The 230,686-nt window shown below is 57.5% G+C and carries 201 protein-coding genes and 1 pseudogene (1 of these 202 cut by a window edge); 78 read left to right on the forward strand and 124 right to left on the reverse strand.

Annotation, left to right across the window (positions count from 1 at the left end; all coding sequences use genetic code 11):
- The 5 genes from G8764_RS06850 to G8764_RS22915 form a co-directional block, all read left to right on the forward strand.
- A protein-coding gene (locus tag G8764_RS06850) for a circularly permuted type 2 ATP-grasp protein (protein WP_166163475.1) crosses the window boundary here: on the forward strand, positions 1 to 1,227 show its 3' portion. Its footprint begins 240 nt before the window's first position; 1,227 of the gene's 1,467 nt are visible here — the last part of the coding sequence; its start codon lies off the left edge, out of view; the stop codon is at positions 1,225 to 1,227.
- Positions 1,227 to 2,162 carry an alpha-E domain-containing protein gene (locus G8764_RS06855; protein ID WP_166163478.1) on the forward strand — a complete coding sequence of 312 codons (936 nt, stop codon included), beginning with the start codon at positions 1,227 to 1,229 and terminating at the stop codon, positions 2,160 to 2,162. Before G8764_RS06850 ends, G8764_RS06855 begins: the two co-directional genes overlap by 1 nt.
- 103 nt (positions 2,163 to 2,265) lie before the next feature.
- Positions 2,266 to 5,670, forward strand: a complete 3,405-nt coding sequence (locus G8764_RS06860; RefSeq protein ID WP_166163480.1) for a transglutaminase family protein — start codon at positions 2,266 to 2,268, stop codon at positions 5,668 to 5,670.
- 220 nt (positions 5,671 to 5,890) lie between these two features.
- Positions 5,891 to 8,446 (forward strand): circularly permuted type 2 ATP-grasp protein, encoded by a 2,556-nt coding sequence (locus tag G8764_RS06865; protein ID WP_166163482.1) that lies wholly within the window; start codon positions 5,891 to 5,893, stop codon positions 8,444 to 8,446.
- Positions 8,446 to 9,327 (forward strand): transglutaminase N-terminal domain-containing protein, encoded by an 882-nt coding sequence (locus G8764_RS22915; RefSeq protein WP_166163484.1) that lies wholly within the window; start codon positions 8,446 to 8,448, stop codon positions 9,325 to 9,327. The genes G8764_RS06865 and G8764_RS22915 overlap by 1 nt, the downstream gene beginning before the upstream one ends.
- Before the next feature lie 29 nt (positions 9,328 to 9,356).
- On the opposite strand, the gene G8764_RS06875 is transcribed toward G8764_RS22915, so the two are convergent.
- The 5 genes from G8764_RS06875 to pomA form a co-directional block, all read right to left on the reverse strand.
- A complete protein-coding gene (locus G8764_RS06875) occupies positions 9,357 to 10,103 on the reverse strand; it encodes a molybdopterin-binding protein (protein ID WP_166163486.1) in 747 nt (248 codons plus the stop codon).
- 148 nt (positions 10,104 to 10,251) lie between these two features.
- A complete protein-coding gene (locus tag G8764_RS06880) occupies positions 10,252 to 10,560 on the reverse strand; it encodes a c-type cytochrome (RefSeq protein WP_166163488.1) in 309 nt (102 codons plus the stop codon).
- Between the two features lie 642 nt (positions 10,561 to 11,202).
- Complete coding sequence (locus G8764_RS06885) at positions 11,203 to 11,778, reverse strand: PilZ domain-containing protein (RefSeq protein WP_166163490.1); 576 nt, start codon at positions 11,776 to 11,778, stop codon at positions 11,203 to 11,205.
- 9 nt (positions 11,779 to 11,787) lie between these two features.
- Entirely contained in the window at positions 11,788 to 12,780 is a 993-nt protein-coding gene (locus G8764_RS06890) for a flagellar motor protein MotB (RefSeq protein WP_166163492.1), read from the reverse strand.
- Positions 12,781 to 12,785: 5 nt separating this feature from the next.
- The gene (pomA, locus tag G8764_RS06895; RefSeq protein WP_166163494.1) at positions 12,786 to 13,547 is read right to left on the reverse strand and encodes a flagellar motor protein PomA; all 762 of its coding nucleotides are present in this window, start codon (positions 13,545 to 13,547) and stop codon (positions 12,786 to 12,788) included.
- A gap of 415 nt (positions 13,548 to 13,962) precedes the next feature.
- On the opposite strand from pomA, the gene G8764_RS06900 reads away from it, so the two are divergent.
- From G8764_RS06900 to coq7, 10 genes are all read left to right on the forward strand, one after another.
- Entirely contained in the window at positions 13,963 to 14,211 is a 249-nt protein-coding gene (locus G8764_RS06900; protein ID WP_166163496.1) for an exodeoxyribonuclease VII small subunit, read from the forward strand.
- Positions 14,208 to 15,128: a farnesyl diphosphate synthase gene (locus G8764_RS06905; RefSeq protein ID WP_166163498.1), complete on the forward strand. Its 921-nt coding sequence runs from the start codon at positions 14,208 to 14,210 to the stop codon at positions 15,126 to 15,128. The genes G8764_RS06900 and G8764_RS06905 overlap by 4 nt, the downstream gene beginning before the upstream one ends.
- Positions 15,129 to 15,291: 163 nt before the next feature.
- A complete protein-coding gene (gene dxs / locus G8764_RS06910) occupies positions 15,292 to 17,235 on the forward strand; it encodes a 1-deoxy-D-xylulose-5-phosphate synthase (RefSeq protein WP_166163500.1) in 1,944 nt (647 codons plus the stop codon).
- A 23-nt stretch (positions 17,236 to 17,258) separates the two neighbouring features.
- A complete protein-coding gene (gene prmA / locus G8764_RS06915) occupies positions 17,259 to 18,182 on the forward strand; it encodes a 50S ribosomal protein L11 methyltransferase (RefSeq protein ID WP_166163502.1) in 924 nt (307 codons plus the stop codon).
- A gap of 147 nt (positions 18,183 to 18,329) precedes the next feature.
- Positions 18,330 to 19,979 (forward strand): DUF3426 domain-containing protein, encoded by a 1,650-nt coding sequence (locus G8764_RS06920; RefSeq protein WP_166163504.1) that lies wholly within the window; start codon positions 18,330 to 18,332, stop codon positions 19,977 to 19,979.
- Between the two features lie 227 nt (positions 19,980 to 20,206).
- The gene (dusB, locus tag G8764_RS06925; protein ID WP_166163506.1) at positions 20,207 to 21,196 is read left to right on the forward strand and encodes a tRNA dihydrouridine synthase DusB; all 990 of its coding nucleotides are present in this window, start codon (positions 20,207 to 20,209) and stop codon (positions 21,194 to 21,196) included.
- 17 nt (positions 21,197 to 21,213) lie between these two features.
- On the forward strand, positions 21,214 to 21,504 hold the full coding sequence (gene fis, locus G8764_RS06930) for a DNA-binding transcriptional regulator Fis (protein WP_243748672.1): 291 nt from the start codon (positions 21,214 to 21,216) through the stop codon (positions 21,502 to 21,504).
- Between the two features lie 141 nt (positions 21,505 to 21,645).
- A complete protein-coding gene (gene purH, locus G8764_RS06935) occupies positions 21,646 to 23,235 on the forward strand; it encodes a bifunctional phosphoribosylaminoimidazolecarboxamide formyltransferase/IMP cyclohydrolase (protein ID WP_166163510.1) in 1,590 nt (529 codons plus the stop codon).
- A gap of 58 nt (positions 23,236 to 23,293) precedes the next feature.
- Positions 23,294 to 24,583: a phosphoribosylamine--glycine ligase gene (gene purD / locus G8764_RS06940; protein ID WP_166163512.1), complete on the forward strand. Its 1,290-nt coding sequence runs from the start codon at positions 23,294 to 23,296 to the stop codon at positions 24,581 to 24,583.
- Between the two features lie 254 nt (positions 24,584 to 24,837).
- A complete protein-coding gene (gene coq7, locus G8764_RS06945; RefSeq protein WP_166163514.1) occupies positions 24,838 to 25,482 on the forward strand; it encodes a 2-polyprenyl-3-methyl-6-methoxy-1,4-benzoquinone monooxygenase in 645 nt (214 codons plus the stop codon).
- 40 nt (positions 25,483 to 25,522) lie between these two features.
- On the opposite strand, the gene G8764_RS06950 is transcribed toward coq7, so the two are convergent.
- Positions 25,523 to 25,951: an OsmC family protein gene (locus G8764_RS06950; protein WP_166163516.1), complete on the reverse strand. Its 429-nt coding sequence runs from the start codon at positions 25,949 to 25,951 to the stop codon at positions 25,523 to 25,525.
- 395 nt (positions 25,952 to 26,346) lie between these two features.
- On the opposite strand from G8764_RS06950, the gene crp reads away from it, so the two are divergent.
- Positions 26,347 to 26,982, forward strand: a complete 636-nt coding sequence (gene crp, locus G8764_RS06955) for a cAMP-activated global transcriptional regulator CRP (RefSeq protein WP_166163518.1) — start codon at positions 26,347 to 26,349, stop codon at positions 26,980 to 26,982.
- A 170-nt stretch (positions 26,983 to 27,152) separates the two neighbouring features.
- Here crp and trpC read toward each other — a convergent pair whose 3' ends face one another.
- The 6 genes from trpC to rpe form a co-directional block, all read right to left on the reverse strand.
- A complete protein-coding gene (trpC, locus tag G8764_RS06960) occupies positions 27,153 to 27,953 on the reverse strand; it encodes an indole-3-glycerol phosphate synthase TrpC (RefSeq protein WP_166163520.1) in 801 nt (266 codons plus the stop codon).
- 39 nt (positions 27,954 to 27,992) lie between these two features.
- Complete coding sequence (gene trpD, locus G8764_RS06965; protein ID WP_166163522.1) at positions 27,993 to 29,036, reverse strand: anthranilate phosphoribosyltransferase; 1,044 nt, start codon at positions 29,034 to 29,036, stop codon at positions 27,993 to 27,995.
- Positions 29,036 to 29,689 carry an anthranilate synthase component II gene (locus tag G8764_RS06970; RefSeq protein ID WP_166163524.1) on the reverse strand — a complete coding sequence of 218 codons (654 nt, stop codon included), beginning with the start codon at positions 29,687 to 29,689 and terminating at the stop codon, positions 29,036 to 29,038. Before G8764_RS06970 ends, trpD begins: the two co-directional genes overlap by 1 nt.
- Positions 29,686 to 31,170, reverse strand: coding sequence for an anthranilate synthase component I (gene trpE / locus G8764_RS06975; RefSeq protein WP_166163526.1), 1,485 nt, complete (start codon positions 31,168 to 31,170; stop codon positions 29,686 to 29,688). Before trpE ends, G8764_RS06970 begins: the two co-directional genes overlap by 4 nt.
- Positions 31,171 to 31,623: 453 nt before the next feature.
- Positions 31,624 to 32,325, reverse strand: a complete 702-nt coding sequence (locus G8764_RS06980; RefSeq protein WP_341806323.1) for a phosphoglycolate phosphatase — start codon at positions 32,323 to 32,325, stop codon at positions 31,624 to 31,626.
- A 35-nt stretch (positions 32,326 to 32,360) separates the two neighbouring features.
- Positions 32,361 to 33,032: a ribulose-phosphate 3-epimerase gene (rpe, locus tag G8764_RS06985; RefSeq protein WP_166163530.1), complete on the reverse strand. Its 672-nt coding sequence runs from the start codon at positions 33,030 to 33,032 to the stop codon at positions 32,361 to 32,363.
- Positions 33,033 to 33,094: 62 nt separating this feature from the next.
- On the opposite strand from rpe, the gene G8764_RS06990 reads away from it, so the two are divergent.
- Complete coding sequence (locus G8764_RS06990; RefSeq protein WP_166163532.1) at positions 33,095 to 34,459, forward strand: DUF3530 family protein; 1,365 nt, start codon at positions 33,095 to 33,097, stop codon at positions 34,457 to 34,459.
- Between the two features lie 38 nt (positions 34,460 to 34,497).
- On the opposite strand, the gene murU is transcribed toward G8764_RS06990, so the two are convergent.
- The gene (murU, locus tag G8764_RS06995; RefSeq protein ID WP_207951768.1) at positions 34,498 to 35,178 is read right to left on the reverse strand and encodes an N-acetylmuramate alpha-1-phosphate uridylyltransferase MurU; all 681 of its coding nucleotides are present in this window, start codon (positions 35,176 to 35,178) and stop codon (positions 34,498 to 34,500) included.
- Positions 35,179 to 35,183: 5 nt separating this feature from the next.
- Positions 35,184 to 36,347 carry a phosphotransferase gene (locus G8764_RS07000; RefSeq protein ID WP_207951742.1) on the reverse strand — a complete coding sequence of 388 codons (1,164 nt, stop codon included), beginning with the start codon at positions 36,345 to 36,347 and terminating at the stop codon, positions 35,184 to 35,186.
- 231 nt (positions 36,348 to 36,578) lie between these two features.
- On the opposite strand from G8764_RS07000, the gene G8764_RS07005 reads away from it, so the two are divergent.
- Genes G8764_RS07005 through G8764_RS07030 form a run of 6 tightly spaced genes read left to right on the forward strand, consistent with a single transcriptional unit; the run spans position 36,579 to position 43,641 of the window.
- The gene (locus tag G8764_RS07005) at positions 36,579 to 39,263 is read left to right on the forward strand and encodes an LPS-assembly protein LptD (protein ID WP_166163536.1); all 2,685 of its coding nucleotides are present in this window, start codon (positions 36,579 to 36,581) and stop codon (positions 39,261 to 39,263) included.
- A 17-nt stretch (positions 39,264 to 39,280) separates the two neighbouring features.
- Positions 39,281 to 40,576 (forward strand): peptidylprolyl isomerase, encoded by a 1,296-nt coding sequence (locus G8764_RS07010; protein ID WP_207951743.1) that lies wholly within the window; start codon positions 39,281 to 39,283, stop codon positions 40,574 to 40,576.
- A gap of 27 nt (positions 40,577 to 40,603) precedes the next feature.
- Positions 40,604 to 41,596 carry a 4-hydroxythreonine-4-phosphate dehydrogenase PdxA gene (gene pdxA, locus G8764_RS07015; protein ID WP_207951769.1) on the forward strand — a complete coding sequence of 331 codons (993 nt, stop codon included), beginning with the start codon at positions 40,604 to 40,606 and terminating at the stop codon, positions 41,594 to 41,596.
- Between the two features lie 19 nt (positions 41,597 to 41,615).
- Entirely contained in the window at positions 41,616 to 42,443 is an 828-nt protein-coding gene (gene rsmA, locus G8764_RS07020; protein WP_166163540.1) for a 16S rRNA (adenine(1518)-N(6)/adenine(1519)-N(6))-dimethyltransferase RsmA, read from the forward strand.
- Complete coding sequence (gene apaG, locus G8764_RS07025) at positions 42,433 to 42,813, forward strand: Co2+/Mg2+ efflux protein ApaG (protein ID WP_166163542.1); 381 nt, start codon at positions 42,433 to 42,435, stop codon at positions 42,811 to 42,813. The genes rsmA and apaG overlap by 11 nt, the downstream gene beginning before the upstream one ends.
- Positions 42,814 to 42,834: 21 nt before the next feature.
- Positions 42,835 to 43,641, forward strand: coding sequence for a symmetrical bis(5'-nucleosyl)-tetraphosphatase (locus G8764_RS07030; RefSeq protein WP_166163544.1), 807 nt, complete (start codon positions 42,835 to 42,837; stop codon positions 43,639 to 43,641).
- A gap of 20 nt (positions 43,642 to 43,661) precedes the next feature.
- Here G8764_RS07030 and G8764_RS07035 read toward each other — a convergent pair whose 3' ends face one another.
- Both G8764_RS07035 and G8764_RS07040 read right to left on the reverse strand, forming a co-directional pair.
- Positions 43,662 to 44,423, reverse strand: coding sequence for a ParA family protein (locus G8764_RS07035; RefSeq protein ID WP_166163546.1), 762 nt, complete (start codon positions 44,421 to 44,423; stop codon positions 43,662 to 43,664).
- A 132-nt stretch (positions 44,424 to 44,555) separates the two neighbouring features.
- The gene (locus tag G8764_RS07040) at positions 44,556 to 46,571 is read right to left on the reverse strand and encodes a sodium-translocating pyrophosphatase (protein ID WP_243748649.1); all 2,016 of its coding nucleotides are present in this window, start codon (positions 46,569 to 46,571) and stop codon (positions 44,556 to 44,558) included.
- A 315-nt stretch (positions 46,572 to 46,886) separates the two neighbouring features.
- Between G8764_RS07040 and ppa the strand changes: the two genes are divergently transcribed.
- The gene (gene ppa, locus G8764_RS07045; RefSeq protein ID WP_166163550.1) at positions 46,887 to 47,435 is read left to right on the forward strand and encodes an inorganic diphosphatase; all 549 of its coding nucleotides are present in this window, start codon (positions 46,887 to 46,889) and stop codon (positions 47,433 to 47,435) included.
- Positions 47,436 to 47,771: 336 nt separating this feature from the next.
- Here ppa and G8764_RS07050 read toward each other — a convergent pair whose 3' ends face one another.
- A complete protein-coding gene (locus tag G8764_RS07050; RefSeq protein WP_166163552.1) occupies positions 47,772 to 48,644 on the reverse strand; it encodes a hypothetical protein in 873 nt (290 codons plus the stop codon).
- A 442-nt stretch (positions 48,645 to 49,086) separates the two neighbouring features.
- Between G8764_RS07050 and G8764_RS07055 the strand changes: the two genes are divergently transcribed.
- Positions 49,087 to 49,314, forward strand: a complete 228-nt coding sequence (locus G8764_RS07055; protein ID WP_166163554.1) for a hypothetical protein — start codon at positions 49,087 to 49,089, stop codon at positions 49,312 to 49,314.
- 7 nt (positions 49,315 to 49,321) lie between these two features.
- Here G8764_RS07055 and G8764_RS07060 read toward each other — a convergent pair whose 3' ends face one another.
- The 3 genes from G8764_RS07060 to G8764_RS07070 form a co-directional block, all read right to left on the reverse strand.
- Positions 49,322 to 50,290 (reverse strand): GGDEF domain-containing protein, encoded by a 969-nt coding sequence (locus G8764_RS07060; RefSeq protein WP_166163556.1) that lies wholly within the window; start codon positions 50,288 to 50,290, stop codon positions 49,322 to 49,324.
- Between the two features lie 239 nt (positions 50,291 to 50,529).
- Positions 50,530 to 51,336, reverse strand: coding sequence for a serine O-acetyltransferase (gene cysE / locus G8764_RS07065; protein ID WP_166163558.1), 807 nt, complete (start codon positions 51,334 to 51,336; stop codon positions 50,530 to 50,532).
- A 212-nt stretch (positions 51,337 to 51,548) separates the two neighbouring features.
- Positions 51,549 to 52,232: a M15 family metallopeptidase gene (locus G8764_RS07070; protein WP_166163560.1), complete on the reverse strand. Its 684-nt coding sequence runs from the start codon at positions 52,230 to 52,232 to the stop codon at positions 51,549 to 51,551.
- 109 nt (positions 52,233 to 52,341) lie between these two features.
- Between G8764_RS07070 and G8764_RS07075 the strand changes: the two genes are divergently transcribed.
- The 3 genes from G8764_RS07075 (at position 52,342) to G8764_RS07085 (ending at position 53,995) form a co-directional block, all read left to right on the forward strand.
- Entirely contained in the window at positions 52,342 to 52,626 is a 285-nt protein-coding gene (locus G8764_RS07075) for a TfoX/Sxy family protein (protein WP_166163561.1), read from the forward strand.
- Between the two features lie 134 nt (positions 52,627 to 52,760).
- Positions 52,761 to 53,648 carry a protease HtpX gene (htpX, locus tag G8764_RS07080; RefSeq protein WP_166163563.1) on the forward strand — a complete coding sequence of 296 codons (888 nt, stop codon included), beginning with the start codon at positions 52,761 to 52,763 and terminating at the stop codon, positions 53,646 to 53,648.
- 26 nt (positions 53,649 to 53,674) lie between these two features.
- Positions 53,675 to 53,995 (forward strand): Rieske 2Fe-2S domain-containing protein, encoded by a 321-nt coding sequence (locus G8764_RS07085; RefSeq protein ID WP_166163564.1) that lies wholly within the window; start codon positions 53,675 to 53,677, stop codon positions 53,993 to 53,995.
- 13 nt (positions 53,996 to 54,008) lie between these two features.
- Here G8764_RS07085 and sfsA read toward each other — a convergent pair whose 3' ends face one another.
- Entirely contained in the window at positions 54,009 to 54,713 is a 705-nt protein-coding gene (sfsA, locus tag G8764_RS07090; protein WP_166163566.1) for a DNA/RNA nuclease SfsA, read from the reverse strand.
- Positions 54,714 to 54,985: 272 nt separating this feature from the next.
- Here sfsA and dksA point away from each other — a divergent pair, with 272 nt between their 5' ends.
- From dksA to panB, 9 genes are all read left to right on the forward strand, one after another.
- Complete coding sequence (gene dksA / locus G8764_RS07095) at positions 54,986 to 55,429, forward strand: RNA polymerase-binding protein DksA (RefSeq protein WP_166163568.1); 444 nt, start codon at positions 54,986 to 54,988, stop codon at positions 55,427 to 55,429.
- Between the two features lie 45 nt (positions 55,430 to 55,474).
- On the forward strand, positions 55,475 to 56,374 hold the full coding sequence (gene gluQRS, locus G8764_RS07100; protein ID WP_166163570.1) for a tRNA glutamyl-Q(34) synthetase GluQRS: 900 nt from the start codon (positions 55,475 to 55,477) through the stop codon (positions 56,372 to 56,374).
- Positions 56,375 to 56,422: 48 nt separating this feature from the next.
- Positions 56,423 to 56,599, forward strand: a complete 177-nt coding sequence (locus G8764_RS07105; RefSeq protein WP_166163571.1) for a hypothetical protein — start codon at positions 56,423 to 56,425, stop codon at positions 56,597 to 56,599.
- On the forward strand, positions 56,589 to 59,579 hold the full coding sequence (locus tag G8764_RS07110) for an ATP-binding protein (RefSeq protein ID WP_166163573.1): 2,991 nt from the start codon (positions 56,589 to 56,591) through the stop codon (positions 59,577 to 59,579). Before G8764_RS07105 ends, G8764_RS07110 begins: the two co-directional genes overlap by 11 nt.
- 22 nt (positions 59,580 to 59,601) lie before the next feature.
- A complete protein-coding gene (locus tag G8764_RS07115) occupies positions 59,602 to 61,017 on the forward strand; it encodes a sigma-54-dependent transcriptional regulator (protein ID WP_166163574.1) in 1,416 nt (471 codons plus the stop codon).
- 945 nt (positions 61,018 to 61,962) lie between these two features.
- On the forward strand, positions 61,963 to 63,306 hold the full coding sequence (gene pcnB / locus G8764_RS07120; protein ID WP_166163576.1) for a polynucleotide adenylyltransferase PcnB: 1,344 nt from the start codon (positions 61,963 to 61,965) through the stop codon (positions 63,304 to 63,306).
- Between the two features lie 10 nt (positions 63,307 to 63,316).
- Positions 63,317 to 63,826: a 2-amino-4-hydroxy-6-hydroxymethyldihydropteridine diphosphokinase gene (folK, locus tag G8764_RS07125; protein WP_166163577.1), complete on the forward strand. Its 510-nt coding sequence runs from the start codon at positions 63,317 to 63,319 to the stop codon at positions 63,824 to 63,826.
- Positions 63,819 to 64,499: a deoxynucleoside kinase gene (locus tag G8764_RS07130; protein WP_166163579.1), complete on the forward strand. Its 681-nt coding sequence runs from the start codon at positions 63,819 to 63,821 to the stop codon at positions 64,497 to 64,499. Before folK ends, G8764_RS07130 begins: the two co-directional genes overlap by 8 nt.
- 7 nt (positions 64,500 to 64,506) lie before the next feature.
- Positions 64,507 to 65,334 (forward strand): 3-methyl-2-oxobutanoate hydroxymethyltransferase, encoded by an 828-nt coding sequence (panB, locus tag G8764_RS07135; protein WP_166163581.1) that lies wholly within the window; start codon positions 64,507 to 64,509, stop codon positions 65,332 to 65,334.
- 55 nt (positions 65,335 to 65,389) lie between these two features.
- On the opposite strand, the gene G8764_RS07140 is transcribed toward panB, so the two are convergent.
- The 5 genes from G8764_RS07140 to G8764_RS07160 form a co-directional block, all read right to left on the reverse strand.
- On the reverse strand, positions 65,390 to 67,534 hold the full coding sequence (locus tag G8764_RS07140; RefSeq protein WP_166163583.1) for an ATP-binding protein: 2,145 nt from the start codon (positions 67,532 to 67,534) through the stop codon (positions 65,390 to 65,392).
- Positions 67,535 to 67,561: 27 nt separating this feature from the next.
- Positions 67,562 to 68,263 carry a proteobacterial dedicated sortase system response regulator gene (gene pdsR / locus G8764_RS07145; RefSeq protein WP_166163585.1) on the reverse strand — a complete coding sequence of 234 codons (702 nt, stop codon included), beginning with the start codon at positions 68,261 to 68,263 and terminating at the stop codon, positions 67,562 to 67,564.
- A 29-nt stretch (positions 68,264 to 68,292) separates the two neighbouring features.
- Positions 68,293 to 69,135, reverse strand: coding sequence for an alpha/beta fold hydrolase (locus G8764_RS07150; RefSeq protein WP_166163586.1), 843 nt, complete (start codon positions 69,133 to 69,135; stop codon positions 68,293 to 68,295).
- Positions 69,136 to 69,200: 65 nt separating this feature from the next.
- Positions 69,201 to 69,848 (reverse strand): MBL fold metallo-hydrolase, encoded by a 648-nt coding sequence (locus G8764_RS07155; protein WP_166163588.1) that lies wholly within the window; start codon positions 69,846 to 69,848, stop codon positions 69,201 to 69,203.
- A 197-nt stretch (positions 69,849 to 70,045) separates the two neighbouring features.
- On the reverse strand, positions 70,046 to 70,228 hold the full coding sequence (locus G8764_RS07160; RefSeq protein WP_166163590.1) for a hypothetical protein: 183 nt from the start codon (positions 70,226 to 70,228) through the stop codon (positions 70,046 to 70,048).
- A 155-nt stretch (positions 70,229 to 70,383) separates the two neighbouring features.
- On the opposite strand from G8764_RS07160, the gene G8764_RS07165 reads away from it, so the two are divergent.
- The 3 genes from G8764_RS07165 (at position 70,384) to G8764_RS07175 (ending at position 74,146) form a co-directional block, all read left to right on the forward strand.
- Positions 70,384 to 70,743 (forward strand): hypothetical protein, encoded by a 360-nt coding sequence (locus tag G8764_RS07165; RefSeq protein WP_166163591.1) that lies wholly within the window; start codon positions 70,384 to 70,386, stop codon positions 70,741 to 70,743.
- A 266-nt stretch (positions 70,744 to 71,009) separates the two neighbouring features.
- Complete coding sequence (locus G8764_RS07170; protein WP_166163593.1) at positions 71,010 to 72,701, forward strand: wax ester/triacylglycerol synthase family O-acyltransferase; 1,692 nt, start codon at positions 71,010 to 71,012, stop codon at positions 72,699 to 72,701.
- On the forward strand, positions 72,698 to 74,146 hold the full coding sequence (locus G8764_RS07175; RefSeq protein WP_166163595.1) for an HAD-IB family hydrolase: 1,449 nt from the start codon (positions 72,698 to 72,700) through the stop codon (positions 74,144 to 74,146). Before G8764_RS07170 ends, G8764_RS07175 begins: the two co-directional genes overlap by 4 nt.
- 270 nt (positions 74,147 to 74,416) lie before the next feature.
- Here G8764_RS07175 and G8764_RS07180 read toward each other — a convergent pair whose 3' ends face one another.
- The 9 genes from G8764_RS07180 to G8764_RS07220 all read right to left on the reverse strand — a co-directional run bounded on the left by G8764_RS07180 (position 74,417) and on the right by G8764_RS07220 (position 85,855).
- Positions 74,417 to 74,938, reverse strand: coding sequence for an O-acetyl-ADP-ribose deacetylase (locus G8764_RS07180; protein ID WP_166163597.1), 522 nt, complete (start codon positions 74,936 to 74,938; stop codon positions 74,417 to 74,419).
- Between the two features lie 144 nt (positions 74,939 to 75,082).
- Entirely contained in the window at positions 75,083 to 76,726 is a 1,644-nt protein-coding gene (locus tag G8764_RS07185) for a long-chain-fatty-acid--CoA ligase (RefSeq protein WP_166163599.1), read from the reverse strand.
- Positions 76,727 to 76,886: 160 nt separating this feature from the next.
- Positions 76,887 to 77,444: an RBBP9/YdeN family alpha/beta hydrolase gene (locus G8764_RS07190; protein ID WP_166163601.1), complete on the reverse strand. Its 558-nt coding sequence runs from the start codon at positions 77,442 to 77,444 to the stop codon at positions 76,887 to 76,889.
- Positions 77,445 to 77,526: 82 nt separating this feature from the next.
- On the reverse strand, positions 77,527 to 79,887 hold the full coding sequence (locus G8764_RS07195; RefSeq protein WP_166163603.1) for a TonB-dependent receptor: 2,361 nt from the start codon (positions 79,885 to 79,887) through the stop codon (positions 77,527 to 77,529).
- Positions 79,888 to 80,429: 542 nt separating this feature from the next.
- Positions 80,430 to 81,437, reverse strand: a complete 1,008-nt coding sequence (locus tag G8764_RS07200) for a YeiH family protein (RefSeq protein ID WP_166163605.1) — start codon at positions 81,435 to 81,437, stop codon at positions 80,430 to 80,432.
- Positions 81,438 to 81,539: 102 nt separating this feature from the next.
- Positions 81,540 to 82,835, reverse strand: a complete 1,296-nt coding sequence (locus tag G8764_RS07205; RefSeq protein WP_166163607.1) for an MFS transporter — start codon at positions 82,833 to 82,835, stop codon at positions 81,540 to 81,542.
- Positions 82,836 to 82,918: 83 nt separating this feature from the next.
- A complete protein-coding gene (locus G8764_RS07210; protein WP_166163609.1) occupies positions 82,919 to 83,974 on the reverse strand; it encodes a beta-keto acid cleavage family enzyme in 1,056 nt (351 codons plus the stop codon).
- A 41-nt stretch (positions 83,975 to 84,015) separates the two neighbouring features.
- On the reverse strand, positions 84,016 to 84,864 hold the full coding sequence (locus G8764_RS07215) for a TauD/TfdA dioxygenase family protein (protein WP_166163611.1): 849 nt from the start codon (positions 84,862 to 84,864) through the stop codon (positions 84,016 to 84,018).
- A 10-nt stretch (positions 84,865 to 84,874) separates the two neighbouring features.
- On the reverse strand, positions 84,875 to 85,855 hold the full coding sequence (locus tag G8764_RS07220) for a quinone oxidoreductase family protein (protein ID WP_166163613.1): 981 nt from the start codon (positions 85,853 to 85,855) through the stop codon (positions 84,875 to 84,877).
- A gap of 317 nt (positions 85,856 to 86,172) precedes the next feature.
- Here G8764_RS07220 and G8764_RS07225 point away from each other — a divergent pair, with 317 nt between their 5' ends.
- Positions 86,173 to 87,201, forward strand: coding sequence for an AraC family transcriptional regulator (locus G8764_RS07225; protein WP_166163615.1), 1,029 nt, complete (start codon positions 86,173 to 86,175; stop codon positions 87,199 to 87,201).
- A 273-nt stretch (positions 87,202 to 87,474) separates the two neighbouring features.
- Here G8764_RS07225 and G8764_RS07230 read toward each other — a convergent pair whose 3' ends face one another.
- From G8764_RS07230 to G8764_RS07300, 15 genes are all read right to left on the reverse strand, one after another.
- Positions 87,475 to 87,645: a nucleotidyltransferase gene (locus G8764_RS07230; RefSeq protein ID WP_166163617.1), complete on the reverse strand. Its 171-nt coding sequence runs from the start codon at positions 87,643 to 87,645 to the stop codon at positions 87,475 to 87,477.
- Positions 87,645 to 88,013: a winged helix-turn-helix domain-containing protein gene (locus tag G8764_RS07235; protein WP_166163619.1), complete on the reverse strand. Its 369-nt coding sequence runs from the start codon at positions 88,011 to 88,013 to the stop codon at positions 87,645 to 87,647. Before G8764_RS07235 ends, G8764_RS07230 begins: the two co-directional genes overlap by 1 nt.
- Positions 88,014 to 88,651: 638 nt before the next feature.
- Positions 88,652 to 91,894 (reverse strand): type I restriction endonuclease subunit R, encoded by a 3,243-nt coding sequence (locus G8764_RS07240; protein ID WP_166163621.1) that lies wholly within the window; start codon positions 91,892 to 91,894, stop codon positions 88,652 to 88,654.
- Between the two features lie 12 nt (positions 91,895 to 91,906).
- Positions 91,907 to 93,259: a DNA-processing protein DprA gene (locus G8764_RS07245; protein WP_166163623.1), complete on the reverse strand. Its 1,353-nt coding sequence runs from the start codon at positions 93,257 to 93,259 to the stop codon at positions 91,907 to 91,909.
- The gene (locus G8764_RS07250) at positions 93,259 to 95,367 is read right to left on the reverse strand and encodes a RecQ family ATP-dependent DNA helicase (protein WP_166163625.1); all 2,109 of its coding nucleotides are present in this window, start codon (positions 95,365 to 95,367) and stop codon (positions 93,259 to 93,261) included. Before G8764_RS07250 ends, G8764_RS07245 begins: the two co-directional genes overlap by 1 nt.
- Before the next feature lie 14 nt (positions 95,368 to 95,381).
- Positions 95,382 to 96,593 (reverse strand): restriction endonuclease subunit S, encoded by a 1,212-nt coding sequence (locus tag G8764_RS07255; RefSeq protein ID WP_166163627.1) that lies wholly within the window; start codon positions 96,591 to 96,593, stop codon positions 95,382 to 95,384.
- Positions 96,590 to 98,731 carry a class I SAM-dependent DNA methyltransferase gene (locus G8764_RS07260; RefSeq protein ID WP_166163629.1) on the reverse strand — a complete coding sequence of 714 codons (2,142 nt, stop codon included), beginning with the start codon at positions 98,729 to 98,731 and terminating at the stop codon, positions 96,590 to 96,592. The genes G8764_RS07255 and G8764_RS07260 overlap by 4 nt, the downstream gene beginning before the upstream one ends.
- A gap of 12 nt (positions 98,732 to 98,743) precedes the next feature.
- Positions 98,744 to 98,968 (reverse strand): helix-turn-helix domain-containing protein, encoded by a 225-nt coding sequence (locus tag G8764_RS07265; protein ID WP_166163631.1) that lies wholly within the window; start codon positions 98,966 to 98,968, stop codon positions 98,744 to 98,746.
- Between the two features lie 97 nt (positions 98,969 to 99,065).
- Positions 99,066 to 99,617 carry a PIN domain-containing protein gene (locus tag G8764_RS07270; RefSeq protein ID WP_166163633.1) on the reverse strand — a complete coding sequence of 184 codons (552 nt, stop codon included), beginning with the start codon at positions 99,615 to 99,617 and terminating at the stop codon, positions 99,066 to 99,068.
- Positions 99,617 to 100,759 carry a helix-turn-helix domain-containing protein gene (locus G8764_RS07275; RefSeq protein WP_166163635.1) on the reverse strand — a complete coding sequence of 381 codons (1,143 nt, stop codon included), beginning with the start codon at positions 100,757 to 100,759 and terminating at the stop codon, positions 99,617 to 99,619. The genes G8764_RS07270 and G8764_RS07275 overlap by 1 nt, the downstream gene beginning before the upstream one ends.
- A gap of 363 nt (positions 100,760 to 101,122) precedes the next feature.
- Entirely contained in the window at positions 101,123 to 103,027 is a 1,905-nt protein-coding gene (gene parE / locus G8764_RS07280; RefSeq protein WP_166163637.1) for a DNA topoisomerase IV subunit B, read from the reverse strand.
- Positions 103,028 to 103,179: 152 nt separating this feature from the next.
- Positions 103,180 to 103,767 carry a YqiA/YcfP family alpha/beta fold hydrolase gene (locus G8764_RS07285; RefSeq protein ID WP_166163639.1) on the reverse strand — a complete coding sequence of 196 codons (588 nt, stop codon included), beginning with the start codon at positions 103,765 to 103,767 and terminating at the stop codon, positions 103,180 to 103,182.
- Between the two features lie 7 nt (positions 103,768 to 103,774).
- Complete coding sequence (gene cpdA / locus G8764_RS07290) at positions 103,775 to 104,578, reverse strand: 3',5'-cyclic-AMP phosphodiesterase (RefSeq protein ID WP_166163641.1); 804 nt, start codon at positions 104,576 to 104,578, stop codon at positions 103,775 to 103,777.
- Positions 104,579 to 104,712: 134 nt separating this feature from the next.
- Positions 104,713 to 105,186: a DUF1249 domain-containing protein gene (locus G8764_RS07295; protein ID WP_166163643.1), complete on the reverse strand. Its 474-nt coding sequence runs from the start codon at positions 105,184 to 105,186 to the stop codon at positions 104,713 to 104,715.
- A gap of 123 nt (positions 105,187 to 105,309) precedes the next feature.
- A complete protein-coding gene (locus tag G8764_RS07300; protein WP_166163645.1) occupies positions 105,310 to 105,945 on the reverse strand; it encodes an NUDIX domain-containing protein in 636 nt (211 codons plus the stop codon).
- A gap of 147 nt (positions 105,946 to 106,092) precedes the next feature.
- Between G8764_RS07300 and G8764_RS07305 the strand changes: the two genes are divergently transcribed.
- The gene (locus G8764_RS07305; RefSeq protein ID WP_166163647.1) at positions 106,093 to 107,490 is read left to right on the forward strand and encodes a TolC family outer membrane protein; all 1,398 of its coding nucleotides are present in this window, start codon (positions 106,093 to 106,095) and stop codon (positions 107,488 to 107,490) included.
- A gap of 53 nt (positions 107,491 to 107,543) precedes the next feature.
- Here G8764_RS07305 and waaA read toward each other — a convergent pair whose 3' ends face one another.
- A complete protein-coding gene (gene waaA, locus G8764_RS07310; protein WP_166163649.1) occupies positions 107,544 to 108,809 on the reverse strand; it encodes a lipid IV(A) 3-deoxy-D-manno-octulosonic acid transferase in 1,266 nt (421 codons plus the stop codon).
- 263 nt (positions 108,810 to 109,072) lie between these two features.
- On the opposite strand from waaA, the gene G8764_RS07315 reads away from it, so the two are divergent.
- The 5 genes from G8764_RS07315 to G8764_RS07335 all read left to right on the forward strand — a co-directional run bounded on the left by G8764_RS07315 (position 109,073) and on the right by G8764_RS07335 (position 114,118).
- The gene (locus G8764_RS07315) at positions 109,073 to 109,942 is read left to right on the forward strand and encodes a mitochondrial fission ELM1 family protein (protein WP_166163651.1); all 870 of its coding nucleotides are present in this window, start codon (positions 109,073 to 109,075) and stop codon (positions 109,940 to 109,942) included.
- Positions 109,943 to 110,019: 77 nt separating this feature from the next.
- Positions 110,020 to 111,156 (forward strand): glycosyltransferase family 4 protein, encoded by a 1,137-nt coding sequence (locus G8764_RS07320; protein WP_166163653.1) that lies wholly within the window; start codon positions 110,020 to 110,022, stop codon positions 111,154 to 111,156.
- 144 nt (positions 111,157 to 111,300) lie between these two features.
- Entirely contained in the window at positions 111,301 to 112,314 is a 1,014-nt protein-coding gene (locus tag G8764_RS07325; protein ID WP_166163655.1) for a glycosyltransferase family protein, read from the forward strand.
- 37 nt (positions 112,315 to 112,351) lie between these two features.
- Positions 112,352 to 113,053: a YrbL family protein gene (locus G8764_RS07330; protein ID WP_166163657.1), complete on the forward strand. Its 702-nt coding sequence runs from the start codon at positions 112,352 to 112,354 to the stop codon at positions 113,051 to 113,053.
- 33 nt (positions 113,054 to 113,086) lie between these two features.
- The gene (locus tag G8764_RS07335; protein WP_166163659.1) at positions 113,087 to 114,118 is read left to right on the forward strand and encodes a glycosyltransferase; all 1,032 of its coding nucleotides are present in this window, start codon (positions 113,087 to 113,089) and stop codon (positions 114,116 to 114,118) included.
- A gap of 153 nt (positions 114,119 to 114,271) precedes the next feature.
- Here the strand turns inward: G8764_RS07335 and G8764_RS07340 are convergent, their stop codons facing one another.
- Entirely contained in the window at positions 114,272 to 114,928 is a 657-nt protein-coding gene (locus tag G8764_RS07340; protein ID WP_166163661.1) for an FkbM family methyltransferase, read from the reverse strand.
- A 325-nt stretch (positions 114,929 to 115,253) separates the two neighbouring features.
- Here G8764_RS07340 and G8764_RS07345 point away from each other — a divergent pair, with 325 nt between their 5' ends.
- Positions 115,254 to 116,252, forward strand: a complete 999-nt coding sequence (locus tag G8764_RS07345; RefSeq protein ID WP_166163663.1) for a branched-chain amino acid aminotransferase — start codon at positions 115,254 to 115,256, stop codon at positions 116,250 to 116,252.
- An 81-nt stretch (positions 116,253 to 116,333) separates the two neighbouring features.
- On the opposite strand, the gene glnE is transcribed toward G8764_RS07345, so the two are convergent.
- Positions 116,334 to 119,303, reverse strand: a complete 2,970-nt coding sequence (glnE, locus tag G8764_RS07350) for a bifunctional [glutamate--ammonia ligase]-adenylyl-L-tyrosine phosphorylase/[glutamate--ammonia-ligase] adenylyltransferase (protein WP_243748650.1) — start codon at positions 119,301 to 119,303, stop codon at positions 116,334 to 116,336.
- A gap of 168 nt (positions 119,304 to 119,471) precedes the next feature.
- Positions 119,472 to 121,244: a type IV pilus assembly ATPase TfpB gene (gene tfpB / locus G8764_RS07355; RefSeq protein WP_166163665.1), complete on the reverse strand. Its 1,773-nt coding sequence runs from the start codon at positions 121,242 to 121,244 to the stop codon at positions 119,472 to 119,474.
- Positions 121,245 to 121,459: 215 nt separating this feature from the next.
- Here tfpB and argE point away from each other — a divergent pair, with 215 nt between their 5' ends.
- From argE to ilvD, 3 genes are all read left to right on the forward strand, one after another.
- Positions 121,460 to 122,608 carry an acetylornithine deacetylase gene (gene argE, locus G8764_RS07360; protein WP_166163667.1) on the forward strand — a complete coding sequence of 383 codons (1,149 nt, stop codon included), beginning with the start codon at positions 121,460 to 121,462 and terminating at the stop codon, positions 122,606 to 122,608.
- A gap of 32 nt (positions 122,609 to 122,640) precedes the next feature.
- A complete protein-coding gene (gene argA / locus G8764_RS07365) occupies positions 122,641 to 123,987 on the forward strand; it encodes an amino-acid N-acetyltransferase (protein ID WP_166163669.1) in 1,347 nt (448 codons plus the stop codon).
- A 150-nt stretch (positions 123,988 to 124,137) separates the two neighbouring features.
- Complete coding sequence (ilvD, locus tag G8764_RS07370; protein WP_166163671.1) at positions 124,138 to 125,973, forward strand: dihydroxy-acid dehydratase; 1,836 nt, start codon at positions 124,138 to 124,140, stop codon at positions 125,971 to 125,973.
- Between the two features lie 315 nt (positions 125,974 to 126,288).
- Here the strand turns inward: ilvD and G8764_RS07375 are convergent, their stop codons facing one another.
- The 9 genes from G8764_RS07375 to lgt all read right to left on the reverse strand — a co-directional run bounded on the left by G8764_RS07375 (position 126,289) and on the right by lgt (position 134,008).
- Positions 126,289 to 127,587 (reverse strand): tetratricopeptide repeat protein, encoded by a 1,299-nt coding sequence (locus tag G8764_RS07375; protein ID WP_341806326.1) that lies wholly within the window; start codon positions 127,585 to 127,587, stop codon positions 126,289 to 126,291.
- 63 nt (positions 127,588 to 127,650) lie between these two features.
- Complete coding sequence (locus tag G8764_RS07380; RefSeq protein WP_166163673.1) at positions 127,651 to 128,286, reverse strand: energy transducer TonB; 636 nt, start codon at positions 128,284 to 128,286, stop codon at positions 127,651 to 127,653.
- 6 nt (positions 128,287 to 128,292) lie between these two features.
- A complete protein-coding gene (locus G8764_RS07385; RefSeq protein ID WP_166163675.1) occupies positions 128,293 to 128,697 on the reverse strand; it encodes an ExbD/TolR family protein in 405 nt (134 codons plus the stop codon).
- Between the two features lie 44 nt (positions 128,698 to 128,741).
- Positions 128,742 to 129,269 (reverse strand): MotA/TolQ/ExbB proton channel family protein, encoded by a 528-nt coding sequence (locus G8764_RS07390; RefSeq protein ID WP_166163677.1) that lies wholly within the window; start codon positions 129,267 to 129,269, stop codon positions 128,742 to 128,744.
- A 10-nt stretch (positions 129,270 to 129,279) separates the two neighbouring features.
- Positions 129,280 to 130,656, reverse strand: a complete 1,377-nt coding sequence (locus tag G8764_RS07395; protein WP_166163679.1) for a MotA/TolQ/ExbB proton channel family protein — start codon at positions 130,654 to 130,656, stop codon at positions 129,280 to 129,282.
- On the reverse strand, positions 130,653 to 131,438 hold the full coding sequence (locus tag G8764_RS07400; protein ID WP_166163681.1) for a DUF3450 domain-containing protein: 786 nt from the start codon (positions 131,436 to 131,438) through the stop codon (positions 130,653 to 130,655). Before G8764_RS07400 ends, G8764_RS07395 begins: the two co-directional genes overlap by 4 nt.
- A 318-nt stretch (positions 131,439 to 131,756) precedes the next feature.
- Positions 131,757 to 132,275: a dihydrofolate reductase gene (locus tag G8764_RS07405; protein WP_166163683.1), complete on the reverse strand. Its 519-nt coding sequence runs from the start codon at positions 132,273 to 132,275 to the stop codon at positions 131,757 to 131,759.
- Between the two features lie 26 nt (positions 132,276 to 132,301).
- On the reverse strand, positions 132,302 to 133,135 hold the full coding sequence (locus G8764_RS07410; RefSeq protein ID WP_166163685.1) for a thymidylate synthase: 834 nt from the start codon (positions 133,133 to 133,135) through the stop codon (positions 132,302 to 132,304).
- A 15-nt stretch (positions 133,136 to 133,150) separates the two neighbouring features.
- The gene (lgt, locus tag G8764_RS07415; RefSeq protein ID WP_166163687.1) at positions 133,151 to 134,008 is read right to left on the reverse strand and encodes a prolipoprotein diacylglyceryl transferase; all 858 of its coding nucleotides are present in this window, start codon (positions 134,006 to 134,008) and stop codon (positions 133,151 to 133,153) included.
- Positions 134,009 to 134,316: 308 nt separating this feature from the next.
- Between lgt and G8764_RS07420 the strand changes: the two genes are divergently transcribed.
- Positions 134,317 to 135,093: an NRDE family protein gene (locus G8764_RS07420; RefSeq protein ID WP_166163689.1), complete on the forward strand. Its 777-nt coding sequence runs from the start codon at positions 134,317 to 134,319 to the stop codon at positions 135,091 to 135,093.
- A 163-nt stretch (positions 135,094 to 135,256) separates the two neighbouring features.
- Here G8764_RS07420 and ptsP read toward each other — a convergent pair whose 3' ends face one another.
- Both ptsP and G8764_RS07430 read right to left on the reverse strand, forming a co-directional pair.
- Entirely contained in the window at positions 135,257 to 137,539 is a 2,283-nt protein-coding gene (ptsP, locus tag G8764_RS07425) for a phosphoenolpyruvate--protein phosphotransferase (protein WP_166163691.1), read from the reverse strand.
- On the reverse strand, positions 137,532 to 138,062 hold the full coding sequence (locus tag G8764_RS07430) for an RNA pyrophosphohydrolase (RefSeq protein ID WP_166163693.1): 531 nt from the start codon (positions 138,060 to 138,062) through the stop codon (positions 137,532 to 137,534). Before G8764_RS07430 ends, ptsP begins: the two co-directional genes overlap by 8 nt.
- Before the next feature lie 223 nt (positions 138,063 to 138,285).
- Here G8764_RS07430 and G8764_RS07435 point away from each other — a divergent pair, with 223 nt between their 5' ends.
- Complete coding sequence (locus G8764_RS07435; RefSeq protein ID WP_166163695.1) at positions 138,286 to 138,957, forward strand: histidinol-phosphatase; 672 nt, start codon at positions 138,286 to 138,288, stop codon at positions 138,955 to 138,957.
- A 59-nt stretch (positions 138,958 to 139,016) separates the two neighbouring features.
- Entirely contained in the window at positions 139,017 to 140,150 is a 1,134-nt protein-coding gene (locus G8764_RS07440) for an imelysin family protein (protein ID WP_166163697.1), read from the forward strand.
- Positions 140,151 to 140,273: 123 nt separating this feature from the next.
- Here G8764_RS07440 and G8764_RS07445 read toward each other — a convergent pair whose 3' ends face one another.
- The 7 genes from G8764_RS07445 to pyrE all read right to left on the reverse strand — a co-directional run bounded on the left by G8764_RS07445 (position 140,274) and on the right by pyrE (position 148,154).
- Positions 140,274 to 141,488 carry a class I SAM-dependent rRNA methyltransferase gene (locus G8764_RS07445; RefSeq protein ID WP_166163699.1) on the reverse strand — a complete coding sequence of 405 codons (1,215 nt, stop codon included), beginning with the start codon at positions 141,486 to 141,488 and terminating at the stop codon, positions 140,274 to 140,276.
- A gap of 6 nt (positions 141,489 to 141,494) precedes the next feature.
- Positions 141,495 to 142,130 (reverse strand): acyl carrier protein phosphodiesterase, encoded by a 636-nt coding sequence (locus G8764_RS07450; protein WP_166163701.1) that lies wholly within the window; start codon positions 142,128 to 142,130, stop codon positions 141,495 to 141,497.
- Between the two features lie 7 nt (positions 142,131 to 142,137).
- Positions 142,138 to 143,721 (reverse strand): glutamate--cysteine ligase, encoded by a 1,584-nt coding sequence (gene gshA / locus G8764_RS07455; RefSeq protein ID WP_166163703.1) that lies wholly within the window; start codon positions 143,719 to 143,721, stop codon positions 142,138 to 142,140.
- 61 nt (positions 143,722 to 143,782) lie between these two features.
- Complete coding sequence (locus G8764_RS07460; RefSeq protein WP_166163705.1) at positions 143,783 to 144,130, reverse strand: hypothetical protein; 348 nt, start codon at positions 144,128 to 144,130, stop codon at positions 143,783 to 143,785.
- Between the two features lie 132 nt (positions 144,131 to 144,262).
- Positions 144,263 to 146,635 (reverse strand): Tex family protein, encoded by a 2,373-nt coding sequence (locus G8764_RS07465; protein ID WP_166163708.1) that lies wholly within the window; start codon positions 146,633 to 146,635, stop codon positions 144,263 to 144,265.
- A 164-nt stretch (positions 146,636 to 146,799) separates the two neighbouring features.
- Positions 146,800 to 147,450 carry a hypothetical protein gene (locus G8764_RS07470; RefSeq protein WP_166163710.1) on the reverse strand — a complete coding sequence of 217 codons (651 nt, stop codon included), beginning with the start codon at positions 147,448 to 147,450 and terminating at the stop codon, positions 146,800 to 146,802.
- A gap of 62 nt (positions 147,451 to 147,512) precedes the next feature.
- Positions 147,513 to 148,154, reverse strand: a complete 642-nt coding sequence (pyrE, locus tag G8764_RS07475) for an orotate phosphoribosyltransferase (RefSeq protein WP_166163712.1) — start codon at positions 148,152 to 148,154, stop codon at positions 147,513 to 147,515.
- Positions 148,155 to 148,383: 229 nt separating this feature from the next.
- On the opposite strand from pyrE, the gene G8764_RS07480 reads away from it, so the two are divergent.
- Positions 148,384 to 149,154: an exodeoxyribonuclease III gene (locus G8764_RS07480; RefSeq protein WP_166163714.1), complete on the forward strand. Its 771-nt coding sequence runs from the start codon at positions 148,384 to 148,386 to the stop codon at positions 149,152 to 149,154.
- Between the two features lie 194 nt (positions 149,155 to 149,348).
- Here the strand turns inward: G8764_RS07480 and G8764_RS07485 are convergent, their stop codons facing one another.
- From G8764_RS07485 to G8764_RS07495, 3 genes are all read right to left on the reverse strand, one after another.
- Complete coding sequence (locus G8764_RS07485) at positions 149,349 to 149,723, reverse strand: c-type cytochrome (protein WP_166164128.1); 375 nt, start codon at positions 149,721 to 149,723, stop codon at positions 149,349 to 149,351.
- A 211-nt stretch (positions 149,724 to 149,934) separates the two neighbouring features.
- Positions 149,935 to 150,543 carry a protein-L-isoaspartate O-methyltransferase gene (gene pcm, locus G8764_RS07490; RefSeq protein ID WP_166163716.1) on the reverse strand — a complete coding sequence of 203 codons (609 nt, stop codon included), beginning with the start codon at positions 150,541 to 150,543 and terminating at the stop codon, positions 149,935 to 149,937.
- A gap of 23 nt (positions 150,544 to 150,566) precedes the next feature.
- Positions 150,567 to 151,595 carry an AraC family transcriptional regulator gene (locus G8764_RS07495; RefSeq protein WP_166163719.1) on the reverse strand — a complete coding sequence of 343 codons (1,029 nt, stop codon included), beginning with the start codon at positions 151,593 to 151,595 and terminating at the stop codon, positions 150,567 to 150,569.
- Positions 151,596 to 151,786: 191 nt separating this feature from the next.
- Here G8764_RS07495 and G8764_RS07500 point away from each other — a divergent pair, with 191 nt between their 5' ends.
- From G8764_RS07500 to G8764_RS07530, 7 genes are all read left to right on the forward strand, one after another.
- On the forward strand, positions 151,787 to 153,778 hold the full coding sequence (locus G8764_RS07500) for an alkyl/aryl-sulfatase (protein ID WP_166163721.1): 1,992 nt from the start codon (positions 151,787 to 151,789) through the stop codon (positions 153,776 to 153,778).
- A 22-nt stretch (positions 153,779 to 153,800) separates the two neighbouring features.
- The gene (locus tag G8764_RS07505) at positions 153,801 to 155,102 is read left to right on the forward strand and encodes an iron-containing alcohol dehydrogenase (protein ID WP_166163723.1); all 1,302 of its coding nucleotides are present in this window, start codon (positions 153,801 to 153,803) and stop codon (positions 155,100 to 155,102) included.
- Complete coding sequence (locus G8764_RS07510; protein ID WP_166163725.1) at positions 155,099 to 156,517, forward strand: wax ester/triacylglycerol synthase domain-containing protein; 1,419 nt, start codon at positions 155,099 to 155,101, stop codon at positions 156,515 to 156,517. Before G8764_RS07505 ends, G8764_RS07510 begins: the two co-directional genes overlap by 4 nt.
- A gap of 155 nt (positions 156,518 to 156,672) precedes the next feature.
- On the forward strand, positions 156,673 to 159,048 hold the full coding sequence (locus G8764_RS07515; RefSeq protein ID WP_166163727.1) for a TonB-dependent receptor: 2,376 nt from the start codon (positions 156,673 to 156,675) through the stop codon (positions 159,046 to 159,048).
- Between the two features lie 42 nt (positions 159,049 to 159,090).
- Positions 159,091 to 160,548 (forward strand): DUF1254 domain-containing protein, encoded by a 1,458-nt coding sequence (locus G8764_RS07520; RefSeq protein WP_166163730.1) that lies wholly within the window; start codon positions 159,091 to 159,093, stop codon positions 160,546 to 160,548.
- A gap of 4 nt (positions 160,549 to 160,552) precedes the next feature.
- Positions 160,553 to 161,989, forward strand: coding sequence for a coniferyl aldehyde dehydrogenase (locus tag G8764_RS07525; RefSeq protein ID WP_166163732.1), 1,437 nt, complete (start codon positions 160,553 to 160,555; stop codon positions 161,987 to 161,989).
- Between the two features lie 39 nt (positions 161,990 to 162,028).
- The gene (locus G8764_RS07530; protein ID WP_166163735.1) at positions 162,029 to 163,663 is read left to right on the forward strand and encodes a long-chain-fatty-acid--CoA ligase; all 1,635 of its coding nucleotides are present in this window, start codon (positions 162,029 to 162,031) and stop codon (positions 163,661 to 163,663) included.
- Between the two features lie 94 nt (positions 163,664 to 163,757).
- On the opposite strand, the gene G8764_RS07535 is transcribed toward G8764_RS07530, so the two are convergent.
- From G8764_RS07535 to G8764_RS07605, 16 genes are all read right to left on the reverse strand, one after another.
- Complete coding sequence (locus G8764_RS07535; RefSeq protein WP_166163737.1) at positions 163,758 to 164,297, reverse strand: isochorismatase family protein; 540 nt, start codon at positions 164,295 to 164,297, stop codon at positions 163,758 to 163,760.
- Positions 164,298 to 164,378: 81 nt separating this feature from the next.
- A complete protein-coding gene (locus G8764_RS07540) occupies positions 164,379 to 164,807 on the reverse strand; it encodes a hypothetical protein (protein WP_166163739.1) in 429 nt (142 codons plus the stop codon).
- 46 nt (positions 164,808 to 164,853) lie between these two features.
- A complete protein-coding gene (locus G8764_RS07545; protein WP_166163741.1) occupies positions 164,854 to 165,285 on the reverse strand; it encodes a GFA family protein in 432 nt (143 codons plus the stop codon).
- Entirely contained in the window at positions 165,282 to 166,454 is a 1,173-nt protein-coding gene (locus G8764_RS07550; RefSeq protein WP_166163744.1) for a DUF1501 domain-containing protein, read from the reverse strand. The genes G8764_RS07545 and G8764_RS07550 overlap by 4 nt, the downstream gene beginning before the upstream one ends.
- A 2-nt stretch (positions 166,455 to 166,456) precedes the next feature.
- Entirely contained in the window at positions 166,457 to 167,920 is a 1,464-nt protein-coding gene (locus G8764_RS07555; protein ID WP_166163746.1) for a DUF1800 domain-containing protein, read from the reverse strand.
- A gap of 203 nt (positions 167,921 to 168,123) precedes the next feature.
- Positions 168,124 to 168,276: a hypothetical protein gene (locus G8764_RS07560; RefSeq protein ID WP_166163748.1), complete on the reverse strand. Its 153-nt coding sequence runs from the start codon at positions 168,274 to 168,276 to the stop codon at positions 168,124 to 168,126.
- 101 nt (positions 168,277 to 168,377) lie between these two features.
- Complete coding sequence (locus G8764_RS07565) at positions 168,378 to 172,346, reverse strand: RCC1 domain-containing protein (protein WP_166163751.1); 3,969 nt, start codon at positions 172,344 to 172,346, stop codon at positions 168,378 to 168,380.
- Between the two features lie 481 nt (positions 172,347 to 172,827).
- Positions 172,828 to 173,082, reverse strand: coding sequence for a GlsB/YeaQ/YmgE family stress response membrane protein (locus G8764_RS07570; protein WP_166163753.1), 255 nt, complete (start codon positions 173,080 to 173,082; stop codon positions 172,828 to 172,830).
- A 394-nt stretch (positions 173,083 to 173,476) separates the two neighbouring features.
- The gene (locus G8764_RS07575) at positions 173,477 to 173,878 is read right to left on the reverse strand and encodes a GFA family protein (RefSeq protein WP_166163755.1); all 402 of its coding nucleotides are present in this window, start codon (positions 173,876 to 173,878) and stop codon (positions 173,477 to 173,479) included.
- 149 nt (positions 173,879 to 174,027) lie between these two features.
- Positions 174,028 to 174,594 (reverse strand): DUF924 family protein, encoded by a 567-nt coding sequence (locus G8764_RS07580; RefSeq protein WP_341806328.1) that lies wholly within the window; start codon positions 174,592 to 174,594, stop codon positions 174,028 to 174,030.
- Positions 174,585 to 174,842 carry a TIGR02450 family Trp-rich protein gene (locus G8764_RS07585; RefSeq protein WP_207951745.1) on the reverse strand — a complete coding sequence of 86 codons (258 nt, stop codon included), beginning with the start codon at positions 174,840 to 174,842 and terminating at the stop codon, positions 174,585 to 174,587. Before G8764_RS07585 ends, G8764_RS07580 begins: the two co-directional genes overlap by 10 nt.
- Positions 174,823 to 177,024: a catalase/peroxidase HPI gene (katG, locus tag G8764_RS07590; RefSeq protein WP_166163757.1), complete on the reverse strand. Its 2,202-nt coding sequence runs from the start codon at positions 177,022 to 177,024 to the stop codon at positions 174,823 to 174,825. Before katG ends, G8764_RS07585 begins: the two co-directional genes overlap by 20 nt.
- Before the next feature lie 1,234 nt (positions 177,025 to 178,258).
- A complete protein-coding gene (locus G8764_RS07595; RefSeq protein WP_166163759.1) occupies positions 178,259 to 179,527 on the reverse strand; it encodes a DEAD/DEAH box helicase in 1,269 nt (422 codons plus the stop codon).
- A 515-nt stretch (positions 179,528 to 180,042) separates the two neighbouring features.
- A complete protein-coding gene (locus G8764_RS22755) occupies positions 180,043 to 180,165 on the reverse strand; it encodes a hypothetical protein (protein ID WP_279538418.1) in 123 nt (40 codons plus the stop codon).
- Between the two features lie 309 nt (positions 180,166 to 180,474).
- On the reverse strand, positions 180,475 to 180,681 hold the full coding sequence (locus G8764_RS07600; RefSeq protein ID WP_166163761.1) for a cold-shock protein: 207 nt from the start codon (positions 180,679 to 180,681) through the stop codon (positions 180,475 to 180,477).
- A gap of 217 nt (positions 180,682 to 180,898) precedes the next feature.
- The gene (locus tag G8764_RS07605; RefSeq protein WP_166163763.1) at positions 180,899 to 181,057 is read right to left on the reverse strand and encodes a YqaE/Pmp3 family membrane protein; all 159 of its coding nucleotides are present in this window, start codon (positions 181,055 to 181,057) and stop codon (positions 180,899 to 180,901) included.
- A gap of 26 nt (positions 181,058 to 181,083) precedes the next feature.
- Here G8764_RS07605 and G8764_RS07610 point away from each other — a divergent pair, with 26 nt between their 5' ends.
- The 6 genes from G8764_RS07610 (at position 181,084) to G8764_RS07635 (ending at position 185,880) form a co-directional block, all read left to right on the forward strand.
- Positions 181,084 to 181,362 carry a hypothetical protein gene (locus G8764_RS07610; RefSeq protein WP_166163765.1) on the forward strand — a complete coding sequence of 93 codons (279 nt, stop codon included), beginning with the start codon at positions 181,084 to 181,086 and terminating at the stop codon, positions 181,360 to 181,362.
- A gap of 379 nt (positions 181,363 to 181,741) precedes the next feature.
- Positions 181,742 to 182,488, forward strand: a complete 747-nt coding sequence (locus tag G8764_RS07615) for a DUF2589 domain-containing protein (protein ID WP_166163767.1) — start codon at positions 181,742 to 181,744, stop codon at positions 182,486 to 182,488.
- A gap of 12 nt (positions 182,489 to 182,500) precedes the next feature.
- Positions 182,501 to 183,100 carry a DUF2589 domain-containing protein gene (locus G8764_RS07620; RefSeq protein ID WP_166163769.1) on the forward strand — a complete coding sequence of 200 codons (600 nt, stop codon included), beginning with the start codon at positions 182,501 to 182,503 and terminating at the stop codon, positions 183,098 to 183,100.
- 51 nt (positions 183,101 to 183,151) lie between these two features.
- Entirely contained in the window at positions 183,152 to 183,628 is a 477-nt protein-coding gene (locus G8764_RS07625) for a hypothetical protein (protein ID WP_166163771.1), read from the forward strand.
- Positions 183,594 to 184,475, forward strand: coding sequence for a hypothetical protein (locus G8764_RS07630; RefSeq protein WP_166163773.1), 882 nt, complete (start codon positions 183,594 to 183,596; stop codon positions 184,473 to 184,475). The genes G8764_RS07625 and G8764_RS07630 overlap by 35 nt, the downstream gene beginning before the upstream one ends.
- 34 nt (positions 184,476 to 184,509) lie before the next feature.
- A complete protein-coding gene (locus tag G8764_RS07635; RefSeq protein WP_166163775.1) occupies positions 184,510 to 185,880 on the forward strand; it encodes an FAD-binding oxidoreductase in 1,371 nt (456 codons plus the stop codon).
- Between the two features lie 4 nt (positions 185,881 to 185,884).
- On the opposite strand, the gene G8764_RS07640 is transcribed toward G8764_RS07635, so the two are convergent.
- The 6 genes from G8764_RS07640 to G8764_RS07665 form a co-directional block, all read right to left on the reverse strand.
- The gene (locus G8764_RS07640) at positions 185,885 to 186,466 is read right to left on the reverse strand and encodes a TetR/AcrR family transcriptional regulator (protein WP_166163777.1); all 582 of its coding nucleotides are present in this window, start codon (positions 186,464 to 186,466) and stop codon (positions 185,885 to 185,887) included.
- 39 nt (positions 186,467 to 186,505) lie between these two features.
- Positions 186,506 to 187,126, reverse strand: coding sequence for an MlaC/ttg2D family ABC transporter substrate-binding protein (locus G8764_RS07645; RefSeq protein ID WP_166163779.1), 621 nt, complete (start codon positions 187,124 to 187,126; stop codon positions 186,506 to 186,508).
- Positions 187,127 to 187,529: 403 nt separating this feature from the next.
- Positions 187,530 to 189,002 (reverse strand): DUF3360 family protein, encoded by a 1,473-nt coding sequence (locus G8764_RS07650; protein WP_166163781.1) that lies wholly within the window; start codon positions 189,000 to 189,002, stop codon positions 187,530 to 187,532.
- A 259-nt stretch (positions 189,003 to 189,261) separates the two neighbouring features.
- Entirely contained in the window at positions 189,262 to 189,924 is a 663-nt protein-coding gene (locus tag G8764_RS07655; RefSeq protein ID WP_207951746.1) for an NAD(P)-dependent oxidoreductase, read from the reverse strand.
- 103 nt (positions 189,925 to 190,027) lie between these two features.
- Positions 190,028 to 191,023, reverse strand: coding sequence for a DMT family transporter (locus tag G8764_RS07660; protein WP_166163785.1), 996 nt, complete (start codon positions 191,021 to 191,023; stop codon positions 190,028 to 190,030).
- A gap of 78 nt (positions 191,024 to 191,101) precedes the next feature.
- On the reverse strand, positions 191,102 to 191,743 hold the full coding sequence (locus G8764_RS07665) for an NAD(P)-dependent oxidoreductase (protein WP_166163787.1): 642 nt from the start codon (positions 191,741 to 191,743) through the stop codon (positions 191,102 to 191,104).
- 123 nt (positions 191,744 to 191,866) lie between these two features.
- Here G8764_RS07665 and G8764_RS07670 point away from each other — a divergent pair, with 123 nt between their 5' ends.
- Positions 191,867 to 192,772, forward strand: coding sequence for a LysR substrate-binding domain-containing protein (locus G8764_RS07670; RefSeq protein ID WP_166163789.1), 906 nt, complete (start codon positions 191,867 to 191,869; stop codon positions 192,770 to 192,772).
- 47 nt (positions 192,773 to 192,819) lie between these two features.
- Here G8764_RS07670 and G8764_RS07675 read toward each other — a convergent pair whose 3' ends face one another.
- Entirely contained in the window at positions 192,820 to 193,704 is an 885-nt protein-coding gene (locus tag G8764_RS07675; protein WP_166163791.1) for a LysR family transcriptional regulator, read from the reverse strand.
- A gap of 95 nt (positions 193,705 to 193,799) precedes the next feature.
- Between G8764_RS07675 and G8764_RS07680 the strand changes: the two genes are divergently transcribed.
- Positions 193,800 to 194,300 (forward strand): lactoylglutathione lyase family protein, encoded by a 501-nt coding sequence (locus G8764_RS07680; RefSeq protein WP_166163793.1) that lies wholly within the window; start codon positions 193,800 to 193,802, stop codon positions 194,298 to 194,300.
- A gap of 32 nt (positions 194,301 to 194,332) precedes the next feature.
- Here G8764_RS07680 and G8764_RS07685 read toward each other — a convergent pair whose 3' ends face one another.
- The 5 genes from G8764_RS07685 to egtB form a co-directional block, all read right to left on the reverse strand.
- On the reverse strand, positions 194,333 to 194,695 hold the full coding sequence (locus tag G8764_RS07685; RefSeq protein WP_166163795.1) for a VOC family protein: 363 nt from the start codon (positions 194,693 to 194,695) through the stop codon (positions 194,333 to 194,335).
- 97 nt (positions 194,696 to 194,792) lie between these two features.
- Entirely contained in the window at positions 194,793 to 195,749 is a 957-nt protein-coding gene (rho, locus tag G8764_RS07690) for a transcription termination factor Rho (protein ID WP_166163797.1), read from the reverse strand.
- Positions 195,750 to 195,841: 92 nt separating this feature from the next.
- A complete protein-coding gene (locus tag G8764_RS07695; protein ID WP_166163799.1) occupies positions 195,842 to 196,597 on the reverse strand; it encodes an aspartate/glutamate racemase family protein in 756 nt (251 codons plus the stop codon).
- Between the two features lie 273 nt (positions 196,598 to 196,870).
- Positions 196,871 to 197,818 carry an L-histidine N(alpha)-methyltransferase gene (locus G8764_RS07700; RefSeq protein WP_166163801.1) on the reverse strand — a complete coding sequence of 316 codons (948 nt, stop codon included), beginning with the start codon at positions 197,816 to 197,818 and terminating at the stop codon, positions 196,871 to 196,873.
- Between the two features lie 38 nt (positions 197,819 to 197,856).
- Entirely contained in the window at positions 197,857 to 199,014 is a 1,158-nt protein-coding gene (egtB, locus tag G8764_RS07705; protein ID WP_166163803.1) for an ergothioneine biosynthesis protein EgtB, read from the reverse strand.
- 522 nt (positions 199,015 to 199,536) lie between these two features.
- Here egtB and G8764_RS07710 point away from each other — a divergent pair.
- Positions 199,537 to 201,027: a mannitol dehydrogenase family protein gene (locus G8764_RS07710; protein ID WP_166163805.1), complete on the forward strand. Its 1,491-nt coding sequence runs from the start codon at positions 199,537 to 199,539 to the stop codon at positions 201,025 to 201,027.
- 94 nt (positions 201,028 to 201,121) lie between these two features.
- Here G8764_RS07710 and G8764_RS07715 read toward each other — a convergent pair whose 3' ends face one another.
- The 5 genes from G8764_RS07715 to manD form a co-directional block, all read right to left on the reverse strand.
- Positions 201,122 to 201,889 (reverse strand): hypothetical protein, encoded by a 768-nt coding sequence (locus tag G8764_RS07715; RefSeq protein ID WP_207951747.1) that lies wholly within the window; start codon positions 201,887 to 201,889, stop codon positions 201,122 to 201,124.
- 181 nt (positions 201,890 to 202,070) lie between these two features.
- Entirely contained in the window at positions 202,071 to 203,429 is a 1,359-nt protein-coding gene (locus G8764_RS07720) for an MATE family efflux transporter (protein WP_243748680.1), read from the reverse strand.
- 143 nt (positions 203,430 to 203,572) lie between these two features.
- Positions 203,573 to 205,342 carry a sodium:solute symporter family transporter gene (locus G8764_RS07725; protein ID WP_166163809.1) on the reverse strand — a complete coding sequence of 590 codons (1,770 nt, stop codon included), beginning with the start codon at positions 205,340 to 205,342 and terminating at the stop codon, positions 203,573 to 203,575.
- A 12-nt stretch (positions 205,343 to 205,354) separates the two neighbouring features.
- Positions 205,355 to 206,500: a Gfo/Idh/MocA family protein gene (locus tag G8764_RS07730; protein ID WP_243748652.1), complete on the reverse strand. Its 1,146-nt coding sequence runs from the start codon at positions 206,498 to 206,500 to the stop codon at positions 205,355 to 205,357.
- 212 nt (positions 206,501 to 206,712) lie between these two features.
- Positions 206,713 to 207,930 carry a D-mannonate dehydratase ManD gene (gene manD / locus G8764_RS07735; protein ID WP_166163811.1) on the reverse strand — a complete coding sequence of 406 codons (1,218 nt, stop codon included), beginning with the start codon at positions 207,928 to 207,930 and terminating at the stop codon, positions 206,713 to 206,715.
- A 126-nt stretch (positions 207,931 to 208,056) separates the two neighbouring features.
- Here manD and G8764_RS07740 point away from each other — a divergent pair, with 126 nt between their 5' ends.
- The 4 genes from G8764_RS07740 (at position 208,057) to G8764_RS07755 (ending at position 214,992) form a co-directional block, all read left to right on the forward strand.
- Positions 208,057 to 209,067, forward strand: a complete 1,011-nt coding sequence (locus tag G8764_RS07740) for a LacI family DNA-binding transcriptional regulator (protein WP_166163813.1) — start codon at positions 208,057 to 208,059, stop codon at positions 209,065 to 209,067.
- 505 nt (positions 209,068 to 209,572) lie between these two features.
- Positions 209,573 to 210,850: a sugar MFS transporter gene (locus tag G8764_RS07745; RefSeq protein ID WP_166163816.1), complete on the forward strand. Its 1,278-nt coding sequence runs from the start codon at positions 209,573 to 209,575 to the stop codon at positions 210,848 to 210,850.
- Between the two features lie 10 nt (positions 210,851 to 210,860).
- A complete protein-coding gene (locus G8764_RS07750) occupies positions 210,861 to 213,482 on the forward strand; it encodes a glycoside hydrolase family 3 protein (RefSeq protein WP_166163819.1) in 2,622 nt (873 codons plus the stop codon).
- Between the two features lie 331 nt (positions 213,483 to 213,813).
- A complete protein-coding gene (locus tag G8764_RS07755) occupies positions 213,814 to 214,992 on the forward strand; it encodes a helix-turn-helix domain-containing protein (RefSeq protein ID WP_166163823.1) in 1,179 nt (392 codons plus the stop codon).
- Positions 214,993 to 215,039: 47 nt separating this feature from the next.
- Here G8764_RS07755 and G8764_RS07760 read toward each other — a convergent pair whose 3' ends face one another.
- The 10 genes from G8764_RS07760 to G8764_RS07805 all read right to left on the reverse strand — a co-directional run bounded on the left by G8764_RS07760 (position 215,040) and on the right by G8764_RS07805 (position 223,317).
- Positions 215,040 to 216,182: a Vgb family protein gene (locus G8764_RS07760; RefSeq protein WP_166163826.1), complete on the reverse strand. Its 1,143-nt coding sequence runs from the start codon at positions 216,180 to 216,182 to the stop codon at positions 215,040 to 215,042.
- Positions 216,183 to 216,360: 178 nt separating this feature from the next.
- Positions 216,361 to 217,263 carry a hypothetical protein gene (locus G8764_RS07765; protein WP_166163829.1) on the reverse strand — a complete coding sequence of 301 codons (903 nt, stop codon included), beginning with the start codon at positions 217,261 to 217,263 and terminating at the stop codon, positions 216,361 to 216,363.
- Positions 217,264 to 217,317: 54 nt separating this feature from the next.
- Complete coding sequence (locus G8764_RS07770; protein ID WP_166163831.1) at positions 217,318 to 218,007, reverse strand: aspartate/glutamate racemase family protein; 690 nt, start codon at positions 218,005 to 218,007, stop codon at positions 217,318 to 217,320.
- A gap of 70 nt (positions 218,008 to 218,077) precedes the next feature.
- Positions 218,078 to 218,569 (reverse strand): hypothetical protein, encoded by a 492-nt coding sequence (locus G8764_RS07775; RefSeq protein ID WP_166163833.1) that lies wholly within the window; start codon positions 218,567 to 218,569, stop codon positions 218,078 to 218,080.
- A 573-nt stretch (positions 218,570 to 219,142) separates the two neighbouring features.
- Positions 219,143 to 219,646 carry a hypothetical protein gene (locus G8764_RS07780; RefSeq protein ID WP_166163835.1) on the reverse strand — a complete coding sequence of 168 codons (504 nt, stop codon included), beginning with the start codon at positions 219,644 to 219,646 and terminating at the stop codon, positions 219,143 to 219,145.
- A 532-nt stretch (positions 219,647 to 220,178) separates the two neighbouring features.
- Complete coding sequence (locus G8764_RS22320; RefSeq protein ID WP_207951748.1) at positions 220,179 to 220,589, reverse strand: hypothetical protein; 411 nt, start codon at positions 220,587 to 220,589, stop codon at positions 220,179 to 220,181.
- Positions 220,590 to 221,102: 513 nt separating this feature from the next.
- Positions 221,103 to 221,306, reverse strand: a complete 204-nt coding sequence (locus G8764_RS07790) for a hypothetical protein (RefSeq protein WP_166163160.1) — start codon at positions 221,304 to 221,306, stop codon at positions 221,103 to 221,105.
- Between the two features lie 221 nt (positions 221,307 to 221,527).
- The gene (locus G8764_RS07795; protein WP_166163837.1) at positions 221,528 to 222,205 is read right to left on the reverse strand and encodes a type 1 glutamine amidotransferase domain-containing protein; all 678 of its coding nucleotides are present in this window, start codon (positions 222,203 to 222,205) and stop codon (positions 221,528 to 221,530) included.
- A 9-nt stretch (positions 222,206 to 222,214) separates the two neighbouring features.
- The gene (locus tag G8764_RS07800; protein ID WP_207951749.1) at positions 222,215 to 222,859 is read right to left on the reverse strand and encodes an NADP-dependent oxidoreductase; all 645 of its coding nucleotides are present in this window, start codon (positions 222,857 to 222,859) and stop codon (positions 222,215 to 222,217) included.
- Positions 222,860 to 222,933: 74 nt separating this feature from the next.
- The gene (locus tag G8764_RS07805) at positions 222,934 to 223,317 is read right to left on the reverse strand and encodes a hypothetical protein (RefSeq protein WP_166163840.1); all 384 of its coding nucleotides are present in this window, start codon (positions 223,315 to 223,317) and stop codon (positions 222,934 to 222,936) included.
- A gap of 192 nt (positions 223,318 to 223,509) precedes the next feature.
- Between G8764_RS07805 and G8764_RS22470 the strand changes: the two are divergent.
- Positions 223,510 to 223,680 (forward strand): annotated as a pseudogene (locus tag G8764_RS22470) (transposase); the annotation flags it as partial.
- Positions 223,681 to 223,717: 37 nt separating this feature from the next.
- On the opposite strand, the gene G8764_RS07810 reads toward G8764_RS22470, so the two are convergent.
- From G8764_RS07810 to tnpA, 4 genes are read right to left on the reverse strand one after another with little or no spacing between them, the layout of a single operon-like run.
- On the reverse strand, positions 223,718 to 223,987 hold the full coding sequence (locus G8764_RS07810) for a transposase (RefSeq protein ID WP_166163843.1): 270 nt from the start codon (positions 223,985 to 223,987) through the stop codon (positions 223,718 to 223,720).
- Complete coding sequence (gene tnpC / locus G8764_RS07815) at positions 223,977 to 225,593, reverse strand: IS66 family transposase (protein ID WP_207951783.1); 1,617 nt, start codon at positions 225,591 to 225,593, stop codon at positions 223,977 to 223,979. The genes G8764_RS07810 and tnpC overlap by 11 nt, the downstream gene beginning before the upstream one ends.
- Before the next feature lie 25 nt (positions 225,594 to 225,618).
- Entirely contained in the window at positions 225,619 to 226,023 is a 405-nt protein-coding gene (gene tnpB / locus G8764_RS07820) for an IS66 family insertion sequence element accessory protein TnpB (RefSeq protein WP_207951750.1), read from the reverse strand.
- Complete coding sequence (tnpA, locus tag G8764_RS07825; RefSeq protein ID WP_166163850.1) at positions 225,966 to 226,241, reverse strand: IS66 family insertion sequence element accessory protein TnpA; 276 nt, start codon at positions 226,239 to 226,241, stop codon at positions 225,966 to 225,968. Before tnpA ends, tnpB begins: the two co-directional genes overlap by 58 nt.
- 126 nt (positions 226,242 to 226,367) lie before the next feature.
- Between tnpA and G8764_RS07830 the strand changes: the two genes are divergently transcribed.
- Entirely contained in the window at positions 226,368 to 227,102 is a 735-nt protein-coding gene (locus tag G8764_RS07830; RefSeq protein WP_166163852.1) for a transposase, read from the forward strand.
- A 1,062-nt stretch (positions 227,103 to 228,164) separates the two neighbouring features.
- On the opposite strand, the gene G8764_RS07835 is transcribed toward G8764_RS07830, so the two are convergent.
- Entirely contained in the window at positions 228,165 to 228,797 is a 633-nt protein-coding gene (locus G8764_RS07835; RefSeq protein WP_166163854.1) for a carbonic anhydrase family protein, read from the reverse strand.
- 142 nt (positions 228,798 to 228,939) lie between these two features.
- Between G8764_RS07835 and G8764_RS07840 the strand changes: the two genes are divergently transcribed.
- Entirely contained in the window at positions 228,940 to 229,569 is a 630-nt protein-coding gene (locus G8764_RS07840; protein WP_166163856.1) for a hypothetical protein, read from the forward strand.
- Between the two features lie 248 nt (positions 229,570 to 229,817).
- On the opposite strand, the gene G8764_RS07845 is transcribed toward G8764_RS07840, so the two are convergent.
- Positions 229,818 to 230,399 (reverse strand): hypothetical protein, encoded by a 582-nt coding sequence (locus tag G8764_RS07845; RefSeq protein WP_207951751.1) that lies wholly within the window; start codon positions 230,397 to 230,399, stop codon positions 229,818 to 229,820.
- Positions 230,400 to 230,686: the final 287 nt, after the last annotated feature.

Consider the following 230,686-nt stretch of genomic DNA (forward strand, 5'->3'; position numbering starts at 1 on the left):
AGGGTGATCTCAAAGACCCAGTGGGACAAGACCGACGCCGGCCTGAAGCAGCGCCTGCAAGCGCTGAATATGTTTATCGACGACCTGTACAACGGTCAAAAAATCATCAAGGATGGCGTCATCCCCGAATACGTGCTGAAGCAATCCACCAATTACCGCAAAGAATGCGAAGGCATTTCGCCCGCTTATGGGGTTTGGGCCCATATTTGCGGCACTGATTTGGTGCGCGATAAAGATGGCGAATTCTACGTTCTCGAAGACAACCTGCGGGTACCCTCCGGGGTCTCCTACATGCTGGAGAACCGTTCCATCATGAAACGAGTGCTGCCGGATGTCTTTGAAAAAGTTGATATTGCCCCGATTGAAGCCTACACCTCCCACCTGTTTGAAACCCTGACCAGCCTGTCACCGCGAAAAATCAGGAAGCCGGTTGTTGCAGTCCTGACTCCCGGCATCTATAACTCCGCCTACTTCGAGCACGCCTTCCTGGCACAGAAAATGGGCGCTGAACTGGTACAGGGCAGCGACCTGGTGGTGCAGGACGATGACTGCGTCTACATGAAAACCATTGCCGGGCTGGAGCGGGTCGATGTCATCTATCGCCGAATCGATGACCTGTTTCTTGACCCCGAGGCATTCCGCAAGGATTCCGCTCTCGGTGTCACCGGCCTGATGCGCGCCTGGAAAGCCGGCAACGTTGCTCTCGCCAACGCACCGGGCGCCGGGGTGGCCGACGACAAGGTGGTCTACGCCTACGTACCGGAGGTCATCAAATACTACCTCGGTGAAGACCCACTGCTACCCAATGTCGAAACTTTTCTCTGCTATGACAAGAAGCAGCGCGACTATGTACTCGCCAATCTCGACAAGCTGGTGGTGAAGCCCGCTAACGAGTCCGGCGGTTACGGTATGCTGATCGGGCCTCACTCCACCAAAAAAGAGCGCGAGACCTTTGCCGAACTGATTAAGGCCAAACCGCGCAATTATATCGCCCAGCCAACCCTGGCCCTTTCCACCGCCCCCACCTTTACGGAAAAGGGCAACACCCCGGAGCCGCGTCACCTGGACCTGCGCCCCTTTGTGCTGCAGGCGAAAGACAGTTACGTCACCACCGGCGGTCTTACCCGGGTGGCACTGAAAAAAGGCTCCCTGGTAGTGAACTCCTCCCAGGGCGGCGGCAGCAAGGACACCTGGATTGTGGATACCCACCCGGAGGCAAAAGCATAATGTTATCCAGAGTTGCAGAGAGAGTATATTGGTCGGCCCGTTACCTGGAGCGCATCAGCAGCACCGTGCGCCTGGTCAGCATCTATCAGTCGCTGTTGTTTGACCTGCCCAACAATGTCAGCCTGAGCTGGTACAACCTGATCATTATCAACGACCTGGAAGAAGCCTTTGGCGAACGCTACACCAATCGCACCGAACGCAATGTGGTCAAATTCCTGCTCGGTGATGAAGACAACCCCTCGTCGCTGATCAACTCCATGCGGGCGGTGCGCGAGAATGTGCGCACCACCCGGGACGCCGTGCCGGAGGAAGCCTGGGAGATGATCTGCGAGCTCAGCATGTACGTCCAGGACAATATTGAACTGGCGCTCAACCGCCGCTCGCGGCACGAATTCCTCGAGGATGTCACCAAGGGCTGCCTGCAGATCAACGGCCTGCTGTTTAGCACCATGCCCCAGGACGCCGCCTGGGAGTTCCTTCACATCGGCCGTAACCTCGAGCGCGCTGACATGACGTCGCGCTACCTGGAAGCCGGGCTGACTGCCATTATCGAACTCAAGAATGACGACAGTGCCATCAACAGCCGGCAGATCATCTGGGGCAGTGTGCTGCGCTCACTGAACGCCTCGCAATATTACCTGCGAGCCACGCGCTCACCCGTAATAGGCGAGGAAGTCGTGCCCTACCTGCTCAATGATACGGTGTTTCCAAAATCCATCGCCCACTGTATCGGCGCCATCATCGGGTCCTGTGCTAAACTGCCCCGCTCCCAAACGGCACTGAAAAAGCTGAAAGACATCCAGAAGCAATTGGGGGCGGAGATCAATCACCAGGACCTGGACTCCAAGTTGCTGGAGCACTTCAACCAGCTGCAAATTCTGCTGACCAATATTCATATTATTATCAGTGACACCTGGTTTCCTGCGCACGAATGACCCCTACCAGGAATGAGGCGAGAGCACACTTAACTAACCAAGCTATATCCCCGGCGTACCAGTTGCGGTGCCGGGGCCATGAATAAACGGAACACACACAGCCATGACCATCCGCGTTGCACTGAATCACAATACTTATTACAAGTTTGACCGCCTGGTCAACCTGTCACCTCACACCGTCAGATTGCGCCCGGCACCCCATAGCCGCACGCCGATCCACAGCTACAGCCTCAAGGTGGAGCCGGCCAATCACTTTATCAACTGGCAACAGGATGCCTACGGCAACTTCCTGGCGCGGCTGGTGTTTCCGGAAAAAACCGACAAATTCTCGGTCGAGGTGGAAGTGCAGGCGGACATGACCGTCATCAATCCATTCGATTTCTTCCTCGAAGACTACGCCCAGAAATTCCCCTTTAAATACCCCAAGCAATTGCGCAAGGAGCTGGGCCCCTACCTGGAAAAAATCCCCCAGGGCCCACTGTTCAAGAAGCTGCTGAAATCCATTTCCCTGGAAGAGAGGTCGACCAACGACTTCCTGGTAGAGGTCAACCAGCAACTGCAGCAAATGATCAAATACCTGATCCGGCTGGAGCCTGGTGTACAGACACCCGAAGAAACCCTGGCACTGGGCAAGGGCTCCTGCCGGGATTCCGCCTGGCTTATGGCGCAACTGCTGCGCTATCTCGGTCTGGCCACCCGCTTTGCCTCCGGCTACCTGGTGCAGCTCAAGCCGGACGAAAAATCCCTCGACGGCCCTTCCGGCGCCGAAGAGGATTTCACCGACCTGCACGCCTGGTGCGAAGTCTACCTGCCCGGCGCCGGCTGGGTTGGCCTCGACCCCACCTCCGGCCTGTTCGCCAGCGAGGGGCACATCCCCCTGGCTTGCACCCCGGACCCGGTCTCGGCGGCGCCCATCGACGGCTTCACCGACAAGTGTGAAGTTGAGTTTGATTACATCAACGAGGTCTCCCGCATTCTCGAAGACCCCCGCGTCACCAAACCCTATACCGATGACCAGTGGGCCGACATCCTGCTGCTCGGCGACGAGGTCGACAAGGAGCTGGTAGCCAACGATGTACGCCTGACCATGGGTGGTGAACCCACCTTCGTCTCGATCGACGATATGGAGTCGGCGCAGTGGAACACCGCCGCCCTCGGCGAGCAAAAGTTGAGCCTGTCGAAAACCCTGCTGCTGAAGCTGCGCGATCACTTCGCCCCCAATGGCCTGCTGCACTACGGCCAGGGCAAATGGTATCCGGGGGAAGAAGTACCGCGCTGGGCCCTGGGCGTCTTTTGGCGCAAGGACAAAGAGCCATTCTGGCAGAACCCCAAACTGCTGGCTCGGGTCGACAAGGATTACGGCCACACCATCAAAACGGCCAAGGATTACACCTTGGAACTGGCCAAGCTGCTGGGAGTCAGCAAGAAATTTGCCCAGCCCGCCTACGAGGATGCGCTGCATTATTTGCTGCAAGAGCGCAAGCTGCCGGTCAATATCGACACAGCCATCGGCAAGGCCAAGGATAGCGGCGAGCGCGCGCGCCTGGCCAGCATCCTGGAGCGGGGCCTGAAAAACCCCAGTGGCTATATTATTCCGCTGGAGTGGGATCCGGTCGGCAACTGCTGGAACACCTGCCTGTGGGAAACCCGGCGCGATCGCCTGACCCTGATTCCGGGCGACTCCCCCATGGGACTGCGCCTGCCCCTGGGTGAGCTGCCCTGGTCAGCGGAACAGGAGGTGCCGGTCACCAAAGATCCGTTCGAACCGGCAGAACCGCTGCAAAAACGCGCAAAAATGAGCTTCCCCATGTCGCCGGTCAAAGAGGCGCAACTCTACGCCGCGCCCCAGCAGGTCAGTGCGCAAAAGCACAAAAGCGAGGAAACAGCGGAAGAACAGGCCGAGGCCCTGAAGCTGATGCGCCCCGTGATCCGCACCACCCTGTGTATCGAGCCGCGCAACGGCAAACTGCACATTTTTATGCCTCCTTTATACAGCCTCGACAATTACGTCGAGTTGATTGCTGCGGTCGAAGAAGCCGCGGCCAAGCTCAATACTCCGGTGATCATCGAGGGCTACGAGCCGCCGCGGGACTACCGCATGCAAAAGCTGCTGGTCACTCCGGATCCCGGCGTGATCGAGGTCAATGTACACCCGACCACCAACTGGCGTGAGCTGATGTCCAATACGGTCGAGCTGTACGCCGCCGCCCGGGAATCCCGGCTCGGCACCGAAAAGTTTATGCTCGACGGTCGCCACACCGGCACCGGCGGTGGCAACCACATTACCCTCGGTGGCCCCACCCCGGGCGACAGCCCGCTGCTGCGGCGACCAGACCTGCTGCGCAGCTTTGTCACCTTCTGGCAGCACCACCCCAGCCTCTCCTACGTTTTCTCCGGCGCCTTCGTCGGCCCCACCAGCCAGGCCCCGCGCCCGGACGAGGGGCGCGACGAAATGCTCTACGAAATGGAGACTGCCTTCCAGCAGATGCCCGAGGGCCTGGCCGACCAGCCCTGGCTGATCGACCGCCTGATGCGCAACCTGCTGATCGATATCACCGGCAACACCCACCGGGCCGAGTTCTGTATCGACAAACTCTACTCGCCGGACGGGCCCGCGGGCCGGCTCGGTATTCTCGAGTTTCGCGGCTTTGAAATGCCCCCCCACAGCCGCATGGCACTGGTGCAGGCACTGCTGATCCGGACCATGGTGGCACGCTTCTGGAAGGAGCCCTACAAGAAGCCGCTGGTGCGCTGGGGCACCCAGCTGCACGACAAATTCATGCTGCCCCACTACCTGTGGAAGGACATGCAGGAAGTGGTCGCCGACCTCAACGATCACGGCTATCCGTTCAAGGTGGAATGGCTGCTGCCGTTTGAGGAGTTCCGTTTTCCCCACTATGGCCGCACCGACCTGGACGGCATTGAAATCGAGCTGCGCTGGGCGGTCGAGCCCTGGAACGTGCTGGGTGAAGAGTCTGGCAGCTTCGGCACCGCCCGTTACGTCGACTCCTCGGTGGAGCGCCTGCAGGTAAAAGTCTACGGCATGACCGATAGCCGCTATGTGCTGGCGTGTAATGGCCGGCGCGTGCCGCTCAGCAGCACCGGTCGCAAGGGCGAAGCGGTGGCCGGAGTGCGCTATAAAGCCTGGGCGCCACCGTCGGCCCTGCACCCCACCATCGGCGTGCAGACACCACTGGTGTTTGACCTGATCGACACCTGGAACGGCCGCTCTATTGGCGGCTGTACCTACCATGTCTCGCACCCGGGTGGCCGCTCCTACGAGACCTTTCCGGTCAATGCCTTCGAAGCGGAATCCCGACGCGGCAACCGCTTCGACAACCTCAGCCACACTCCAGGGCCCTATACCCCGCGGCCCGAGGTCGATGCGCTGCGTGAATTCTTCCCGGTCAATCACCCGCCGCGGCCTATGGCACCGCCGCCGGAGGAGTCACCGGACGAGTATCCGCACACCCTCGACCTGCGGCGCAAAGCCAACTGGCAGGGTTGAGACTGCAAATAGCAGGTGCAAGCGCGGGGCCGATGTGTTGGAATTGAGGTTGAAGAGTGCGGGCCAGATGACATAATATCCATCCCCCTCGCCCTGGCAGGGACAGCTCAGGCTCGATCCAACACTGCCATGCGGGGGCTAACAACCCGTGGAAGCGGCCGCCAGGCGGCACTTCCACGGCGAATTGCCCCCGCCCCAGGCCCCAGCAGCAGGTAAATTTGTGACCCAAACTGCCACCCAGTCCAATACCACACCACTGGAACTCATCTACAAGCAGGTTGCCGGCCAGCGGGATGAGGTATTCGACGCATCCGGCCAAATCAAGCCCCACTGGGCCAAGTTGCTGCACAGTATCAACGCCCTCGGCCCGATCGCCTTCCAGGATCGAATTGGTAAGGCCCAACGCATCCTGCGTGACGACGGCGCCACCTACAACATCTACAGCGATCACAAAAACCCCTCCCACACCTGGGCCCTGGACCTGGTCCCGGCCCTGCTTAGCAGTGAGGAGTGGGGCAGCATCGAGGCCGGCCTGCTGGAGCGCGCCGAACTTTTTAACCTGCTATTAAAAGACATTTATGGCCCCCGCGACCTGATTCGCCTGGCGGCCATTCCGCCGGAAGCCCTGTTTGGTCATCAGGGGTTTCTGCGCGCCTGCCAGGGCATACAAATACCCGGCAAGCACGAATTAATCCTGCACGCTGTCGACATGATGCGCGCCGAAGACGGCTCCATGTGCGTGCTCACGGATCGCACCCAGTCCCCCAGCGGCGCCGGCTACGCCCTGGAAAATCGCACCGTTATGTCGCGCGTACTGCCGAGCTTGTACCGCGACAGCCAGGTGCACCGCCTGGCCGGTTTCTTTCAACAGCTGCGCGCCAAGCTCACTGCCCTGTCACCCAACCACGACCACCCCCGGGTGGTGGTACTGACTCCTGGCGCCCACAACGAAACCTATTTCGAGCACGCCTATTTCGCCAATTACCTCGGTTTTCACCTGGTCCAGAGCGGTGACCTGGTGGTGCGCAATGGCTATGTCTGGATGAAATCCCTCGACGGCCTGAGCCGCGTCGACGTCATCCTGCGCCGGGTCGACGACTGGTATTGCGACCCGGTGGAGCTGCGCAGCGATTCGCAACTGGGGGTCGCCAACCTGCTAGACGTGGCCCGCGCCGGGCGCGTGGTAATTGCCAACCCCCTCGGTGCCGGAGTGCTGGAAAACCCGATCTTTATCAAATACCTGCCACAGATTGCCAAAGAGCTGCTGGGACGGGAGCTGCGCCTCAAGTCGGTCACCACCTACTGGTGCGGTGACCCCGAGGACAAGGCCTACGTGCTGGCTAACCTGCAGTCTCTGGTCATCAAGCCCGTGTACCGGGTGGCTGGCAGCCACAGCGCCTACGGCGGCTCGCTCAGCGCAGCACAACTGCAGGAACTGCGGGCGCGCATTCTCCACAATCCCATGCAATTTGTAGCCCAGCCCACCCTGCCCGCCGGGCGCCTGCCCACCTACAGCGAAACCGGGCTGCATGCACGACCAGCCATCCTGCGCAGTTTTGCCGTGGCCGGTGTCAACTCCTACACCGTCATGCCCGGCGGCCTGACCCGGGTCGGCAGGGAGCAGGACTCGTTCCTGATCTCCAGTCAACTGGGGTCGATGAGCAAAGACACCTGGATCATCAACTCCGAACCGATCACCAGCCGCACCCCGGCGGAGAGCGACGAATCCATCAGCCCGGTGCGCGACGCCGACCTGATCAGCCTGCCCAGCCGGGTGGTGGAAAACCTGTTCTGGATGGGGCGCTACGCCGAGCGGGCCGAGGCCTCGCTGCGCATTTTGCGCACCGTATTCCTGGCCACCAACGGCGAAGAACCGGTCTCCAGCAATTGCAAACGCCTGCTGCTGGAAGCCGTGACCGAAATCACCGCCACTCACCCGGGCTTTAAGGGCGCCACGCCGGAATTGATCCAGAACCCGGAAAAAGAGTTGCTGCGGATCGTCAAGGACGCGGATCGCAGCGGCAGCGTCTGTGCCAACCTCAACGCCATGCTCTACTGCGCTGACGAATCCAAGGAGCTGCTGTCCTCGGACACCCTGCGGGTCATCAACGATATTCGCGACGCCCTGGCCGATCTCGACAGCAGCCTCAGCGGCGGAGCAGTCGCAGCGGAAGAAGCACTGGACCCGCTGGTTACTGCCTTGATGGCACTGTCCGGCCTGGCCCACGAGAGTATGGTCCGGGACCTGGGCTGGCGCTTTATGGACATCGGCCGGCGCCTGGAGCGGGCCGTGCAGACCATCAATATCATCAAGAGCCTGGTGGTGACCGAAGCACCGGAGGCCGACCAGGCGGTGCTGTTGCAATCCCTTTTGCTGTCGGTAGAGGGCCTGATCAGTTACCGCCGCCGCTACCGGGCCAGAATGGGGGTACAGCCCACCCTCGACCTGGTGATGATGGACACTTCCAACCCCAGATCCCTGCTGCACCAGCTGGAATGCCTGAGCGCGCACATCAAAAACCTGCCCAAGGCTCCCGAGTCGCGCCACGAACTGCTGCCGGAAGAGCGAGCGGCCCTGGAGGCGGAAACCCTGGTCAAACTGTCACTGCTGACCGAGTTAAGTAGCCGCAAGGACGGCCGTCGTATGAAACTGTTAAAAGTACTGGACAACGTCAGCAAGGCGCTGGCTGAAATCAGTGAACTGGTCAGTGACAAGTACTTCGACCACCGGGAAACATCGCAGCAATTGGTCAGCAGCCTGTGGGAGAATGACTAGTGCGCTACCGAGTCAAACATATCACCGAATACCTCTACAGCGGCCGGGTCACTCACTGCTATAACCTGGCGCATATGATTCCGCGCAGTACCCTGCGCCAGTCCTGTTTGCACAGCCATATTCGCATGAACCCATTTGCCGCCCACACCACGCGCCGGCAGGATTATTTCGGCAACCAGGCCTATCACTTTGAGATCCAGCGCCCCCACAAGCAGCTGGTCATCACTGCTACCAGCGAAGTGGAAACCGGCCCGCAACATTCGGCCATCAACCTGGACCTGGGCGTGACCTGCGCCGAGGCCCGCGAGCAACTGCGCAGCTCCACCCGCCCGGACACCCTCTTTGCCCGGGAGATGCTCTTGAACTCCTCCATGATCAAGGCCAGCGACGAGCTGCGCGAGTACGCGGCACCCTCGTTTGAGGACAATCGGCCGCTGCTCTCGGCGGTTATGGAACTGACCCAGCGTATATTCCGGGAGTTCACCTACTCGCCCCAGTCCACCACAGTGGCCACTCCGCTGACCGAGGTACTGCAAACCCGCAAAGGGGTGTGCCAGGACTTCGCCCACCTGCAGATCGGCTGCCTCAGGTCGCTGGGCTTTCCGGCCAAGTATGTATCGGGCTATCTCGAAACCCTGCCAGCACCGGGGGAGGAAAAGCTGGTGGGTGCCGACGCCAGCCACGCCTGGTTATCGGTGTATTCACCCACCGAGGGCTGGTTTGAATTTGATCCGACCAATGATTGTATGGCTGCAGAGCAGCACATCATCACCGCCTGGGGGCGGGATTTTTTTGATGTTACACCCCTCAAGGGAGTGATTTACGGCGGCGGTGAACGACCCATACTAAACGTTTCCGTGGATGTCGCCCGGGTCGCCTGAGGCGCACTCGGGGGTGCCCTGCACGGCGCTCAATCCTGGCGCTGCCAGTCAACCCCCATGCTGCTGAGCCTGGCCTTGATTGCCGCTATCGCCGCTTTTACCTCCAACAGAGGGCCCTTGGCCCCCAGCTCGATGCGCGGCGGCGATTCCAGTATCGGCAGGCTGAACAAGCGCACCCCGGGGTACTGCCCCATAACCGCCTCCATCAAGGGAATGATCCGGCTCTCATTGGCTCCGTAGACCAGCAGTGACGACTCGCTGTACTGTGCGTCCTGTAAATCCGGGTAGAGGTTGTCCAGCACCCACTCCAGCATCGGCCAGGCCATCTCCGGAAAACCGGGCACGAAGTGGTGATGGTCGATGCGAAAGCCCGGAATGCCATTGTAGGGATTGGGTATCAATTCGGAGCCGCGGGGAAATTCCACCAGCCGGTAGCGCTCCGGGGTCAATTCGCGACCGGTCTCCCGGGCAAATTTTTGCAGCAGCGTGACCCCTTGCGGGTGCCGCTCAGTGGGCCGCCCCAGGGCTTGTGCCACCGCCGCTCGGGTCAAGTCGTCCGGCGTTGCCCCGATACCACCGGTGCTAAACACCAGGTCAGAACTGGCAAAGGTACTGCGGAAACAGGCCACCAAAGCCTCGGGTTCGTCGCCGAGAATCCTGACCCAGCTCAAGCACAGGCCGCGGGTGCGCAACATCTCCACCACCCGCGGCATATGCCGGTCCACCCTGCGGCCCGACAGAATTTCATCACCTACCAGTATTAAACCTATTTTCACTGCTCGCCTCCGTTGCTTTCAGAAAGCTTGAGTGATGCACTGGCCCCGGGTCAAGTGCTTTGCCCGGCAGCGCAATAGCAGCGCCGCCCTCGCCGGCGACCCGGAAACCCGTCGCGGGCTAACGCACCGCTCTCCTGACAGGCGCCGCCTACAGTGAACTGAAATAAGCCGCCAGATTAGCGATATCAGTGTCGCTCAGGGGAGCCGCCATGCCGGCCATAATCGCCGCCTGGCCACCGCTGCGCTGGCCATTTTTATAGGCCTTCATCGACAGCTCCAGGTACTGGGCGTTTTGCCCGGCGAGGTTGGGGTAGGTGGGGATCATGGCCTTGCCATCGGCACCATGGCAAGCGGTGCAGACCGCCGCCTTGGCCTTGCCGGCAGCGGCATCACCGGCTTGCACAAACAAGGGGGTGGCCGCGACCACGAGTGCGGCAATCAGGGTTCTAACATTCATAGCGAGGTCTCCAAACAACTTTGACAGTAAACAGAATCTACGCAGCCCGGCGCAAAATCGATCAGCGCCGACTTACCACGCCAGGCGCATCAAGGGACTGCAGCATAGCAATAATCTGTGCATTTATAACCTGAAATTTCCCCGGCGCAACCACACTAACCAGAGGGGCTGCCGCCAAGCCGGGAGAAACCGGAAAACCCTGTAGTTGCAATAGGTGGTTAGTTGCAAAAGGTGAGTAGTTACAAAAAGTGGGTAGTTACAAGAGGTGGGCAATAAAGATGCGCCGCAGCGAAAAAGTGCCGGATGGAACAGCGAAGATGAGGCGGCCCATGGGAGAGAATAGCGAGAATCAGGGCGGGGGAGCCAGGAAAGCAGCGCCCATGCACGCCTTTATCCGAATAAATAATAAATATACAGGGGCCCAAAACGCAAAAGCCCTGACAGCATCCCGCTGCCAGGGCATAAATCACTTTGACCCACTATCCTGCAGGTTCAGGCAAATTGTCCTTCCGTTGCCTGTTGCGTTCCAGCATCCTCACTGTCCTGAAGTATCTTCCCTGCTGCGCCTCCCTGCCAATTAATAATAGCACTTGGCGCAGCAATCGACAGGCGACATTACCGGCAGCGCTTGTGCGATATCTCTCACAGCGGCGACCGGGAACGGCCATCCGCCAGCTGCCGACCCTGCCTCTGCACCAGGTGCTGAATCAGGATCTCCTGGTCCCGGGATGCCAGGTCACAAAAATCTATGCGGGTGTAATAGCCCTTTTCGCCCTCGCGCCGCTCACTGTCCAGCACCAGGCCGAGACACTGCACCCGGTTATCGCCGGGTAACAGCGACAACTGCAGCTCCAGGCAGGTATCCGCCGCCAGCGCCTCCTCCAGGGTGATGGCCATGCCACAGGCACTGATACTGACTTCGTGCACTCGATAAGCCAGGCGCTGGGTCATGTGCGACTCCAGCTCCAGCTGCCGCACCACACACTCAAGCTTTTTGTCCATCGCCTCCAGCAACTCAGCCAGCACCGGGTCGCGGCTGCGCATTTTTTCCAGCAATTCGCCAACCCTGGCATCGCACAGCTCCAGTTCGGATTGACTGCGTAACTTGCCAGCACTGGCCGAGCGCTCATCCTGCTGCAGCACCCGATAGTTGATGCCAATCCGGTCGTTGATACGAAAGTAGCGACGCCGATCTCTGTCCTGTGACACTTCACTCATGCTTCAACCTTAAAAAATCTCATCGGGCTTGAGGTCAAAAAGATACTCCGGATCGATATCCAAATCGCGCAAAATATCCTGCCCCTGCTCTTGCAACAGTTTGATATCGTCCTTGCCGAGACTCTCTTCATCCAGACCCTGCTGGATGACCAGTTCCACACGCCGGTTGCGGGCGCGCCCCTCCCGGCTATCGTTCGGTGCCAGCGGCTGGGTTTCTGCAAATCCCGACACGGCAAAACGACGCGGATTGATATCGCCCTGCATCAACTCATGGGCGACAGACACCGCCCGGGCTGACGACAACTCCCAGTTGGAGCGAAAGCGCGCCGTATTGATGGGAATATCATCCGTATGGCCTTCCACGTGGATCTTGCCAGGCTTGCTGCGCAACACGCCCCTGATATCGTCCAGCACATCGAAATAACTGTCATCCAGCTCCGCCGAACCGGGTTTAAACGAGCCTTTTTCCCGGATCCGGATAATGATCTTGCGACCGCGAGTTTCCACTTCGATTTCACCGTTAGCAATCTGGTCGTGCAACGCCGCGGCGAGGTCAATAGCGTCCTGCTCCGTCTCGCTGATCAACTCCTCCAGGCGCTCTTTGATGCGGGCCTTGGCACCCTGGTGACCGGCATCGCTGCCCTCCTCACCCAACTGCACTTCGTACTGGTCGGTACATTCAAAGTCGAGGGAGCTCTGGGTCAGGTCGCGGGTCTTCTGCCAGATTTCGTTGATCGGCGTCGGCTCGGGGATAGAGGGGCTGAATTCCTGGGCAATAATACTGGTGCCCTTGGGTACGTCGGTGACATTGAGCTTGTTCTGTACGCCAAACGCCTGCGCCATGGAGCCGGCCAGACGCTTGAATTTCATCGCATCCATTTCGGAAAATGACAATAGCAAAACGAAAAAGCACATCAGCAGCGACATCAGGTCGGCAAAGGTGCCCATCCAGGGCGGCAGCCCCGGTGGTGGGCACTTGCAGTTTTGGTCATCATCGCTCATCTGGCTTATCCCGCGCTGGCCACTTCACGCTTGCCCTCGGGCAGGTAGGTGCGCAGCATACTGTCGATGACCCGCGGGTTCTGGCCCGCCTGTATCGCCAACAGAGCGTCGATCACCAGGCTCTTGGTCAAGGCTTCTTCTGCCGCCCGCAGCTTGAGCTTGTCGGCCACCGGCTCACAAAAGGCATTGGCCAGCACCGCACCGTAAAGAGTGGTCAGCAGTGCCACCGCCATTGCCGGACCAATGGATTTGGGGTCATCCATATTGGCCAGCATGGCCACCAGGCCAATCAGGGTACCGATCATTCCCATGGCGGGCGCCATACCTGCCAGGGCGGAAAATATGGTTGAGGCGGTGTTGTGACGCTCCACCGCCAGGTTGCGATCGTTGGACAGCAAGCGCTGCACCACATCCGGATCGTGGCCATCCACCAGCAATTGAATCCCCCGGGCGAGAAAGTCGTTGCCCACATCCACCCCTTCCAGGGCCAGCAGGCCGCCCTTGCGCGCGGCATCGGCCAGCTCAACAATCTGATCGATAAGCTCCAGTGGATCGGCGGTTTTGCTGACAAAGCTTTTGCCCACCACCTTGCCTGCACCGAGAAACTGGCCGAGTCCATACTTGGCCATGACCGCACAAATACTGCCACCAAAGACAATGACCAGTGACGGCACATTGATAAACATGGCCAGGTCACCGCTCATTAGCATCGTCATTACAATCAGGCCCATGGCGCCCAGCAGCCCGATAATTGTCGCTAAATCCACTCAATCACTCCTTCAAGATATCCACCCGAGAGCGCCCGCAGAAAACCGCAATCCCGGGCGCCTTTAATACCCAATACCCACCTGCACCCAACCACCACTGCCGCTACACCGGGGGGGCAGCCGCGATCGCCCCTGACATTGTTAGCGGCAGGCGCAGAGAATTTTCCAGCCCGGGCAGGCTTAAATTGCTCACCTGGGCCGCAGCCTGCACAGGGTCTGCCAGTTCAAGTCTAGCAGGCCTTTTTCAGCTGTGTGGTTTCCGCGCCAGAATAGGGTATATTTTCGTCGCCGGGCCGCTGCAATTCGTGCAATTGACCTCGGCCGGCCGCTTCTGTAGGGTTGCGCTTCAGTTGCGCCCCCCGATAGAGCAACATCAGTGCACAGAGAAACCCCAGACCAGTGAGAGCCGAGCCCCGTGGCAGCGAAAAAGAAACCCGTTGACTTCGAACAGTCCCTGCAGCAACTCGAAGAGTTGGTAAACCGAATGGAACAGGGCGATTTGAGCCTGGAGGAATCCCTGCAAGCATTTGAGACCGGCATCAAATTGACTCGTGATTGCCAGAGCCGTCTTACCGCGGCCGAACAAAAGGTCCAGGTCTTACTGCAGGAGCAGGGCCAATTGGTCGCCCAGCCCCTGCCGGGCGGCGCAGATAACGACCAATGACACCGCAGCTGTCGGAGTTTATTCAAGCCAGCCTGAAACGTATCGATGCGGCCCTGGAGCGCGCATTGGCGCGGCTTGCGGCAAGCGATGAAGCCAGTATCGAGCAGTCCCTGCTGGCCGCCATGCGCTACAGCTTGCTCAACGGCGGCAAGCGCATTCGCCCCATTTTGGTGTATGCCAGCGCCAGCTTGGCCGGCCCCACGCCGGGCGCCAACCAGCGCGAAGCCGAGGATGCAATAGCCAGCGCCGTCGAGTGCATCCACGCCTACAGCCTGGTGCACGACGACCTGCCTGCCATGGATGACGATGACCTGCGTCGCGGCCAGCCCACCTGTCACATCGCTTTCGACGAGGCCACCGCTATTCTTGCCGGCGATGCCCTGCAAACCCTGGCCTTTGACTGCGTCAGTCACTGTGCCGCCCTCGACTGGCGCTCCCGGGTGCAATTAATGCAGCTATTGGGACAGGCGGCGGGCGCGCGGGGTATGGTGGCCGGCCAGGCCATGGACCTGGCCTCCGTGGACAAACCCCTGAGCCTGGCGCAACTGCAGGCCATGCACAGCCATAAAACCGGCGCCCTGATCAAAGCCAGTGTGTTGATGGGCGCCGCCGCCACTGGCGAACTCGACACAACCCGGCAGCGCCAGCTGGAAACCTATGCCGACGCCATTGGACTGGCATTCCAGGTGCAGGACGATATCCTCGACGTCATCTCGGATACCGCCACCCTGGGCAAACAGCAGGGCGCCGACATTGCCAAAAACAAGCCCACCTACGTGTCTCTGCTGGGCCTCGATGGCGCTCGCCAGAAGGCCGGTGAATTGCACCAGCAGGCGCTGCAGGCGCTGGCGGACTGTGGCAGTCAAGCGGACATTCTGCGCCAGCTGTCCAGCTATATAGTGGGCCGGGTGCGTTGATACCTGCGCGCCGTATACCCGCGCTGAAGGTCCGCGGTAACTAAAACTGCTATGCAAGCCGCGGAGTTGCACCTAAAATGGCCAGTTCGGAACAAATACCGGCAACCCGTACTCGGCAATCCAGAGCATCCGGCAAACTCGCAATGACAACCACCGACACCCAATGTTTGACGAAATCCCGCTAAAGCGTCCCACCACACCGCTGCTCGATCTTATCGACTCACCGGCCGATTTACGTCAACTGGATAGAGAGCAATTGCCCCAGCTGGCCCGCGAGTTGCGCGAATTCCTGCTCTACAGTGTTGGCCAGACCGGCGGTCATTTCGGTGCCGGACTGGGTGTGGTTGAACTCACCATTGCCTTGCACTACTGCTACGACACTCCCGCTGACCGCCTGGTATGGGATGTCGGTCACCAGACTTATCCACACAAGATTCTCACCGGCCGCCGCGAGCAAATGTTGAGTATGCGCCAGGCCGGCGGCCTGTCGGGCTTTCCGAAAAGAGCGGAGAGCGAGTTCGACACTTTTGGCGTGGGCCACTCCAGCACCTCCATCAGTGCCGCCCTGGGCATGGCGCTGGGGGCGGAACTGGCCGGCACCGAACGCAAAGCGGTGGCAATCATTGGCGACGGCGCCATGACCGCAGGCATGGCCTTTGAGGGACTCAATCACGCCGCCCACAGCGGTCGCGATATGCTGGTTATATTGAACGACAACAACATGTCGATCTCGGAAAACGTCGGTGGCCTCAACGACTACTTTTCCCGTATTTGGGCGAGCAAGCTCTACACCAATTTTCGCAAGGGCGGCAAGAAAGTCCTCGCCAAAATGCCCCAGGCCATGGAACTGGCGCGCAAAGCCGAAGAACACATGAAGGGCATGGTGTCGCCCGCGACCCTGTTTGAAGAGCTGGGCTTTTATTATGTCGGCCCTATCGACGGCCATGACCTGGAGCGACTGACCCACGACCTCGCCAATCTGCGCAGCATTGGCGGCCCCAAGCTGCTGCATATCATTACCCGCAAAGGCAAAGGCTTTACCCACGCAGAGAAAGACCCGGTCGGCTACCACGCACTCAACAAAATTGAACCGAAGCCCAAGGTGGCCGAAGTCGTCCTGGGCAGCGACGACACCAACAAGCCCCAGCCGCCGCGCCGCAAAAAGAAATACCAGGAGGTGTTTGGCGACTGGCTCTGCGATATGGCCAGTGCCGACGCCCGCCTTATCGGCATCACCCCCGCCATGTGCGAAGGCTCGGGCATGGTGGAGTTTTCCCAGCGCTTCCCACGACGCTACCACGACGTCGCCATCGCCGAGCAGCACGCAGTAACCCTCGCGGCCGGCCTCGCCTGCGAGGGCCAAAAACCGGTGGTCGCCATCTACTCGACCTTTCTGCAGCGCGCCTACGACCAATTGATCCACGATGTCGCCATCCAGAACCTGGATGTCACTTTCGCCATCGACCGCGCCGGATTGGTGGGAGAGGATGGCCCCACCCACGCCGGCAGCTTTGACCTCAGCTTCCTGCGCTGCATACCCAATCTCCTGATCGCCGCACCCAGCGATGAGAACGAATGCCGCCGCCTGCTCACCACTGCCTACCAATACCCTGGCCCCAGCGCCGTGCGCTATCCCCGGGGCACCGGCAGCGGCGCGCCAGAACTGGCGGAACTGTTGCCGCTGCCGGTCGGCGAGGGACGTGTAGTACGCGACGGCGCAACCGTTGCCATCCTTAATTTTGGCACCCTGCTGCCCGCCGCCCTGCAAGCCGCCGAACAACTCGGCGCCAGCGTTTGCGACATGCGCTTTATCAAGCCGCTCGACACCGGACTTATCCAGCGCATGGCCAGCAGCCATGCGCTGCTGGTGACGCTGGAGGAAAATGCCGTTGCCGGTGGCGCCGGTAGCGCGGTAATGGAATGGCTGGCCGCGGCAGCCTGCGAAGTTCCGGTATTGCCGCTGGGACTGCCGGATCAATTCCTCGACCACGGCAAACACCCCCATCTGCTGCAGCAAGCCGGCCTTGGCAGTGACGGCATAGTCGCGCGCATCAAGCAGCGCCTGCGCCCTATTACCAACGCGACCAAAGCGTCGACCGCGAGCTGAGCACCGCTTTTCCCGGAGTACCCATGCCCTGGTTACAACTTCGTATCGATACCGATCGCCATCGCGCCGCCGAACTGGAAGATGCCCTGCTGGCGGCCGGCGCCGCCTCCGTGACGCTGCAGGATAACGCCGACCAGCCCATCCTCGAGCCCGCCCTCGGGGAGACACCCCTCTGGGAAAGCACCCGTATCACCGGCCTGTTCGACGCCAGCATCGATGTCGCCGCCGTCACCCGCGAGCTGGCCGGGCTCTGTTCCAAGCCCCTGCCGCCGCACCGCTGGGAGCAGCTGGAGGACAAGGATTGGGAGCGCGAGTGGATGCAGCACTACCAGCCTATCGACTGCGGCAACAATCTCTGGATCTGCCCCAGCTGGCTGCAACCTCCCGTTGCCGATGCCACCAACCTGCTGCTCGACCCCGGTCTGGCATTTGGTACCGGCACCCACCCCACCACCTTCCTGTGCCTGCAGTGGCTGGCAGAGCAAGCCGCCGTGACTGACAGCGGTACAGCGCCATTCGCCAACCGGGTATTTGTCGATTACGGCTGCGGTTCCGGCATCCTCGGCATTGCCGCCCTGTTGCTCGGCGGCCAGCAGGTCACCGGCGTCGACATCGACCCCCAGGCGCTGCTCGCCAGCCGCGACAATGCTGCCCGCAACGGCATCGCCGCCGAGCGCCTGCCAGTTTTCCTGCCCGCCCAATGCCCGCCAGTAGAAGCGGACATCCTGCTGGCCAATATCCTCGCCGGACCGCTGGCGCAGCTGGCCCCGACCCTGACTGACCTGACCCGCCGCGGCGGCTGGCTGTGCCTGTCGGGCATTCTGGTTGAACAGGCTGACGCGGTCATGGCAGCCTACCGGCCGTGGTTTGAATTCGAACCCGTCAGGACAATGGAGGAATGGGTCTGCCTGACTGCGCGCAAGCGCGCGTCCCCCGCCTGCCCTTGACTACCCAACCCGTCCGCGGTCAGGCGTCACGGCAGGCAGTGACCAACCCCCGCCCGCTGACCGGCCCCGAGCGGCGGCGTCTGTTTACCCCTGCCCGCAGAGCCGCTACACTCTTCGCCATTCATTTGTTGCGGATATTCCAGGCCCATGACCGACCGGCTTACGTGTTGCCCCCATTGCGACACTTCATTCCGTATCACCGAGGAACAATTGCAGTCCGCCAAGGGAGCGGTGCGCTGCGGCTCCTGCCTGCGTGTATTCAAAGCTGCCGAGCACCTGTTGGCCGCACCCGAAAACGCCGCTCAGCAACCGGCGGATGCTCAATTGCTGGCCGACACCGCGATACCCGCGCCCCAACCCGAAGGTGAGCAGGAGTCCAGCACAGACGACACCGCCCCGGCTACAGCCGAGCTACAGGGGTTGCCTGACGAAGACTCGCTGGAGAGCTTACTGCTCGATGGCGACATCGACCTCGGCGAACTGGATGAGGAGCTCGACGAAGAGCTGGAGGACCTGCTATCCGCCGACGATTTCAAACGCATCGATGACACCCAGTCCTTTGGCCTCGGTGAAATAAACGAGATCTTTGCGGCCCGGGGCCGCTTTGGCGAGCATCGCGGCGCCCTGTTTGACCGTCAACTGAAAGTCGTCGACTGCCACAGCGAACAGCATGCAGATGAAAGCTGGGCAGTGCATCTGCTGGAAGAGCTGCAGTCGGAGGAAGATCGCAGCCAGCAGGCACACCGCACGGCAATGGCGTCAGCCACCAGACCCGGGGTCGATTCCGCAACCAGCTTCAACTTACAGTCAGGGCTCAACTCGCACACCGCGCCCAGCTCACAAAGCGACCTCAGTTCACAAATCGATCTCAGCTCACAAACCATTGTCGGTCAGTTCTATGCTGAACTGGAGCAGGACGGCAATGTCGGCCACGACAACTCCTACGTCAACCTGACCGCCATCACTGACCAGCTCCCCGGAAACTCCACTGGCGAAGAATTGGCGCAACTGGACGATTGGGAGGAGACGGTAGAAGCGGCCCCGCTGACAACGACCGGGCGCGGCAACTGGCAGCGCGAGCCAGCGTCGGCGCTGGCGGCGCCCCTCCCGGGTAGTGTCGAGCAAGCGCCTGCCGGCAAGCCCGCTGCAGCGGAGCTTATCGACGCCAAATCGGCGGACAGCAAACTCGATGACACTCATGCCCCGAGCACCCAGGAGGCCCATGCTCCAATAAACCCGGCGGGGTTGGTGCGCAGTATCGGCGCCTCCCCGGTAGAACTGGAAGGCCAGCCGGCGGCGGTAAACTGGCGCAGTCATTTACTCTGGGCCTGCCTGAGCTTGCTGGCTGCTGCGGCACTGGCCGGGCAGCTGATCTGGCAAAATTTCGACGACCTCAGCCAGCGTCCCTCCTGGCGCTACTGGTTTTCACAGGTCTGCCCACTGGCCGGCTGTGAACTCAACCCCCTGCTGGCCCCCGGGCTTATCAAGGCCTCTAACCTGATTGTGCGCAGCCACCCGCAGCGGGAAAACGCCCTCATTATCGACAGCATCCTGCTCAACACTGCCAGCTTTCAACAGCCCTTCCCGGATTTTCAGCTGAGCTTTTCCAACCTGCAGGGCGAGATCCTTGGCCAGCGCCAGTTTACCCCGTCCGAGTACCTGCGCGGCGAACTGGCCGGTGTCACATCCATGCCCAGCGGCCAGCCGATCCATATTACCCTGGAGATCGTTGATCCGGGGCCTGATGCCGTCAATTACAGCGCGTCCATCCCCCTGTTACCCGCGGCCAGTCGCTGACCTCGCAGCCACTGGCCGCGCGAGCCCTGGCACCTGATAACCATTTTTCGCCCTCTGTCAACGGCTGTTTTTTCGTCAACTTGTGCAATTTCTGCTTTTATTAGCAGGGGGTTCGCAGGTATCATAGCCAACCTTTTTCGGGGAGCCCCGCACCTTACCCCGGGGTCCATTAAAAGCGTACAGCGCACCCATAACCTGTGCCCTGGCAACTGTCTACGGAGTTCGTCTTGTTCCATATCGGTCCTTACCACATTGAAAATCGCGTGGTTTTGGCGCCCATGGCCGGTGTGACGGACCAGCCCTTCCGGCAACTGTGCCGGCGCCTGGGCGCCGGCCTGGCCATCTCGGAAATGGTCACCGCCGACAGCCGCTTGTGGAATAGCCGCAAGTCCCAGACCCGAATGAATCACAGCGGTGAAAACGAGCCCAGGGCGGTGCAAATAGCCGGTGCCGATCCGGAAATGATGGCCTCTGCCGCGCGCCTGAACGTCGCTCGCGGTGCGCAGATCATCGACATCAACATGGGCTGCCCGGCCAAGAAAGTTTGCAAAAAGGCAGCCGGTTCAGCGCTGCTGCGCGACGAGCCCCTGGTGCAAGCGATCCTGCAAGCCGTCACCGCGGCAGTGCAGGTGCCAGTCACCCTGAAATACCGCACCGGCTGGAGCCGCGACAACCGCAACGCCGTCACTATCGCCAAACTGGCACAAGACAGTGGTATCGCCGCGCTCTCAGTCCACGGCCGCACCCGCGAATGCGCTTACTCCGGCGCAGCAGAATATGACACCATTGCCGCCGTGGTCGAGAGTGTCGACCTGCCGGTCATTGCCAATGGTGATATCGACACGCCAGCCAAGGCCCGCGAGGTACTGGATTACACCGGCGCCGCGGCAGTCATGATCGGCCGGGGAGCCCAGGGTCGACCCTGGATTTTTCGCGAGATCAATCACTTTTTAGCGACCGGAGCAACACTACCGGCGCCGGACAATAGTGAAATCAACAGCCTGCTGGGCAGCCACGTGGCAGAATTACATCAATTTTACGGTGAGTTTATGGGTCTGCGAATCGCCCGCAAGCACGTCGGCTGGTACTTGAAGACCATCCCCGGCAGCACCGCGTTTCGCCAGTCATTCAACCAGATTACCGCTGCCAGTGAACAGCGTGATCGGATTCAGGAATTTTTCGAACAACTGAACGAGAGAGAGGATAAAGCCGCATGAACAGCGCAGAAATGCTAATGGCCGATGCGCCAATTGAACTGACCAAGCCGGTCGCCGAGCAGGCCCCGGTTGCCAGCCAAAACCAGTCCCTGCGCGATTGCGTTGAGCAGGCCATGGACAACTACTTCAAGCACCTCGAGGGCCAATCGGTACAGGACGTTTACGACCTGGTTATGGCCGAGGTCGAAGCGCCTATGCTGGAAATTGTTATGAAATACACCCGCCACAACCAGACCCGCGCCGCCCAGGTGCTGGGCCTCAACCGCGGCACCCTGCGCAAAAAGCTGAAACAGTACGGTTTGCTGTAACAGCCCGATCACTACCCTCCTGCTGCTGCCGAGGCACCGCCACTAGGCGCCCGGCAGCGGCAGGCCGTTGAGCCGGCTGGCCCCAAGCGGCACAATCGAGCCAACCGACCACCACCCAACCAACAAAATACGGAACCATCAATGAACCAGCACGTGAAGGTGAAGCGCGCATTAATCAGCGTTTCTGATAAAACCGGCATTGTCGAATTTGCCCAGGCCCTGCAGCAGCAGGGTGTTGAAATCCTGTCCACCGGCGGCACCTTTCGCCTGTTGCAAGACAGCGGCGTGGCTGCGGTAGAGGTATCTGACTACACCGGTTTTCCGGAAATGATGGATGGTCGGGTAAAGACCCTGCACCCGAAAGTCCACGGCGGCATTCTCGGCCGTCGCGGCACCGACGACGCGGTCATGGCTGAGCACGACATCAAGCCTATCGATATGGTAGTGGTCAACCTGTACCCGTTTCGCGCCACCGTCGCCGACCCCAATTGCGACCTGCCAACCGCGATCGAGAACATTGATATTGGCGGCCCGACCATGGTCCGCTCGGCGGCCAAGAACCACAAGGATGTCGTCATCGTAGTCAGCGCCAGCGACTACGGCCTGGTGCTCGATGAAATGAGCGCCAATAACGGCGCCACCAGCTACCAGACCCGCTACGACCTGATGGTCAAGGCCTTCGAGCACACCGCCCAATACGATGGCATGATCGCCAATCACTTCGGTGCCCGTGCGTCCACCTTCAAGCCCGGCAGCAACGAAGAGCGCGACTTCGCCAACACTTACAATGTGCAGTACCTGAAAGCCCAGGACATGCGCTACGGCGAAAACCCGCACCAGAAAGCGGCCTTCTACGTCGAGGCCGATGCCGCCGACGCCTCGGTCGCCACAGCCAAACAACTGCAGGGCAAAGAGCTGTCGTTTAACAACGTCGCCGACACCGACGCGGCGCTGGAGACCGTCAAACTGTTCGACCAGCCCGCCTGTGTTATCGTCAAGCACGCCAACCCCTGCGGGGTGGCGGTAGCCGCGGACATCAAAACCGCCTACGAACTGGCCTTCGCCACCGACCCTGAATCGGCGTTCGGCGGCATCATCGCGTTCAACCGTGAACTGGATGCAGCCACCGCACAGCTCATTGTCGACAAGCAGTTCTCCGAAGTCATTATCGCCCCCAAAGTATCCCCGGCAGCCGCGGCCGCCGTGGCGGCGAAAAAGAACGTGCGCCTGCTGGAGTGCGGCGAGTGGAGCGGCGAGCCAACGCGCAGCCTGGACTACAAGCGCGTCACCGGCGGTTTGCTGATCCAGGAGAAAGACAACGGCATGGTCAGCAAAGCCGACCTCAAGGTGGTCAGCAAAACCCAGCCCACCGAAGCGCAACTGGACGACCTGCTGTTTGCCTGGAAAGTTGCCAAGATGGTGAAGTCCAACGCCATTATTTACGGTAAAGACGGCCGCACCATCGGCGTTGGCGCCGGCCAGATGAGCCGGGTTAACTCGGCTCGCATTGCCGCCATCAAGGCCGAGCACGCGGGCCTCGAAGTCAAGGGCGCAGTGATGGCGTCCGACGCCTTTTTCCCCTTCCGCGACGGCATCGACAACGCCGCCAAAGTCGGGATTAGTGCAGTTATCCAGCCGGGTGGATCCATGCGCGACGAGGAGGTGATTGCCGCCGCCGACGAGCATGGCATGGCGATGGTATTCACTGGCATGCGCCACTTCCGCCATTAACATTACGCCTGGCAACGCAGGATCTGCAGAATAATCCCAAAACAAGGGGAAACAGAAAATGAACGTATTGATCATAGGCTCCGGTGGCCGCGAACACGCGCTGGCCTGGAAAGCGGCGCAAAACCCCAAGGTCGACACCGTCTATGTGGCGCCTGGCAATGCCGGCACAGCCACCGAGCCGGGGCTGGAAAATGTCGCCATCGACGCCATGGAGTTCGAGCAACTGGCCGACTTCGCCCGCGCCAACGATTGCGGGCTGACTATCGTCGGCCCGGAAGCCCCGCTGGTGGCCGGCGTTGTCGACTACTTTAGCGCCCGGGGCCTGCGCGCCTTCGGCCCCAGTAAAGGGGCGGCGCAACTGGAGGGTTCCAAGGCTTTCACCAAGGATTTTCTCGCCCGCCACCAGATTCCCACCGGTGAATACCAGAACTTCACCGAACTCGCACCGGCACTGGCCTACCTGCGGGAAAAAGGCGCGCCTATCGTGGTCAAGGCCGATGGCCTGGCGGCCGGCAAAGGCGTCATCGTGGCGGAGACCCTGCAACAGGCGGAAGAGGCCGTCACCGATATGCTGTCTGGCAACGCGTTCGGTGACGCTGGCTGCCGGGTGGTGATCGAGGAGTTTCTCGACGGCGAAGAGGCCAGCTTTATCGTTATGGTCGACGGCAAGAACGTGGTTGCCATGGCCACCAGCCAGGACCACAAGCGTGCCGGTGACGGCGACTCCGGCCCCAATACCGGCGGTATGGGTGCCTACTCGCCTGCACCCGTAGTCGATGCCGACATTCACCAGCGCATAATGGATGAAGTCATTTACCCCACCGTCAACGGCATGGCTGCTGAGGGTAATGATTACGTCGGCTTTCTCTACGCGGGCCTTATGATCACGGCCGATGGCACGCCCAAGGTGATTGAGTACAACTGCCGTTTCGGTGACCCGGAAACCCAGCCGATTATGCTGCGCATGCAGTCGGACCTGGTGGACCTGTGCGACGCCGCCATCGACGGCGAACTGGCCGGCAAGACCACCCGGTGGGACCAGCGCCCCGCGGTCGGGGTGGTACTGGCTGCCGGCGGCTACCCGGGCGAGTACCAGAAAGGTGCCGTCATCAGCGGTCTGCCCGCCAGCGCCAGCGCCGGCGAGAAGGTATTCCACGCCGGCACCCGGCTGCAAGATGGCCAGGTAGTCACCAATGGCGGCCGGGTTCTCTGCGCCACCGCGCTGGGCGCCACGGTCACCGAAGCCCAGCAACGGGCCTACGCGCTGGCGCACAAGATCAGCTGGGACGGGGTCTACTACCGCACCGATATCGGCTACCGCGCTATCGCCAGGGAGCAGGATCAGTAGATCTGTTGCCAGTGCCCGGAGGGCCCTCGCCGCATAGCGATACGCCAGCCACTCCGCATCGGGGCCGCAAGGCCGGGCCCCGAGCCGCTCTCCAGCAGGAGCCAAGCTCCAATTTCACCATCGCACGGCGTTTGGCTTATAATCATTGTCTGGCGCTGGTCACGCGTTACGCGTTACGCATTGATTGATTGATTGATTGAAGCTTGACTGGCGTCGCGCTGGAACTTCGCTGAATCTCCCTAAAGGTATAGTAAATGTCGACACGCCGTTTATCCCTCGCCGACCAGCTCCTCTCCCAGGCGGACAAGGCCCTGCGCACCCTGGCGCCGGGCAGCACACCGCAACACCGCCCCTCGCCAGCCGACGCGGCAGAAACCAAAGAATTGAGCGAGTCGGAACGGCGCCACGCCGCCGGGCTAATGCGCGTCAATCACGCCGGCGAAGTCTGCGCCCAGGCGCTGTATCAGGGCCAGGCACTAACCGCCAAGCTGCCCCGGGTGCGCCGGGAAATGGAGAGCGCCGCGGCTGAGGAGGTGGATCACCTGGCCTGGTGCGAAGAGCGGCTCGACCACCTGGGCAGTCACACCAGCCTGCTCAACCCACTCTGGTACGGCATGTCGTTTGGCGTGGGCGCCGTCGCCGGCCTGATCAGTGACAAGGTAAGCCTGGGCTTCGTCGCCGCCACCGAAGAGCAGGTCTGCAAACACCTCGAAAGCCACCTGGCCACCCTGCCGCCGCAGGACAGCAAGAGCCGGGCAGTGGTGCAGGCAATGCTCGAAGATGAGGCCAGGCACGCCACCACGGCATTAAAATCCGGCGGCCTGCCGTTTCCAAAACCGGTAAAGGGGCTGATGAGCCTGGTCTCCAAAGCCATGACCAAAACCAGCTACCGACTGTAACCTCCTGCGCTGGCGGCAAGCCGCCGCTGGCGTGTGTGCGTTACTTGAACTCCGGGGCCACGATTTCGTAACTGTGGCTCAATTCAACCCCCGCAGCCTCCATCATAATCGAAGCCGAGCAGTACTTGGTAACGGACAGTTCAACCGCCCGCTTTACCTGGGCCTCCTTGAGCTTGACCCCGGTGACCACAAACTTCATGTGAATTTTGGTAAATGGCGACGGTGTGCCCTCGGCACGCTCAGCCTCCAGCTCTACCCGGCAATCCAGAACTTGCTGGCGCGACTTCTGCAAAATACTCATGACGTCAAAGCTGGAGCAGCCGCCGATACCGAGCAGAATCATCTCCATGGGCCGGGCGCCCATATTGCGTCCGCCATGATCGGCGGCACCGTCCATAACCACGGTGTGCCCAGTGCCCGATTCGCCCAAAAACATCACGCCGTCTACCCATTTAACCGTTGCCTGCATCACAAATCCTTAACCTGCTGTTAGCTGTATTTTTGCCTGCGCAAGAGTACCACAAACCGGCGATGGCATTGAACGTGCAGACTCGAGCAGATACGCTGGCAGCCGCCTGCAGACGTTAACCGGTTCACAAAGCAGCCCCCCCAATCCGCCGCGGACTGGCACATTACCCCAATTGCCCACATAATCCCGCCAACCTCTACTCAACCGCCAGCCGCCGCTCAACTTTTCAGCAACAGTTGACCCGACTCCATGACCAGGCGATTGGCGAGCAGGCGCAATTGCGACTACTATAGAGTAGGCTTGGACAAATATTTTCACATCAAGGTCTTGGCAAGCAGACCCACTCCACGGGCTGCACCACCGGAACACTTTCGCAACACAACGAGGATCAACCATTGGTTGCCGTAGCATTAAGCCCTCATATCAAGAACGTAGATGAATTCCTGGGGCACTGTCACCGCCGTCGCTACCCGGCCAAGAGCACCCTGATCTACGCCGGAGACAAGAGCGACTCGCTCTACTACATCATAAAAGGCTCGGTTACTGTCATAATCGAGGACGACGAGGGCCGGGAGATGATCGTCGCCTACCTGAATGACGGCGACTTCTTCGGCGAGATGGGCCTGTTTGAAGACGTGGACTCACGCAGCGCCTGGGTGAGGGCAAAAACCGAGTGTGAAGTGGCGGAAATAAGCTACACCAAATTCCAGGACGTAGCCGCCAACCACCCGGAATTCCTGTTTGCACTGGGCACCCAAATGGCCAAGCGCCTGCGTGCCACCACCCGCAAGGTCGGCGATCTCGCCTTTCTCGATGTCACTGGCCGGGTCGCCCGCACCCTGCTCGACCTGTGCAAGGAACCGGACGCCATGACTCACCCGGACGGCATGCAGATCAAGATCACCCGCCAGGAAATTGGCCGCATCGTCGGCTGCTCGAGAGAAATGGTAGGGCGGGTACTTAAAACCCTGGAGGATCAGGGCCTGGTATCGGTAAAAGGCAAGACTATGGTGGTGTACGGTACCCGCTGAGGGGCGCCGGCAGCAGCACCCAATACCCAAACCCAAGTACCCACGACTTACAGCCAGCGCCTGTCCGGTGACAGGCGCCCTGCTTAGCTCTCAGAACCGAACAGCAAATTGGTGTGCCACTGGCCTCACACTTGCCCTGGGCGGCAGCATTGTACAGTGGCCGGAACCCACTACGAATTAAACATCTCCAGCAGCTTGTGCCCCGGATCCGGGCAGCGCATAAACGCCTCCCCCACCAGGAACGCATTGACGTTGTGACCGCGCATGGCGAGAACATCATCAATAGTGTGAATGCCGCTTTCGGTTACCACCAGGCGTTCATTGCCAATCCGCTCCAGCAACGCGAAGGTGTGGTCCAGACTGACCTCGAAAGTGTGCAGATCACGGTTATTGATGCCGATCAGTTTATTCGGCAGGCGCAGGGCTTGCTCCAACTCCTCCGCGTTATGCACCTCAACCAGCACATCCATACCCAGTTCGTGCGCCAGGGCATTGAGCCGCTGTAACTGCTCAAAAGGCAAGATGGCGACGATCAACAGGATGCAGTCGGCGCCAATTGCGCGGGATTCGTACACCTGGTACTCGTCGATAATAAAATCTTTGCGAATAGCGGGGAGGGAAGAGGCATTGCGCGCCTCCTGCAAGTAGTTGTCGCAGCCCTGGAAAAAGTCCACATCAGTCAGCACCGAAAGACAGGCCGCGCCGCCTTTTTCGTAACTGATGGCGAGCTCGGCCGGATAGAAATCCTCCCGAATCACACCCTTGCTGGGCGAGGCTTTCTTTATTTCCGCTATCACCGCTGCCAGGCCGGCATTGACCTTGTTTTCAATCGCGGCCGCGAACCCTCGGGCGGGCGGCTGTGCTGCCGCCAACGTCTTGAGATCTGGCAGCGGCTGGCGCTGCTGGCGCTCGGCAATTTCCTCGCGCTTGCGCGCGACGATTTTTTCCAGAACTGTAGGCATGTTATTCATAGGCACAACCGTTATCACGCTCCTGTCGATCCACTGGGATCACTCTCCAGCTTCCTTCTGACAGCGGGTGAAAGCCGCCAGGTCGTTTATTTTCTCCCGCGCCAGGCCGCTGCAGATAGCATCCTGGGCCATGGCCACCCCTTCCGCCAGCGAGCTGGCAATAGCGCTGACATAGATGGCCGCGCCGGCATTGAGGGCAATGATGTCCGCCGCCTTCTCCGCCGCCGGAGTACTGCGTTTTGACAGGGCATCCACTATCAGCGCCAGCGACTGCTCGGCATTGGCCACTTGCAGCCCCTCCAGGCCCTGATTCTGCATAGCGAAGTCTTGCGGCTTGACGCTGTATTCCGTTACCACACCGGCCTTTAGCTCCGCCACTAGGGTCTCGCCGTTGATTGTGATTTCATCCAGCCCGTCACGAGCATGCACCACCAGCACGTGCTCGCTACCGAGGCGGCCCAGCACTTCCGCCATCGGCCGGCACAACTCGGCGTTGTACACCCCGAGCACCTGGCGCTTGACCCCAGCCGGATTGGTAATCGGGCCCAGCACATTGAAAATGGTGCGCTGCCCCAGCTCCCGCCGCGGGCCTATGGCGTGTTTCATGGCGCCGTGGTGGGCGGGCGCGAACATAAAACCAACCCCCAAGGTCTCGACACAGCGAGCCACCTGGGCCGGGCTGATATCCAACTGCACACCCGCGGCCTCGAGCACGTCGGCACTGCCCGTGGACGAAGACACCGAGCGATTGCCGTGCTTGGCCACATGACCGCCGGCCGCCGCCACCACAAATGCCGCAGCGGTCGACACATTGAACAGGCTGGCGCCGTCGCCACCGGTGCCGCAGGTATCCACCAGCGCCGGGGCATTGATCGTCACTCCGCTGGCCAGCTCGCGCATTACGCTGGCGGCACCGGTGATCTCATCGATGGTCTCGCCCTTCATTCTCAGGCCCACCAGCAAGCCACCGATCTGGGCCGGGGTGGCCTGGCCGGTCATGATGCTGCGCATCACGGCGATCATCTCAGTGGTGGTGAGGTCCTGGCGGTTGATAACCCGCCCCAACGCCTGCTGCATATCCATTAGCTGTTCCCCTTGCTGTCGCGATCCGATAGGGCGCCGCGGTCCGATAGGGCGCCGCGGCCCAATAAAGCGCCGCGGCCCAATAGAAAGTTACGCAGCAAATCGTGGCCGTGTTCCGAGAGGATGGACTCCGGATGAAACTGCACCCCCTCGACATCCAGCTGCTTGTGACGCACGCCCATAATCTCATCGACCTCGCCACTCTCAGTCTGGGTCCAGGCGGTCAGCTCCAGGCACTCCGGCAGGCTTGCTTTTTCTATCACCAGCGAGTGATAGCGCGTGGCCTGGCAGGGGCTCGGCAGGCCGCGAAAAACGCCCTCACCAGCGTGATAAACCGGCGAAATCTTGCCGTGCATCACCTGCCGGGCTCGCACTATGCGGCCGCCAAATGCCTGGCCAATACTCTGATGCCCCAGACAAATGCCGAGCAGTGGAATGCGGCCGGCGAACGCCTTGATCGCCGCCACCGAGACCCCCGCTTCGTCGGGTGTACAGGGTCCGGGGGAGATGACAATTTTCTCCGGGGCCAGCTCGGCGATGCCGGCAACGCTGATTTCATCGTTGCGGACAACGGTAACCTCGGCGCCCAACTCACCCAGGTACTGCACTACATTGTAGGTAAAGGAGTCGTAGTTATCGATCATCAGAATCATTGTCCGACCTCCCCTTGCAACACCATATCCACCCCGCGAAAAATCGCCCGCGCCTTGTTCATCGTTTCCTTCCACTCCAGCGCCGGCACTGAGTCGGCCACGATGCCGGCACCGGCCTGAATATAGAGAATGTCATCCTTGATAACCGCGGTGCGAATCGCGATGGCAGTATCCATATTGCCATTCCAGGAAAGGTAGCCCACCGCACCGCCGTATATGCCGCGCTTTTCATTTTCCAGCTCATCAATAATCTCCATGGCCCGAATCTTGGGGGCGCCGGACAGGGTGCCGGCGGGCAGGGCCGCCCGCAACACATCCATCGCCGTCAGGCCACTGCGCAGCTGGCCGGTGACATTGGAGGTCACATGCATGACGTGGGAATAGCGCTCCACCACCATCTTGTCGGTGAGTTTGACACTGCCAATTGCAGCTACCCGGCCGATATCATTGCGACCGAGATCGATCAACATCAGGTGCTCGGCGATTTCCTTGGGGTCATTGACCAGTTCTTGCTCCAGGGCGAGATCTTCAGCCGGGGTGTGACCGCGCCGGCGGGTACCGGCAATCGGCCGGACGGTGACCTCGCCATCCTCCAGCCGCGCCAGGATCTCCGGACTGCAGCCCACCACGTGGTGGTCGCCGAGATTGAGAAAATACATATAGGGCGACGGATTGAGGCTGCGCAGGGCCCGGTAAAGGTTCAGCGGCTCTGCGGCAAACGGGATCGACAGGCGCTGGGAGATCACCACCTGCATGGTGTCACCGGCCAGAACATACTCGCGAATCGCCTCCACCGCCTGGCGGAAATTAGCTTCGCCAAAACTGGAAGTAAAATCGGCTTCACGGGCGTGCTCACCGGTCAGTTTGATCGGCGCCAATACCGGCGCACTCGCCGCCAGCCGCGCCTCCAGCTGATCCAGCTTGCTTTCGGCTGTCGCCAGCGCGCCTGCTTCGGCAGGGTCGGCGTGCACGATCAGGCTGAGGGTGCCGGACAGATTGTCAAATACCAGCACCTCGTCGGACACCATCAGCAGGATATCCGGAGTGCCAATGCTGTCGGCGGGCTGCGAGGGCTTTAGCCTGGGCTCCACGTAGCGCACACAGTCGTAGCCGAAATAACCCACCAGGCCGCCATTGAAACGCGGCAGGTTGTCCAGCTCGGCGACCCGGTAGCGGGCCTGGAACTCCTCCACAAAAGCCAGCGGGTCCTGGCACTGATGCCGCTCCACCACCACCCCGTCAGTTTCCACCAGCACCGACTCCCCGCACACTTTGAGAACCGTGCGCGCGGGCAAGCCGATCATGGAGTAGCGGCCCCATTTCTCCCCACCCTGGACGGATTCAAACAGATAGGTATAGGGGCCGTGGGCCAACTTCAAGTAACTGGACAGGGGAGTGTCAAGGTCGGCGAGCACCTCGCGGACAACGGGTATACGATTAAAACCCTGGGCGGCCAAGGTGGCAAATTGTTGGGGAGACATGTGAAGTCCTTGCGTGAATTCTAAACCAATGGAGTGCTGTGGAGCGGTTACTGTGCGCGGGTCAGGCCCGCCATAAACTTATGCGCGCCATCGCCACGGGGAATTGGCCGCTCCCCGAACAGAAGCATAGACATAAGTTTGCTTAATCACGTAATCACCTGGTTTATCGGTTCACGAGCTTAACTTCGACAAAGCTTGCGCTGGCAGCAACAGATTTTATCCCCATCGGGTTAACACCCATAACAAGTACGACTATTGCTTAGTACGACTATTATTGATGCTGCCGCTATTGTTTGTTGCCGCCTTAGCACTTCGCAATGATGGGGCTCAGCGGGCCGACCCCAAAAAAACAGGCGCTAGTTTAGCCCCTCACTGCCACGCTGTACAGGGCCTGCAACAGCGACCCTGCCTCCGCCTGCAGACCGGGACCTGACGGCGGTGCCAGCAGGCAGATCAAACCGCCACCGCAGCCAGCCCCTGAACAAAGAAATGGCCCAGGTTATCGGTCAGCCAGTCCGGATTATCCTGCGCCACAGGCAGCCCCCGGTTGTAACCGTATGCCACCGCCACGCTGGCCACCCCTGCCGCCCGGGCAGCGGCGATATCATTGACCGAATCACCGACCATCAGGGCTCGCTGCGGGCTCACCCCCAGACGTTCGAGAATATGATTGAGAGGGCCCGGGTCGGGCTTTTTCACTGCCAGCGAATCCCCCCCCAGCCACAGGCGAAAGTATTCGTCGATACCCAACTGCTGCAGCAGTTGGGGCACGAACTGGCCCGGTTTATTGGTCACCACCGCCATGGCAACACCGGCGGCTCGCAGCGCTTGCAGAGCCTGCATAACCCCCGGATAGAGCGCCGTATAGCGGCCATTATAGTGCTGGTAACGGCGAAAAAAGTTCTCCAGGCAGCTCTGGTGCAACTGCGGACTGACCTGCTCTTCCGGCACCCTCAGCGCATCCGCCAGCGCTCTCAACACCAGGGCCGCGGCGCCGTTGCCGACCCACAGGCGCGCCTTGTATTCGCCGGCGGCGGGATAACCGAGGTCGAGCAGGACTTCATCGACAGCGGCGGACAGGTCGGGCACACTGTCCGCCAGGGTGCCGTCGAGGTCAAACATAACCAGCTCGGGCTTGCGACGGGGAAAATCCACGCTAAACATACCTGCTTTAAGTTTTTGGGTTGCGTCTAAACGTCGGCCAACTGGCTGCGCATAGCGGCGATGGCAGCGCTGTAATCACCCTTGCCAAAGATGGCCGAACCGGCCACAAAGGTATCGGCCCCGGCCCTGGCAATCTCGCCTATATTAGCGGCCGTCACCCCGCCGTCGATCTCCAGCCGAATGGGCAGCCCCAGGGCATCGATGGCAGCCCGGGCCTCGCGCAGTTTGTCGAGGGTATAGGGAATAAATTTCTGCCCGCCAAAGCCCGGGTTGACTGACATCAACAGCAGCATATCCAGCTGCGGCAAAACATGCTTGACCGCCGCCAGTGGCGTGGCCGGGTTCAGTACCAGGCCAGCCTCACAGCCGGCCTGCTTGATCAGCTGCACTGAGCGGTCCACGTGGCGCGAAGCCTCGGGATGGAAAGTAATGATACTGGCGCCGGCATCGGCGAATTGACCGATCAAATCATCCACCGGCTCTACCATCAGGTGCACATCGATGGGCGCGGTGATACCGTACTTGCGCAGCGCCTGGCAGACCATGGGGCCAATGGTCAGGTTGGGCACATAGTGATTATCCATCACATCAAAGTGCACAATGTCCGCGCCGGCCTTCAAAACCGCATCCACTTCCTCTCCCAATCTGGCAAAATCTGCCGCTAATATAGAGGGAGCAATTTTAAATTCCTGCTGCATAAGATTACCTGCCGTTAACCCCGGTAAGGGAAAAATAAACAAGCCCGAGGGGCCACTGTCGGATGAAAGACGCGAATTGTACTGAAATTATTGCCCCACTCCTACCCGCCATTGCGCGGCGACGGCAACGACTGGCGCCGGCGACAACACTATTGCAAGCTGGTGCCGCACAGCGCCACCTGCCACGCCGCCGCGCCCTGCTCGCCCTTCTGCTGACCGCGCTGCTTTGCCAGGCCCCGCCAAGTCTGGCACAGGACCCGGCGGCGGCGCAAAATCCCGCGAACGACGCTACCGAGGCAGATCCAGCCACAAGCAACACACCTGAGGTAACGCCCAAGACAACACCTCAGGTAACGCCGAACCCGCCCCAGGTATCCCCCGACCCGCCCCAGCCACCCCGCTACCAGTCCAGGGAAGAGCGCGATATGCAACTGTTGGCCGAGGAGCAAGCAGTGGCCTCGGCCATTTGGTTGACGGCATTGGACACGCCGTTTCTGTCGCTCTACCAGCCCGACACCAGCGGCAAACCTGTGGGCGCAGTCCTTATCGTCAACGCCGCCGGCCAGCACAGCGACTGGCCCTCCAGCACTGCAAATATACGCCTCAGCCTGCCGCAGTTCGGCTGGCACACCCTCTCCACCGAACTGCCAGCACCCGCACCAGCGCCGGTACCCGAGCGCACCTTCAGCCCGGCCGGGATACCAGACAAGACTGGCGACCCGGCAGCAGACCAGGAGGGTGCAGACACGGAAAATACCGCCGCCGAGGAGGCAACAACAACACAGGATACGGGAGAAGAGAGCACCGATGACAAGACAGACGCCGCCGAGCCCGACTCCGGCGCCGCTCCTGCCGAGCAACCCCAGGCACCGGCCAACGACAATCGAAACAGCGGCGCCAACCCGGCGCCCGCCGCCGAAGAGGCAGCGCCAGAACACCCCCCTGAAGAGCTGGCCCTGGCGCGGCTGCAGGCCAGCATTGACTTCCTCCACCAGCAAGGCCAGTTCAATATCGTCCTGCTCGGTCACGGCATCGGCGCTGCTCGCGCCGCCTGCTTTATCAAGCAATTACCGCTAGCAAACCCAAACGCCCAATCGCGCCCGATCCGGGCGCTGGTGCTGGTCAACCCGCGCAACCACATCGAGGGCAGCGATATTGACCTGCCCGAATGCCTGCGCGACCCGCAGCTGCCGGTGCTGGATGTGTACCACGGCCGCCAACTGTTGGATCGGCGCGAAGCACAGGCCCGGCTGCATCGTAGTCGCCGTCTCGGGCTGGGCAATTACCAGCAGCTGCGGCTGCCGCCAGAGGCGCACCTTGCCCGCTCGAGCGGGAGCCAAGAGGGGAGCGAGAGCCGCCTGGCGCGCCGTGTGCGCGGCTTTCTCGAACGACACGCCCGCGGCACCAGCCGCAATAGCAGCAACTAAAATACCAGCAATACCAGCAATACCAACACTAACAGCCGCTAGCCCGGCGCACCTCGCAACAGCGCATCCAGCGCCTGCAGACGCTCCGGCGTGCCGATATCCCACCACTGGCCGCGATAAAGCTCGCCGCAGAGGCGCTGCTGCTGCAACGCCCCGGCCAGGACTTCGCGCAGCGGGAATACCTCGCGCCGCCGGGGGTAGTCAGCCACCAGTTGTGGCCGCAGCAAACTGATGCCGCTAAAGGTATAACCGTCCCCTCGCGCCCCGGCGGCCAGCAGCCGCTCTCCACTGAGGGAAAAATCACCATTCGGGTTGTGACCCGGGTTGGGCACCAGCACCAGCTTGCCGAGACAGTCCTCGGCCAGGCCGGCTTTAATCAGTCGCTGGAAAGGGTAGTCGGTCCAGATATCACCGTTGACCAGCAGGAATGGCTGCTCCCCCAGCAGCGGCAAGGCCTTCGCCAGGGAACCACCGGTTTCCAGCGGGTAGGGCTCGACAGAGTAGTCAATACTGACCCCGAACCCGGCCCCATCGCCCAGCAATGCCATTATCTGCTCGCCCAGGTGGGCCACATTGATCACCAGCCGGGTGACACCGACAGCCCGCAGGCGCTCGATATGGTAGAGCAGCAGGGGTTTACCGGCGACGGGCAGCAGTGGCTTGGGGGTGCTATCGGTAAGTGGCCGCATGCGCTTACCGTAACCGGCGGCCAGAATCATTGCCTTCACAACGTTACCTCACCCACCTGGCGGTAGTCGCGGTACCAGGGCTGCCCGACGCAAGCCGGCAACAGTCGCCGCTGGAACAGCTCGACCAGGTCGGCGAATTGCGAATATTGCTGCGCCACCTCGAGGGTGTAGCGCAACACCAGGGGCAAATCCCGCAGGTAACCGGGCTTGCCATCGCGCAACCAGAGGCGGGCAAAAATACCCAGCACCTTGATGTGGCGCTGTAAACCCATCCAGTCAAAGCAGCGCAAAAATTCATCCTCTGCCTTCGAGTCCTGCAGACCCGCCGCCTCCGACCCCAGCAACCCCGCCTCTAGCGCCATCTCCCTGTAGGCCAGCGCCCAGCCACGCACTCGCTGCGGCGGCCAGCGCAAATAGCAGTCGCGCAGTAGCGATACCAAATCGTAGGTAATCGGGCCGATGACGGCATCCTGGAAATCAATGACCCCGGGCGGCTGTCCGGTCCGGCAGATCAGGTTGCGACTGTGGAAATCCCGGTGCACCCACACCTGGGGCTGAGCCAATGCCGAGTCTTCCAACAGGCGAAACACCGACTGCAACATAGCCTGCTCGCTAGCGCTGAGCTCGACACCCAGCAACCTGGGGATAAACCACTGCGGCAACAGGGCCATCTCGGCACCCAGCCGCGCGCGATCGTAGCGCGGTACCGGCAGGGCGGCGCCGCCCTGGGGCGCTGGCAAACTCTGCGCCGGGCAGCGCTGCAGGCGCAGCAGGGTTTGCATGGCCTCAGCATAGAGGCAGTCGGCATTATTGGCACTGATCACGGTGCTGTAGAGCGCATCGCCAAAGTCCTCGATCAGCAGCAAACCCTGTTCGAAATCCGCTGCCAGCACTCCGGGGGTCGCCACCCCCTGCTGTCGTAGACAGTCGGCGATGGCGACAAAGGCCGGACTGTCCTCAGTCGCGACCGGCGCTTGCACTGCCAGCAACGAGGGCCGGGTATTAACCCGGAAGTAGCGCCGAAAGCCGGCGTCGCCACTGAGCGGGACGAGCCGCAGGGGCGCATCTCCGGGCAACTGCACCGCCGCCTCCGCCGACAACTCGCACAGCTGTTGTTGCACCCACGCCAGCAACCCTGAGCCACTCATTGCCGCCGTTAAATTTTTCGTCACGCCCACTTCCTCCAACGTTGTACTCACACTGTTGCCCCACCCGGATATCCGCAAATTCTACCCGAAGCACAGCAATAGCGAACAACCCTTTCGCCCCATGTCATTGGAAATGTCGGCAGCGGTAGCCTAATGTAGCCATCCAAAGTAGAATCAGCGCCTTGATTTCACAATGAAATACCTCTGACCCCCTCTGCCAGGGGCGACTTTAGGGGTCACCCCACCGACCAGAGCAATAAGACAAACAGGATTGCCCCTTACATGATCCATCGGACATCACTGTTGCGCCAGCATATACAGCAAGCATTAGCCCCCTCCCGCAGGCCCTGGTTGATGGCATTGGCGCTGTGCAGCGGCCAACCGATCACGCCACTGTATGCCGCCGACAACCACTACCTCTGGGACTGTCGGCCCAGCGCCGACGGCAACAACTGGCAATGCGATGAGCGCGCCAGCCAGGAGCCGGCGTACCAGCGCCCCGCCCACTCCAAAGCGGCGCGCAGCAGTGCCAGCCAGCCCGCCAGCCGCGCCCTCAGCGCTGCCGCCCGGGACTGGGTGCCAGAAGAACAGCTTACGCCGGCCCAACGCGAAGCCATGAACCCGGGCTGTTGCGGGCTCTATCAGGAACCCACCCGCGAGGACGCCGACGCCGACGCGGATCCGGAGCTGACGCCGGTACGGGCCACCGCCAGCCGCTCTGAACTGCTGCAGGAAACAACCACGGTAATGACCGGTGACGTGCGCATGACCAAAGGTTTCCGCCAACTGAGCGCCGACAAGGCCACCATCAACCAGAAAAGTGGTGGCGCGTTAATGGAGGGCAACGTGCAATTGCGCGAGCCCGGGTTGCTGCTGACCGGCGACAAGTTTGATCTCAACCTGGAGTCCGGTGCCGCCCGCATCGACAACGCCAGTTACCTGATTCACGCCTCCAATCTGCGCGGCGCCGCCAGTTCCATCAGCCGCGGCAGCGACGAGTCACTGGTATTGAAAGACGGCAGCCTGACCCGCTGTGAACCCGGCAACAACACCTGGCTGCTGCGCGGCAGCGAGATTCGCATCGATCCCGCCAAAAACGAGGGCGTCGGCAAACACTTGCGCATGAACGTCAAGGGCGTGCCGATCGTCTACGTGCCGTACCTGCGTTTCTCCACCAGTGAAGAGCGCTTGTCGGGGTTCCTGTTTCCGTCCATCAGCAGTACCGACGACGGCGGCATCGACGTCACCATACCCTACTACCTGAACCTCGCCCCCAACTATGACATGACCCTGAGCCCGCGATTTATCAGTGATCGCGGCGCCATGCTGGAGACCGAGCTGCGCCACCTGTCGCCACAGTTTGCCACCACCGTCAGCGGTGCCTACCTGGCGGACGACGACGGCGGCAGCGACAGCGACCTGCAAAAACTGGTCGACAACGGCCGCATCACCGCGGATCAGGCCAACCCCTACCAGGGCAGCGACCGCTGGCTGTTCAACATCGACCAGCAGGGTGGCCTGGATGCGCGCTGGTACTCGGAGATAGATTTTACCGCCGTCAGTGACGACGACTATTTCCGCGATATGGATACCGCCAGCCTGCAGGTCAACAGCAGCACCCACATCAAGAAATCCGGGTTGGTGGGCTACCAGGCCGAGCATTGGAATTACCGCTTTAAAGCCGAACAGTACGAGTCTATTTCCAGCCAGGCCAACACCCCTTACAAGCAATTGCCCAGAATCAACGCCGACGGCCGCTACGTACTGGGCAGCAACTGGATCGTCGAACTCAACAACGAATTCGCCAGCTTCGACCACCGCGATGCCGACGACGATATGTTGCTGACCGGCGATCGCCTGCGCCTCGACTACGGCCTGACCTGGAACAAACAGTGGATGTGGGGCTTTTTCAAGCCTGGCATCGGCGCCAAAAGCCTGGCCTACCAGTTCGACGACGAGCACCTCAAAGCCGGCGCCAACGACTCACCGTCGTTTGCCGCCGGCCAGGCCAGCCTCGATACCGGCCTGATTTTTGAGCGCGACGGTTCGCTGTTCAACCATCAGTACCTGCAAACCTTCGAGCCCAGACTGTTTTACTTCTACAGCCAGCACGAAAACCAGGATGAGCTGATCCGCATTACCGACCGCGACCAAAGCGTCGACTTCGACAGCTCTGACCTGACCTTCTCCTACAGCCAACTGTTCCGCGACAGCCGCTTCTCCGGCGGCGATCGCATCGATGACGACAACCGCCTGTCCGTGGGGCTGACCTCGCGCATCCTCGACCCCCGCGATGGGCGCGAAATTTTCAGCGCCAGCCTGGGCCAGATTTTCTATTTTGATGATCGCACCGTCGAGCTCGACCAAACTGAGGCCGAAGCTCTCAACAACCCCGAGAGCCTGCGCACGCGCTCCGAGTATGCCGCCCAGGTGACCGCCCAGGTCGGCAACTCCTGGCGCCTGCAGGGCAATATTGAGTGGGACGCCAAGCTCTACCACCGCATCAACGGCGGCAGCGCCAGCCTGCGCTACAAAGACGAGTCGGCACGGGTTTTCAACCTCAGCTATCGCTACCTGCGCAAGCCCTCGCTCATCGACACCAACGACGCCGACAACGACGGCTTCACCACCGACCTGTTGCTGCAGTCCATTGAACAGGTCGACTTCTCCTTCGCCCTGCCCATCTACGGCAACTGGAACGCAGTGGCCAGGTACAATTACGACTTTACCCACGAGCGTGAACTCGAAAGCCTTTTCGGCGTCGAATACAACAACTGTTGTTACCTGACCCGCCTGGTGGCACGCCGCTGGCTCGACAACGAACTGATTGACGTCGTCGACACCCTGGAGCTGGAGGAAGACACCGGTATTTTCTTCGAATTCCACTTCAAGACCCTGGGTGGTATTGGCAGCAAGGTAAGCAACATTCTCAAGGACAGCATCTACGGTTACACCGACCGCGACTGAGCCGAAACAAATACACTATGAAGTTATCGAATATGATTCACGCCGCAAGATTGTTCATCGCCACTTCCGCCCTGCTCGCCAGTAGTTTCGCCGGCGCAGCCACCCAGTTGCTCGACCAGGTCATCGCCGTAGTCGACAACGACGTCGTCATGAACAGTGAACTGGAGCAGCGCATGCAAATGGTGGTCAGTCAATTGCGCGCCAATCAAACCACCCTGCCCCCCGAGGAGGTGCTGCGCGAGCAGATCCTCGAGCAGCTGATCAACGAATCGCTGCAACTGCAACTTGGACGCCGCTACGGCATCCAGATCAGCGATGAAGAGCTGGACGCCACCATCAATCGCATGCGCGAGGCCAATCAACTGAGTCCGGAACAGTTTGCTGCGCAACTGGCCCAGGACGGCCTCAGTATCCCCATGCTGCGCGAGCACATCCGCCGCGAAATGATTATCGATCAGGTGCAAAAAGGCAGCGTCAACCAGCGCATCAATATTTCCAACCGCGAAATCGAAAACTTCCTCAAATCCAAGCAGGGCAAATTCTGGTCATCGCCGGATTACAACCTCGGCCACATTCTCGTGGCGGTGCCTTCGACGGCCAGCAACGAGGAGGCCCGACAGGCCGAACAGAAGGCCCAGGACATCTACCAACGCCTGCTCGACGGCGCCGACTTTCGCCAGTTGGCAGTAGCCGAGTCACAGGGCCAGAATGCACTCTCCGGCGGTGACATGGGCTGGCGCAAATCGGCGCAGATGCCGGAGCTGTTTGCCAACAGCATTGAGTCCCTGCAGGAGGGCGAGGTATCCCCGCCCCTGCGCAGTGGCGCCGGCTTCCATATCCTCAAACTCTACGGCAAGCGCGGCGACCAGGAGCAGCTCATCCAGCAAGCCAAGGTACGCCACATCCTGATCAAGCCTTCAGCGATTCTTTCGGACGAGGAGGCCAAGGCCAAGCTGGCCCAGGTGCGGGAAAAAATTCTCGCCGGTGCCGACTTTGCCGAGATGGCCAAGGCCAACTCCGAAGACGTGGGTTCGATGCTCAGCGGCGGCGACCTGGGCTGGTCCCTGCCGGGCAAATTTGTACCCGAGTTCGAGCGCACCATCAACAACACCGCTGTGGGCGAGATCAGCCAACCTTTCCGCAGCCAGTTTGGCTGGCATATCCTGCAGGTCCAGGAACGCCGCCAGCAGGACATGAGCGAACAGGTGCGCATCAACCAGGCCAATATGCTGCTGCGCAGCCGACGCTTCGACGAAGAGCGCATCAACTGGCTGCAGGAAATCCGCAGCGAAGCCTACGTGGAAATCAAGTAATCCCATCAGGACCCTGATTCAATGGCCATGCGTATTGCCTTGACACCGGGCGAACCGGCGGGCATCGGTCCCGACCTGGTTATTGCCCTGGCCCAGCGACCCAGCGATGACGAGATCGTCGCCATCGCCGACCCCGAGCTGTTGCAACAGCGCGCGGCGCAATTGCGCTTGCCGCTGCAGCTGCGCCCCTACCTGCCCGGGCAGCCGCCAAGGCCGCTGCCCGCCGGCGAACTGGCCATACTGGCGGTGCCAATGGCGGCACCCTGCCGGGCCGGAAGCCTGGATCCGGCCAACGCCGGCTACGTTTTGGAAACCCTGCGCCAGGCCGTCGACGGCTGCCTCAATCGAGACTTCGACGCCTTCGTCACCGCGCCGGTGCACAAGGGCAATATCAACGACGCTGGCATCGCTTTCAGCGGCCATACCGAGTTCCTGGCGGAGCGCACTGGCACCGACAAGGTGGTGATGATGCTGGCCACAGAGGGCCTGCGGGTTGCCCTCGCCACCACCCACCTGCCCCTGCGCGCAGTGGCCGACGCCATTACCCCGGAGCTGCTAGCCCGGGTAATCAGCATTCTGCACTGCGACCTGCAAAACCTGTTTGGCATCCCCCGGCCGCGCATTCTGGTGGCCGGTCTCAACCCCCACGCCGGCGAGAGCGGCCATATGGGGCGCGAAGAAATCGATATTATTGAGCCGGTGCTGCGCCAGTTACGCCAGCAGGGCATGGAACTGCTCGGCCCGCTGCCGGCAGACACCCTGTTCACCCCCAAGCTGCTGGCCGACGCCGACGCGGTGCTGGCCATGTACCACGACCAGGGCCTGCCGGTGCTCAAATACAAGGGCTTCGGCCAGGCGGTCAATATCACCCTTGGCCTGCCCATCATCCGCACTTCCGTGGATCACGGCACCGCGCTGGACCTGGCTGGCAGCGGCCAGGCCGACGGCGGCAGCCTGCGCACCGCCCTGCAGTACGCCCAACATATGGCCCGGGCGCGGCAGGATCGGGCCGACAGTTAACCTTAATTCCACACAGCCAATGGGTACCCTATTGAACCACCAAGCCAGAAAGCGATTTGGCCAGAATTTCCTTGAAGACGAGGGCGTCATTGAGCGCATCGTCAAGTCCATACACCCGCGCGCCACTGACAACCTGGTGGAAATTGGACCCGGCAAGGGCGCCATTACCGAGCACCTGCTGGCGGCCTGCCCGAGCCTGAATGTCATTGAACTGGACCGCGACCTGGTACCACTGTTGCTGGCGCGGTTTATCGCCCGCTACCCGGAATTCAAGATTCATCAAAGCGACGCCCTCAAATTCGATTTCAACAGTTTACTCAGCGGCGATAGCAGACCGCTGCGGGTAGTGGGCAACCTGCCGTACAATATCTCCACCCCGCTGATTTTCCACCTGCTCGAATACCACGCCCAGGTGCAGGACATGCACTTTATGCTGCAGCAGGAAGTGGTCAAGCGGCTGGCGGCCCCCGCCGGGATCAAGGCTTATGGCCGGCTCAGTGTGATGGTGCAGTATTACTGCCAGGTGGAGAGCCTGTTCGATGTACCGCCCGAGTGTTTCAACCCCGCGCCCAAGGTCGACTCCGCCATCGTCCGCCTCACCCCGCACCCGGTACTGCCGCACCCGGCCCGAGACATCGAACTGCTGCAGCGGCTGGTCAATGTCGCCTTCCAGCAGCGCCGCAAGACCTTGCGCAATGCCCTCAAGCAATTGCTGCCAGTGGATGCTATAGAGTCCGTCAGCATCGATACCAGTGTGCGTCCTGAACAGGTTAGCGTGGCTGAATACGTGGCCCTGAGCAATGAGCTGGCGCAACAACTTGAGCAGGGTAAACCCCATGAGCATTAGTCCCGGCGACATCCGTATTCGGGTCAAGTGCCGCTACCTGCGGGAACAGTCGCGCCCGGAGGAAAAGAAATTCGTTTTTTCCTACACCATTACCATCGCCAATCTCGGTCGCAGCGCCGCCCAATTGATGAGCCGCCGCTGGTTGATTACCGACGCCAGCGGCCGTACCCAGAAAGTGGCCGGTGCCGGGGTGGTCGGGGAGACACCGGTGATCGAGCCGGGTACGGATTACACCTACAGCAGCGGCGCCATCATCGAAACCAAATCGGGTACCATGTCCGGCGCCTACCAGATGCGCGCCGCAGACGGGGCGGAGTTTGAAGTTCCAATACCGGAATTTGTGCTGCTGCCGCCCGACATGCTGCACTAGCCCGGGCGCTGGCGAATATTCATGGCGACTTACGCAATCGGAGATCTACAGGGCTGCCTGGCTCCCCTCAAGTGCCTGCTCGAGGACGCCCGCTTCAGTGCCGACCGCGACCGCCTCTGGCTGGTGGGCGACCTGATCAATCGCGGTCCGGCCTCCCTCGACACCCTGCGCTTTATCTACGCCCTGCGCGACAACGTCACCTGTGTGCTGGGCAACCACGACCTGCACTTGCTGGCAGTCGCCTCGGGCCAGCGCCTGGCCTCCAAAGGGGACACCCTGGAAGCCATACTGCAAGCGCCGGATCGCGATGCCATGCTCGAGTGGCTGCGCCACCGCCCACTGCTGCATCACGATGCCAGCCTGGGCTTTACCATGGTTCACGCGGGGATCCCGCCCTGCTGGAGCCTGGCCGATGCGCTAAAGCGCGCCGGGGAAGTGGAACAGGTGCTGCGCGGCAAGCATTTCGACAGCTTTTTCGCCAATATGTACGGCAACAAGCCGGCCGTCTGGAAAGACAGTCTCGCGGGGACCGCCCGCTGGCGACTGATCACCAACTACTTTACCCGCATGCGTTTCTGCGACGCCGCCGGCAAACTGGAGTTGGGGGCCAAGGGTGATATCAACAGCGGTGCCAAGGGTTATCTGCCCTGGTTCGCCCACCCGCAGCGCAAAACCCTGGCGGATAAAATAGTCTTTGGGCACTGGGCCGGACTGCAGGGCCAGGCGCCAGTCAGCAATGTCTACGCCCTCGATACCGGCTGTGTCTGGGGCGGCGCCATGACCATGCTGCGACTGGAAGACGAAACCTACTTTCGCTGCGCCTGCTAGCGCAGAGTAAAGTTTGCCAATCAGCGCTCCAAGCAGTCGTACAGCTCGACAAACTGTTTGGTGAGCTTGTGGGAGGGGGCGAAGTTGATCAGCGGTTTGCAGGCGTGGTGGGATTCGCGCATTTTTACCGACTGGTTGAGGTAAACCGGCAGCACCGGGTGCTCTTCCGCGATCAACTCTTCAATCAACTGGGTGGGCAACCGGGCCATAGGCTGAAACTGGTTGACCACAATCCCCTCGATTTCCAGGGCGTCGTTATGGTCTTCGCGAATCTCGTCGATCACCTGCAGGATGGAGTACAGGGCCTGGCGGGAGAAGGCGTCACAATCAAACGGAATCAGGCAGCTATTGGCGGCTATCAGGGCCGAGCGAGTGTAGAAGTTCAACGCCGGGGCGGTGTCGATATAGACTTCATCGAAATCATCGCCGATCTTGTCCAGCAAATCGCGCAGCTTGTAGATTTTGTGGCGCGACTCCAGCTTGTGCTCCAGGGTCAGCAGTTCGAAGCTGGAGGGGATCAGGAATAAATTTTCAAACGGGGTGGCGTGGACATAAGCTTCCGGCTTGTTACCGCGCAGGGAAAATGCCAGGGTTTGCTCCATGTATTGAGCGATGGTGTTGGTCTCCGGCACCTCGCCCAGCAGGTACTGGGTGGAATTGCACTGCGGATCAAGGTCGACAACCAGTGTCCGCTTACCCCGCGAGGCGCTGATTGCCGCCAGATTGCAAGCGATGCTGGATTTGCCGACACCGCCTTTTTCGTTGAACACCACTCGTCGCATAACTCTTCCCTAATTATTCTTGCGCTGCGAAAAAACGACGATTCTACTGAAAGCGAGGAGTGGTTTGTAGTTCTTTCTGCTGCTTCTCGCCAGCCCTCCATCAGGCCACGCCCGCATCAGGCCTAATCAGTATCAAGCCAGTAGTGGTGCAATCACCAAACTGACAATGGCCATCACATTGATCAGGATGTTCATGGCCGGGCCACTGGTATCCTTGAACGGGTCGCCGACGGTATCACCCACTACAGCGGCCTTGTGCACCGGGGAGCCCTTGCCGCCGAGGTTGCCCTTTTCGATGTATTTCTTGGCGTTGTCCCAGGCACCGCCGGCGTTGGCCATGGTCAGGGCCAGTAACACACAGCAGATCAGCGCACCACCCAGCATCCCTCCCAGCGCCGCCGGGCCAATACCGAAGCCCACCACCACCGGTGCTGCGACCGCCAGGGTACCCGGCAACACCATCTTCCGCAGCGCGGCCTGGGTGGCAATATCCACGCAGCGCCCGCTGTCGGGCTTGGCGGTGCCCTCCATCAGGCCGGGTATCTCGCGGAACTGACGGCGGATTTCCTTGATCATATCGAAGGCGGCGTCGCCCACTGCCCGCATGGTCAAGGCACTGACCAGAAACGGGAAAATGGCGCCGAGAAACATGCCCGTCAGCACTTCCGGATCGCTGATATTGAGGGCAAACCCGGCGACATGATGGGATACCGTTTCGATGTAGGCGGCAATAATCGCCAGTGCCGCCAGGCCGGCAGCACCGATGGCGAACCCCTTGCCAATGGCCGCCGTGGTGTTACCCACCTCATCCAGGCCGTCGGTGATGGCGCGCGTCTCCGGCCCCAGGCCCGCCATCTCGGCAATACCACCGGCGTTATCCGCCACTGGGCCGTAGGCATCGATGGCCATGGTAATGCCGACGGTCGATAACATACCGACCGCGGCGATGCCAACCCCATAAACCCCGGCCCCCTCCGGCAACAGACTGCTGGTGGTAAAAATAATACCGGCGATCACCAGCACCGGGATGACCACCGACTCCATGCCGGTGGCGAGGCCGGCAATCATCACGGTGGCTGGGCCGGTCTCGCCACCTTTGGCAATCTCGCGCACCGGTTTACCGCCGGTGTAATACTCAGTCACCAGTCCGATCACTATGCCGCCAACCGCGCCGCAAACCACACACAGCCAGACACTGGCGCCGATACCCAAACTGTTGATCAACACGTAGGCGGCCAGGATAAACAGAATGGTCGCCCCGATAGTGCCCATGCGCAGGGCCACTTCCGGCGACCTGGCCGAAGCCACTTTCACCAGCAGGATACCGAGGATAGAGCAAATCAATCCCACCGAAGCCAGCGCCAAAGGGGCAAACATCAACTGCCCGCGGTCACCGCCGAGCACTTCCAGCGCCGCCAATCCCATGGTTGAGGCGATGGCGATGGTGGCGATCATCGAGCCGCAATAGGACTCAAAAATGTCGGAGCCCATGCCGGCCACATCGCCGACATTGTCGCCCACATTATCAGCAATGACCCCGGGGTTGCGTGGATCATCCTCCGGGATGCCCGCCTCGACCTTGCCCACCAGGTCCGCCCCCACATCGGCGCTCTTGGTGAAAATACCGCCCCCCACCCGGGAGAACAGTGCCACGGTCGACGCCCCCATGCCAAAGCCGTGAATCGCTTCCGCGTGCTCCGGATTGGCACCAAACAGCAGGTAGAGCCCGCCCAGCCCCAACAGCCCCATCGAGGCCACCACCAACCCCATAATAGAACCACCGTAAAAGGCGACGCTGAGCGCCGCTGCCTGGCCCTGGTCCCGGGCCGCGACGGTGGTGCGAACATTGGCTTTGGTAGCGGCGTACATGCCCACGTAGCCAGCGATCGCGGAACACAGAGCGCCGGTGACAAAGGCCAGCGGCGTGTGCCAGGAGCGAAAGCCAATAAATAACAAAACCGTTAAGACCAGTGCGAATGCAGCGAGAATGGAGTACTCCCGCCGCATAAAGACCATCGCGCCTTCGTGAATGGCCGCGGCGATCTCGGTGACCAAACCCTCACCCGCCGGGTAGCGCTTTACGACCCCATAGATTACGGCTGCCACAAGCAGCCCCACCACCCCCAAAACAGGCGGAAGAATCAGCATATCCATACATTCCCCTCAGGACTTTTTATTGTCGTTATACATCGAAGCATGAGGATGGCCGAGCAGTGAACTGCCTGCTCGCGCAACTGTAGTGACCACCCGCTCCCAGTCTATTCAACATACTGGCGTGGCGCAATTGGTCTGCCAGTGAATCTGCCTCGTATCCTGATTGGGGACTGCTGCCCAGCGGTTTTCGACCGCCTGGGCCCCGGTAACCCCGACGGCAACCCCCTCTTCTTTATAGACAGGTGTTGACTGTGCTAGAATCGCCGCAATTTTTAACCCTATCCAAACCACCATTGCGGAATGCAGCTTATGAGTTACGATGAAGTTCCCTCGGGAAAAGACCTGCCCAACGACATCAATGTTATTATTGAGATCCCCCTGCGCGGCGACCCCATCAAGTACGAAGTAGACAAGGATTCCGGCGAGATCTTCGTCGATCGCATGCTCGGCACCGCCATGCACTACCCCTGCAACTACGGTTACGTGCCGCACACCCTCTGCGGCGACGGCGACCCTGTTGACGTCATGGTTGTCATGCCGCTAGCTGTGGTTACCGGCGCAGTCATTCGCTGTCGCCCGGTTGGCGTATTGAAGATGACCGACGATGGTGGCGAGGACGCCAAGATTGTCGCGGTTCCCCACGACAAGGTGACACCGCTCTACAAAGACGTGCATGATATCGACGACCTGCCAGAATTGGTCAAGCACCAAATCTCCCATTTTTTCCAGCACTACAAGGATCTGGAGCCTGGCAAATGGGTCAAAATCGATGGCTGGGGCAACGCCGAGGAAGCCCGCAAGGAGATTTCCGAGGCCAAGACCAACTTCGAGAAAGCCAAGGAAAAGCCGCACTTCTAAGCGGCAACGTGTCGTTGGCAATGTCTTGCCGACGATGCCTGATCGGCAATATCTAATAAATATTGCCGATCAGGTGAACGCCCCAATGCTGCGAGCCGCTCCCTGCTGTTCGCTTGCCTGAATCCGGCGCCAATCCCACCCCTCGCAACCGAAGCATGCCAACTCAAGGCGTATTTCTGCAACACTGCACCCTGGTCACTCTAATCAAATTACTGCAGCAAAACGGCTTTTCCCGGACTTATCCCCCAGGCGCCAGACAAGGCGAGCACCGCGAGCGCAGCGCCGTCAAAGATCAGAAGTGACGGCTGCAAAGCCTTGCGGCTAAGCCGTATTAACTCAAGACTCCCCACTTCCGTCCGCGACAGCCTGGTCAATCGAGACCAGGGCAATGGCACTGGTGTCCGGCGGTGGCGGTGGCGGAGGCGCCTTCTTCTGTCCCAAATCACTGCCCGCCGGAGCAACTTCCAATTCCGGCAGCTGCACACTGACAGCAGCCGGCGGGCGCCGCTCACTCTGCCGCAGCAAATCAGCGCCTGGCTCATCCAGGCTGAAATTGATATCGCCCACCACCACCGGCTGTGGCCGTGACAGCTCGTCGCTATCCACAAGGTTGCCTTCCGCGGCCCGCAAACTCAGGCCGCTGGTATCAACGACCAGCGGTTGGGGCGGCTGTCGCTCCGCCGCATCGAGCATGTCGCTGCCGACCGGGCGCAGCGACAAATCCGCGCTTTCAGTCTCGGACCCGGCAACGGCCCGGGGTAAAGCCTCAGGCGCAGGCTGGTTAACCGCCGCCTGCTGGCCCGAATCCGAAGACAGGCTGGCATCCGGGGATCGATCAGGAGAGACGGCCGGACCGGCAGCGGCCTCGGCTGCCAACCGCTGGCGCAACGTTTGGCGCGGCTGGCCGCCCGCGGGGGCTGCGGATCCGGAATCTGCCGCAGAGCCGCGATTGCGCCGCGGCGCGGCTTTTATGGACCCCGCGGCCACGGCTTGTACATCAGCGCCCGCCCGCCGCAGCACCGCCAGGTATTGCTCCGCACCGGCCCGGTCCAGGTTGCGCTTGAGGGGCACCGCACCGCCGGTGAACAGCGCATCAATGGTGCTGGCATCGGTGTTAAACAGCTTGGCCAGTCGGGATTTAACTGCGGCGATCTGCTGCCCCGGCAGAATGTCGCCGCGAAAAATAATATCAAATAGTGATTGCGTCATAGCTGGTGACCGCCCAATGATTGCTCTCTGCTGACCGCACAGTAATTAATAATAGTAGTTATCAGCGTGGCCGCTCGCAACCTGGCACCGTGCAACCGGGCACACCGCAACCAGGAGCCTTGCAGCATGGCAGCTGCCAGCCCGGTGCGGCCTATAGCGCGCCTGCTCTCTGCGAGACCTTTGCGCTGCACAGAGCCTTTGCACTCCACAAAGCCTTGCATTTCACAGAGCCGCCGCGCTGTAGGCAAAGTCTCACAAATCTTACAGATTGCGCGGACTTGTGAATCCCGGGACTGCCCGGCATAGTACTGCTACTAACAACCGTGCTGTAATCAACAATAGCACTGTGACTAACAGTTAATGGACCGCCGGTCAGGCGGCCAGATGGGACAACAGTAAACTATTCAAGCGCCGGGCATGACCCGCTCACAAGGATGTACCTATGGATTTCGCCAGCGGAGCCAGCCGCCATATTCGCATCGGTGACGACGACGTCAGTTGCGTAAACATCGAGCAGGAGTTGCATGACGAGATCGTCAAATTAAAAGCTCACATCGCCTGCCTGCAAACGAAAGGTTCTTTGGAGCCGAGACAATTGCGCCATTTACGCAAGTTGCTGCTGCACCGGGAGGCCGTGCTCAACTGGCTGCAGAGTGAAAAACGCCCCTGACAGCGCGCTACAGGCCGTGCTCCCCCACCACGCAGTTGCGCCCCTTTTGCTTGGCTTCATACAGGCACTTGTCCGCCCGCGCAAACAAGGTGTCGGGCGTGTCTTCCGCGCGACTGAAACCAACCCCCGCCGATACTGACACCGACACCGACGTATCACTATTGCTACCGACCAGCAGGCGGGTTCCCGCTATGCGCTCGACAATAGACCGGGCCAGCGCCAACCCGCCTTCATAGCGGGTCGCCGGCAACAAAATAGCAAACTCCTCGCCGCCATGACGCGCCACAAAATCCTGCCCTTTGACCATTTTCTTCAGGATCATGGCCACAAACCGCAACACCTTGTCTCCGGCCTGATGGCCGAACTTGTCGTTAAAGCCTTTAAACCGGTCGATATCAACCAGCACCAGGCAGCAACCACGCCCGCTACTGCGGGCGAGCTTGAGGTAATCGCTAAACACCTGGTCGAATGCCCGCCGGTTAGCGGTATTGGTGAGTGCATCTTCCAGCGCGCTGCGCTCCAGGTCCCCCATCACGGTTTTGAGCTGGGTGATCTCTTCGCTCAGCAGGTCGATCTTGTGCCGGGCCTGGCTGCTGGCCTGCAACGCCACCTTTGATTCGCGCAGCAACACTTCGATTAACTGCTCTAGCCGCTGCTCATCCCTGGCCGACTGCAGCGCCTCATAGCTGCGCTGCAGTACGCTGTCGTAATCACCAATACCAGCGGCCAGCTCCTGCAAGCTTTCACTGAAGTCGGCGATCAGTTCACGCAGCGCCTTGCGCAACGTGTCCATTTTCCGATCGTCCATTTCGGTAAAGTAACGTCGATAGAGCTCCTCACTTATGGCGGCGGAGAACTCCTTGCCGCGCTCGAGCAGGCCATCGATATCCTGATTTAGCTGGGGTATATCCGCCTGGACATAGTGATACCAGACTTTAATGTTTTCGGGAGTTGTCGCAATTGCTTGCTGACGCATATGCCCAAGCGCCTGCTCGAGCATCTCTCGAGCCAGGCTTAACAACTTCCTGTTGTCATTCGCGGTTGGTTTCAAATTGAATACCCGGATTGAATCGAATTTCCCTATATATTGACTACAGTCTTTATGATGATTGCAGCCTTCTTGTTGACTATAGCCTGTAAGTCGACAGCAGCCTTTATATTAATTGTACACTTCAAGTTGACTGCAAGCTTATTACGCAGCTTTTTTGCATTGCATCAGGTTTCGCCCAGGCAGTGGTCCATATCCAGTGCCGGGGCCTCCCCCGCCGCCCGGCCGATAATTCGCGCCGGTACGCCGGCCGCCGTCGTATGGGCCGGCACGGAAATCAAAACCACACTGCCAGCGCCAATTTTAGCGCCATCACCAATCGTTATGGGGCCCAGTATTTTTGCCCCGGCACTGATCAACACCCCCGAGCCCACCTTGGGATGCCGATCACCGCCGCTGCAGCCCGAACCGCCGAGAGTGACGGAGTGCAGCATGGACACATTGTCACCGATAACCGCCGTCTCCCCTACCACCACCCCGGTGGCATGATCGATCATTATACCGCTGCCAATTTTCGCGCCGGGGTGGATATCCACCGCAAACGTCTGGGAGATCTGGTTCTGGAAATACAGCGCCAGCGATTTGCGCTGCTGCCGCCACAACCAGTGGCTGACCCGCTGCGCCTGCAAGGCGTGAAACCCCTTGAAATAGAGAAACGGCATGATAAAGCGATCGCAGGCAGGGTCGCGATCGCGATAGGCGCGAATATCCGCGCGCATGGCGATACCAATCCCGGGCTCCGCCTGCATCGCCTCGGTAATGACGTCGCGCACGGTCATCGCCGGCACTGTCGCGCTATCGAGCTTGTTGGCCAGGTGAAAACTGATGGCGGCCTCAAAACTGCGATGCTTGAGGATAGCGGCGTGATAGTAGCTGGCCAGCACCGGTTCCGCGCGACTGGCTGCTTCGGCCTCATCGAGAATGGTTGCCCAGACATCGTCGTCGGGGTTAATTACGGGCTTTAATGTAGACATTATTTCTGGTCCGACAAGAACTGGCAGAGGGGCGAAGCACGTTTTAAAAACACACTGCCGCGCTCACCACATCGCCCGCGACAGCACCACACTAAGACAGCACCACTATATAACTGCACAGCAGCAGTATATCAGCATTTACTTAAGCCCCAGTTTAACCCCGGTGCCACCTCGATCCCAGCACTAAATCCTCCCGGCCCCGGCCCAGCGCATCATTGACCGTTCAACACATAACGCTGGAAAATTTCCTCTGCGCGACAACCTATTTCCGCGCTCAGCGGCCAATCCCCTGATTGCAGCAGCCGCTCAAACAACTGAAAATCCAGCCCCGCAGCGTAAGTATCGGCCACCGGTCGGTAACTGATATGCCAGGGCTCCGGCGCCACCCCACCCCGATCGCGATCATAGGGGCGAAAAAAGCCGCCGCACTCCCCCCTGGCAATCCGCTCTCCCAGCCAGCGACTGAAAGCGGCAAACGGCCCGTGAGAACCATATTCTGCCTCGGTCAACTGCAAGCGGTAATTCGCGTTTACGGCGGCGGCATCGTAAACATCAAAGTCAGTACCCCAGTGATGGCGCGACAACCCCGGCAACGCTGACCAGCGCAGGATCGCTTCCAGCTTCAGAGCATCGGTCAGCTGGCTCGGATCGAGCACAGCGCCGGCGGCGGAAATCAACTGGCGCTCGCCAGCAACTTTTTGCCGCCATATCAATAACTGTCGCTCGTAGCTGCGAAAACTGCTGGCAATTGCCAACTCGAAGCCCGCAGCACGAGCCATCTCACGCAGTTGCTGCAGTGGTCCCAGGGCCTGGCGATGCACCAGCCCCCCACTCCAGCAGGGCACCAGGTGGCGCTCGGTCTGGCCAGTCAATTCCTCGGCCGCGATTTCCGGCATAACTCCCTGCCCTTATTTGCCTAAACCCAATAAGCATGTATTATAGCTTGATGGTGGCCCCGGTAGCCAAACACCGGACTATAAAAATAATCTGTCAGGAACGACTGGGATGACACAACGCCATAATGATTTGCTGGAGCTGAAAAACCTGGGCGCAGCCTCGGTAAACATCCTTCACGCCATCGGTGTCAACTGCCATGATGACCTCAAAAAGCTCGGCGCAGTGGAGGCCTACAGCCGCATCAAGGCCAGGGGCATTCAGGTATCCAAGGTCATGCTGTACGCGCTCGAGGGGGCCCTTATCGACATTCACTGGAATGACCTGGACCCGGAACTCAAGCAGCAACTGCTCGACCAGGCCGAACACGCCAACACCAACCTCTCCGAGATCTGATCCAGACCCAGCTGTCGCCAAGCCTCACCCGGACATGTAAAGAGTCCCCGCACAATTCTTTTTCCCGCAGCCATTGAATTTTTCCCAACGGCAACCATCTTAAGGACTGAAAATTTTCATTCAGGAGTTGTACTGTGCTGCGCATTGGCTTGTTTCTGTTAACCAACCTGGCCGTTATTTTGGTGGCCAGCATTACCCTCAACCTGCTGGGCGTCGGCTCCTACCTGGATCGCAGCGGGGGATTGAATCTCAACAGCCTGCTGATCTTCTGTGCCGTGTTTGGTTTCAGCGGCTCGATCATCTCGCTGTTTTTGTCCAAATTTATGGCCAAAATGGGGACTCGCACGCAAATCATCGAACAGCCGCGCACCCCGGAAGAGCGCTGGCTGCTGGAGACGGTCCGCGATCTCAGCACCAAAGCCGGGATTAAAATGCCCGATGTGGGCATTTTCCCCGCCCAGGAGTCCAACGCATTTGCCACCGGCTGGAACCGCAACGCGGCCCTGGTCGCGGTCAGTGCCGGCCTGCTGCAACGCTTTGACAAGGAAGAGGTGCGCGCGGTACTGGCCCACGAAATCGGCCACGTTGCCAACGGCGACATGGTGACCCTGGCATTGATCCAGGGGGTGGTAAATACCTTTGTTATGTTCTTCGCCCGCATTATCGGCCACACCGTGGACCGCGCTATCTTCAAGAGTGAGAACGGCCACGGTATAGGCTTTTATATCACGACGTTTGTGGCCGAGATGGTACTCGCAGTACTGGCCTCCATTATTGTGATGAAATTTTCCCGCTACCGCGAGTTTCGCGCCGACCACGCCGGCGCCCAGCTGGCCGGCCGGGGTGCGATGATCAATGCCCTGCGGCGACTGCAAATGGAGGTCGAAGCCAAGGTGCCCAGCTCCATGCCTGACAGTATCTATGCGTTCGGCATCAGCGGCGGCTTCAAGCAGAATTTGTCGCGCCTGTTCTCCAGCCACCCGCCCCTGGAGGAGCGCATCAAAGCCCTGCAAAACAGCTGAGTCGCCGCCAGACCGGGAAATCAAGCGTGGAAAAACTGTGCCCGCTAGCCGCCATCGAAAACCTGCAGAGCAAAGGCTTCACCCTGCGCGGCACCAAATTTTTTATCGTCCGCCGCGGGAGCAGGGTGTTCGCCTACCACAACTCCTGCCCCCATATGGGCGTCCCGCTGGAGTGGGTGGAGGACCGCTTTCTCGATTACTACGGCGAACTGATCCAGTGCTCCACCCACGGCGCGCTGTTTACTATTGAGCAGGGTCGCTGCATCTTCGGCCCCTGCAGCGGCCAGTCACTGCAACCGATCAAGCTGGAACTGCGCGATGAAAATATCTGGGTAGATCTGCCCTGAACATCGGCAGCCATTACTGGATAAACGGCAGGGCCCGATCCAGCACGATTTCTGTCGGACCGAGCCGGGCCCCATAGGCCAACACTTCAACCCCGGCTGCCACCGCCTCACGCAATGCCGTGCTGTAGGCCGGGTCGATGTGCTCGGCAGCGGCGACACTGGTGATTGCCGAGTGCTGCACGCAGTAACACAACACCGCCCGATGCCCGCGCGCCACCATCAGCATCAGTTCGCGCAAGTGTTTGGCGCCGCGACTGCTGACCGCGTCGGGGAACAAGCCGCGATCCCCGTCTTCACAGAGGGTGACGCTTTTTACTTCGACGTAACAATCCCCGCCCGCCCCGGACAGCAGTATGTCAATGCGACTGCGCTCCTCACCATAGCGCACCTCGGTGGCCAGCTCATTGTAGCCCTGCAGCTCGGTGATCACACCCGCCTCAATCGCCTCTACCACCAAGCCATTGGCGCGACCGGTATTGACACCCGCCAGGTCGCCCGCCGGCGTAGTGGCTATCTCCCAGGTATGGGGATATTTGCGCGCCGGATTGTCGGACCTTGAAAACCAGCAGGGACTGCCCTCAGCCAGACAGGCTCGCATAGAACCGGTATTGGGGCAGTGAATGGTAATCTCCTCGCCCCCGGGCAGACCCACATCCACCAGGAACCGCTTGTAGCGCCGCAGGAAGGTACCCTGCTGCAGCGGAGCTGAAAATTTCATCTATACTGACATCCATTGGTAATCTTGGCCGCACATTGTATGGTCTGGGAGAAAAAATGCACCCGCGGCGGGTTTAGGTTGAAAAATATGCCAGTTTGAGATATTTAGTTGACAGCACGGAAGCATAAGCGCAGTATCCGCGCCCGCTTGGCATGAATAAAAACCGCCCCCGCGCCTACCGTCAAAACTCATGCTTTGGCGGGGTCACTTTGAAATTGGCGGTGCATGTCCCCAATTGTTATGAGTTTAGAGAAACAACGAGGCGTAAAGCGATGCCCAATACCCAAAAACAAAACGCTAGCATCACGTTGCGTGGATTCACGCCCTACAAGGAAAAGCAGGGCGAAGAATACATGAGCGACGACCAGAAAGAGCATTTCCGCAAGCTGCTGGTAAACTGGAAATCCGACCTGATGCAAGAGGTAGACCGCACAGTCACCCACATGAAAGACGAGGCGGCCAACTTCCCCGACCCGGCCGATCGCGCCAGTCAGGAAGAAGAATTCAGCCTGGAACTGCGCACTCGCGACCGCGAGCGCAAGCTGATCAAGAAGATTGACAGCACCCTCGAGCTGATTGAAAACGACGATTACGGCTACTGCGACACCTGCGGTGTCGAAATCGGTATTCGTCGACTGGAAGCGCGGCCCACCGCCACCCAGTGCATCGACTGCAAGACACTCGATGAAATCAAAGAGCGGCAAGTCGGCGGCTAAACAGCGCCCCAGGATGCCAGCCCGGGCATCTTGCACTCTCGCCCCGTGAGTTCTCTTTCCAGCCCTCCCTACACCGGTCGATTTGCACCCTCGCCCACTGGCGAACTCCACCAGGGTTCGCTATTTACCGCGCTCGCCAGCTATCTGGATGCCCGTCACTGCGACGGCCGCTGGCTGGTGCGCATGGAAGACCTCGACCCGCCGCGGGAACAGCCCGGTGCAGCCAGTGCCATTCTCTGCGCCCTCGAGGCCCATCAGCTGTACTGGGACGGCGAGGTCATGTATCAAAGCCAGCGTCTTGCGGCCTACAGTGAGGCCCTGGCGCAGCTGACCCGCGCCGGCCATACCTATCCGTGCAGCTGCAGCCGCCAGCGCCTGAAAGGCCTCAGCGCCTATGACGGCCACTGCCGCCAACATCCCCCGGGCAACAAAACCTGCGCGCTGCGGCTGCGCATTCCCGCCGGCGAAGCGGGCCTGGAACACTACCGGGACCTGTGGCGAGGTGAGCAGCGGCAGCAGCTGCAGACTTATCCGGGCGACTTTGTCATCAAGCGCAAGGACGGTCTCTACGCCTATCAACTGGCGGTGGTAGTGGACGACATCGCCCAGGGCATCAGCCACATAATCCGCGGTGGCGACCTGCTCGACTCCGCACTGCGTCAGCGCCTGCTATTCCGTCTGCTGGGCGCCAACGCGCCGGTCATGGGACACCTGCCCATACTGGTCAACGGCGCCGGCCAAAAACTCAGCAAGCAGAGCTTTGCCACCCCGCTCGACAACAAGCGCGCCGCTGCCAACATGGAGCAAGCACTGGGGCAGCTGGGCCTGCCTCTGCCGGCCGAGCTGCACGGTGCCCCCTGTGACGAGCAGCTGCAATGGGCCAGCGCACACTGGCGACGCGCACGCCTGCCAACCGCCGCACACATTCAGGTTGGCACTGCCTGACGAGTTGAGTACCATCGGCAAGGTCTACCACTACCCGCCTCTTGCCCGATGCATAATCAACGCCTGTTACTGCTGCTCCTGCTGGTCACCTACATCTACCTGCCGACTCTGCTGGGCTGGATGACCAACCCCGAGGGCGGCTGGTATCGACCTTTCATCATCTGGGTAATGCTGATTGCCGCCGCTTTTATTGTGCAGAAGAGAAATCGCTCTAATGGCATTTAGTCTGGCGCAGATCTCCCTCCTTTTCGTTCTCTATCTATCACTGCTCTACGGGATTGCCTACAGCGCCGACAAAGGCCTGATCCCGGCCAGCATCACCCACAGCCCGCTGGTGATGGTGCTGTCGCTGGGAATTTTCGCCAGTGCCTGGACCTACTACGGGGTCGTCGATCTCGCCTTCCAGTTCGGCTACGGCGCCCTGGCCTACTACCTGGGCGCCGGCGCACTGTTCCTGTTTGCGCCGCTGCTGCTCACCCCCATGGCCATCCTCGCCTGCCGCTTCCAGATCAACAACATCGCCGACCTGATGGTGTTTCGCTATCACAGCCTCAAAGCCGGTCGCCTGGTAACCGCCTGCATGGCACTGATCTTTTTGCCATTGATGGTGCTGCAGTTACAGGCCGTGGCCGACACCATGCAAATCCTCACTCAAAACAGCGCCGCCGACACCTCCCGAGCACTGGCCGGGCTCAGCTACCGGGAAACCCTGGCCCTGCTGTTCTGTTTTATCCTCGCCGGATTTACCCTTGCCTTCGGCGGCAGGCGGGAAACCTCCAACGGCCTGGTGGTGGCCATGGCGTTTGAAAGCCTGTTCAAAATCGGGGCCCTGTTCACCATTGGCGGCCTCGCCCTGTACGGGGTATTCGGCGGCTTCAACGGGCTGGATCAATGGCTGCTGGAACACCCGGAAAACCTCGAACTGCTGCACAACCCGATCAAGGACAACTCCGCCAACGCCTTGCTGCTGGTATTTCTCGGCTGCGGCATCGCCATGCCCCACATCTTTAACGTCAGCCGCTCCGAGGCCCAGGTGCGGCAAATCAGCGGCACCATCAGCTGGGTTTTCCCGCTGTTGCTGCTGCTTCTGGCGCTGCCCATATTCCCCATACTCTGGGCCGGCTTTGCCATTGACGTGCCCCTGCCAGCCCAATATTTTACCCTCGGCGTACCGATGCAGCTGCGCTCCGAAAGCCTGACCCTGCTGGCTTTTCTCGGCGGCCTGTCGGCGGCCTCAGTCGCCATGATTGCCCTGTGCCTGGCACTGGCCTCCATGATCCTCAACCACTGGCTTATCCCGATCACCGGCTTTGGACGCCGCGCCCTGCACCGACAGCTGTTTTGGCTGCGCGGCGCCATTGTGTTGCTGATGTTTACCAGCGGCTTCCTGTTTTACAAAGTACTCAACAATAATTTTAGCCTCACCGACCTGGCACTCCTCGCCTTTATCGAGTCGCTGCAGCTGTTACCGGGGGTTCTGGCGGTCAATTACTGGCCCAAGGCCAATAGCCGGGGTTTCCTGGCCGGCCTCGGGCTCGGTACCGGCCTGTGGCTGGTGGGCCTGGTGCTCCCCGCCATTACGGATACGCAAGCCCTGTATATCCCGGGGCTGGACACGAGCGTGCCGCTCGGTATCGACTACTGGAGCGAAATCACCACCGTTAGCATCACCCTCAACACGCTGGTGTTTGCCCTGATCTCGCTGTTCACCCGCAGCACAGCCGGCGAACGCTACAGCGCCGAACTCAGCGCCGAAGAGGAGCTCAGCCACCCGTTGCGAATGATCCTGCAGGTCCACAGCGCTGAGGATTTTGCCGAGCGCCTCAGCGAAAGCCTGGGGCCGAGCATGGCCAACCAGGAAGTCCGCCGCGCCCTCAAGGAGCTGCAGATCAGCGAGAACGAACGGCGGCCCTACACCTTGCGCCGGTTGCGCAACAAGCTCGAGGCCAACCTGTCCGGCCTTATTGGCACCGCCGTTGCCAAGGAGGTACTCGACAAGCAGCTGCCCTACCATTTGCCGGAAGAGACCAATGGCACCACCACCGACATCAATTTGATTGAGAACCGGCTGCGGCAATATCGCAGCCATTTGACCGGGTTGGCCGCCGAGCTCAACAACCTGCGTCTCTACCACCGCAACACCCTCGAAGAGCTGCCCCTGGCGGCTTGCTCGCTGGGGCAGAATAACGAAATCCTGATGTGGAACTTCGCCATGGAAAAGCTCACCGGGGTCGCCGCCGAAACCGTGGTGGGCTCTTACCTGAGCAGCCTCTACGGCCCCTGGATTCGCCTGCTGGCCGACTTTTCCGACAGCCCTCACCACCACTTGCACAAGGAGCAAATTGAAATCGATGGGCGCCTGCACTGGATCAGCCTGCACAAAGCCAGTATTCACGGCCCTGCGGCGGACATTGCCGACGGTCAAATCATCCTGCTGGAGGACATGACCGAAATCCAGCTGCTGGAGCGGGAACTCATGCACACCGAGCGGCTGGCTTCCGTCGGTCGCCTGGCGGCCGGCGTCGCCCATGAAATCGGCAACCCCATCACCGGTATTGCCTGCCTGGCACAGAACCTGCGCTACGAAACCGATGACCCGGAGGCGACCCTGGAAACCGCCGACCAGATTCTCAGCCAGACCGATCGGGTCAGCCGCATCGTGCACTCACTGGTGAGCTTTTCCCACTCCGGGCAGTCTTCCCGGATCGAGTACCTGCCGGTGCAGCTGCGCGACTGCGCCAACGAAGCGCTGCAACTGCTGGCGCTGCAAAAAGATGAGAAACAAGTGAATATTCGCAACCTCATCGATGCCGGCGTGGCCCTCAAGGCGGACCCGCAAAAATTGATCCAGGTCTTTATCAATTTGCTGTCAAACGCCCGCGATGCCAGCCCCGGAGGCAGCGAAATCCGGATAACCGCCGCCTGCGAGGGAGGCCAGGTAACCTTTAACGTGATCGACGAAGGTAGCGGCATTCCAACGGAGGACCAGGAACGGGTACTGGAACCGTTCTACACCACCAAGGACCCGGGCCAGGGCACCGGACTGGGGCTGGCTCTGGTGTACAGCATTGTGGAGGAGCACAAAGGTCAAATCGAAGTGATCAGCCCGCCGCCAGAACAGTCTCGCGGCACACAAATATCCATTAAATTGCCATTAAACCTTGAAACTGAAGTGGACACAGGTAACACTAGCAGTGTGATTTAGTAACAAACAAATCAAAGGAATTATGAGCCATATACTCGTTGTTGAAGACGAAGCTATTATCCGCACCGCCCTGCGCAAACTGCTAGAACGCAATAAGTACAGTGTCAATGAGGCCAGCTCGGTCAAGGAAGCGACCAGCCGCCACGATCTCAGTCGCTACGATCTGATCATTAGCGACCTGCGCCTGCCCGGGGCGCCCGGCACCGACCTGATCAAGCTCGCCGGGGAGACTCCGGTGCTGATCATGACCAGTTACGCCAGCCTGCGTTCGGCTGTGGATTCCATGCGCATGGGCGCGGTGGACTACATCGCCAAACCCTTTGATCACGACGAGATGATTACCGCGGTCAAGCGCATCATCGGTAAATCCAGTAAAATCCAGGCGCAAGCCAAGCCCTCCAGCCAGTACAGTGGCTTGCAGATTCCCGGCATGATCGGCTCCAGCGCCACCATGAAAAACCTCTACAGCCGCATTCACAAAGTGGCACCCACGGCGGCCACCGTGCTCGTGAACGGGGAGACAGGAACCGGCAAGGAATTGGTCGCCAAGGCCATCCACAACGCCAGCCCCCGCCACCACAAACCCATGATTTCAGTCAACTGCGCCGCCATTCCGGAGACCCTGATCGAATCCGAACTGTTTGGCCATGAGAAGGGCGCCTTTACCGGCGCCGCCAGCAAAAGTGAAGGCCTGGTCGCCGCTGCCGACGGCGGCACGCTGTTCCTGGATGAGATTGGCGAGCTGCCACTGGAAGCCCAGGCCCGTCTGCTGCGAGTGCTGCAGGAGGGCGAGGTGCGACCCATCGGCTCAGTGGAGTCGAAGAAGGTGGATGTGCGGCTGATTGCGGCGACCCACCGCAACCTGGTGCAACTGTGCCGGGAGGGACGCTTTCGCGAAGACCTCTATTACCGCATCAATGTGGTCCAGCTGACCCTGCCCCCGCTGCGCGACCGGGGCAAGGACATTATCGCCCTGGCGGAAAGCCTGCTGGAGCGTTTTTGCAGGGAGATGGGCAAACGCACCCTGCGCCTGACCCCGGAAGCCATTCAATCGATTACCACCTATACCTGGCCGGGCAACGTCCGCGAACTGGAAAATGCCATCCAGCGCGCCGTCATACTCTGTGACGACGAAAAGGAAATTGGCCACAAATTACTGTCCATCGATCTCGACCTGGTCGAGATCAATCGCGACCGGGAGGAGATCATCGAGGCCGTGCAGCGCCACCAGAGTGCAAACCGCGCCACCCATATCCACAAATCTCCCGAACCCAAGGAAGACCTGTCGCTGGAGGATTACTTCCAGCGCTTCGTGCTGGAACACCAGGACACCATGAGCGAAACCGAACTGGCCCACAAACTTGGGGTCAGTCGCAAGTGCCTGTGGGAGCGACGCCAGAAGCTGGGAATACCACGCAAGAAAACCGCCAGCAAGTAAAGCGGCCCCCTTCTTTTCCCTCTGCACACAGCCGTCGCCTGCTGGCGACGACCAACCTCCGCGACGACTCTATACCTGGCACTTCTATACCTGGCACTTCTATACCTGGCACTTGTGCCTGGTACCTGAGCCTGATAGTTGTACCTGCCGGGTACAGGCTACAGCCAATAAAGGCAATAAGCGCCAGGCACACTGCCACCGGTGGCCGTACGCCACCCAACATCATAAGGTTGGTAGTGTTACTGTTGGGGGAACAAGGGAAACAGTTACCGGGGATGTGTTACCCATTTGGGTAGCAGTAACAGAATATCCGATAATATGTAACTGCTGGTAATAGCGAATCCAAATAACAAAAACGCTCAAACGGCGTAACTAGTTGATAAACATAGACTTATCAATTCTGGCACGGGTCATGCTTTATATCTGGGACAATAACAACACAGACGAATAAAAATAACCCCTAAACAATAAAAATAACGACAAACAATAAAAACAGAATTTAACTAACTTATAAGAACAACAAACAATAAAAAAAGTTCAACAAACTAATAATAACGACAAACAATAAAAAGAAAGGCATTAATACTAATAACAACAACAAAGAATAATTAAATAGAAAAGCATTAATAAGTTATAGAAGTAGCTGACCAATAATGGAGCAAGCCGGCAAAGATGCTGGCAGTCGCAAGCAGGGAAGCGACAATTTTTGCGGCAACCCAATTACCCAAAAATAAAAAGAATTTTTTCGCGGGAAAGCTTTTGCTTTCCCGCTTTCATTTTTGCCCCCTGAAAACCACCCTTACCCGAGCCTCCGGTCCGTGGTAGACTCCCCCCTTCTGTACACCCGGTCAGCCAACTGTTCTCAACGCCGGCGAAAACCGTTTAATTCACCACCCTGCCAACGACGACTGCATCGCGAGGCAATCAACCCAGTAGTACTCAAACATGTTAAAGCGGCTGCTCAGCTTCTTACCCAAAGGTTCACCAAGCATCAAACACCAAATCATTCCCCGTGATAAGCACACTATTTCAAGGCGCAATATCAGTAATGCCGCCCTGAAAGTGATGTCGCGGCTCGCCGAAGCCGGCCACGAAGCCTACCTGGTTGGCGGCGGCGTGCGGGATCTGCTGCTGGGTGACCACCCAAAAGACTTCGACGTCGCCACCGATGCCAAGCCAGAACAAATCAAAAGCCTGTTCCGCAATTCACGCATTATCGGCCGACGCTTTAAAATCGTACACGTGCGCTTTGGCCGGGAGATTATCGAAGTCACCACCTTTCGCGACAACCACGACCAGCAAGCTGACAACAGCAACCACTCGGCCCGCTCCGACGAAGGTATGTTGCTGCGCGATAACGTCTACGGCGACATTCGCTCCGACGCCCTGCGCCGCGACTTTACCGTCAACGCCCTCTACTACACCCTGGACCAGTTCAGCGTCCACGATTTCACCGGTGGCGTACAGGACATTGGCAAGCGCAAGATCCGCATGATCGGCAAGCCGGAAACCCGCTACCAGGAAGACCCGGTACGCATGCTGCGCGCGGTGCGCTTTGCCGCCAAACTGGATTTCCAGATCGACCCCGCCACTGCCAAACCGATATTCCAGCTGGGCTCACTGCTGCAGAACATCCCGCCGGCGCGCCTGTTCGAAGAGCTGCTGAAACTGTTTATGGGTGGCTACGCCGCCGCCGTTTTCCCCAAGCTGGTGGAGTACCAGTTGCTCCAGTACCTGCTGCCAGCCACCCAGCAGGCCCTGACCGAAGAACAGCCGCTGGCCGAAGCATTGATCAACCAGGCGCTGGCCAATACCGACGCCCGCATCGCCAGCGAACAGCGGGTGACGCCGGCCTTTATCCTCGCTGCATTACTCTGGGCACCGCTGGGCAAAGAAGAGAAAAAACTGCAGCAACAGGGACTCAAGCCCCTGCAGGCCCACCAGCAGGCGGCCCAGAATGTCATCAGCCAGCAGCTGCAAACCACCTCTATTCCCAAACGTTTCACCCAATTTATGCGCGAGATTTGGCTGCTGCAGGACCGCCTGGCACGACGCCAGGGCAGCCGCGCCGAAAAGGTCTTCGAGCATCCGCGCTTCCGCGCCGCCTACGACTTTTTGCTGATGCGCGAGCAGGCCGGGGAAAACCTGCAGGGTCTCGGCGCCTGGTGGAGCCACTACCAGGAGGCCGGTGCCGACGAGCGCCTGCAAATGGCCAGCCGGCTGGACAAGGGCAAGCCGAAGCGGCGACGCACCCGCAAGCGCCCGCCGACCCAAACCCAGCAGGGGTAGCCCGGACACCATGAGTACCACCCCGGCTTATATTGCCCTGGGTAGCAATCTCGACAACCCCTGGGCGCAAGTAAACCAGGCGCTGGCGGCGCTGGCGGCCATTCCCCACAGCCGCCTGCTGGCGCAATCATGCTGGTACCGCAGCGAGGCCATGGGCCCTGTCGAGCAGCCCGATTTTATCAACGGGGTGGCACTGCTGGAGACCGGCCTGCAGCCACACGCACTGCTGGACCAACTGCAGGCCATTGAAGCCAGCCAGAAGCGCGTGCGCGACGTGCACTGGGGCCCCCGCACCCTCGACCTGGATCTGCTGCTGTATGGCGACCAGGTGATCAGCAGCGAGCGCCTGCAGGTACCTCACCCGGGCCTGGGTCAACGCAATTTCGTGCTTTATCCCCTGGCCGACATCAGCCCGCAATTAACACTTCCCTCCGGAGAGTCTCTTGCGTCATTATTGCGCCAATGCGGCGCTAGCGGCCTCACTCGAATCAACCACAGCTCAGGAGTGGAGCGTGAATAACGGTTTCAACCTGGTCCTCGACACTGACGATGTCAACGCCCCCGGCTTTATTGCGGTGGAGGGTCCCATCGGGGTGGGCAAGACCACCCTGGCCAGGCACCTGGCCACCACCTTCAAATACAATTTACTGGAAGAAAAAGCCGAACAAAACCCGTTCCTCGAGCGCTTCTACAGCAATCCAAAAGCCGCCGCCCTGCCCACCCAGCTGTTCTTCCTGTTCCAGCGCGCCCAGCAAATCCAGGACCTGAACCAGGCCGACATGTTCCAGAGCCGCCGTGTGGCCGATTTTCTGTTCGACAAGGACCGCCTGTTTGCAGAAGTCACCCTGGATGAAGATGAGCTCAATATCTACCAGCAGGTCTACAATCAACTGGCCATCGACGCACCGCAGCCGGACCTGGTGATCTACCTGCAGGCCCCCAACCAGGTTCTGGAAGAGCGCCTGCGACTGCGCGGCAACGCCGCCGAACGCAGCATCAGCAGCGACTATCTGGCCACCCTCAACGATGCCTATATGCGCTTTTTCCACTACTACGACCAGGCCCCCCTGTTGATTGTCAACGCCGCTGAACTCGACCTGGCCAACAACCCCGAACACTACCACCAACTGGTAGATTACCTGCTGACCATCAAGCGCGGCAGGCACTACTACAACCCCAACCCGACCCTGTGATCGCCCTATGCCCTATGCAACCGTCCAGGCCGACAGCGGCCTCAGCAAACCAGTCACCATTCTAACCCTGCGCAAAATGAAGGCTGAAAAAGTCAAGTTTGTCAGCGTCGCGCTCTACGATGCACCGCTGGCCGCCATGGCGCAAAAATGCGGCGTCGAAGTGTTGCTGGTGGGGGACAGCCTCGGCATGACCGTGCTGGGCTACGACAGCACCATACCGGTCACCATGGAGCAGATGATCTACCACGTCGAGGCAGTCCGGCGCGGCAACAGCAAGTCGCTGATCATGGGCGACTTGCCGTTTATGAGCTACGCCACTACCGAGCAGGCCATGGTCAATGCCACCCGCATCATGCGCGCCGGCGCCCACATGGTCAAAATGGAGGGCGGCGCCTGGCTCGCCGACAGCGTCAGGATGCTCAGTGAACGCGGGATACCTGTGTGCGCGCACCTGGGCCTCACCCCGCAATCGGTGAACAAGTTTGGCGGTTTTCGAGTCCAGGGCCGGGAGGCCGAGCAGGCCGAGCAGATTCTCGCCGACGCCAAAATTCTCGACCAGGCCGGCGCCGATCTGCTGGTGCTGGAGTGCGTACCCACGGAGTTGGCCGAGCGCATCACCGCCGCTGTCAGCATGCCCACCATCGGCATCGGTGCCGGCCAGGGAACCGATGCCCAGGTGCTGGTCATCAACGACATTCTCGGCCTGACCGAGAAGCCACCAAAATTCTCCAAGAACTTTTTGGTCGAAGCGGGAGACATCCCCGGCGCCTTGCACAAATACGCCAACGACGTCAAAACCGGTGTATTCCCGGGCCCCGAGCACACCTTCGGCTAACGGCTGCCAGGCCAGGCCGCAAGGCCAACCAATTGCCGCCGGCGGCAGCGGCTCCTTAGCCGGCGGCGCTAAACACCACCTCGAAGCTAACACCGCTGGCGTCGCTGCGGTCCCGGGCCACTACCGCAGCGCCGTGAAACTCGGCGATCAAGCGCACAATATGCAGGCCGAGCCCCAGGTGTACACCGTCACTGGCCTCGCCGCCCTCGCGCACCGACACCAGCGAATCAAACAGCTGCCCTTCCATGCGCAGCGGCAGGGGTGGGCCATCGTTGCTGACGCTGAGAATCAAACCCCGGTTCGAATCCCGTAACTGCAGACAAATCTCACCGCCGGCAGGGCAGAAATCAGCGGCATTTTCCAGCAACTTGTCCAGCAACTGCACCAGCAGGTCCGGCACCCCGTAGACCTGGGCAGCATCCGCAGCGGCGTCTATCACCACCCGCAGCTGATGCCGGGGGTACAACTGCTGGTAGGCAGCACCCGCCTCGCGCACCAGCGCCGCCAGGGAAAAGTATTCTTTTTCCGCCTGCCGCAGGCTCTCCTCGACCCGGCTGGCGGAACTCATCGCCGCCAGGATTGCGGCCATCCGCTCGGCGCCAGCGCCGGCCCGATCGACAAAAGTGCGGGCAGACGCCGGCAGCTCTTCATGCTCCAGGTTTTCCAGTGACGAGCGCATTACCGCCAGTGGCGTGCGCAGCTCATGGGACAGCTTGCCGGCCAGGCTGCGCAAGTAATCGTTGTAATCGTCCAGCCGCAGCAGCAAGTCGCCGCAACTGCGACTCAAATCGCCGATTTCATCCGCCGCCCGGGAGCGCGGAAAATTCGGCTTGATCCAGCCGCGCCGATCGAGGGCATTGCGAACCGCTTTGCTGAGGCGACGGATGCGCAGCGACAACCAGCTGCTGTAACCCAGCAGGCTCAATGTAATCAGCCCCACCGCCAGGAAATTGTAAAGCAGCAACTGCCTGAAGGCGGACAGTGCCAGCAGATCGAGATGGCTGCTACCCTGGTCCGCCACCAGTACCGCCACCGGGCGCGCCTCGCCGGCGCTCACGATCGGTACAGCCAGCCGACTCTCCCGCTGCCGGCGCCACTGATACCAGCGCACCGTGGGCTGCCCTTGCAAGGCCGCGACAACCTCCGGCGCCTGCAGTAACCCCACCGACTCGGGCCGGTCCAACTCCGGCAAGTACTTGTCCGCCAGCAACAGCCGATAAAGCCGCTGCAGTGGCCAGTGGCGATTGCCGGAATCGCGCCCCGCTTCACCGATAGACCCACTGGCTGCCAACAGCCACTGATTGGCGCTCACCAGGCGCAGGCGTACGTCCGCACGCGCAAATGCCTGCAAGGCAGCCGCAAGTGGCTCGGCCGGGACAATCAGTGGTGGCGCCGGCGCCGCGCTGTCGATATTGCCGAGCCAGCGCCCGCTCCGGTCGGCCAGCCCGGTCCGGTCGACAGCGGCGACCCCCAGCTGCTCGATCTTGTCCAGCGGCCCGATGTTATCCCCGCGCCCGGGGCTTTCCACGTGCCCGGCGCTATCCAGGTGCCCGGCGTTACCCAACAAATCACGGGCCATTTGCAATTCTACCTGGTAGCCACCCACCCGCTCCTGCCAATAGCCGCGAATTCGGGATTCAGACCGCTCTCGACCCTGCTTATCCCGGTAAAAAGCCAGCACCTCCCCCGGCGCGCCACTGCGAATGACATAATCCTGTGCGCTGTCACCAGCGCCGACGCGCAACAGCAGGAAGTCACCGGCGGCCAGCAGTTGGCTGGCCGGGCTGTGGTGCACCGGCGTGGTGTCGTCCACTTCGGCAAATATAAACAGGTGCTCACCCTGCAGCGCCAGCCGCAAGGCCAGCACCGCACCGCCGCCGTCCGCCTGGTCGCTGAAGGTGCGCGCCTGAATCGGCAGCGCCCGCCAGTCGTCCGCGTAACCGTCCACCACCGGTGCCACCACCAGGCGGTGAACGTATAGTTGCTGCGCCGACGACTGCTGCCAGCGCTCACCGGCCAGGTTAGCAACCAGGGCCGGGTCAGCGGACAGGCTCGCCGCCGCGGCCTGGGCAGTAGCTCGCAATGCCGCAACCTGGCTGAGGCGCAGGGTCTGGTCCGCTTCGCGTACAAACTGGCAGCCAGCCCAGGGCAGACTGATAACGACCAGGCTGAGCAGGGCCAGCTGATGACGCAGCTTCACCGGCGCGCAGGCCGCTGACCGGCGAAGCTACTCATGGCTAACCCAGCGATAGCCCATGCCATAAGCGGTCTCGATGGCAGCAAACTCGCCATCGACGCGGCTGAATTTCTTTCTGATACGCTTGATATGGGAGGTGATGGTGTTGTCATCCAGGACGACATTGGCAGCATCCATAAGCTGCTGTCGATTCTTGACGTGACCGGGATGCTGCGCCAGCGCGTGCACCACCCACAATTCGGTCACCGTCAAATCCACCGGCTGCTGCCGCCACTGCACGGTCATCCGGTCCATGTTGAGCAACAGCGGCCCGCGCCGCAGTATGTCCTCCTCGGGCTGCACGCCGACGCTGCGCAGGGCCGCCACGCGCCGAAACAGGGCCACTATTCGCGCCAGCAGCTGCTGTTGGCTGATGTCTTTGGTGAGGTAATCATCGGCCCCCAGCCGCAAGCCGGATACCACATCCAGCTCGCTGTCCCGGGCAGTGAGGAAAATAATCGGCAGCTGCGGTGCCATGGCGCGCAAGTCCCGGCACAGGTCGAAGCCCCCTTCGATCTCCTCCCCCAACCCTACATCGATGATTGCCAGGTCCGGCAGCGAGTGCCGAAATGCGGCCAGCGCCTGGGGCCGGTTGTCGTAGAGGCAGACCTGGTAGCCCTGGCGCAACAGCGCAGCGCGGTAGTTTTCGGCAATGGCCGGCTCATCTTCCACAATCGCAATAAGCTTAGCCATGCCGTTCCGCACCGTTATTCGCGCCGGGGTCAACCATGTGCCAGCCTGGCTTCAAGCCAAATGACCAGATCACCCAGCACCTCGTCTTTTTCCGGTTCATTAAAGATTTCATGGTACAGATCCGGATAGACGATCAGCTCTTTATCAGCGGACGCCAGCTGGGCAAAGAAGCGGCGCGACCCCTCCGGGCTGACCATGCTATCGGCCTCACCGTGCATAATCAGCATGGGCAATGTGATGCTGCCAGCGTGTTGCAGGGGCGCCTGCATGGCAGCGAACAACTCCACCGCCAGGCGCGCGGACACCTTGCCGTTGTAGACCAGCGGGTCATCAAAATAGGCTTTCACCACCGCCTCATCGCGGCTGACTGCACTGCCGTCCAGTGCCAACACCCCCGCTCGCGGGGTCAGTTGCGCCAGGGTTTTCAACAGTGCCTGCTGCCACTTGCCGGGCACATCGCTTACCTGCAGGGCCGGGCCGGAAAGCACACAGCCGGCCAGCTTATGCTGGTGCTGCAACAGGTAATTGGCACTGATCAGCCCACCCATGCTGTGTCCAACCAGGTACACAGGCAGCGACTGGAAGCTGGCGAGCAAATGCTGGCGGAATATTTCCAGGGTGTCGGTATAGTGACTGAAGGCCGGGACATAGCAACGATCACCGGCAGAGCGCCCATGGCCGTAATGGTCCAGCGCAGCCACCGCAATGCCTCGCGCGGTGAACAGTTCAGCCAGGTGGGCATAGCGGCCGCCGTGTTCCGCCAGGCCGTGGGCGACCAGCAACAGTGCCCGCGGGCCGCCCTCTGGCTCCCACAGCTGGTAATATATGTCGCTGCCAGTACTGCCAAGCAGAACACCATCGCTTTGCTTCACTCGTCGCTCCCTATCGATATTGAATCCCTGCTCCCGCAGCAGCGCCGCCTTGTTGTTCGGACCGTTTACTGCTTGAGCTTCATATCTGCCACAAACGGATTGTGGCGACGCTCGTGACCAAAAGTCGAGAAGGGGCCGTGACCGGGGATAAACTGTACCTCGTCACCCAGCGGCCAGAGCTGGTTTCGAATGGAGTCGATCAGGGTCTGGTAGTCGCCGCGGGGAAAGTCCGTGCGCCCGATCGAACCCTGGAACAGCACGTCCCCGACCATCGCCACCTTGCTGGGCCGATGAAAGAAAATCACATGCCCGGGCGTGTGACCGGGGCAGTGGCGCACCTCCAGTGTCTGCTTACCTACCTGTACGGAGTCGCCCTGCTGCAACCAGCGGTCCGGCACAAACGCCTCGGACGGAGGGAAAGACATCATCTGCGCCTGCTGGGGTAACTGCTGGATCCAGAAGTCATCGTCCTTGTGGGGCCCTTCAATCGGCAAGTTTTTACGCCGCGCCAACTCGGCCACACCGCCCACATGGTCGAGATGGCCGTGGGTCACCAGGATTTTTTCCAGCTCCACCCCCTGTTTGCGGACTTCCTCTTCGATCCGCGCCAGGTCTCCGCCCGGATCGACCACCGCCCCTTTGCGCGTCTCCTCACACCACAGCAGAGTGCTGTTTTGCTGGTAAGGGGTCACCGGAATTACCACAAACTTCATACCTGTTCCTCTGATTCTGCAGCGACTGTTACTGCTGTTACCGATCTTGCCACGGGCTCATGCACCCATGGGCGCGAATTATCACGCCGGACGGCGCGCGGCACAACTCCGGCCAGGTCGATCGCTGCCGCCCTCACCGGTACAATTCCTTTCCTGTACAAATCTTTGCCTGTACATATCCATGCCTGTCCGGGCCCTCACTTGCCAAGCCAGTGCCGCAGCAACTGCAGTATCAGCAGCACCATCACCAACGGCAGTATCCAGCGCCCCAGTCGCGGCGCGGACTCGGCCGATGTTTTACTGGCAAAACGCTCCAGCAGTGGAACCACCACCAGCAGCGCCACAAACAGGATCAAAAGGATAACCATCAAATTGTTCATGGGCGGGCTTCTCACTCACAGCTAAACCTAATTGCGCCGGTTCACCGGCCCGGTAAAGGTGGTACACTGGCGCAACGGGTTGGTTGTATTATTGACCCAAAGTTGATTCGTACTAATGTCGACCCATACTAAACAATTATTGCAAGGAATATGCTATGAGAACATTACTTATCGCCTCTTCCATCATTTTGCTTGGCGCTTTATCCACTGGCTGCAGTAAGGATGACAGCAGCACCAAAAAGATGGAGGAGGGGCAACCCGGGATGATGAAAAAAGCGGAAAGCGGCGCAAAAGACATGATGGACTCGGCGGGCAATATGGCGGACAAAGCCGTGGATTCGGCCAAGGATATGGCGGCTGATGTAAAGGAAAATACCGCTGAAATGGCGGACTCTGCCAAAGAGAAATACCAGGACGTCAAGGCCGCCACCAAGGACAAGATGGATGATGCGGCTGACGCCATGGAAGAAACAGCTGAAGACGCCAAGAGCAAGCTGAAAGACTGGACCAACTAGGACTGCAGGCTGCGCAGGGACGAGCAGGCAGCAGCATCACCCTGGCCTGGCCCAAGGCAGCAGGATCACCCTGGTTCAGGGCGATCACTGTCGCAGGCCAGCCCTTCCCAGCTCATGCCACCGACAGACTGCGGGGGCTGCGGTCTCGGCACAGACCAATCAGTAGCGGTCTGCTGCCGTTGCGGCCTGGCCCCCGTGCCGATCAAACCCTTATGTGACCAGCTCGCTGGCAGTTGCTCCTGCACACCTCACCGGAACCACCGACCATGAATGACCCCCACCTGCAGTTCAACGACGAACTGGACGCCTTCGACCACATTATGCTGCGCGGCGAGCGCAACCCAAAGACCCGCAGCTCCATGCTGGCGGTGTTCCTGCTGGACAAAGTCCCGGACTTTGACGAATTAACCGAAACCTTTGAACGTGCCAGTCGCTCGTTCGTGCGCTTGCGCCAGAGTGTTGCCCTGCCCTCACTGCCGGTCACCCCACCGCGCTGGCTGGTAGACCCGGACTTTGACTTGCACTTTCATCTGCGTCGAGCGGCCCTGCCAGCACCCGCCAGGCAACAGCAGCTGCTGGACTACTGCAACCAATTCCTGGCTGACCCGCTGGATCTGGAGCGCCCGCTGTGGGAAGCGGTGCTGCTGGAAAACGTCAAAATTGCGGGCTGCAAGGCGGCGCTGGCCCTGAAAATCCACCACGCCGTAACCGACGGCATCGGTGGCCTGAAGCTGTTGGAGCAGCTGCTCGACTTCGCCCCGGACGCGCCCAAACGCCCCATGCCTCACCAACCAATACCCGAAGAGCTGAGCGGCGACGAGCTGTTGAAAAGTGGCCTGCTGCGCCAGGTGGGCAAATTTATCCCCAATGTCCGCAGCACGTTACACAAAGGTCTCGCGGCCGGCAGCAACTGGATACAGAACCCGCAAACGCTGGTGCGAACCCTGCGCGAACAGGCTGAATCTGCCCGACGCGTGCTGGGCCCACTGCCTGTGCCACCCTCACCACTGCTGCAGAAGCGCAGCACCAACCGCCATTTGAGCGCGCTGGAGTTCCCGCTGGCGGAACTGCGCCGCGCCGCCAAAAGTGTCGGCGCCACTGTCAACGACGCTTACCTGGCTGCCATTGCCGCCGGCCTGCGCGAATACCATGAGACCCGCAATATCACCCTGCGCGAGTTGACCGTGTCCATGCCCGTCAACCAGCGCAGGCGCAACGACGTCGACGCCGGCAATCGCTTTGCCGCCGCCCGCATCGTCCTGCCGGTGGCTGAACTGGACCCGGCCAAGCGCCTCGCCCGCATCCATGCCGCCGCGAAAAATGCCGTCACCGAACCGGCGCTCAACCTGCTGCACCACCTGCTGCCGGTCATGGCAAAGCTGCCAGAGCCGGCCCTGGAGAGCATAGCGGCCAATCTGCTGGTACCGGAAATTCAGGCCAGTAATATACCCGGCCCACCCATACCCACCTACCTGAACGGCTGCAAGGTGGTTAAAATATACCCGTTTGGCCCGGTACCAGGCGTCGCCAGCATGATCACCATGATCTCTGCCAACGGCACCTGTTTTGTCGGCATCAACAGCGATACTGCCGCTTTTACCGACCCGGAGCTATTCCTGCAGTGCCTGCAGCGGGGCTTTGACGAGGTGATTGCGCTCGCCCCGCCCGCCGCGACCAAACCTGACAGCGGAAAGAAAAGAACCCCACGCAAAAGGACAGCGAGCAAGAAAGCCCCGGTGAAAAAGGCCAGCGCCGGGCAAGCTGTGACCGAAAAGGCCGCTGCTGAGACCGAAAAAACTGTTAATAAGACCGCAAAGACTGTTGCTGAGCCCGAAAAGACTGCGGCAGCAACCAAAAAGGCGGCGGCTGTAACCAGCAAGGCTGCTGCGCCCCGGGCCGCCAAATCCCGTAGCAACGGTGCCGGCCGCTCTAGTGATCAAACGGAGACCAGGCAATGAGTCAGCCCACACCGCTAAACGCGGCACTTACCGAGATCAAAAGCGGCCCCCAGGGCCCCCAGGTGGGTGTGTTTTTCGATCTCGATGGTACGGTTATCGCCGGTTTTTCCGTCAGCCATTTAGCCAAAGACCGGATCAAAAACAAGGAGCTGGGATTGACCGAATTGGGGCAAACCCTGGCGGTAGCCCTGAGCGCATCGGTGGGCAATTCCGAATTCGAGGACCTGCTGGAAATTGGCGCCCGCACCTGGCAGGGCCGCAGCGATCAAGAGTTGCACGCCATGGGGGAACGCCTGTTCCAAAGCAAAATCGTCAACATCATCTACCCGGAGATGCAAAAGATTGTGCGCGCGCACCAACAGGCCGGCCACACGGTGGTGCTGAGTTCCTCCGCCACCGCCTATCAGGTGGAGCCGGTAGCGCGCTTTCTCGGTATCGACAAAATCATTTGCAACCGCTTTAGTGTCAGCAACGGCATCCTCACCGGGGCGGTGGAAAAGCCGGTGATCTGGGGTAAGACCAAGGCCCTGGCCGCCCAGGAATTTACCCGGCAGGCCGGCATCGATTTACAGCAATGTTACTTCTACGCCGACGGCGACGAGGACACCGCGCTTATGTACCTGGTGGGTAAGCCCCGGCCCACCAACCCGCGTAAAAAGCTGGCCCGGATAGCGGCGGCCAGAGGCTGGCCCATCCAGCGCTTTAGCAGTCGCCAGCTCAACAACTCACTGACCACAGCGGCGGGTGTCGCCAGCATCCTGCCCATTGGCCTGCTCGGCGCCGGTTTGGGACTTCTCAAACGCAACAAGCGCGCCGGCCTGAACTTCGCTGCCCCCCTGTGGATGGAAGCCCTGCTGCGCATCAACGGGGTCAAGCTGAATGTGATTGGCAGGGACAATCTCTGGAAAAGCCGGCCGGCGGTGTTTATTTTCAACCACCGCAACAATTTCGACGGTTTGATGATGGCGCGGCTGGTGGCCACGGACTTCAGCATCGTCGGCAAAAAGGAACTGCAACAGAACTGGCTAACGGGCACCATTGGCCGGCTGGCGGATGTGGTCTTTATCGATCGCTCCGACGCCAAAGGGTCCGTCGCCGCACTGCAGGCGCTGGAAGAACTGGGGCGCAAAGGCCTGTCCGTATCCATTTCGCCGGAGGGCACCCGCCACGACACCGAAACCGTCGGCCCCTTCAAGAAGGGCGCCTTTCGCATCGCCATGTCCGCCGGCATGCCCATCGTGCCGGTGGTGATTCGCAATGCCGAAATGGTGGCGGCACGGGACAGTAAGGTGTTGAGCCCTGGCATTGTCGACGTGGCCATCCTGCCACCCATCGACACCAGAGACTGGACCCTGAACCGCCTCTATGAACACATCGCCGATGTGCGCCAGCTCTACATCGACACCCTGCAAAACTGGCCGACGGAGGAGCAACTGGCCAGCTAACGCGGTCACCATTGGGGAGAAAAAAGAAACGGTGGGGAGCCCTTGCTGTGTTCGCTGGCAATCACCTCAAAGCCACAAAACTGCCAGTTTACCGTCATCCCCGCGCTGGCGAAGATGCAGTAAATGCTTGAAATCTATGGATGCCGGGCGCGGCCTGCGCGAGGGCGATATAAGCAACATTTCTGGCCGGCCACTAGCCAGTAGCCAGACACTTGATGGCCGTATGCTGGCTGCTAGCTGGTCGCCGGTTACTCAGCGGGAAACCGCTCGCTAGCCGGCGCCAATCCTGGCCAGCGCCGCCTGCCAGACATCCACCATCTCCGCACCGAACAGGTAAAAGGAAATTTCCAGCCCGTCGAATTCCGCCTCGTTGCAGACTGCCAGCGCAATCTCCGCCGCTTGCGGCGCGGGGTAGCCGTAGACGCCGCAGGAGATAGCTGGCAGGGCAACTGTGCGACAGCCCTGGGCCAGCGCCAACTGCAGGCTGTGACGATAGGCCGCGGCCAACAAGACCGGAGGATTGGGATCGATGTCGTACCTGGGCCCGACGGTGTGGATAACGTAACGCGCCGGCAAGTTAAAGCCCGGGGTCAGGCGCGCCTCGCCAACGGGACAGCGCTCGCCGTGGGCGGCCGGCAGCTTGCGGCAGGCGTCCAGCAGCTCCGGCCCTGCTGCCCGGTGAATGGCGCCGTCGACACCGCCACCGCCCAACAGACTGGGATTGGCGGCGTTGACAATGGCATCAACAGCGGCGGCAGTAATGTCACCCGCTATGATCTTGATTTTGGCCATAAACTTCCCTCCTCCCGGACATCGAGCATACCAACCAGTACAAAGAATATGACTAAAAAAACTCTGCCAGATTCCCTCCTGCAGGCATACCAACACACCTGGTGGCAACGCTGAACCCTTGCTTGAGACGAGAATAACAGCTATTTACTGCCCCATCGATTTACTGCCCCATCGATAGCCCTGGAACTGGGCGCGCAAGTCCTTCTTGCTCACTTTACCGGTAGCGGTATGGGGCAGCTCTGGCACCAGCTCGCAGGCCTCGGGGATCCACCAGCTGGCCACCTTGCCCTGGAAGTGCGCCAGCAGCTCGGCTGGATCCGGAGTTGTACCTGCCCTGGGCACCACCACCAGCAACGGCCGCTCGGTCCACTTTTCATGGTAAATACCAATGACGGCGGCCTCGGCTACCTGCGGGTGAGTCATGGCTGTGTTTTCCAGCTCGATCGAGGATATCCATTCGCCCCCGGACTTGATCACATCTTTGGTGCGATCTGTAATCATCATGTATCCATCCGCATCGACCGTTGCCACATCCCCTGTTTCAAACCAGCCATCGGCGTCTGTGGCGTCCGCAGTGGCTTTGAAGTAGCGCTGAATCACCCACGGGCCACGCACCTTGACCGCACCTGCCGCCTTGCCGTCCCAGGGCAACTCGCGATTGGCGTCATCGACAATCTTCAGTTCCACGCCACAGGCCGGTCGCCCCTGTTTCAACCGCAGTGGCGTTTTGTCCGACTCCGGCCAGTCGCGCATGTGCGGTTTAAAGCTATTGTATGTGCCCAACGGGCTCATTTCAGTCATGCCCCAAGCCTGCTGCACCTCGACCCCGTAGCGCTCACGGAACTTGTCGAAAATTGGCTGCGGGCAAGCGGCACCGCCTGTGGTGACCCGCTCCAGGGTCGGCACAGATTCATCACTTTTCTCCAGAAAATCCAACAGCGCCAGCCACACGGTAGGCACCCCGGCTGACAGCGTCACACCTTCGTCGTTGATCAGCGCACACAGGGTTTCACCGTCGCCCATTTTTGGCCCCGGCAACACCAGCTTGGCGCCCACCATCGGGCCGGAGTAGACCAGCCCCCAGCCGTTGACGTGAAACATGGGCACGATGGGCATCACCACGTCGTGCACCGACAGGCCAAACACATCCGGCAGCACGGTGCCGTAGCAGTGCAGCACGGTAGAGCGGTGCGAATAGAGTACACCCTTGGGGTTGCCGGTCGTGCCGGAGGTGTAGCACAGCGCACTGGCTTCATTTTCGTCCAGCTGCGGCCAGTCGAAGCTGTCCGGCTCATTGGCGATCAAGGTTTCATAGCAGATTAAATTGCTCAGGCTGGAGTTCTTCGGCATATGGGCAGCATCAGTGAGCACCACATAGCCTTTGACTCCTGGCAGTTGGTCAGCCAATTTTTCCAACAGCGGCACGAACGCCAGGTCGACGAACAGCCACTGGTCTTCGGCATGATTGATGATGTACTCGAGCTGCTCGGGAAACAGGCGAGGATTGATGGTGTGACAGACCATGCCGGAGCAGGAGATGGCGTAGTAAAGCTCCAGGTGGCGGTAATCATTCCAGGCCAGGGTGCCGATGCACTGGCCTCGTTCCACACCGAGTTTGGCCAGGGCGTTGGCCAATTGCCGGGCGCGCTTGAAGGCGTCTGCGTAAGTGCAGCGATGGCGAGGGCTATCGATGGTTACTGACACAATTTCACTGCTGCCGTAAACCTTGTCAGCAAAGCGCATAAGATTGGTGATGGTCAGCGGCAGGTTCATCATCTGGCCGAGCATGGCGATTCCTCTTGTCAGGTTAACTCTGTTATTTGTGATTAATAATAGAGCGAATTTCTTCGCGTTAAAAACGATTACTCTGCGGCGTAATTTAAATTGTCGCCCGAGAGCACACAGGTGACGGCACCAACCTGGCCAGCCTGTATCTGCAGGGCCTGAATCAGCTATCCAGCTGCCGGATAAGCGCTTCCGCACCGACCCAGCGGCCAAAGCCGGAGGCCGGATTCAAATGGCCAACAGCGCCGAGATTTACCAGCTCGCTGCCCCAGGCAGCGGCCAGCCGGGTAGACGCCTCGATGGACGCAAGATAGTCATTACTGCTGGCGGCCAGAATGCTGGGAAAGGGCAAGGGCGCACCTGGCAGCGGCGCCCAGCCGTGCTCGCCGAGGGTCGCGGGAGACGGGTAGCTTGCTGGCCAATCGGCATTTAAATCCGGCGGCGCCGCCAACAAGGCGCCTTTGATGGGGCGCTGGTGGCGCGCCGCCCAGTGAGCCACCATCAGGCAGCCAGCGCTGTGCGCCACCAGAATAATATCGCCTTCGATGGCGTCAATGGCTCGCTGGATATTGTCGACGCGCGCCGCGCAGTCGAGTTTATTCACAGTCAGTGGCGGCACGCTGCAAGCCTTGTCAAGCCGGGCTTGCAGCAGTGTTTGCCAATGCTCTTCAACATGGTCCCGCAGGCCGGGTACGATCAGTACGGTTGCTTGGGTCTGCATAAGGTTCCTCAAGAAAAGAAGCCATGATCAAACGCTTGACCAGGCTTCCAGATCGGTTGTTAAAAACACTGCCAAGCGGCGATCAGAAATTCATTCTCAACGTCACACCGTAGGTACGCGGTGTGCCGGTGTACCCCTGAAAAGAGGCACCTCCGTCCAGCCGGGATGCGATCGGCGATGCCGTTTTCTGGACAAAATACACCTCGTCACTGACATTTTTTACCCAGGCCGCGAGATCCCAGGTGTCGTTGCGCCAGCCCGTGCGCAGATTACCCACCCAGTAGCCATCCTCTGCGTGGCGCGGATCCAGCTCCGAGCTGTAGTTGGCTTTATCGGTATAGCGGTAATCTACCCGCGCGTAGAAGTCACCGTCCGCGAGGGAACGCTCCCACTCCAGCGCCAGATTGCCGGTCAGCTTCGGGGCGAACGGCAGGTTTTTACCGCTGAGGTCACACTGACCCAGGACGGGATCGTCAGGCACGCGAGCAAACGCGCATTGGCCGCCCGTATAGGTTTCGTATTTGGCATCGATATAGGCCAGGTTCACATTGGCTGTCAGCTGTTCGGTCAGCAACCAGGTTGACTCAACTTCAATACCATCGACAGTCACCTTTTCAGCGTTGTTGACCGCAAACGCCAGGCCGACAAAGGTGGCATTCTGGAAGTCTTTGTACTCCGTATGAAATACACTGCCATTGATCCGGGCGCGCTTATCCCAGGCCTCGGCTTTCCAGCCGAATTCAAAATTGTCGATGCTTTCCTCGTCGAACGGGCGTGCCTCTGGGCTGAAGTTACCCCACTGCAAACTGTAGCCGCCGGCTTTGAAACCCCGTGAGTAGGTGGCATACAACATGGTATCGTCATTGACAAACCAGCTCAGGGTGACGTTACCGGTCACCGCGGACCAGCTATCGCTATCGCGAAAATCACTGGCATCCGGCGTCAATGAACAGGCTAGGTTGTTGAGGATACAACCGAGCTCAGTGGTGGTGAATTGTTCCACCCGGCCATCTTTTTTGTCGACCGAATAGCGCAAGCCGAGATCGACTTTCAGGTCTTCCGTCAGGTACTTGCCGACGGTGCCAAACACACCGAAGCTCTCGGTATCCTGCTGCGCATGCACATCCCCGGTGTCGCCAGGGCTGCCGAAAAGCGCGGGCACAGGTGTACCCTGCAGCACTGAACCCACCACATTACCCAGCATGGTGATGTCCTCCTGCAGCTCGAACTCCGGCGCATTGTTGTCACCGCGGGTAAAATCGTTGTGGTAGTAAAAAGCGCCCACCAGCCAGTCGAAGCTGTCACTGTCGTTTGACATCAGGCGCAACTCCTGGGAATAGGACGAACCTTCCTGCACATCGGTAAACACCAGCAGGTTGGAAGGCAGCTGCTCAACGCCGTACATGCGGTTGCTGGAAGTGTAATCTTCGTATCCGGTGATGGAGTTAAAGGTAAAGTTGTCGCCGCTGTACTCGAAGTGCAGCACCGCGTCCGTGACTTCCTGGTCAAAGTCGTTGGTTCCCACCTGCTCTATGATGCGGTCGGAGGGGTCGTTGTTGGTGACCGGGCTGCCGGCGCCCATCTGCGCCATCGCACCTGCCACAGCGATAACGGTAGGGCTGTACCAGGTGTCACCCAGCATGGTATTCATATGCCGCTCCATGCGCCCCAGAATCAGGCGCGACGTGAGCCGGTCACCGAGATCTGCGCCCAGCTGCAGGCGCAGCGCCTGGCCGTCCTCGCTGTCACCGCCCGCACCGATGGTGTTGTCAATCAGCTGGTCACGGCGAGTGCTGGAGTAACTGATGCGGCCATTGACGGCGCTGGTAAGTTCGCCATTGATATAACCCTTGAACTGCCGCAGTCCGTCTGAGCCAATCCCCAATTCTGCCATGCCTTCATAGTCCGGCGATGGCGCAGCGGTATTGACACTGATGACACCGGCGCTGGCGTTTTTACCGTACAAAGTACTCTGCGGCCCTTTCAACACCTCCACCGACTCTACGTCAACCAGTTCACCCAAGCCGACTCCGGAGCGGGAGCGAAACGCGCCGTCGATGATCAACGCGGTATCCGGTTCAAAGGTCGGAATATTGCCCTCATTGCCGATACGCCGAATGCGAAAACTGGCATTCAGAGGCGACAGGTTACTGGTAACGATCAGCGAAGGTATTTGGGCGGCCACGTCGTTCACGTCGCGGAACCCGGCTTTGGCCAGTTGGTCCCCGGAGAGCGCATCTACGGCGACGGGCACATCCTGCATGCTTTGGGTACGCTTCTGGGCAGTGACCACCACCTCTTCCAGGGCCAGGCGACGACCCTGTTCGCTCTGTGCCAGGGTCGCCACAGGGCAGACCGCCAGACCAACTGCAAACGCCAGCAGCGAAGACTGTGCCAGTATATTGGATCGATGTGGGTAATTATTATTGCGCGTAAGTTTCATTATTCTCTCCTAGGGTTAGCACAGTGATAAGCACCTGTGCCTGACCGGCCGTTGCCAGGGGTCTTATGTTGTTAGCCAGTATTTGGGCAGCCAGGTTTACTTGACTGCCTAACCACTCTAAAAGAGCTGGCCCCTCCGGGCTTCACATAACGCGACACGCACTTTTCATTTCGCGACTCCGACCCGGTGTGTGCATCTTCTGCAATTGAGGCTCCCGTAATACTTAGTCTCCATATTTGGGCGCAGTCTCCCTGGCTGGACGCCAGAAATACTTGGATGCGATGGCAGCAGGGAGGCATCGCCAAAACCTGCGCGCTCCCTGCAACCGAACGGGAAGAAAAAAGATAGCCTGACTACTGCGGATTGGCTGCTTAGAAAAATTCAGGCAGATTTGAATGGCCACCGACCGACCAAAAAATGTAACCGGTCGGCAGTAATCAGTTACAGCGCGAAGGCTGACTAGTGAAGAGCATTGCTATAATTTGCAGGGCAAAGTGCAAGACGAATTGCCGGCAGCCGCGGTGATCTCGCACGCGACCGCCCTAAAAGAAACGAATAACCAATAGCACCATAGCGGCGAGAATAACGGTTTCGATAACCATCAACAAAATTGGCTTGAAGCCGACACTGGCCAGCTCCTTGAGCTGGGTTTTCATGCCCAGCGCGCTAATTGCAATCACCAGACACCAGCGGGACAGATCATTGCCCAGCGATTGCACAGCAACGGGCACCCAGCCGGTGCTGTTGACCGCCGCCATTACCACGAACAACAACGCAAACCAGGGCAACAGCGGTGGGCGTTCGCCACCCTCTTCGGTTCCGCGAGCCCGGGCTATCATCGCCGCACAAACAATAACGGGCAGCAGCATGGCCACGCGCATCAGTTTCACTATGGTGGCGGTATCGCCGGCCTCAACCGAGATACTGTAACCGGCACCCACCACCTGGGCCACATCGTGAATGGTGCCCCCCAAAAATACACCGGCGTCGATGGGGTCCAACCCCAGCCAGTGCACAACCATCGGGTAGGTGATCATCGCGATGGTGGATAGGGCCGAAACCCCCACTACCGCAAACAATGTCGCTTTTTCCTTGCCCGGGTGCCCCGGCAGTGCAGCAGACAGGGCCATGGCCGCCGAGGCGCCGCAGATGGCCGTTGCGCCGCCGGTCAACAGACCAAACAGGGACTGGAAGCCCAGTGCCCGGGCCAGCAACATGGACACCATAATAGTGACCGTAACAGTAGCAACGACCATCAGCACCGGTTGCCAGCCCAGAGCGGCAATTTGATCAAAGGTGATGCGCAGACCAAGCAGGGCGACGCCGATACGCAAGACTGTGCGTGCCGTGAATTCAATGCCGACCTTGCAAGGGCCTTCCAGTGCCAGGAAGTTCATGGCCATTCCCAGCAGCAACGCAAACAACATCACCGGCACGTCATAGTGTTCGGAGAGAAAACTCGCCGCCGCAGCGACTACCGCGCTGGCGATAATGCCGGGTAAAAGCACGCGGGATTTGGTGTGAACGCTGGACCAGCTGGCAACAAGCATAGTAGAACTCCTAAAACGTGGGCACTGGCCGGGCAGCAACAGCTCGCTGGCCACGGCGGTGCAGTACGAACTCGAAAACAGGTTTACCTAATAGCCCTTGCGCTACGCCTGGCACATTGCCGCTGTGCCCCCGGCGCGAACCCGGGCAACATCCACCTGGTAGTGCGACCGGGCATAGAGAAACACCGCGGCAGACACAATGCTGATCAGCGGCACCAGGGCCAGCGCTGAACCCAGGCCCACCCGATCCGCGAGCAAGCCGGTGACGAATGGGCCGGGTGCCAGGCCCAATAAATTGTTGACCAGGGTTAAGGTCGCGAAAGCGGTGCCGTGGATAGCCGCATGGGTGAGATTGGCCACCATGGCACCGGCCGGACCGGTGACCCCAGTGACCAGAAACATACCCAAACCGATAAGCAGCAGCTGCGCTACCCCTGCGCTGAGGCTAAAGCCCGCAAACAGCAGGGCACAGCTCAACAGGCAGTAAGTGACTGCCAGGGTAATTTTTTGCTCGGGGTTATGGCGACACAGGCGATCACTCAACATGCCGCAAATCACCATGCCAGCACCGCAGATCAGTACAAAAACGGCTGCCGCAAAGCCGGCCTTGCTGGTATCCAGGCCGTAGTAGCGATTCATAAAACTGGGCATCCACGCCATCATGGAGGCGCCGACAAACAGTTGCAGACCGCTGCCAATGTAAGCCGCTACGACCGAGCGACTGCTGTACAAACTGCGCAGTGCCGGGCGTGTACGCTTGCTGCTGGGGGCAGTCTCGACCACCGGCGCGATGCGGGATTCACGCACAATAAGCGGATAGAGGCAGGCCAGTACCAGGCCGTAGAGCGCCATGCCACTGAAGGCCCAGCGCCAGCCGAAGTAGTCAGCAAGGACGCCCCCCATACCCATGCCGAGCACGGAACCGAACATGCCGCCGGCCATAAAGGCGCCGGTAATGGTGGCGCGCATGTGCGCCGGAAACACCGACAGCACCACCGCGATACCAACACTGCCGTAGGCCGCCTCGCCAATACCCACCAGAAAACGCGCACCGAGCATTTCGGAGTAGTTGTTGGAGAGGCCGCAAATCAGGGTTGCCACACTCCAGAGCAGCGCCATCAGGGTCAAACTCTTCACCCGCCCCCAGCGATCTGCCAGCAGCGACAGCGGGATGGTAAGCAGGCCGACCATCAGCGCCACCACACCCGACAGCGAGCCCAATTGGGTATCGCTGAGCTGCCACTCCATTTTTAGCAGGGGAAACACCGCGTTCAATACCTGGCGCGACATATAGTCGGATATCAACAAGCCAAACGTAAGCGCAAAGACAACCCAGGCGTACTGGCGGGAAACCCGTGGTTCTGGCGAGTCGAAATCACTGGCAGCGTAATGAGCCATGGGTGCTCCTGAGTATTAGCCTGGTGAGTTGGAGATAATCCGGCGGCCTGACTGCGGCCGCCAGCGGTAATGCAGCGTCCTGCTTAAGCGCAAGCCAGCGGCACGTTTTTCTGCCCCGCCTTTCTGTTTGGCGCCATGCCATTGGCAGCCAGGGTTGCGTCCGCATCCTCGTACCAGGTACCGATCTTGTAAATTTCCCGCGCTTCCTTGCCGGTGGCCACTTCCCGACCCAATTCATGGGCGATGCGCACCAACTGCTGGATCTGGGCCACCGAAGTCATGCGCTTGCCGTGCTGGTCAATCAGCGTATCTTCAATACCGCAGCGAGGGTGCAAGCCCAGAGCCATAGCAACGGTGTTGATCGGCAGCACGTTTTTCATCAGGGACTCCAGCGTCAGGCAGGAACCGTCCGGCGCGCGGCGAATAAACTCCATAAAGTTGTACGGGTTGGGGCCGTCGAAGCCACCGCCGATACCCACCCAGGTGAGGTTGAGTGGGCCGCGGTAAACACCGCGCCGCACCAGGCGTTCCAGGGTTTCCAGCGAGGGCATACCGGTGAGCTGGAAGTGGGGCTGGATTTTCGCCGCCTGCAATCGTTTCAGGTGCTCCTCCACCCAGGCCGGGCCGGCGGGCACTGTCATTTCGCGATAGGCCTCCCAGTAGGCTGGCTGGCACAGGCTGGTATCACCCATATCCTCCTCGGTCATCAACTCGGTGATATTCATTTGAATGGTGTTGATGGCCACGGTGACCTGGTCCGGTTTGGGCGTCAGCTCTGCCAACATGTGGCGGGTATCATCGGATAACCATTTCGCTTCCTGGCCATCGTCTTCGGGGGCAAAGGAAATTGAGCCACCCACCTGGATGATCATGTCCGGCACCGCTTCCTTGACCCCGGCAATCAGCTCATTGAACATGGACAAACGCTTGGAACCCTTGCCGTCCAGTTCGCGCACGTGCAAGTGCAGGACGGTGGCGCCGGCTTCATAGCAGTCGACGGCTTTCTGGATATGCTCGTCCATGGTGACAGGAATGTCCTCGGGGAAATCCTCCGGCATCCATTCCGGCCCATAGGGTGCCACGGTGATAACAACCTTGTCCTGGTTTTGCGGGTGCAGTGAATCGTCTAAAAATTGCATAACGTGATCCTTATTGACGGAAAGTATTTTTGACTGAGTAATTAGAAAGGTTTATCGCCGACAATACCGGCCCGTTCCATCTTGCGATGGCAGGGCGGATAGTCCATCACCGCATAGTGTTGGGTACTGCGATTGTCCCAGATGGCCACGCTGTTGGGTTGCCAGCGCCAGCGGACCTGGAACTCCGGGATATAGGCCTGACTGAGCAGATAGCGCAGCAGGTCGGCGGCACCGGGGTTGGCATCCTGGCCAAAGCGCACCCGCTGCGGCGTGTGGTAGTTGGTAAAGTGAGTCGTAAACGCGTTGACGAACAGAATTTTCTCACCGCTGTCCGGATGGGTTCGCACCACCGGGTGTTCAGCGTCCGGAAATTGCGCCTTCAGCGCCAGGCGCTTGGCCATGGGCAGCGCCGCGCCGAAGCTGGCCTCAATGGAGTGCCGCGCGCGCAAGTCTGCAATCTGCAGCTTGATAGGCTCCGGCAACAGTTCATAGGCCTTGGCCATATTGGCCCACATGGTATCGCCCCCCACTGGCGGGCATTCGATACAGCGCAACACACAGCCAAACGGCGGCGCCTCGCGCCAGGTGGCATCGGTGTGCCAGGCGTTTTCATAGCGATCCAGGGGCTGCCCCGGCTCCTTGTAGATGCGCACCAGGCCCGGATGCTCCGGGTCTGAACCCGCCACCGGATGATCCTCCAGCGCGCCGAAGCGCTGCGCAAACGCCACGTGTTCGGCGCGGGAAAAGTGTTGCTCGCGCAGGAACAGCACCTTGTGCTCTACCAACAGCTGGCGCAGCTCCTGAAACAGGCCGTCGTCCTCGATCGCATCGGCCAGGTTGACTCCGAATAGTTCGGCGCCGATGCTGCTAGTGAGTTGTTCGGTTCGCATGGTGCACGCCTCAGATAACAAAAATGGATGAGCCGGTGGTTTTGCGCGCTTCCAGGTCACGGTGTGCCTGGACCGCGTCCTGCAGGGCGTAGTGCTGGTTGATCTCGATCTTGATGCGACCGCTGCCAACCTGCTCGAACAGCTCCGCGGCCAGTGCCGCTTTCTCGGCGGGGTCGGCGATGTAGTCGGCGAGCGCCGGCCGAGTGAGGTACAGCGAGCCCTTCATCGCCAGCAATTGCGGGTCGAACGGCGGAATGGTGCCGGATGCGGTACCGACGCACACCATCAGCCCGCGACGCTTGAGGGAGTCCAGCGACGCCATAAACGTGTTCTTGCCGACACTGTCGAAAACCACATCCACTCCGACGCCGTCGGTCAGATCCCGCACGTCACTGGCCACGTCCTCACGGCTGTAATTGATGACATGATCGCAGCCGTGGGCCAGGGCCAGCTCGGCCTTGGCGGGGGATGAAACGGTGCCAATCACCTTCAGCCCCAGCTGCTTGGCCCACTGGGACACAATCAACCCCACGCCACCGGCGGCCGCGTGCAATAAAATGGTGTCCCCCGCCTTGAAATCATAAATGCGGCGCAGCAGGTAGGCCGAAGTCAAACCGCGCATGGTCATCGCCGCCGCCGTCTCAAAGGCTATGGTCTCAGGCAGTTTGATCAGTGCATTGGCGGCAATCACACGCTCGGTCGCGTAGGCACCCAGGGTGTTGAGGAAACCCGTGTAAGTGACCCGGTCGCCGACCGCGACATTGGTGACCCCAGGGCCCACCGCCATCACCAGCCCCGCCGCTTCCACTCCCATACCCGCGGGCAGGGGCATGGGGTAGGTGCCGTTGCGAAAATAGGTATCCGCGTAATTCAGCCCCACCGCCACCTGGCGCAACCGCACCTCACCGGGGCCCGGCTCAGCGACATCAATATCCTCGAAGCTCAGCACCTCGGGACCCCCGGTTTCGTACATTCGAACAGCCTTGGCCATACCCAAATCTCCTGTATCCGTCATTTTTTTGATTGGCTTTGTACACCTGTTGAGAGCTAATGTAGAAAATCTCGCCCCCCGCTGCTTCACTTGAGGCGACATGGACTTTTCATTTCGCGACAGGCGCCTGGAGCTGCCACTTCAACGCGGTGGCGAAGGTTGTGTGGCCTCGGCCATTCTGTGATCCACCGGCAGCCCCTAAGCAACTTGCGCAATATGCGAAGCATTGTGTACGATGAATTTGTTATTCGACTTTTCAATTCGCGATAATTACATTGATAAAGAGAGCAATAATAATCGACCACAAGGGCTCAGTAATGACCAGCCAGATCCGCACCGCCGTGTTGAACAACTACGTGGAACTCGCGCAACACCTGGGACTAAACCCCCAACCGCTGTTAAACCAGGTGGGCTTGAGCATGGCGATGGTGGGGCAAAAAGATGGCCGCATTCCCGCGGAATCGGTGATAGCGCTGCTGGAAAACTCAGCCGCCGCGAGTGGTTGCCCGGTTTTTGGGCTGCGCATGGCGGAGTCCCGCCAGCTGTCGGATTTCGGCGCGGTCAGTCTGTTACTGCTGCACCAGCAGACATTGCGCGACGCCCTACGCATGACCATGAACTATCGCCACCTGCTCAACGAAGCGCTGGTGATGTATATCGAGGATGCGGGCAAGCTGGTGCTGATCCGGGAAGAGCTGGTCACCGGCACCACCCAGCCCGCCCGCCAGGCAACCGAATTCGCCATCGGTGTTCTGTTTCGTCTCTGTCGCGCCCTGCTGGGCACCCACTGGCACCCGAGCAGTGTCAACTTTACCCACAACGCACCGCCAGACTTGCAACTGCACCGGCGCATGTTTCACTGCAACATCAAGTTTGACGCGGAATTTAATGGCATCGTCTGCCCCGCTGCGGACCTGGATTATCCCAACCCAAACGCCGACCCCGCCATGGCCAAATACGCCGAGGACTTTGTCGCCTCGCTCCCCGGCTCGAACCGGCAATCATTTGCGCAAGAGGTACGGCAGGCGATCTATCTGCTGCTGCCCATGGGCAGAGCCTCTATCGAACAGATCGCCCAGGCGCTGGGCGTCAATGCGCGCACCCTGCAGCGCCGCCTGGAAGAAAGTGATATTACATTTTCGGATCTAATTAACGATGTGCGACGCAACCTGGCGGTGCGCTATATGGCGAACCCCAACTATTCGCTGGCAGCCATAGCCGACATGCTGGGTTACTCTGTGGCCAGCTCTTTCACCCGCTGGTTTACCAGCCAGTTTGGAGCGGCACCGGCGCGCTGGCGGGCGGAGCATTGTAAATCGGTTGACAGGCCCAGCTTGAAGGGCTGAGTGCCGACCTAGTGGTCTGCGGATGTTTCCTTAATACAAGCTTCGGCACCCCTGCTACCAAAGCCAAGTGGCTCAGTGGAGCCAGCACCCGCTGCCTTGACGACTAACTGAATGCGTTTAATTAAAGTCACCTTAACTAGATTGAGCCGCTAGTTAAAGATAACGGCGTTTCTTTAACTAATATTCGAGCTAAGTTAAGGTAATCTCCACAAACAAACTTCACTTCGCGCTCAATAAAGGCCTGAGAAGCTTCGGGCTTGAGAAGGCTGGTGCTTAAGCATAATAGTTGGTGTTTACCATGTCGATGTCTTTCGTGAAATAGAGGTTGAGGCTGTATATTTCTACCGCCAGGCCACCTACCAGCACTACGTCTATTCCCTGATCGGCCAGGTGGTTGGCAATAATACCAGCCAGGTCTACCATAGGGGTGTTACTAAAATCCATTACTCACCCGTTTCATTTCTTTTGCGCGCTGTTACCAATGGCTTACCGGCCTGCCGCGGTCGGGTACGCTGCACTAGCAGCCGTGCTTTTAGCTCTGCAGGGTAGGCGACAACGGCAGCTTTTAACAAAGCGGTAAGCGGTTCGATAAACGGGTAGCGCGGATTTAAGCGATAGTTGCGCACGCGACCAATTAGCTCACTCACAATAACGCCATCTTCTTCCAGCCGCGCCAGTTGTTTTTGCATGGGATTAACTGGCATACCGTAAAAACCGGCTATGGCACGAGCGTAACCCTCACCACGCAACATTAAGAACACCAGTGCATTTTCCTGGGAGTCGGCCCGCAACAGCCCTTTAAGCACAAACATAGGCTCCCCCTACCATCAAGCCAACCATACCAATTAGCGGTTAATATAAACCACTACTTGGTATATATAAAACACTGATTGGTATGGTTTGCCCGTGTGCTGCCTGCGCTAATGTGCGACCTGATTGGCGGTGAGCCTTGGGTGCGCATGCAAAAAGCTTTTGAAGCCCATACAAGACGCCACCCGCAGCTTAAAACAGGAGCTAAATCGTAACGCGGCCGTGACTCAACTAATACAAAAAAAGGCCGAGAGTTCCTGTATATGGGGCTTTCGGCCTTTGCTTCAAGCTAATGTCGAGCTGTGCAATCTTTTGCGCAAATTGATAACCTGTGGATTGTAGGAAAACATTATAAAAGTACCCGCCTACACCCACCTAATTCCGGCCATTCTTATCAAAAATCTATAAGCCGTTTTATAGGGGAACTTTATAAAAATCCCAAGATTGACTAATTTCTTACCTGAACATATCCCATCCATACAATTCAGCAAGGTTAAATCCCCCCCCTCGCCGGGGTAAATGTATTTGATGAGAGCCCCAGTGCTCGTACAGGTCAACTCAGTCTACTTTTCAACCAATTACGCACAATTACGCGCCATATGCGTAATTACGCAAACCATGCGTAACTCCGCGTAATTCTTCAGCCATAGATGGGCGATGGCAGTTCGGGGTACGCCCGATATATGTGAAGAAACACCCTTTCAGTAATATCTGAAATCTCATTTTCTTCATATTGCTCAACCGGTAACCCCGTTCTTTCATCGTAGAGAAAATCAAATATCTGTTGCTTAACCGCATCGCGACTCGATTCCTTTTGCTGCCAATTTGCAACTTTCAGCCGCTCTGCCTTTAGCGTTGCCAACAAAGTAGAGGCGACTTGTTTGATCTTGGCGATCTCTTTTGGCTGCAAATTCGGCTTGCTAAGGAGATCAAACAATACCAAAGACTCCTCGTCCAAGCCTTCCCTGAGTGCGCGCTTCTCTTCATGGGAAAGCTCTTCATTGAGCTTTAACAGCGCCTCAAAGGTTTTCTCAATAACAACGCGATCCTTTTCCTGGTTATATTCCTTAACCAATTTTTCGTAGTGCTCTTGATAGTCGGTACGTAACGGGTTCTGCATCATGAGCCTGGCTAACTTTTTCTCAACCACAGATTTAAGCGATTGCACTGTAGTATTCTTTCGCTCCGATCTAGAAAACTCCTGGCGGAGCCGTTCAAAATCGATCTTGCTGATATCGTAAATTCGATCGCCATCCGGTTTTGGTTCTTTGACTTTATGTGTGGTATCGATGCTACTATCAACAATCTCGTACAACTCTTTCATGATGTCGGAGATGTCGGCTTTTTCTTTATCTGCCTGCAAACCCTTATAGAGTACGTTGATTGCATCGCGCATATCACGATAGCCATTAACGCCCGGCACGTTAATGCAGGCTTTAAACTTGTTGAAAACCTCTCTGGCCATTACCTCGAAACGTTTCCGTGTTTCGTCATTTTGATTGATGATTTCCTTGGCCTGAGCAATCGCTGCATTTTTGGCAAAGCCTGTTTCTGTAATAATCCGGTTTAGTTCAAAATCATGCTTTCGCAAAAACTCGGCAACAAAACTGATCGACTCGTTCAGACTTTCCAGCAACTCCTCATTAGGCTTGGCGGGTTCATTTTCGTCCTCACCGCCGCCATGACCCTCGTCGCCTGCACCAGCAAAGGTCGCCAAGGCTTTACGCAAGTTTTTCAGTATTCCACAGTAATCCACAATCAAACCATTGTTCTTGCCTTCTGCTACTCGATTTGCCCTGGCAATAGCTTGCATCAAGGTATGCGCCTTCAACGGCTTGTCCAAATAAAGGGTGGAAAGTGTTGGCACATCAAACCCGGTTAACCACATGGCACACACAACTGCGACTCTGAATGGGTGCTCGCTTGATTTAAAGGCCTCTTCCATGTCCAGTCTAGAGCCATCAGCCAGTTCAAATCCAGCTTTAAGCAACTGCCGGTGAGGTTTTATATCCAGCCCCCATTTTTCGAACTTGGCAACTTCACCTTGCTCTTCACTGACCACAACCGCCATCAGCGTTTCATTCATCCACGCCAATTGGCGCTCTCGCCAGTCCAAGTCCTGCTCATCCGTAGCCGACGCAAGTGCTTTTTCTTTGGTTTTAATTTCCTGTTGCCAGTAAAAATCGATCAACTTGTGCATCCGTACACAAGTAATCTTGTCGAGGCACACAAACATCGCCTTGCCGGTTTCCCAAGCGTTGGCATAATGAGCCACAAAGTCACGTGCTATCTGATCCAGTCGGCTGGTTGCAGTGATAATGTGATAATCACGCTTCAGCTCTCGCTCCAACCTTTGCTGAACGTCTACACCCTCGATTTCCAACTCATCCAGCTTTTCCGCTATGCGCTCATTGATGCCTTTGGGGTCCGCAACCGTATGCTCGTTACCATCTTCGTCGGTAAATACCAACTCTTCACCACGGGCATCGTAGTACAAGGGCACTGTCGCCTTATCTTCGACAGCCCGCTGAAAGTCATAGGTAGAGATGTAATCACCAAAAACCTTCTTGGTTATCTCATCATCTTTAAATAATGGCGTTCCGGTGAAGCCGATAAAGCTGGCATTGGGCAAGGCGTTGCGCATATTTAACGACAAGGTGCCATATTGCGTGCGGTGAGCTTCGTCGGTGATGACGATAATGTCGTCGCGCTCGGAATAAGCCTTTTTAGGGTCGACTTTTTCGTTAAATTTTTGAATGAGTGTGAACACAAAGGCTTTTTGCTGGCCGATCAGCGCCTTGAGGTCTTTCCCGCTATCCGCTCGGCACGGGTCTTTATCGTTATCGACCAAGCCGCAACCTGCAAAGGTTTTATAGATCTGTGTATCCAGGTCCTCCCGGTCGGTTAACACCACAAAGGTATAGTTACCACCCAACTTTCGATGCACCATCTGGGCGAAAAATACAATCGAATAAGACTTGCCAGCCCCCTGAGTGTGCCAAAAAACCCCCAACTTACCCAAACGCTCACCTCGATTAACAACGGCATCAATTGCACGACTAACACCGAGGTATTGGTGATTGCGGGCAACGATTTTCACCAAGCGGCCAGAGCTCTGGTCAAACAGGGTGAAGTTTTCAAAGATGTCCATAAGGTTGGTTTTGGAACAGGTTCCCTTGAGCAAAGTTTCCATATCCACCACGCCTGGCTCATTCTCTTTCAATCGCTTCCAATCATTGAAATGCTCAAATTTACTGGAAATGGAGCCAATCTTGGCGTCAATGCCATTGCCCAAGATTATAAAGGTGTTGTGATAAAACAGGTGCGGAACTGTGTCTTTGTAGTCCGCAAGGTTTTGCTCATAAGCAGCACGAATATCCTTGTGAACGTTTTTCACCTCCATAAACAGCAGCGGAATGCCATTCACAAAGCCTACAAGGTCTGCCCGGCGCCGATAAATATCGCCTTTAATCCAAAACTCTCTGACCAGTAGAAAGTGATTCTTTTCATAATTATCAAAATCAAACAGCCGTAGTCGCTTCTTTACCCGCTCACCTTTTTCATTATGAAAACTCACTTCCACGCCATTCTTATGAAGGGAATACTTCTCCTTATTCACAGCAACTATATTGGTGGATGCGGGCATCTCACAGACAACGCGCAATGCCTCTTGGTAGGCGACATCCGGCAAGCCGGGATTTAGCTCAACCAACTTTTCACCCAAATAACGAGTTAATACAACTTCTTGCTCGGAAAGCCGACCTAAATCACCTTCCTTGCCCAGCTTTTCATACATGCCAAGAATAGACTCATCCCACTGCAACTGATTCAGCAAGTAGTCTGCGGTGACTTCCTGAACCAGGGCTTCTTCAGTCATGGCCATGAGTAAATCCCTCTATTTCTTGCTCCAAATTTGATAGCGTACAGGGCGATTGAGCTTCTTCACTACGCCATCATCAACAGCACGTTTCAGCCATTCAGTTAACTGAGACTTATGAAGCTGCGTGCTTTCAATCAGCGCATCAACGGTAACTGGCTTTTCAGCCAAGTGTTGAAGCTCGGCGATAAACAGCTGATAGAAATCGACAGGGCCTGATGGGACAGCTTCACTTTCGGCAGAGTGCTCAGGAATAGCTTCGATCTTTGCCTGGCTTTCGCTAACGACTATCTCGCGCTTTGACTCGATATGGTCTTCTTCAGGCCCAGATCTTGACTCAGGATTAGACTCAATCTCGGCAAACAGTTTTGGCTGTTCAGGCATGGCAAAGAGATCGCCCATTTGCTCCTTCACCTGGTTCGCACAGCCACCTTCATTGCACATTAAGTCCGCAATATAGAAGGCTTGAGTATCCGCCTCCAGCCAACGGCCACCTTTGGTGACCAAATTGGCATTGGCCGCATCTTTGTCGGTTGTCTGCTTAACCCATAGCGGGACCCATGCTTTTTTCAGATTTTCTTCTGCACCGCTCAGTGTGCCGCCCTTTTTGCCAGAGTGAATCACCAGAGAGCTGTCTGCCAAGCAATAGATGTATTTGTTGCGGGCCATGGCATTACCGGCATTGAACCCCGCCTCGGGATAGAAAGGCGATATCAACACAGCATGACCATCCATTAAACCTCTTCGCCATTTACTGCTGGTCGCAGTTTTAAGCAGGCTATCGGCCAACACACCAATCACCACACCGCCTTGCTTAATAGCACCCAGCATCGCCGTTTCATCGACACCACGAGCACCACCGGAGACAATGGCAATACCCTCTGCAGCTGCTTTCGCCCCCACTTGGTCGGTAAAAGCTAAATCAGACTCACTGGCATTGCGCGAGCCAATAACCGCCATGCCTCCGGCATTCAACAAGGCTTTGTTACCACAACCAAACAGCACTGGCGGGGAATCTGTTTTTAGCTGCATCTTCAAGCGCTTTGGATATTCTGGGTCGGAGCGGGTAACTACCCATAGGCCGGCTCTTTGCCATTTTTCCATGGCCAGTGCGAGGCTATGACCACGACTCAGCAACTCAACGATTCGCTCCGCGCTAATACGCGCATCTTGCCAGCCTTGCAGCAAGGCTTTCGGGTCGGTCACCAACAAGTCTGCTGGTGTGGTGGATTTTTCCTTTAACCACAAGGCAAAGCGACCCCATTCCGCATTGGTCAGCGGTTTTGCGCTTTCGCTGCTGGCTTTTGAAAAATAGCTGGTCAACAACAAAGTCGCCTGCGCTGTGGGCGACAGTAAACTGGATACATTCATTAGCCTTTCACCGAAGATGAAGCCAGCGCAACGGGGTAGACAACACCGCTGCCTGCTTGCTGTAAGAGTGCTGCGATGACCGTCAGCGTCCAACCGGAGTCCACTATGTCATCCACCAACAGAACCGGCGTGTCAGGTAACGGCTGATCAATCGCAAACGCACCATCCAGGTTACGGCACTGGTGGAAGCGATTCTGCTGACCTTTTTGCGGCTGGTTATCTTTGACTTTGCGGACCGCATCCACAAACGGGAGACCCAATCGTACCGCCAATCGCTGAGCAAAATCCGGCACCAATTCAGGATGATTACGCGACGGCACACAGCACACCCACTGAGGAGCAGGGTCGGGCTGCCAACGCTGCTGAATCATTTCCGCCATGGTCTCAACCAACTCATCACTGAAACGCCCGGCATGTTTATTATCGGCAACCGTCCGCCCCCAACCGGCATCTCCCCAGCGGGATAATACACGGCCTTCCTGTGCGCGAAGTTGTTGAGGTAAATTTCCACGAAATCCGTATTCCAGAAATGCATTGGCTGCCACTTGTGCTTTTGGGGCGATTACCATCTCCGCGTGCTTTAGGAAAGTACCTGCACGATGCGCCAAAGCAGGGTCTACATCTACATTTATAACGGGATGCCCCAAACAGACCGAGCACTTTCCGCACGGATCAGGATCAAAATCATCAAGGCTCGCTCGCAGGTACGTCATCTTACAAACGGTAGCTGCAAGATACGCCTGAACCTCCTGCCATTCCTGTACACGTTGCCCGGTTAAGTGTGCAATTCGGGCATGATCCATTTGATAGCGCACGGGCGTTCTCACCCAACGGCTGCCGTCTTTGATGACAGGTGCCGGGTTTTCCACTCTCAGCAGCTTCAGCACTTTTTCGATCTGGCCATGACGCAGGTTGGTTTGCTCTTCAATGCTGCGAATCGACAAACCATCGCCTTGTTCCAATACCTGCAAAATTTCATTGACCTGAGCTTCTGACGGAAAGGCCGAATTACGGAAAAACTCGTGAATATCCTGATCTTCCACACCCGACATCAACACACCCACCGCATGATCAATGCCACGCCCAGCACGACCCACTTGCTGGTAATAGGCAACGATAGAGCCAGGTGCCTGATAGTGAATCACGAAGCTTAAATCCGGCTTGTCGTAACCCATGCCCAACGCCGTGGTGGCCACCAATACCTTTAACTGATTGCTGAGTAGCAATTCCTCAAGATACTGGCGGTAGGCGTTGCTGTTTTCAAAACCTTCGGCTTCAGCGCTGCCGTGATAGGCCTTGGCGTCTATCCCATTAGCAACCAACCATTCAGCCACCTGTTCGGCGTCTCGCACCGTTAAGGTGTAAACAATCCCCGTGCCCAACAAGGAAGGTATCACCTGTGCTAACCAGGCTAAACGGGAAGCCTGATCGGGCAATACCATGGTTTGCAATGCGAGGCTTTCCCGGATCAAAGGGCCACTGTGAATCTGGATATTGCCCAGCTGTGATTGTATATCCGCAACGACACGGTTATTGGCCGTCGCTGTAGTACCCAGCACCGGCGTGTTGGCGGGCAACTGGCGCAGAATGTTTACGATGCGGCGATAATCGGGGCGAAAGTCATGACCCCAATCCGAAATACAGTGTGCTTCGTCAATCACCATCAGGGCGATACGATCGGCAATGGGCTGTAAGACAGTTTCAATAAAGTTGTCGTTTGCCAAGCGCTCAGGGGAAATCAGCAAACAATCGATTTGATTATTCAGAATCCGTTGAGTCACTGCCTGCCAATCGTTTTGATTGGTGGAGTTCATGGTTTCAGCGACAATGCCCAAACGCTGTGCCGATTCAATCTGGTTACGCATCAATGCCAACAAGGGCGAGACGATAATAGTCGGCCCCATACCACGATCACGAAAAATCTTGGTGCTGATAAAATAGACCGAGCTTTTACCCCAACCGGTACGCTGTACCACTAGTAGCTTCTGCCGATGATTCACCAAGGCATCAATCGCTTCCCACTGGCCATCACGGAATTCGGCAGCGGGATTGGCTAGCGCGGTTTGTAGTAGTTGTTGGGCTTCCTGTTTTTCGGTATCGAGATTCATCATCACTCCTTGATTTACACGGTTAGCTCGCCGCTCATAAGTTTGGGTAGCAGCAGATCGCGGGCTTGAGCGAGCTTGGCATTCTGCGCCATTAGATTTCGAATCTGATCGAAGTTGTTCTGAACTACCTGCACAAATTCATCCAAAATGCTCTTTGGAGGCAAGGGAACAGCATATTTGTCAAAGCAAGAATTCTGTACCCTCTGGCGACCAGATGAACCCGTCATGCTTTTAATTGCGTTCTCTCGAAACGGATAAGATCGAGCTAAACAGTAGACAAATTCCGAAGGTATTCGATTTCCTCTCAATACAATGAACTCTGTAGACCCACAAGCCACTTCATCTTCAGCAAGGAAATAGGCATAACCTGTTTTACCGTTCTCCAAACATGGAGTAATCCGGGCTAACAAGACATCATTCTTTTTGAATTTAACGTTGGTGTGTTTGGTTCGCCTCTCAAAATCAGCTGTGTTAGCTGTCATCGCTGTTTCGGAGAGTGATGACATGGGCACGTACCAAATCTCTTTACCTTTTTCGACGGGGGTTCTCGGATTAACGTCTATTACATCTGGTACGAGAGTCGGCTCCCACCCCTCCGGCACACCATCGGTAATCTTAACTTGCTCATGACCGGGAAAGCGCAGATAAACAAACCATTCCTGATAAAGCAAGCGAGCGGATTCTTCCAGCAATTGAATGCGGCGGTGGTTGTTTTCGATGAGATCACTGTAGCAACTAAGTATTTCAGCAATTAACTCCTGAGTCTCCAGTGGAGGAAGGGGAATAAATAAGTTACGCACATTGGTAATGTTTATATTCTGTTGTGCTGCGCCACGAGCTACCGAATGTAAAAGTTGCTGCCCCTCTACAGAATTGAAGAAGTATCGGTAAAATAGTGGGCTAGCTTTACTCGTATCCAGCCGGAACCTAATAAGAAAAGCCCCAGGAAGAACTGGCTTGTGATAGCCATTAAAAATAGCAGTCGTACCTATCCGACCGGATCGACTGATGACAAGATCACCAACTTGCAAATAGTGGTTACTGAACTTTTCCTCTTCGACATTAGCCTCTGGCATCGTTTCGAGAGAGATAACACCGTCAACGGATAAGTCGGTCGTACGCAGTGTTGCCACGTTGCCTTCTTCTGTATAGCAGGCACCACTAAAGCGCGGTCCAAAGGCGCTATCTACGGTTATCGAGTCAACTGATACTTGCGACCAACTCATGCCCCCAACTCCTCAAAGTTACGGGCAATTTTTCCGGCCAACTCTACCGCTTCGGCATTTAAGCCTTGCAGTTCAATATGAATATCGCGCAGGGTTTCTTCAAAATCGAAGTCTTCATCCACTTCTTCCGGTGCCACACCCACATAGCGGCCAGGCGTTAGGCTCCAGTCAGCGGCTTCGATTGCCTTGATATCCACCAGTTTGACCAGGCCTTCGACATCTCGTAGTTTGCCCTCCGGGAAGCGGCTTAATAACCAATGGGCTTGTTTGTAGAAGTAACGCACTTGCTTGAGTTGTTCCACGGCCAGCTTGCGAGCTTCATCGGCGGTTTTCTTCAGGTTGCTGCGACCTCGACCATTTAACAGCGTGTTATCCCAGAGCTCGCTGTCTTTTGCGTCATTGGCTTCGGCCAGTTCAATCACGCGAGTTGCCAGCTTATAAGCCAGGTCGATTTCTTTAATCAGGTTGCGGCTTTGCTCGGCCAGCCCTTTCAGGCAGGCATCTTTATCAATGAAATCCAGCAGGCTGGCAGCATCGTTATATTCGTATTCATTCCACCATTTTTGCAGATCGTTGGTCAGGATTTTAAACGCCGACCAACCACCTTCGACCGAGCCTTTGGCATTGAGGTAGTCGACATAGGGCTCAACACAAACGCCGTCTTGCTCCAGCATGTTCATAAAGGGCTGAAAGGCTTGGCTAAGTTTTTCCAACTGAGTGATAAAGTCGGGTATCGGCTCGCAGGCTAACTCTTCAGATTTTTCGCAATCGCGAGCTTCGAAAATTGATTTGTCGATATAGTGTTTAACTAATTCAACAAAACGCTCGCCTTCGCCACGGTAGAGCCAGACCACAGCAGTCAGATTTTGCTGCTGCTCGGGGCTGAAGTCGTAAATCTTGCGGGTAACTTTGCGGTAGACGTTGCGGGCATCCAGCATTAACACCTTGTCTTTCAGGTGTTCTGGCTTGTTTTTATTCAGAAACCACAGCTGGCATGGCACAGATCGGGTGTAAAAGAAGTTACCGCGAATATCGACCATGATGTCCACATGGCCCGTTTTAACCAACTGCTCGCGCACCTTGGCTTCATCCCGCCCAGCGCTGGAAGCCTGGGATGACATGACAAAACCTGCTCGGCCCGTATCATTCAGGTAACTATAGAAATACTGAATCCACAGATAGTTAGCGTTGCTGACTTTTTTGTTTTTATTCACGCCCGGCAAGCCAAAAGGCAGGCGGCGCTTATCGCCTTTGATTTTATCAGCGTCGACTTCATCCACGTTAAAGGGCGGGTTGGCCATTACATAATCAACAGTGCCAAACAAGCCTTCGTGAGGGTCGTTGTAGTAGGTAATAGCGGCTTCGCCACCTTCCACATTACCTTCAAGACCATGCACCGCCAAATTCATTTTTGCCAGGCGTGTGGTAACGCGGTTTTTCTCGTGGCCGTAAAAAGTCAGCTCATGTGGGTCTTGCGCGTGACGCTCCATAAAGTGGGCGCTTTGTACGAACATGCCGCCAGAACCACAAGCGGGGTCAAAAATCTTGCCGTGGTCGGGTTCAATCACATTCACCAACAATTGAACTAATGACACAGGCGTAAAAAATTCACCACCATCGTGCGCGCCCTGATCGGCAAATTGGGTAAGAAAGTACTCGTAAATACGACCAAAAATGTCGCCCGTCGCCTTTTTTAACTCCTCTGGGTTTAGCGTGCGCAGCAGCATACCCAAAACGTCGTTGGGAATGTTGTTGTATTCCTGCTTTGGCAGCTGGTTGCGAAGGTTGGTGTAATCGGCCTCGATGGAATCCATGGCATGGATAATGGCTTCGGCGCGATTATCAGCATCAGTCAGGGCTATGAGGTAGTCAAACTGTGCTTCTGGCTTGAGATAGATGGCGCTCTTTTTAGAAAAGTCTTCTTTGGTAAGCTCGCGGGTTTTACCACCGCGACGGGGCAAGGTGGCGACAATCTCGTCTTTTACCGAGAGAAATCGGCTATAAGCGTGGCGCAGAAAGATCAGCCCCATCACCGGCAAAAAGTATTCGTTGCTGGCCAGCTCTGAGTTAGCGCGTAAGGTATCAGCCGATTTCCACAGGCGTTTTTCAATTGCTTCGATGTTTTCCAGTTGTGCCATGGGGCCGGATTCCTAGTTATCTTCTGATTTACTGTTTGCTGATTTCATTGCTTCGCTGACACCGGCGCGGTTGTGCTGGGCGGCGATGTATTGCTCCAGCTCGCTCTGCTTGAACCGCCAGGAGTTACCCACTTTAAAGCCCGGTAGTTCACCACTTGCGGCCAGACGGTATATGGTCCGTTCATTCACCTTGAGGTAATCGGCCACGTCTTTGATGGTCAATATAGGATCACTCATGACGAGATATCTCAACTATGTCGGAGGTGTCGAAAAAGTACAAGACTGTCAATATATAGGATCTGGGAGAGAGATCAAGTAAGAACGGTTTTCAGGCTTATTGATCGCCAAACAGGCGCTGGTAGTCGGCCTTGAAGTTGGCAGGCATGTCTGAAAAGTACTTCCAGTATTCGACCAGGCCATTGATGGTTTTCATGTCTGTATGGCCGCAATCCAGCATGATTTTGAGCAGCTCTAAGGTCGGCATGACTCGCGCATCGAAGGCTTTAGCCAGCTCGGTCATATCCTGATCGTCCGTCACGACCGGAACACCCAACTCCAATGCATAGGCGATATACCAGGCATCAACACGGGACGGCCCGGGCAATTCAGTTTGTACATGATCCCATACGTATTCGAAGGTTTGCTGAATGGATTTCTTTTGCTTCTTGCCGATTTGGGGGAAGTGTTTGCGATTCTCGGCGAATTCCTCGTCATCCACCCATGGGAACTTACTTTGCAGCTTTCTGGTACCGAGCTCGTCATTCAGTTCAGGTAGAATGTACAGGCAATACTCGTTGTCACCAAAGGGCACGAACAGTAAGGGGCGTATGGTTTTGGCCAACCTTAGGTAGGCGTTGGTATCAACGAGGATTTTCGATTGCGGCATCAGGTCAACTCTGCGTGGATACTCCGTGCATCGAGGAGTGGCATATCCAGCACAGTTTGAACATAACCTGGCCCTTTATCGTGCTCTTTCAGATATTGTCGAAGCATATCGAAGAAAGGAGTTTCGAAAGCGCCTTCTACTTTTTCGATGTAGTCTCGCGCGCTTGGCTTGCCGTATTCGTCCAGCTCATTATCACCGAACAGGGCTTCGCTGAGATTTAGGAATTGCTGGTTAAATTTGGTTACCGCACCAAAGAAGGAATTACCCATTTTAATTTCAGCTCTATCAAGCCGCTTGGCGTACTTGTTAACTTGCTGAAGGATAGTATTTGGGGAAATTACCTGCTGCTCTGCCATCTGCTTTAACGTATTGATCCTTGCAGCAATCGACGGTTTTTTAACCAACGCTTCGTAGGCCTGCTCTGCTAATTCATGAGGGTAAAGCAAGCTCGCGGCAAAAGCATCGGCGAAGTCTTCCGCATCATCACCCTCAAGGCTTGGCGAAAGGCAGTGCCCCAACTCATGTGCCATCCAGAACTTGAAGTCATGGATATTGGTATTCAGATTCAGGTAAACCCATGTGCTGCCCGAGTCAGGAAGGTGTATGTGCACCGCATTTTCATGACGCTGCTTTGCCCCCCACATAACTGGGACCACAACGGCCTGTAGTTCGCTGAAGCGGCGAATCAAATGCGTGAAATCCACACACTCCACCGGGCCGAGATTAATATCTTCTCTAACTTTCGCTGTTACCGTTCGAAGATAGTCATAATCACAGCTCGGCGACTTGAGTACCGGCGGCATTTCAAAGGTGTCAAACGGCAAATAGGGCACGAGGTGACGCAAAAAGCGACCAATCTCTTGCGCTTTCTCGATGTGGTGATCCTTGGTTTTGGTACCGCGCATTTTACGGAATGCCACTTTTGGGGCATACGGATCTTCTTTGATAACCAAATCATCAAAGGAGAGATTCAGCAATTTGCCTAATTGGAGAAGCTTATTGGGACGAGGAAAAGACTTGTGCAAAAGCCATTGGGAAACGGCTTCTTTTGTAACGCCTAAAGCATCAGCTACGGCAGTCTGGGTTAGCCCTGCCTTACCAATTGCGGCCTGCGCTCTATCTGTATTAAGTCTCTTTTGCATGCGCGAAGTATATGCGCCTGTCAAGTTCTGTCAAGTTATAACTTTACAACCCTTCATTTTTTAGGCCCGCCCCCTTTGTAAATGCATCAAATATCAGCAAGCTCGCTATGACATCCGCAGTAAACCTTTGATTTCGTAGCCAATAAACTGCTTAAGGCCCGTGTCTCTGTCTGATCTACCGCCATTCACTTACTTCAAGCTCGCCACTTTACGAAACCGAAAACTGATTAACCCTGCTGCTGATTATCAACTATAGGCACCGTGGCTGAAGGCGGCACAGGCATATGGGGCTTGCGCCCCCACTTTCACGCTATGCCAACCTCAAGCCCTTGGCTTCAAACTGCAATCCGCTCTGAGCCACGGCTAAGGCATTCCCACCACCGCCGCAGTAGTCGCCAAATTACCCTTCTCCTCCAGCCAGCTCTTCCTGTCGGAGGCGCGCTTTTTACCCAGCAGCATATCCAGTATCTGGTTGGTGTCGTCGCCGACATCGATGGACAGCTGCACCAGGCGGCGGGTGTCCGGGGCCATGGTGGTTTCGCGCAGCTGTAAGGGGTTCATTTCACCCAACCCTTTAAAGCGCTGGACGCTGATTTTACCCTTCTTGTTCTCCGCCTTGATGCGCTCGATCACCCCGTCTTTCTCGGCGTCGTCGAGGGCGTAGTAGACGTCCTTGCCGATATCGATGCGGTACAGAGGGGGCATGGCCACGTAGACGTGACCGGCGGTGACGATGGGGCGGAAGTGACGCACGAACAGGGCGCAGATCAGGGTGGCGATGTGCAGGCCATCGGAGTCGGCATCGGCGAGGATGCAGACCTTGTGGTAGCGCAGGTTGTCGAGGTTGTCCGAGCCCGGGTCCACCCCCAGGGCCACGGAAATGTCGTGGATTTCCTGGGAGCCCAGCACTTCCTGGCTGTCCACTTCCCAGCTATTGAGGATCTTGCCGCGCAGCGGCAGGATGGCCTGGAATTCGCGATCGCGGGCCTGTTTGGCGGAGCCGCCGGCGGAGTCACCCTCCACCAGGAACAGCTCACCCCGCTCCGGTTCACCGGAGGAACAGTCCGCCAGTTTGCCCGGCAGGGCCGGCCCCTGGGTCACTTTTTTACGGGCTATTTTCTTGCTCGAGCGGACCCGCTTCTGGGCGTTGCTGATACAGAACTCCGCCAGCTTGTCACCCTCTTCGGTGTGCTGGTTGAGCCACAGGCTGAAGGCATCCTTGGCCACGCCGGAGACAAACGCCGCCGCCTCCCGGGACGACAGGCGCTCCTTGGTCTGGCCGGAAAACTGCGGGTCGGAGAGTTTGGACGACAGCACATAACAGCAGTTGGCCCAGATGTCTTCCGGGGTCAGCTTCACGCCCCGCGGCAGCAGGCTGCGGAACTCGCAGTATTCCCGCAGCGCTTCCAGCAGGCCGGTGCGCAGGCCGTTGACGTGGGTGCCACCCTGGGCGGTGGGAATCAGGTTGACGTAGCTCTCCTGGATCAGTTCGCCGCCCTCCGGCAGCCACTGCACCGCCCAGTCGGCGGCGTCGGAGGTACCGGCAAAGCTGCCGATAAACGGGCTGGCGGGCAAGCTGTCCCAACCGTTGGTGGCGGCCAGTAGATAGTCCTTAAGGCCGTCTTCGTAATACCACTCGTCGGCTTCGCCGCTCTGCTCGTCCTTGAAGGTCACCCGTAACCCGGGACAGAGCACCGCCTTGGCGCGCAATACGTGGCGCAGGCGGGAGACGGAAAACTTGTTCGAATCAAAATACTTCGGGTCGGGCAGGAAGCGCACACTGGTGCCGGTATTGCGCTTGCCGCAAGTGTCGATCACTTCCAGGTCGCGGGTTTTCTCGCCGTTGGCAAACAGGATTCGATGCACCTGGCCGTCGCGCTTGATGGTCACTTCCAACTCTTTCGAGAGAGCGTTGACCACCGATACGCCGACGCCGTGCAGACCGCCGGAAAACTGGTAGTTGTCCTTGGAGAACTTGCCGCCGGCGTGCAGCGTCGAGAGAATCACTTCCACCCCCGGCTTGCCCTGTTCCGGGTGGATATCCACCGGCATGCCGCGACCATCGTCGGAGCAGGTCAGGGACTGATCCTTGTGCAGGATCACGTCGATGTGTTTGGCGTGACCGGCCAGCGCCTCGTCGACACTGTTGTCGATCACTTCCTGGGCCAGGTGGTTGGGGCGCGTGGTTTCGGTGTACATGCCCGGGCGTTTGCGGACCGGGTCCAGCCCGGTCAATACTTCAATATCTTCTGCGGTGTAATTAGCCATACTGCTCTGGTGTTATTTGAACTGGAGGAATTGCAACCGGCGCGAGGGCAATAACCGACCATGGTCAGCGCCAACACCCGGGGTGCTTTTTGGGTGGCCTTTTGTACCACATTAAGCCGGCCGCATACACTGCCAAGACAGCGCCGCCGAGTTTAACCTGCGACTGGCGGCAATAAAAACTCGACGATGGCAGGCAGTTTGTCGACGTAGCCCTGGAAGGCGTGGTCACCGCCGGGTTCGATGGTCTGCCGGCAACCGCGGTAGCGGCGCACCGCCTGGCGGTAATCCAGGGTTTCATCGCCCTCCTGGGCCAGTAACCAATAGTGCTGCGGATACTGCAAAACCTCCGGCTCGAGGGCGCGGAACTGGGCCGCGTGGGCGCTGGTCATGACATAGCTGTCACGGGTGTGGTAATTGTGTTGCGGTATATCCTTGACCCGCTCGATCAACAGGTGCGGGCTCACCGACGGGTTGATCAGTACCGCCCGCAGACCGAGCTTTTCCACCAGCCAGGTGGACCAGAAACCACCCAGGGAGCTGCCGATCAGGCCGATATCCGGGTCATCGATGGTGGCCAACAGGTCCAGTAGCTGGGTTTGGGTCTGCTCCGGGTAGGGGCTCAGGTAGGGGCAGTAATAGCGCACATCCGGCCGCTGCTCACGCAGCCAGGCACGGGTCTGCTCGGCCTTGACGGAACCGGGCGAGCTTAAAAAACCGTGTATATAAACAATAGCCGCCATCCGGGTGCTAATACCCCAGCGACTGGAAATCGATGCCGTAGTGTTTCTCGGCTACCCGCTCCACCCCGGTGGTAAATTCACCGTCGTTGCCCAGCTCAAACCAGCGATAGCCCGGCATGCAGTCGTCGAGGGCAAAATCGTAGCTGCCCGGCTTGAACTGGATACAAGTCGACGGCGTGGCGAGCAATTGGAAGTGGCTGAAGTGACCGTTGAATTCCTGGTGCACGTGTCCCCACACCAGGGCCTTGACCTGGCTGTAGGTGGCCAGGGTATCGAGCAACTGCTGGCCCTTGCGAATGACGTATTGGTCTATCCAGTGGCTCCCCACCGGCAGCGGCTGGTGGTGGACAAACACCAGTGCCGGTTTGTTGCAAGCCTCCAGGTACTGGCGCAGGCGCAGGAACTCTCCCTCCTCCAGGTCGCCGTGCTCATACCCCGGCACACTGGAGTCGAGCAGTATGATTTGCCAGTGCGGCAGCTCGCAATAATCCATCAACACGTGATCGCCCGCCGCGCTCCGCATCATGTCGCGCTGGTCGTGGTTGCCGGGCAACCAGGCCAGGGGCGCCGCGATACTGGCGCGCACGGTGGAGGGAAAGCGCTGGTAAGCTGCCGCGTGGGCCCCACTGGCAATATCGCCGCTGGCGACCACCATATCGATGCGCTGCTCGGTGGCAGTGAGCAAGTGCAATACGTCGTCGAGACTTTCATCGGTATTCAAGCCCAGCAGCTCGCTATCAGGCTCTTCGCCGAGGTGGCAATCGGTGATCTGAATCAGGCGGATGCTGGCTGGCTTGTCGTTACTTGGCACGTGCTACTCGCATTTGATCAGGCTTATGTCTAACCGCCCGGACCTTCGCCGCTGCGGCCGAGCAACCCTGGCGGGCTGTGGTCGTTTTATCTGTTTACTGGCGCCACAGGCTCGGCCTGGGCACGTCGGGCGGGTTAATCCGAGGACAAACCAACCGCTTCCCGCACCTGCCCATTGGCCTGGCTGTGAATCAACCAGTCGCGTAAAAACCGGTTCATCTGTGCCTTTTCATCCTGCTGGTACATTTTGCGATTGGGGTAATCGTACCTCGGTCGCAAGCGACGATGCTGATGCCAGGCGATCACTTCCGCCAGCTGGGCATCGTGGTAGAGCCGGATTTGCAGCTTCGGCGAGCCACCCCAATGCTTGAGCTCATCCTCTTGGTAGACTTCCAGCATCGTGGTGTAGGGCGCCCGCTCCGTCACCCGCAGGCGAATTCGCCAGGCTTTGGCACCGGATTGAACCGCGTACTGCCACTCATCGAGCCCCTCAAATTCGGGCATCAGCTTTAACAGGCGCGCGTAATTGGCCTCGCAGCAAGCAATTTGCTCACCGAGATTGACCTTGTAACGCGATGCAACGCGCCCGCTGACCCGACCTGCCGTCATTATGCCCCCAAAGGCAGTTGTAAAACTGTTAATCGATTCACTGCATTGGCTATTTAAAGTGTTGTACCGCCGCGCCGCAAGTGCATTTTGTCGCAAATCGGGAAAATAATCCCCCCGCCCGCTTTATTCGGGCAGGCCCTGGGCGCGCAAGCGCTGGATATTAAGCTGCAACCACTGCAGTGCGATCAGTGTGGCCGCGTTGTTAAAGCGGCCGCTGTAGAGTGCGCCAAACACTTCCTCAACCGGAAACGTCAGCAGGCGAATATCCTCTTCCTCACTGTCGAGGCCGTGCAACTCGCCATCCACTCCAGCCAGTGACGCCAGCCCGCAGTAGAGGTGCATATGCTCATCGCAGCCGCCCGGCGAGGGATAGTACTCACAGATATACTCGAGGCTAACCGGCACCAGGCCCGCCTCCTCCTGGATTTCCCGCCAGGCCACCGCCTCGGCGGTTTCACCGCTTTCCATAATGCCCGCCACCACCTCCAGGCACCAGGGGCCACTCTCCGCCTCTAGGGTGCCGGGCCGAATCTGTTCCACCAGGCCCACTCGGTCGGTCACCGGGTCGTACAGCAGGGCACCCACGGCCTGGCCCCGGTAGAGCAACTCCCGGGTCACTACCGAGCTCCAGCCACTGGCGTATTTACGGTGTTTGTAACGCAGTAGCTCCATGCGGAAAAAGCCGCGGTAAAGTGGCTCGCGCGCCAGGACTTCAACGTCACTGGCCCCGAATTCTGCCCCGTCAATATCGCTACTCATATCCTGCCCCCAAACTGTTCTCATCTTTTAACACAATTTTACCCCCTTATGACCAGTCTCAGGTCGACGCTCCGTAACACAGCAGCTACACTTCCCAATTGTGAGCTATCGAGTTATAAGCCCCCTTTTTCAAAGCAAGGACTTCCAATGTCAAAAAGACACCTGCCCCTCTCTCTATTGCTGGGCACCCTCAGCCTGTGGTCATCACTGGGCCACACTGAAAACCTGCAGGAAATCTATACCCTGGCGCTGGATAACGACCACCAGTTAAAGGCCGATACCGCCAACTACAGAGCCGGACTGGAAAACCTTACCATCAGCCGCGCCCGCCTGCTGCCCCAGATCAATGGCAGCGCCAGCTACTCTGAAACCGATTACGACTTCAGCGGCCGGCAAAGCAACCAGGCATTCAACGACGCCAGGGGCGATGTACACAGTGAGACCTACAGTGTGACCCTGACCCAACCGCTGCTGAATATGGCCGCCTGGTTCGGCTACAAGCAAGGCGTCAGTCTCAGCGCCCTGGCCGAGGCGCAATTCAGTGCCGATCAGCAGTCCCTGATCATCCGGGTGGCCGAGGCCTACTTTAACGTGTTGCGTGCCGTTGACAACATGGAGACAGCACTGGCCGAGGAGAAGGCCCTCAGCCACCAACTGGAGCAGACCAACCAGCGCTTCGAAGTGGGCCTGACCGCCATCACTGACGTGCACGAAGCCCAGGCCGCCTTCGACAGCGCCAACGCCGCCACCCTCCAGGCCCAGGGCGCCCTTGGCATTGCCTTTGAAGAACTGGAGGTGCTCACTGGTCGCAGCCACGCCATGGTCGCGCCGCTGGTGGATACCTTCCCGGTCAGCAAACCCCAGCCCACCGATCGCCACCAGTGGGTAGAGTTCGCCCTGCAAAACAACTACCTGCTCAAGGTCGCCGAGCTGAACTCCGCCGCCGCCAAACAAAACGCTCGCGCCAAGGCCTCCGGCCACCTGCCGACCCTGACTGCCTCACTGCAGTACGTCGACTACGACGATACCAACAGCGACATCACCAGCAGCTCAGGCTCGATCTCCGACAACGACTCACGCTTTACCGACCAGTCCACCATCGCCGTGCAGCTGGACGTACCTATCTTCAGCGGTCTTGGCGTCTCCGGTGAGCGCCGCCAGGCGCAACAGCAAAAGATCCAGGCGCAGGAGCAATACCAGAAAACCCAGCGCGACATTATCCAGGGCGCGCGCTCCCTGCACGTTTCAGTAGTGACCAACGTCGCCCAGGTCAACGCCCTCAACCAGGCCATCCGATCCAGCCAGAGTGCCCTTGAAGCCACCCAGGCCGGCTACGATGTGGGTACCCGCAACCTGGTCGATGTGCTGGTTGCCCAGCGCAACCTGTACCAGGCCCAGCGCGCCTACGATGAGAGTCGCTACAACTATGTGCTCGATATGCTGCGCTTGAAAGAAGTTGCCGGCAACCTCACTCCGGCCGACTTGCTGCAGCTGAACCAGTGGCTCGATGACGGCGCCCCGGTGCTGCGCGCCAAATACGAATAGACACCACAGCCAAAAGCGTTCGTCGCCAGGCGCCGGCCCGCGGGCCGGCGCCTTCACTTGACCAGCAACTGGTCGATCTGCAGCAGCAGCCGCGCCAGCGCACCGCGGTTATCCGTGGCCACAGTGCGCGCGGCAGCTCCCATCTGCTGCGCCTGCTGGGGATCATCCAGTAGTTGTCCCACCTGCCCGGCCAGTTCCGCCGGCGACTGCACCAGGCGCAACCCGCCTGCCGCCAGCAACAATCGCGATACCTCGGCAAAATTGTACAGTGAAGGGCCGCTGAAAATGGGCTTGCCCCAAGCGGCGGGCTCAATAAAATTGTGACCGCCGTTCTCCACCCAGGTGCCCCCCATAAACACCAGGTCGCTGGCCCCGAGCAACGCCATCAGCTCGCCCATGCTGTCACCAATCAGCACCTGGGTAGTGGCGGCGAGCGGCTCGGCGCGACTGTGCAATTGCACCTTGAACGCCTGCTCCGCCAGCATTTGCACCCGGCCAAAGCGCTCGGGATGGCGTGGCACCAGCACCAGCAGCAATTGCGGGTGGTGCTCCAGCATTAAGCTAAAGCTCTGCAGCAGGCGCTCGTCCTCTCCCTCATGGGTACTGGCGGCGAGCAATACCGGCCGCCCGCCGCCGGACTGCCAGCGTTGCCGATAGCGCTCAGCCAATTGCTGCTGGCTCGGCTCTATCTGCAGGTCAAACTTGATATTGCCGGTCACGGCGACGCAGCTGGCACCCAGCTCGCGAAAGCGCTCGGCATCGGCCTCGCTCTGGGCGGCGATCACCGTTATCGCTTCCAGCATGGCGCGACTCAAGCCGGCCACGCGGCCATAACCCGCCGCCGATTTCTGGGACAGGCGGGCATTGGCGACCAGCACCGGCACCCCCGCCGAGCGACAGGCGGCAATGGTATTGGGCCAGAGTTCGGTCTCCATAATAATTGCCAGCGCCGGACGCATGCGCCGCAGGAATCGCCCGACACAATCCGGCAGGTCGTAGGGGCTATAGACGTGCAACACCGAATCGCCGAAGGCCGCGGCCACCCGCGCGGAGCCGGTCGGGGTGGTAGAGGTCACCAGCAACTGCCAATCCGGGTAGCGCTGCTGCAGCTGTTGCAGCAACGGCAGCGCCGCTATGGTCTCGCCCACCGATACCGCGTGCAGCCAGATGGCCGGGCGCGAGTCCGTTCGGGCCGGCACCAGGCCGAAGCGCTCACCCCAGCGACTGGCGTAGGCCGGCGCCTTGCGCGCGCGCCACAAGAGCCGCAGCAGCACCAGCGGCAGGGACAGATAGAATACCAGTGTGTAGAGAAAACGCATGGGCTCGGGGCTGTGTTGGTGGCGATGTGGGTCAGGGGGCGAAGCTTACCACAGTCGCTTTTCCACAGAACCCGCCAGCGGTATTTACGGGCTGGCATTTCCCGGCAACCGCTTGCCGCCAGCCATTTCTGGACAGCTCCAGGGTGGTCGTTTATCCTGCTGGCGCACTCACCGGCGAGCCCGGTGGCGGTCAACCGGTTTCCTGGCGGGGGCCAAATCCACGTTGACACTCCCAATAACATGCCGACAACCAGGGCCACCCGTTGATTTCCATTTGCTGCGTCACCGACGACCTGCCCGGCCACAAGAGTCAAATCGAGGGCCTGTTGCTGGCCTTGAAGAAACGGGTGGAGGTACAAGAGCAGTGGCTGCACATCCACCAGCCCGCCCCTGTCACCACAGCGCCCGACCTGATTCTGGCGGTGGGCCGCCACACCCACTGGCCGGCCCTCAAGCTGCGCTGGCACCAGGGCGGCAAGGTGGTGGTGTTGACCAAGCCCCAGTTGCCGCGCTGGCTGTTTGATTTATGCGTGCTGCCCCGCCACGACGGGGTCAGGGAGAGCCGCCGCGTGTTCAATACCATCGGCAGCCTCAATGCCATTCAGCCGGCCAGCAATCCGCAGGCCGATTGCGGCCTGATCCTGCTGGGCGGCCCCTCCAAACACCACGGCTGGTCGGCGCCGGAAATGCTGGCCCAGTTGCAACAGCTGCAGCAGCTGTGCCCGCAGATACACTGGACCCTGACCACCTCGCGGCGCACTCCAGCCCCCTTCACCGAGGCCCTGCAGCCCCTCGGCGGGCCAAATTTCAGGGTGGTCCCCTTTGCCGACACCAATCGCCAGTGGCTGCTGCAGCGCTACGCCGAGTCCGGCTGCATCTGGGTTACCGAGGACAGCGTCTCCATGGTCTACGAGAGCCTCAGCAGCGGCGCCAACGTCGGTGTGCTGGAGGTGCCGCGCAAGCGCACCGGTCGGGTCAGCCGCAATCTCGATACCCTGGTGGCGGAGGGGCGCGTCCTGACCCTGCGCCACTTGCAACAACAGGGCTTGCCCGCCGCGCCCCGCTTTCCGCCCTTGCAGGAGGCCGACCGGGCCGCCGCCCACATTCTCCAGTGGCTGCAAGATGCCAGCTGATCCATTACTATGCACTCGACCTCACTATGCTCTCGACCTCGCCACCACCTGGGCCATCACATGATTGACAGCTTGCCATGAAAGTACTGCAGATTTTACCGGCGCTCAACAGCGGCGGAGTGGAGCGGGGCACCGTGGATTTTGCCGGTGAACTGGTCAAGCGCGGCCACCAGTCGCTGGTAATGTCCTCCGGCGGCAGCATGGTTGAAATGCTGCAAGCTGCCGGCAGCACCCACGTAGAATTCCCGGTGCATCGCAAATCCCTGTTCTCGCTGCTGCGTGTCCGCGCGCTGCGCAAATTGCTGCTGGAGCTGGATGTGGACGTAATTCACGTGCGCTCGCGAGTGCCGGCCTGGATGACCTGGCTGGCCCTGAAAAAGCTGCCGGCGGAACAGCGGCCGGCTCTGGTCTCCACCTTTCACGGCCTCTATTCGGTCAGCCCCTACAGCGCCATTATGGGCTGCGGCGACCAGGTGATTGCCATTTCCCAGTGTGTGCACAGCTATATCCTCGACAACTACCCGAAGATCGACCCCGCCAAAATCACCATCATTCACCGTGGTGTCAACACGGCAGAATTCCGGCCCGGCCTCGAAGCACCCGCGAATTGGAAACAGCAACTGTTCAACGAGCACCCCCAATTGCAAGGCAAACCCCTGATCCTGATGCCCGGCCGACTGAGCCGCTGGAAAGGGCAACTGCAATTTATTGAGCTGATCGAAGACCTGACCCGGGCCGGCAGCGAATGCCACGGCGTGATTGTCGGCGGGCCGACACCGGGCAAGGACGACTACCTGCAAGAGCTGCAGGATTCGGTGCAAGCAAAAGGCCTGGCTGAGCACATCACCTTTCTCGGCCATCGCCGCGACATCGCCAACATCTACACCGTCTCGGCGCTGGTCTGCAACCTGTCGCAACACGCCGAACCCTTCGGCCGCACAGTGATCGAGGCATTGGCGCTGGGGGTACCGGTGGTGAGTTACGATTACGGCGGCCCGGCAGAGTCACTGCGAGCGTGTTTTCCCGAGGGCCTGGTTCCCCTCGGCGATCGCCAGGCCTTGAGCAGCAAAGTGCAGAGCCTGTTGCTGCGGCGAGCGGAGATCCATTTGGCGGAACAATTCACCCTGGACTACCAAGCCAGTGCCACCCTGCAAGTCTACACCAGGGCCCTGCAGGATAACCGGCGCTACCGGCAGCGCAGCCCGGCGCCCTGAAAACCGCGCCACCATAACTCACCACAACACGGTAATATTTGCCGCCCGACGTTAGACCATGAGGTTAGACTGGCGCCCGCCTGTACTGACAGTGCGGCCTCAGTTATCATGTGGCGGCGTCACACGGGGTCGGGATAACAATACATGCGAATTTTACACGTTTCACACCAGCAGCTACGTAAATACGGCTATCTGCGTGTCGACTGGGGGCTCAAGTTATACTACGGCCTGATCAAGAACGACCACCATGTACAGGCCTTCAGCGACCGCGATGTGGCCGCCTTTGAAGCGCCATTTGGCATTCGCGACCTCGGCAAGAAAAAGGCCAACCAGAGACTGCTGCAGACCACTGAAGCCTATCAACCCGAGCTGATCATCGTCGGCCACTGCGACATCATCTCCAACCAGACCATCAGCGAAATGCGTCGCCTCTGCCCCGGCGTAGTAATCGTCGGCTGCAACAATGACCCGCTGTTTGTGCCGGAAAACTCCGCCAAAATTGAACACCGCTGCGAAGTCATGGACGCCATGTTTGTATCTACCGGCGAGCGGGAACTGCAGCGCTATGCCGGCAAGCGCGCGCGCCTGTTGCATATGCCCAACCCGGTCGACCCGGCAGTGGAATCCTTTGATGTATCGCAACAGAGCGACTTCGAGCACGACCTGATTTTTTGCAGCAAATCCGAAGCCCACACCAATCGCGGCCAAATTGTCAGCCAGTTGCGCGACAGCTTGGGTGACAAGCTGCGCCTCTACACCCCCGGTAGTTTTGGCGTTGCCGGGGTCTGGGGGCGCGACTACGACCAGGCCCTGGCACAGAGCAAAATGGGCCTGAACCTGAATCGCCAGGAGGGCCTGCACTGGTACTCATCGGCGCGCATGGCGCAAATGGCGGGCAACGGCCTACTGGTCTTTACCCACGCCGGGGCCGAATTTGACAGCCTGTTTCCCGACGAGAGCCTGGTCTATTTCAATTCCACCGAGGAGCTGGCCGCGCAGGTACTGGAATTCCACCAGGACGACGCCAAGCGGCGCCACTGGGCCGCCAACGGCCGCGCATTTTTTCACCGCGAAATGAACAATAAACTGTTTGCCCAGTACATCGTTGAGGCCAGCATGCAAGTGCCCTACTCCCACAACTACGTTTGGGCCAGTTAGATATGTATTGCTACGGGGGTCGACGACCATCCGCATTATGAACCCTGGTTCCGTTGAACTCGGCAGCGTCGACAACGCCTTTTCCCAGGGTGGCAATCGCCTGTGCTTTATCCACCCGGAGGACCCGACGCGCTGCATCAAGGTACTGCGGGAGGACCGCTCCCCGGCCATCAAACGCGGCGAAACCTATTTCCCCAAGAACCTCAAGCCGCTCAAATACTTTAACGACAACCTGCAGGAAGCCAGCGTCTATCGCAAGATCGACCAGTGCGTCGGTGAACCCGCCTACGAACTGATTCCCCGCTGTTACGGCTTTGTCGAGACCAACCTGGGACCGGGACTGTGCAGCGATATGATCCGCGACAGTGACAACCTGATCTCCATCACCATGAAACAATACATCTGGACCTACGGTAAAGATGCGCGCATCAACGGGGCCCTGCAATCGTTCGGGGAGCGCTGGGCCGAACTGGGCATGCCCTCGCGCCAGTTGCTGCTGCACAACCTGGTGGTCCGCTGCGTCGACTCAGTGCCGGTGCAACTTTACCTTATTGACGGCCTCGGCTGGCCAGACCTGGTACCGCTGGCCTACTGGAGCAAGCGCCTCGCCCGCAAGAAGGCAGGCCGGCGCGTGGTGTCGCTGCACCACGCCATCGACCGGCTGCTGCATATAAAACACAACAAACAGGACTACGGGCCGCACGGCTGGCTGCTGCCCGACGAGCGCCGGGCCGTGTAGGGCAGCGCCGCCACATCAGCACAGGAATCCGCAATGAAAATCATACAAATCATGGCCGGCACCGGTAACGGCGGCCTGGAAAATCACTTTATTGACCTGTCCAATGGCCTGGCTGAATTGGGCGTCGAAGTGGTGGCCATCGCCCACGAAAAATACGCAAGCCGCATCTCATCCCAGGTGAAATACATACCCCTGGACCTGTCGAAGTCCCGCTACAACCTGTCGACTTTACTCAAGCTCGCCACTATTTTGCGCCGGGAAAAAGCCGACATAATCCACAGCCAGGCCAACAAAGCCACAGCACTTATCGCCACCTTGAGACGCTTCATTCCCGGCATAACAGTAGCGACCATTCACAACCGCAAAAAATCCGTATCCATGTTCAACGCCATAGACTGCGTAATCGGGGTTAGCAATGGCACCATAAAAAACCTCACGCACCCCAACACCCACGTTGTCTACAACGGACTGTCACCCTACACCGGCGCCACTTTAACCCGCCAACAGCTGATCGAAAAATATCAGCTCGACCCGCAATTACCGCTCTGCATCGCGGTGGGGCGACTGGTGCCAGCCAAAGCCTTTGAAGACCTGCTGAGTGCCTGGCAGAACGACTTCGGTCAACTGGTTATTTTTGGTGATGGCCCCGAGCGAGCCAAACTGGAGAAGCAGATTACAGAGTTGCAGCTGACTCAGAGTGTCACCCTGGCGGGCCACTACAATAATCTGCGCGAGGCCATTCCAGCTGCAGATTTGCTGATAATCTCATCGCGCCGGGAAGGTTTTTGTTATGTCATGGTCGAGGCACTGTTGGCCGAGCTGCCCATGGTTTCGACTCGAGTCCCGGGCACCGAAGACGTGCTGCCGGAGGCGTATCTGGTAGACTCCGGCGACATTACAGGGCTGCGCCAAAAAATCGCTGCCCACGCGCCCAACGCCAGCGCCTTGAAACTCGAAATGGCGCCGCTATTTGAATGGGCCAGGAACAATTTGTCGCTGCAAAAAATGGTCGAGAACACCCACGCTATTTACCTCGAAACCATGGAGTCGGCGGGCACTCACTAGTTCACATCCAACAAGCCTTTATCTCATCGCCGCGCAGGCGACAGTCCGTGACCAAGCAAACCCTTGAAGCCTGTAGATTCCCGCCTGGGCGGGAATGAGGGTAAATTGACAATTAGCTGGTTTCTAAATCGATACTAATTAGATCGGGCCCAATCAAATACCCAGGCAATTTTGCGGGCGATAGAACAGCGTCGAGTGATGGGCATCGATACTGCCCGGCTTGAGACCGACAAACTCGAGGCTGCGAAAGCCCGCCTCGTGCATATGGGCAACCGCCGGCGCATAGCGTTCGCGGCTGGAGTCGTCCAGCAACAGCACACCACTGGCAGACAGGCAGGGCAATGCGGCCTTGACGCAATCTACCCGGTCGCGGCCATCGACGACAACCACATCGTACTGCTGACCCTGGCCGGCGATTGCCTGGATATAGCCGTCACCGGTGTCGGCGTGAATAAGCTCGACATTGGCGGGCAGGGTCGGGCCAATCAGGTCGTACCATTCGCGACTGCTCTCCACCGAGGTGACCTCGCCAACTCGCTCGGCGTAGTAGCGGGTGGAAAAGCCACTGCCATACTCGAACAGCTTCAAATCGCCCTGCAGGCGCGCCTGCAGAAAGTGGATGACGCCGTAGTTCATCCACGGCAAGGGCCCGCCGTCGGCGCTGCACGGTCGTCGCTCCCGGCTGCTGAGGAGATAGCCACTCTGGCGCAGGTAGGATTTTTGGCTGAACATCAGCTTCAGCGCGCGCACCACCAGGAACGGGTAGGGAAAGTACTTCCTGAAGAAGGTCTTGACCGGCCGCTTTTTCATTGCATTCCCTTACCTGAACTCGAACGTGTATGTGTATTTAGCGTGGCGCACTATAACCCAGCCATGGGGCGCCCACAAACAGGAACGCGGCTGAAATCCGGGGGGAACTTCCGCGGGCTTATGAATGCTCTTGCTCCCCGCCCGGGAACGCGGTGCAGCAATGCATCACTGCGATTCCAATTTCAGCTCCAGATGATTACAATTCGAAACTTCCGCCGCCGCTACCCGGCTCGACCCCCTGGCCCGGCAGCCGCCCGCCGCCAAAAACAGCTGGCCCGGGGCAGCCGACGTCGGTGGCGCAACCCTGAATTTCGAGATATTCATTATGACTGCTTTTGGTTCCGTATTTATGCCGGAGATGGCGATCAGCTGGTTCGACGGCTCAAACTGGAGCCCGGCCGAGACTGTCCCCAGCGACAAGCTGACACTGCATCCTGGCGCCCACGTGCTGCACTATTCCAGCACCTGCTTTGAGGGACTGAAGGCGTTTCGCCACAGCGATGGCACGGTGAAAATTTTCCGCATAGACCAGAATGTCGAGCGCATGTGCCAGAGCAGCGACATTCTGGCTCTGCCCAAACTGGACAAAGCCGCGGTTAAAAGCATGATACTTGAGCTGGTTCGTCGCTTCGCCAGCGAGGTGCCTGAAGCGCCCGGATCGATGTATATCCGCCCCACCCATATCGGCACTGAGCCCTGCATCGGCAAGGCCGCCTCCCCCTCCCTGACCTCGTGTTTTTACGTCTTGCTGTCACCGGTGGGCAGCTATTTCAGCGGCGACACCAGCGCCACCCTGCGCCTCCTGCTGGAGGAAAACGTCATGCGCTGCGCGCCGCATATGGGTGTGATCAAGAGCGGCGGCAATTATGCCAGCGCCCTGCCCCCCACCATGAAGGCCAAACGCGAGCACAAGATCGACCAGATCCTGTTCTGCCCCAACGGCGATGTGCAGGAAACCGGCGCCGCCAATGCCATCCTCATCGACGGCAACCAGTTGATCACCAAGGCCCTGGACGACTCCTTCCTGCACGGCATTACCCGCAACTCCATCCTCACCCTGGCCCGGGACCTGGGCATGGACGTGCAGGAGCGCAACCTGACCGTCACTGAATTGCTGGAGCGGGCCGCCAAACCCGGCTGCGAAATCGCCCTGTCCGGCACTGCGGCGGTACTGACCCCGGTCGGAACCCTGGTCTACCAGGGCGAGGAGTACAAGGTCGGCAACGGCGGAGTCGGCGCCACCACGGTGAAGCTGCGCACCGCCCTCAACGACATCCAGTGGGGCCGAGCCGAGGACATTCACGGCTGGTTGACCGATATTTAAAGCGTCGGCTCAATCACCCGGCAAGCCCGGGTTAAGTTACTGGCGCAGCACTCCATCCTCGCTGGCCGCACCGGTCATCTCCTAATCCGGGCTTGGGGAGGCGCTGTCAGCGTCGCCAAACAGGCTCTGCCACAGGGACTGCACCGCGGCCCGTTCGGCGCTCAACTCCTCTCCGCCGATCACCGCTGGCAGCCGCTGCAACGCCAGCCGGTGACCGACCGAGCGGAACGCCTTGTAGGCCTCGATCAGGGGCGCCACTTGCCCGGCACTCAACAAACCCTCTGCTTCAAGAGTTTCCAAAATACGAATGTTGTCGGTCCAGCGGGTCAGTGCCGGTGCCTTGTGGGACCAGGCCAGCACCGCGTATTGCACCATAAATTCGATATCGACGATGCCACCCGCGTCCTGCTTGAGATGGAACTGGCTGGCTTTCTCTTCCGCACTGCCTTTGCTGCCCAGATGGCTGCGCATTTTCTCGCGCATGGCCACTACTTCCTTCTGCAGCTCCTGCTCGTCCCTGGGCCGCTGCAGAATTTCGGCGCGCAGGGCTTCAAAGTCAGGCCTCAGCCGCTCGCCACCGGCAACCGCCCGGGCCCGGGTCAGGGCCTGGTGCTCCCAGGTCCAGGCCTCCTCGCGCTGGTAGCGGGCAAACGCCGCCAGCGAACTGACCAGCAAGCCGGAATTACCGGACGGGCGCAGCCGCATATCGACTTCATAGAGTTGCCCGGACATGGTCTGGGTATTGAGAATATGAATGATCTTTTGGCCGAGGCGGGTAAAGTAGGTGCGGTGATCCAGCGGCCGCTCACCATCACTGCTGGCAGCGGGGTCGGCGTCGTACAAAAACACCAGGTCGAGGTCAGAGCCGTGCCCCAACTCGATGCCCCCGAGCTTGCCGTAACCGACGATCATAAAATCCGGCTCGCGCCCATCGGCGTCGGGCTGGGGCCGCCCATGGCGGGCGACCATCTGCTTCCAGGCCAGGGTCAACACGTGCTCGAGCACCACTTCGGCCAACCAAGTGAGGTAGTCACTGACTTTCATCAACGGCAGTACTTCGGCGATTTCACTGGCCGCTACACAGAGCGCGTGGGCGTTGCGAAAATAGCGCAGCGTCTCCATCTGGGTCTCGGTGTCTTCCCAGCCGACCCGCATCATCTGCTGGCGCAGTTCGTCGCGCAACTCATCCTTGCCCGGCGGGTTGTAGAGCCGGCGCGGGTCCAGCAGCTCATCCAGCAGCGAGGGATAACGCGCCAGCTGGTCAGCGAACCAACTGCTGGCCCCGCACAGGGTGACCAGCTGCCCCAGCGCATCGGGATTCTCGATCAGCAGCAGAAAGTAAGCTGTGCGGCGCGACACCGCCTCGATCAGCACCACGATCCGACGCAGGGTCTCAGCCGGTTCCTGGCGCTCGCACAGGTGCGCCAGCAAGCGCGGCATCAGTTGATCCAGCCGACTCAAGCCGATTGGCTGCATCGCCAGCAGGGTGCGGTTACTGCGCAAGCCGACGATAATCTGCGCCACCTCCTCTGCTTCTTGCACCCCGCGGCTGGCCAGCTGTTGCTGCAGGTGCTGCACATCGACGTTGCTGTCCGGTTGCTCGGCACTGGGCCACAACTCCGCCCAAACGGAAACATCCTGGCCCTTCTGGCCGCCGTCCTCCTTGCTGGCGATAACGTTCTGGAAAGCGCTGTTGACCTGCGCCCGTACCGCCGCCAATTGGCATTCAAAGTCCTCCCGGCTGGCAAAGCCCAGCAGCCAGGCCAGCCGCTCCCAGCCCCAGTCGTCCACGGGTAGCGACTGGGTTTGCTTGTCCTGGAAACCCTGCAGCGCGTGCTCGGTATTGCGCAACAATATGTAGGCCTCAGCCAGCCGCGCCGCTTCACCGGGAGGCAGACAGCCCTCTTCTTCCAGCAGCGGCAGCAATTTCAGCACCGAGCGCTCCTGCAGGCGCGTATCGCGGCCGCCGCGAATCACCTGGAACACCTGCACCACAAACTCCACTTCGCGGATACCACCGGCCCCCAGCTTGACGTCGGCATTGATGCCGCGGCGTTGCACCTCCCGGTTGATCATGTCCTTCATACCGCGCATGGATTCGATCGCGCCAAAATCCACGTAGCGTCGATAGGTAAAAGGTTGCAACATGGCCATCAGCTCTTCCCCGGCGGCGCGACCACCGGCGATGGCATCGGCCGATACCACCCGCGCCTTGATCATGGCGTAGCGTTCCCAGTCTCGCCCCTGGGTCTGGTAGTACTCCTCCATGGCATCGAAGTTAAGCACCAGCGCGCCGCTCTCGCCGTAGGGGCGCAGGCGCATATCGACCCGAAACACAAAACCGTCGCCGGTGGTGTTATCGATACTGGCAATGATTTTTTGCCCCAGCTTGAGGAAAAACTCCTGGTTGGAAATGGATTTGCGGCCGCCCTCGGTCTCGCCGCCTTCCGGGTAGGCAAAGATCAGATCGATATCGGAAGAGACATTGAGTTCATAGCCCCCCAGCTTGCCCATCCCCAGCACCACCAATGACTGTGGCTGGCCGGAGTGCTTGCCAATGGGTGTGCCGAAGCGCTGCTGCAACAGGCGGTAGTGATAGGCGATGGCCGCCTGGATCACCACTTCCGCCAGGTGCGACATATCCCGGGCGGTTTCCGCGAACTCGGCCAGGCGGCAGAAGTCGCGCCAGAGGATACGCAGCATCATATCGCGGCGAAACTTGCGCAGCTGCCGATCAAACTCCTTGTCGGCCAGCTCCTCAGCCCCTGTTCGGGCATCCAGGGCGGCCGCCATTTCAGCCGGCGTCAGGGCGCGCTGGTACCAGCCCGCCTGCAGCCAGCTGAGGAATTCCTGCGGCTGATCCAGCGCCACCCCCATCAGGTAGTCACTGGCCACCCACATGCGCGCCAGCGGTTCGGCAGCGGCGGGGTTGGCGGCCAGCCATTGATCCAGGCTGGCCTGCTCCTCCGCGGCGACCCGATCTTGCCAGCGCTCAATTTGCTGCTGCAGCCGCTGGTGCATACTGGTTGGGAGATTATTGGTGGGTAACATAAGGTCACCTTTATATTTGAGGGTTCTGTATATTAGAGCGTTCTGCGAGTATATAACCCTGCTATTAAAACACCCTGAAATTACAGTGTCTTGCAGTTACCGGGCCCGGCAGCAGAGGTATTAATCGAATTTGCGCCGACCGCTGGCCGCCGGCGTGAACAGCTGCGGTCAGAAGCTGGCGTCGGGCGGCGGTGCCACGCGCAGCACCTCATCGATCGAGGTCAGCCCCTGGGCCACCTTGTGGGCCCCGGACAAGCGCAGGGTTCGCATGCCTTCGCGCATGGCCAGCTTGCGCATTTCCAGCAGGTCACAGTGATCACCGAGCAAGCCCTGCAGGCTCTCCGACAGCGGCATGATTTCGTAGATACCCTGGCGTCCCAGGTAGCCGGTATTGCGGCACTCGAGACAGCCCGCCGGCACATAGACCTGTTTCGGCAGCGCCACTTTCCAGGGTGCAATCAGCGCCTGCCAGGCGTCGTGATCACAGCTCGCCGGCTCCTTGCAGTGAGGGCAAAGAGTGCGCACCAAGCGCTGGGCCATGATACCCAGCACGGTAGAGCGAATAAGATAGGACGGCACCCCCAGGTCCAACAGCCTGGTAACGCCGGAGGCGGCATCGTTGGTGTGCAGGGTGGAGATAACCAGATGCCCGGTCAGGGCCGCCTGTACCGCCATTTGCGCGGTTTCCAGGTCGCGAATCTCGCCGACCATGATAATGTCCGGGTCCTGCCGCATCAGCGTGCGCAGGCCGGCGGCAAAGTCGAGGCCGATATTGGCTTGCACCTGGGTCTGGTTAAAGCTCTCCTCCACCATTTCGATGGGATCTTCGATGGTGCTGACGTTGACTTCGCTGGTGGCCAGGCTTTTCAGGGACGAGTAGAGGGTGGTGGTTTTACCGGAACCGGTGGGCCCCGTGACCAGCACGATGCCGTGGGGCCGGCTCATCATGGTTTGCCAGCGCTGGTAATCGTCGCCGGTAAGGCCGAGCTCGGTAAAGCTGCGCAGCAGTACATCCGGATCAAAAATCCGCATCACCAGTTTTTCACCGAAGGCGGTGGGCAGGGTTGACAGTCGCAGCTCCACTTCACTGTCATCCTGGCGCCGGGTTTTAATGCGGCCATCCTGGGGCTTGCGCTTTTCGGCCACGTTCATACGACCGAGAATCTTCAGCCGACTGGTGACCGCGTTGGTGACCGCGGCGGGCAATTCATAGACCTGGTGCAACACCCCGTCGATGCGAAAACGCAGGCGCCCAACTTCCCGCCGCGGCTCGATATGGATATCGCTGGCGCGCTGGTCAAAAGCGTACTGCAACAGCCAGTCGACAATATTGACGATATGCTGGTCGTTGGCCTCGGGATCTTTCAGCGTGCCCAGTTCCAGCAGCTGTTCAAAATTGGTGACCCGGGAGGGACCGGCCAACCCGGTGGCGCCGGAAATGGACTTCGACAGCGTATAAAACTCTACCGTGTAGCGCTGCACATCCGACGGCAGTGCGAACACCCGCCGCACCTTGCGCCGGGACACATGCTCCAGCTGCGGCACCCAATCACTGATAAAGGGCTGCATACAGGCCACCACCACCTCTTCGGCGTTTATATCGACGCAGAGAATGCCGTGGCGGCGGGCAAAGGCGTAAGACATAATTTCGGTGACCGCGGCCACCCTGATTTTCAGCGGATCGATATGCACCAGCGGCAAACCCGCCTGCTGGGCCAGCCACTCGGCCAGCTCTTGCTCGTGCAACACCTGGCCGGTGCAGCGATCATTGAGCCGCTGGCTGGCAATATAGGTAAGCGGGTGCATGGCAACCTGCTCGCGGCTGCGGCTCTGGCCCGCAATCAGGTTGCCATCAGCGTTATTGATGCGCCCCGCATCGATCAGGTCATCGAGCAGGTTGCGCAGATTTACCAGCCGCGGCGCGACCCCGGCTTCACTCATGCGATATCCCCTGCGTAGCGCGGCACGCAAGCGGTACCCGTAAACTGCAGCACATTCTCTCTCCCATCGAAACCGGCACTGGCCCGGGGCCGGCGCAGGCAACTTGTTAACCTCCCTGAATTGTAGCCACAAACATGGCCAAGCGACACCGAAGTGCAGCCTAAAGCGGGCAAATCTGCTACATTCAACCAATAATTTCCAACCCCGGTATCCCTATGCTTCTGCCCAAACTGTTCCAGCAATTGCAACAACTGGTTGCCGCCCCTTCGGTCAGCAGTCACGACCCCGACTGGGACATGGGCAATCGCGACGTTATCCACCTGTTGGCCCAGTGGCTCGAACCACTGGGCTTCAAGACAGAAATAATTCCCATCGCCGGCAGTGACGGTAAAAAGTGCAACCTGATTGCCACCCTCGGCAGCGGCCCCGGCGGCCTGGTCTTTTCCGGGCACACCGACACGGTGCCCTACGACGACTTTCAGTGGCAGAGCGATCCATTCAAACTGGTTGATAAGGACGGGCGCTGGTACGGACTCGGTGCCACCGACATGAAAGGCTTTTTCCCGGTCGCCATCGAGGCCGCCCGGGCCTTTGCCGACAAGCCCCTGCGGCAACCGCTGATTATCCTCGCCACCGCCGACGAGGAGAGCTCCATGAGTGGCGCCCAGGCGCTGGTGGACAGCGGCCACCCCAGAGCCCGCTACGCGGTCATTGGTGAACCCACTGGTCTGGTGCCCATCCGTATGCACAAAGGCATCATGATGGAGGAAATACGCATCGAGGGGCGCTCCGGCCACTCGTCTGACCCGAGCCTCGGCAACAGCGCCCTGGAAGCCATGCACACGGTACTCGGCGACCTGATCGCCTTGCGCCAGCAGCTGCAGCAAGCCCACCAGAACCCGGGCTTTGTCATTCCCGGTCCCACCCTCAACCTGGGCTGCATTCACGGCGGCGATAACCCCAACCGTATCTGCGGTCAATGCACACTGCAGATTGACCTGCGCCCGATTCCCGGCATGGACAATGAAGAGTTGCGCCAGCGCATTGACCAGTTGCTGCAGCGGGTCCAACAGCAGAGTGGCTGCCAGATCCAGCGCCACACACTGTTCGGCGGCGTCCCGGCATTTGCCGAGGACGCGCAATCGGCGATTGTCAAAGCCGCCGAGAAGCTGACTGGCCACCAGGCCGAAAGTGTCGCCTTTGCCACCGAGGCGCCCTTCTTGCAGCAGCTCGGCATGGAGACCATTGTTATGGGCCCGGGCTCTATTAACCAGGCCCACCAGCCCAATGAATTTATTGCCGTCGAGCAAATCGAGCCGGCGCTGGAAACCCTTAAGGCATTGATCGCCCGATTCTGTTTATAATTGCAGCGCAATTCAGCCAACAAGGAATATCCGTGACCATCAACAGCCGGGACTACGTCAACTGGTTTCGCCAGTCGTCACCCTATATCAATGCCCACCGGGGCAAGACTTTCGTGCTGATGCTGCCCGGCGCACTGATGCGCGACGCCAACTTCGCCAATATCATCCACGATATCGCCCTGCTCAATAGTCTCGGGGTAAAGCTGGTGCTGGTGCACGGCGCCCGCACACAGATTGATGCACGCCTGCAACTGGATCAACAGAGCACTGAATTTCACCAGCAGTGGCGCATCACCAGCGCCGAGCAAATCCCCGGCATCTGCCAGGCCATCGGCGAAGTGCGCTTCGCCATCGAGGCTGCGTTTTCCACCGGTCTGCCCAACTCGCCCATGCACGGCGCCCATATCCAGGTGATCGGTGGTAATTTTGTCACCGCCAGACCCATCGGCGTGATCGACGGGGTCGACCTGCAGCACACCGGTAAGGTGCGCCGTATCGATCGCCCTGCCTTAACCGCGGCCCTGAACCAGAACGCCATCGTGGTACTGTCGCCGCTGGGCTATTCGCCCACCGGCGAAATTTTCAATATGAGTTTTGCCGAGATCGCCACCCAGGTAGCTATCGACCTGCAGGCGGACAAGCTGATCGCGTTTACCTCCCGGGACGGTTTTCGCAACGCCGAGCAACAATTGCAGCGCCAGCTCAACCTGGGCGAGTGCCGCCAGCAATTGCAACTACTGCAGAGCAACAGTGAACAATCCCAGTCCTTGCAAGCCTGTTTTGACGCCTGCCTGAAGGGGGTTCCCAGAGGCCACGTTATCAGCTATCGCGACGACGGCGCCCTGCTCAAGGAGCTGTTTACCCGCGATGGTGCCGGCACCCTGGTACACCGGGACAAGTACGAGCTGGTGCGCGAAGCCAATATCGACGATGTGCGGGGCCTGCTGGAGCTGATTGAGCCGCTGGAGAGACAAGGTGCGCTGGTGCGGCGCTCACGGGAGCTGCTGGAGAGTGAGATCAACCGCTTTACGGTGGTGGAAAAAGACGGTGCCATCATCGCCTGCGCGGCACTCTACCCCTACGGCCCGGAAGCCGGCCTGGAGGATAGCGCGGCCGGCCCCACCATTGCCGAGCTGGCCTGCGTCGCCACTCACCCCGACTACCAAAAAGGCGGGCGTGCAGCACTGATCCTTGAGACTATCGAAGCCCAGGCCAAAAGCATGGGCATCCGTTCCCTGTTCGTATTGACCACCCAGGCGTCGCACTGGTTTATCGAACAGGGTTTTGTCAGCGCCACCCTGGAGGCGCTGCCGCCCGGTAAAAAGAACCTCTACAACTTCCAGCGCAACTCCAAGGTGTTTATAAAAAGTCTTGCATAATGGTTTATCTGTACCACAAAAGAATGCAGCACCCGGTTCAAAGACGCTGTTATCTGTTAGAATGGAACGCTGAAGGTTAGGCCAGGTCACCCTGCAGCTCCGACTGCAAAAGCGAACCACCGAGTAATCCACCAAATTGAGAACGTATTTATGCCCGCTTATCGCTCCAAGACATCCACCGCCGGTCGCAATATGGCCGGTGCGCGCGCCCTCTGGCGCGCCACGGGAATGAAAGATGACGACTTCCAGAAACCCATCATCGCCATCGCCAACTCCTTTACCCAGTTCGTGCCCGGGCACGTTCACCTCAAGGACATGGGCCAGCTGGTAGCGCGCGAAGTCGAAAAGGCCGGCGGCGTGGCCAAGGAATTCAATACCATCGCCGTGGATGACGGCATTGCCATGGGCCACGATGGCATGCTTTACAGCCTGCCCTCGCGGGAGCTGATCGCCGATTCGGTGGAGTATATGGTAAACGCCCACTGCGCCGATGCGCTGGTGTGTATATCCAACTGCGACAAGATAACCCCCGGCATGCTGATGGCCGCCATGCGCCTCAACATACCGGTTGTTTTTGTTTCCGGCGGCCCTATGGAGGCTGGCAAAACCAAGCTATCCAAGCACAAACTCGACCTGGTGGACGCCATGGTGGTCGCCGCCGACGACAGCGTTTCCGACGCCGATGTGGCTGAGATCGAACGCAGCGCCTGCCCGACCTGCGGCTCCTGCTCCGGCATGTTTACCGCCAACTCCATGAACTGCCTGGCCGAAGCCCTCGGCCTGGCGCTGCCCGGCAACGGCACCGTGGTGGCAACCCATGCCGACCGCGAGCAGCTGTTCCTGCGCGCCGGTCGCACCATCGTCGAAATCGCCAAACGCTACTACGAGCAGGACGACGAATCGGTGTTGCCGCGGTCCATCGGCACCTACCAGGCATTCGAGAATTGCACCGCGCTGGACATCGCCATGGGCGGCTCCACTAACACCATCCTGCATTTGCTGGCCATCGCCCGGGAAGCCGAGGTGGATTTCGGCATGCGCGACATCGATGCCCTCTCGCTGAAAATACCCCAGCTGTGTAAAGTGGCGCCCAACACACCGGAATATCACATTGAAGACGTCCACCGCGCCGGCGGCATAATGGCCATTCTCGGCGAACTGGACCGGGCCGGTTTGCTGCACGCCGACTTGCCTACCGTGCACAGCAAAACCATGCGCGACGCACTCGATGAATGGGACATCATGCGCAAACCGAGCCCGGAAGTCATGAAATTCTACAAGGCGGGTCCCGCGGGCATTCCCACCCAGCAGGCTTTCAGCCAAGACACTCGCTGGCCGTCGCTGGATGCCGACCGCGCCCGGGGCTGCATCCGCTCACTGGAGCACGCCTTCAGCATGCAGGGCGGGCTCGCAGTGCTGCACGGCAATATCGCCGAAGACGGCTGCGTGGTTAAAACCGCCGGTGTCGACGACTCCATTCTGGTGTTTGAAGGTTCCGCCCATGTCACCGAGTCCCAGGACGAGGCAGTTGCCAACATCCTCGACGGCAAGGTCAAGGCCGGCGACGTGGTTATAGTACGCTACGAAGGCCCACGCGGCGGCCCCGGCATGCAGGAGATGCTCTACCCCACCTCCTACATCAAGTCCAAGGGCCTGGGCAAGGCCTGCGCCCTGCTCACTGACGGCCGTTTCTCCGGTGGCACCTCGGGCCTGTCCATTGGTCACGTGTCGCCAGAAGCCGCCGCCGGTGGCGCCATTGGCCTGATCCAGAACGGCGACCGGATCAAGATCGACATCCCCAACCGCACCATCGACCTGCTTATCAGCCCAGAGGAAATGGCTGCGCGGCGCGAGCGCCAGGACGCCATCGGCTGGAAGCCGACCAAACCGCGGCCGCGCAAGGTCAGTGCGGCCCTGAAGGCCTACGCCCTGCTCGCTACCAGTGCCGACCAGGGTGCGGTGCGCGATCTCAGCAAGCTGGAATAAGCAGCGCCCTCCTCCAGGCCAGTCGGGAAATCTCACCGTTTAATATTTCCGCCTGGCCTGTCCCCGTTACGAGCTGAGCCCCTTGCATGAAGAGCCTGGAAATTGGTTGTGACATGTATCTGCGCCACAAAGCGTCGCCGCAAGAAACCCAGGCAAGAAAAGCACCACCAACCAACTGCAAATAGCCAAACCAGGACAATCAATCGAGCAGACGATGAAACCGGGCCACCGCCAGCCCGGCCTGCGAGACTCTAAAACAGCAGACACAAAAAACCCGCACTGTCACCAGGGCGGGTTTTATGTGTCTGGGCCTGCTTATATCTTTAGCGAGGCCACGCGCTTCTTCTCGTTGTTGGCAAAGTCGATCCACTGTACCGCGAACTGTTTGCTGCGCTTGTCCTTGGTCGCTTTCCTGAATTCCTTGATAGCCGCGTCGTATTTACCCAGGTTGACATTGGCCATACCCATCACAATAGCCAACTGGTCAGGACGCTTGACACCACCACGCTTGGCCGCTTTTTCGCCCACATCCAGCGCTTTTTCAAACTGGTCGGTATCCAGGTAAATGCCCGCCAGACGCGCGTACAAATCACCCTCGTCTGACTTTTGCGCCGCCTTTTCCATAACCGGAATGGCCAGTTTCACGTGCTGTGCCAAACGCCAGGCAGTCGCCAGAACTTCAAGATTTTTTGAGGACTCCTCAATAATCTTGTCTTTCATGCCCTTTTCGATAATTCGCGCCGACTTATAAGGCACTTCAGCACCGAGGAACAAGTAGGCAAGGTTCAGCAGCTCCTTCTCGTTGGTCAACTCACCCATCAGGTAGAGCGTTTCCATCGCGTGCAGCTGGTTGGATTCCTGCTCAGTCGCACCGTAGAGGCCAGCCAATTGCTTCCAATAGGTAGGCTTGGGATAGTGACGCACCATCTTGGTGAGAATCTCGATAACTTTTTTGTTATCACCTTTCTCGTAGTAAATAGCACGCTGCAACGAATACCAGTTTTCCTTCGGCACCTTGTCCTTGGATTCAAAGTCGTTTACCGCAAAGTCGACGTTTTTACGCGCCTTCTCCATGTCACCGACCTGGTAATAACCCTGGGCCAACAATACATAGGCATCAGCGCCGATGATGGTTTGCAAGGACATCCACTCTTCCAGCCTGGTTACCGCACCGCGATAATCTTCCTGTACAAACAGCAACTGGGCGAGGGTATACAGGGTGCCCAATTGCAAGGCATCACTGAGTTCTTCCTCTTTTAACAGGCGCTCGTAATAGCGGATAGCTTCAGGGTAGTTTTCCAGCGAATAGTAGACCCAGCCATAATAATTCCAGACGTTGGCCCGTTCGTAGCTGGTGTATTTATCCACCTTGCTTCGTTCGAGGTCCTTCAGCTCCTCTAGGGCACCTTTCCAGTCGTTGGCCTCAGTTTTCTCCTGGATAGCCCCAAAGTCTTTAAAGACACTCTGGCGCAGCGAATAAGTTTTTTTCGTTTTGTATTCAGTTGGTTTTTTTTCGTCATCTGCGGCGAATACACTGCCTGCGCTGAGCCCGCTAAAACCCGCGGACTGCAACACTACACTGGATACCGCCGGGGCCATTACGATTGGGGCCACCAGGAACGCCTGCCTGACGAACTTCGAAAGCCTGGTCGTCATCATCATAGTCTTTCCCATTCTTTAATCGGCAATTGTAAAGGTAATCTTGTTGCGCACGCCGGGCACTTCCACAGCTTCGCCGTCAATGACGCGAGGCTTGTACTTGAATTTCAGAGCTGCCTTTTCTGCGGCGCTGTTAAAGATCGAGGATTCGCTTAACTCCCCACCCTTACGACCTGCCATACCTTCGATAGTCACCGGATCCCTGACCGAGCCATTGGTTGTCACTGTAAATTCGACAATAGCATAGCCCTCAAGACCTCGGCTCAGGGCACGAGACGGGTACTGCGGCTGCACCTTGACGATAGGCAGATACTCACCATCACCACCAAAGCCACCGACACCTTTGACACTCAAGTTGGGATTGACCTTGGGAGCAGCCATGCTCAATGCATCCGGGTTGACATCCGGCTGATCGAACTCGGGCTCAGGCATATCCGGCGGCGGCTCATCCACTTCTTCCGGCTTGTCCGGCTTCTCCGTGTCGTACTTGGTTTCAATTTGGCGCTCAGGCATCAAGATATCGGCTACCTTGCGCTCCTCCACTTCCTCTGGCGGCTTGTTATTGGCTTCGATAAGGGCGTGCATCAAGAACAGTAACCCAAATGTCGTGCCCGCTGCCAACGCTGCCGCTATAAGTACTCTAGCAAATATCATAACGATCTATTTCTTCTCAGTAGATACAGAAACGTCCAATACACCCGCCTCACGCGCTGCCTCGGCAACCTTGGTAAGGGTTTCTATATTGGATTCATCGTCCGCCTGGATCACAAGCGCACCCTTGGGGTTTTCCGCATGCATTCTCTCTATAACGCCTTTGACAGCACGAATATCGACCTGGTTCTTGTCGATCCAAACCTCGTTATTGGCGCTGACTGCGACAAGAATATTGGCACTTTTCTTCAGTTCGGCAGTGGTCGCATCGGGGCGATTGATTTCGATGCCAGCCTCTTTAATAAACGAAGCAGTTACGATGAAGAAGATCAGCATAATAAAGACCACATCCAGCATTGGCGTGAGGTCGATTGCATTCTGATCGTCGTCACCAGACTTTCTTTTTCTGGCCATGTTAACTCTCTTGTATAACCGTTTAATGCCTTGTTAATGAGCCCTTAATGGTCCATTGTCAAGTGGTCTTCGAGCAGCTGGCTTTCTCGTTCCGCGGTACGGGTTATATAAGTGTTACCGAACACCCCTGAAAGGGCTGCCACCATGCCCGCCATTGTCGGGATAGTAGCCTTGGAGACACCGCCGGCCATAGCCTTGGCATCGCCACCGCCGGTCAGGGCAAGAACGGTAAACACGTCAATCATTCCGGTCACGGTACCGAGCAGTCCGAACAGTGGCGCTAGCGCCACCATGGTGGCCACCATGTCCATATTGACATTGACCTTTTCGGATACCCGGGAAATCAGCGCGTAGCGGACCTGGTGCGCATTCCATGATTTGCGCTCGGGACGTAACTCCCAAGTATCCAGGGCGTTTTGAACATCTTTCTTCAAACCGCCGTGGAAGTACCAGATTCGCTCGAAGATTAGAGTCCACATGACAAAGGTCAGGCCGGCGATCAAGTATAAAATTGGGCCGCCCTGAGCCATAAAGGCTTGAATGGCTGCTAGTGCGTCCATCAATGCCAGCATGTGAATTCTCCTACTTGGCTTCTACGTTTTCAGCAATTATGCCGGCTGACTGCTCATCCAGGATATGGAGAACACGCTTGGCACGACCATTCACGAGAGTGTGCATAAGAACAGTTGGGATGGCCACCACCAGACCCAGAACCGTTGTCACCAGTGCACCTGAGATACCGCCGGCCATGGCCTTCGGATCACCGGCACCAAAGATGGTAATCGCCTGGAAGGTGATGATCATACCGGTCACCGTACCCAGCAGACCCAACAGCGGTGCCACCATGGAGATAATCTTCAGCAGGTTGAGACCGGATTCGATGGCTGGGCGCTCCTTGAGCACGGCCTCTTCCAGTTTCAGCTCCAGTGACTCGCCATCCATACCCTTGTTGTCTTCGGCAATCTTCAGGATGCGACCCAACGGGTTGTTGGTATTGGCGGCAGGATTCTTCAGCTGCGAGCTAACCTTGCTACTGATGCCCGCCAGCACGATAAAGCGCCAGATTGCCAACAGCATGGCAAACACACCCACACCGGAGATGATGTAGCCCACAAGGCCACCCTGGTGCCAGCGCTCAACAATTGAAGGACTGTTGATCAGTGCCGCCAGGAAGGAACCGCCCGATGGACCGGTGGGGTCGATACCGACGCGAGTGAAGCCACTGGTGGCGGACTGCAACTCAGCTGCAGCGGAGAGCAGCGATCCCTCAGGCTGGCGAGTCAACTCGGCCACTTTCTCGCCTTTGGACAGGAACTCCAGGTATTTGCCGTTGGACAGCAACTGGTAGTTACCCACCCGGACAATGTCCTGCTGGGTCTGCTCACCACTGGGGCTGATGACCGTACCGGCGAACTTGACAACCTTGCTACCTTCGAGGGTTTCTCTTTGAATCTCATACCAGAGACGCTCGATTTCCTCGATGGTTGGCAGCTGGGTAGCGCTGTTCATTTTCTCGATCAATGTATCGAGAAACTGTGCGCGGCCAGGGTATTGCGCCGAGACGATTGAAGTGCTGATGCTGTTGCGCAGATCGCCAGCGGTTGACGTCAAGTGACCGAACAGTTCTTTCAGAGAGCCGAGGCGCTCCTGCAACTGCTTGCGCTTGGCGGAAACGTCCAGCTCTTGCTGCTCGTAGGTTTTCTCGAGACGGGTGGAGCGATCTTCCTCTTGCTCCTTGGTCTTGACAGCCGCATTCAGCAAGCTCTGCTGGTTGGCTTTTTCGCGACGGAATTCCGCCTCGCGTTTTTGATGCTCGGCAGACTCGGAAATCTTGCTCTGCTTAACCATGTTCAGCAGTTGCTCAAGAGTCTGGGCTTTTTCCTGGGCAAATACTGGACTCGCCGCCAGAGCACCCAATGCTGCCACTGCCAGGCAGCGTTTAGCAAATTTCATGTTCATTGCGCAGCCTCCGGAGCCAGAATTGGTAATTTGAGTACTTCAATAGAAGCTTGCTTCTTGGCAATTCGGATTCCCTTGAGAATGGCACTGCGGTACTCGCCTGCGTCCAACTCAACCCAGGTACGCTGGCGTTGGTCCCAGGCCCCGGAGAGCTCGGTATCCTTGGTTTGATACATCAGGGCAACACGGCCGACGCGCAGAACATTCACTTCGCGCTCCTGTCCGTTCACTTCCAGTGTATCTTCGTAGGTATCCATTCTGCGGCCGTACTCAGATTCGATCTTGTAGGCCTCAAGAATCTGGCGAAATTTCTCCGCCACAGAGATGTCGGCGCGATCCTGGTTATTAACCAGCATTTCCAGACGCTCTTGCCGCTCAGTCATATGGAAAGGCACATCGAGAGCAACATACTGCTCCAGCGCTTCCAACATCTTGATGATCAGCGGCTGGATTTGTCTCTCGATCACGGTGACGTTTTCGATCGACTCTTCCAGTTGAGATATCACTTTCAGCTGATTAGCAATCTGCTTCTCGAGCTGTGCGTTGTACACCCGCAGACCTTCGATCTGCTTGTTTACAACCTTGAACTCATTCAGCAGGCTGGACGTCTGCTCAGCAATCTTGTCAACTTGCTGCTGAGACGCCTGCGCAAGCTTGGTCTTTTCCTGACCAACTTGCAAAATGGAGTCCAACGTTTGGTCCGCCTGTGCAACGCTTCCAAAGAGCGCGCCAGCAGAAAGCACAGTGGACAGAGCCACGGCTTTAAATCGCTGCTTCTTCATAAATCCCCCAGGTGGGTACATACAATCAATTCTTGCTAGTTTTTTGCGGCCAGCATTGGAGAGAGGGCCGCTCTGTCGTTTTCGTTTGTCGGGAGCCGACAAATTGAGCTTGGCAATTTAATAACAGCGAACTTAAACATTCAATGTTTATTCCCGATTCATGCCACCATGTGTAGAAAGGTATCATGCCCGGTAACACATTATTTTTTACAGCCGGGAATATCGGTAACGAGAGCACAAAACGAAAAAAGCCTTTGAAAGTTAGTGGATTATCACTTGGTGATTACTAACAGCCTGAATAAGTCCAGCAATCCAAAATCAGGACCGCCGCGTGCGCGCCGCCTCCAAAGTAACAAATGCGTAGCCGTAACTGTCACCCTCTGCGGGGTGCTCTTCGCGCGCCGCTTCAACCCAGTCCGCCGCGTCGAGCAAAGGGAACCACGCGTCACCGGCGCAGGCGTGGTGAACCTCGGTCAAATAGATGCGCGCAGCCAAGGGCAGCGCTTCAGCATACACCTGGGCACCGCCAATAACCATGATTTCCAGCGGCTCTTCTGCCGCCGCCAACTCTATGGCTTGCGCCAGGCTGGCAGCACTGCGCACACCCGGAGCAGCCCAGCCGGGCTGACGGCTAATGACGATGTTAAGCCGGCCAGGCAGGGGCCGGCCTATGGACTCAAAAGTCTTACGGCCCATAATGATCGGCTTGCCCATGGTCACTTGCTTGAAATGGCGCAGGTCTGCCGGCAGGTGCCAGGGCAGCTGGTTGTTGCGACCGATCACGCGATTGCTGGCCTGGGCTACGATCAGGGCGACGTCGGGCCTGGTACTGGACATAGAAAACTCTCTTCCGGGATTACAATTTAGATTGCCACCGGTGCGGCAATCGCCGGGTGCGGATCGTAGCCCTCGATCTGGAAGTCTTCAAAGCGGTAATCGTAAATAGACTCCGGGCGCCGGATAATTTTTAACCTGGGCAGCGGCCGCGGCTCACGTCCGAGCTGCAAGCGCACCTGCTCTTCGTGATTGGAATAGATATGGCTGTCACCGGTGGTGACGACAATCTCACCCACGTCGAGATCGCTTTGCTGAGCCAGCATATGGGTCAGCAGTGCGAGACTGGCAGTGTTGTAGGGCAGCCCCAGCAGTGAGTCGGAGCTGCGGATATAGAGCTGCGCCGAGAGTCGCCCTGCGGCGACGTAGAATTGATACAACAAGTGACAGGGTGGCAACGCCATCTTGCCCCGGGCGGCGTTTTCCTGCGGCGACAGACTTTCATCCGGCAGGTACTCGACGTTCCAGCCGTGAAACAGGATACGGCGGCTGTCCGGGTTGTTGCGCAGACAATCCATGACGTAGTCTATCTGGTTGATAGTGCCGCCGTCTTTGGTGGGCCAGGCGGTCCACTGCTTGCCGTAAATCGGCCCCAGGTCACCGTTTTCCAGAGCCCACTCGTTCCAGATGGAAACCCCGTGCTGGCGCAGCCAATTGTTGTTGGTATCGCCGCGCAAAAACCAGATCAACTCATTGGCAATGCTCTTAAAGTGCAATTTCTTGGTGGTCAATAACGGGAAGCCCTGGTTAAGGTCGTGCCGAAACTGGCGCCCAAAAACCGAGCGGGTCCCCGTGCCGGTGCGATCGCCTTTCAGGGTGCCATTCTCGAGGATATCCTCGAGCAATTCCAAATACTGTTTCACAACTGACTCCGGTACTTAAGCTTGCTCGGGGGCAGGCTTTGCTTGATTGGTTTTGTTTGAATCCTTGCGCAGCCAGGCGCACAGCAGGAGCAGGACGCCCAGCGCAATCATCGGCGTGCTCAGCAATTGGCCACGAGTCAGCCAGCCCTGCCAGTCAAAACCGATATGACTGTCCGGCTCGCGGAAAAATTCCACCACAAAACGAAACAGGCCGTACAGCAGTAAAAACAGGCCGCTGACGGCCATTCTCGGGCGCGGCCGACTGGAAAACCAGAACAGCACCACAAACAGAACCAATCCCTCCAGCGCTGCCTGGTAGAGTTGCGACGGGTGACGGGGGAGCAGCAGTGGGTCCCTGGGGAATACCATCGCCCAGGGGACATCGGCGGCGCGCCCCCACAACTCCTGGCCAATAAAATTCCCCAGCCGGCCGAGCCCGAGGCCGATGGGTACCAGCGGGGCGATAAAATCGGTAACCGCAAAGAAAGGCTGGCGCAGTTGACGCGCGTAGACCGCCATCGCCAGTATCACCCCGAGCATACCGCCGTGAAAGGACATGCCACCCTCCCAGACTCGCAGCAACCAGGCCGGGTCTGCCAGAAAGCGGTCAAAGTGATAAAACAGCACGTAACCGACACGACCGCCGAGCACCACCCCAACAGCGCCGTAGACAATCAGGTTCTCAACCTGCTGGGGCCGGCAGGGAGAACCCGGGCGTCGTGCCCGCCACATGGCCAGCGACCAGGCGGCGATAAAACCGAGCAGGTACATCAAGCCGTACCAGTGCACCTGCAGGGGGCCCAGTACCACGCCGAACAATTCGAAGGGACCGAGCGCCAGCGCCACCGGGTCAATTGCAGGATAAGTTAACATAAGCGCTTTAATTTCAGGTTGGTTACAGTATCAGGTAAAAGTGTCAGCCAGACTGATCCGCCCCGACTGGCGGCCATCATACCACTCGGCAGCAGTGATGCGGCAATCGGCAGCGCCCGGGCAAACATCGCGAGCACCGGGTACAGAGCAGGTAAATTTCACCAGGCGCTCAAATCCGGGCCGGCATTATCCCCGTTTATTACGTTAAACTCCAATCTGGTCTTAACTCCGATCCGGGTTAAACTGAACACCCGATTGCACTCCGATCCCGGTCAAACGCCAATGCCCTACTCTGTCGCCAAAACTCTATGTGCCTGATCATCCTCGCCTGGCAAGCCCACCCTGACTATCCATTAATCGTCGCCGCTAACCGCGACGAGTTTTACGCCCGTCCCACCCGCAGCGCTCACTTTTGGCCAGATCATCCGCAAATTCTCGCCGGCCGCGACCTGCAGGCGGGCGGCACCTGGCTCGGGGTCAACCGCGCGGGCCACCTGGCGGCGGTCACCAATGTCAGGAACCCGGCCGACAATCTGCCCAGGCCCCGCTCCCGGGGCGAACTGCCGAGTGAGTTTTTGTGCGGCGACGGCGACATTGATAGAGCGCTGCAAGACATCGGTGCCCGCCACGACCAGTACAACGGCTTTAACTTGCTGCTCGCCAATCGCACGCAGCTGGCCTACACCTCCAATCGCGGCACCACAGCACCCGCCCTCGATGCGGGCGTCTACGGCCTCAGCAATGCCACCCTCGACACCCCCTGGCCCAAGGTCCGCACCGCCAAAAACGAGATGCTCGATATACTCACCAGGGACTGGCAGGAGCTCAGTGCGCGGCAGGCGGATTTATTCCAACTGCTGGCGGATGAGCGCCACGCCGCCGCCGAGGAGTTGCCGGACACCGGGGTCGGCCTGGAACAGGAGAGACAACTGTCACCGCGCTTTATCAGCAGTAATGAGTACGGTACCCGCGCCTCCACGGTGGTCATTGTGCACCGCAGCGGGCGCTTGCACTTCAGCGAGCGGGAGTTCAAGCGAGAGAGTTTGGTCGGCAGGCAGCAACACCAGTTGCAGCTGCGGGATTAAAACAGGGAACGCAGCAATCCATTTGATGAACCGGTGTGGCACCGCCGAACCGGCTCGTCCATGCGGCGCCGTTCACAAAGCGCCGCAGCTGAAAAAGCTTCCGGGCTTTTAAACCTGCGGCGCCGCAATACTACAGGCAGAGGCGCGCGGCCAGTGCCGGCTTTTAATGGCTGCCAGACTTAAGTCCATCCTTGCGCGAGAGGGCCAGGTAGCGGGTATAGCCGCCGTCCGCCAACAATCGCTCCAGGCAGAGGTTCACCGACTCGGCGTCCTCCTGGGCCATCACCTCGTCGAGAATATTCTCGGCCTGCTCCAGGGTAATGCCGCGAATAGCGCGCTTGACTTTGGGCAGGTTGGTGGCATTCATGGACAGCACATCGTAGCCCATGGCCATCAGCAGTACCGCCGCCGCCGGATCGCCTGCCAGCTCACCGCAGATACCGACACTGGTGCCCTGGCTGTGGCCGTCGCGCACCACCTGGTGCAAGGCGCGCAAGACTGCAGGATGGTAAGCCTGGTAGAGGTCCGCCACTTGCGGATTGTTGCGATCCACGGCCAGCAGGTACTGGGTCAGGTCATTGCTGCCCACCGAGAGAAAATCCGAGCGCGCCGCCAACTCCCGCGCCTGGTACACCGCTGCCGGGACCTCGATCATGACCCCGATCGGCGGCAGCTCGATATGGTAGCCATCTTCAGTCAATTCAAAGTAGGCCCGGTGGATCAGGGTCTTGGCCGACTCCAGCTCGGAGATACTGGTGATCATTGGCAACATGATACGGAGATTGTCGAGCCCTTCGCTGGCCTTGAGCATGGCGCGCACCTGGGCGAGGAAGATTTCCGGGTGATCGAGGGTAACCCGGATGCCGCGCCAACCGAGAAACGGATTCTGCTCCGCAATCGGGAAATAGGGCAAGGGTTTGTCCCCCCCCACATCCAGGGTGCGCATGGTAACCGTGCGCGGCGCGAACGCCTCCAGCTGTTCGCGGTAGGTGATGCGCTGCTCCTCTTCACTGGGAAAGCGGTCGCGCAACAGAAAGGGAATCTCGGTGCGATACAAGCCCACCCCTTCAGCGCCGCGCTCCAGCGAGCGCACCACATCGGCCATCAGGCCGGTATTCACCCAGAGGGGGACGCGGTGCTTGTCCGGCGTCTCGCAGGGCAAATCCTTCAGCGCTTCCAGCCCCTTGACCAGCTCCAGTTCTTCGGCCCGAATATCGTCGTACTGTTCGCGCAAATTGTCCGAGGGGTCGGTATAGATCAAGCCCCGATAACCATCGACAATGACTTCGCGGCCATCGATCTGGGTAAACGGCAGGTCCACTGCCCCCATCACCGTGGGTACACCCATGGCCCGCGCGAGGATGGCAATATGGGAGTTGCCCGACCCCAGCACCGAGACTATGCCCTGCAGGAATTCGCTGGGAATCTCCCCCAGCATGGAGGCGGTGAGCTCCTCCCCCACGAGGATAGAGTTGGGCGGAAATTCCGGATTGAGCTTGCTGGACTCCTGCAGGTAAGCCAGTACCCGGCGGCCCAAATCCCGCACGTCCGCCGCGCGCTCGCGCAGGTAAGGGTCCGCCATACTGCTGAAGTTGCGTTCGTGCTCGAGAATCACCTCACTCCAGGAATAGGCAGCACTGACGCCCTGGCGAATACGCTCGGTCACCTCGCCGCCCAGCGAGGCATCATCCAGCATCGACAGATAGGCATCAAACAGCGCCTGCTCCTGGGCATTGAGGCGCGACTCCAGCTGCTTGCCGACATTTTTGATATCGATGCGGGCCTTGCCGAGACACTCCTGGAAAAATGCCAGTTCAGCATCCACATCGGCACAGACCTTGTAAGGTACACCGCGTAAATCTGCGGTCGGCGAGATAACCACCGCCCGACCAATCGCCACTCCCGGCGAACCGGCCACCCCCTTAAAGCGGGCCTCTTGCACGTTCTTGCCCATGCGCTTGAGTACACCGGTGGCTTCGGCGTGGGCGATAACCCCGGCCAACTGGGCCGAGGCGGTAACCAGGAAAGCCTCTTCGCCTTCATCGAAACGGCGCTGGGCCACCTGCTGGATAACCAGCACACCCAGCACTTCGCGCTGGTGAATAATAGGGGTCCCGAGAAAGGAACTGAAGCGCTCCTCACCGGTGGCGGGAAAGTATTGGTAGTTGGGGTGGTCGATGGCCTTTTCCAGGTTGACCGGTTCCTCCCGCGTGGCGACCATGCCCACCAGGCCCTCGCCTGCGGCCAGGCTCACCTGGCCCACCGCACTCTCGTTCAAACCGTCGGTGGCCATCAAGCGAAAGTTGCCCAAACCGTCGCGCAGGTACACTGAGCACACTTCGGTCTGCATAGCTTCCTTGACCCGGTGCACAATGATATTCAGGGCCGCCGGCAAATCGCGCGCGGCGTTGACCTCCTGAACAATACTGCGTAAATGATTAAGCATCGACGGTGTTCCCGGCGCACACGCGGTCTTGCGAGCGCAGCGCCTCGAAGTCGCTGTGCGCCGGCGAAAGCTCGCGCATAGCGCGCCGATATACATCACGCTTAAACGCCACAACCTTGTCCAGCGGGTACCAGTAGCTCACCCACTGCCAGTGATCGAACTCCGCGGTGCCGTGATTGTCGAGGCTGATGGCGCTGTCATCGGACAACAGCTGCAGCAGAAACCATTTCTGTTTTTGACCTATACACAGCGGCGTCGAACCGCGCCGCAACAGCCGCCGGGGCAAGCGATAACGCAGCCAGCCGCGGGTGCGGGCGAGAACCCTGACATCGCCTTCGCGCAAACCAATCTCTTCGTGCAACTCGCGGTACAGGGCCTGCTCCGGAGTTTCATTTTGCTGGATGCCGCCCTGGGGGAACTGCCATGCATCCTGCCCCCCAACTCGCCGCGCCCACAGTACCTGGCCGCTGTTATTGGTGAGCATAATACCGATATTGGGCCTGAAGCCATCCGGATCGATCACTGAATTCTCCGCTGGGGGATCTGGGTTACCGCTCTATTGTTCCACAAACAAATAAGATTCATCAATGGAGCCAACAACTTAGGCGCACTTTTAACGACCCGGGCCCCGTGTTTGGCACAAAAAAGTGGCCTCTGTGATTCCTTTAGTAACACTTTACTTTGCGCTGCTGTATCCTAGCCGCCTTGTTTTCCCATCCCAACTTGAGGACTTTCGAGGTAAGCCTGTGAAACTGGCAATATTTGATCTGGACAACACACTGATAGCCGGCGACAGTGATCACGGTTGGGGTGAATTTATGGTGGCAGAGGGCATGGTCGACCCGGTTACCTACAAGCGCGCCAACGACCAGTTTTACGCCGACTACGAGCGCGGCAATATGGACCTGGAAGCCTACCTCAACTTCTCCCTGCAACCGCTGACTCGCTACCAACCGCAGGAACTGGCCCGGCTGCACAGCAAGTTTATGCGCGAGGTCATCGCCCCCCTGCGCCTGCCCGCGGCGGACCGGCTGCTGCAACAACACCGGGACCAGGGCGACTACCTGCTGATCATTACCTCGACCAACGACTTTATTACCGCGCCCATCGCCGCGGAGCTCGGCGTCGACTACCTGCTGGCCACCAATGCCGCGCAGCAGGGCGGTCGCTACACCGGCAAGATTGTTGGCGTCCCCTGCTTTCAGGCCGGCAAGGTGACCCGGCTGCAGCAGTGGCTGACAGAAGCCAGCGAGCACGGTTTTGACGGGGATTTAACCGGCGCCAGCTTCTACAGCGACTCGATCAATGACCTGCCCCTGCTGCAGGTAGTCGACAACCCGGTCGCGGTGGACCCGGACGCGGCCCTGCGCCAATACGCCGAGCAGCACCATTGGCCCATTATCAGCCTCCGGGATTAAGCCCGGGGAAACCCGGGTTGCACAGCCACCAGCCATTCTACCTGCAGAGGAGCCGGCCCATGCCCAATCGACACCTCTTGCTCAGTCTCAGCCTGAGCGCCGTTATGTTGCTCGGCTGTGAACAGGAGCCAGCTGCGCCGCCCCCCGACAGCCGCGCCACGGCGGCTACCGACGACGGCGCCCTGCAGGCCAGTACCTTGCACGCCTGGCAGCGCTTCCTCCCGCTCGCCCGAAAAAGCCTCGACAGCCTCGAACAGCTCAACCAGCAGGCCGCTGAACTGGTGCGCGCTCCGGCAGCGGAGACACTGGCGGCCGCCCGCGACAGCTGGCACCGCGTCCATCGGCAACTGTTATCGCTCGCCCCACTGTTCAGCCTCAGTGCGGCCAACCCGGAGCTGCTGCAACAATTGCGCAGCCAGCACTTCGAGCTGGACGGTTGGCCCATTACCCCCGGCTATCTGGATTCTTTCGATGTCTACGTCCACAGCGGCATCGTCAATGACATTTCCATCCCCATCAACGCCGAGGCAATTCGCGCGCAGCACTGGCTCACCGATACAGAGGATATCGTGCTTGGCTTGCATGCTATCGCCTACTTGCTGTGGGGCGAAAACCAGCAGCGCAGCGCCGCTGATTTTACGCCACAGACTCTGAGCCCCATCCAGGAACAGAATGGCCTCAGCGCGGTTGACTTACCCAACCAGCGCCGCGCGGCGCTGCTGCAGTTGCAGATTACCCTGCTCAATGACGACCTCAGCCAGCTGGTTTATCGACTCGAACAAAGTGCCAGCTCGCTCAACAGCAGCTACGACAGTCTCGCTGCCCCGGTGCAACTGGAATTGTGGCGCGGTGGCCTGCAGCAACTGCTCCAGCGCCTGCAGCAGCGCGACCTGGCCAAGCCGGAGGAACCGACCGAAGAGTGGCACTACCACAATGAGTTTGCCGGGCAAACCGCCGCCACCCTGGCACTGGAGCTGGAATCTGTCAGGCAATTGCTGAGCGAACAGGCCACAGGCCAGCAGCCACTGGGGTACTGGTTACTGGCGGAGGGACAAAGTGACAGCGCGGTGCAGCAACTGGACAGTGCCATTGCCCTGCTGCGCGGCTATAGCGACCCCTGGGCGCAACTGCCGCACGAGCTCGCCGCTCAGCTGCAAGAGCAGCTGCAAACCCTGCGCCTGCTCTTGCATTAACTACCCTTGCAATAACTGCTCATGCAATAACTGCTTTTGCAATAAAAGTGCGTTTTGCAATAAAAGTGCGGTATGACCAGCAGGGTTACTTACAGCTCAAGAGGTCAGTAACCCGCTTCCCCGTCAGGGCAGATACACTCGCGCAAAAACCGCTTTCAGGTAATCCGTTTCCTCGATGGCGGGGTGCACCGGGTGATCGGCCCCCTGCCCGCCCTGGGCAATAAGCTGGGCGTGACGATCGAGGTGGCGAGCTGCAGCTCGCACAATATCGTTCAGGGCCGAACGCTGCAGGTGCATGGAACAGGAGGCCGACACCAGCAGGCCGTCGCGGGCCAACAGGCGCATCGCCAACTCATTGAGGTGACGATAGGCCGCTTCGCCGGCGCGCTGGTCTTTTTTACGCTTGATAAAGGCCGGCGGGTCGAGCACCACAATATCGAAGCTTTCGCCCTCGGCCACCAATTGCTTGAGCACATCAATCGCCTTGCCCTGCAAGCCCTGCATGCGCTCCTCGACGCCGTTGAGGCTGGCATTTTCACCGACCCAGTCCAGCGCCGAGCCGGAGGCATCCACGCACATCACTTGCCGTGCACCGGCGACTGCCGCCTGCACCCCCCAGCCGCCGACGTAGGAGAACACATCCAGCACCCGCTTGCTCGGCGCCAGCCGCTGCAACAGCGCGCGGTTTTCCCGGTGATCGTAAAACCAGCCGGTCTTCTGCCCGGTCGCAATCGGGGCCATAAAGCGCACCCCGTTCTCCACCAGTTCCACCGCCTCGGGCACCTCGCCGATGGCCTCGACATAATCGCTCAAACCTTCCAGCTGCCGCGCCGAGTGATCGTTGCGCAGGAGTATGGCGCGCGGCCGCAGGCACTGTTGCAGCGCCGCGACGATGGCATCTTTCTGCCGCTCCATACCCGCGGTGGACATCTGCACCACCAGGTATTCACCAAACCGGTCCACCACCAGGCCGGGCAACAGGTCGCTGTCACCGTACACCAGTCGATAATAGGGGCGCCCACCAAAACAGGTCTCGCGCAGGGCCAGCGCCTGCTTGATACGGTGCACCAGCAGCGACTTGTCGAGCGGGTGTGAGATGCCGCGGTTGACCACCCGGCCGCAGATCAAGCCGCCGGGGTTGAGTGTGGCAATAGCCAGCGGTTTGCCCTGCTGGCTGCAAACCAGTACCTGGTCACCGGGGTCAAACTGCTTCAGCGGGGTGCGCTCGACGTCCACCTCGTTGGAGTAGATCCACAGGTGGCCTTTTTTCAGGCGTCGATCGGCTTGCGATTTGAGCAGCAATTGCGGCAGTTCCTGCCCAGGGTTAGTAGCATTCATAAATAATCAGGGTCCGGAGTTTGGCCTGGCGGCCATAAGTTGGCGGCGCTGGCGAGCGGAAATAGCCAGCAGCACGGGCATAATATCGATAAATTGTGTTTCTATCTGATCCAGTTGCTGCAGCGCCCGGTCGGCCGCCGCCAACAGGTTGGTGCGGTAGCGCAGGCGCCGCTCGATGCGTTCCATCACCGCTAAAAATGTCTGTCGCTCGCCGTAACCCAGGAACAGGTCGTGACGGGCCGCCGCCTCGATAAAGCCCGCCGCTCGATGCGGCAGGCGCTCGGCATGGGCTTCGCAATAACGGTAGAACCGGCGGCTGAACACAGGCAGCGGCTCGTCGCTGAAACGGTGCCAGTGATTGACCAGCAGGTGATCAAACAGCACATCGATGGCGATCCCCCCCACGCGCCGGAACTGCGGCCCCAGCAGCGTCACACAGGTGCGATATTCGGGCAGGGTTTCAACTTCCGCATCGAGCAGGCGGTGCAGGCGGATACCGTCGATTACCGCATCCCCCCAAGGCTGGCCACACTGATCCAGCAGGGGCTTGTCCAGTGAGCCCTTGACGAAATCGCCCAGGTAACCGCCCAGCTGCCACTGGGGGTCAGCGCCGGACAAGACAATATGAGCCAAGTAATTCATGCAGTGGCTAGCTGCTACAGTTGTATTGGGCGTAGTAATTGCGCAGGTACTCGTCAAAATCCAGCTGCGGCTGCGCCTCGATGGCGGCCTGCTGCGCCAGGGAGTCCAGCGCCAGTTGCTGCATATACTCGAATTCAGCGGCGCTCAGGGGTTGCTGCCGGTAGTGCTCGGCGTGGCTAATGGACTGCTCCAGCGCCAGCCGGAAAAAGGTCTGCTGCTTCGCCTGCATGTCGGCCAGGATCCTGGCCGAAGGTGTCAACTGCGAGTCTTCCAGCTTGGCGCGCTGGCTCTGCAGGGCCGCACTGAAGTGGCTATTGCCGAGGCTGTTGTCGAGCAAGTTGGCGACCCAGGTCATTTCATCCAGCAGGGTGGTGCCCCACTGCGGCAGGGACTGCTCACCGCAGTCACTGAGCAGGCGCATGGCCGGGTCGCGCCCTCGATTGACGACCCGGCGCTGGTTTTCCAGCGAGCGACGATACTTTTTCGGATCCGTCTGCGGACTGTCCGCGAGCAGGCAGTACACCAGGAACACATCCATAAAGTGGATCTGCTCGGCACTGACGCCCAAAGGCTCGTAAGGGTTGAGATCAACACAGCGCACCTCGACATACTCCACCCCGCGATTGCGCAGGGCGCCGAGAGCGGTTTCCCCGGAGCGCGCCACACACTTGGGACGCATGGTGCTGTAAAACTCGTTTTCAATCTGCAACAGGCTGGTATTGAGCTGCTTGTAGTTGCCCTGCTCGTCGCGCAGCCCCTTTGCCACATAGTCGGGGTAGGGCTGGGTGATCGCACCACAGAGGGTGTGGATATAGCTGTCCAGGTCGTTATAGGAAACCACCAGCGCGGATTGGGCGTCGCTCTGGTAACCGAGATCGCCCATGCGCAGCGACGTGGCGTAGGGCAGGTGCAAGCTGTGTTCATCGTCACCAAAACTCTGCAGCTGGTGCTGGCGACCTTTGACAAAGCTGCGGCATACCGCTGGCGAGGCGCCAAACAGGTAGAGCAAGAGCCAGAAATAGCGGCGGAAGTTGCGGATCAAATCAAAATAGCGACGGTTCTTGAACTGCTGCAAGGACTCATCAATGCCCTCGCGGGCGTGCCAGAAGGCCCAAAACTCATCGCCCAGGGAGAAGTTGTAGTGGATGCCGGCGATGGTCTGCATGGAGCGACCGTAGCGCTCACCCAGTCCCAGCCGGTAGATGGTTTTCATGCGCCCGGGGTTGGAGCCCCCGTACAGCCCCACCGGGATGCTGGCGTCATTTGCCAGCATACAGGGCATGCTGGACCCCCACAGGTATTCGTTGTCGAGGCACTGGTAAGTATAGCGCTGGACTCGATCCAGCTCCGCCAGCATCTGCCGGGTGCTGGTATGCGGCTCAGTGATAAACTCGAGCAGGGCTTCGCTGTAATCGGTGGTGATCGCCGGGTGGGTCAGTGCCGAGCCGAGAGCGCGCGGGTGCGGAGTCTGGGCCAGGGTTCCCTCCGGAGTTACCCGCAAGCTTTCTTTTTCCAGGCCTTTGCGCAGTTGCATCAGCGACTGGTTGGCCGGCTCCCGCAATACTGCCAAACGTGCACTTAATAAGGACAAAACCGCTTTCCTGAGTTGATCCGACCCAGCTAAACCTGCAAGCGCCGGTAATTATGGTTGCTCACGCCGTGGCACTATCGCCCGGCCTGGATTCTTGCCCTGTGGTCGCGGTCGCCGCCGTGTCAGCTGCCGCGGCCCCGGAATCATCATTGGCGGCACTGGCGCCACCGGCCATCAAGGGCGGCAAGTCTTCTGCCCTGGGTTGCGGCTGGCCGCGCTCATTGACGGGGCATTGCAGCAGCTTGATGCGCAGGGTGTAATCCTTGGTATTCACTTCTACCATCTGGTTAAGGGCTTCATCGCGGTGGGCTGTGCGAAACAGACTCGCCACTTCGCGACCGTCGACCCACTCGCCGTGCTTGTTGAGCAGCAACTTATCCTGGTTTTGCAGTAGAAATACACTCTTCATAAATGGCTTTTAACCCCGTCGAACTGGCCAGCAGCAGTGTACTCGACATCCCCGTGGCGTTCCAGCCAGCCGGGGCGCGGGCCTACGGGGCCAGCGGCCCGTCACCACAATAGGCCAGTCCCACACCGACCTTTATAGACGTCCCTTTTTCTTGTTGCTCGCCTGGGCAAACAGCGCCGCCATTGTGCCCTGACCGGCGCTTTCGCCCGCGCCCCTGGTGGCGCCAGCAGAGCCGCGCCCCTGGCCGCGACCACCGCCGCGACGCGAATTGCGCGTTTCGGCGCCGCCGGCTGACGTTTTCTCGCCCGGCTCATCGTCCAGCCGCATGGACATGGCGATGCGCTTGCGGGCGACGTCTACTTCCATCACCTTGACCTTGACGATATCGCCCGCCTTTACCACTTCCCGCGGGTCTTTGACAAAAGAGTGGGACAGGGCCGAGATATGCACCAGTCCATCCTGGTGCACCCCCACATCGACAAAAGCACCAAAATTGGTCACATTGGTTACCGTGCCTTCCAGGATCATCCCCTCCACCAGGTCGGAAAGCTTCTCCACCCCGTCCTGGAATTGTGCGGTCTTGAACTCCGGGCGCGGATCCCGGCCGGGCTTGTCCAGCTCCTTGAGGATATCCGTGACGGTGGGGATACCAAACTTCTCATCGACATAATCCGCCGGTTTCAACGAGCGCAAAAAGCTCGAATCGCCGATCAGGCCCGCCAGTTCACGCCGGTTCTTTTCGGCAATCTTGCTGACCACGGAATAGGATTCCGGGTGCACCGCTGAAGCGTCGAGCGGGTTGCTGCCGTTGGCGACTCGCAAAAAACCAGCCGCTTGCTCGAAGGTCTTGGCGCCAAAGCGCGGCACTTTTTTCAATTCCTCGCGCGAGCTAAACGCTCCGTTCTGGTCGCGGAACTCGACAATATTACCGGCAATGCTTTGATTGAGCCCGGACACCGCCGCCAGCAGCGGTGCCGAGGCAGTATTCACTTCCACCCCCACGGCGTTCACACAGTCTTCCACCACCGCGTCCAGTGAGCGCGCCAGTAGCGACTGGGAGACATCGTGCTGGTACTGGCCCACACCAATCGACTTGGGATCAATTTTCACCAACTCTGCCAGCGGGTCCTGCAAGCGGCGGGCGATGGAAATCGCCCCGCGAATCGTTACATCCAGGTCGGGAAACTCGCGCGCGGCAAATTCCGAGGCCGAGTAAACCGAGGCGCCGGATTCATTCACCACCACCTTTTGCGCCTTGATGTCGCTGTGGTGCTTCAACACGTCGCCGACGAACTTGTCAGTCTCCCGCGAGGCAGTGCCGTTGCCGATGGCGATCAAGCCAACATTGTATTTGCGACACAGGCCGACCAGTACCTGCTCCGCCTCCCGCACCTTGTTTTGCGGCGGTGTCGGGAAAATAGCGCAGTGATCCAGCACCTTGCCGGTGGCGTCCACCACTGCCACCTTGCAACCTGTACGCAAACCCGGGTCGAGACCAATGGTGGCTTTCTGGCCGGCCGGCGCCGCCAGCAAGAGATCTTTCAAGTTGCTGGCAAACACCTTGATGGCCTCTTCTTCGGCCTTTTCCCGCAGTGCACCGAGCAGATCGGTTTCCAGGTGGGTCAGCAGCTTTACCCGCCAGGTCCAGCGCACTACCTCAGCCAGCCACTTGTCCGCGGGCCGATCGGCATCTTTTATCTGCCAGAAATCCGCAATCATGGCTTCACAAGGGTGGGCCGCCGCCGCATCCTCGCTGCCACCGAGCGTGATCGCCACACTCAACAGGCCCTCGTTGCGACCCCGGAAAATGGCCAGTGCCCGATGGGAAGGCACCCCCTTGAGGGGTTCGTCGTGCTCAAAATAATCCTGGAATTTGGCTGCTTCCTGCTCCTTGCCAACGACCACCCGGGACGAAATCACCCCTTCACTGTGGAGGAAGTTGCGCAGCCGGCCCAGCAGTTCGGCACTCTCACTGAAACGCTCCATCAAAATATACTTGGCGCCGTCCAGCGCTGCCTTGATGTCGGTGATCTTGCCGGCCTCATCGCTGCCGTCATTGCACTCTGCACCGACGATGTACCTGGCCGCCTCGTCCGCCGGGACCAGCATGGGGTTATCCAGCAGGGCATCGGCCAGCGGCAGCAAACCCGCTTCCAGGGCTATCTGGCCCTTGGTGCGACGCTTGGGCTTGTAGGGCAAGTAGAGGTCTTCGAGCCGGTTTTTGGTGTCGGCGGCGGCGATTTCCGCTTCCAGCTCGGGGGTCAATTTGTCCTGCTCGGCGATGCTCTTCAGAATCGCGGCGCGGCGTTCTTCCAGTTCGCGCAAATAGCGCAGGCGCTCCTCCAGGGTTCGCATCTGGGTGTCATCCAGACCGCCGGTTACCTCTTTACGATAGCGGGCAATAAAAGGTACCGAGGCCCCTTCATCCAGCAGGGTGACCGCGGCCTCTACCTGGCCCACGCGGGCGTTCAACTCTTCAGCTAAGCGAGCAGCAATACTTTTCATGGGGAATTTTCGACCGTGGTGATTATTGTTCAGATTGGTGCAGCCGCCAGATGCGGCGCGGGGCATTATGCGAAAATCAGCCGGCCAGAAACAGCCTTGTTTTTTTCGCGGAAATATGGTCCCGCGCCCAAACCACAGGCGGGGAGCCGGGCAAGGCAGGTAACTCAGTCCGTCTCGGGGCGGATAATATCGAAGCGCTGCTTGTCTCTCTCGTACTTTTCAATGGTTTCCTGATAGAGCTGCTGGCGCTCGTCGGCCTGCTCCCGGGTATGGCGCAGCTCTTCTTCCAAACCGCTGATCGCCGCCAGAATCTGCTTCGGCACCTCCCGTCCGAGGCGCTCGCTGTCCGCCGCTTTCGCCTGCTGAGTCACAATTTGTGACTTTATATTACTGATATTGCTTTCGAGTATATTGATGCTGGTCTGGATTTGCGCCAACTTGCGCTGCTTGGCCGCCTCAATGTCGCGCAAACTACTGTAGCGCCGTAACAGCTCTTCGTCCCACTCCCGCTGCGCCTCAATCCTTGCCCGCTCGCGCTCGGCCGCCTCCGCCTCCTCCTCCGTCGGTGCCGGATCCACTATTTTCAGCACCACGCCGTGGGCGGAGACCACCTCGTAGCCTTTCTGGACATACTCCGGGGGAATCTGGTGATTGATCACCTTTACGCCCTGATCGTTGATATAGCGATAATAGGTTTTCACTGGCGCCCGGTTGGCCGCCAGCGCCCACCCCGGCAACAGCAGCGCTGCAGCCAACAACAAGCCCGACAGCATGCGCCCGAGAACTGCTACCCGTGAGGGTCTGGTTTTTTTCAAATACAAAATAGGCTCACCTGGTCTGTTACCCCCCGGATCGACCAGAGGGCTAAATACACAACTCACTCCCCATAGGTTAGTCGATAAGTACGAATTTTATCCACTAGCGCGGCATCCCATTGGCGCTCTTGCAGAAAAGTGATGATATGGTCCAGCTTGACGATACTGACCACCGGCACGCCAAAGTCACGCTCCACTTCCTGGATAGCGGACAATTCACCCTGCCCTCTTTCCTGGCGATTCAAGCCCACCAGCACTGCGGCCGGGGCGGCTCCCTCTGCCGCAATTATAGACATTACTTCACGCACTGCAGTTCCGGCCGTAATCACATCATCGACAATCAACACCTTGCCCTGCAATGGCGCACCGACCAGGCTGCCACCCTCGCCGTGGTCCTTGGCTTCCTTGCGGTTGAAACAGTAGGGCACGTCGCGCTGGTGATGGTCAGCCAGCGCTACCGCCGTGGTGGCCGCCAGTGGTATGCCCTTGTAAGCAGGGCCAAACACCACATCATACTCGATACCGGCGGCCACCAGGGCGTCCGCATAAAAACGCCCCAGCGCCGCCAGGGCCGCACCGGTCTGGAATTGGCCGGCGTTAAAGAAGTAAGGGCTATTACGACCGGACTTGAGGGTAAACTCACCAAAATTAAGTGCTTTATGGTCTATCGCCAACTGAATAAAGTCGCGCTGATACTGCTGCATAATGTAAAAACTCGATAATCTGACTGGGTTTAGGCACGAATTGTGAATGATACACAGCATGCATTCGAGCTGCCAGAGCCGGCCGCAAGAGGCCAAAGAGAGCGGCAATCAATTAAAAATACCACCAAGCTGTTGATTTTCTGGAAAAATAATCGCTTAAAAGCGATATTCAGTAACAAAATCGGGTAAAGCTCGGGTATTATTAGCGCCTGTTTATCAAGGGACCATCATGCGAATCATCAGTCTTAGTGTCGACGGCATACACCAGGCAGCCCAACGCGGTCTTTACGACTGGCTGGCCGAGCAGGACGCCGACATCATTTGCCTTCAGGATCTGCGCGCCCTGGAATACGAGCTGGACGGCGACCCCTTCCAACTGGATGGCTATTTTGCCTACTTTTTCGACTCCGGCGAGCGCCACTACAACGGTGTGGCCATCTACACCCGCAAGCAACCCAAGGCCCTGATTTTCGGCCTCGGCTTCAGCAGCGGCGTGGATATGGAAGGTCGCTACCTGCAGGCGGACTTTGAGCAAATCAGTATCGGCTCACTGCTGGCGCCGTCCGCCACCTCGGAAACCGAATCCCAGGAAGTGAAGATCAAGTTCTTCGAAGATTTCCAGGCGCACCTGACCAAGATCACCCGCAAGCGGCGCGAATTTATTTTTTGCGGCAACTGGGCTATGGCCCACAAGCGTATCGATGTGCAGAACTGGCAGAACAATGACAGCAATTCCGGCTTTTTGCCCCACGAGCAACAGTGGATGAACCAGCTCTTCACCCAGGTCGGTTACGCCGATGCCTTCCGCATCAGCAATACCGATACCGATGAGTTCACCTGGTGGCCCAGCGGCGAAGTGGGCGAAGGGGATGGTTGGCGCACCGACTACCAGGTTATTTCCGAGAGTCTGGCGGGGCGGGTGGAATACGCTACTACCTACAAGACCAAGCACTTCTCCAGTCACCTGCCGCTGATTATCGACTACGACCTGGAAGTTTAGTCAACCAGGGCGTCCCTGGAAGCCTCGCTAAAAATACCTGGCCACAAAAAAGCCGCATGCAATGATGCGGCTTTTTTGTGTTTCTGGTCGGGCTGGCATTCCAACCCCTGGGCTATACGCCGAGGCGCAGAGGCCGGGCGGCCCCCACGCCCGCCAGCAGTCAGTCTGGCCGAGCTGTAACCGTCAGAGCGCGCTTATTTCGACCCCTCGACCATATGGTCTACCGCGGCCTTGATTTCATCGTCAGAGCAATCCATGCACAGACCCATGGCGGGCATGCCATTAAAACCGCCAATGGCATGGGTGTAGAGCGTCTCTATACCCTTGCCGATACGCGGGGCCCAAGCCGCCGCATCACCCATCTTGGGGGCGCCGGCCGCACCACTGGCATGGCAGGTAAAGCATTTGGTGTCATACACCTCGGTGCCCGAGCGCGGCTCCGCCGGACCGGCGGCCACCGGCGCAGCGGCACAGTCATCACCGGACATGCACAGATCGCCAACCGGCTGCAAGCGCGCTTTCATTTCCTCGGTCATGCCGGCACCGACGCTGGTAAATGAAAACATCATTGTGAGACCGGCGACGGCCAGCAGGCTAATTGTCTTGTTTAGATGACGCACAGTATTAAGTCCTCTCCATTAACAGCCTGGCGCGGTTGGCCAGAGACGCGGCATTATAGCCAAAAACTCCTGCCGGGGAAAAACCTTAATTACGTTGCGGAATTAACCCTGCCCAGGGCAGCGGCCAAACTGGCAGCAGCGACTCGAATTCAGCAGGGGTTTAGCTGAGCAAGGGAACGAAGGAAAAGCCCGGATACTCGTCGCTTGCCAGGCCTGTCGCTGTCTTCTCAATGCGGTAAATTGAGTGTTGAACCGGGATGACCATCACCCCGCCCTCAGCCAGCTGCTCAACCAGCTCAGCGGGCAGTTGGGTGGCGGCCGCCGACACCAGGATACAATCGTAGGGCTGGCGCTGGGGATAACCCATTTGTTCCGGGGTGTGCTCAATGCAGGCATTATCAATGGCGGCCGCATTGATGCGCTGCCGGGCCCGGCCAGCCAGTTCAGCGACCCGTTCGGTACCGATAACCTGGCCAGTGGCACCGACAATATGCGCCAGCAACACCGTGGTCCAGCCACTGCCGCAGCCCACATCGAGAATACGCTGCCCGGCCCGGGGCTGTAGCAACTCCAACATAAAGGCCACGGTGTAGGGTTGTGAATTGGTCTGGCCATGGCCGATCGGCAGCGGGTGGTCCTCACCGGCAAACTCCACCACATCGGCCGGCAGAAACTTATCCCGGCGCATCGCCCGAAACGCTGCAATGATGGCGGGGGTAGACAAAACCTGGCGCTGCTCCAGCTGCTGCACCAGTTCGAGATAGTCCATCGCGCACCTCCAGTTGGGCCAGCCTAACCCGCCAGGCTTTGCTCCCGATATTTCTGCGGCGTGGTATTGGTCCAGCGGCGAAAACTGCGGGAAAAATTACTCTGATCGGAAAAACCCAGCAGATAGGCGATTTCGATAATAGGAATCTTCTTTTGGGCAATGTACTTTAGTGCCATCTTGTGCCGACACTCATCCAGCAACTCACTGTAGGTAGTGCCCTCCTGGCCCAGCTTGCGCTGCATACTGCGCACGCTGACGCCCAATTCTTTCGCCGCGTGGGCCTGGTCCGTCTCCCCCAAAGCCAGGTGCTGCAGGATATAAGCCTTGACCTTCGTCGACAGCTGATCGGCGCGAAAACTGGAGAGGTACTGCTCGCCCCACTCATCGATGACCCGGGCCAGCTCCGGGTTGGCAAACAGCAGCGGTTGGTCGAGCACATCCGCGCTAAAGCGAAGCCGGGTAACGGGTTGACCAAACGTCACCGGGCAGCGGAAATAAGCCTCGAATGGCGCGCTGTCCAGCGACTTCTCATGTTCGAACTCCACCGCCAGTGGGGCGAGGCTGTCAATGGCATTGCGGAACAGTGCCACCAAAGTGATACAAAAGGCCTCCATGGCTTCATCCGCCACCGGCCGATTACCCTCCGGTATCACATACACCAGGTCCACCGACTGCGGCTGCAGCTCCAGGCTGAGGATGGCCGCATCCGAAGTGAGCTGGTAATACTTGACGCAGCGCTGCAGGGCATCCTTGACGCTCCGGCTGGAGGCCATGGCAACACCCATGGCGCTGTACATGGAGGGCTGGAACACGGGCGCCAGGCGCAAGGCAAAATAGGGGTCGCCAGTGCGCTCCACCGCCAGCGCCCAGACTTTGGCCATATCCGCCACCAACAAGCGCTCCTGGGGCGAGCTGACACTGTCGAGATCGATGCCCGCATCCAGGAACAGCTGCTTGCCGTCCACTGCCGCCCGATCCAGCACCTGGGCGATCAACAGCGCCCAACTGACGATCGTAGTGGGCTTGCTCTTTAACAACTTGGCTTCGGACAACGCGGCGGGCTCCCTGTTACTGGCGCTTGGATGCAAAACACTCGTCTTTTGGGAGCTCATGGTAACAGAAAAGTTGACCCGCAGAAGACTGCCGCTGGCGCCTCCAGACCACAGTCAGGCGGAATCAGACCGGACGCCCTGCCCCCCCGCTCGCTATGGTTGCAAGCTGGAGATACTACAAGGGCTTCACCATGAATAACATCACCAGACTGCTGGGCACACTGACCATTACGCTCCTCGTCGCCTGCGGCCAGAGCCAGCTACCGACCACAGCTGACCAATTTGGCTTCAGCCCGCCCTCGGCGCACACCATCGCCAGCAACCAGCGGGCCGGCAGCGCCCTGCCCCCAGACCACGCCGACGAAGCTGTCGATGCTCGCCGCGGCCTGCTCGCCACCCCGCCACCAGAGCAGGTGCACGCGGCCGATGGCCGGGTAATCTGGGACATAAGCGCCTACGACTTTATCGACGGAGAGGCCCCCGCCAGCGTCAACCCTAGCCTCTGGCGGCAGGAAAAACTCAACAACATTCACGGCCTGTTTAAAGTGACTGATCGCGTTTACCAACTGCGCGGCTTTGACCTGGCCAATATGACCATTATCGAGGGGGACAGCGGCTGGATCATCGTCGACACCCTCACTTCGGCGGAGACTGCAGCCGCGGCGCTGGCGTTTGCCCGCCAGCAGCTGGGAGAGCAGCCCATCCGCGCCATCATTTTTACCCACTCCCACATGGATCATTTCGGCGGCGCGCTGGGTATCACCGACGCCGCGCAGGTGGCCGCAGAAGGTATCGAAGTCGTCGCTCCGGCCGGCTTTATGGCCGAAGCCACCCGTGAGAACGTCATGGCGGGCATCGCCATGGCCCGACGCTCGGCGCTGATGTACGGCCTCAACCTGCCACGCTCGGCCCAGGCCCAGGTGGGCAGCGGACTGGGCAAGACTCCGGCTCTCGGCTCGCTGGGTATATTGGCGCCCACCCAAACGGTCGACAGCAGCGGTACCCGGCTGACCATCGACGGGGTTGAATTTGTGTTCCAGATGGTGTCCGGCAGCGAGGCACCCGCCGAGTTCATCTTCTACCTGCCGCAACTGAAAGTGGCCATGGGGGCCGAACTGGTGTCGCAGAATATGCACAATCTCTACTCCCTGCGCGGCGCCAGTATTCGCGATGCGGTCAAGTGGAGCCAGTGCATTGATAGCGCCATCAACCTGTTCGCGTCGGCGGAGGTGCTGGTCAACGGCCATCACTGGCCGGTGTGGGGCAGGGCTGAAATCCGCGAGTTCCTGGAACTGCAGCGCGACTTGTATCGCTACATCCACGACCAATCCGTGCGCCTGCTAAACCAGGGCCTGACCGGGGCCGAGATTGCCGAACAACTGCAGCTGCCGAAGACCCTGGCCAGCAGCTGGGCCAATCGCGGTTACTACGGTTCCCTGAGCCATAACGCCAAGGCGGTTTACCAGCAGTATATGGGCTGGTTCGACGCCAACCCCGCCCACCTCAACCCCTTGCCTCCGGTGTCAGCGGCGCGCAAATACGTGCAACTGGCGGGCGGCGAAGCGGCGCTGCTGGCCACCGGCCAGGAGGCCTACAGGGACGGCGAATACCGCTGGGCCGCTGAGCTACTCAACCACCTGGTGTTTGCCAACCCCGAGCACAGCGCCGCGCGCGAGTGGCTGGCTCGCAGCTACGACCAGCTGGGCTACCAGGCCGAGTCGGGGCCCTGGCGCAATTTCTACCTCAGTGCTGCCGCCGAGCTGCGCTTTGGCCCACCCCGGCAGGGCGTGGATAGCGCCGCCTTGCAGAAGATCATGGCCAACACCGAGCTCGAAGATATTTTTGCCGCCCTCGCAGTACGTCTCAACGGCCCTGCCGCCGAGGATAAAAAACTGTCTTTGCTGCTCGACTTTAGCGACAGCAAGCAGCGCTTCGCGCTACAGGTGAGCAACTCAGTACTGCACTACCGGCAACTGGATCCGGCGCCGGCGCCACCACCCGAGAGCGACGTCAGCCTGCGCCTCACCCGCCCGCTGTTTAACCGCATGATCACCGGTAGCGCCGGCATACGCGAATTGTTGCTGTCCGATGAGTTGCAGGTAGACGGCAACCCCCTCGTCCTGGTCACCTTTTTCGGCTTGCTGGATCGGCCCGACGGTCGCTTCAACCTGGTTACCCCCTAAACCTGCAGAGAGAGAAGACACGATGTCGCCCCACTCCAACAATTTACTATTCGCCCTCAAGGTGCCCCTCTACAAGACCATCGCCCTGGGCCTGAAACTGGTCACCCGGCTGGTCCCGCAACCTGCACCACTGCTCTACTGTGGTCGGGATTCGGTCTTGCAGCTGGCGCAATTTATCGCCGCGGCCGACAGCCGCAAGGTGTTACTGGTCACCGATGCGGACATCCTGCGCCTGGGCCTGGCGCAGCCACTGCGCGCAGAGCTGCAGCGTCAGGGCATTGAGGTGACACTGTTTAGCGACATTACCCCGGATCCGCTGGACCGGGTTATCCAGGCCGGTATCGATGTGTTGCAACGGAGCGGTTGCGACGCAGTGATCGGTTTTGGCGGCGGCTCATCACTGGATGCGGCCAAGCTGATTGCCAGCCTCGGCCGGGGCCGGCAAAGCCTGCAACAGGCCGTCGGCGTGCTGAAAATTCGCCGCTCCGGCCTGCCCCTCTACCTGGTACCTACCACTGCCGGCACCGGCTCGGAAGTGACCATTGCCGCAGTCATGAGTGATTGCCGCACCAGGCAAAAGCAAGTGGTGGTGGACCCCAAACTGCTGCCCATCGCCGTGGCCCTGGACCCGCTGCTCATGCAGGGGCTGCCCGCCAGCATCACCGCCGCCACCGGCATCGACGCCCTGACCCACGCAGTGGAAGCCTACCTGTCGCGCAACGCCAGTGCGGCCACCGATCGACTGGCACTCATGGCGGTGCGGCTGATTTTCGCCAACCTGCCGCGGGCCTACCGCGACGGCAGCGACCTGCAGGCGCGGGAGGCCATGGCCATCGCCTCCTGCTACGCCGGCCTGGCCTTCAGCAAGGCCGGACTCGGCTATGTGCACGGCATCTCGCACCAGCTCGGTGCCCGCTACCACGTGCCCCACGGTCTCGCCAACGCGCTGATACTGCCCTTGGTGCTGGAGCATTGCCGCCACGCCTGCCAACCGCGCCTGCAAGCACTGGCCGCGGCGGCCACAGCGGGTTATGGTCGAGTCAAGCCCAATGGGACGGAAAACCGAAGTACTGCGCAGCAAAATACGGGCTCATCATCCGCAACCTCTTTCACCACTGCGGTCCGCCAACTGCTCGGTGAACTCGAGTTACCTTCGACCCTGCAACCACTGCGCCGCGAAGACATCCCCCAGCTGGCCCGGGATGCCCTCAAGGAATCCCACTACCTGCACCCGGTGCCGGTGTATATGGATTTCCCCCAGTGCTGTGCGCTGATCGAAAAGTTGCTCCCGCGGCAAGCCGCTGCAGAAGGCGCCACCCCATGAGCCATAACGCCAGGATTGCGCTGCTCGATGCCGGCTTTCTGGCCAGCGAAACCCGGGATAACCCCAAGCATGTGGGCGGCCTGCTGATCTTCAAACCCGGACTAAAAAAAGCGAGCCTGTGCGCCAGCGCCCTCTACCAGGCCTATCGAGTCTATGACCGGCCAGCCGAACCGTTCAATCTGATTCCAATACTGAACCTGGGTGGCGGCCTGCGCTGGCAAGAGACTCCGAACTTCGCACTGCAGCAACACCTGTTTTATCACCCGGCGCCGGCGACTCCGCTGACCCATGAACAACTCTTGCAACAGGTTGCAGACCTGCACACCCCGCGACTGGAGCGCGACCGGCCGCTGTGGGAATACCACATCATCGACGGTCTGGCCGAGCGCGGCTTCGCCATCTATTGCCGCGTCCACCACGCCTACGCCGACGGCGTCACCATTACCCGCTGGCTGAGCCAAAGCCTGGGCCCTGAGCGCTCGAGCCGGCTGCCCCCGCCCCTGTGGAGCAGCGCCAACCTGGGAAGTGCAACCACCAGTGCAGTGGCCGGGGGGAGCAAACCGGATAAACTGAACAAGCGGCAGCAGCTCGCGCGCCCCCTCGGCCGCGTGCGCCAGGCACTCCACACCGCAACCGGACTCAGTAAAATCGGCCTGCAGTGGGGCCTTGAAAAAGCCGGGCTCACCCAACAGGCCATCTGCGTGCCCTTTGCCGCAGCGCAAATGCCGCCACTTACCGGCCAGGTCAGCGCCGGGCGCCAGCTGGTCACCGCAGCCATGCCAATGGCGCGCATCAACGACATTCGCGCCGCCACCCGCAGCACCCTCAACCATGTGGCGCTGACCTGTGTGGATATTGCCCTGCACCGCTACCTCAAGCAGCTGGGCACTGATTTTGACCAGCCCCTGACCGTCCAGATGCCCGTCAGCCTGCGCGCCAGCGACGACACCTCCAGCGGCAATAAGATCGCCATGGTGCTGGTGGAGCTGGGCAGCGCCGAGCAGGACCCCTATCGCCGGCTGCAGGATATCGGCTACTCCCTGCGCAACCTGCGGCGCCAGCTCGACCAGGTGCCGGCTGGGGCCATCACTACCCACTCGCTGGTCGCCAACTTGTGCGCCCAGGTGGTGGAAAACCTGCACCTCAGCAAGCACCTGCCGCCGCTGGGACATACCCTGGTATCCAACGTGCCGGGGCCCCATAACACGCTCTTCCTAGGCAGCGCCGAATTGCAGCACATGTACCCGGTCAGCACCCTTGCGGCTGGCAACTGCCTCAATATCACCCTGTTCAGTTACGCCGGCACGCTGTACGCAGGGATGGTGGCAACCACAGACCTCCCTGAGCTAGCGGACCTGGGCCGCTATATTGAGGAGGCCTCGCACACTCTGGGCGCGGCGGTAGCGGGCGATTAGAAGCGCGAGGAGCACAGATGATTGGCGCCAAAAGCCCAGCTTTCGGCGCCCGACAACCAGAAGCCAAAAGCTGACGGGGCTAATATCAGCACCCTGGAGCAATTACTAGCAGCGGCTTCAACAGCCTGATTAAATAAGTTTGAGAGGATACTATTATGAAAACAACCCGCCTCACCAGAGACATCATCACCACCCTCGGCGCCCTCGGCGTCGGCCTCAGCGCCAGCGCCGCCCCGGTTCTCGAGGAAGTGGTGGTCACGGCCACCAAGCGCGCCGAGAATATCCAGGACGTGCCCATTTCCATCAGCGCTTTTTCCGGCGCTGCCCTCAAGGATTCCGGCACTACCGACTTGCAACAACTGAGTGGCTACGCCCCCAACCTGAGCCTGAGCAAATCCGGCCAGGTCAATAATGCCCGCATTGCCATTCGCGGCGTGGGCTCGGTTGGCAACAGCGCCATCGAGCCCAGCGTGGCGGTGTTTATCGACGGGGTGTACTACCCGCGGCCCGGCTCAGTAGTAGGCAAGCTGCAAGACATCGAAGCGATTGAAGTCCTGCGCGGCCCCCAGGGCACATTGTTCGGGCGCAACGCCTCCATGGGCGCACTCAACATTCGCACCCGAAAGCCTGAGCACGAAACCACCACCGATCTGTCCCTGTCCGTAGGCAACTACGACACCTGGTCCACCGCCGCTACCTTTAATGGCAGCCTCTCTGACAGTGTCGCCGGTCGCCTGGCGCTGCAGTATTCCGAGCGCGGTGGCTTCGGCCACAGTGACTACGATGGCGCGGAAATCGGCGAGATGGACGACGCTGGCATCCGCGGCTCACTGAATTTTGAGCTGGGCAACAACACCGAAGCCACACTGCGCGCGGACTGGAAAAAGTTCACCAACAACGGCACCCTGATCGACGTGGTACCGGATTCGGTTCTGCCGATCTACCTCGCCCGTATTGGTGCCCTGCTGGATCCGGATATCAGTGATGGCAGCGGCGACGGTCCGCTGCCCTACGTCAACGATGCCTACGACCTGCGCGTCAACCAGAAACAAACCGACGCCGCAGAAGATGAGCAGTGGGGGCTGTCGCTGGATATCGAAGGCGAGCTGGGCGACCATTCCTGGCGCTCCATCACTTCCTATCGCGACTGGGATAACAGCACTTATGACGATTCGGTGCGCCTGCCCGCCGACCTGCTGCCCCGTGACACCCGCTTCGGGGCACAGACCTTTTCCCAGGAATTGCAGCTGCTCTCCAATCTCGATGGCGCTTTCCAGTATGTCGCCGGGGTCTACTATTACCAGGAGGAGTACAGCCTCAACCAGGACCTGAATTTTGGTACCGACTTCTGCTCCACCGCTATCTACAACAATGTCTACCTGCGCAGCATCGGCCAGGGCAGCAGCCCGGCTGCGGCGGCGGCCATGGCAGGCGGTACCGCGGCATTTTGCAACGCTGGCGCCCAGGTGGGCGCAGTCAGCAGCAATTTCGAGCAGGAGGTCAGCAGCCTGGCACTATTCGCCCAGGGCACCTACGATATCTCCGAGTCCCTGTCGGCAACCCTGGGCCTGCGCTGGACCGATGACGACAAGGATGGCCGTTTCGCCCAGACCATCAACAACCCGCTGGCGGGTCCCGCCGGTCTCAACCTGCGGGTTAACGAAAGCGCCGACCTGAAGTTTGCGGACTCCCAGGTCACCTGGATGGCCAATCTGCGCTACACCCCCAGCGATGACCTGATGTTCTTCTTTACCGCCTCCAGCGGTTACAAGGCTGGCGGCTTCAACAGTGATGGTACAGCGGTGGTACTGGGCGAGCAGCGGGTATTCGATTCCGAAGAAGTGCTGAGCTACGAACTGGGGCTCAAATCCACCCTGTTTGACCGCATGACCGTCAATGCCACCCTCTTCCGCACCGATATTGACAACTTCCAGGACCGCCTCTTCAACGGCCTCAGTTTTGTGGTGGTCAACGCCGGCGAATTGCGCCAGCAAGGCCTGGAAGTGGACATCAACGCCCAGCTCACCGACAACCTGAAAGCCATAGCCGGCCTCAGCCTGCTTGATTCCGAGTTCCTTGATTACCCCGGCGGCACCAACCTGCCCGGCTTTGACCAGACCGTCAGCCAGGACCTCAAGGGTGCCTCCAACAATTTCTCGCCGGACTACCAGGCCTCACTGGCGCTGGAGTGGCGCGCCGAGCTCAACCCTGACCTGGAGTGGTTCGTACGCGGCGAGTACCAGTACGTGGACGAGCAAAGTGTTAACGGCCAGACCGATAACAACCCGGCACAGCTGGAAGACGCGGTCGGCCAATTGAATGCACGGCTGGGGCTGGTCGCCGCCAGTGGCCGCTGGGACATCACCCTCTACGGTCGCAACCTGAGCGACGAAGGCTACTGCCAGGCTACGTTCTACCAGCCGCTGGCAACAACCCTGAACTTGCAAGATCCGGTCAGCGGCAACGCCATGACTCGCTGCGTGGTGGGCGAGCCGCGCACCTACGGTATCGAGCTGAACGCCCACTTTTGACCCTAACCCTACTTTTGAGCCTAACCATAAGAGAGAAACCTTATGACTCCAAAACAGCCTTTGCCACACCTCATAGCACTGTGCCTGCTATTGTTTATTGGCACTCACGGGCTTGCAGCGCCAGCCGCCATCGACAACCGGCAACAGGAAGCCCGCGAGGACGCCATCGCTGCAGAAAACTGGGCCTACTCCCTCGGCGTGCAAGCCTATGTATTCGGCCTGCCCCTGTCCATATTTGAGCGGGAGTATCGCCTGCGCAGCGACGTGGATAAAATCGAGCGCATCAAGCACAAGTGCCCCTGCGCCGTGATCAACCAGGTGGGGCACAAGTTCAGTCTCGCCACTGCCGCCGATGTCATGCCCTACACCCCCAATAATGACACGGTCTACAGCGGTATCCTGCTACAGGCCAGCGACGAACCCATGATTCTGTCGCTGCCCGACATCAGCGATCGCTACTGGTCGGTACAGGTGGCGAACCCCTACCTGGAAAACCAGTTTTACATCGGCACCCGGGCCACCGGCGGCAAGGGCGGTCACCACGCTTTTTTCTCCAAGAACTGGCAAGGTGAATTACCGGCCGGGGTCACTCCTCACCCTATGGATTACGACACCATCATTTTAGCTGTGCGCATCGCCGTCACCCCGGAAAACCCGGCCGACCTGGAGCAGGTACACGCGCTGCAAAAACAGATCAACGTCACCTCCTTGAGCAACTTTAAGCAGGGCAAAATGGGGGTCGCGGCCATGCCGGACAACATTCCGCCCGCCAAAACCTACAGCGGCGAACTGGCGTGGTATCAACAACTGGCGGACCTGCTCAACACCTATCCGCCGGCACCAGAGCACGCCGCCATGGTCAACAGCTTTAAACTGATTGGCATCGAGCCCGGCCAGCCCATGGCGGTCGATAGACTCAGTGCTGCGACTCGCAAAGGCCTGCTGCGCGCCCTTGCCGACGGCCGCGATATCATGAAGTGGAAGGTCAAGTACCGTGGCACCCCCTACCCGACGCGCTGGAATAACCTGCGCCCCGGCGACTACGGCTTCGACTATTTCGACCGCGCTGCTGGCGCCCTGGAAGGCCTGTTCGTTCACGATCGCGAGGAGGCGGTGTATTTTAGTACCTATGAAAGTGGCGACGGTAAATTCCTCGATGGCGCCAAGCGCTACGTGCTGCACTTCGACAAGGATGAAATCCCGCCGCTGGTCAATAACGGCTTCTGGTCTCTGACCATGTACGGGCGCAACTTCCAACTGGTGCCCAACCCGATTGCGCGCTACGCCATCGGCAGCCGCAGCGAGAACCTGCAGTACAACCCCGACGGTTCGCTGGACATCTATATTCAATCGACACCACCGGCGGGCAAGCAAGGCAACTGGCTGCCGTCGCCAGAGGCGGGTATTTTCCGTATCAATTACCGCATCTATCTGCCACCGGCCATAGCGCGCAACCCGGACACCCTGGCACGCTTTCTGCCACCCATTGAGGTAAGGTAAAACCATGTCCAGCATCGCCCGCAATCATGCGTCTAATCACCTGGAAAACAGCCAGATGCAGCGCGTCTTCGAGGCCCAGCGCCAGCTCACCCGGCAGCAGCCGACCGTGGATTATCACACGCGGCTGCAACGCCTGGCGCTGCTGGAACGCGGCATCAAGAGCAACGTGGAAACCATCACCAACGCCATCGTTGCGGATTTTGGCAGCCGCTCCCGGGAGGAAATCCAGCTGGCCGAGATATACACCTCGCTGGCGGCCATTGCCTATGCCCGCAAACACCTGCGCCAGTGGCTGCGACCGCAGCGGCGCCACGTGAGCCTGCTGCACTGGCCGGCCCGGGCGCGAGTCGTCTATCAACCCAAGGGGGTGGTGGGAATTATATCGCCCTGGAACTACCCCTTCTTTCTCGCCATCGGGCCGCTGATTGCAGCCCTCGCCGCCGGCAACCGGGTGATGCTGAAACCCTCGGAAATTTCCCCGGCCACCGCCGCCTGCCTGCAACAACTGCTGGGCGATATTTTTGCGCCGGAGTTGGTGCAAGTCTGCAGCGGCGACGCGGACACCGGCAAGGCGTTTGCGGCATTGCCGTTTGATCACCTGCTGTTTACCGGTTCCACCCAACTGGGGCGACTGATTATGGCGGCCGCCGCCAACAATCTCACTCCGGTAACGCTGGAATTGGGGGGCAAGTCGCCGGCACTGGTGCACCCGGACTATCCCCTGCAACAATTTGCCAGCCGCATCATTCACACCAAGACCATGAACAGTGGCCAGACCTGTGTGGCCCCGGATTACCTACTGGTGCACGAATCCCAGGTGGATCAGTTGGTGCAGCACTTGCGCCGCGAATTTGACCGCTGCTTCGCAACTATCGACCACAACCCCGACTATGGTTCCATCATCAACCAGCAGCACTACCAGCGTTTGCAAGGTTATTTGCAAGACGCCCGCGCCAAGGGGGCACGCCTGGTCGAGCTGGGTTCGGTGAGTGCCGAACAGCCACCGTACCGCATGCCGCTGACCCTGGTGCTGGATGTAAATGATTCCATGCAGTTGATGCAGGAGGAAATCTTCGGCGCCATACTGCCGCTGCAAACCTACACCCATATGGATGCCGCGCTGGACTATATCAACCAGCGCGAGCGACCGCTGGCGCTCTACTATTTTGACCGCGACCGCCAGCGTATCGACCAGGTGTTGCAGGGCACCGTGTCCGGCAACGCCTGCATCAACGAAGCGCTGATGCACGTGGCAGTGGACGACTTGCCGTTCGGCGGAATCGGCGCCAGCGGCATGGGCAGCTACCACGGCCGCGAGGGCTTTGAAACCTTTTCCCATAAAAAAGGGGTGCTGCAGAAAGGGCGTTTTAACAGCGCCGAATTGATCAAGCCACCCTACGGCGCGCGGGTAAAATCCCTGTTGAATTTTTTGCTGCGCTAATCTTTAGCCACCTAATAAATTACGTTTGGAGGAGACAACATGCTCAACGGCCTAATGATGGACACTCAACTGACTGTCAACAGCATCCGGGATTTTGCCAGCCAGGTACACGCCGCCAGTGAACTGGTATCCGTCACTGGCGACGGTGGCGTACAACACTTCAGTTATGCCGAGAGCTTTGCGCGGGCGGGACAACTGGCCAATGCGCTGCTCCAGGCCGGCATCCTGGCCGGCGACCGGGTCGCCACCCTGGCCTGGAACGACCACCGCCATTTCGAGCTCTACTACGGAATTTCCGGTCTCGGCGCCGTGTGCCACACCATCAACCCGCGCCTGTTCCCGGAACAGATCCAATACATCATCAACCACGCCGAGGATCGTTTGCTGTTTGTGGATCCACAGTTCCTGCCCCTGCTGGAGAAACTGGCCGACAACCTGGCCGGGGTCGAGCAGATCATTCTGCTCAGCGACGACGCCCACGTGCCAGACAGCTCAATCCCCGGGCTGGTCAGTTACGAAAGTTTTATTGGCGCGCACAGCGCCGCCGTCCCGTGGCCCGAGTTGGACGAGCGCAGCGCCAGCTCCCTGTGCTACACCTCCGGCACCACCGGCAACCCCAAGGGCGTACTCTACAGTCACCGCTCCACTGTGCTGCACGCCTACGCCGGCGCCCTGCCCGACAGTCTCAATCTATCCGGCCGCGATGTGGTCATGCCTATTGTGCCCATGTTCCATGTCAACGCCTGGGGCATTCCCTACTCCGCCGCCATGGTCGGCGCTAAACTGGTGCTGCCCGGTGCTCGTATGGGTGACGGCAAGGCCCTGTACCAGTTGATCGAAAGCGAAGGGGTCACTGTGTCCGCCGGGGTACCTACTGTGTGGCTGGCGCTGCTGGCCTACCTGCAGGCAAGCGGCCAGACCCTGACCCGCCTGCAGCGCATCATCGTCGGCGGCGCAGCCTGTCCGGTATCCATCATGGAGGATTTCCGCGAGCGGCACGGGGTGCAAGTGATCCACGCCTGGGGCATGACCGAAACCTCACCGCTGGGCACTATCAACACGCCACGCAGTGCCAGCGAAGCGGAACCCGGACCACTGCGCGACAAGCTGCAGGCACTGCAGGGCCGACCGGTATTCGGCGTCGACCTGCGTATCGTCGCCGCCGACGGTAACCTGCAACCCCGGGACGGCAAGGCCTCCGGCGAAGTGCAAGTGCGCGGCCCCTGGATTTGCAGCGGCTACTTCGGTCGGGAAAGCGCCACTTCACACACGACCGACGGCTGGTTTAAAACCGGTGATATCGCCACCCTGAGCCCGGCGGGCATCATGCACATCACCGACCGGGTCAAAGACGTGATCAAATCCGGGGGCGAGTGGATAAGTTCCATCGACCTGGAAAACGCCGCCGTCGGCCATCCCGCAATTCGCGAAGCGGCGGTGATCGGCGTCCCCCACCCCAGGTGGACCGAGCGGCCACTGTTGATTGCGGTGCTGGAAGCGGGCAAGAACGTCAGCGCCGCCGACCTGCTCGCCTGGCTGGAAGGCCGTATCGCCCGCTGGTGGATTCCCGCCGACGTGCAGTTCGTCGCTGAACTGCCCCACACCGCCACCGGCAAGCTCAACAAAGTGGCTTTGCGGGAGCAGTTCAAGGACTACTCCCTGCCGCCAGAATAGTTGCCAAATTGCGCGGTGGCTTATGGTCACCGGTTTACGACAAATGCCCAAGCCCCATTAGTGCGCGCAGAAACCTCGGCGTTTTGCAGGCGCGCTATTTAACCAGCTGCAGCATTTGCCTGAACTCGGCCGCGCGGCAGTCGCCCACCAATTCGTACAAACACATTTCCAGACTGGTTACGCCAACCCCTTGGGACAACAGCTTTTGGATCGCCAACTCTTTATTCGCTGCGGCGCGAGAGGCAACACAATCACTCACCACCTCCACACTAAACCCAAACTGCACCAGGCCAAGGCAGGTCTGGTAAACACAGATGTGCGCTTCGATACCGCAGACCAACCAATTGGCTACCTTTGCCGCTCGTGCCGCAGCAACAAATTCTTCTGCACCACAAGCGTCAAAGGTGTATTTGGTGATTGGCTGGTTGGGCGCCAGTACATCGCTCAATGGCGCAACCGTAGCGCCCAGCTTGGCGGGGTTTTGCTCCAGCCACAGCAGCGGCAACTGCAGCAGCGTGGCGCCTTGGATCAAGCTGGCCATGCGGGCGATGACCGCTTCACTGTCGTCAACCATAGTGGCCAGCTTGCCCTGCACATCCACCACAACCAGGCCTGTATTTGCTTTTGTTAACATCTTTCACCCCTTGGTGTTAGCCGAGTTGATGACGCGTATGTTGCCCATAGCCGTGTTAATACAACAGGGTGTGTCCAGGCCCTATGGCGAGGCAGCATGGCTCGGCAGCAAAACGAGCAATCGTGGCGCAGCGGCAAACAACAGCAGCATGGCGATATAGACACTGCCCGAGACCGGGTCCCGGCTGGCAGCGTAGTCAGCGAGACTTTGTTCCTGCATAATCACGGCCAGCAACAACTCAGCGGTGAGCATAAACAGCAGCGCCAGTGCGCCAACCCACCAGCGCACGGCGGCCCGGGCAGGCAGTGAAAATTTGCGCACCACATAGCTGGCGGCAAAGTAGATGGCCAGCGCCATAAACGGCATCTCCAACAACTCCGCCCAGCGCTCGCCGAGGCGCGGCAGCAGCCACAGGACCCGGACAATACCCAGCAGGAACCCGACACCGAAGATCAGGGCAAAGTAACAGGCGGCGGCCCGGATAATATGTCCCCACTCAATGCGATGCATTGTTCCAGCCCTCATATTTAACCCGGCTAACTTAACCCGGCTAACTTCAGGCCTCTGGTCCATTTGCAAACTGGGCAAACACTTCCTCGCCGGTCATATTTTTCGTGCTATTGGCAAACGCATAGTAGTCAGGCTTTTCATCTATAAAAACCTGGTGATCAAAATTGAGCTCGGTATCCACATCAAGCAGCCCAACCGGAACGATGTAGAGATTATTTTGTTTTAACCGGTAGAAGAGGTGCGTGCCACATTTGCCACAGAACCCGCGCTGTGCCCATTCCGATGAGTCGTATACCGAGATATGCTCGTTACCCGAGAACTCCACTTTGTCGCCACAATCTACGGCGAACAGTGGGCCGCCGGCCCACTTTCTACACATATTGCAGTGGCATACACCGACGTCCGCTGACATGGACTCTGCGCTGATGGATACCGCACCGCACAGACAGCTTCCTTTTGCCACAGGCTCAGAACTCATAATCGTCTCCTTGATTGCTGGTCTGGTTTAAGATTTAGGGTTGGCCGAAGCAGCCGGGTGGCGGCAGGCTGCACGCCGGGGAACACCTCTTGCAGCTGGGCCGCCGACAAGCCCCAGTGCTGCCCCAATACGGCACCTATCCAGGCCTGCATAGAGGAGGTGGGCATCAGGTCCCGCCCCTCGAACAGATCGCTGTGGCCGAGCCCCGGCCACTCCCCCAACACGCGCCCGCCCTGCACCGCGCCACCGGCCAGCAGCAGGGCGGTGCCGGTGCCATGATCGCTGCCACCGGTGCCATTTTCAGCGACAGTACGGCCGAATTCTGTCGCCACGATCACCGCCGTCTGCTCCCAACTCGCCGCCAAATGCTGGCGCAGGCGCACCAGGCCTGCGTCCAACTGGGCAAATCGACGACTCAGGCGCGACGCCTGGTTGTTGTGAGTATCCCAGCCGCCCATTTCCAGCATTGCGCAGTCCGGCCCGTCGGGCTGGCCCATCAGTGAGCCACAAGCAGCGGCCAGGTCGGCAAAGCTGCGCTGCCGGGGGTTGGCTACCGCGCCCTGCAATTGCTCACGGGTGGCCAGTGCCTCCTCCAGTCGCGCGCTCAACAGGGGCTCGTCCTGGTAGAGGGCCAACAAGCGGGTGTAGGTATCGTCTTCGGCATTGGGGAATTGCGACGGGTACCAGGTGGTGCCAAGCGGTGCACCGCGCAGGCTGATGGGTACGGAATGGGCCAGCGCCAGGCCCTGCCCCTGGTGGGCCGCCAGGGCGCGGTTGAGCCAGCCACTGTCGTGGTCGACCGGGTAGACCCCGCTCTCCAAAATATCCTGGGCCTTGAAATGGGAGCGGCTGCGCTGCTCCGAGGCCACCGCGACGATGGGCAACAATTGCCCCCGCTGATACCAGGCATAGAGCCCCTCCAGCGCCGGGTGCAGGGCAAAGCCACGGGCCAGCGGCCGCTGCGTCATTAATTGGCTGTCAACCAGCCCCGGGCGATGGCGCACCAGGTGGTCATCAAACCCGGGGATAACCGCGTGCAGGGAATCCATGCCTCCGCGCAACAGCACCCACACCAGCTTTGGGCGCCGCGGCTGTCCGGCTCGCACCATTGGTGTCTGCCAGAGCAATAACCCGGCCCCCATCATTCTCAACAACTCTCGGCGCTGCATAATTATCTCCGCAGGAATTCGGGGCTCATAAACAGTAACACCATCGCTTGCTCGCGACTTTCAGCCCGCATTACTGCCCGGCGGGTCGGTGGTGTCAATTGCGGTCCCAGCGCCGTGACACCCAGCGCCACAGGCTCGCCGATGATGCGCCCGGCCAGCCGCGCAACCCAGTCCACCCGATCCAACAGGGCGTCGGCACCATCCCAGCCGCTGGCAAGGGCACTGAACCCCGCCGGGGAGCCTGCCGCAAAAGGACGCTGACCCATGCCGGTGAGCGAGTTGAGCAACAGCCGCGGCGGCAGGTGCCGAAACTTGCAGGCGCGACAAAAGGAAACCACAAACTCCCGCGGCGTTTTGAACTTCTGTTGTGGCTGCTGCCAGGCAGACTGGCTGCGCACCAATACCGTCACCACTTCGCGCAAGTCGCCGCCGGTCGCCAGCCAGCGCGCGGTCATGGCGTCAACCAACTCCACCGGCGGGCTGTCACTCACCACATACTGGCCCAACTTAAATGAGACATGGCGCGCCGTGGCCGGATGCCGGGCCAGGTCGCGCAGCATGTGCTCGGCCTGGGCCTCACCCGCCTCGGGGTAGCGCTTGCCCAGCAGCAGCCGCGCGCCGGGCTGGTGCCCCCCGGCGCGAAACACAAAGCCGGGCTTTTCTTGCCCGTTCAATCGCGCCACGCTCCAGCCACTCAGGGCCATGGCCAGTTCACGCACATCGGCCTGGGTATAACCCCCCTCCACTCCCAGGCTGTGCAACTCGAGAATTTCCCTACCGAGATTTTCATTCAGGCCCAACTTGCGATTACGGCCCAGGCGCGAATCGGGCCCGAAGGAGCGCTCGTTGTTCAGGTACAACAGCATTGCCGGGTGCCGACTGACTGCCAGCAACATCTCTTCAAAGGAGCCCAATAGATTGGGGGCAATGGCGTCCCGCTCCAGCAGGGGTGCCAGCACCTGCAACACTTTGCCGTTGGCCGACACACTGAAATGATTGGAAAAGAAATCCAGCAGGCGCCAGCTAAAGGAGTGCTCTGCGGCGATGCTGCGCACCAGGCCGTCCTGGAGCAACTCAAAATGCAGGCTCTTTAGTGGGTCTTCCCCGGCCGCCGGCGCCGCAGCCTTGATTGCTGGTGGCATTGAAGTCGTTGTGGGTGTGGATGCAGATGTAGTTGTAGATGCAGGTGTTGCTGCAGATTTTGGTGCCGCAGCCATCGACGCCGTTACTGGCGCCTTTATTACTGCACGGTTCTGCCTGGCCGCCATGCGTTGCTGGCGATCCTGAACCAACAACTTCCAGGCCGCCTCCAGGTCCGGCAGCCCGGGGGAAAACTCGGGCGTTTGCAGCTGTGCCAAGACCCAGCCCTGCGGATCTTTGGCTGCCGCCTCTATGTCTCCGGGCCTGGCCCCCAGGCCAAACCGATTGGTGGCGATTGACGCCGGCAACACGTTCTTATCCAGCATTGGACCAGCTCATTGATAAAGTCGGGGCACCCTACGATCAAGCCGCGTTTGCAACGAATAATCTGCCCGCACTTATCCCCCAGGATTGAAGATACAATCCCTGTGACTCTAACCCTCTGCGCGGAGTTCGTCAGCAAAAAAATCCAATCCCAAAGTGTACTTATGGAAATCGCAACAGGCAGTAAGACATTGTCGCTCCAGCGTCACTCAGGCCCGCTGATATTAAACAACTGTATGGCGGTGAATTCCTCCAGTCTTTCCTTGGCCGGAGGAAAGGGGATGTGCGGCCCAAAGGCGCAGTGCTGGTTGATCCATAGGGTACCGCGGCCCATGCGACTGGCCAAGGCGTGGGCCATCCTCGATATCCTGGACCGTGGTCAGCGGCACAAAGAAGCCAGGCTCGGAACTGATTTCACCACTTGAACTGGTTTGTTTGCTGATTATTCCCGCTATGAAATCAATGCCAGGCTGAAGGCCACTCCACTATTCGCAATATCTCCCGGGGGTTGCGGCCATTTTTAATCTCCAGCGTACCCCTGTCGTCTAAAACCGAATACAGGCCAATCTCTTTAGTACCATCGCCATTGATGTCATCGATCTCCAGCAGAGAGGCCTGGCTAACATTCATGCTCGGCCACGTGTAGGGTTGCAGAGGATTATTAGTGGCACTATCGATGATAACCAGCTGAGCCTGGCCCTCGCCTTTTCGATTGCCGAGCAAGGCGAAGTCGTTTTTTCCGTCTCCGCTGTGATCAGATAATTCAAACACACGCCTATCAGTCCAGTTACTGTTCCAGCCCACAGTCTGAATTGTTTTTGCCTGACTGCTGCTCTTAACGACAATACGGGTTCGATCATCATCGGTGCGACGCCCAACCAATGCAACTTCCCAGAGATTATCACCGTCACGGTCTGGCAGGCTGAGGTAGTCTATTGGTTCCAGTACAGCCGGCCAGCCGAACCTTTTCGGTGTTTGCCCACGGTTAGCCCCGCTATTGGCAATCAATTGCGGCCTGTCATTATCTTTACGCTCTCCAACCACCGCAATGTCGTCGATGCCGTCGCCATCCAGATCCTTGATTACACGTAACTCGAGACTACTCCAGGCGTCACCCCAATCGTAAACAGTCGGAGACGCAGATGGATCTTTTACATTCTTAATCACTAGCCTGTAACGTCCATCACCCCTGGGTTGTCCAAAAACAGCGACTTCAGCAATACCATCACCATTGATATCCGGAACCTCGACAAATTCAATATTGTTCCAAACCAGAGGCCAGTTTATGACTGTCACCGGAAGTGACGGGTCGATACCTTCCCGCACAACAACGCTAGGTCTGCCAGTACTTTTCTGGAAGCCTGCAATAGCAAACTCCCGGAAACCGTCATTGTTCAGGTCATCCAACTCAAGGAACCTGACTCGATTCCAGTTTGCGGGCCAATTCCAGGTGGCCAGGTTGACAGCCGAGGATCCGTCTTTTACTGCCAACTGTGGTCTGTGGTCATATTTGTTGTAACCAAATACACCCACCTCGCGGATGCCATCGCCATTTAGATCCGAGAGCTGCACCAGTTGAACCTTCAACCAGTTGGCTTGCCAGGTGTACGAAATCAAGTGCTCACCTGTTGACGGATCCTTTATCACGAGCTGTGGCTTTTCACTCCGGCCTAACTCACTTTTGCGCAACCCAAATTGACCAACATCGGAAACTCCATTGCCGTTTATATCATCGAATTTATATAGAGATATACGGCTAGAACTTTCACAGGCGTCGCCAATGCCATTGCCGTCTACATCCAACTGATCAGTGTTTTGAATGAGCGGGCAGTTGTCCTCGGCGTCAGCAACCTCATCATTATCATCGTCATAATCTGCATTATTGCCAACGCCGTCTCCGTCCGTATCCGTCCATTCCGTGCTATCCAGAGGGAACGCATCCAACCCGGCCTGGTTGGAATAGCCATCGCCATCAATGTCATCGTCACAGACATCACCCATGTTGTCTCCATCCAAATCACTTTGATCGACATTGGAATTGAACGGGCAGTTATCTTCAGTATCGGCAACCTCGTCATTGTCGTCGTCGCTATCCGCATTATTGCCAACGCCGTCGCTGTCCGTGTCCATCCACTCGCTATTGTCCATTGGGAAACGATCAAGCCCATATTGATTGGAAAAACCGTCGCCATCAGGATCTATTTGCAAAGCTGGCACATCATTGACTCCATAGTCGCTGCGGCCCCAACAAATCACACCAGATTCACTCAAAATACAGGTGTTATTACTCCCTTCGGAAATTGCTGCCGGACTAACCAGAGCTTGCGTAGTGGGCTGGCCTTGGCTATCGTTTTCCCAGCATCTGGGGCTTAAATCATCCGCTGCACAGGTGACGGAAATTCCTGCTGCTATCGCCACAGCCAACGCGGGCGTATCTTCTGCACCGAAACTTTCCAGCCCCCAACAGGTTACCCCATTATCATCCAATGCACAGGTACGGTAAGTACTCGCTGATATCGCCACAGGATTACTTAAAAAAGGCACATTCAATTGCTCGAGCGAGTTATCTCCCCAACACCGCACTCCATTAGCATCCAGCGCACAGAAATGCTCATACCCTGCCGAGATAGATACCGGATTAGCCAGCGGATAGAAATAATTCAGGATACGACGCGAGTCCCCGTTGCCCCAGCAAGTAACTCCCCTATCCTCCATTGCACAACTAAAATCTCTACCAGCCACGACGGCCCTGGGGTTATCCAGGGGTGGCACAGACGTTGAAGCATCGTACCAGTACTCCTCCAGCACTTCGGAACGATAATAGACATATCGATACCATCCGCCCCAACAGACAATCCCACTATCGTCCAGCGCACAGGAGTGAGTTGCACCTGAAGACACCGAAATTGGATTGCTCAGTGCGGGGACGTCAGTCTGGCGGTAGCTATTGTCTCCCCAACAAATAACGCCGGAATCATCCAGCGCGCAAGCATGATTGCCTCCTGTTGAGACCTGATAATCTGCCAACAGCGGATCCAGGTTCTGGCTAATTTCCCAGCCATCGAGTAGCGAGTCTCCATCGGAATCCTTGCGTTTAGGGTTGAGTCCAAGTTCAAATTCCACCAGCGCGTTAGCACCATCCATGTCGAAATCTGATGTTAGGTCACTGGGGTCATTCGGGTTAAGTCCAACCAAAACTTCATATCGGTCGGGCAACCCATCACTGTCATCGTCATAGTCACATCCGAGCCCGGCACCGTTGCCATTCAGGTCCGACTGTTGGCTATTTGCAACAAATGGACAATTATCCTCTGCGTCTGCAATGCCATCGTTGTCGTCATCGGTATCGGCGTTATCACCCGTACCATCAAGATCGTTATCCTTCCACTCTTCCGGGTCTAGCGGGAAGGCGTCTAAGCCGCCCTGATTGTTTACTGCATCAGAGTCAGGGTCTATCACCAAATCCGGTATCAACGAGTTATCTATGCCATCACCCCAACAGGACACCCCTCGATCATCCAGAGCACAAACGTACTCTTTTCCTACAGAAATATTTGCCGGGTTGACTAAAACCGGTGGTTCGCCGTAATTGTAATCGACGTTGCCATCGCCAAATTCATTTACGCCCCAACACTGTACGCCGTTGTCATCCAGTGCACAGGTGTAGCTTGTACCCGCTGAGATGGCCCTGGGGTTACTCAATGTCGGCACCACAGAAGCGTCTATAGGCTCAGCGATGTAGTAATCATAATAACCATCGTAGTAAAAATCATCCCACTGACCCCAACAGATCACTCCGCTATCAGTCAAAGCACAAGTGTGAGTCGCTCCTGCTGAGATTGCCAAAGGGGCTTGAATAGAGGGAACATCGATTTGGCCGTGCCCGTTGGCGCCCCAGCATTGCACCCCATTACTGTCAATTGCGCAGGTGTGATTCGCACCTGCAGAAATTGCTATCGGATCGGACAGCGGCGGCACATCAATTTGATCAACAATATTTCTGCCCCAACAACTCACACCATAGTCATCCAGCGCGCAGGTATGGTAGTCACCTGTCGACAAAGCGACCGGATTAGTTAATGCTGGGACATCCGTCTGGCCATATCTATTGTAGCCCCAACAATGAACGCCAGTGTTCTCCAAAGCGCAGGTATGCCGGCTACCCGGTGCGACCAAAACCGGGTTGGTCAATACCGGAACATCGGTTTGACCGTCTCCATTTTCGCCCCAGCAGTGCACGCCCCTATCATCTATGGCGCACGCATGGGAGCGACCAGATGCAAGCAGGTAATCGGCCTGTAGTGGATTGCGCCCATTTGCGAGCTCCCATTCGTCGGGCAAAGAATCCAGATCGCTATCTAGAGCGATAGCAGGTGCAGGGAACAAAGAAAGAGCTAAAACCAGGTAGCCAAACGCGACTGTTTTCATTGTTATACTCTCCATCCTTAGCGAGTCATTAACCTTGATAATAAAGGAGTGCTGACAACACTGATTGTACCGCTCCATGGCAGGCTATCACGAAAACCTGTTGACTCAGTACTTTTGCGCGCCAAATTTCAAGCAATCATAAATTTTGCGGGGTGTCTCCTGCCCCCAGAGCAGCGAGTAAGACAAAGCGGGGGCTAAGCCGCCTCCTTCATGCTCCTAAGAGTAATGCTGTTCCAGGCCCATGAACGCCCACAAGCCGGTAGTCATCGAAGGATTTATTGAATCTCGGGAAGTGGTGATAACCAGTGAAAACCCGCTAGGGATCTGGCAAATAGACGGCGTGAACGCCGTGGAATTGTTGCGTCAACGTGGCGGGCAATCAGCGCCCTAGGCGCTTCCCTCTAACGCCTATTACCTCAAGGCCAGAGGCCTCGAACAACTAATTGAGGCCGGCGTTATTATCGAGTAAAAATCAACCCTTTCAGGTTAATTTTTTAAACACGCGAATAACAAACAGTAAAATAACCGCGCCAATGGTTGCACCTGCTATCTGGTTCAACAGCGGTGAATTTAACAGATTGAAACTGCCGAAAAGAAAGCTGAACACCAGCGCGCCAACGATGCCCACCACCATATTGCCAAGCACTCCAAAACCATGGCCTTTGACAATTTGGCCCGCCAGAAATCCGGCAATCGCACCAATCAATAACGCAATAAGCAAACCGGTAATATCCATGTGCTACTCCCCTGAATGAAATTATTGAAATTTTATAAACGGGTATAGAAACCAGAAAGAAAGTATACCCGATTGAAATAATAAAGATCGAAAAATCGGCACTCGGCCTGCTGGCCAGTCTATTGCCGCAATTTTCAGCTACCGACATAAAGCTTCCAAAATAACAGCAAAGCTGGGCCTCTCACAGCTGGCAATATGGCAGGTATGGCTTCGGGGGCTTGCTTTCAAGACCCTCGACAGCATGGATGCTGTCGTGGAGCCCCCATGGATGGGTTAACGCCGAGTCTTGAAAGCAAGTCCCTGGAGCCAGGCCGGGGGAGAAAAGCCGCTCTCCCCAATTCACATGCATACTATCGCCGACAACTAACTTATTAATAAGATAACAAAGCGCAATTTATTGTGTGGATGGCCGCCCCTCGGCGTATGTAATCACCCCTGCCGGTAACACTTCCCAAGCCGCTTTGGAACCCACATAGATGTGATAACCAATTTCAATCTGCGGATCCTCATTCAGACAACCCAGGGTAATACCATGCACAACACCATTATGAATACCACACAAGGTCGAACCACAGCGACTGCAAAACTGCAAACCAAAACCTGGCTGAGTTGCGTAAGTGGTTAACAACTCAACGCCCTGCAACCAGCGAAATTCACTCGCCTCGACCAGAGCATAGGCCGACGCCTGGGCACTAAACGCCTTGCGGCAGCGGGAACAATGACAAGAGCGCGCGTCCCGCAGCGCCCCCTCAACCTGGTATCGAATACTTCCGCAAAAACACTCACCGGTAATCATCACAACTCCTTACGTACAACAATCCCTTCACACTCAAAAGCGCACCAGCGGCCCCGCCCAAGGCAAAACAAACAATATCCGCCAGCACAGAGTTTGATCAACCGCAAAAACAGCGCGGCATACCTGACATCGACGGACGCAGCGCCGGTCTAAAAACCTGAGCCCGGCAACTTCAAAAACGCCTCTTCTTCTGCGCTGGAGACGCGCCCGAGAATCCGGTTCCGATGGGGGTAACGGCCAAAGCGTTCAATAATGGCCCGGTGCTTTCGCTCAAATTTAAGCGTTGATTCAATGCCAAGGCTTTCAAACAGCGGCTCTGCCTGGGCGTGAATCTGTCGCGACTCACTGTGCATGTACGGCATATAAAGAAAGCTTTTTTGATCCGGGTTCAATTCCGAATCGAAGCCACCCGCCACCGCCTCCTGCGCCAGGGCTAACGCCAGTGGATCGCAGGCAAAGGCCCTCGGTGTATCACGATGCATATTCCTGGAAAACTGATCCAAAATAATAATTTCAGCAAGACGCCCCAGCGCTGTTTCACGCCAATGGTAAAGCTCGCAGTCACTGGCCTGCCGATGCAGCTCGCCAAACCTGTTGGCAATCAACCGGTCGAACGCCTCGTCCTTTGCCCAGCGCTGGGACGGCTTGATTTCCGCAAACCAAAAATCGATGACCTTATAGTGCATGCAGTACAGCGCCTCCTGAACTACTTCCAACCCTGGATCCAGCGGCTCGAATCCTTTAGTTGCCGCCAGTCCAGGGCATACTCCCGCTTCGACATGACCGCTTCGATCAGGCAGGACACCACCGCGCCCTCTTCATCAAACTCCACTTCGGTGACCAGGAAATGCTTTTCCTTGTTTTTTGGCGCAACTGCCGTCCATTTACTGTGCAGCAGTTTTTTCGGATTTATCCGGGTCACCGCAGCTTGCTGCTTTAACGGCTCATGCCTTGGTGAGGTCAAACCGATCCAGCTCCATCACCTTGCTCCAGGCCGACACGAAATCACGCACAAAGCGCTCTTCGGAATCAGCACAAGCGTAGACCTCGGCGATGCCTCGCAGCTGCGAGTTGGAACCGAAAACAAGGTCCACGCGAGTGGCACTCCACTTGGGCTTGCCGGTGGCGCGATCGCAGCCGGCATACACATCTTCCGCTTCTGACGTTGGCTTCCAGGTGGTGCCCATATCCAGCAGATTGACGAAGAAGTCATTGCTGAGCGTCTCCGGTCGATCGGTAAAAACGCCGTGCTTGGGATCACCAGCATTGGTATTGAGCACGCGCATGCCACCGATCAGTACCGTCATCTCCGGAGCGGTCAGGGTCAGCAATTGCGCCCGGTCGATCAACAACTTCTCCGCGGTGATGCTGTATTGTGCTTTCTGGTAGTTGCGGAACCCGTCCGCCACCGGCTCCAGCACGGCGAACGCCTCCACGTCCGTTTGCTCCTGGGAAGCATCGGTGCGGCCCGGATCAAAGGGCACATTGACGTGATGCCCGGCCTTCCTGGCGGCCTTCTCGATAGCGGCACAACCACCCAGTACAATCAGGTCAGCCAGTGAGACTCTCTTACCGCCGGACTGGGCTGCATTGAACTCCCCCTGGATCTGCTCCAGGGTCTTGAGTACCTGCGCCAATTGCGCCGGCTTGTTGACCGCCCAGTCTTTTTGCGGCGCCAGCCGAATGCGTGCACCGTTGGCTCCACCGCGCTTGTCAGAGCCACGGAAGGTAGAGGCCGACGCCCAGGCGGTGGAAACCAGTTGCGAGACCGACAGCCCGGAGTCAATAATTTTCGCTTTCAGGTCAGCAATATCCTGGCCGTCGATTAAGTCGTGATCCAACGCCGGTACCGGGTCTTGCCAAAGCAGCTCTTCCGTAGGAACTTCCGGGCCCAAATAGCGCGCCACCGGACCCATGTCGCGGTGAGTTAACTTGAACCACGCCCGGGCAAAGGCGTCGGCAAACTCATCCGGGTTTTCGTGGAAGTGCTTGGAGATTTTGGCGTAGGCCGGATCCATCTTCAGGGCCATGTCCGCCGTCGTCATCATGGGAGCATTTTTCTTGGTCGGGTCGTGCGCATCCGGCACTACCCGGGCCGCGGGGTCTTTCGGAATCCACTGGTGTGCACCGGCCGGACTCTTGGTCAGCTCCCAATCGTAGTTGAGCAGGTTGTCGAAATAACCGTTATCCCACTTGGTGGGGTTGTTGGTCCAGGCACCCTCCAGCCCACTACTGATGGTATCACCACCGCTGCCACTGCCAAAGCTGTTGGCCCAGCCGAGGCCCTGCTGTTCAATCGAGGCACCTTCGGGCTCGGGCCCGACGTATTTTTCCGGATCGGCGGCGCCGTGGCACTTGCCGAAGGTGTGGCCGCCGGCGGTGAGGGCTACAGTCTCATAATCGTCCATCGCCATGCGCGCGAAGGTGTCGCGAATGTCTTTCGCCGACGCCAGCGGGTCGGGGTTGCCGTTGGGGCCCTCGGGGTTAACGTAGATCAGCCCCATCTGCACCGCCGCCAGCGGATTCTCCAGGTCCCGATCGCCGCTGTAGCGCTGGTCGCCAAGCCAGGTGCCCTCTTCACCCCAGTAAATATCCTCTTCCGGCTCCCAGACGTCCACGCGTCCACCGCCAAAACCAAAGGTTTTCAGGCCCATGGATTCCAGTGCACAGTTTCCGGCGAGGACCATCAGGTCGGCCCAGGAAATTTTCTTGCCATACTTTTGCTTGATTGGCCACAGCAGGCGCCGCGCCTTGTCCAGGCTGACGTTATCGGGCCAGCTGTTGAGCGGCGCAAAGCGCTGGGAGCCGGAGGATGCGCCGCCGCGGCCGTCACCGGTGCGGTAGGTGCCGGCGCTGTGCCAGGCCATGCGAATAAAGAACGGCCCGTAGTGGCCCCAGTCCGCCGGCCACCAATCCTGGGATGTGGTCATCAGGGTTTTGATGTCCTGCTTCAGGGCGTCGAGGTCGAGGCTCTTGAATTCTTCTGCGTAGTTGTACTCATCGCCCATCGGGTTGGAGAGGGAGGAGTGTTGGTGCAGTATGTTGAGGTTCAGCTGGTTCGGCCACCAGTCTTTGTTCTTGGTGCCTTCGCCGGCGACTTTTTTGTGAACGCCGCCCATTACCGGGCATTTGCTTGCATCTGTCATAAACGTCTCCCTCTGTTATCTATAGCTGGTTATTTAAAGCTAATTATTGGACTTCGACCTCTACCATACGCCCGCGCATGCTGTTAAGACCAATAAATTTTAGCTGATGCGCCGATAGCTTTGTCAAATAACGGTAGTACGGCAGGGTGACCTGGCACGTATAAAGCCTTTTTGCTTGAGGCCACTGCCAATTGCCAATGATTCGTCCGAAGTAGAACATGGATTCGAGCGGCGGCCCGGTGGGTGTGCCCTGCCAGACCGGCCGCAGGCTCTCCGCGTTGTACGCTCTTCGCCACTTGTGAACGTCTTAATTGTCGCTTCTCTGCGCTTCGCTTAAATATCCGATTCGTAAAAATCTTGGTTTAGCGCGGCGGCCCGGTGGGTGTGCCCTGCCAGACCGGCCGCAGGCTCTCCGCGCTTTTCGCGGTCTTGGCATCTCGCTAGGGTTTTAATAGTCACGGTGCTCTGCCTAAGTAATTGTTCGTAAACATAACATGGTTTAGCGCAGCGGCCCGGTGGGTGTGCCCTGCCAGACCGGCCGCAGGCTCTCCGAGCCTTGACCAGGCATCGAGCGAGGTTCTGGGAAAAAGACAAAAATAAAGATAGTGAAGTCCTCTCGAGAATAAATTATCTCGAACTTCTGCGGGTTTTTGTGGGTCTGGTGAGGCATGCGGATCAGGACTTGATCAGATCTCAATTCTTTAAGCTCGAAATGAAATTAAACAGCTCTTAGAAGCACAATGTAGTCAGCGGTGGGGGGAGCCCGTTGCGGATCAATCAGGCCATGCTTATCCCCCCGACCACATTTGGGGTAGTCGGCGAGGACTGTTCGAATCCCAATTTTTTGCGCGTCTTTTTGCGCAAAAAATGGTTGAGTTTCACAGCCGCCAAATGTGGTCGGGGGGATATGGCCGATCCGCAATGGGCTCCCCCCACCGATGACGGGCAGTCCACTCAAATCTCGAATGTGCATATTCCCACTGCAAAAATGGTTGTCCATGTATCAATCGATCCGCAACTGGCTCCGCCATCGATGACAGGCAGTCCACTAATATCTCGAATGTGCATATCCCCGCTGCAAAAATGGGTGTCCACGTAAGGATTCACGTAAGGATTCACGTAAGTATTGGCAGAATCACGCATAGCAAGTGAGCACAACGACCAGGGTTGCGCTCAGCGAGAGATGCAGGTGCTGCAGTTGAGTTTTACGGCCGTTAAGGCGCTCGGAGAGAGGTCAGCGGGGGTTATTACCCGGCTTGTTTTTCAGGCTGCGAGCGGGTGCGGCGCCACGGTGATTGGCGGATTTGTTGGTCGCCTTGTTGGCCGGCCTGTTCTTCGGCACATAATTTAAAATCGATACTGGCACCACTTTTTCGGGGGCGAAGCCTTCGATTTCCTTGCGTGCGATGATGTGGCCCAATCGGCTTTCGATGGCGCACAGGTTTCTGAAGTCGTCCTTGGAGACAAGCGATATGGCTTCGCCCGCGGCGCCGGCGCGACCGGTGCGGCCGATGCGATGAATGTAATCGTCGGGCTGGTCGGGCAAGTCGTAATTTACTACTCGCTCCAGGTCATTGATATCAATGCCGCGGGCGGCTACTCCGGTTGCCACCAACAAGCTCAGCTCACCGGACTTGAAGTCCGCTAGCAGTTTCTCGCGCACCGCCTGGCTTCTGCCGCTGTGGATGGCCTCGGCTTTGATACCGCGCTTCTCCAGCTGGCTGACCAGCTTGGCGGCGCCGTGTTTGGTCTCGATAAAGATCAGCGCCTGCTGCCACTGTAGCGTCTTGATCAAGTGGCTCAGCAATGCCGATTTGGTGCCCTTGTCCACCGTGATCAACCACTGGTCAATCTGCGGCTTTGAGGTTTCGGAGCTGATCGCCGATATTTCCAGCGGGTAGGCAATCGAGGTTTTCGCCAGGGAGCGGACATCCTCGGCCAGCGTCGCCGAAAATAACAGGTTCTGTCGCGCCGGGGGCAGGCGTTCGACGATCTTGTTGATGGCGGCGATAAAACCCATATCGAGCATTCGGTCGGCTTCGTCCAGCACCAGGATTTTCAGCTCGTCGAAATGCAAAGCGCGCTGATGGGCCATGTCCAGCAGCCTGCCCGGGGTGGCCACCAGGATATCGATCCCCTCCAGCAAGCGCTGCTTCTGGGGCTCGGTATCAACCCCACCATACATCGCCATGGAACTGAGGTTCAGGTACTTGCCGTAGCGGGCGATATTGGCCTCCACCTGCACTGCCAACTCCCGGGTGGGGGTCAGGATAAGTGCGCGAATGCGCTTGCCGCGCAGTTTGTGGCCGGTGTTGAGCAGTTCCAATATGGGCAATACAAAACTGGCGGTCTTGCCGGTGCCGGTGGCGGCGGCGGCGAGCAGGTCACGGCCTGCCAATATGGCCGGTATGGCTTGCTGCTGGATGGGTGTCGGGGTGGTATAGCCCTGTTCAGCTACGGCTTTTACTATTGGATCAGATAATCCAAGTTTTGCGAATGGCATGGTGGGCCTCGGGCAGGAGATAAATACGGTAATTAGCCAACGGACTGCTCTGGCCGGGGGCGCCAACAGCTGATGGTGAGAAGAATCGGGGCACGGAGTATAACAGTTAGTGACGGAGCGTTGAAGAAACTCGCCGGGTCAGTGCAGGCAGTGGCTGCCGCCATGTAGCTGTTATTGCAGCTGTCGTTGTAGTAGTTGTGATTGCCGTGGTGTTGTGATTGTCGCTGTAGTGGTTGCCTCAGTGGTAGCTGTAACTTCGAATCGCCCTGGGGCTAAAATCGTCTGGGCCCAGGATCGCGTTGGGGCTGGCGTCATCCTGCGTTCGCAATGGTCTTGCCAACAGGATTAATAGCGGCGTTTACGGCGCACGTTGCTCCGCCGCCAGCCTGAGTGGATTTAAGTGTGATATAAGCGCACCCGGTGGGTGGCAGTAGCCGGTTTTGACAGGCTGCAAATCAACACCAGGGGCGCTATAGTTCAGCCTTTTGCTAACTGTCGTTCAATTCTGGCTGGGCTTACCTGAGCCCGGCCGTCAGGTTTTTTTCCGCCTTTTTTTCTTTTTTCTCGTGGCGTTTTTCTTTCATGGTTTTTTCGGGTTTCTTTTTCGCTGACTTTTTCGCATCATGGCCTTTGGCCATACATTTCTCCGCTGAACTGGGCGATATACATTAGGTTTCTGTAAAGTGCCATTTTACGGCCGCTACAGCATCTCTTACCTGGAACAACACCTCGGTGCCGAAACATTTCCGTCAACTTATTCAATACCTGGGAAGATAATATGCCTGGGACTGTTGCTATACCGGGACTGAAACCTTGCCAGGAATAGCACTTTGCCAGAAATAGTACTTTGGCGGGATTGTTACTGTACCTGAAACACCACCGCACGTTGGCGCGTTAACACTAACGGCGATGCTGTTTTTGTATGTCAGGTGCTATCTGCTTACATACTACACGGGTCGAACGTTATTTGCACACGGCCCTTTCTGGCCTTGCCCCTCGTCATACTCAACTTCCTGGCCATCGTTCAAGGTGGCGTAACCGCCGCCACTTTTAATTTCCGAGTGGTGGACAAACAAGTCCTTGCCGCCGTTCTCCGGCGTGATAAAGCCAAATCCCTTGTCTGCATTGAACCACTTAACTGTACCCTTGCTCATAACTTTTGCCTTTTATTTTGCTGGTGAATGGTATGGGACACTCTATTTTCGAATTCACCGTTCCGAAAAATCTTTTTATTCGCCAATACAGCCATCAGGTTAACCGATTCCTGGCTTTAATACTGCTTACTTGGCCTTTTATTCCACTTCTTATTCTATTTTTTATTCTACTTCGGCCGCCATTTGTCTTGCCTGCGGCTCCGCTCTCCTGTTCAGGTCACTTTTTGGCAATAATGTATACCGCGTGAATAATGCCCGGCAGATAACCGCACAGGGTGAGTATGATATTGATCCAGAAGTGCTTGCCAATGCCAACCTGTAAAAACACCCCCAGCGGGGGTAGCAGTATGGCGAAAATAATGCGGATAATGTCCATGATTGCTCCTTAGACTGACACCAGCATTGGAAATTCAAGCTGGTGGGAATTTCAACAGTTCCGGCAGATCGACGATTTCAGCAAGATCAACAGCCGTCAGGCTTCAGGTTAACCGATTTTCAGGCCGGGAAAAATCAATTAATCCGCCGTCTTCTCCTAACGGCAATACCTCGCCGAGCGAATGGGCGCGCTGGCCGGCAGGTCTGGCAACGATAGTTGCCACGAAAACCGTTGCCCTGAGCGCCATATTGATTGCAGTATCGACCAAAACAGACGTGGGCGCTACTCGTCACCGCACGGGCTGATTTGACGCGTAATTCCCTTTTAAACAAAAACGTTTAGGAGTAGGATCTTCCGGGTATGTGGCCAAATGTTAATGACCTTTATCAATGCCCTTGTTGCCCGCGCGCCACTAAACACAGCGCCACCCAATCAACGCAGCGGCCATTGAATTTTAAACGCGGCCATTGGACTTAAACATTGTACAACCAGGAAAATGTAAAATTAATTTCTGCGCCCACTGGCCAGCTCCCGGATTCGAATAAGCGTAAAAATGCTAAAAAATGTACCGCTAGCGAGTTGGCTACTGCACCACTAACAGCTTTTAAGGCAACATAAAAAACGGCGTATCGATTCGAAAACCCGGTGCTTGTAGCACTGGGGATGTAAGGGGAAAAGTCCGGGATGACAGATGGCAACGACCAAAAACCAGCGGACTCCGAGCCTGCGCCAGAGGAGCCGTCACAAACCACGCTGACCCTGGAACAGGCCCTGCTCGCCCCTCTCGACTCGATCCTGAAAGCGCAACTACACTCCGCCCGCTCATTCCTTAACCTGTTGCTGCAACTGGGCTATCCGCATCAGGACGCCAACAACGATGGCCACCCCTACAGCCTTGATTTCAAGTTTACCCACGAGGGCGAAACCCAAAAATTATCCGTGCCGGCGTTAGCGCTGGTACCTATTTCACCCCTCGCTGTTGACTCGGCCAGCTTTCAACTGGAGATGTCTGCCCGGCGCGTCATCAAGCAAGCCCAAATTCGCGAAAGCGTAGAGGACAAAGCGACTTCCCAAGAAAAAGGAAAGAAGTTTGATCGCTATCAGCGCCCCTGGTTTCTGGTGGATAAACCGGTGAACATCGAAGGTGACATTGTCTCTTCGCCCGGCGGTGAAATGAGTAAACATCGCGAGACGCAATCGGCCATTAAAATTAATATCAACGTCAAATCCATCCCCCTGCCCGCAGGGCTCGACAAACTCCTCTCGTCGCTCAGCGGCATGTCGCAAATCACCCCGGTAAAACCCGGTGACGGTAACATCACCAGCAGTAATACCGGCAGCAATACCGACAGTAGCAACAATAACAACAATGACAATAGCAATAACAACAATGGCTCGCAGCAACCCGACCCTCCACCGCAAACCAAATAGCAGGAGCTTACTATGGCTAACGAAAAGAGTCTGATCGGCGCGGAATTCCAGGCCTTGCCACTGGATTATTTGATTTCAACACCGCTGGTGGCCGCGGTAAAGGCGCAGCGTGTTGCCGCCGAGAGTACACAGCAATTTATCTTGAGTATGCTCAATGACGACGGCACACCGGTGACGGTGGATTTTGCGGTGAATCAAAAAAGTGCCGACGGCAACGATAACTCCATCGCGGTGCACGCCCCGCTGTTGGCCATGGTGCCTGTGCCACACCTGAAAATCGATTCGCTGGTCATCAAGTTTACCTTTGAAATCAGCCAGACCTATCGCGACGCCAAAGAGACCAACAAATCCATTAATACCAGCGTCAGCTCCGGCAAAGCCCTGAGCCCCTGGGTCAGCGCATCGGTGAAAGGCTCCATCTCCAGCAAGGCGACCCAGGACTCCACCACCAATCGCAGCGGGCAACTGGACATCACCGTGCAGGCCAGCGAAGCGGCTATTCCCGAGGGCCTGGCGCGGGTATTATCGTTGATGACCAGTGCCATCCAAACCCCGGGAAGCGCAGATGCGAATCCATCGACGCCGGCCAAGCCGGACACCAAGCCCAAGTAAAGGGCCGAATGAACTTTCGCTCTTCGGCACTGGCAAGCAGGTGCAGCGGCAATGCAACTCGGTAAACTGATCGGCAAGTCACAGCCGAAAACCTGGTTTCGCCTCGACCAGCTGCTGGAGTCTGTGCTCGCCGATGCCATTAGCGCCGATGCCAATTTTCAATTGACCCAGGTGCAGGCCTGGCGCGATTTTGGCCATGCACTGAATGAATTCGGGCAAATACCCACCGTTGATCGAATCGATCTCGCCGTGGGGTTTGGCCGCCTGGAGAACCTCGGCTTAAGCGAGCTGTCGGTCAGTATGCCCCTGCAAGTGTATTCTCCGGGCTGGTGGCGGCGAGCCTGGTGGGGCATCGTCAGGATATTTGGCGGCACGGTGCCGAGCCCCGAACAGCGGTTTCGCCTGGCCAGGGCCGGCAACCGCGGTGTCATCGAGCTCTGTATCAAGGCCTCCCGCACTCAACAAGGTCGCTGGACCGTAAGTGAAGCCCCCCATGACGATTCCACACAAGCACAGCCGACTCCCTAAGCCGCTGTTAGTATTTTTAATCCTGCAGGGGGTGATCAGTGTGCTATTGATTATCGCCGTCGCCCTGCTCTATTGGCCACTGCCGGCCAAACCAACTTTTCCCCACCTCAGCATCTTCCAGCGCACTATCAGTGATGCCGCAGTAGAAGACAGTTCGCGCATCGTACGCAATTTATTTGCCTTGAACGACGCCAATCGCGAACTGAAGTGGGAGGAGATAGGCGGCGAACGCTGGCTTAAAGCCGTCGCCTGGATGAGCGAATCCAGTTGGCAAGATCATTACGCGCAACCCGAGTCTGACTGCGACTCTGAGGCGCCTGCCTGCGATCCCGAGGCACCTGACTGCGCCCCCGTGACACCTGACTGCCGCTATGCTGAAGCGCAGTCCCCGCCGGAGCACATCGCCAGGGTATGGATCACCCTGGTGCCCCAGGTGCAGAAATTTTGCCAGTCACTGCGCTTTGACGACCCCTCCTTCCGCCTCAAACAATACCTGGGGCTAGACCCCAACCGCCGCTATGATCGCTTTATGGAAATCTGGGTAAAACCGGAAGATGTGTTTCGCCCCTGCGTCGATCCGGAGCCAAACGACAACAGCTGCGAGTTGCGCATGGACACTCGTTCGCCGCCGCGGGTAAAGAACATCGACAACTATGTCGCCTATTTCCAGCGTATTGCGCAGGAGGTCTACACCCCTGAGGGCGCGCCCTGGACCCGGCTCGGTTACACCTACGACTGGGGCTACGGCGAGCGCGGCGTTGGCGCCAGTGAATATATTATTGTGCCCCAGGCGCGCTTTTTAATCGCCGGCAGTTACACCACCGAAGAATATTGCAAAGCAGACTAGCCGCCCGGGAGAAATTGCCAATTAAGGGAGGAATATGGCCGTAACCATCCAGAACTGGAAGCGAGACCTTTCCTATTCGGCCCACAGCCTGGTGCGAGCCGACTCCGTCAATCACATCGTCAGCATCGTCAAGGATACTGAGCGCTACCCCTCACCAGTCCGCGTTAAGGGCTCACACCATTCCACCACCCGCTGCATCGAAGCCAATGGCGGTACGGTGATCGATGTCAGTGGTCTGGACCGGATATTAGAGATCGACGCCGACGCCCTGACCATCTGCATGCAGGCCGGTGTGCGCCATATCGATGCCGCCAGGGCACTGGAAAAAAAGGGCCTGCAGTTCTATGTCAATGTGGAGATAGGCAACCTGACCGTGGGCAGTGGTGCCTGCGGCGGCACCAAGGATGCCTCATTTATCAGCGACCGGATTACCGAGTACGGGCAGGTCGCATCCTATTGCATTGCCATGAAGGTCGTGCAGGCCGACGGTTCGATCGTCGAGATTAGCGAGCAGGACAGCGAAATGATGTCGATGATGCGCTCAAGCTACGGCTTGCTCGGCATCCTGGTGGAGGTCACCTACCGGGTCAAACCGCTACGAGCCATGGCCGTTCGGCACCAGGCCTACAGCGTCCACGCGTTTGTCGAGCGCCTCGACGAGCTGCTGGCCGGGCAGCAGTCCATGATGCTCTACCTGTTTCCCTTCCTCGATCGGGTGGTGGTGGAATACCGCTATGACAGCAGCAAGCCGGTGCGCTCCGGCAGCTGGCAATGGCGCCTGCGCAATTATGTCTGGAAAACCCTCAGCCCCGGATTTGCGCGAGTAGTCGGCCAGGCAATTCCATGGGCCGGCCTGCGGCACCGAATTTACAACGGCTGGAACCGGCTGACCATGAAGGTCATGCAGCTGCTGTTGCGCGATTGTAACAGCAGCCCTGCCGACCAGATTATTCGCTACCCGGAAACCGCCGGCTTCGCCTCCTACACCTTCAGCATCTGGGCCTTCCCCCGGGCAAGCTACGGCCAGGCCCTGCTTGACTACTTCGAGTTCTGTCGCAACTATCACCGGGCTAATGGCTATCGCTGCGATTTGTTAAATGTGGGCTACAGCATCGCCGCCGACCGCCAGTCCCAGTTCTCCTATTCCCGGCGCGGCCCGGTGCTGACCCTGGACCCGGTAGCCACCGGCGCTAACGGCTGGCCTGAATTTCTCGACGCCTATAACGAATTCTGCCATCAACACCAGGGCACCCCCCTGTTCAACCAGACACCGGGAATTACCCCGGCACAGGTGCAGGCAGCGTTCGCCGCGGAAATTCCCGCATTTCTCGAACTGCGGGAACGCCTCGACCCGGAGCAGCGCTTCTATACCCCCTGGTTTCGGCAGCTGCTGGAGCAGAACTGATCAGTTAATCCGGGACGTCGACTTTGTGCCAGGGCAGCCAGGGCAAACCCGCTTTCGCGGCCGCTATCGTGGTCTCGCGGGAGCGGCCGAGGTAGCCATACACGCGCAGACCTAATACGTGTAGCATAAGGCTCGCCGCATACAGCCGGGCCTGCTCGGGGGAGTGTTCGCGGCTGAGGTAATCGGCGTACAGGTCTTCCATTTGCGACAGGTAGCCACTGATGCAGTGCAGCAAATCACTGCCGCTGGCGGCCAGCTCCAGCTGGCTCTTGATCAGGAAACAACTGCAGTAATTGCCGCTGCCACACTCCTCCACCAGCTGCAGCACTAACTGGCACACTCCCTCGCCAACGGAAGGTGCATCGTCCAGCACCCGGCACACAGCGGCCCGGAGCTGGCTGGTGTAGCTTTCCAAGGCTGCCTGGTAAAGCCCTTCCTTGCTGCCAAACGCCAGGTAGAGACTGCCCGGCTTTAGCCCGGTCGCCTTGACCACCTGCTGCATGGAAGCGCCGCTAAAACCCTGCTGCCAGAAAAGCTGGGTGGCATCCCGGATTACCTGTTCCCGATCAAACTGCGCTCGCGTCATCGCAATATCTGCCCTGGCTGACTGTGCTGCTGAAACAAATCAGGCAGACCAGTTGGCAATCACCTGATCGATATCAGCGTGTTTCTTCATGGCCTGGGCGAACTGCGCGCGAAAGGTAGTACCGAGGTTGACGCCATCAATAATCACATTGAGCAGCTTCCACTGATTATCCCGCTTGCTTTTGCCCATGCTGTAGACAACCGTATGCACGCTGCCATCGCCGCGCAGCTTCTGGACCACGCTGGCCTTGCGCTGCTCACTGTAATCCTGCTCGGGCGGCACAATTTCTATCTCCTGGTTGGCGTACACCGCCATACCCTTGGCATAGGTGGTGATCATGCTGGTCTGGAACACCTCGCTGAAGCGCCGGCGCTGGGCGGCGCTGGCCTGTTTGGCGAAGCTGCCCATCACGCCGTAGGCGATATAGTCGAACGCAACCACCGGCTCGAGGATGGTACCGATTTCCCGGTAAAACGCCTCCGGATCCCTTTCCAGCAAAGCGCCCTTGTTCTCCACTACGCTCAACACTTGACCGGTTGCCTGGGCAACCACACTGTGGGGCAGCTCGGCGCTCGATTCCGCCAGCACAGTGCTCGCCATAAAGCAGCTCACTATCACCAGGACTGCATAACGCAACCCGTCTCTAACTACGTTTTCCATAAATTACCCCTTCTAGGCAAACTGCTTGAACACATTATCAACCGGAGTGTTGGCAATGCGATTAGTGTGGTTACCTACCGACGGTGTTAACTGGCCGCTCCCGAAAACCAGGCCGTGCCAGCAAGCAACTTGCCCGTCGATATCTTCAATGGCGCGACTATAACCACCTTTGAATGATCGTTCAAGCTAAATTTGAATGAATGTTCAAGCTATTAATTTTGGGACCGGCCAGCAGACCAGGACATGGACTCCAGCCATTGCTTGCCCCGGGGGAATACAGGGGGCGCGATTAGAGCTCGAGACCAGAAGCACGAGGGCTCAAACGACAGAAGCCCACGATCAACTCATCCCTGACTTAATCGTGGGCTTGCTAACTTGTTTTCCTTTAGCGCAAGAGTCGCTCCTAGAGCTCGCGGAACCCCTCCCACAGAGCTGGCAGGCCCGGGAACATGCCGATACCCGCCATGATCACGCAGAGGATAAACAGCACCACGCCGGGAATGATCCAGCGCCCGGTGTGACCCAGATCCTTGCCGCGCTCCTTGCAGCCAATCAGGCCCAGGTTGTCCAGCAGCATGGTCAGGGACCAGCCAAACACCGGGTTCACCAGCGCGGAGGAGAAGATCACAATGGCCGCGGACTGGGTGGTCTTGCCCTCACGGGTCATCTGCATGCCAGCTTCCAGCAGGGGCACATAGACACCTACCAGCAGCGCCACGCTCAACACCGGTTGCCACACCGCCAGGTCCATGGGGTAGCCCAACAGGGCGGCGACAATACACAGCACACCGGTCAGCACCGCGCCAGCCGGAATGGGACGGCGGGCGATTGCCGCCGGCACGATGTAGGTGCCCCAGGAGGAAGTGATATTGCCACCGCCCAGCAGGCTGCCGGTAATCTGGCGGGCCGAAGCGGTAATCATGGTGTCGTCCATGTCCATCACCACCTTCTCAGTGCGCGGCGGGTAGTTGAGCTGCTGAAACACGCGGTGGCCAACAAAGTCCGGCGACCACATGGCCACCGCCAGCACCGCGAACGGGGCCACGGCAATAAAATGGTGAAACTCGGGAAAGCCCAACTGCCAGCCAGTGCCCTCACCCCACCAGTAGAAGGGGTTCATGTTGGGAATACCCGGCTCGGTGGAAAACTCAAACGGTGCGCCCAGGGCAAACGACAACAGCGCCGCCAGCACCGCGCCGAGGGGTATCGCCAACCAGCGCATCTGGATGTGCTCCAGGTAGGCGTACATCAGGATGGTGGCCATAATCACCACAAACGCCAGGTAGGCCATATCGAAGCTTTCCGCCCAGGCAAACAGGCTTTTGATCTGGCCGCCAATGCCGATAAAACCCAGGTACAGCAGCAACCCACCGGCGACCCCGTTACTGGTCAGGCGAGCCAGCAGACTGCCGCCTTTGACAACGCCCAGCAGGAAGCCCAGCACGCCAATCATCAAACCCAGTGCCATGGGGTGGCCGCCGGACGCCACAATCAGCGGCACCAGCGGAATCAACGGCCCGTGGGTACCGGCCAGGTTACTGGTCGGGTTGAAGAAGCCGGACACCAGTATCACGAACAGTACCGCGGCAATCAGCATCTCATAGCGCACGTTTTCGATAACGAACGCTTCCGAAAGGCCCAGCTGGCCGGCAAAGGCACCGACAATGGCGGCCACCATCACAATCTTGCCGATGGTCGCTGCCATGGCAGGCACCCAGTCCTCGAATTCAAAGCGATAGTCCCGGAACGGCAGGTTGGGCCGCCAGCGCCGGGGCGACATGCTCTGCAGTTCATGATCCAGATATTCGGTGCGGCTGGCGAACGCCGAGCGCGGCTTGCGACGCTGCTGGTAATCGGATGGTAGCGGGCCGTTCATATGCATCCCTGATATTATTAAATTACGAGGCCAGCATTCTAACGGCGGCCCGCGCCGGTCACCATGCGACCAAGGTAGACCACGACTGTGCTTGCCCTGCGGGAATGTGCGCCAAGGTAAAAAAGTCGCGCTCGCTGGAATCGACAATTAATGCCTCAGGCTACCCCGGGTTCAGCCCTGACTTTGCCGGCATAGCGCCTCAAGCACTGCTGCAACCTGTGGAGCGTGATGACCAATGGCTGGCCCTGTTGCCGCTCTATTACTTGCAGCCAACAATGGCCGGGGCGGTGCGAACCAGGCTGTCGTCCTCCAGGGCATTCACCATAAAGAGCGCAAAGTCGACGCGGCGGGTAAGATTGCGGGCCAGGATGGGATCGCCCACATGGTGACTCCAAAGCGGCAGCCCCTCGCTGTCGCCCTCCTCCAAATTGCTGCCGCGCACCACGGTCCAGCGCCGATCACTGGTAAAAATCCGCCGACAGGCTTCGATCTGATCATCCAGGTCGGCAAAGCGCAGCGCCCGGGCAAGCCAGCCAAAAACTCGCACGAACAGCCTTAACTGCCAGCTATAAACATCCTTGCCATCGAGACTGATGTGCCAGCCACAGGAAAATATCAAGCGCGCATGTGGCTCGGCGTAATCGAGCACTGCCTGGGCCGTGCCCGTGGCATAGCCGTGCACGCCCCAGGGTACCAGTACCGTCAATACGCCATCACAGCCTTTGACCGCCTGCTCAATCACAGCCCGATCATCGGTGGCGCCGGGGTGGATGGTAATTCGATCCCTGAACTTATCGAGTTTGGCGACACTCTGCGCCCGACAAACCGCCACCACTTCGCAGCCACGGTCGAGCGCATGCTGCACCATATACAGCCCCAGCTTTCCCGATCCACCAATAATGCAAACTCTTTTGGGTGTCATGTTTCCCTGTCCTTCCATGGCTGAATGCCCCCATTTAATTGAATGTCGCTCCTAAACTGACTGCTGCTCTCTAACTAACCGGTACCGGCTGGGCCGGCAGGGTTTATTTTACTCGGCCTCCCGCGGCGCGAAACAGTGGTTTATTTACACCGCTGCTCCAGCCCTTTAACTGACTGACGATACCCGCCGCCACCAGCACCGCGCTGACCAGAAACCCGGGCAGTAGAGGCTCCCCCAACAGCCCGGTGGCAATCGGCACCCCAAAGACGACACTGACCCCGCCCATCAGGCTGATAAAGACCGGGCCACCGCTTTTCTGCAATACAAACATCAGCTGGAACTGGCCGGCAAATACCAGCGCCTGCAACATAATCAGGCCAACATTCTCAGAACTGTAACTCGCCAGTGTTAACCGCTCACCCAGAGCCAGGCCATAGACAATGAGCATCGCTGCGGCTGCGACCAGCATACCGGGAGCGAGGGATTCAGCGCTGGCCCCGGGTGGCCAGCGACGGCTGCGATAAATATTCCCCGCCGTCAGCAGCACCGGCCCCAGCAAGGTCAGTGCAATCCAGCCAATGTCAGCGTCCGGTGCCAACCACTGCCTGGCAACCAGCAACACGGTGCCCACCAGCGCCAACAATACACCGGTTGCCCGCCACCAGTTAAAGCGCTCCATCCCCAACCACAGCGCCCCCACATAGGTCAGCAGCGGCGGCACGGCGATCATCATGGCGACAAAGCTCACACCCAAATGCGGCACAGCGCTAAAGAAAATAAGGTTGGCACCGGCGGTGGTGAGAAAACCGGCCACCACAAAGTACTCCAGCGAGCGCCGATTCAAAGCAGCAACCTGGCCGCGCAACGCCGCCAGCAAAACCAGGATCAACGCGGCCCCCAGCAGCGACCACAGCAAATAGACAAGCGGCGCCAGGGCAAGCCCGTGGGCCACTTTGGCCAGGTTGGTGGTGAAACCGAGCAGCAACCCGGCCCCGAGCAGAGAGGTCAGGGCCACCCGCCGGGATGGCGGTGCTTGCTGTGCAGTTACGCTGCTGCCGGCTATTGTTTTGACTGCGATGTTATTCACTACGTTACTCATAAAGCCCTCCCTGTTTGTGTTACGCCGCGCCAGAATGGCGCTCGGTCACCCGGGCATTACTTGTGAGCGCTACCACCCTCAATAGGCGACGGTGAAACGCTGCTGGTGATGACGGGGCGACTCGATTTCATCCAGCAACGCAACGGCGAGATCTGCCATGGAAATACGCGAGCGCCCCTCCCGGTCGAGCAACAATTCATCGCCGCCCAGACGATAGGTTCCGGTGCGCTCTCCCGCCATAAGTTCGGCCGGAGGGCTGAGGTAGGCCCAGTCGAGATGCGTTACTTCGCTGCAGAGCCGATGCTGGTCCAGGCTGGCCTGGCCAATATGGCGCAGGGAGGGATCGAGGTAGCGGGGATCGTCGAGCAGCATACGTCCGGCGCCATCGGGCACGATCAGGCTGGCCGCGCCACCCACCACCAGCAGTCGCGCTCCGCTGCCCGTGAGACCGGTGAGCAGGCCACGGGTGTTGGCCTCGATATCCTGCTCCCGCCCGCTGGCCGGGCGGGTGGCGTTAACCACCACGTCCTGCCCGACGCTGACCCTGGCGACATCCTGACGATTGGCGATGTCGGCGATTTGAGTAGTGACGCTCGCCGGTATATCCGCTGCGCGAGCAGGATTCCTCACTGCCGCGGTGACCCTATGACCGCGAGACAGCGCCTCAGCGACGACCCGCCGTCCGACATTGCCAGCGGCACCAAAAACAGTAATTTTCATAGCCTTAAGCTCCTTAATGCATGGGTTGATTTCTCAGACTTAAGGCTACTACTTCACGCCAAGCAGATAATCCGGCTATCATGAACAACACTGTTCACGGAAATTGACCAATAGGAGGCGATCGTGGATTCCCTGAGCGATATCGTGGTCTTTGCCAAGGTGGTGGAAAGCGGCAGTTTTACCGCCGCCGCGGAGCACTTGTCGCTGTCCAAATCGGTGGTCAGCAAATACGTGACCCGGCTCGAAGAGCGGCTGGGAGCGCGCCTGCTGAACCGCACCACGCGCCGCATCAGCCTCACGGAAATTGGCGCCACGTTTTACCGGCAAAGCCAGCAGGGACTGCAAGTACTGGAAGACGCGGCGGCGGAAGTATCGCGCTTGCAGGGCGAACCCCGGGGTACACTGCGCATCAATGCGCCCATGTCATTTGGCGTGCTGCACCTGGCGCCGGCTATTCCCGACTTTCTCAGCCGCTATCCGGAACTGGCGGTGGATGTCCAGTTTGACGACCGCAAGGTTGATGTTATTGAGGGTGCATTTGATGTGTCGATACGCATTGCCGATATAGCAGACTCCTCCCTGGTCGCTCGGCGCATCGCGCCCTGCCGGCACGTGCTAGTGGCTGCGCCAGATTACCTGCAGCGGCGCGGCATCCCGGCGACACCGCTCGACCTGCAAGAGCACAGTATCGTCAGCTACCAGTACCAGGAGTCCGCCCGGCAGTGGGAATTTGTCGACCCCCGGGGAAAATCAATCATGGTGCCGGTGCAGGCGACAGTGCAAATGAACAACAGCCTCGGCATGCGCGAAGCGGTACTCAACGGCGCGGGCATTATGCGGACACCCACCTTTGTGGTAGGCAGTGACATTCGCCAGGGACGCCTGCAACCACTGCTGACCAGTTATAAAACCCTGCAGCGGTCGATCTATATTGTCTTTCCCCAGCGCCGCCACCTGTCCCCCAAAATACGCGCGTTTATCGACTTTATGGCCGAGCGAATTACCGCTACGCCTTACTGGGATGAGTAACCGGGCAGGCATTCAGGAGGGACTGGTTGTTCGACTTAGCCGGAATGTCAGACCTCAGCACCCTGCAGGCACTTCTCCACTTCCGAGATTACCGTAACAACCCTGTTCGGTGATGTTCTATTGGCGTGGGTGCCGATATAGAGGGTCTCGCTGACGGGATGCGCCAGCCGATGTGCGTTAACTTTTTTGATCTCTTTAAAAGCGCCGACCGCGTAGCCGGGTAGCACGGTAAAGCCCAGCCCCATACTTACCGGTTCCAGAATGAGATGGATCTGGTTGGAAAAGCCGGACTTCCGGAACTGACTGCTATTGCGAAACTGCGGGAAATTTACCCCCAGCAACTGGCCCGCATGATAGGCACCATCCGGGTGATCAACAAACCCCAACTCCACCAACTGATCCCAGCCGGGCTCGGTAACGCTGGCCGGCGTCACCAGCAGCAACTCCTCTTCTGCAACAGGTTTCAGGCTCACGTCGCTCACGGTCGCCAGGCGCGTCATCAGGCCCAAATCCACTTTATGCTCCGCTATCATCCGCTCCACATCACTGTTCGGTGCAAAACGATATTCCACCACCAGTTTGGGATGCCGCTTCTGCAGACCCAACAAATGCGGATAAAGCAGCAGGCCGACGCTCCCCGGTGACGCCACCTTGACGACCCCTTCATAAGCAGGGTCCTGGGTAATCCTGGTCTCCAGGTCAGCCAGCGAAAGGATCAATTGCTGGCCCTCCCGGTAGAGGCGCTCACCGGTGCTGGTAAGGGTAAAGCGTTTCCCCTGCCTGACCAGTAGCGGCTGCCCCAGGTACTCTTCAAGCTTGCGCACATGCTGGCTCACACCAGACTGGGTCATGTGCAGATCTGCGGCGGTGCGGGTGAAATGGCCGACCTCAACAAGTGTACAAAAGCTGCGCAACCAGACGGGATTAATCATTACAGTTCGTACTCAATATGATTTCAAATGATAATTTTACCTAATACACGCGGTTGTGTAACCTGTAAACATCATCAATAAAGGGGCACCAAATCATGAGCAAGGCATACCCACGCAGCTTTTCACACATAGGCATATCCGTTCCCGACCTGGAAGCCGCGGTTAAGTTCTACACCGAGGTAATGGGCTGGTATTTAATTATGGAACCCACTGAAATCGTCGAAGACGACAGCCCGATTGGCGCAATGTGTACCGACGTATTTGGCGCCAACTGGGAAAAATTCCGCATTGCACACCTGTCAACCGGTGACCGCATTGGCGTTGAACTGTTTCAGTTTAAAGACCAGGTGAACCCTGAGAACAACTTTGAATACTGGAAAACCGGCGTATTTCACTTTTGCGTGCAAGACCCGAATGTAGAAGAGCTGGCGGAGAAGATTGTCGCGGCCGGCGGTAAAAAGCGCATGCCTGCACCGCGTTATTACTACCCCGACAAAAAGCCCTATCGAATGATCTATATGGAAGACCCGTTTGGCAATATCCTGGAAATCTACAGCCACAGCTACGAACTGATCTATAGCGAAGGGGCGTATTAACAGACGCTTAATTAGCAGGCAAGCGGGACCAATCAAACACCCTGGCGATCCGACCATACCGCGAGCTCATTGCCACTGGGCTCGGTAAAATGAAAACGGCGGCCGCCAGGGAACGGAAAGATCGGTCTGGTTACTACGCCACCGGCCGCCTCTACGTCAGCCAGGGTTTGTTCGAGGTCTTCGCTGTAAAATACCAGTAGCGCAGCCCCCTGCCCGGTAACCGATTTCAGGTCAGACTGGTAAAAGCCACCGTCGAGCCCCTCACCGGAAAAGGCGGTATATTCCGGCCCGTAGTCGATAAACGACCAGGCAAACGCCTTATGAAAAAAATCTTTCGTCGCGGCGATGTTTTGCGCGGGGAACTCAACGTAGTTCAACTTTCCATGCTCTGGCACATCTCTCTCCCAAAACTGATTAACAATGAAGCGACCCCAGTTAGCCGCCGGCTATAGCTCAGCAATCTTTCTCCAGAAGTCAGACCAGCTATCAATCTTACGCCTTATTCATGCCACTAACCTTCAGAAGCTCGGCATTGGTCGGGTATTTCTCCAGCAACTCAACCAGCTTCCTGGCGCCCTCAACCGGTTTGAGGTGGGTAAGTGCCCTGCGCACCGCTCTGGCGCTCTCGATCTCGCTCGGTTTAAGAAGTAGCTCCTCGCGACGAGTACTGCTTTTGGCAATATCCAGCGCGGGAAAGATCCGCTGGTTGGCGACATCCCGCGACAGGACCAGCTCCATATTACCCGTGCCTTTGAACTCCTCAAAGATCACCTGGTCCATGCGGCTGCCGGTATCGACGAGCACAGTCGCCAGGATAGTAAGCGAGCCACCATTCTCAATCTTCCTGGCCGCCCCAAACAGCTTTCTTGGGATTTCCATGGCCCTGGCATCTACCCCGCCCGACATGGTGCGGCCACTGCTCTTTCGCTCTGCATTGTGTACCCGTGAAAGCCTGGTGAGAGAGTCGATCACAATCATAACATCGCGGCCTTCGCCGGCCTCCTTGCGAGCGGTACTGAGAAGGTCATTGGCCACACGGATGTGTTGCTCATAGCTCTCATCCGAGGAAGAGGCGTGCACCTCAGCCGGCACGCTGCGCTTGAAATCAGTCACTTCTTCCGGTCGCTCATCAATGAGCAGCGCATAGAGCTTTATCTGCGGATAGGCTTGCCCTACGGCCTGGCAAATATGTTTTAAAATGGTGGTTTTCCCGGAGCCCGGTGGAGCAACAATCAACCCTCTCTGCCCCATGCCGATTGGCGTAAGCAAATCCATTGCCCGAACAGTGAGCTGCTGAGAGCCTGATTCCAACCGAATGCACTCGGTAGGATTGATGGCGACCCCATTGGCAAAGCTTTTGTGCGGGTCATCACCGGATGCGCCCGCCCCATCGGCCTGATTGGCGCCTTTATTTCTTTTCACTTTCAAACTTAACGTTTTTTTCGTCATGATACTGGTCTATCGCTTAAGAGAATTGGGTATTTGTCGAACTGGTTACGAAGCCAGGGGAGGTTGACTAAGGCGGTATTATTGGACGGACGCTAACTGCAAACTATCCCCTGTAGCGCCTGGTCTATTTGCACTCTGGCCATATCAAAGATATCTGGCCTGGAGTTGCTCAAAGCGACCGAAAGCTCAGTGCAAGCAATAACGACGGGAGCCAACTCGCTGTAGTGAGTTAGCAGTCTATCAAACACACCCAGTTCTTGCGCTGTTTCTTTGTGGCAATAAACCCGCTGCCTGAGTGTATCGATGGCGCGCATATCACCTGGCTGCGGGCGAATAATGGCGATTCCTGACTCGGTAAACTGTTTGGTCAACGCCGGGGATTGCATACTGTAGTGAGATCCGAACAGTACGATCCTGTCGCAGCCCGATTGTTGCAGCTGCTCAATTGTCCTGGATACAGGGTGAATGATATTCAGCGACTCTAGCGCCAAATCACCCTGCAAGCGATCATAGCATTCGTGCAGGGTAATATTGGGAATAATAATTTGCGCAACGGATAGCTTCGCCAGTGCTTGCAGCCAGTTTTTGAGTGCGGGCTCCAAATCCGACCATTTATCGGGCAGATGGGGGTTGAATTCATCAAAGTTGCTATTTAGCAAAATCAGGGGGCAGGTACTATCACCACCGAACTTGCGATTATAACCGGCGTTCAACTGCTCGATATAGAAAAGCGTAGATCGACTACCCAGGCCCAGCACTCCTAACGGAGCAGACGAACGGAAAGAAGCTACGGAGCCTTTTTCCTTGCCGCTTGATTTGTGCTCTCGATGCTCTCCCGTGTCAGCCATAGCCACTGCACATAAAATTGTTTCCTAGTTACGCCTATGAATAAGCCAGCTATCGGCGATAGTAAACATATACCCTGTAGCCCTTGGGACAGTAGCTTTGCTCCCGGCCTGGCTCCAGGGACTTGCTTTCAAGACTCGCCGAGGTTCCATCCATGGAGGCTCCACGACAGCATCCCTGCTGTCGAGGGTCTTGAAAGCAAGCCCCCGAAGCCAGACCTAACATAGTGCCGGCTGCACGCCCCTTAGCTTAGATGGTAATTGGGAATTGTTTTGTTAATCCCTGTTCAGCAGATAGTCTGCAAAGTAATTGGCTTTATCCGTAAACCTGGCGGTTATAAAAAAATCGGTTTCCTCTAAAATATCATTCAAAATATCATCATTATATTTACGGGAAATTTCCGTAAGAATTTTCTCCCCAGCGCCAAAATGATAGGACGTCCCGGTCGCTTTAATCTCGACCAACTGCTCGCAATTGCTCATCAAATAGCTTTTGGCGATACCGTCGCTCTCGTGGTATTCCGGCGCGTGTTCAAACCCATCAAGATCAAAGGAGCCACCCAACTCGGTATTTATGCGTTGCAGCAGATTAAGATTAAAGGCTCGGGTGATGCCGCGCTCATCGTTATAGGCAGGCAAGACGATATCGGCAGATTTAAGCAAATCTGCACCCAGCAGCAATTTGTCATCCTTACTCAAGTTGGCACCTAGCTGGTACAGAAAACGAGCGGCGAGTGCGTCACTCATATTGCCAATATTGGAACCGAGAAAAAGCACAATTTTGGGATGATGGCTATCTTTTACCGACCCCAACATATCGAAATAGTCGCCATGTTTTGGTTTGACAGACACCTGGGGCAAATTTTTCTGCAATGATTGCTCAAGCTTGTCTAACGCGTTTTTCGAAAAGTCGACTGGCATATACTCGTATTGATACCCCTCCTGGCTGAGCACCTCAAGCAGCTTACGAGTTTTGGTACCGTCGCCTGGTCCCAACTCAATCAACTCAAAATAAACGTCCTTATCGGTCTGGAATGACTCTACCAGCGCCTGGGTTTGATCACTGAATATTTCCATTTCACTGCGGGTCAGGTAATACTCTGGCATCTTCATAATTTGCACAAACAGCGCATCGCCCTTTTCATCATAGAAGTATTTTGAGGGCAGTGTTTTTTCAGCTTTACTCAAACCAGCATCAACATCTTTGGCAAATTGATCAATCATCTCGTTTACGTCGTCCTTAATATTTTCATCCAGGCAGTTTATTTAACCAAACGAATGCCGGAATATTGCCACTGGAAATGCGGCTGGAAAAAATTCCGGTAAGTGGCTCGCGAGTGGTTTTGTGTGGTTGCAGCCGAGGCGCCGCGCAAAACCATTTGGTTGACCATAAACTTGCCATTGTATTCTCCAACAGCGCCCTCGCTCACGCTAAACCCCGGATACGCCTGGTAAGCTGATGAAGTCCACTCCCAGCGCAGCCCCCAATCAAATTGGGGTGATGCAACCTCCCATTCAAACTCGGTGGCCAGGCGCATATTTTTCCAGTTAGCAAAAGCATTAGCTTCGTAATACGAGACGTGCGCCAAAATGGCCTTCTTATCAACCGGCTTTAAGCCTGCCAGGGTGTAGTAATGCCATTGTCCTTCAATGTTTGTCCAATACAAAGGGCAGTTAATTTGATTAGCACACAGCCATGTCCAACCGTCGTCCAGCCAATAGCTAAATGTGTTGTAGCCGCCGCTTTCCATAAACTCTATATATTCACCGTTGGTAACCAGAGAGGCCGCTATCTCAAAACCTTGCAGATAGACCTTATGGCGTTCGCGCTCATTATCAAAACAAAAGCTATCGCCCCCATGACCAACTTCGTAGGTGCCTGGCTCGACTGCCAGCCATTGCCTGCCATCTGGAATAACGCTGTTGCGATCAGCAACAAGATTGCAGTCTTGTCGATACACGGGGCATAGAGGATTTAACGCCAGGGTGTATTTCAGGTCCGTCAACAACAATTCCTGATGCTGCTGCTCATGATTTATACCCAGTGTCACTAGCGCCTTGACTGTGCCAGGAATATCTTCAGCGAGTAAACGCTGGATGTATTTATCCACATAGTGCCGGTATTGATACACCTGCTCAACAGTTGGCCGTGTGATGATGCCACGTTGAGCTCGAACGGCTTTTTCACCCACGCTCTGGTAATAGCTATTAAAAAGATAGCCAAAATGCGCATCGAACACGGCATAATCCGCAACGAACTTCGTCAGGATCATCTCTTCAAAAAACCAGGTGGTGTGCGCCAAATGCCATTTTGGCGGGCTGGTGAATTCAACCGCCTGCGGAATATAGTCCTCAATATTTAACGGGGCACAGAGAGACTCGGTGTATTTCCGTGTTTGTTGATATAGGGCTAATAGCATAGGGCCAGACCTTGGAAATTATATGGTACCTGGAAGTTTACCCGGCTCAGTAACGCCGCTTGAATTCAGGGTAGCTATATGTTACCAATACTCTAAAGCACCAGCGAACTCAAGGCGTGGGTCGCTCCCATCCGATTGTGCGTCAACCGGAACGTTGCATTATTGTCGAAAGTCTTATTTTGTCGTAAATATCGACCGCATAATAACCAAGGACTAATGTAAGAAAATTACACTGTTTGACTGAGGCCATGCATTTTCACAGTGCCATAATCCGTTGACTTCAGCCAGCAAGTTAAACTGTTGATTTACCCCTCGGTAATATACCGTACCTCAACATTTTCCTGCCTACTTGGGCGGAGTCAATCAATGCCTGTATAAAGCGGTTCTACGACATTATTATCTGGTGCACCATTCATTTACTTTGCTTTCGCCTACTGGGGCCTGAGACGCGCCAAATCACTGCTGAAATCCGCCACAGCCATGGCCGCTAATACAATAACACCCACGAATTAAGAGGTTGTCATGAAGGACATTATAGAGCTCAAACAGGAGAGCCTGGCCCTCCTCGCCGGCAAAGTCGCCTGCCCATCCTATGACCGGAACAAGGTCAAGGCAGGCATCGTCCATATTGGGGTCGGTGGCTTCCATCGCTCCCACGAAGCCTATTACACCGACGCGCTGATGAATGAAACCGGCGACTGCAGCTGGGGTATCTGTGGCGTGGGTCTGCGAGAAGACGACCGCAAGATGCGCGATATCCTAAAGGCCCAGGATTACCTGTACGCGCTGATTGTGAGGCACCCGGGGGGGAAAGTTGAAACTTCCATCATCGGCTCACTGGTGGATTTTCTGCTGAGCGGCGACAATCCAGGCGCCGTCATCGACAGGATGGCCAGTGCCGACACCAAAATCGTGTCACTGACGATCACCGAAGGTGGCTATAACTTTGATCCCGCCTCTGGTGAGTTCGAATTTGGCAATCCGGATGTCCAGCACGACCTGGACAACCCCGCCCAGCCGAAGACGGTGTTTGGCTTCCTCACCGCGGCATTGAAGCAGCGCCGCACCGTAGGGCTGCCAGCCTTCACCGTCCAGTCGTGTGACAATATCCAGCACAACGGCGCCATGGCACGCAAGATGCTACTGGCCTTCGCCCACAAGCAAGACCCCGAGCTGGCCCGGTGGATCGAGAGAGAAGTATGCTTTCCCAACGCCATGGTGGATCGGATAACACCAGCGACAACGGCCGCGGATACCGCCTACCTGAGCAGCCAGGCAGGGTTCAAAGATGACTGGCCGGTCACCTGCGAGCCTTTTACCCAGTGGGTCATCGAAGACAACTTCAGCAATGGCAGGCCCGCGTGGGAGCATGTGGGGGCACAGTTTGTACCCGACGTTACCCCCTACGAAAAAATGAAAATACGCCTGCTCAATGCCGGGCATTCGGTGCTCGGCCTGCTCGGCTCGATCCACGGGCACGAGACCATCGATGGCTGTGTCGCCGACCCGCTGTTCGCCACCTACCTGCGCGCGTTTATGGACAACGAGGCCACGCCCGTGCTCGACCCGGTAGAAGGGGTCGACCTGGATGCCTACAAGGACAGTTTGCTGCAGCGCTTTGGCAACCCCAACATCAAGGACAGCCTGGCACGCATCTGCCTGGAGAGCTCGGCCAAGCTGCCCAAGTTTTTGATCTCCACCATCCACGAAAACCTGACCCGGGGCGGCAGCATCAAATATGCCACCCTCGTAATCGCCGCATGGTGCCTCTACAGCGACAAAGGCCGCAACCGGCATGGGGTCGAACTCAAAATCGTCGACCAGATGAAGACTGAACTGCATCAAGCGGCTGCCGGAACCAATGACGACCCACTGTCCTTTCTGCGCCTGAAAAGCCTGTTTGGCGACCTGGCAAGCAACAAGGAATTTACTGCGCTGTATACGGAGATGGTGCAGGCCATCTACAAGGACCCTGACATCGAGCAGCAGATGCGGAAAGTTCTTGCTGCCTAGCGTTACTGGCTCTCGAAGCACTGAATCCCCGCCTGCGCGGGGATGACCGTCTAAAGCAAGCACCCTTCGAGACAGCCCTCTGACCGGCCTGCCATCATTGCACGATTTTCTTCATTACCTGCTCGACATTCTTGTAAATGGTCGATTCAACAAAACCAATAGAAAAGGTTTGCGGAGTTACCAGGTATTTTTCCTTGTTGCTGCGGCCAAACCCCAACACGGTCATATAAGGTCGGCTGGCATAGTCGTCGGGATGTTCATCATCCTGGTGATGCAGCAGGTAAAACATGCGCGATGACTTGGCATCGCCAAACGCGTACCATTCCGGTGCGGGCAAATCACCCATAAACGGCTCTTCTATCTGGCGAGATTTGTCGTCGGCGGAGTTGTACCAGAAATCGTCCTTGTCCATCTCGCCACCGGGAACGCCCTCGTATTGCACCCAGTACTTATAGCCCGGGCTGACTCGGCTCATGGTGAAGTCACAGCGATCGGGATAGAAATCCCATTGCCCCTGCCACTGGCCGTTACCCGAGGTAAACACGATGCGAACGTGTTTATCCGTCTCAATTTCAACGACTGATGTGGACTTGTCAGTGCCGGCATTGAGGGCGTGGAAAAAACTGCCGTCCTGCTTGTGTATGGCGTTGGGAAAGCCGCGATACTCGCCTTTCCAGCCGGACCCTTTTTCAGGGTGAAAACCAATCCAGTCGACCCCATCCTTATCCAGCATGCTGGATAGACCACCACCTTCTTTCTCAAGATAGAAAGTGGCATTGGCGATGCTGACGATATAGGCAGATAGCCCTGCCGCGGACTCATCGATGCCATGGGTTAATGTGACCGGTTTTGCGGCCGGCATAGACGTACAACCAGACACCCAAACAACCACACTAAAAAGTACTGCAAAAAATTTTATTTTTTTAAACATATGAACTACTCATCCAAAAAAGCAATAAAACATCAGCGGACTATTTAAAAGCCCCCTCTCCAATAAACTGCAGCTAAATTATCATCTATAAACTGTGTACTTTTACTTAACGTCAGTCCCACTGCTCTTTCAATTGGCCAACGGAACCCTCCATGCGCTTAAGATTGATTTGCTTATAGCGGTAGAACGGAATCGTTTTCAGCAGCTCCTCCAACGGCATCATCGCGAACGCCCAGAAGATGGAGACATCGAAATGCAAAATCAAAATGGCACAGAGCGGCAGTGATATACCCCATTGCGTAACTATATGGATTTTCAGTACCCGCTTGCTATCGCCAAGCGCGCGCAGAATATTGCCTGAGACGCTGTTGTAGGAACGGATAATCGGAAGAATGATATAGAGCGGTGCAATGGTGTTTAATGCCATCCGGGCACCGGGCTCAATATTCGGGTAGATAAATTGGATACATTGACTGAGCAGCAAGAACAGCCCGGCAATCATCATCGACAGGGTCATCGCCACTCGGGTGGAATCCGAGGCAAACAAGGCCAGGCTCTTGTGTTCCTTTTGGCCCAAGGCCTGACTGATACTGATCGCCGAGGCCTGGGCCCAGGCATTGGTAAATTGCGTGCCCGCACGCACCCAGGGAAAGATCAGGGTGATGGCAACAAAGGCGAACAAATCGAGTTGCGCAAACAAAAGCTGATAGACCGTAGCGCCAATAGAGAGAACAAAAAAATTGGCAGCAACGGGATAAATCTCGGCATATTGCGGCCCGACTTCGGCCCGGAACAGCCGCTGTTGCGGGTAGGTTAAATCCACATTGTCGGCAGACTTCAGCACCACATAAAAGTACACCGCGCGCAGCAATACCGCGATTAAACTGCCCCAGGCCGCACCCTGTAGCCCCAACCCCTCGTAGGCACCAAAGCCATTGATTAAAAAATAGCTCAGTACTGCATTGACCGGCAACTCGATCAAAAACCCCTGCAGCGGCACTTTCGAGTTGCCGCAGCCATTTAACAGGGCGGTACACGTCTGGGTGTAGGCTGTCACCAGGACAACGTATTTGGTAATCGACAAGTAGGATTCAGCCAACGCTGCCAACTCGGCATCGTCGGTTATGGCGGCCACCAGTTCGGCGCCAAAAAAAGTCAGGACAGACAGGAACAGCAGCGCTGCAGCGGTACTGATAAACAGCCCCACCCGATAGGTGACGGCGAGATCAGGCTGGCTGTTGGCGCCATAGGCCCGACCGACGAGCAGCTGAATGCCATTGCCAATGGCAATGCCCACCCCCAACACAAAGGCCACAATGGTGGTTGCAATACCCAAAGCAGCTACCGACAGTTCACCCAGAGGCGCAACCAGCAGCGTATCAATCATCAACATGGACTGCACCAGCACCGCATTCAGCGCCAATGGCCAAGCCAGTGTCAGGTTCTTGCGTATATAGGCATTAAAATACATCAAGCACTAACCCTTTACGAAAAAGCCTCTACCACAACCCGCTATTATTGGCTGACAACAGCGAGTGGGTAGAGGAACAAGCCATTCAAGGGTAAAGCAACCAGGCCTGCTACCTTGCAGACCGGTGCCGCATAGATCGAAAATTAAACGGTAACGGTACTACTTTTTACCACCACCGGCCTGGAGCTTTTTTGCAACATAATACCGATGGTCAGGATAGCTGCCGCACAGGCCACGAACATCAGCCGGCCCCACATCGGGTTCGGTATCAAGGCCATCAGCAACACACCAGAGCCCATGATTTTAACCATCAGGCCCAACTTGTGACGCTGTTGACGATCGAAATCGTCCTGCTGGTCATCGGCAACAACGGGCGTTTGCAGATCCTCGAAAAAGCGATCGGTTTCCAGTTTGTGCTTGTCCGTCGACTCATTGTAGAAGAGTGAGGTGGCGCAGAAAAAGCCGGCAGTAATAAACAAGTGGCCGCCAATGGTGAGAATAATATTCATGTCAATGGTCTCGCGATCGGTCAGCGACTCGATACCAAACAGGCTCGCAAACACATCGGCGGTAAAGACATTCATAACAAACCAGGACACGAACAAGCCAACCGCAACGGTCGCCCAGGACGCCCAGGGTGGCGTTTTCTTGATGAATATGCCGAACAGTAACGGCACCATCATTGGCACCTGCACCATGGTTGAAACAGACATCATAAGCTCAAACAGGCTCAGCTCTTTCAGCGATGCAAACCACAGCGCTACCGTAATCACCAACAAGCCACTCAGGAAACTGATGAACTGGCTGATGCGCAGCAGCTTCCTGTCACTGGTTTCTCTGTTTCTTTTGGCGATAAAAGGTTGATAGATACTGCGCACAAAGATACCGGCGTTTTTATTCAGGGCCGAGTCCATGGATGACATAGACGCCGCAAAAAGGCCGGCCATCAACAAGCCAATGGTGCCTGCGGGCATCGCCAGCCGGGTAAATTCCAGATACACCGCATCTGCCGCCTTGTTGCCCAGGTTCGCATAGCCTGCGGTCGCATCCGGGTACAGGCTGGCAGCAGCCCAGGGCGGGATAAACCAGACGATGGTGCCCACCCCCATAAGCGTCATGGCCAACAGCGAAGCCTTACGGGCATTGATGGAGTCTTTGGCGGTCAGGAAACGAAATGAATCGTGCAGATTCATAATCGTAATGATTTGTTTCGGCAAGAAGAAAATAAAAGTGCCCACCAGTATCCAGACGTAGTTCATATCCGGGCCGATGAAAAAGCCACCGGGGAAATTGTTGACCAGGTTAACCGGGCCGCCAACCTTGACCAGTGCCACCACCGCGCAAGCCACTGAAATAACTGCGACCACCAGGGTTTGCACAAAGTCCGATGCCACCACACCCCAGGCACCGGACAGCACCGATACAAACAGTACCGTCAAGCCAATCGCAATAATGGTGAGCGTGATATCGGCTTCGAAAACGGCGCTGGTAAAAACCCCCAGGGCGTTTAGCCAGACACCGGCATTGAGAAAACTGAAAACGATTAATGCCCAGGAAAAGAACAGCTCGTTGCCGTGGCCAAAGCGTCTTCTTACGGCTTCGGTGGGTGTATCCACTCGCATCTGGCGAAAGCGATGGGAGAAGAAGGCCCAGCCGCACAGGTAGGCAAAGGTATTGCCGATATACACGAGGCTGATGGCAAAGCCGTCGTCAAAGGCTTTGCCCGCCGCACCGGTGAAGGTCACGGCGGAGAACTGCGCCATAAACGCCGTTGAGCCAACCATCCACCACAGCATTCGGCCGCCGCCGCGGAAATAGTCACTGGTCGAGTTTTCCGCCATGCGCGCAAACACAGCACCAATGGCAAGAATCAAGACGAAGTAGACCCCGATAACGAGATAATCATAAAACATGGTATTACCTATTTATTGCAGATGACGAACATCTGTCCAGTTATTGTTTTTTCTGATTATGTCAATGATCTGTTGGTACAGACTGCCTTCCTTGAAGGAAGGGTAAGGTGTGAAGGCTTCACCCTTGATGTCTTTGACAAACTCTCGCGCCAGGAAATGCCAATTGCGCTCGGTATCACCCTCGATCTGCGGCAGCTGGTCGGCAATCTCCTGGGGCACAGGCAGCTCTTGCCATTGCTTAGCGGCTTGATCCCACACAAACAGCGGCCCCATTCCGTAGTGGCCTTTAATAAAAATGGCACCCTCGGTGCCGTAAAAGACAATATGGTTTTCATCAAACTTGGGGGTCAGGCCGCCGTGTTTGAACAGCGCGGACACCGGCTTGCTGGCAAACGGGCTCTCCAGCTGGGCCAGAACGGTGTAGGACCATTCGACATTGCTCTCGCCCCACTGCAGCGACGGATCGTTCAGGTCTTTGGGGATAAAATCCCTGCGGGTCTTGAAGTTGTGTACACCCTCGACTATCGGCGCCTTGCCCAGGTCGTCGCGCACGTCACCGGCGATATTGAGAATTTTTTCTCCCACCACCGACGTGACAATCGACAGCATGTGGGTAAAGTTATTATTGAGGCGACCGCCGCCATCTTCCTTGCGGTGTGACCAGCCGAAAGGAATTTCTTTTTCCAGGTTAAAGTGCGATATACACTCAACTTCCACCGGCTCTCCAATCGCGCCACTGGCCACCAATTGCTTGGCGTGGAGGATATCCGCCATATAGCGGAAACTCGCCGCAAACGCGGTTTTTACGCCTTTCTGTTGCGCCAACTGGTACAACTCTGCCGATGTTTCACCGTCCGCGGTAAGTGGCTTGTCGCTGAACACATGACAACCAAATTCGATGGCCTGCTTAATGGCGTCGTAGTGGGCGCCGCCGGGTGTGGCGATAGAAACGATGTCTGGCTGGCACGCCTGCAATGCTGCCTCCCAATCGGTGCCAGAGCAGGGAATGTCCATTTTTTTCGCCACTTCAGTGACCACACTGGGGGTTCTGCCAACGATACCAACCACGTCAGCACCGGCGGCCCGGAACGCATCCGCATGGCCTTGTCCGGCAAATCCTGTTCCATAGATCAATACTTTTACTTTTTTGTCCATCATCTCACCTGCTGATTGCTTGCTGCATCAATTCGTTAATAATCGCCCATCTAAAAACTGCATACCTTTAATCCTGAAGTCATTCCCGTGTAGGCTACGGTCCGGCATACCGAAATTTATAGGTTTTAAACCGTTACTGGATCCCCGCCTGCGCGGGGATGACAAAGAAAGAGCTTCTTTACGGGCACAAAGAGCTTCTCTACGGGCACCAAGTACTACCAATTCCACATGGTCCCGTCTTCCAGACGACTGACGGGCAGGTATGAACGCTTGTAGGGAAAGGCTTTGGCAGCCTCTTCGTTAAATTCAACACCCAGGCCCGGCGCATCGCTGAGGTACGCCATGCCATCGACCACTTCGGTGCTGTGGGGAAATATGTTGCGCAGGTCATCGTTGCCGAAGCCGACAAACTCCTGCACCCCAAAGTTCGGCGCCCAAATATCCAGGTGCATATGGGCGGCCAAACAGACAGGTGACAGGTCCGGTGCACCGTGGGGGGCCAGCTTGACGTTGAACAGGCTGGCGAAATCCGTAATTCGCCGCAGTGCCGTGATCCCGCCAGCGTGGGTGGCCGCAACCCGGATGTAGTCGATCAGCTGATTCTGGATGAGGTCCTTACAGTCCCAAATGGTGTTGTAGGTTTCACCGATGGCCAGCGGCGTGGTGGTGTGCTGGCGGATCAGCTTGTAGTTGTCCTGGTTCTCGGCCATGGAGGCATCTTCCAGGAACATCAGGTTGTAAGGCTCCAGCAGCTTGCCCAGTCGTGCCGATTCAATCGGCGTCAGGCGGCTGTGGACATCATGCACCAGCTGCACCTCATTGCCGAGCCGGCTGCGAGCCTCGGCAAACAGGTCGGTAATCATGTTGAAATACTTGGGCGTCGACCACGCCTCTTCCGGCGGCAGCGGACGGTTGCCCTGCATTTCAAAGTAGTCTTTCTTGTCACCCAGCACGCCATAGGTAACGTCCAGGCCCGGCACGGCGGACTGCAAGCGGATGGCTTTGAAGCCGGCATCGGCGTGTTTCTGGGCGTTATCCAGGGTTTGGGCAATGTTTTCGCCATTGGCGTGGGCATACAGGGTCACCCCTTTGCGGCTTTTGCCGCCCAGCAGCTGGTAGACCGGCAGCCCGGCTACCTTGCCCTTGATGTCCCACAGCGCCATATCGATGGCGGCCGTGGCGGCCATATTGATAGGGCCCCTGCGCCAGTAAACACCCCGATACAGGTACTGCCAAATGTCTTCGATATCGTGGGCGTTGCGGCCGATCAGGCACGGAATCACGTGCTCCTCCAACAGCGCCACTACCGCCTGTTCACGGCCATTGACGGTGGCATCGCCCAGTCCGTACACGCCATCTGACGTCGTCACCTTGACGGTGACAAAGTTTCTGCCCGGGCAGCATACGAACACTTCAATCTTGTCAATAATCACCTGATTCGCCTCAAAACTGTTTTCTATAAAACGTTTTACTAAACCGATTTAGTTGTGTAATTTAACATACCAAGGCAATATGTCAACCCGTCTCGGGAAACATCCATTCAGAGTAGATTTCATAGCATGGCAAAAGTAAGACTGGTCGATGTGGCCGCGCACGCGGGCGTGTCAAAAAGTACGGTATCGCAGTTTCTCAGTGGGCGCTTTGACTATATGTCGAAGGATACAAAGGAGCGAATCCAGACTGCGATTCGTGATTTGAACTACGTCCCCAACGCGATCGCAAGGAGCCTGAAGACCAACAAAACCACGACCATAGGCGTTATTGTCCGCGATATTACCGGCTACCATACCAGCCGGACCATCCGCGGCATCGATGACTTTTGCAAAAGCAGTACCTACAACGTACTGATCTATAACACCGATTTTGACCCGCAAAAAGAAGCCCAGGCGCTGCAGAATTTGCGCCAGATAAATGTCGACGGAATGCTGGTGGCGCCCTCTGGAGCCAACACCCACTTGATCAATGAGTATATTGACCAGGGCTTGCCGGTAGTGCAGTTCCAGCTGGAGCACGACGGCACCGAAAAGAACATTATTTTGTCGGATTACAAAAAAGCCGCCTTTGAGGCCACGGAGTATTTGATTCAGCTGGGCCACAAGCGAATTTGCTTCGTTACCCAGACCTTTGATGCCGTCAAGTCACGCAGGGATCGCTACCGGGGTTACCGCGAGGCGCTGGAAAAACACGGACTGGCGCCTGACCGGGAGCTGGTCCTGTACTGGCAGCGGGGGCCAGGTTTTGCCAAGACGCCCCAATCGTTGCTTGAACTGGCGGACCCGCCTACCGCCTTTTTCACCCAGCATTTAGCCATCACCACTGAACTGCTGGAAGAATTCAACCGGGCCAATATAGCCGTCGGGGAAGATATTTCGTTACTCGGCTTTGAAGACATGCCCATGGTCGAGTTCTTTAAGACCCCCATCACCGTGATCCAGGAAGACCCCTACAAGATCGGCATGGAGGCGGCAAAATTACTGCTGTCGAAGATCAACGATAAAGATACCCCCCCGCAAAGAATGATCATCCCCTGCGCGCTGGCTCGCCGCCAGTCCTGTCGTAAAATCGATTAGATTGGAGTAGCACAACCAGCATTGGCAGCATTAGTGAGTACTCACACCCGTTATTCAATGGCGCTTTCCGCTTGCCAGCCGTTGGGCAAACACGCGTCAGAAACCGGGTTTCAGCCGCCACAGCAGTACTTTTTCGAAAAAATAAATTTCCTGGGCTTCGACCGTATCTCTTTGATTTAAAACAAATTCCTAGGAAGCGACCGTTTACCAGAACCAATTTTTAGTGAAGTTTTAATAGAAGATCCCCAGTCGGATTCGTCCTCGATAGGCGTCAGGTAGCTTTCACACCGGGTCAGGGGTTTCCGTGGTTGTCGCTGTTCAACGCTGTCGCTGTTCACGCCTGCTGATGCACTTGCCCCAAACTATAACTTAAGCCTTCGCTTATATATTTAACAAAGATCTCGCTTGATCGGCAAGCAGCCAGCCTTTGCTGCCTGCGCCTTCCAGCGAAACGAGGGGCCCGGGCTCCTCCTCCATCACTATTATAAGTTCCAGGAGAGATAGCATGGCCTTTACGACTGCACCTGTCACAACAGTTACGGGGAGTGGTGAATCCAGTTACAGATTCGCCCTGACCTCACTAACCACCCTGTTTTTTATATGGGGGTTTATAACTTGCTTGAATGACATTCTTATTCCCCACCTGAAAGCTGTATTTGACCTGAGCTATACCCAGGCAATGCTGGTGCAATTTTGCTTTTTCGGGGCCTATTTCGTGGTGTCCTTACCGGCCGGTGCCCTGGTCAATAAAATCGGCTACCAAAAGGGTATCGTCACCGGCTTGCTGACTGCAGCACTGGGATGCGCGTGCTTTTATCCCGCCGCAGGCATGCACAGCTACCCCATTTTCCTGGGGGCACTGTTTATACTTGCGTCTGGTATTACCGTACTGCAGGTATCGGCCAATCCCTATGTGACATTACTGGGGCCGGTTGAAACCGCTGAATCACGTTTGACCATGACCCAGGGCTTTAACTCCCTGGGTACCACTGTGGCTCCCTATCTGGGTGCCCTATTCATATTAAATGAAGCCGCCGAAAGTGTGGGGGCTGCCAAGTCCGCCGAATCGGTGCAATTTCCCTATCTGCTATTAATGGCCATGCTGTTGGTGCTGGCTGCGGTATTTGCCTATTTAAAGCTGCCGAAAATGGGCGCTATTGAAAAGAGTTCCGAAACTCGCGAGCAGGAAGCGCCAGCGAAGGCCTGGCATTATCCCCACCTCCTCCTGGGTGCGATCAGCATATTCTTATACGTCGGGGCCGAAGTCTCTATCGGCAGTTTCGTGGTCAGCTTTCTGGGCGAAGAAAGTGTTCTGGGGCTGGAAGAAAAGCACGCGGCAATGTACCTGTCCTACTACTGGGGCGGCGCCATGGTGGGTCGATTTATCGGCGCGGTCATCATGCAGAGAATCCCCGGCGGAATTTTGTTAGGGTTTAATTCTGTCGCGTCTGTCTGCTTGCTTGTTATCGCTATTTCCGCCAGCGGTCAGGTAGCCATGTGGTCGATTCTGGCGGTGGGCCTGTTCAATTCCATCATGTTCCCGACCATATTCAGTCTCGCCCTGAAAAGCCTGGGCAAAGCCACCTCACAGGGGTCCGGCATTTTGTGCCTGGCCATTGTGGGAGGTGCCATTGTACCCGTTATTCAAGGTGTATTTGCGGATGTGTCCGGAGTGCAGATTTCCTTTGCTGTTCCGGTACTATGTTACCTGTTTATCGCCTATTTCGGCTTTGTGGGCAGCAAGCCTAAAACAGTCAAAAAGCTCAGCGCTGCTGGTCATTGAGGATTAACAAATGAAAACACTATTTCCGGATTTATCAAAATACTGTTGCTTGGCCGTACTGACACTGGCGGCCGCAACTGGCTGTAAGCCCAATTCAGAGAGCGCCAAATCAACTGCAGCTGAAAACCCTGCAGCCGGCATTTGGCCGGTACTGGATATAGAAGTTAAAAAAGACGCAGCCATCGAATCGAAGGTCCAGTCGCTGCTGGCGCAATTAACGCTGGAGCAGAAAGTTGCGCAAATGATCCAGCCAGAGATTCGCGATATCAGCGTCGAAGATATGCGCAAGTATGGCTTTGGCTCTTACTTGAATGGCGGCGGGGCATTCCCCGGTAACAACAAGCACGCCAGCGTTAACGACTGGATTTCCCTGGCGGAAGACATGTACCAAGCATCCGTGGATGACAGCCTGGACGGCACATCAATCCCCACCATGTGGGGTACTGACGCGGTACACGGCCACAACAACGTCATTGGCGCGACGTTATTTCCCCACAATATCGGCCTGGGCGCTGCCAACAACCCCGATCTTATGGAGAAAATTGCCCAGGTAACCGCAACAGAAGTGATGGTGACGGGCATCGACTGGGTGTTTGCGCCGACGGTCGCCGTGGTGCGGGATGACCGCTGGGGGCGAACCTACGAGGGTTACTCCGAAGATCCTGAAATCGTTCGCGACTATGCGGCGTCCATCGTAAAGGGGCTGCAAGGCAGTGCGGACGGAGACTTTCTGTCGGCAAACCGGGTGATTTCCACGGTAAAGCATTTTGTCGGCGACGGCGGCACAGTTGACGGGGACGACCAGGGCAACAACGTCGCCAACGAAGAGAGCCTGTTTAAAATACATGCCCAGGGGTATGTGGGCGGCCTGACCGCGGGTGCGCAATCCGTAATGGCGTCTTTCAATAGCTGGAACGGCAGCAAAGTTCATGGCAACAAATACCTGCTCACGGATGTATTAAAGCAGCGCATGGGTTTCGATGGCTTTGTGGTCGGCGACTGGAACGGCCATGGCCAGGTAAAGGGCTGTACCAATGAGAGCTGTGCCCAGGCCGTGAATGCCGGGCTGGATATTTTTATGGTGCCGACCGATGCCTGGAAGCCGCTGTATGAAAACACCATCGCCCAGGTAAAGCAGGGCATCATCCCTATGGAGCGAATCGATGATGCCGTCACACGTATTCTGCGCGTTAAGTTCCGGGCCGGCTTGTTCGACAAGGCCAGCCCGGCCAACAGGGAATACTCTGGCAAAACCGAGTTGATCGGCCACAAGTCCCATCGAGATATCGCCCGTCAAGCAGTGCGCGAGTCCCTGGTGTTAATGAAGAACAAAGATCAACTATTGCCTTTGAACCCCAAACAGCGGTTTCTTATCACCGGCGACGGGGCGGACAACATTGGCAAGCAGTCCGGTGGCTGGTCGGTTACCTGGCAGGGAACCAACAATACCAACGACGATTTTCCCGGTGGTTCGTCTATTTATGACGGTTTCAAGGAGCAAATCGAGGCCGCTGGTGGCAGCATAGAACTGTCTGCCAATGGCGAGTTCCAGCAGCAACCGGACGTAGCCATCGTGGTGTTTGGTGAAGAGCCCTACGCAGAAGGCCATGGCGACAGAGAAAGCCTCGAGTTCCAGCCCGGCGATAAATCCAGCCTGGCACTGCTTCAGAGTCTGCAGGAGAAAGGTATACCGGTGGTATCCGTATTTATTACCGGTCGCCCCCTGTGGATCAATCCTGAGCTAAATGCGTCCGACGCTTTTGTGGTAGCCTGGTTGCCCGGCTCTGAAGGTGACGGGGTTGCCGAAGTTCTGTTGCAGAAAGCCGACGGTTCGCTGCAATACGACTTCACAGGCAAGCTGTCTTATTCCTGGCCGCAATCGCCCTATCAAACCGAACTCAATGTGCATACAGAGAGTTATGATCCGCTGCTCGCCTATGGCTTCGGTTTGTCCTATGGCGAGCGCAATGTCTTGAATGATGATTTACCTGTGGACTTTGCGCCTGCCGAGGCAGATCCCGGTGGTCGAATGATATTCAGCGGCCAGGCCAGAAAGCCATGGCAAGTCGAACTGTTTGATGGCAATTCAAGCCTGCTGGTCAACTCCAATACCCACAACCTCAACGGAGTCGCCTATCGGACAGTGGACCGCCTGGTGCAAGAGGATGCCATTCAAATTAGTACCCGGGGTGACTTGCCGTCCGGTGTCCGACTGGTCAGCGAGAGTCGTTTCAGGGAAGATATGTCGAGTGTTATCGCCAACAACAGCTCGCTGCAATTCTTGATAAAAGTGAACCAAAAGCCCACTTCCAAAGTGAGCCTGGTGATGAACTGCGAGGGCTTTGGTGATGAGTCTGGCAGCTGTAATTTTGCTGCCGATATAACCGAGGAAATCGCCAGCCTGGCAGTAAACGACTGGCAATCGGTATCCATCCCGGCTCAGTGTTTCCAGCAACAAGGCGTTAATTTTGGCAAAATCGTGGTGCCCTTTGAACTGCAGACCAGCGGGCAATTTGAGTTTGCCATTACCAATATCGAGTTTATTCCGGAGTCAAAACTCGCCGATTCTGCCGAAGCCAAAGAACTGGCTTGCCGTGGAACAGAATCCCTGGAGAGAAGTGCCAGTTTATAATTGGTACTAATCATAAGCCCTTAATAATCTCTTTTTTTCGTCATCCCCGCGCAGGCGGGGAACAAGAGATACTGTAGTGAACCGCTAACGTCTCGGAATGGTCATCCCCGCGCAGGCGGGGATCCAGGAATCGATAAATTTCAAGTACTTACTGGATCCCCGCCTGCGCGGGGATGACAATAGGTAGCGATTACAAATGAACAAAAACTAGATCCCTTTTCGCACATCTAGTAACCCGGCCAGTTACTTCTCCGAGAGGGTAACTGTGCTACTATAGCGCCCAGAATTATACTTTTTATAATAATCTGCACCGGGATTTTCTAGAAGTACCATGGGCACTGTTCTATTTAACCTCAATGATATTGTGTTATTAATGACCATAGTATTTGCTGTGGTGTTCTCCACAATGCTGATACTTGGTCAAGCCATGAACAGAATGAGTGTTATTTTGCTCAGCGGGTTTATGCTGTCCCATGCCCTTATCTCTGTCCACGAATTAACCTATTACGCCATCCAGTTCAGGTACGAAGTACTGGACCTGTCACCCAACCTGTTCTTTATCGGTAACTTCGCCTACTGCCTGGATGCACCATTTATTTATCTTTACGTTAAATCGATCACCCAAAAAGAATTTTCACTCAACAGAGCCGACGCCCTGCACCTGATACCCCTGGGGTTATTCCTGGTTTACATGGTTGTAAACTATTACGGGCTGGAGCATGCGCAAAAAGTAGACATTATAAAATCCTGGACGTTAACGACTTCCTGGCATTACGTAATCACTGAAACCATTATCAAAGTAATTCGAATTCTGTATTTGGCCGGGTGTTTAAAACTTATTAACGAATATTACGAAGCACATAAAGGTTCTCGCTCTGAACTGGTCAGCGTTGAGATCAACTGGCTTAAACTTTTGGCAAAAGGCTTTTTGCTGGTGTTGCTGTTTGAAGCCCTTTTGAGTTTGACTAAAGTTTACAACGTCTTCAGTCACGTCGATATAGATGTTCTTATCAATCTGGGCGTGTCGGTTTACTATCTGACATTTGCCTTTATAGTGGCGCTATTGATCTATAGCGTTAACAAATATCCATCGATTAATCCCGTCCCAGCGAAAGCCGAACAAACCGCTAAACAGACTGAAAGCAAAACCGCCAAGGTTGCTTTCAAGCATGATTTTGTTACGCACATCGAGCAGGTGATGGAGAAAGACAAACCCTATTTGATGCCCGATCTCAGTATCGATACCCTGGCGGAAATTTTGGGGGTTTCGGCAAAGGATCTGTCGGTGACATTGAATCGTCACTATCAAATGAATTTTTACGAGTTCGTTAACCAATACCGGATTGAAGAGGCCAAGCGGCTGTTGTCAGAAGACGATAACCTGTCAGTGACGGACCTGCTGTACCAGGTGGGTTTCAACAGCAAATCGGTGTTCTACACCTTTTTCAAGAAAATAGAAAAGATGACGCCCTCTCAGTATAAAAAGCAGATCAGGGAAAGCAAGGCCTAAGCACTGCCCTGCACTGGTAACGACTGAGACACATCAATACCGACCGATCACTGAATCTTCACCAGGCCAACTTTATTAGTGCTGCTTTGATGAATCAACAGATTCCCCGCTTTGGTCACCCACACATGGCGCACAATGCCCACTCCGGATGGAATGGCCCAGCTCTGAAAGGTCTCGATTTTCGGGTCGAACCTGACCAGGGCATCGGGGCGCATGCCCGACTCGTTGTACCAGACCACATCATCGATAACTGCCAGTGCGTAGGGGTGGGATTTCGGCCCGCTGGGTGAATCCCACTCGGTGATCTTGCCTGTGTCTGGCTGCAGCCGACCAATTTTGCCCATCGAGGAGTTGACGTACCAAATGTCGCCCTGACTATCCAGGTCCAGGCGCCTCACCCGGGTGCGCCGGTCGGGCAGCTCGTAGTATCGAATCTCCATGGTGTCCGGATTCATGGCGCCAATCTTGTTGGTGCCATTGTAGGCGACCCACAGGGTGCCGTCTGGACCGGCTTTGATGCCATAGGGTCTCGCTTCGGTAGCAACCTCTTTCAACTCTTTGGTGGCCGGATTAAAGCGCCCCAACACCGCCGCTCGCTGTGCAGTGAAATACAGTTGCCCGTTGGGGTGGAAGACAGCGGTGTGAGGATCCTGGGCCCGAGTTTTGTATTCCGTGATATCGCCAGTGTTCGGGTCGAGCTTGCCAAGGGTGGCATTGCTGTTGCCGGTATACCAAATATTACCCTGCTCATCGGGCACAATGGAGTGCGGCCGCGCCGACGGCGGCAGCGGGTACTCCTTCATGGCGCCGGTGTTCGGGTCCAGCCGCCCGACCAAACTGGCCCACATGCCGGTCCACCAGATCGAGCCGTCCGGCGCTTCAATAGGGTCTCGCGTGCGCTGCCCCAGGGTGGGCGTTGTCCACTCGGTGATTTCGATTTCCACCGGCCCCGGCACCAGCGTTGGTCGCCGGGCGGGGTCTTCGGGAAAGTGCTCGGCCAGATAGTTGGCGATGGTCCCGGCCTGCGCGTCACCCAGGTTGACCATGGTGGAGAACACCCGGCGCCACTCTGCGGCCGAGCTGAATCCTGCGCTGCGACTGATGGTGGCGGCGCTGTGACACGCCGTACAAACGGTCTCAACCAGGGCTTTGCCCGGGCCTTCCGGCAGTGACGTGCTTTGTTGCGCCAATGTGGCTTGCGAGGCGCAGATTAAAAGAGCAAAAAGAGTTAGGCGTGAGGCGGGCAGATTCAAGGGAACGACTCCTGTCATTCAAAGGGAACATTGCTGTAGCGGCCGGGTCTGACGCCTGCTGTAAGACATTTTGCCGCGACGATAGTTCCTGTTTGGAGCCTTCGGTCCGCAGCCTCTATCTTGCGTCGTCATAGAGCAGTGGACTGGCAAGATAATCCTCTTCGATATGAGCGCGCACAAATTTCGTGTGCAGGCGAACCTGCGTGTCCCCATCGCCCTTCAGCGCCTTAAGGGTGCGAACCTGCTCCGGCTTCTCGCCACAGGCACGACAGAAGGCGAGCCATTCGGTTTGGATGGCGGCAATGTCGACAGGCTTGAAGCTGTGTATGGATATGGAGCCAGCGCCAAGCTGCTGATCCAGGGAAAGATCTACAAAGACCTTGCCGTAGCTAGAAAAGAAAGAGTCCGAGGCGAGCCTGCTTGAATCCGACAGCGGCTCCAGCTCAAACAGGGCCCTGAACTTGTCGAGGGCGTCCGGGTGAAAGTAGGCCCGGTACGAGCGGCTCCTGCTCGCCATCAAGCGGGTCGACGCCAGAGACTTCTGCAGTGGCAACAGTATATTGCGGATGTTCGACGCCGAGCTGTGCATACCCGGGTTAAAGGCCACTTGTTCGGCGGCATACATCTCGAAAAAGCTGTCCAGCGCGGCCACCGTTTGATCCAGGAATAGCGCCGCGTGGTGTTCGGTTTCTTTCCTGGTCTGGATCTGCAAAAAGGTCTCGAACTTGCCCAGCGCGTCATTCAGCGATTCCCAAAACCGATGCATGGCGTTGCGCCTCGCACTGGCCCACTCCGCTGCCGAGCGCCACTCCACAAACTGCGCAACTATCGGACCGATCACCGCCGAGGTTAAAAAGAAGCCCAGGAATATCAGGTAGCCATTAAAAAAGAACTCATCACTGACAAGGCCAGAGCCGGGGGCACGTACGCCGGGGACAAACTGATAGCCCAGATAGATTAAGCCAGGGACAACCACCAAGACTACTATTGCCGCAGTGGCCATATTCCATCGGGTCATTTAGGTTATCTCCTTGGTCCCACCGACAGGTTTAGTAACTGGCAGTATGATTGGCTACAGCGCCCACTCAACTGCTTTTGCGGCATGCATGGCGGTTGTGTCGTACAAACGCACAGGCGTTTGCTCCTGGCTGATTAGCATGCCGATTTCGGTGCAGCCCAGTATGACAGATTCTGCCCCGGATTCTGCCAGTTTATTGACGATGCGAAGATACTCTTGGCGGGAGGTTTCATTGACAACCCCCAGACATAACTCGTTGTAGATAATGTCATGAACCCGTTTTCGATCTGCTTGGCTGGGCACAATAACGTCAAGGCCAAATTTTTCGGTAAGACGACGTTTGTAGAAGTCTTGCTCCATCGTAAATACTGTCCCTAACAGCCCTACCTTTTTTACCCGATCCTCGACCAGGACTTCAGCAGTCGCATCGGCAATATGTAGAAGGGGAATATTGATACTCTGCTCTACCTCCCCAGCCACCTTGTGCATGGTATTGGTACAGATTAACAAAAAATCAGCGCCTGCAACTTCAACGCTCTTTGCTGCTTTAACAAGTATTTCAGCGGTAGCAGCCCAGTTGCCGCTGTGCTGCAGCTTTTCGATGGGATGAAAATCAACGCTGTGGAGAACTATTTTTGCGGAGTGCAGGCCACCCAGTGCAGCTTTAACCCGCTGGTTGATTTCTCGGTAATAACCGATGGTACTCTCCCAGCTCATGCCACCGATTAAGCCAATTGTTTTCATGTTACTTCCTTTGCTCAGGGGCCGTAGCTTGCCAGTATTTGGTATTCTGAAGATAAGGATGAGCTCTGCGTCATGACCTAAAAATATTTTTGAATAAATTTTTGACCAGATCGAGAACAGATTTCGCAAGAAGGCCACTCAAAAAAGCAGTGAATCCCAGCGCTTCGCGGGAAGATAGAAAATCCTGGTAATTCTCAGTGAAATGACTCAGCCCCCAGATAAATACAGGGGCGACCACTGCGCCAAGGAATGGTCTGACGAAGAGCCAACGAGAAAACCGCCTATTGAACTTGCCTTCCTTAGCATCCTTTGGGTATGACTCACCGTTCTCACGCTCAAAGCCTGTTGCATATCGGTCCAAGCAGGAGGTTAGCGCAGCAATTGCACTGCCACAAAGGCCAATAAGAACCACCGCTAAAATACTAGGGACAGATGCGGATTCGAGTGCATACGCACCAAACACAAACGCCGCCAACGACACCACTATGAGGTAAGCGATAGCAATATGGGCGAGACGATCGAGCGCTATCAGCTCTTCATCGGGAAGGACTGGCTTCGTCATTACGGGGCCCCCTGCTTTAGGACTAAGGCTACAAACGCGGGCGGTAGTGTAGGCGCGAAGCGCCGAGATGAAGATCGGATTCCAGCACAGGGGGGCGTGCGCTCGTGGCAGGTTTAGTCAGGCATTTGGCCCACCTTGTTTCACCAGGTCTCTTACCCGCAAATTACTACTTTTATATCCCCCGTATCTACCCGAACTCTCCAGTTTCCCCGTGGCGGTTACGGCTGGTTTATTGTATATAAGCGTACTTTCGGGAATTTGTCCACAGTGGCTTCGGAGCTACGCACCGATTGCCGGGGCATTATGGTCAAGTCGTGTGCCGCGCCTAATCAGCCATTACTTATCCAGGCTGTCAGAATGCTATTGTCGCGGGTTCTCGACGTAGTAAGATAGCCTTCTATGCTATCGGTCAATTCGCACAACTGACTGGAGGGTGTTTCTGGCAGATCGCCATCTAACGATTATCTGATACCCGGCACAAGGCAAGACTGCCCCCCAAAATCCTTGTAACAATACAATCTTTGGGCTGCCCAGCCACACCTGGTGTGGCCAGACTGATTTCTTTGTTAACCCTTAGTTGATTCGAACCATTTTCGATCTGTGTTCGACCGGGATATTCTCAAGAAGAACTATAGACATGCTGCCTTTATCTTGGCCGGCTTTTGCTGATTGCTCAGTTAAAGACGCGTTAACCTCTTTGGTTGATAACGTATACATATTGCCATTGAGCGGATCAACAATGAAATATCCGATGAGACCACCAAACAATAGATTGCCACCTATATACCAACCATTGGCGTTCGTTTCTACTTGCACTTCATGCGAAGAGTAGCCTACCTTTTTTATAATGACTTTATAGGATTTTCCACCCCAATAAGAGCCATCACTTTTTTGTAAGCTCACAGAAGAGGGGGTTGTTCCTTTGAAAATGCTAATACCTCTTTCATCTACTATTTCTATCTCCGCGCCGTCAGGCGTGCTTGTGATAGGCAGTAATTGTGTTGGCTCGCCAACAATTGTGGCACAGCCAGACACCATAAACAGAACAGCTACAATTGAATAGAAAAATTTCTTCATTTCTTGCTTCCTTGTGAATACTCCCTGGTTGCTTGTATTGTCAGTGGGAGTGATAACTGACAATTTAGTTTACCGAGAGCATGGAATGCCCCAGTATCGATTTTATAGTCATTGCTTTTTAGGAACCTAAAAAATCCGGGTTCCTAAAAAGCAGACCAACTGCCTTGGTGGGATATACCGAACCAACACAAAGCCTAAAGCTCGAACAAAGGGAATTTTTCAATCATAAAAGATCACCTTTCCCTGGCTCATTGAAGCAACAGATACCTCAATGACGATGCAGCAACTGAATCACTGCTTCCTGTAAATGCGGAATTAAACGCCATTTTCTCCTTTAAGGCAATACCCTACCAGCACAAACGAATTCATCGGTCCCTGTCCTAGAGATTTATCGCAATAGTGTAGTTAAAGCTATGAACACATTTAAGATCAAAATGAGTCTTGGACCAACTTGCAACATGGTTCTGCAATATTTGAGACAAGTGTACCTTGACTATCCTGTGAGTTCCAACGGTCACACTTTCCTGCGGCGCTACTGAAGCTGTGTAGCTTCGAAGGAAGGCGAGTCAGGTGCAACGAATTGTTCGGTCTGATCTTCCAAGCTCAACGTAGCTGCGTTGAGATCAGTAATCAATCTTCGCAAGATTTCATCGATTGCCAACTTGGTAGACTGTTGTACGGCATTCTTTTGAGCAAACGCTCCGCCCCAGAACATCTTGCCACCCTGAGTCTTTCCATCCTGCGTATAGGTATTCTCGAATATCGACTTTCCGCCCCTGGACAGCGAAACTTTCAACTCTATATGTGCGCCAAAGTCCTGGAATGTATAGTTTCGAAGATCGAAAGTCAGCGTGCCACCCAGCCCGTTACCCGCCTCGTTCACCTTCTCCAATCGACCGAACGCCGCCTGCACGTCTGCTGACTTGAGAGTATCATCCAGCATTTTCCCTATTTCTACGACCCAAAGATTTGCGGCGCCCGTCACGAAGGCTCGGAACTCGTAGGTATATCCCTGAGTGTCAGGAGTGAGGACATACTGTGAGGCTCTATCCGTCTTGGGGAGGTTCGATGAACCCGTATTGTTGACTAGATACTTCGGATAATCGGATTGCACTGTGTGCCGAATCGTGCAAGAGCACAAAAAAACCATAGTAACGATTACAATTATTCTCTTGGTACAACTTTTCATAGTTACACTCCGTTCTTCCGCAGTTATTTATAGACAGGCCATATAGCTCAACGACATACACCGAACCGACATCAAGCCAATAACTCAAACAAAGAAGATTTTTCTGTCAACAAAGACCACCCTTCCCTGGTTCATTAAAGCCACAGTTACCCCAGTGAGGGTGAAGAACCTGCGCCACGGTCTCCTGTAAGTAAGCAATTAAACGCTAATCCCTGCTTCAAGACAATACAGGTTGCCACGTCAGCTTCAACTCCATTTTTTTGTCGCTTATTTATTTCGCGAATCTTGTTTTGAGTTAAGCCATAGATAGAGAAAGCCACTTGCCGTTCCAAAGCAGGTACCTAAAGAAACGAATAGCGCAACATTACCAGTGTATGCGCCGATGGCTGCTCCGATAGCAGCTCCAAAACTCATTCCGAGAACAATAACCGCTTCATTTGAGAGCTGTTTCTTTGGATTTTTCTCGTTCACCTTATACCTCCTAATAGTCAGCATTGACGCCTAAAGTACGCTCTGGAATGTACTCGAGGTACTTGAGGACCGAGGTACTTGAGGACAGGCACTCCCAAGTCGCCGTAATCCATCCTGTAAGTCAGCTTTTTAGGGCCATCTTTTTCGGTACCCAGTTTTTCGGTGCCTGTCCCTGGTATTGCTTCACAGTGGTACAGGATCATTCCGGTTAATGTTTCCCGTTATTTCAGTAACGCAAGAACCTCTTGCGCGGTGGCCGCGGATGAGGCCGGGTTCTGACCGGTGACGAGCTTGCCGTCCCGCAGCACAAAGCTGGCCCAATCAGCGCCTTTCTCATAATTACCGCCATTGGCTTTGAGCATATCCTCAACCAGGAAAGGCACAACCTTGGTCAGGCCGACCGCCTCTTCTTCCGTATTGGTGAAGCTTGTCACACGTCGCCCTGAGACCAGGGGTTTGCCGTCTTTGCCTTGAGTGTGGCGGAATACGGCGGGGGCGTGGCAGACCGCCCCAACAGGCAAGTCAGCGGCGATGAAGGCTTCGATCAGGCGCTTGCTGTTGGCGTCTTCGGCCAGGTCCCACAAGGGGCCATGACCACCGGGATAGAAGATTGCATCGAAACCGGCTGCTGTCACGTCAGACAGCTTTAACGTAGTCGCAAGATGCTTTTGCGCCTCGGCATCACCCTTGAAACGGCGGGTGTCGTCGGTCTGTGCGTCCTCGCTATCGCTGGACGGATCAATTGGTGGTTGCCCACCCTTGGGCGTGGCCAAAGTGATATCGGCCCCGGCGTCCTTGAAGACGTAATAAGGTGCGGCAAACTCCTCCAGCCAGAAGCCGGTTTTTTTGCCTGTGTCTCCAAGTTCGTCATGGGACGTGAGTATCATCAGAATTTTCATGTTATTTTCCTATTTTTTGTTGCCGACGCGGATGACCCGCTTGCCGAAATTTTCGCCGTTGAGAAGGCCGATAAAGGCTTCAGGGGCGTTTTCCAGACCATCAATGATCTCTTCGCGATACTTGATCTTGCCGCTTTTCACCCACGCACCCATCTGCTTGGCGAATTCCGGGTAAAGGTGACCGAAACTGTCAAAGATAATAAAACCCTGCACCTTGATCATTTTGCGCAGGATCTGCCCCATCAGCCAATTCATTCGGTCTGGCCCAGCGGGCAGTTGGGTGGCGTTATATTGCGATACCAGCCCACACACCGGCACACGAGCATGAGGGTTAAGAAGCGGGATCACCGCATCGAGAACCTTGCCACCCACACTTTCGAAATAGACATCAATGCCGTCCGGGCTGGCCTTGGCCATCTGATCAGCAAAGTCCGGTGCCTTGTGATCGATGCATGCGTCGAAACCCAGCTCATCAACTGCATAGGCACATTTTTCCGGCCCGCCGGCGATGCCAACAGCACGACAGCCCAGCAACTTGCCGATTTGGCCTACGGTTGCGCCCACCGGGCCGGTCGCTGCCGCCACCGCAATGGTCTCGCCGGGCTTGGGCGCCCCGATCTGCGTCAAGCCGGCCCAGCCGGTAAAACCGGGCATCCCCAGGATACCGAGTGCCCAGGATGGATGCGTGGGCGAAGGACCAAGGTTATAGTGGTGCTTGATAGTGGTAGCTAGGTTTGCCAGAGCATCTTTATGGATACCACAATGCTCAAAAAGCAAATAATCCAGAAAACAATGGGGGCTGCCCCACCCTTGAATTTTAGCCCCCCAATTTCAAACTCCAGGGGTCCGGTTGAAATTCTCAAAATTAGAGTCACAAACAGCGCACCAAGGCCCGCCATTGGCATGCCCACTAACACCGGGAACTGCTCAACAAACAGATCATTCCAAAAAGTGTCTTCTGGTTTGCTAAACGTGAACAGGCGATATAACGCGCCGGCGCCAAACAGCACGAGAATGACAACTATGATCCAACTCATTATGTGCCGCAGCTTGCTGGAGCCCGTAGCCACTTCACTGCCTTGTGGAGATTGTTCCCGCTGATCGTCAGACATTATCTAATCCTGATAGAACGCTTTAATTTTAAGAGCATATGCTCGAGGACAGGCACGCCGACCGTCATACCTCAGTATGAATTCTAGCACTTCCCTGCTGCTATTTAATTAGGCTCTGCGAAAAATGGCTTGAAAAACCATCAAGGAGCGTAGTTTTATTAATCCTCTCATTGCCGCCCAGTACCAAAGTCTATGACTCGACCAAGAAAGCAGCTTGTATCACCTGCGGATACGCCCTACTACCACTGCGTGTCCCGCTGTGTAAGGCAAGCGTTTCTCTGTGGTAGCGATCCTGTCACTGGCCAGTGCTACGAACACCGAAGGCAGTGGATTGAAAACCGCATCCGCCTGCTGGTAAGCGTTCATTCAGCGGAGTAGTTGACTCATAAGCTGAAGAGTGTCAGTTAACATCTTTCACTATGCTCAACATGCCCGGCGGTATTTTCCATTGCTTCTGATCTTTGGTTAAAACCACTACGGTCTTTCGATTAATTTTGGTCACAATACCAAATTCAGTTTGCCCTTCCTTGTTTTGAAAGCGAACCTGGTTCCCCAGACACAACAATTTTAAAATGTCCTGGTCCTGCCGGCTCCTCAAGTAGTCAATCCGCTCACAAATGATCTCATTGAGCTCCAGCAGCTGCTCAATGGTCATATCTTCAATGCGCACATGAGCCTCGCTGACAACATCTATTGATTGGTGTCTCTACCGGGTAATTTGCTCTCTGCGACAAGTCGGATCGTAGTGGATTCAGGGCAAACCTTTCTTTCCACAGACGCGGTGTTAGCTCCTCAATCCGGCTCGCCGGATGCTCACTGATTCTCAATAGCACATCGGTTAAGTACGTATATGGGTTAATGCCATGAAGACGACAAGTGGTGATCAAGCTCTGGATAATGCCAACGTGCTCCGCCCCAAGCTCCGTCCAGCAAAATAACCACGATTTTCTGCCCATGGGTATCGGCCGCAGTGCCCGCTCCAGATGATTAGTGTCCATGGCCACGCCGGGCCTCTCCAGAAATACCCGCAGCTTTTGCTCCTTGTTGATGACATATCCCAATGCTTTTGTGAGAGGGTTTGAGGGGATCAAATCAGTCCGCTGCAGTTGTTGGTGACACCATTTGAAGAATTGATCCACCAATGGCTTGCTGTGCTCCAGCCGATAGCCCCGCTTCTTGTCATCAGCCAATTCTTCTCTGGCGATAATCGCTTCGTGTTTATAGAGCGCTGCAATGATATCAAGGGCTTCACGGACTGCCACGGGCTCCTGCGCTTCCGCTTCAATAAACTGTCGCCTACTGTGAATCCAGCATTGTGCGTGGGTGACGCCCTGGTTCGCTTTGACATAACTGCTGTAGGCTGAGTAGCCGTCACTGAGTAACGTGCCACTGAATTGGTCTTTGAGAATCCGCTCAATGTGCTGCCGACTGCGACTGCTGGAGAAAGTAAATACCACTTCATCCTGATCGCCGTACAGCGGCCAGAACCAGCTGTGTTTAAGTTTACCTTTTCCGGCCTTGCCCGCTTTGATGGGAGTTTCATCCATCGCCAGCACCCGACTTCGGAGTACGTTGTCCAGTTGCGCCGAAACGACCGGTCGCAAAAGATCTATGGCGCGTTTAACAACATTAGTAAGCGTGGCTCGACTCAGGGTGATGCCTGCCTGGCTAATGCGTTGGTGCTGACGGTACAGCGGCAGGTGAAACTGGAATTTGTCCACCAGGAGACCAACCAGCAGGCTAACATCGGCAATGCTTCTGTCCAGTACGTTAAAGGGTGCAGGACACGGCAACGGCTGCTCGCTGTTCTTGCGCTTGATAACCGGTCGGTCATAGCGCAGTACCACATAGCTGGCTGGGCGCTGGGCCAGGCGGAAGGTGCTCTTGGTACCGATGATGTCGTACTGGTCCGCATCCGCGCCACTCAACTCGGCGGGAGTGACTTCGATTACCTCAACCGGAACGTCATCGTTAAACCGCAAGCCGCTGTCGTTGACGCAGTCATCGGCGCGCTGCTTTTGGCCCTTGCCACGCTGATAGGTAACCGTGATGGATTCACCCTCCGGCGAAGCCGGCTCCGAGGGTTCACCCAAAAGGCTCGCCTGATGGGGGTTGTCCACTGGGCGCTTTTCGGATTTCTGGCCAAACAATTGCTTCTCAAACCACGCCACCCTCTGTTTTAGAGTGGCTATTTCTTCATGTAACGCCGCCACTTCCGCGGCTGAAACCAGGGCTCTTTCGGTAGCGGAATCAAATGGTTGAGAGGTCGTCGTCATGAACGCGATTGTACCATGCAACGGCCTAAACGGGATGATGAAAACGCTTGAATTGTCGGGATTTTTGCACCTCAATGCCCTCCAGAATCAGCTGCAGATCCGTGCGCGTCAAAGATCTCTGTCCGGTTACTGAAGACCGGAATCTAAACTGCCCCTGCTCTAAACGTTTTCCCCAAAGACAGAAACCCGACGGCTCAAAATACAGAATTTTCATCTGGGTTTTACGACGATTGATGAACACGAAATACTGACCGTTTAACGGATCATGACCCAGTTGGTTTTTCACCAGCGCGCTAAGCCCGTTAAACGAACGACGCATATCGGTTGGCTCGGTGCACAACCAGATACTGGACTGCGTGGCAGGTGTAAACATCAGTCTTGGGCCAACCGCAATTCCACGCCATTGCCCAAACTCAAGGTGATCGTCCATCCACGAGCATTGGCCTGAAGCGATCCAAGGTTAATGAACTGAGCCGGATTGCCCTGTTCCTGATCCGATGCTTCACTTGCCAGGCGCTTGCGCCAGTTGCAAAAACTGGCATAACCAATATTCTGGTCTTTACAAAACTGGGATGCTGATAGGTTGCTGGCTTGCCATTGCTGAATGATATCTTGCCATTGATTTGCTTTGCGATGTCGAGTTGCCATACTGCCTCCTAAATTGATGAAGGGGCAGGATATCGCGCGCAAACCTAATTGGTTAGGACTCCGCTAAATGAACGGTTACGCCTGCTGAGCTCTTTGTTTGCCATCGACATCTGCAGCTATGCGGTTTTGAGTAATCACTACCATGTAGTAGTCAAGCTCAGCAGCTCTGAGGACTGGTCGGAACAGGACGTGATAAATCGCTGGCTGACACTGTATAAAGGCCCCCTGCTGATTCAACGTCATCATCAAGGCGAAGCTCTGACAACCGCAGAAAGAGATTCCGTTTCGAGCATTATCGAAATCTGGCGCCAGCGTTTGCAGAGTTTGAGCTGGTTCATGAAGCTGTTAAATGAACCCATCGCAAGGATGGCCAATGCCGAGGACAACTGCACCGGGCACTTTTGGGAATCCCGCTTTAAATCCCAGGCACTGCTAACTGAAGAGGCCCTGATTTCCTGCATGGCCTATGTGGATCTTAATCCCATTCGGGCCGGTATGGCCAGAACTCCGGAATCCTCTGATCACACCAGCATCAAGGAGCGCATCCAACCCGCCTTTAACCTGGCGGAGGCGATCAAGGACCAGAACCTGACCGCCAGTTTTAACCTTCCCATTAAACCACTCCTGTGCTTCGAAGATACGGTTAAACCTGAACCACAAACAGGAATCCACTTCTCGTTAAGCGACTACCTGCAATTGGTTGAGTGGACCGGTCGAGCGATTCGGGATGATAAAACAGGATTTATTCCAAACGGACTACCACCGATTCTTACCCGGCTGAATATTCCCATAGAGCAATGGCTGGTCAACAGCCAGCATTTTGAAAAGATAGTGCACCGACGATTTCGGAAATCCGCCTGATTTGATTCTTGCAATGCTCTTTTCCTGATTTTCTGTATCTGAAATTCAGGCTTTGGCGTAATAATTTATGTTAATTGCTTTCAGCTTAATCACCTAACACCCATAACTCCTCAGCCCATCTTGCAAATCAGCTTTTTTTGGGCCATCGTTGTTCGGTGTCCTTGTTATTTCACTTGTTATTTAATATTTTCTATGTTTCATCTGATCCACTCAACTTAACCACATTCAGAGCTATTGACGCTTTCGCTTCATTGTTAAAACTACACACTGCCAAATATGAGCCTGCCTGTAGCTTTAAGCCCGTTTCGGGAAAAGGGGGGCTCCATATGGTGGTCATGAGCTGTCCAGGCTTAGCGTCTGGAATTATAAGAATGCTTCGCCAAATCACCTCAGCCGAAAATGAATTTGAAACGGAACAATCGACGGGCTTGCCCGCATCTCGTTTGGCGTCCCAATATACGTGTAAATTCAGCGCCTCACCCTCCACGTAATATGGCCGGGCATTTCCGAACCAATCAGTTATAGCCATCCGATAGGGAGCCCGCACAGTGGCACAAGCAGACACAACTGATATTAGTAATACAACCAAGACATTCTTCAATTTCGCGATTTTCCTATTTTAAAGGTGAGCTGTCGTTCCCCACCAAAAGTAGACACTCTACTTATGCAGCCATAGCCGCGATTTCTTCAAACTTAACGGGACAGAGCCCATCGTTGGCTGAGTGTCGTCTTTTACGATTATAAAATATTTCGACATTATGCTCAGGGACAGGCACTCCCACGTCGCCGTAGTCCATTCTGTAAGTCAGCTTTTCATAGGCTTTTTTCAGTGCCTGTCCTTGGTATAATCCTTGGTATAATCGAAAGGCATAAAGTGAAACTCGAGACCTGACTCCGAACCACACGCGAATCCGTCTGCTGGTGAGGCGGTGATACCCAGCAGGCGCCCGATGGCGCCCTGCGTCCACTGGTACTTCCCCCCCAATCCGTTGGCAACCGAGAAGCTGCTTGCCGGCGCCAGGCCTGGCTGACGCCATGCAACACGCGTGGTTTTCCGGCCCGTCAGGTGAGATCTGTGTAAAACGTGACTTCGCCAGTCGACAGCTCGTGAATGCCGCCTACCAGCATTATCTCGTTTTTATCAACCATTTCTTTTAGTATCGTGCTGCGTTGCATGATGCTCTTCATGGTTCGTTTGACGTTCAGCAGGGTGACCTTATCGACAAACTCGCTGTTCTGAGAGGTACGATTTTCTATCACGCTCTTTTCATCATCGACGGCGGGCCGAATCTTGGACAGCAGGGCCGTTAGATTGCCCATCTCGACGTGATCGCACGCGCCTTTGACCGCGCCACAACCGCTGTGGCCCAATACAGCAATAATCTTTGAACCGGCCACTTTGCAGGCAAATTCCATACTGCCCAGGATGTCTTCGTTGATGATATTGCCAGCAATACGGACGCTGAAGATGTCGCCAAGGCCCTGGTCAAAAATCAACTCGGCCGATGTTCTCGAATCGATGCAGCTCAGCACGATGGCAAACGGGTGCTGTCCATCTGACGTCTCATTGGCCTGCTGCAGCAGGTTGCGGTTGGCTTTGAGGTTGTTCATAAAGCGTTTGTTGCCGTCCTTCAGCAACTCCAAAGCGCCTTCAGGTGTAATCGAGTTTTGCATTTCTTTGGTTAAGGTCTTCATATTATGTCCCGGGTTGTCAAATGCCGTGATTGCAATCCTATGGATTAGTATTAAGTCAACGACGCGGGGTTGTTGCCACACGCTGTCGAACTGGTTCTATTATACCCCCGGGCGAGGCGCGGGTGAAATTTGCATTTGCGGGTTGGATAATAACGAGCTTGGGGTCAGGCCTTTCATTTGCCATGTTTCCGAAGAGCATGAAGCAAAACTTAAAACCAACATGCTCGATGACAGGCACGCCCCAACCATACTGACACCCGTAGATAGAGATACCGTTTGGAGCATTATCGAAGTCTGGCGCCAGCGTGTGCAGAGTTTGAGCTGGTTCATGAAGCTGTTAAATGAACCCATCGCAAGGATGGTCAATGCCGAGGACCACTGCACTGGGCACTTTTGGGAATCCCGCTTTAAATCCCAGGCGCTACTCACAGAAGAGGCCCTGATTTCCTGCATGGCCTATGTGGATCTAAATCCCATTCGGGCCGGTATGGCCAGAACTCCGGAATCCTCCGATCACACCAGCGTCAAGGAGCGCATCCAACCCGCCTTTAAGCTGGCGGAGGCAATCAAGGATCAGAACCTGACCGCCAAATTTAACCTTCCCATTAAACCACTCTTGGGCTTCGAAGATACGGTTAAATCTGAAACCCAAACAGGAACTCCCTTATCGTTAAGCGACTATCTGCAACTGGTAGACTGGACCGGTCGAGCGATTCGGGATGGAAAACAGGCTTTATTCCAAACAGACTGCCACCGATTCTTACCCGGCTGAATATTCCCAGAGAGCAATGGCTGGTCAACAGTCAGCATTTTGAAAAGATCGTGCACCGACGATTTCGGAAATCCGCCTGATTTGATTCTTGCAATGCTCTTTCCCTGCTTTGCTGTATCTGAAATTCAGTATTTGGCGTAATAATTTATGCAAATCGATTTCAGCTTAACTACCCAAAACCTTTTACTCCGTAGTCCATCTTGTAAATCAGTGCTTTAAGGGCCATCGTTGCTCGATGCCTGTCCTTGTTATTTGTTTTGTTTGTTATTTTTAACATTATTTTTTATATGACTAGATAAGTTACGAGCCATTTTTATGTATTCTTTTGCGTCGCTTTCACTTAAGTACAACTCAGCAACGTGAGCTGATTTATTACGTAGCTCTCGCAATTTATTAAATATTTTTAACTGTTGACTATCTAAAACACCATTGCGGACCAGTGACTCTCCAATTATATGCATATTCCGTAAAGCGTTTGTTGGAGAATCGTCCCATAGTGAAACGGCAGCTTCTATGGCGGATGCTTCCAGCTCCAACCATGCCTCCATTATCGCTGAACGGGTTGATAAAGACAGTACGTTTTGCATCCGTGCATCCCTTTCAATATCCTCTTCCTTGATCATTTCTTTTGTGCTGCTTAGCTGTACTTCTGCCTTTAAATTCATTAAATCACGAGAAAATTCTAGCTCAATCTCCTTATATTTAATCTTTTTCATTAGTGGAACAAGTTCAACAATAGGCTTTCGCAATATCAGCATCGCAATAACCGCAGAAACGGGCCAGGCAATCGCTTTAACAATTTCTGAAACGAAGGTTAACTTGTCCATCATACCCTCCTGCCAAATCTACCAACATATCAACAAAGCATTTGTTGTTCGGTGCCTGTCCTTGTTATTTGTTATTCGCTTTTTGTTCATAGACTGAGATTTGGTGCACCGACAAGTAAATAACCAAAAATTACTAGAAAGCTTACACTGAGCCCAATCTTTCGAAGGTGATCGCGCTTTTTAAGTGTCTCTTTCGATCTGGCCCAACCCCTCAGGTTTGCTGCCATGTAAAGAATAACCACTCCCACAAATATAAAAAGATTCTGTATAGATCCAACGCCATTGCTTGC

Origin of the sequence: Pseudomaricurvus alcaniphilus (assembly GCF_011440395.1) — a bacterium.
GTDB classification, from domain to species: domain Bacteria; phylum Pseudomonadota; class Gammaproteobacteria; order Pseudomonadales; family Cellvibrionaceae; genus Pseudomaricurvus; species Pseudomaricurvus alcaniphilus.

What these genes read in the sequence shown, in the direction of transcription:
- lgt (WP_166163687.1), bottom strand. Translation starts at nt 134,008, where the DNA reads ATGTTAACTTATCCTGCAATTGACCCGGTGGCGCTGGCGCTCGGTCCC.
- G8764_RS07575 (WP_166163755.1), bottom strand. Translation starts at nt 173,878, where the DNA reads ATGATTACCGGTGAGTGTTTTTGCGGAAGTATTCGATACCAGGTTGAG.
- G8764_RS07770 (WP_166163831.1), bottom strand. Translation starts at nt 218,007, where the DNA reads ATGAAAACAATTGGCTTAATCGGTGGCATGAGCTGGGAGAGTACCATC.
- dxs (WP_166163500.1), top strand. Translation starts at nt 15,292, where the DNA reads ATGTTTGACGAAATCCCGCTAAAGCGTCCCACCACACCGCTGCTCGAT.
- G8764_RS07710 (WP_166163805.1), top strand. Translation starts at nt 199,537, where the DNA reads ATGAAGGACATTATAGAGCTCAAACAGGAGAGCCTGGCCCTCCTCGCC.
- G8764_RS07600 (WP_166163761.1), bottom strand. Translation starts at nt 180,681, where the DNA reads ATGAGCAAGGGTACAGTTAAGTGGTTCAATGCAGACAAGGGATTTGGC.
- fis (WP_243748672.1), top strand. Translation starts at nt 21,214, where the DNA reads ATGGCCGATGCGCCAATTGAACTGACCAAGCCGGTCGCCGAGCAGGCC.
- G8764_RS07445 (WP_166163699.1), bottom strand. Translation starts at nt 141,488, where the DNA reads ATGAATGCTACTAACCCTGGGCAGGAACTGCCGCAATTGCTGCTCAAA.
- tnpC (WP_207951783.1), bottom strand. Translation starts at nt 225,593, where the DNA reads ATGACGACGACCTCTCAACCATTTGATTCCGCTACCGAAAGAGCCCTG.
- G8764_RS06920 (WP_166163504.1), top strand. Translation starts at nt 18,330, where the DNA reads ATGACCGACCGGCTTACGTGTTGCCCCCATTGCGACACTTCATTCCGT.
- G8764_RS07515 (WP_166163727.1), top strand. Translation starts at nt 156,673, where the DNA reads ATGAAAACAACCCGCCTCACCAGAGACATCATCACCACCCTCGGCGCC.
- G8764_RS07230 (WP_166163617.1), bottom strand. Translation starts at nt 87,645, where the DNA reads ATGGATTTTAGTAACACCCCTATGGTAGACCTGGCTGGTATTATTGCC.
- G8764_RS07635 (WP_166163775.1), top strand. Translation starts at nt 184,510, where the DNA reads ATGGCCGTAACCATCCAGAACTGGAAGCGAGACCTTTCCTATTCGGCC.
- G8764_RS07775 (WP_166163833.1), bottom strand. Translation starts at nt 218,569, where the DNA reads ATGACGAAGCCAGTCCTTCCCGATGAAGAGCTGATAGCGCTCGATCGT.
- G8764_RS07260 (WP_166163629.1), bottom strand. Translation starts at nt 98,731, where the DNA reads ATGGCACAACTGGAAAACATCGAAGCAATTGAAAAACGCCTGTGGAAA.
- rpe (WP_166163530.1), bottom strand. Translation starts at nt 33,032, where the DNA reads ATGCAGCAGGAATTTAAAATTGCTCCCTCTATATTAGCGGCAGATTTT.
- parE (WP_166163637.1), bottom strand. Translation starts at nt 103,027, where the DNA reads ATGGCTAATTACACCGCAGAAGATATTGAAGTATTGACCGGGCTGGAC.
- pcm (WP_166163716.1), bottom strand. Translation starts at nt 150,543, where the DNA reads ATGGACTATCTCGAACTGGTGCAGCAGCTGGAGCAGCGCCAGGTTTTG.
- G8764_RS07060 (WP_166163556.1), bottom strand. Translation starts at nt 50,290, where the DNA reads ATGCGTCAGCAAGCAATTGCGACAACTCCCGAAAACATTAAAGTCTGG.
- G8764_RS07105 (WP_166163571.1), top strand. Translation starts at nt 56,423, where the DNA reads ATGCATAATCAACGCCTGTTACTGCTGCTCCTGCTGGTCACCTACATC.
- G8764_RS07450 (WP_166163701.1), bottom strand. Translation starts at nt 142,130, where the DNA reads ATGAATTACTTGGCTCATATTGTCTTGTCCGGCGCTGACCCCCAGTGG.
- G8764_RS07385 (WP_166163675.1), bottom strand. Translation starts at nt 128,697, where the DNA reads ATGGCCAGAAAAAGAAAGTCTGGTGACGACGATCAGAATGCAATCGAC.
- G8764_RS07285 (WP_166163639.1), bottom strand. Translation starts at nt 103,767, where the DNA reads ATGGCGGCTATTGTTTATATACACGGTTTTTTAAGCTCGCCCGGTTCC.
- G8764_RS07175 (WP_166163595.1), top strand. Translation starts at nt 72,698, where the DNA reads ATGAGTCAGCCCACACCGCTAAACGCGGCACTTACCGAGATCAAAAGC.
- G8764_RS07330 (WP_166163657.1), top strand. Translation starts at nt 112,352, where the DNA reads ATGAACCCTGGTTCCGTTGAACTCGGCAGCGTCGACAACGCCTTTTCC.
- G8764_RS06950 (WP_166163516.1), bottom strand. Translation starts at nt 25,951, where the DNA reads ATGCAGGCAACGGTTAAATGGGTAGACGGCGTGATGTTTTTGGGCGAA.
- G8764_RS07780 (WP_166163835.1), bottom strand. Translation starts at nt 219,646, where the DNA reads ATGAAGAAATTTTTCTATTCAATTGTAGCTGTTCTGTTTATGGTGTCT.
- tnpA (WP_166163850.1), bottom strand. Translation starts at nt 226,241, where the DNA reads ATGGCAACTCGACATCGCAAAGCAAATCAATGGCAAGATATCATTCAG.
- G8764_RS07195 (WP_166163603.1), bottom strand. Translation starts at nt 79,887, where the DNA reads ATGAAACTTACGCGCAATAATAATTACCCACATCGATCCAATATACTG.
- G8764_RS07250 (WP_166163625.1), bottom strand. Translation starts at nt 95,367, where the DNA reads ATGAATCTCGATACCGAAAAACAGGAAGCCCAACAACTACTACAAACC.
- panB (WP_166163581.1), top strand. Translation starts at nt 64,507, where the DNA reads ATGCCCTATGCAACCGTCCAGGCCGACAGCGGCCTCAGCAAACCAGTC.
- rho (WP_166163797.1), bottom strand. Translation starts at nt 195,749, where the DNA reads ATGACGAAAAAAACGTTAAGTTTGAAAGTGAAAAGAAATAAAGGCGCC.
- G8764_RS07165 (WP_166163591.1), top strand. Translation starts at nt 70,384, where the DNA reads ATGAGAACATTACTTATCGCCTCTTCCATCATTTTGCTTGGCGCTTTA.
- G8764_RS06855 (WP_166163478.1), top strand. Translation starts at nt 1,227, where the DNA reads ATGTTATCCAGAGTTGCAGAGAGAGTATATTGGTCGGCCCGTTACCTG.
- G8764_RS07615 (WP_166163767.1), top strand. Translation starts at nt 181,742, where the DNA reads ATGACAGATGGCAACGACCAAAAACCAGCGGACTCCGAGCCTGCGCCA.
- G8764_RS07300 (WP_166163645.1), bottom strand. Translation starts at nt 105,945, where the DNA reads ATGAGTAGCGATATTGACGGGGCAGAATTCGGGGCCAGTGACGTTGAA.
- G8764_RS07835 (WP_166163854.1), bottom strand. Translation starts at nt 228,797, where the DNA reads ATGAAGACCTTAACCAAAGAAATGCAAAACTCGATTACACCTGAAGGC.
- G8764_RS07655 (WP_207951746.1), bottom strand. Translation starts at nt 189,924, where the DNA reads ATGACACCCAAAAGAGTTTGCATTATTGGTGGATCGGGAAAGCTGGGG.
- G8764_RS07030 (WP_166163544.1), top strand. Translation starts at nt 42,835, where the DNA reads ATGGCGACTTACGCAATCGGAGATCTACAGGGCTGCCTGGCTCCCCTC.
- G8764_RS07640 (WP_166163777.1), bottom strand. Translation starts at nt 186,466, where the DNA reads ATGACGCGAGCGCAGTTTGATCGGGAACAGGTAATCCGGGATGCCACC.
- G8764_RS07535 (WP_166163737.1), bottom strand. Translation starts at nt 164,297, where the DNA reads ATGTTAACAAAAGCAAATACAGGCCTGGTTGTGGTGGATGTGCAGGGC.
- trpE (WP_166163526.1), bottom strand. Translation starts at nt 31,170, where the DNA reads ATGTCTCCCCAACAATTTGCCACCTTGGCCGCCCAGGGTTTTAATCGT.
- G8764_RS07725 (WP_166163809.1), bottom strand. Translation starts at nt 205,342, where the DNA reads ATGTTTTATGATTATCTCGTTATCGGGGTCTACTTCGTCTTGATTCTT.
- sfsA (WP_166163566.1), bottom strand. Translation starts at nt 54,713, where the DNA reads ATGAAATTTTCAGCTCCGCTGCAGCAGGGTACCTTCCTGCGGCGCTAC.
- G8764_RS07340 (WP_166163661.1), bottom strand. Translation starts at nt 114,928, where the DNA reads ATGAAAAAGCGGCCGGTCAAGACCTTCTTCAGGAAGTACTTTCCCTAC.
- egtB (WP_166163803.1), bottom strand. Translation starts at nt 199,014, where the DNA reads ATGCTATTAGCCCTATATCAACAAACACGGAAATACACCGAGTCTCTC.
- rsmA (WP_166163540.1), top strand. Translation starts at nt 41,616, where the DNA reads ATGGGTACCCTATTGAACCACCAAGCCAGAAAGCGATTTGGCCAGAAT.
- G8764_RS07460 (WP_166163705.1), bottom strand. Translation starts at nt 144,130, where the DNA reads ATGAAGAGTGTATTTCTACTGCAAAACCAGGATAAGTTGCTGCTCAAC.
- cysE (WP_166163558.1), bottom strand. Translation starts at nt 51,336, where the DNA reads ATGTCTACATTAAAGCCCGTAATTAACCCCGACGACGATGTCTGGGCA.
- G8764_RS07110 (WP_166163573.1), top strand. Translation starts at nt 56,589, where the DNA reads ATGGCATTTAGTCTGGCGCAGATCTCCCTCCTTTTCGTTCTCTATCTA.
- G8764_RS07805 (WP_166163840.1), bottom strand. Translation starts at nt 223,317, where the DNA reads ATGTCTGACGATCAGCGGGAACAATCTCCACAAGGCAGTGAAGTGGCT.
- G8764_RS07185 (WP_166163599.1), bottom strand. Translation starts at nt 76,726, where the DNA reads ATGCTCGGCCAGATGATGAACCTGCCGCTGACCATCACCAATCTTATG.
- G8764_RS07660 (WP_166163785.1), bottom strand. Translation starts at nt 191,023, where the DNA reads ATGAGTAACGTAGTGAATAACATCGCAGTCAAAACAATAGCCGGCAGC.
- tnpB (WP_207951750.1), bottom strand. Translation starts at nt 226,023, where the DNA reads ATGGACGATCACCTTGAGTTTGGGCAATGGCGTGGAATTGCGGTTGGC.
- dksA (WP_166163568.1), top strand. Translation starts at nt 54,986, where the DNA reads ATGCCCAATACCCAAAAACAAAACGCTAGCATCACGTTGCGTGGATTC.
- pdxA (WP_207951769.1), top strand. Translation starts at nt 40,604, where the DNA reads ATGCGTATTGCCTTGACACCGGGCGAACCGGCGGGCATCGGTCCCGAC.
- murU (WP_207951768.1), bottom strand. Translation starts at nt 35,178, where the DNA reads ATGATTCTGGCCGCCGGTTACGGTAAGCGCATGCGGCCACTTACCGAT.
- G8764_RS07275 (WP_166163635.1), bottom strand. Translation starts at nt 100,759, where the DNA reads ATGCAAAAGAGACTTAATACAGATAGAGCGCAGGCCGCAATTGGTAAG.
- G8764_RS07070 (WP_166163560.1), bottom strand. Translation starts at nt 52,232, where the DNA reads ATGCCGGAAATCGCGGCCGAGGAATTGACTGGCCAGACCGAGCGCCAC.
- G8764_RS07545 (WP_166163741.1), bottom strand. Translation starts at nt 165,285, where the DNA reads ATGAGTTCTGAGCCTGTGGCAAAAGGAAGCTGTCTGTGCGGTGCGGTA.
- G8764_RS07565 (WP_166163751.1), bottom strand. Translation starts at nt 172,346, where the DNA reads ATGAAAACAGTCGCGTTTGGCTACCTGGTTTTAGCTCTTTCTTTGTTC.
- prmA (WP_166163502.1), top strand. Translation starts at nt 17,259, where the DNA reads ATGCCCTGGTTACAACTTCGTATCGATACCGATCGCCATCGCGCCGCC.
- G8764_RS07390 (WP_166163677.1), bottom strand. Translation starts at nt 129,269, where the DNA reads ATGCTGGCATTGATGGACGCACTAGCAGCCATTCAAGCCTTTATGGCT.
- G8764_RS07625 (WP_166163771.1), top strand. Translation starts at nt 183,152, where the DNA reads ATGCAACTCGGTAAACTGATCGGCAAGTCACAGCCGAAAACCTGGTTT.
- G8764_RS07550 (WP_166163744.1), bottom strand. Translation starts at nt 166,454, where the DNA reads ATGCAGCGCCGAGAGTTGTTGAGAATGATGGGGGCCGGGTTATTGCTC.
- G8764_RS07305 (WP_166163647.1), top strand. Translation starts at nt 106,093, where the DNA reads ATGTCAAAAAGACACCTGCCCCTCTCTCTATTGCTGGGCACCCTCAGC.
- G8764_RS07745 (WP_166163816.1), top strand. Translation starts at nt 209,573, where the DNA reads ATGGCCTTTACGACTGCACCTGTCACAACAGTTACGGGGAGTGGTGAA.
- G8764_RS07525 (WP_166163732.1), top strand. Translation starts at nt 160,553, where the DNA reads ATGTCCAGCATCGCCCGCAATCATGCGTCTAATCACCTGGAAAACAGC.
- G8764_RS07215 (WP_166163611.1), bottom strand. Translation starts at nt 84,864, where the DNA reads ATGCGAACCGAACAACTCACTAGCAGCATCGGCGCCGAACTATTCGGA.
- katG (WP_166163757.1), bottom strand. Translation starts at nt 177,024, where the DNA reads ATGACAGATGCAAGCAAATGCCCGGTAATGGGCGGCGTTCACAAAAAA.
- G8764_RS07485 (WP_166164128.1), bottom strand. Translation starts at nt 149,723, where the DNA reads ATGATGTTTTCATTTACCAGCGTCGGTGCCGGCATGACCGAGGAAATG.
- G8764_RS07715 (WP_207951747.1), bottom strand. Translation starts at nt 201,889, where the DNA reads ATGCCGGCCGCAAAACCGGTCACATTAACCCATGGCATCGATGAGTCC.
- ilvD (WP_166163671.1), top strand. Translation starts at nt 124,138, where the DNA reads ATGCCCGCTTATCGCTCCAAGACATCCACCGCCGGTCGCAATATGGCC.
- G8764_RS07650 (WP_166163781.1), bottom strand. Translation starts at nt 189,002, where the DNA reads ATGAACGGCCCGCTACCATCCGATTACCAGCAGCGTCGCAAGCCGCGC.
- G8764_RS07395 (WP_166163679.1), bottom strand. Translation starts at nt 130,656, where the DNA reads ATGAACATGAAATTTGCTAAACGCTGCCTGGCAGTGGCAGCATTGGGT.
- G8764_RS07220 (WP_166163613.1), bottom strand. Translation starts at nt 85,855, where the DNA reads ATGGCCAAGGCTGTTCGAATGTACGAAACCGGGGGTCCCGAGGTGCTG.
- G8764_RS07700 (WP_166163801.1), bottom strand. Translation starts at nt 197,818, where the DNA reads ATGATTGATCAATTTGCCAAAGATGTTGATGCTGGTTTGAGTAAAGCT.
- G8764_RS07730 (WP_243748652.1), bottom strand. Translation starts at nt 206,500, where the DNA reads ATGATGGACAAAAAAGTAAAAGTATTGATCTATGGAACAGGATTTGCC.
- G8764_RS07520 (WP_166163730.1), top strand. Translation starts at nt 159,091, where the DNA reads ATGACTCCAAAACAGCCTTTGCCACACCTCATAGCACTGTGCCTGCTA.
- waaA (WP_166163649.1), bottom strand. Translation starts at nt 108,809, where the DNA reads ATGCGTTTTCTCTACACACTGGTATTCTATCTGTCCCTGCCGCTGGTG.
- G8764_RS22755 (WP_279538418.1), bottom strand. Translation starts at nt 180,165, where the DNA reads ATGGCCAAAGGCCATGATGCGAAAAAGTCAGCGAAAAAGAAACCCGAA.
- G8764_RS07440 (WP_166163697.1), top strand. Translation starts at nt 139,017, where the DNA reads ATGCCCAATCGACACCTCTTGCTCAGTCTCAGCCTGAGCGCCGTTATG.
- G8764_RS07335 (WP_166163659.1), top strand. Translation starts at nt 113,087, where the DNA reads ATGAAAATCATACAAATCATGGCCGGCACCGGTAACGGCGGCCTGGAA.
- G8764_RS07620 (WP_166163769.1), top strand. Translation starts at nt 182,501, where the DNA reads ATGGCTAACGAAAAGAGTCTGATCGGCGCGGAATTCCAGGCCTTGCCA.
- apaG (WP_166163542.1), top strand. Translation starts at nt 42,433, where the DNA reads ATGAGCATTAGTCCCGGCGACATCCGTATTCGGGTCAAGTGCCGCTAC.
- G8764_RS06885 (WP_166163490.1), bottom strand. Translation starts at nt 11,778, where the DNA reads ATGAGTGAAGTGTCACAGGACAGAGATCGGCGTCGCTACTTTCGTATC.
- G8764_RS07265 (WP_166163631.1), bottom strand. Translation starts at nt 98,968, where the DNA reads ATGAGTGATCCTATATTGACCATCAAAGACGTGGCCGATTACCTCAAG.
- coq7 (WP_166163514.1), top strand. Translation starts at nt 24,838, where the DNA reads ATGTCGACACGCCGTTTATCCCTCGCCGACCAGCTCCTCTCCCAGGCG.
- G8764_RS07540 (WP_166163739.1), bottom strand. Translation starts at nt 164,807, where the DNA reads ATGCATCGCATTGAGTGGGGACATATTATCCGGGCCGCCGCCTGTTAC.
- G8764_RS07510 (WP_166163725.1), top strand. Translation starts at nt 155,099, where the DNA reads ATGAGCCATAACGCCAGGATTGCGCTGCTCGATGCCGGCTTTCTGGCC.
- G8764_RS07040 (WP_243748649.1), bottom strand. Translation starts at nt 46,571, where the DNA reads ATGCTGATTCTTCCGCCTGTTTTGGGGGTGGTGGGGCTGCTTGTGGCA.
- G8764_RS06905 (WP_166163498.1), top strand. Translation starts at nt 14,208, where the DNA reads ATGACACCGCAGCTGTCGGAGTTTATTCAAGCCAGCCTGAAACGTATC.
- G8764_RS07205 (WP_166163607.1), bottom strand. Translation starts at nt 82,835, where the DNA reads ATGGCTCATTACGCTGCCAGTGATTTCGACTCGCCAGAACCACGGGTT.
- G8764_RS07680 (WP_166163793.1), top strand. Translation starts at nt 193,800, where the DNA reads ATGAGCAAGGCATACCCACGCAGCTTTTCACACATAGGCATATCCGTT.
- G8764_RS07380 (WP_166163673.1), bottom strand. Translation starts at nt 128,286, where the DNA reads ATGATATTTGCTAGAGTACTTATAGCGGCAGCGTTGGCAGCGGGCACG.
- G8764_RS07270 (WP_166163633.1), bottom strand. Translation starts at nt 99,617, where the DNA reads ATGCCGCAATCGAAAATCCTCGTTGATACCAACGCCTACCTAAGGTTG.
- G8764_RS07750 (WP_166163819.1), top strand. Translation starts at nt 210,861, where the DNA reads ATGAAAACACTATTTCCGGATTTATCAAAATACTGTTGCTTGGCCGTA.
- glnE (WP_243748650.1), bottom strand. Translation starts at nt 119,303, where the DNA reads ATGTTACCCACCAATAATCTCCCAACCAGTATGCACCAGCGGCTGCAG.
- G8764_RS07845 (WP_207951751.1), bottom strand. Translation starts at nt 230,399, where the DNA reads ATGATGGACAAGTTAACCTTCGTTTCAGAAATTGTTAAAGCGATTGCC.
- G8764_RS07500 (WP_166163721.1), top strand. Translation starts at nt 151,787, where the DNA reads ATGAATAACATCACCAGACTGCTGGGCACACTGACCATTACGCTCCTC.
- pcnB (WP_166163576.1), top strand. Translation starts at nt 61,963, where the DNA reads ATGTTAAAGCGGCTGCTCAGCTTCTTACCCAAAGGTTCACCAAGCATC.
- G8764_RS07570 (WP_166163753.1), bottom strand. Translation starts at nt 173,082, where the DNA reads ATGGATATTACCGGTTTGCTTATTGCGTTATTGATTGGTGCGATTGCC.
- G8764_RS07560 (WP_166163748.1), bottom strand. Translation starts at nt 168,276, where the DNA reads ATGGCCCACGCCTTGGCCAGTCGCATGGGCCGCGGTACCCTATGGATC.
- G8764_RS07695 (WP_166163799.1), bottom strand. Translation starts at nt 196,597, where the DNA reads ATGGCTGACACGGGAGAGCATCGAGAGCACAAATCAAGCGGCAAGGAA.
- G8764_RS07405 (WP_166163683.1), bottom strand. Translation starts at nt 132,275, where the DNA reads ATGTCCAGTACCAGGCCCGACGTCGCCCTGATCGTAGCCCAGGCCAGC.
- G8764_RS07465 (WP_166163708.1), bottom strand. Translation starts at nt 146,635, where the DNA reads ATGAAAAGTATTGCTGCTCGCTTAGCTGAAGAGTTGAACGCCCGCGTG.
- G8764_RS07800 (WP_207951749.1), bottom strand. Translation starts at nt 222,859, where the DNA reads ATGCCCGGTTTTACCGGCTGGGCCGGCTTGACGCAGATCGGGGCGCCC.
- ppa (WP_166163550.1), top strand. Translation starts at nt 46,887, where the DNA reads ATGAGTTACGATGAAGTTCCCTCGGGAAAAGACCTGCCCAACGACATC.
- G8764_RS07170 (WP_166163593.1), top strand. Translation starts at nt 71,010, where the DNA reads ATGAATGACCCCCACCTGCAGTTCAACGACGAACTGGACGCCTTCGAC.
- G8764_RS07420 (WP_166163689.1), top strand. Translation starts at nt 134,317, where the DNA reads ATGTGCCTGATCATCCTCGCCTGGCAAGCCCACCCTGACTATCCATTA.
- G8764_RS06860 (WP_166163480.1), top strand. Translation starts at nt 2,266, where the DNA reads ATGACCATCCGCGTTGCACTGAATCACAATACTTATTACAAGTTTGAC.
- G8764_RS06890 (WP_166163492.1), bottom strand. Translation starts at nt 12,780, where the DNA reads ATGAGCGATGATGACCAAAACTGCAAGTGCCCACCACCGGGGCTGCCG.
- G8764_RS07665 (WP_166163787.1), bottom strand. Translation starts at nt 191,743, where the DNA reads ATGAAAATTACTGTTTTTGGTGCCGCTGGCAATGTCGGACGGCGGGTC.
- G8764_RS07400 (WP_166163681.1), bottom strand. Translation starts at nt 131,438, where the DNA reads ATGAAGAAGCAGCGATTTAAAGCCGTGGCTCTGTCCACTGTGCTTTCT.
- G8764_RS07595 (WP_166163759.1), bottom strand. Translation starts at nt 179,527, where the DNA reads ATGCCATTCGCAAAACTTGGATTATCTGATCCAATAGTAAAAGCCGTA.
- G8764_RS07210 (WP_166163609.1), bottom strand. Translation starts at nt 83,974, where the DNA reads ATGCAATTTTTAGACGATTCACTGCACCCGCAAAACCAGGACAAGGTT.
- G8764_RS07795 (WP_166163837.1), bottom strand. Translation starts at nt 222,205, where the DNA reads ATGAAAATTCTGATGATACTCACGTCCCATGACGAACTTGGAGACACA.
- G8764_RS07755 (WP_166163823.1), top strand. Translation starts at nt 213,814, where the DNA reads ATGGGCACTGTTCTATTTAACCTCAATGATATTGTGTTATTAATGACC.
- G8764_RS07630 (WP_166163773.1), top strand. Translation starts at nt 183,594, where the DNA reads ATGACGATTCCACACAAGCACAGCCGACTCCCTAAGCCGCTGTTAGTA.
- G8764_RS07225 (WP_166163615.1), top strand. Translation starts at nt 86,173, where the DNA reads ATGACCAGCCAGATCCGCACCGCCGTGTTGAACAACTACGTGGAACTC.
- G8764_RS07505 (WP_166163723.1), top strand. Translation starts at nt 153,801, where the DNA reads ATGTCGCCCCACTCCAACAATTTACTATTCGCCCTCAAGGTGCCCCTC.
- G8764_RS07255 (WP_166163627.1), bottom strand. Translation starts at nt 96,593, where the DNA reads ATGAGTTGGTCGCAAGTATCAGTTGACTCGATAACCGTAGATAGCGCC.
- tfpB (WP_166163665.1), bottom strand. Translation starts at nt 121,244, where the DNA reads ATGAGTGAAGCCGGGGTCGCGCCGCGGCTGGTAAATCTGCGCAACCTG.
- G8764_RS07605 (WP_166163763.1), bottom strand. Translation starts at nt 181,057, where the DNA reads ATGGACATTATCCGCATTATTTTCGCCATACTGCTACCCCCGCTGGGG.
- folK (WP_166163577.1), top strand. Translation starts at nt 63,317, where the DNA reads ATGAGTACCACCCCGGCTTATATTGCCCTGGGTAGCAATCTCGACAAC.
- G8764_RS07050 (WP_166163552.1), bottom strand. Translation starts at nt 48,644, where the DNA reads ATGACGCAATCACTATTTGATATTATTTTTCGCGGCGACATTCTGCCG.
- G8764_RS07720 (WP_243748680.1), bottom strand. Translation starts at nt 203,429, where the DNA reads ATGTATTTTAATGCCTATATACGCAAGAACCTGACACTGGCTTGGCCA.
- purH (WP_166163510.1), top strand. Translation starts at nt 21,646, where the DNA reads ATGAACCAGCACGTGAAGGTGAAGCGCGCATTAATCAGCGTTTCTGAT.
- G8764_RS06990 (WP_166163532.1), top strand. Translation starts at nt 33,095, where the DNA reads ATGAAAGACGCGAATTGTACTGAAATTATTGCCCCACTCCTACCCGCC.
- pdsR (WP_166163585.1), bottom strand. Translation starts at nt 68,263, where the DNA reads ATGGCTAAGCTTATTGCGATTGTGGAAGATGAGCCGGCCATTGCCGAA.
- G8764_RS07055 (WP_166163554.1), top strand. Translation starts at nt 49,087, where the DNA reads ATGGATTTCGCCAGCGGAGCCAGCCGCCATATTCGCATCGGTGACGAC.
- G8764_RS07190 (WP_166163601.1), bottom strand. Translation starts at nt 77,444, where the DNA reads ATGCAGACCCAAGCAACCGTACTGATCGTACCCGGCCTGCGGGACCAT.
- G8764_RS07235 (WP_166163619.1), bottom strand. Translation starts at nt 88,013, where the DNA reads ATGTTTGTGCTTAAAGGGCTGTTGCGGGCCGACTCCCAGGAAAATGCA.
- G8764_RS06970 (WP_166163524.1), bottom strand. Translation starts at nt 29,689, where the DNA reads ATGATTCTGATGATCGATAACTACGACTCCTTTACCTACAATGTAGTG.
- G8764_RS07345 (WP_166163663.1), top strand. Translation starts at nt 115,254, where the DNA reads ATGACTGCTTTTGGTTCCGTATTTATGCCGGAGATGGCGATCAGCTGG.
- G8764_RS07555 (WP_166163746.1), bottom strand. Translation starts at nt 167,920, where the DNA reads ATGCTGGATAAGAACGTGTTGCCGGCGTCAATCGCCACCAATCGGTTT.
- G8764_RS07320 (WP_166163653.1), top strand. Translation starts at nt 110,020, where the DNA reads ATGAAAGTACTGCAGATTTTACCGGCGCTCAACAGCGGCGGAGTGGAG.
- G8764_RS07115 (WP_166163574.1), top strand. Translation starts at nt 59,602, where the DNA reads ATGAGCCATATACTCGTTGTTGAAGACGAAGCTATTATCCGCACCGCC.
- G8764_RS07245 (WP_166163623.1), bottom strand. Translation starts at nt 93,259, where the DNA reads ATGAATGTATCCAGTTTACTGTCGCCCACAGCGCAGGCGACTTTGTTG.
- G8764_RS07530 (WP_166163735.1), top strand. Translation starts at nt 162,029, where the DNA reads ATGCTCAACGGCCTAATGATGGACACTCAACTGACTGTCAACAGCATC.
- G8764_RS06880 (WP_166163488.1), bottom strand. Translation starts at nt 10,560, where the DNA reads ATGAATGTTAGAACCCTGATTGCCGCACTCGTGGTCGCGGCCACCCCC.
- G8764_RS07075 (WP_166163561.1), top strand. Translation starts at nt 52,342, where the DNA reads ATGACACAACGCCATAATGATTTGCTGGAGCTGAAAAACCTGGGCGCA.
- argE (WP_166163667.1), top strand. Translation starts at nt 121,460, where the DNA reads ATGCTTCTGCCCAAACTGTTCCAGCAATTGCAACAACTGGTTGCCGCC.
- G8764_RS07180 (WP_166163597.1), bottom strand. Translation starts at nt 74,938, where the DNA reads ATGGCCAAAATCAAGATCATAGCGGGTGACATTACTGCCGCCGCTGTT.
- G8764_RS07200 (WP_166163605.1), bottom strand. Translation starts at nt 81,437, where the DNA reads ATGCTTGTTGCCAGCTGGTCCAGCGTTCACACCAAATCCCGCGTGCTT.
- pyrE (WP_166163712.1), bottom strand. Translation starts at nt 148,154, where the DNA reads ATGCAGCAGTATCAGCGCGACTTTATTCAGTTGGCGATAGACCATAAA.
- G8764_RS07155 (WP_166163588.1), bottom strand. Translation starts at nt 69,848, where the DNA reads ATGAAGTTTGTGGTAATTCCGGTGACCCCTTACCAGCAAAACAGCACT.
- G8764_RS07240 (WP_166163621.1), bottom strand. Translation starts at nt 91,894, where the DNA reads ATGGCCATGACTGAAGAAGCCCTGGTTCAGGAAGTCACCGCAGACTAC.
- G8764_RS07675 (WP_166163791.1), bottom strand. Translation starts at nt 193,704, where the DNA reads ATGATTAATCCCGTCTGGTTGCGCAGCTTTTGTACACTTGTTGAGGTC.
- G8764_RS07005 (WP_166163536.1), top strand. Translation starts at nt 36,579, where the DNA reads ATGATCCATCGGACATCACTGTTGCGCCAGCATATACAGCAAGCATTA.
- G8764_RS07645 (WP_166163779.1), bottom strand. Translation starts at nt 187,126, where the DNA reads ATGGAAAACGTAGTTAGAGACGGGTTGCGTTATGCAGTCCTGGTGATA.
- G8764_RS07295 (WP_166163643.1), bottom strand. Translation starts at nt 105,186, where the DNA reads ATGACGGCAGGTCGGGTCAGCGGGCGCGTTGCATCGCGTTACAAGGTC.
- G8764_RS07765 (WP_166163829.1), bottom strand. Translation starts at nt 217,263, where the DNA reads ATGACCCGATGGAATATGGCCACTGCGGCAATAGTAGTCTTGGTGGTT.
- ptsP (WP_166163691.1), bottom strand. Translation starts at nt 137,539, where the DNA reads ATGCTTAATCATTTACGCAGTATTGTTCAGGAGGTCAACGCCGCGCGC.
- G8764_RS07480 (WP_166163714.1), top strand. Translation starts at nt 148,384, where the DNA reads ATGCGAATCATCAGTCTTAGTGTCGACGGCATACACCAGGCAGCCCAA.
- G8764_RS22320 (WP_207951748.1), bottom strand. Translation starts at nt 220,589, where the DNA reads ATGCTGGATGATACTCTCAAGTCAGCAGACGTGCAGGCGGCGTTCGGT.
- G8764_RS07010 (WP_207951743.1), top strand. Translation starts at nt 39,281, where the DNA reads ATGAAGTTATCGAATATGATTCACGCCGCAAGATTGTTCATCGCCACT.
- trpD (WP_166163522.1), bottom strand. Translation starts at nt 29,036, where the DNA reads ATGGATATGCAGCAGGCGTTGGGGCGGGTTATCAACCGCCAGGACCTC.
- G8764_RS07035 (WP_166163546.1), bottom strand. Translation starts at nt 44,423, where the DNA reads ATGCGACGAGTGGTGTTCAACGAAAAAGGCGGTGTCGGCAAATCCAGC.
- trpC (WP_166163520.1), bottom strand. Translation starts at nt 27,953, where the DNA reads ATGAATAACATGCCTACAGTTCTGGAAAAAATCGTCGCGCGCAAGCGC.
- G8764_RS07160 (WP_166163590.1), bottom strand. Translation starts at nt 70,228, where the DNA reads ATGAACAATTTGATGGTTATCCTTTTGATCCTGTTTGTGGCGCTGCTG.
- purD (WP_166163512.1), top strand. Translation starts at nt 23,294, where the DNA reads ATGAACGTATTGATCATAGGCTCCGGTGGCCGCGAACACGCGCTGGCC.
- G8764_RS07325 (WP_166163655.1), top strand. Translation starts at nt 111,301, where the DNA reads ATGCGAATTTTACACGTTTCACACCAGCAGCTACGTAAATACGGCTAT.
- G8764_RS07740 (WP_166163813.1), top strand. Translation starts at nt 208,057, where the DNA reads ATGGCAAAAGTAAGACTGGTCGATGTGGCCGCGCACGCGGGCGTGTCA.